The sequence below is a fragment of the Methylophaga sp. genome (assembly GCF_009711715.1).
In the GTDB taxonomy this organism is placed as follows: Bacteria; Pseudomonadota; Gammaproteobacteria; order Nitrosococcales; family Methylophagaceae; genus Methylophaga.
Map to the genome: position 1 here is coordinate 1 of NZ_VENF01000004.1, position 230,686 is coordinate 230,686.

The following is a 230,686-nucleotide window of genomic DNA, read 5'->3' on the forward strand; positions in this document are numbered from 1 at the left end:
GCATGTAAATGCTAGCCGTCAGGTTTTCTAGCCACCTGACGTAAGCACCCACACAAATTACTTGATACTGTTTTGTTAAAGAGCGTTGCTCGCAGAACTCGCTGCAGCAAAGAAGCGAGAATTATACAGCTCCACGCCAGACTGTCAACCGAAATATGTGAGTCATTTTTGAGTCAGAAATTTCGGTCTGGAATCAGTTTTGATTTGCCCTGTAAACAAAGCTCATCAACTGAGGCTGCGCATCTTACGTCAGTGCCGGAGGCATTGCAACAGCTAATTTTCGCCACCGTCATCATTCTGTCATTTTCGTCCTGATAAAAGACAATATCAAGAGTTACTTAGCTGTTTTTCTGCTGTGAAAAATAAAATGAATGAATGCTGAATTGGTGATGAGATGTGAGCCTGGTCACGGACTAATAACAAGCTCTGCTGAATGATGGAATTGTGACAGGCAGGGGATTATGACCGGAGGTTTTTGTCGGGGGGCGAATTTTCGTGGTGACAGAAATGAAAAAGGGCTATGCTTGAAGCAAGCATAACCCTTCTGAATTCTTGGTGGGCCGTCTGCGACTCGAACGCAGGACCAACGGATTAAAAGTCCGGTGCTCTACCAACTGAGCTAACGGCCCCGAAGAAGCGCAAAATGATACCCTATTTGAGATAAATGACAACCCCTAATCAAACATTTTTTTCTATTTATTGAGGTGGCAGACATGGCCGTCATTCCAAAACCGGATAAACCCACTTTTACGACTGCATTGAACAATGCCGAGTTGCTGCGTGAAACCGGCAACGATCATCACCATATCGGTCATGCCTTACTTTATCTGGAAGAGCGTTGCCGGATGTTAGAGGCTATCGCCAATGCCGCTGAGGAATATATCCGCTTTGGTGAAGATGCGCAGTTACATACCAGGCTGATTAAGGCGCTGGAAGCCTATGAAACGTATGAGCTGGAAGCAGAAACCCATGAACCACCAGGTTTCGGTCTCGATCAGGGCTGATAGCGGGTCGGGTCTTTAATTCCAGCCTGCTCAAACCCCTGCCGGCGGAAACGGCAGGAATCGCACTCCCCGCAGGCACGGCCTGTCTCATCAGCCTCGTAACAGGACACTGTCAGGCTGTAGTCGACGCCGAGTTCAATGCCGCGCCGGATAATGGCCTGCTTGCTCAAGTCAATCAATGGCGTGGCTATTTTCAGAGGGTGCCCTTCCACACCGGACTTGGTGGCGAGGTTAGCCATCTTTTCAAAAGCAGCAATATATTCAGGACGGCAGTCAGGGTAACCTGAGTAATCCACGGCATTGACGCCGACAAAGATCGCTTCCGCCTGCAACACTTCCGCCCAGCCCAATGCTATCGACATAAAGACAGTATTACGTGCCGGCACATAGGTGACCGGAATACCTTCCTGATGTTCATGCGGCACCGCAATGCTGGTATCCGTGAGCGCGGAGCCGCCTATTGCCGTCAAGTCGATATGGATGAGCTTGTGGGAGACAGCACCGAGTTGTTCGGACAGTAATGCCGAAGCATTGAGTTCCGCACGATGACGCTGGCCATAATCAAAACTGATGGTGTGACAGTCATACCCCTGTGACCTGGCGATCGCCAGAACTGTGGCGGAATCCAGACCACCGGATAATAAAACTACGGCACGTTTCATCGGCCCTGCTCATCTCCCCACAGATATTTATGAATTTGCAACTGCATTCTGACCGGTAGATTATCAGCCACGATCCAGTCAGCCAGCTCGGCCGGCTTGAGTTCCCCATGAATCGGGGAAAACAGGATCTCACAGCGTTCGGAAAGCTGATACTCATCCAGCTTAGCGCGGGCCCAGTCATAATCATCTCGATGACAAATCACAAACTTAAGCTGATCCTGCTCGCGCAGTAAGTCGATGTTACTGTAGCGGTTTTTGCTCTCTTCACCGGAACCGGGGGTTTTAAGATCCATGACCTTCACTACCCGGGGATCGACTTTGCTGATATCCATTGCACCGCTGGTTTCCAGCGAAACTTCCACGCCCAGATCACAGAGGGCGGTGAGCAAAGGAATACAATTGGGTTGTGCCAAAGGCTCGCCACCGGTAACGCAGACATAACGGGGATGATAGCTGGCGACCTGTTCGACAATGTCGCCAATCTCCATTTTCTCGCCACCGTAGAAAGCATATTCGGTGTCACAGTAGCCACAACGCAGTGGACAACCGGTCAATCTGACAAAAACAGTGGGCAAGCCCACGGTTCGGGACTCGCCCTGTAAAGAATAGAAAATTTCGGTAATGCGGCACTGGGCCATAATGATTTCCGGCTCAGTGTTTATTGCGATTGATTGATGCGGTCCAGTCTGACTTGCGCCAGCTTGGCAGCTGAACTGTCAGGGTATTGTTGGATAACCTGGTTCAAGGTAGCGACAGCACGTTGGGTGTCACCCATTTCATGTTCACTGAAACCACGCTTGAGCAACGCATCCGGCACTTTGGTACTGGACGGGTACTGATCAATCACAATCTGGAACAGGGCGGCGGCATCGGCAAACTCCCGCAACACATATTTGGCTTCACCCTGCCAGTAATAGGCATTGGGTAAATAGATACTGCCCGGATATTCTTCAGGGAAAGTCTGTAATGCAGCAATGGCTTCTTCATACTGACCACTGCGCAACGATTGTAAGGCTGCCTGGTATGCCGCTTCACCATTTTCAACTGAAGCTGGCGCAGAATCGGGACTAGCCGTCTCGCCCGGCTCATCAACGGCAGTCATGTCTCCGTCGTTTGGCATAGTCACATCGGGGTTAAGACTTGCTGGTGCTTCAGAGGCTGAGGATGGCGCTGCCTGGGCTTGCTGAGTCAGCCTTTCATCCAGGTCGATATACATTTCTCGCTGACGTTTCTGCATCTGTTCCAGCTCATGACGCAGCGTTTCATTTTCGCCGTTGAGACGTTTCACTTCGTTCTGTAACTGATCAACGCGGGTAATGAGGTTCATCAATCCTTGACCCTGGATGATGCGCTCCAAGCGCTCAACACGCTGTTGTAGCGGCTCTGCTTCCTCTGCCCGGCTGATGCCGGGCAGAGTGACAGCCAGAATCACGGCACTGAGAATGGTTTTCTTGCCGTTAAACTGCATTTTTATCGACCTATGTATTTAAGTTCAACACGACGGTTTTGTGACCAGGCGTATTCGCTGCTACCTTCTTCGGCAGGACGCTCTTCACCAAAGCTGGTGACCTGGAACTGGTCAATACTGGCACCTTGCAGCATCAGGATTTGACGTACAGATAAGGCACGGCGTTCACCCAGCGCCAGGTTATATTCACGTGAACCACGTTCATCCGTGTGACCTTCCAGACGCACAGTCAGGTTCGGATTTTTAGCCAGATATGCGCCATGGGCACGCAGCGTTTCCTGATCTTCACTGCGAACCACGTCACTGTCGTAATCAAAATAGACAACGCGATTAGACAGCGGGCTTGACGGATCATTCAGTTCATTGCCGGCATAACCATCTTCACCCACTACGACTTTGGCCTCAGCGCCCATATCCTCGCCGTCAGCTCCCTGACCATCAACACCGGCAGTGTCAGCGCCACGCTCTTCAACAGCGACATCGCCACCGTCCATACCTTTATCAGGTGAGGAACTACACGCTGCCAGAAATAACAGAGGCAGGACCATTGCAAATAATTTAAAAAACTTCATTGAAAATCTCCTATCGGATTAACGTCTAAAAGGCGACCATGCTGGTTCACGTACCGCGCTGCCTGATTCACCCAGGCGCTGTTTGATTCGGCCATCAACGGACACAGCCGCTAATACACCTCTGCCTTTTTGCTCGGTAGCATACAAGATCATGCGGCCGTTAGGCGCAAAGCTCGGGGATTCGTCTGCAGTGGTGTCGGTTAACACCTGAACTGCACCTGTCTGCAGGTCCTGAATGGCAATATGGAATTTACCATTGACAGCATGAACCATGGCCATGGTCTTACCATCCGGGGAGATATCTGCAGACGCATTATAACTGCCTTCAAAGGTGACCCGCTCGGCACGGCCGCCGTCGGCATCAACACGATAGATCTGCGGGCGTCCGCCGCGGTCAGAAGTAAACAGAATTTCACGGCCGTTAGGCATCCAGACTGCCTCGGTATCAATCGCACCTGAATTATGTGTCACTCGAGATAGATTGCCAGATGCCAGCTCAAGCACATAAATTTCGGGGTTGCCATTTTTCGACAGCGTCAGTGCCAGTTTTTTGCCGTCAGGCGACCAGGCCGGCGCACTGTTAAGGCCGCGGAAGGAAGCCACAGAGTTACGACGGCCGCTGCTCAGTTCCTGAACATAAACTTCCGATTTGGCATTCTCAAATGAGACGTACGCCAGCCGCTCTCCATCAGGCGCCCAATTGGGTGACATTATCGGCTGGGTCGACTGCAACACAGTACGCGGATTGGCACCATCGGCATCAGATACCTGCAAGGCATAGCGTTTGCTGCCATCAGCATTTTTCATCTCGGTGACAAAAGCGAGACGGGTCGAGAATACCCCCTTCTCTCCTGTCAGCGTTTCATAAACAACGTCGGCAATCTGGTGTGCCAGACTGCGTAAGCCGGACGCCGGCACGTTATAGCGTTTACCGACCAGTTGTTCAGCTTTGTAAACGTCGAATAACTGGAACTGTACCTGGAAATTTTGTCCGTCCTGGCTACTGACCTTGCCAATCAACAAGCCTTCGGAACGCAGCAGGCGCCAGTCCTGAAAATTAACCTGTTGCCCTTCATGCGGCTGTGAAATCAGATCCTGTTTGTCCAGCGGTGCAAAACGGCCACTGCTGGCCAGGTCATTACTGATGATTTCAGAAATATCTTCCGGCGGGGCATAGCCCTCGACACCGAAAGGCACGATCGCAATCGGTAATGCGGCTTCTGACCCACCGGTAATTTCAATGGTGAGCACAGCCTGTGCCGGCCATGGCACCAATGCAATCAGTAGCGCGACAAGTTTGAACCACTGTCTTAACATCGCCTCTGTCCTCTATTCTGGTTTAAATATAAATTGAAAATCTCGCAGCGCTTCAGCGGCCTTCGGATCGGACGGCTGAGGCAGCGGTGCCGCCTTATATACTGCAGACTCGGCAGAACGGTCAAAGACCGGGTTGCCACTGCTTTTCACGATGCTAACCGATTTTACGTCTCCGCCAGGTAACAAGGTCACCCGCAAGGTTACCTGAAGCCCGCTTTCACTATTGCTGGGGCGAATCCAGTAACGCTTGACCCGCTGCTTAATCATGATCGAATACTGGTCGACCACACCCTGCACGCGTCTGGCATCACGTTCCTGCTGTTCCTGTTCGAGCTGTCTTTGCAGCGCATCCTCGGCAGCCTGACGTTCTGCTTCGGCTTTCCGTTTTGCCGCTTCCTCAGCTTTGCGTTTTGCCTCGGCTTCAGCTCGTTGACGTTCTTCTTCGGCGCGGCGCTTAGCCTCTTCTTCCGCTTTGCGTTTTTCTTCTTCCAGTCGTTTGCGCTCTTGCTCAGCCTTGCGCTTTTCTTCCTCAATGCGCTGACGCTCAGCTTCGGCCTTACGCTTTTCTTCTTCAATACGCTGACGTTCAGCTTCAGCCTTTTGCTTCTGTTCTTCTATGCGCTGACGCTCAAGTTCAGCCTGACGTTTCTGTTCTTCAATACGTTTGCGTTCCGCTTCCGCTTCCTGACGACGCTGCTCTTCGAGTTGTCGCTGTTTTTCTGCTTCCAGTCGCTTCTGTTCTTCCAGTTCGCGCTGTTTCTCCAACTCTTTGATGCGCTGTCTTTCTGCTTCAGCTTCTTTTTCACGCTGCTTTTTATCCAACTCAGCACGTTCCTGCATATCCAGGTATTCCCGCTCCTGGCGCGCCAGTTCTTCCTGTGTCTGCTCCAGTTTTTCTTCCAGCTTCAGTTGGCGTTCCTGTTCGGCTTCACGCTCCTGCTTTTCACGTTCCTCCAGTTTTGCCATCTCCCGCTCAACCAGGTTTTCATCCAGCACTGTCGCCTGCACGATTTCCACACTGGGATCGGAGGCAAGCTCAGGTGTACTGGTCGACTCCAGCCCGATCACCAGTAGTACGACCAGCACCAGATGCAGTAACAGCGAGTAACTGCCTGCCAGAAAGTTTTCAACGAAAGCTTTTTTCATTGTTTTACTTATTCGTTGTTCACCACCGGATCCGGCTGTTGGGTTATCAGACCCACGCTCGGCGCACCAGCTTCCTGTAACAATGCCATGGCTGATACCACATAGCCATAACTAGCAGCAGTATCGCCTCTCACCATAACCGGTGTCTGCGGATTGCGTCGCAGTACGGCTGCGGTTTTCGCAATCAACTCACGGGCCTCTATCGGCTCATCCTGCCGGTCACCAATGGCCACATAAAAATTGCCTTCAGCATCGACCGACACTACCAGGGGTTCAGTATTCTCGTCGGGCATTTCCACCGCTTCGGCTTCAGCCTGCGGCAGGTTCACCTTCACGCCCTGAGTCAGCATGGGCGCCGTGACCATGAAAATGATCAACAGCACGAGCATCACGTCGATGTAGGGCACGACGTTGATTTCACCCATGGGCTTGCGGCGTTGTCGTATCGATTTATGCACAGCCATGACTAATCCTGTTGACGCTGCAGGATGGAGGAAAATTCCTCAAGGAACGTATCGTAACGGTTAATCAGCCTCTCTACTTCATGAGAATAGCGGTTATAGGCGATTACTGCAGGAATGGCGGCAAACAGGCCCATGGCTGTCGCTATCAGCGCTTCGGCGATACCGGGCGCAACCATTGCCAGGGTCGCATGCTGCACATTACCCAGTGCACGGAACGAATTCATAATCCCCCAGACTGTGCCAAACAGGCCAATGTAGGGACTGGTGGAACCGGCTGTGGCCAGGAACGGCAGCGAGGTCTCCAGTTGGTCAATTTCTCGGGCGAGTGAGATCCGCATGACCCGCTGTGAGCCCTCCAGCACCGCATTACTGCCATTAGTGGATTTTTTCAGCCGCACGAATTCTTTAAAGCCCACTTCAAAAATACCTTCCATACCGCGGCTGGCGTGGGGACGGGAAGAAATATCTTCATACAGGCGGTTAAGTTCGTTACCTGACCAGAATTTGTCTTCGAATGCATCTGCATCCCGTTTTGCCTGCTCAAGTTCGCTGCGTTTGCGGAAAATCAACAGCCAGGAGTAAAACGAGATCAGCAGCAACGCCAACATGACCAGCTTGACCAGTAAACTGGCTTCAGAAATCAGCGCGATTATAGATAGATCAGCAGACACTATGCATCTCCGTCAGAATGAAGGGTGGTATGGATTTGGGGCGAAAAGACTCAGCGTCGAGGCACGCAATTCTGACTGACGCCTCGCACAACAGTTCCTCTCCACGATAGATGTTTTGTTCAAATTGCATACTAGCACCGGATGCTTTGAGTAAACGTGATTTGATCAGCAAAGCATCATTAAAACGCGCTGGCTTACGATATAAAAGCTGCATCGAATGCACAGCGAACAACAGCTTATGCCCGCTCCTGAGCTGGTCCTGTTCAAACCCCAGTGCACGTAACCATTCCGTCCGTGCCCGTTCCATAAAGTTTAAATATTGCGAATGATACACGACTCCGCCGCTGTCAGTATCTTCATAATAAACCCGTACCGGCCAGTCGAATTCACCCATCAATTCCCGTCCAGCGTTAAATCCGGTGTATTGAGACCAAGATGCAGCCAGGCACGACGTGTAGCAACGCGGCCACGCGGTGTGCGCATAATGAAACCTTCCTGAATCAGGTATGGTTCCAGCACATCTTCGATGGTGCCTCTTTCTTCACCAATGGCCGCCGCCAGATTATCGATACCAACCGGGCCGCCCTCGAATTTCTCGATGATGGCAAGCAGCAGCTTGCGGTCCAGCATATCGAAACCATAGTTATCGACATCAAGCAGATCCAGTGCCTGGCGCGCGACTTCAGCGGTGACTTCACCATTGAATTTCACTTCGGCATAATCGCGGACCCGTCTCAGCAAACGATTGGCAATACGGGGCGTCCCGCGCGAACGACGGGCAATTTCACCGGCACCGCGCTGTTCCAGTTTAACGTTAAGAATACCGGCACTGCGCTGCACAATGGTGCTCAGATCTTCAGCAGAATAGAATTCCAGCCGCTGCACGATGCCGAAGCGATCCCGCAGTGGTGAGGTCAACGAGCCGGCACGGGTAGTGGCACCCACCAGCGTGAAAGGCTCCAGATCCAGTTTGATTGAGCGTGCTGCCGGGCCCTCTCCGATCATAATATCGATCTGATAATCTTCCATCGCCGGGTACAGGACTTCTTCCACTACCGGGCTGAGACGGTGAATCTCATCGACAAACAGCACATCGTTGGGTTCAAGGTTGGTCAAAAGTGCGGCCAGATCCCCCGGTCGCTCCAGTACCGGGCCCGAGGTCTGCTTGAGATTAACACCCATTTCGTTGGCAATGATGTTGGCCAGTGTGGTTTTACCCAGCCCGGGAGGACCAAAGATCAGGGTATGGTCGAGTGCCTCGCCGCGTTTTCTGGCGGCAGAGACGAATAACTCCATCTGCTCCCGCACTACCGGCTGACCGATATAATCATCAAGACTAATCGGACGGATGGCACGATCAATCCGCTCCTCGTTGTCGGTGGCCTGCGGGGTAATAAAACGTTCTTCCATCAGTGTCTCTGCAATGCCTGACGAATGATTTGCTCGGTCGTCATGCCGTCACTGTCAAAACTGCGCAGCATTTTGTCGGCTTCAGCCGCTTTATAACCCAGGGCCACCAGCGCTTCCACAGCTTCGTTCCGGGCCCCGCCTGCTGAGGCTGCTGCTCCCATGTCAGTGGTGAAGTTCTGCAACCCCATAGCGGAACTGACCTCCTTAAGCCGGTCACGCATTTCCACAATCAGCCGCTCGGCGGTTTTTTTGCCGACACCCGGCAGCCGGGTCAGACTGGCCGTGTCACCTTCCTGCACACTGCGGGCAAAGGTATCGACATCACTGCCGGAAAGAATGGTCAAGGCCAGCTTGGCGCCAACACCGTTCACCTTAAGCAGACTGCGGAACAAGAGGCGTTCGCGTTCGGAGGCAAAACCATAGAGCAATTGCGCGTCCTCACGCACGACCATGTGAGTAAATAAGGTAACTTCGCCGTTAACGGCCGGCAGATTGAAAAAAGTCGACATGGGGGCGGACAGTTCGTAACCGACGCCCTGAACATCCAGCACCAGCTCCGGTGGCTGTTTTTCGATAATAATGCCCCGCAAACGTCCAATCATCGACTATATCGTCCTCCACGACGGCTTGTGCGCATGCCTTCCGGCAACTTGCGCTGACTGCTGCCGACAGATGCATGGTGGGCATGTGTCAGGGCACACGCCAAGGCATCAGCGGCATCTTCTTCCGGCACTTCCGGCAGATTCAGAATCACAGACATCATATACTGGACCTGATCTTTTTTCGCGTGGCCGTTGCCGACCACGGCTTTTTTAATCTGAGTCGCACTGTACTCGGCGACACTGAGCTCGCGGCTCACGGCAGCACAAATCGCCGCCCCGCGCGCCTGCCCCAGTTTCAGTGCCGAGTCTGCATTTTTATGCAGAAACACTTTTTCCACTGCCATCATCTGCGGCTGGTAACGATCAATCAGATCCGTGAGGCCTTCAAAGATCTGCTTCAGCCTGTCAGCAAATTCGCCATCTCCCACCATGAGCCGGCCGTTAATGACATGTTTAATTTTCTTGCCTTCCAGCTCGATAATGCCAAAACCGGTTTTGCGAGACCCCGGATCAATACCTAAAATTCGGGTCATCTGGTGGACGTCAGCTATCCAGCTGCGCCATCACCTCATCAGAAAAGTCAGCATTGGAATACACTTCCTGCACGTCATCCAGTTCTTCGAAGGCTTCGATAAGACCAATTGCTTTCCTGGCGTCCTCAACGTCCAGGCTGACGGTATTATCCGGATGCATGGTGACCTGCGATGATTCAACTTCAATACCGGCAGCCTCGAGGGCATCTTTCACTGTCGAATAATCTTCCGGTGCTGTGAACACATCAATGCTACCGTCGTCGTTGGTAACAATATCTTCGGCGCCGGCTTCCAGCGCAGCTTCCATGATGTCATCTTCTTCGGTACCGGCTGGCAGCGTGATAATGCCTTTCTGATTGAACATGAAAGCCACGCAGCCATCAGTACCCATATTGCCGCCACGCTTGGTGAAGACATTACGCACTGCCGCAACAGTGCGGTTTTTGTTATCGGTCATACAGTCGACCATGATTGCAATGCCATTGGGGCCGTAGCCTTCATAACGGATTTCCTCGTAGCTGACTCCTTCCAGCTCACCGGCGCCACGTTTGGCGGCACGCTCAATCACATCCTTGGTCATATTGCTACCCAGCGCCTTATCTATCGCTGCCCGCAGGCGTGGGTTGGTCGCGGGGTCGCTGCCGCCCATCCGGGCTGCCACGGTGATCTCGCGAATCAGCTTGGTGAACAGTTTGCCGCGTTTGGCGTCCTGTGCGCCTTTACGATGCTGAATATTTGCCCACTTACTGTGACCTGCCATTGTGCTTAATACCTCTTAAATATTGCGCCGACCGGGCTGCATCACCCGGCCGCTTTGAACTTCTGTTATCGGACCAGTGTATTCCAGTTCTGGTAAACTTCACTGCGGCCGAGTACCTGATCGAAATACATGGACTGCAGCTTCTCGGTAATCGGGCCGCGGGTGCCGCTGCCGATAGGACGGTTATCCAGTTCACGGATCGGCGTGACTTCTGCCGCAGTACCGGTAAAGAAGGCTTCATCGGCGATGTAGACTTCGTCACGGGTAATGCGTTTTTCCACAACTTTGAGGCCGATATCACGCGCCAGGGTGATCACCGTGTCGCGGGTGATGCCTTCGAGCGCCGAGGTCAGTTCCGGTGTATACAGCACACCGTCGCGAACCATAAAGAAGTTCTCGCCACTGCCCTCACAGACAAAGCCCTGCGCATCAAGCAGCAATGCTTCGTCATAACCACAGCTCACCGCTTCCTGCAGCGCCATCATTGAATTCATGTAGTTGCCGTTGGCCTTGGCTTTACACATAGTGATGTTGACGTGGTGACGGGTGAACGAGGAAGTCTTGATGCGAATTCCCTTGGTCATGTTCTCTTCACCGAGATAAGCCCCCCAGCTCCAGGCCGCGACCATAGTGTGTACATTCAGGTTATCAGCGCGGATCCCCATCCCTTCTGAACCATAAAAACACATTGGACGGATATAGGCTGACTCCAGCTTGTTCTCGCGAACCACGGTGCGTTGTGCTTCGTTAATGGTGTCTTTATCAAACTGGATTTTCATACCCAGAATTTTGGCGCTGCGAAACAGACGATCAGTATGTTCCTGCAGTCGGAATATGGCAGTGCCGTTGTCGGCTTTGTATGCGCGCACGCCTTCGAACACGCCCATGCCATAATGCAGGGTGTGAGTGAGTACGTGGACTTTCGCTTCCCGCCACGGCACCAGTTCGCCGTCCAGCCAGATAACGCCGTCACGATCCGCCATTGTTGCTGCTACCATAATCCTAAATTCCAAGTCTGTCTGTTAATCGGGACTGATCAGGTTCTCGCCCAACCAGCGTTGCCAAATTGCGGCTACATGTTGTGGATAGTCACCTACCTGCGCTTTGTCTATCAGCGCCGGTCTTTCCTGCAATACACAGTGGTTGGCTTCACTGCGGTAGTAACGATAAGCCTCAGCGAGCATGTCGCCTTCTGCCTGTGCCAGTCTGCCGGTGGCGACCAGTGCTTCCAAAATCCTGATATTATCTGTGTAAACCAGTAGTTCAGGCAAGTTTGCTGACCAGGCCAGTACCGCATATTGCACCATAAACTCAATATCTGTGATAGCACCGATACCCTGTTTCAGATCAAATAGTTGGCCGTCGCTCTTATCGAGCTGGCCGCGCATCTTGCTGCGCATCTCACGGACTTTCTTTGCCAGCTGTTCACTGTCGCGAGGTTGAGCCAGCACCTGCTCACGAATCTGCCAGACTTTGGCGGCAAGCGCCTCATCACCACCGACACAGCGGGCACGCACCAGCGCCTGGTGTTCCCAGGTCCAGGCTTCATCACGCTGATAATCGGCAAAGCCGCTTAAAGGGCTGACCAGGAGACCGGATGCACCGCTGGGCCTCAGCCGCATATCCACTTCATAAAGAATGCCGCCAGGCGTGATGGTGGTCAGCAGATGAATCATGCGCTGGGCGAGACGAGTGTAAAACACCATCGGCTCGACCGGCTTGTCGCCATCGGTCATACCTACCTGGTCATCGTCAAAAATAAAGACGAGGTCCAGATCCGAGCCGTAACCAAGCTCCAGCCCGCCGAGCTTGCCATAAGCCAGAATCGTAAATCCGCAACGGGCCGGATCATCAGTTTTTGCGGCGGGCGGGTAGCCATGTCGTTTGACCAGATGTACCCAGGCCAGTTGCAAGACTTTCTCCAGTTGAATTTCTGCCAACTCCGAGAGCTGGTCGCCGACCCGCATCAGGGGCAAGACATCCGTCACATCGGCAGCGGCGACATGCAGCGTGGCAATCTGTCGGAATTCGCGCAGCCGGTTCATCATCTGTTCCAGGTCATCTTCATCTACCGATGCCAGAAATAATTCCAGCTGCTTTTTCAGCTCATCACGCGCCGGCACTTCATAGAGTGAACGCGGGTCCAGCAGTTCATCCAGCAAAACCGGATAGCGAGCCAGTTGATGACTGATCAAGGGACTGGCCGCACACAATTTGACCAGCTGCGACAAGGCCATCGGATTTTCCACCAGCAAAGACATGTAAGCACTGCGACGCATGATTGATTCCAGCAGTGGCATCAGCCTCGGCAAGGTTTCATCCGGGTTGTCTGTACCCGCCGCGGCCTGCACTAACAGCGGCAGTAATTTTTCCAGCCGCTGGCGACCGGTCTGACTGAGATTGCGGCATATATGCTGGTCCATCAGCTTATCCAGTACTTCCAGACAAGCCTCTGGCTGTTGGTAACCGCATTGATTCAGGTATTCCAGCTTTTCTTCTTCACCCGCATTAAGTAGCGAAATATTATTCGTCGCCGCTTCATCTTCCGCCTGAGGCGCTGCCAGCAACTGATTGAAGTGATCATGGACCTGCTGGCGATGCTGCCAGAGCTTGTCGTTGAAGGCTTCCCAGTCCTCAAAGCCCATACTTTGCGCCAGACGCTGTCTTGCCTCTGCCTCTTTAGGTAAAACATGCGTTTGCTGATCGGCCCAGGCCTGAATACGGTGCTCGGTACGACGCAGAAAGACGTAAGCCTGTTTCAGTTCGTTCACTGCGTAACCGGACAGCACATTGCGCTCAGCCAGACAATCGAGAATCGTCAAAATCGGTCTTTGCTGCAAAGGTTTATCACGGCCACCATAAATCAGCTGAAATACCTGTCCGATAAACTCAATCTCACGAATACCTCCTGCCCCCAGCTTGATATTATCTTCCATGCCTCTGCGATGCAGCTGACCCGCAATCATCGATTTCATTTCCCGCAGCGAGTCGAACATGCCGTAATCCAGGTAACGCCGGTAAATAAAGGGACGCAGCATGTCTGACAAAGCTTTTTTCGCTTCCTCACTGCCGGTGATAGCACGCGCTTTAATCATCGCGTAGCGTTCCCACTCCCGGCCCTGCGTCTGGTAGTACTCTTCCATCGCTTCATAGCTTGAGGCGAGTACCCCGCTCTCACCGAATGGACGCAGCCGCATGTCGACACGGAACACAAAACCATCAGCGGTCTGGTTATCCAACGCCTGGATCAGTTTGCGTCCGAGTCGGGTGAAAAACTCTTCATTGCTGAGTGTCTTGCGGCCGCCCCGGGTTTCGCCCTCCTCGGGGTAGGTGAAAATCAAATCAATATCAGATGACAGATTCAACTCGCCGGCACCCAACTTACCCATGCCCAGCACTACCAGAGTCTGTTCATTACCGTCTTCATCGCAGGGTTGTCCGTAAAGCGCAGTTTGCCATTCATGCAGCAGACCCAGGCTCTGTTGAATACAGACATCCGCCATCGCTGACAGATCCGACATCGTTTCGGCCAGATCGGCCCAGCCAGACAAATCCCGCCAGATAATCCGGACCATTTGCTGTTGGCGGAAAAAACGCAGCTCACGTTGCAGCCCGGTCTCATCACTCACCGCCTCCAGCCGTTGTGACAGCATCTGTTCAAAAGCTGTCTTATCCAGTTTCTGCTGAATCAGCCCTGAAGACAGCAACGCGTCCAACTGCGCAGGCTGTCGCAGCCCCCATTGCATTACAAAGTCGCTGGCAGCCAGCACTGTCTCCGCCGTAGGTTTCAGTTCAGGTGCGGCTGAAAGCGCCTTGCTCCAGTTTTCAGCTAAAGAAAGCCCGGCTGACATAATTTTTCCTTTTTTTGATTTGTGTTCGCCTCAACTTACTTTAACGCAAGCACTGCCAAACAGACTAAATTTGAATGAGTTCTCAACATTGAATTTTCGCTGCTGCTATTGTGTCAAACATGTTGAGAATAACCTGAACGCCTGGACTCAGAATCATCAAATCTACAACTTCACCAAGCTGCCGACTCAGGTTGTCCTTGCGTCATTATTGTTTTGATAAGGAGAGTCCCATGAATTTCTTCAGACGCTTTACCAAACTCGTACCGATTTTATCGATACTGGCCCTGTTCAGCATGAACATCACTCCGCTGCAGGCCGCTATGGTAGATAACGGCCAATTGATTGCGCAATCCCAGCAGGATCTGAGCAAACAGACATTGCTGGCCCAGCTGGACCGTCAGGAAGTACAGGACCAGCTTGTCGCGATGGGGGTAGATATGAACACGGCCAAACAGCGAATCAATCAGATGACGGAACAGGAACTCGCTCGCGTAGCTCAGGACCTTGAGAATATGCCGGCGGGCAGTGGCCACATTATCGGTGCCATCTTGGTTATTTTCGTTGTACTGGTTGTCACCGATATGCTGGGGGCTACTGATGTATTTGGTTTCGTCCATGACATTAATCATTGAGACGCGGCATTTCGCTGTCACAGACAGCAGCAAGCAACACGGCTGTCTGTGACAGCATAATTATCTCGCAATCGATATAAGCTTTTGTTAACGTTGAACTATACGGTCATATGATAACCGTATGATCCAACACTGGGAAAAGGAGTAGCTATGAATTTCTTCAGACGCCTTGGAAAAGTTGTACCCATTCTCTCGATCTTGGCATTACTGAGCATACACACCGCACCGCTGCAAGCAGCCATGGTGGATAATGATCAGATCTTGGCCAACGCACAGCAGGAAATCAGCAAAACTCAGATTTTGAGCGAACTGGACCGTCAGGATGTTCAGGATAAACTGGTTGCCGCTGGCGTTAATATTGATGATGCCAAACAGCGTATCCAGCAAATGAATAACCAGGAGCTGGCCCAAATTCAACAGGACTTTGAAAACATGCCCGCCGGTAGCGGAATTATCGGTGCCCTGCTGGTTGTCTTTGTCGTATTGGTGGTGACCGATATGTTAGGCGCTACCAATGTATTCGGTTTTGTCCACGACATTAATCATTAGTATGGAACTAACCTACCTCAAAAAAGGCGTCAGACTCCTGTCTGGCGCTTTTTTTGTTCTGCTGCTCAATGCCTGTGCCGGCACACCACAGACAAACCGTCTCAGTAATGAACCACCCGCTGACATTCCAAGCCGCCATGAACTGACAGAGGTCGCTTTTTTTCCACAGGAAAAGTACCAGTGTGGCCCTGCTGCGCTGGCGACTGTGCTAAATCGCCAGCATATAGCGGTCACGCCGGACGAGTTGGTCGACAAGGTCTATATCCCGGCACGCAAGGGCAGTCTGCAAATCGAAATGATCGCCACGGCGCGAAGCTATGACCTCCTGACCTACAAACTGGCCAGCAATCTTGGCGATATTCTGAGGGAAGTCGCTTCGGGCAGACCGGTACTGGTATTCCAGAACCTCGCATTGGAATGGGTACCACAGTGGCATTATGCCGTCGTGGTCGGTTATGACCTGAACCAGCAACAATTGATTCTGCGCTCAGGAACCAGCAAGCGCCATCTGATACCGTTTTCCACTTTTGAACGGACCTGGCAACGCGCCGATCACTGGGCTTATGTACTGGTTCCCCCCGATGAAGTTCCGGTCACCGCCAATGTCGTCGAGTACAGTCGCAGCGCTGTGGCACTGATGCAGTCAGGCCGTGAAAAAGCTGCCATGCAGGCATTTAAGACAGCCAGTGATTACTGGCCCGATCAGGCCTTGCCACAAATGACGTTGGGTAATGCCTTATACGCCATGGAAGATTTTGAAGCCGCGCAGGCCGCGCTCACCCGCGCGGTAACGAATGAACCGGATAATGCACAGGCCTGGAATAATCTGGCCTATGTACTCACAGCACGCCAATGTCGTGTCGCTGCAATCAAAGCGATAGGCTGTGCAGTCAGACTCGATCCCGATGATCAGAATCTCGCCGACAGTCTCAAGGAAATTGTCGGTCAACGTGATATGCCTGCCGGTCAGTGTGATGTGCCTAAATGTCCGCTTTATCAATAAGCCTGACCTCGAGGAAATGAAGTGGCTGATCTAAGCTGGGAAACCTTCCGGCAGGTTGAATTACGTGTCGGTACCATTATCGATGCCCGGCCGTTTCCCGAATCGCGCAACCCGAGTTATATCCTTCAGGTCGACTTCGGCCCGGATATTGGCGTACGTAAATCCAGCGCCCAAATCACCGACTTATACACACCGGACACGCTGCTCGGCAGACAGGTCATTGCAGTGACTAATTTCCCGCCCAAGCAGATCGGGCCCATTATGTCGGAATGCCTGGTAACCGGTTTCCACAGGCCAGACCATAGCGTTGTCCTCGCCACCACTGATATGCCAGTTCCTGACGGCACACGCCTCGCCTGATAGCGCTGGACAACTGACTCATGCCGTGACTACTATCAGCATGAACATGCCTTTCAGGCGTTGTTTACGTGGCGGATGTGTGTTCACGTTTCCGCGTGAATTAAGGTGGCTCACCCCGCCATGGATTGTGACCTGATCTCAAGGAGCGCTGAGCATGCTGAAAGAATTTAAAGAATTTGCCATGCGTGGCAATGTGGTAGATATGGCCGTGGGCATTATTATCGGTGGCGCTTTTGCCACCATCGTCAAGAGCCTTGTCGCTGATGTTCTTATGCCGCCAATCGGTTTGCTGCTGGGCGGTGTCGACTTTACTGATCTTTTTATTCTGCTGAAAGAAGGTACAACGGCGGCCCCTTATGTAACGCTTGCCGCCGCTCAGGAAGCAGGCGCAGTCGTCATTAGTTATGGTGTTTTTATCAATGCCGTTATCAGCTTCATTATTGTCGCTTTCGCTGTTTTCCTGCTGATTCGAAGCATTAACCGTCTGCGCCGCGAAGAAGAAATACCAGCGGCTGAGCCTACCACTAAAGATTGTCAGTATTGCTTCAGTACGGTGGCCATCAACGCGACCCGCTGTCCGCACTGCACCTCGGAAATCGCCTGAAACTAGTGTTTCAGAACAGCTTGTTCAGCACTTAATACAAACAAACAGCGCCCATAAAAGGCTTGTTTTTCGGTTAAACTGGCCATGCAATTCACTTGAGCGGACCTGAGTTCGCCACCCGGCAGTCAGGAAACGTCATGACAGAAAATTATCAGCACCCGCACCATCATGAGGCCCGGGGTTTCTCCGACAGACTGGCCTATCGGATTGTCAAATTCATGCGTTTCTTTGCCGATGTTTTCTTTGCAGGTCGGTATGGTCACCGGGCCGTGGTACTGGAAACTGTGGCTGCAGTACCGGGCATGGTAGGCGGTGCGATACAGCATCTGCACTCGCTGAGGCGAATGAAAGAGGATGACGGCTGGATTAAAATCTTGCTGGATGAGGCTGAAAATGAACGCATGCACTTACTGACATTCATCCAGATTGCCAAACCCAGCTTATTTGAACGGCTGATCGTGATTATCGCGCAGGGGGTGTTCTATAACCTGTTTTTTCTGCTTTATCTGTGCTCATCCCGCGTGGCACATCGTATTGTCGGTTATCTTGAAGAAGAAGCCGTTTATAGCTACACCGAATATCTTGAGGGCGTCGACAGTGGCAAATATGACAATGTCCCTGCACCGCAGATTGCTATCGATTACTGGCAGCTGTCGCCTGATGCCAAGCTGCGGGATGTGATTATTGTGGTGCGGGACGACGAAGCCAAGCACCGAGATGTAAACCATGATTTTGCCAATCAGCTGGAAACCAGGGAAAAGAACTAAGAATGGCAGCATTATTATTCCGGCTAAACCAAGTCCCTGACGATGAAGCCGAGGATGTCCGCCAAATTCTTGATCAAGCGGGCATTGAAGTCTATGAGAGTTCGGCCGGTTTTTTCGGACTGGGCGTAGCTGCCATCTGGCTGCGTCATAATGAGGATCTGCCCTGTGCCCGCGACCTGATTAACGACTACCAAAAAGCGCGGGCTGAGAAAACGCGGGCTGACTATGAGGCCCGCGTCAACGCCGGTGAGGAAGTCGGCTTCTGGCAACAGAGCCTGCGACATCCTTTCCGGTTAATCGGCAGCGCCGCTTTAGTCGTACTGGTCCTCGCAGTCATCATGCTGCCATTCTGGAAAACCTTACATCCCTGATTGCACTACTGATCACATATAGCAAATAAAAAAGCCCCGGCATTTTCATGCCGGGGCTTTTTTGGACTATCTGTAAAACTGACGGGGTCAGATTACATCATGCCGCCCATGCCGCCCATGTCTGGCATTGCCGGTGCGCCTTCTTCTTTAGGCAGTTCGGCAATCATGGCTTCGGTGGTCAGCATCAGACCGGCAACAGAGCCTGCATTTTGCAGCGCAGTACGGGTCACCTTGGTTGGATCCAGGATACCCATGTCGATCATGTCGCCATACTCACCGGTCGCGGCATTGTAACCGAAGTTACCTTTACCTGCGGCCACTTCATTCAGAATGACAGAGGCTTCAGCTCCGGCATTGGTGACGATTTGACGCAGTGGTTCTTCCATCGCACGACGGGCCAGCTTGATACCCATATCCTGATCATGGTTGTCACCTTTCAGTTCACCCAGGTTGCCTTCGGCACGAACCAGAGCAACACCACCACCAGGTACCACGCCTTCTTCAACCGCTGCACGGGTCGCATGCAGAGCGTCTTCAACGCGGGCTTTCTTCTCTTTCATTTCCATTTCGGTAGCAGCACCGACTTTAATCACGGCGACACCACCAGCCAGTTTAGCTACACGTTCCTGCAGTTTTTCTTTGTCGTAGTCTGATGAAGACTCGGCAATCTGGGCACGGATTTGTTCAACACGGGCCTGGATTTCATCACCGCGGCCAGCACCGTCAACAATCGTGGTGTTTTCTTTGCTGACAGTGATTTTCTTGGCTTGACCCAGGTGATCCAGTGTGGCTTTCTCCAGGCTCAGACCAACTTCTTCAGAGATCACGGTACCACCGGTCAGTACAGCAATGTCTTCCAGCATTGCTTTACGACGATCACCGAAGCCAGGTGCTTTTACCGCACAGACTTTGACAATGCCGCGCATGTTATTCACAACCAGTGTAGCCAGGGCTTCACCTTCAACGTCTTCAGAGACGATCAGCAGCGGACGGCTGGACTTAGCCACCTGCTCCAAGGTTGGCAGCAGTTCACGAATATTGGAGATTTTCTTGTCGAACAACAGAATGTACGGATCTTCCAGTTCTGCCGTCATGGTTTGCTGTTCAGTCACAAAGTAAGGCGACTGGTAACCACGGTCGAACTGCATACCCTCAACTACGTCCAGTTCGTTTTCGAAACCACTGCCATCTTCTACAGTGATAACGCCTTCTTTACCGACTTTCTGCATCGCTTCGGCAATAATTTTGCCGACGGAGGCATCAGAATTAGCAGAGATAGTACCGACCTGGGCAATCGCTTTGTCATCATCGCAAGGTGAAGACATTTTGCGCAGCTCTTCAACTGCAGCCTGAACCGCTTTATCAATACCGCGTTTCAGGTCCATCGGGTTCATACCGGCTTCAACAGACTTCATGCCTTCACGCAGAATGGCTTGTGCCAGAACGGTCGCTGTGGTGGTACCGTCACCGGCGGCATCAGAAGTGTGCGAGGCCACTTCTTTCACCATCTGTGCGCCCATATTTTCGAACTTGTCTTCGAGCTCAATCTCTTTAGCAACAGAGACACCATCTTTAGTGACGGTGGGTGCACCGAAGCTCTTATCCAGAACCACGTTGCGACCTTTCGGGCCCAGCGTTACTTTTACTGCGTTGGCCAGGACATTAACGCCTTTAACCATTTTTTGGCGCGCATCAGCGCCGAATTTGACTTCTTTAGCAGCCATGTTTATTCCTCTTATCCTTTATAAAGCAAATGAATCCAGAAGATTAACCTTCGATAACAGCCACAATGTCATCTTCACGCATGACAAGCAGTTCTTCGCCTTCGACTTTTACTTCAGTACCGGCGTACTTACCGAACAGGACTTTGTCACCGACTTTGACTGTCAATGCACGAACTTCGCCTGAATCCGTTACTTTGCCATCACCAACGGCAATCACTTCACCGCGTGAGGGTTTTTCTGCCGCGTTATCGGGGATAACGATACCACCGGCACTCATTGTTTCTTCTTCCATGCGACGTACGATCACACGATCATGAAGGGGACGAAGATTCATCTGTAATTCCTCCGAAAAAAATGTCTGTTTAGGACCAATATTGTTTGTTTTGGCATCCCTTAAATGGGGGCTGAAAAACCGCTTTCAAGGGCTTAGATGAAAAAAATTCTGCTTTTGCATCAGCGAAGGTGACGGGGATCATCGTCATCAACGACTTCACCATCAATGATATGTTCGTCGCGACGTGGCGAATAATGTGACTGACCATAGAAGCCGGCACCGCGGCCACTGAAAATGAACTGACTGTTTTTCAGCATCTGCGCTATCAGCAACTGACGCACTGGCGGGATGAGCAATAAAAAACCCATGGTATCAGTGACAAAGCCCGGCGTCAGTAATAATGCCCCGCTCACCAGCAGACAGAGGCCTTCCAGCATTTCGGTGGCCGGTAACTGTCCCCGCTGCATCGTATTCTGCGCCCGGCGCAGCGTCTGAAAGCCCTGCAGTCTCAATAAAAATGCTCCGATAACCGCAGTAGCCACGACCAGAAATATGGTCCAGCCAGCGCCGATAACCTGCCCGACCTGAATCAGAAAAAAGATCTCCACCAGCGGCACAATCAGAAAAAGAACAAACAATAATCGAAACATGGGACTTCCCGGTTTGATGAATGTAATGAAAGACATTGGGCCGCTTAGCTTTTTTTCAAGCCGAAATTGCCCTGTGGTATTGAAGCAACAAAAAACCTGATTTGTATCAGTGTCATCAAACTGTCACAAAATATTCATCACGATGAAACATTTCGGGCATAAGGTGTGCGGGACTTCGGCGTTAGTCCGAACTTGATGAACCAACCAAGAGGATAGTCCCTTGAAACTGAAATCAACATCTTTATTAGTCGCAGGTGCCCTGTTTGGCGCAGCCGTAATGCCAGCACATGCCGGCAACGAAGCCATGATGGATCTGCTCAAAGTATTGCGCGATAAGGGCACTATCAGCGCACAAGACTACGACATGCTGAAAAACGCCGCTGCTGCTGATAGTGAAATCGCTGAAGCAGAGAAGGCTGAAATCAAAAAAGAAGTGGAAGAAGCCACTGCCAATATGCCTAATATCACTACCGACGGTAAACTGGTTGTAGCTGACAAAGAAGGCAACTGGGAGTTCCAGCCTATCGGCCGTGTAATGTGGGATGCCATCGACGCTGATGCAGACGATCTCGCAGAAGATGCTCAAGGAACAGAATTGCGTCGTGCGCGCTTGGGTTTTCAGGGTTCAATCTATGACTGGGGCTATAAGTTCGAAGCAGACTTCGCTGGTGGTGATGCCTCAATTAAAGACGCATACCTCGGTTATGGTAATAAGTTGTCAGACAACGTCAAATGGGGCGTAAAACTGGGACAATCCCATATTCCATTCGGTCTGAATACCAAAATCAGCTCTAAATATATGAGCTTTATGGATCGTCCTCTTTTTGCTGATACAGATTGGTCACCAGCTCGTCAAAGTGGCGTTGTTGCAGGCATCAATGACAGTGACTACAAATGGACTCTGTCTGCAGGCTTGACTAACGGTGGTTTGAGCGGTGGCGAAACAACTGACAACGGCAGTACTTTTGCTGCGCGCGCATCATTTGTTCCATACATGGCGTCTAGTACCCAATTGATTCAAATTGGTGCAGGTTACTTGACTCGTGGTGGTGGTGACGGTTTTGACGATGACCAACGTGTAGTCAGCCATATCGACAACACCAAACCTATAGACCTGGTTGTAGCCTCTTCTGACGATGATGGCTCAGATGCATTCACAGTGGACGCTATGGCAATCTTTGGTTCTTTCCATGCCATGGCTGAGTATCTCGATTATACTAACGATACAACTGCTGGTGACATCGATACCACTGGCTACGCAATCGAAGCAGGCTACTTCCTGACAGGTGAGTCGCTGAAATGGAAAAAAGGTTATACCTCAGGCATTTCTCCTAAGTCCAAATATGGTGCTTGGCAAGTTGCCGCACGATTTGAAAACATGGAAGTCGATCAAATCGCTGGTAATGCTACCTCAGGCGACGAAGCTGACAAGTTCAGCTTGGGTATCAACTATTACCCAACCAAAAACACACGTTTGATGCTGAACTACGACAAAGTCACTGACTTGACAATCAATGGCATTAGCCGTGATGAAGAGCCATCAGCTCTGAAATTCCGCGCTCAAGCTTACTGGTAGTCTGAACCCAGAAGAAATACTCTTCGGAAATTGGCCTCACCTTCGGGTGGGGCTTTTTTTTATCTGTTGAATCCCTGTCATAAAAGCTTCATTTTTCTGTCATCAAACTGACCTGTAATTATGTGAGATTGGTCACACTGCTGACCCCACTGAGGTTTGTTATGAACAGATTATCACTCCTGTTAAGCCTGACACTGGCACTGCCTGTTTCAGCTCATGCACTGAACGTCACCAAGTTATCCTCCTACAGTGAGGAATGCGGGGGTGAAGAAAGCTGTGCTGAAATTGCCGCCTATGATGAATCAGCCTCACGGGTTTTTGTCACCAATGCGGCTGAAAATGAACTGCGGATTCTGGATATCAGCAACAGCCAGCTGATTGAAAAGCAACTGATTGATTTGTCTGTGTACGGTGGCGGCCCCAACAGCGTTGATGTCAGCAATGGCATTGTTGCCGTTGCAGTGGAGGCGCAAACCAAAACCGATAACGGCTCCGTGGTGTTGTTTGAGTATGATCTCAACACTGAAAGCTATATCGAAATGAACGTTATCAGCGTCGGTGCCTTGCCCGATATGTTGACCTTTACTCAAGATGGTCAGTATTTACTGGTAGCCAATGAAGGCGAACCCAATGATGATTATACAATCGACCCTGAAGGCTCAGTCTCAGTAATTAAAACCAGTGACTGGTCCGTCAGACATGCCGACTTCAGTGCATTTGCATTGGAAGACTTGAAGGATGTGCGTGTCTTTGGCCCCAATGCTTCTCTGCAGCAGGATCTGGAACCGGAATACATCACAACCTCCGCTGACTCCACCACAGCCTGGGTGAGCCTGCAGGAAAACAATGCGCTGGCCAAACTGGATATCGCTTCTGCCACGGTGACTGCTATCACTGGTCTGGGATACAAACTACATCATCAAAAGAAAAACGCTTTTGACGCCAGTAATGAAGATGGCGGCATACATATTCAAAGCTGGCCCACCTATGGCATGTATATGCCCGATGCTATTGCCAGTTATCAACGCGGTAAAGCCACTTTCATTGTTTCCGCTAACGAGGGAGATGCCCGTGATTATGATGGTTACAGTGAAGAAGCCCGTGTAAAAGATTTACAGCTAGACCCGGAGGTCTTCCCATACTTTGAAGAGTTGCAGGAAGACGAAAACCTGGGGCGTCTCAAAACCACGATTTCACAGGGTGATATCGACGGTGACGGTGATTTTGACCGAATCTATTCCTACGGTGGCCGCTCATTTTCAATCTGGAATGCCAATGGCAAACTGGTCTATGACAGTGGTTCTGACTTTGAACGCGCGCTCGCCAACTATGCGACCGAGCAAGGCCTCGATGTTTGGGAAGATGGTCGCAGTGATGACAAAGGGCCTGAGCCTGAATCAGTTACAGTCGGTCAAATGGGCGACAACATTCTTGCCTTTATCGGCCTGGAGCGGACGTCTGGCGTCTTCGTCTACCAGCTCAATAAACCACACCAGCCCCAGGCTGTTGCCTTTTTAGATGTTGAAAACCTTGGTGATGTTGGCCCTGAAGGCCTGCTTTATATCGAGCAGAATGCAAACAGCGGCTTGCTGCTCGTCACCAACGAAATCAGTAATACCATCTCTTTATATGAGATCACCCAGTAACAACTCCTCATCTCTCGTGGTGATTTTCCTGCCTCCTCGGAGGCAGGTTTTTTTTTGAGCGTGGCCCCTAATGACACAAGAAGAACTCCGCTATTTCCACTCACTGGAAGATATTATCAGCCAGGGTTCGCTAACCCCGCTGTTTCAGCCGATTGTCTCGCTGCAACATCAACAGATTTTTGCTTATGAAGCGCTCATCCGTGGACCTTCAGCCAGTCCGCTGCATTCTCCTATTAACCTGTTCAATACCGCCAACCGCCATGGCCTGCTGGCTGAACTGGACTTGCTATGTCGCGAGACCGTTATTCGCCGTTATGGCGAACTGGGCAAGGAACAAAAGCTGTTCATCAATACCAGCCCGGCAGCCTTGCTGCAGGATGATTACCCGCACGGCCTAACCCTGAAGTTTCTGGAAGAGGCCGGCTTGTCTCCGCAACAGGTGGTTATTGAACTGACAGAGCAGTATCCCATCGATGATTATGATCTGATGCGCGAGGCCACCCGGCACTACCGGGAGATGGGCTTCTCGATTGCGATTGATGATCTTGGCGCCGGTTATTCAGGTCTTCGCACCTGGTCGGAACTAAAGCCTGATTTCGTCAAGCTCGATCGCCATTTCATGCAGAACATTCACGAAGACAGGCAGAAACGACAGTTTGTGCAATCCATGATTGATATTGCGCAAAGCGTTGGCTGTCAGGTCATTGGCGAGGGCATCGAAGTGCGGCAGGAATACCTGGCGGCGCAGGGGCTCGATATGCAGTTCGCTCAGGGCTATTATTTCGGTCGACCCAATCGCTATCCGCAGAAAAACATGGATGAGAATCTGTTTGCCCAGCGCCAGCAAACCAGTCTTATCAGTGCCGGTCGGCCCCGGGCCAATACCCTGGTAGGGAGCCTGCTGACGGAACTGGAGCCACTGCGGGAAAGCGATAATGTTGAACTGGCCGCTGACCGCTTTCAGCGAAACCTCAAACTCACCGCGCTGCCGGTTGTGGATGAAACAAACCGGGTCAAAGGCATGGTCTGGCGTGATGAATTCATGACCCTGTATGCCAGCCGCTTTGGCCGCGAGTTGCATGGTCGCAAGGCGGTGCAGTCATTTATGGACAAATCGCCGATCGTGGTAGAGACTTCGCTGCCCTTGAAAAAACTCAGTTATCAGATCACCAGTCAGCAGCGCCAGCAGCAACACAGTTTGTTTGTGATTACTGAGGACAGTCGCTACCGCGGTGTCGGCAGCCTGATGGACTTACTACGTCAGATCACCGATATGCAGATCACCATGGCACGCCATGCCAACCCGCTGAGCGGCCTGCCGGGTAATGTGCCGCTCAGCGAGCATATCCGCGAAGCTATCGAACAGCAACGCGATGTTACCGTCTGCTATTTCGATCTGGACAATTTCAAGCCTTACAATGATATCTACGGCTATAGTAAGGGCGACCAGGTCATCACCCTCACCGCCAAAACACTGACCGAACAGATTAATACCGATATCGATTTTATCGGTCATGTCGGCGGCGACGACTTTATCATCGTATTCGAAAGCCATGACTGGCGTGAACGCTGCAGCGCAATACTGGATGCTTTCCGTACTTTACATGCACAGTTTTACAATTCGCGTCACCTGCAACAAAGAGGCATCCATGCCGTTGACCGTCATGGCCGCGAAACTTTTTACCCCTTGTTGAGCCTCTCCATCGGTGCTGTCAGGTTGAAGGATTTCAACGGTATCGGGGCCGAGAACGACTTGGCGGAATGTGCCAGTAAGGCCAAATCCATGGCCAAAAAAATCAGTGGTAACAGCCTCTACCAGCTGCATCGGAACCAATGCCACTGCAACGACGAGCAGATCCTCTCAGTCAAACTGAGCGGCTGAACAAAAAGTAGCTTCAGACAGCCGCTTCCAGCGCGACCTGCTCTATAACGAACTCCACCCGCTGACGAACTTTCTCCCGGGTTTCGCGAAACTCATTAAGCAACTCCTGATCTTCGCCGCGCATTTTGGCCGGGTCCGGCAGCGGCAGATGTACCTTGACCGTGTGCGGACTCAACAGCGGACACTGCTCTTCGGCGTTGTCGCAGAGTGTCACCAGCAGATCCGCCCACTCCAGCATTTCTCCATTGACGCGGATTGATTCCTGGCCGGAAATATCAATACCGACTTCGGCCATCACCCTGATAGCCATCACATTCTGTCCATGGGCTTCGATACCGGCTGACTTAATCTCAATATCATCACCGGCCAATGCGCGGGCCCAGCCTTCAGCCATCTGAGACCGACAGGAGTTCCCCGTGCATAAAAACATCACTCTTAACTTATCCATTTCATAACACCTTTATTTTTCGCACGACGACGTTAACAGGATTGTATGACAGGCTGATGAAGGCGGAGATTGTGAAGACTGAGTCGCAGATTAAGGTTTCTCCAGTTGAAGCAAGGTATGACGCATCTGCTAAAATACCGCTTTGACTTCAAGACAAAGCGAATCACTGTGAAAATTTTCATCCGCTGCACCCTGCTACTGGCCGCTATCAGCTTGCCTGCCTTGAGCCAGGCACAAACGACCCGTTATGTGTCTGACGAACTGGAAATTACTATGCGCAGCGGTCAGGGCATTAAGTTTGGCATTAAGAAGATGCTGGAATCCGGTACCCGTCTTGAGGTACTGGAAACAGACCCGAATGGCTACTCCAAAGTCCGCACAGAAGAAGGCGTTGAAGGCTGGGTCTTAACACGCTATCTCAGTAATAGTGCCAGTGCACGCGATCAGCTCGAAAGCAGTCAGCAGCGGGTGGCTAATCTGGAACTGGAAATCGCCAAATACAAAGAAGAAATTGCCGCACTCAGCAACCAGAACAGTGATGTCGACACGCAGAATCTGACACTGCGTGAAAAATCACAGCGTCTCAGTAAAGAACTGGATGATCTGCGTCGAACTGCCTCAAATGCCGTCGCGCTTGAAAATGAAAACCGGCAGCTGAAAGAAAAGCTGCAGCAGATTGACCACAAAAACCAGTCTCTGGTTATTGAGAATAATGCGCTCAAGGATAACAGCACCCGCAGTTGGTTTCTGGTCGGTGCCGCCGTTCTGTTTTCCGGTATTTTGCTGGGTCTCATTCTGCCGAGATTACGCGTTCGCAAAAAGGACAGCTGGGGCAGTCTCTGAGCTGAGAAAGGGCGCTCAGCGCCCTTTCTTATTTGCTTGTGCGTCTTCGTCTGATATGGCCTCCTTTCAGATGCGACAAGCCGTTTCCGGCCAAGCTCCCACCCTCAATCCGGTAAGCCTTGCCGAAGCCTTTGACATAACGTCCCCCCTCCGGGTGCAGGCGAAACAATCTGAAGTCACCGAGCTGACTAAGACTTCTTATCCGCTCACCATGCCGCTCTTGCAGGCAAGCAATACCCTCTGACCAGTCATCGCTGTCAGGTGGGATCAATTCAGCAGAAATCCGGTACTGAACGCGTAAGCGGGCAAATAATTCGGCAGCGGTATTTTCGTCTTCAATGATTAGCACCGAAGCCTGTGGGTGCAATTGCAGGTTTTTGGCGTGTACTGCAATGTCGCTGATGAGTATATAAAGGCAATTGTCACCGACCGCAAATGGTGCATAGGAGGCATAAGGCAAGCCATCCTGATCCAAAGATGACAACATTAACGATTGTCGATCATGAATGAGATGCAGGATCTCATCGCGGATTTCCTTTTCCAGCCCCTGATTATTCATGCTTTGCTCCCTGCTGATACTGTGCCTGCAAAGCTTTAAAACGCTCGGTTTGAGTGCTGATGAGTTCCCCTGAGCTATCCCGGCCCAGAAACAACTTGAAAATCACCTCATTGTCAGCATTCTCAAACACAAAAGCATAACTTTCACGGCCACGATGCGGTTTATCCTGAAAACGGATATGCGATACAAGTTCCAGATTCAGATGAGCATGAAACCCGGGCATGTCGCCTTGCAGATTGTAAAAGCCATGACCTTCCTCTCCCTTCGGGAACGGCCCTTTGAATTCGAACACCGAGCCGCCATGCACAACGATGGTGGTTACCCATGCCCAGTCTGCAATTTCCTCCAGCAGCCTCTTCGCCTGGCTGCCGGGCATACAGTCGTTTTGTTCTGTGGTCATATTTAAGCCTTGCGCATTCAGAGTTGACTGGCCGTTAGCTTGATTTTGTTTAACTACAGCATAGCAAGTTGGGACCCAGTCTAAATAGCTGTTTTCCTAAGATATCGTCGGTTATGAAATGGGATTACAAGATTTGCTGACCTCATCAGGGTAAAATGATCTCATTGGCTGCTGTGGTAATGAACCAAGGTCATATCGGCGCTAATGAAGTACATGCCAGGCTCTGGCTGTCTATCTGACAAAGATTGCACAAAGATAGCGATGACAACAGAAACAAATTACGATCTTAAAGGCATATTGCAGCAGGCACTGGGCTATAAAAAGCACCTGGTCAAAGCTAATGTGCTGGCTATTCTGGCAACGATCTGTGCTGTACCGGTGCCTTTACTGCTGCCTTTGATGGTTGATGAGGTTCTGTTGGACCAGCCTGGTCCGACCGTCGGATTTATAGAACAGTTCACACCTGAACACTGGCATGGTCCGGTCTTGTTCATCACTGCGGTGTTGCTGTTTACCCTGGTTTTACGAGTCATCTCACTGGTACTGAATGTCGCCCAGTCCCGCTATTTCACGCTAATCGCCAAACGTATTACCTTCCGTATCCGCCACAAGCTTATAAAACGTCTGGGACGCATCGCCATCAGCGAATACGAAACCCGTGGCAGTGCCGGTATCGCCTCGCACTTCGTTACCGATATCGAAGTTATCGATAATTTCATTGGTAACACCATCAGCCGGTTTATTGTGGCCGTACTCAGCATTTTCGGGACCGCCATTATTCTGCTTTTCCTGCACTGGCAACTGGCTTTGCTTATCCTGTTTATGAACCCGCTGGTGATTTATTTCACGATGGTGGTAGGCAAACATGTTAAGGCATTGAAGAAAAAGGAAAACTCGGCGTTTGAAATTTTCCAGCAGAGCCTGACCGAAACCCTGGACGCAGTGCAACAGATCCGGACTGCCAACCGCGAAAAACACTATCTGCGCCGGGTTATTGATAATGCCCGCGACGTGCGTCAGCATGCCTCGGAATTTGCCTGGAAGAGTGACGCTGCCAACCGTTTTTCTTTTGTGATTTTCCTGTTTGGTTTTGATGTGTTCCGGGCCGTCAGCATGTTTATGGTGGTGTTTTCGGACCTGTCCATCGGCCAGATGTTTGCCGTCTTCGGCTACCTCTGGTTCATGATGAGTCCGGTACAGGAAATCCTGAATATCCAGTATTCCTTCTATGCTGCCGGAGCTGCGGTGGGTCGCCTCAACACCCTGTTCTCAATGAAGGAAGAAGAACGCTATCCCGACAAAATCAATCCTTTTGTACCGGGTCAGGCCAGTAGTATCCGGATTGAGGATTTGCACTTTAAATACGACGACAACAATAAAGTGCTCAATGGCGTCTCTTTGAATATCAAAGCCGGAGAAAAAGTGGCCCTGGTGGGTGCCAGTGGCGCCGGTAAGTCAACGTTGGTCAATGTGCTGCTGGGTTTATACCCGGCCGATAAAGGCATGGTCTATTTCAATGATGTCGCGGTCAGCGATATTGGACTTGAGACGGTGCGGGAACATGTTGCCACCGTACTGCAAGCGCCGGCACTGTTTAATGACAGCGTACGTGAGAACATTACCATGGGCCGCAATTATCCTGATGAGGCAGTGTGGGAAGCCATCAGGATTGCTCAGCTGGAAGATGTGATTTTGGCCATGCCCAAGAAGCTCGACACGATTATCGGTCGGGCCGGGGTCAAGCTTTCCGGCGGTCAACGTCAGCGTCTGGCCATTGCCCGCATGGCATTGATTAATCCCTGCGTGGTGGTACTGGATGAAGCCACTTCGGCGCTGGACAGTGAAACCGAATATCACCTGCATATGGCTCTGGAGCAGTATCTTCAGGATCGTACCACGATCATTATCGCCCATCGTCTGAGTGCAGTCAGGCAGGCGGATCGCGTTGTCGTGTTTGATGGCGGCGATATTATCGCCGAAGGCTCTCATGAATCGCTGATTCAGCAGGAAGGCTTGTACCAGAAGCTGTATGCACAGCAGGTTTGATTATTTTTGGACTGGGTTGAAACTCAAAGGCAGAGCGCTTTATGGCGCCCTTTGCTCAGCCACTTTTGACTCAGTTCTGCGCGGAGATTACGCAGATTTAAGATCTCTCGAAAAAGCAGCGTTAAGCTGCATAATCTGTGGATAGATATACAGGCAAACCCGGCGAGGCTCCAGAGAACACTAAAATATCTTCGTGTCCTCTGTGCCTCTGTGGTTCTTCATCACAAACTCAACGACGCTTGAGCTGCTCCACATCACGCACAGCACCTTTGGCTGCTGAGGTGGTCAGCGCGGCATAGGCCTGCAGTGCCAGACTCACTGTGCGCTCACGCGCCACCGGCTTCCAGGCATTTTCACCACGGGCTTCCATTTTGGCACGGCGATGGGCCAGTTCTTCATCGGTCAGATCAACATGGATCTTACGCTGAGGAATATCGATATGAATGATATCCCCTTCTTCCACCAGACCGATATTGCCGCCCTCGGCAGCTTCCGGTGAAGCATGCCCAATCGACAGTCCGGACGTACCACCGGAGAATCGACCATCGGTTAGCAGTGCACAGGCTTTGCCCAGGCCTTTGGACTTCAGGTAACTGGTCGGATACAACATTTCCTGCATACCGGGGCCGCCTTTGGGGCCTTCATAACGAATCAGCACCACATCACCTTCCTTGATGGCACCGCCGAGGATACCGGCGACTGCGGCATCCTGAGACTCAAAGATCCGGGCCGGACCAGAAAAAACCAGGATTGACTCATCAACACCCGCAGTTTTAACGATACAGCCATCTTCAGCAAGATTACCGTAAAGTACGGCCAGCCCACCATCCTGACTGTAGGCGTGTTCAATATCACGGATACAGCCGTTTTCACGATCCAGATCCAGTTCCGGCCAGCGACAGTCTTGGCTGAACGCCACCTGGCTGGGAATGCCCGCCGGTCCGGCCAGGTAGCGCAGTAGTGCCGGTTCGTGCTGGCTACGCTTGACATCCCACAGTGCCAGACCGTCAGCCATCGTTTTGCTGTGAACCGTCGGCACATCGGTATGCAACAGTCCGCCCGCCGCCAGCTCACCGAGAATGGAGACAACACCGCCGGCACGATGCACATCTTCCATGTGGTATTTATTGGTCGCCGGGGCTACTTTGCACAGATTCGGAATCTTGCGTGACATCCGGTCGATATCGGCCATGGTGAAGTCCACCTCGGCTTCATTCGCCGCCGCCAGCAAGTGCAGAACGGTATTGGTAGAACCACCCATCGCAATATCAAGCGCAATCGCATTTTCAAACGCGGCCTTGCTGGCAATCGCCCGCGGCAGTACATCCTCTTCATCGTTTTCGTAGTAGCGCTTGGCCAGATCAACGATGCGGCGTCCCGCTTCCAGGAACAATTCTTCACGATCAGCATGGGTCGCCAGCAATGAACCATTACCCGGCAAGGACAGGCCCAGCGCTTCGGTGAGACAGTTCATTGAGTTCGCGGTAAACATACCGGAGCAGCTACCGCAGGTCGGACAGGCGCTGCGTTCGACCTGGGCGACATCTTCATCGCTGATACTCTCATCAGCCGCCTGCACCATCGCATCAACCAGATCCAGTTTAACGTCCTTGCCAGCCAGCTTGGTTTTACCGGCTTCCATCGGCCCGCCGGAAACAAAAATGACCGGCACATTGAGGCGCAGTGCTGCCATCAGCATGCCCGGTGTAATTTTGTCGCAGTTGGAAATGCAGACCAGCGCATCGGCACAGTGGGCATTGACCATGTACTCGACCGAGTCAGCGATAATATCGCGGGATGGCAGACTGTACAGCATACCGCTGTGGCCCATCGCGATACCGTCATCGACAGCGATGGTATTGAATTCTTTTGCTACACCACCGGCACGCTCGATTTCACGGGCCACCAGCTGTCCCAGATCCTTCAGATGCACATGACCGGGCACGAACTGAGTAAAGGAGTTGGCAATAGCGATAATCGGTTTATTGAAATCATCGTCTTTCATTCCCGTCGCCCGCCACAAAGCACGGGCGCCCGCCATATTACGGCCGGCAGTGGACGTTTTAGAACGATATTGAGGCATGCTGAACACTCCAAAAATCTGAAATCCAACGCGAAATGCTATGATCGCGCCTTATTGCTTGTATCAGTTAATCGATAAATTTTACACGACACTTGGCAAGCGTGCCGAGTCTGCGATAAAAAGAAGCCTATGAATGACGCGCAACCGATGAATAATCACCAGAATCTGGCCACCACGACGAGCTGGTTCCGCACGGCTGCGCCCTATATTCATGCTCACCGCGGTGCCACCTTTGTGATTGCCTTTGATGGCGAGACCATCGACAGCGATGGCTTCGATCCGCTGCTGCATGATATCGCCATCCTCAGCAGTCTCGGTATCAAACTGGTACTGGCCTATGGTGCCCGCCCGCAAATTGAAGCCCAGTGCGAACAACAGAACATTGAGGTGCATTACCATCGCGGTCTGCGTGTGACTGATGATGCCAGCCTGAAAATCGCCAAGGCGGTGATCGGCAAACTGCGTCTTGATATCGAATCCAAACTGTCTTTCGGCCTGCCACACACGCCGATGGCCGATGCCCGCATTCGCTGCACCAGCGGCAACCTGGTCACCGCCAGACCCGCGGGTATCATTGATGGCATCGATCTCGGTCATACCGGTGAAGTGCGGCGTATCGATGTCGATGGGATTAATCAGCAACTGGGGCTTGGCAACATCGTGCTGCTACCACCACTTGGTTATTCTTTAACCGGTGAAATCTTCAATCTATCCTCAGAAGCGATCGCCACGGCAGTGGCAGTATCGCTGCACGCGGATAAATTAATTTTTATCGGTTCCAGTAACCGCGATTTACCCAGAGAAATGACCGTAAGTCAGGCGCGGGAAAACCTTGATGGTCATCCTTCGCTTGCTGCCGCGGTACAAGCCTGTGAATCCGGCGTGCGCCGGGTACATTTACTGGATAGGGCCCAGGACGGCGCGTTACTACAGGAATTGTTCAGCCGTGATGGGGCCGGCACCCTGCTCACTGCGACCTCTTTCGAGACCACCCGCCAGGCCAGTATTGAAGATGTCGCGGGGATTCTGGAACTGCTTCAGCCACTGGAAGCCAACGGCACGCTGGTTAAGCGTTCGCGGGAGTTGCTGGAGCGTGAAATCGACCATTTCACCGTGATGGAGCGGGATGGCACGGTGGTAGCCTGTGCTGCACTTTATCCCTATCCGGAAAACAATATGGCGGAGCTTGCCTGCCTGGCTGTATCCAATAATTACCAGAGCAAAGGCCGGGGTAAGCAACTACTTGCCTCACTGGAACAAACCGCTTTGCGTGCCGGGATAGAATCACTTTGTGTGCTCACTACCCAGACTGCACACTGGTTTCTTGAGCATGGCTTTAAACCGGCTGAAATCAAAGATTTGCCTATCGCCAAACAGGCACTTTACAACTACCAGCGTAATTCGCGGGTATTTCTTAAACAGCTGGGTTAATCGCTGTGTCTAACGGCGGTTAGGGCGGCGACGGTATTCCGGAAAAAGCACCGGCGCAAACTCGTGTAGGGCTTTTTCATAGACCCGGCGTTTGAAAAACACAATCTCTTCCACCGGCGTCCAGTAATCGACCCAGCGCCAATCATCAAATTCGGGCTTCTCATGCAAGTCGAGGCGTACGTCACCTTCATCACCGGTAAAACGCATCAGAAACCAGCGCTGTTTCTGGCCGATACATAAAGGTTTATTACCGTAGCGCAAATAACGCTTGGGAAGACGATAGCGCAGCCAACCACGAGTCGAAGCCAGCAGCTCGACATGTTCCGGGGACAGCCCGACCTCTTCCATCAGTTCACGATAAGCTGCCTGCTCAGGGCTTTCGTGGGCTTTTATGCCACCCTGAGGAAATTGCCATGAATCATGTTGCGCACGCTGTGCCCATAGCACCTGATTGTTTTCATTGCAGAGTATGATCCCCACATTTGGCCTGAAGCCATCTTTATCAATCACGACAAAAGTCTCTGACTGGCCGAGCGTCTTTTAACTCAGCAGGTTAATCTCAATTAGAGCTTAGATTATTAAAAGGACGGTCAGGTTGCAACGCATTTTGGCTTACAATAGGCGCTCACTGGAATTAAAACGGAGACAGGTTAATCACCATGGCGTTGGCAATTTTTGACCTTGATAACACCCTGCTCGGCGGCGACAGCGACTTTTTATGGGGACGCTATCTGTGTGAAAACGGCATCGTTGATGAACAGGCTTACCGTCGGGCCAATGAACATTATTACCAGCAGTATCTGGAAGGCAGTCTCGATATCTACGAGTTTCTGGAGTTTGTTTTCAAACCGCTGGCCAGTCACGATATGCAGACCCTGGAAAGCTGGCGTGAAGCCTATCTGGAACAGAAGATTAAACCGATCCTTCTGCCTGCCGCAGACGCGCTGGTGGAAAAACATCGCTCACAGGGCGACACTTTATTGATTATTACCGCGACCAACAGCTTCCTGACCACCCCTATTGCGCAAATGATGGGCATTGAAAATCTGATCGCGACTGACCCGGAAATTATCAATGGCCGATTCAGTGGTCGTGTCGTCGGACAGCCCTCTTTTCAGCATGGCAAGGTCGAACGTCTGCGCCAGTGGTTGCAAAGCCGGGATGAAGTACTCGATGACAGTATCTTTTACAGTGACTCGCACAATGATCTGCCTTTGCTGGAACTGGTCGACACCCCGGTCGCCGTCGATCCCGATCCGAAACTGCAGGCGGTAGCACAGCAGCGTGGCTGGCAGATCCTGAGTTTGCGCTAGCGCCGAATTAGAAGCAGCGCCAGTCGCCATATATTGTTACAATTCATCGTTTTTTAACACTGACAATCAGGCCGTCATTATGGAATGGGAAGTTGTTATCGGGCTGGAAATTCACGCCCAGCTCGCCACCAAAAGTAAGATTTTCTCGGGTGCTGCCACTGCCTACGGCGCTGCCCCCAACACACAAGCTTGTGCCGTCGACCTCGGTTTACCGGGCGTATTACCGGTTCTGAATGAAGAAGCAGTGAAAATGGCGATTAAATTCGGTCTCGCGGTCGATGCCGACATTGCCGAGCGTTCCGTGTTTGCCCGGAAAAATTACTTCTACCCTGACCTGCCCAAAGGTTACCAAATCAGTCAGTATGAATTGCCTGTTGTCGGCAAGGGTGAACTCAGCATCGAACTGGAAGATGGCACTGAAAAGATCATCGGTATTACCCGTGCTCATCTGGAAGAGGATGCGGGTAAATCCCTGCATGAAGACTTCCATGGCCAGACCGGGATCGATCTGAACCGCGCCGGCACCCCGTTGCTGGAAATCGTCTCCGAGCCGGATATGCGCAGTGCTAAAGAAGCGGTGGCCTATATGAAAAAAATCCACTCGCTGGTGCGTTATCTGGAGATCTGTGACGGCAATATGCAGGAAGGCTCTTTCCGTTGCGATGCCAACGTCTCGGTTCGTCCCAAAGGCCAGGAAAAGTTCGGTACCCGTGCCGAGCTGAAAAATATTAACTCCTTCCGCAATGTAGAACGCGCTATCAACTATGAAGTTGAGCGCCAGATTGATGTGCTCGAAGGCGGCGGCGAAGTCATCCAGGAAACCCGCCTCTACAATGCGGATAAGGACGAAACCCGTTCCATGCGCAGCAAGGAAGAAGCCAATGATTACCGCTACTTCCCTGATCCGGACTTGCTGCCACTGGTGATCGACAAGGACCTCATTGAATCAGTGCGCGCGACTTTGCCGGAGCTGCCCAATGAAAAACGTGATCGCTTCATCAACGAACTGGGGCTTTCATCCTATGATGCCGCTATTCTGACCAGCACGCGTGAGTTAGCTGATTTCTATGAAGCCGTGCTGGCCGCTACTGACGCTAAAGATCCGAAACAATGTGCCAACTGGGTCACCGGTGAATTGTCCGGCGCGCTGAATAAAGCCGGTCTGGATATCACTGACTCCCCGGTCAGTGCAGAACAACTGGCCGGTGTGCTTCAGCGCATCAGCGACAATACAATATCCGGCAAAATTGCCAAGACGGTATTTGAAGCCCTGTGGAATGGTGAAGCTAAAGATGCCGATGCCGTCATTGAGGCAAAAGGGCTGAAACAAGTCACCGATACCGGTGCTATTGAAGCCATGATCGATGAAGTACTGGCAAATAATCCGGATCAGGTCCAGCAATTCAAAGAAGGCAAAGAACAGGTGTTCGGCTTTTTTGTCGGTCAGGTGATGAAAGCCTCAAAAGGCAAAGCCAATCCGGCACAGGTTAATGAAATCCTGAAGAAAAAACTGGCTGAATAAGTCTGGTCAGGCCTGCAGCACCGTAAAAAAGCCGCAAACAGTATTGCGGCTTTTTACTGTTATGGCCCATGATAGATTGTGAACTAGATCACAATTTTGATTGCGGACCATTTCCCCATCGAGATTGAACTGATGTAGTATCAACCGATGCTTTATTAACGCTACTTGTTCCGGCGCAGGATGCGTCGCTTATACGGAGCCAGATTCACTCACCCATGAAGTTTGAACAGGAACACCTTCCCACCAAGACGGGCATCAACAAACTGCCTTCCTCCTCACCTTTGCCGGATGCAAACTGGGTCTTGGTTTTCGGTTCAGTTAACCGTTTCAATGAACGCGGTTTCGCCAAAAATCTGAGAAAACGTTATCCCGATGCACAAATCATCGGCTGCACAACCTCAGGAGAAATTACCGGCGACGGCGTCTATGACGACAGCATTCATATCACCGCGATGAAATGGGAACGCAGCACGCTGCGCTTTATCTCCAAACCGGTCAACAGCATGGAACAGTCCCATGCGCTCGGTGCTCAGATCGCCGGTGAGTTGAAAATGGATGATTTAAAAGGTGTATTCGTACTGAGCGACGGTCTGAATGTGAATGGCTCTGAGCTGGTTGAAGGCCTGCAGGAAGTCCTGCCCAACATCCCGATTACCGGTGGCCTTGCCGGTGATGATGCCAAGTTTGCACAGACATTACTGATTAATAACGACAAGATTCAGGATCGGGTAGTCATCGCCGTCGGGATCTACGGTGAAGATGCTATCGTGACCAGTGGCGCACTGGGTGGCTGGAAACCCTACGGCCCGCCTCGGAAAATCACCCGTTCCAACAAAAACGTGGTTTATGAACTGGATAACAAGCCAGCGCTGCCACTATACAAAATGTATATCGGCTATTACGCCAATGAACTCCCTGCATCCGGACTCAATTTTCCGTTTGCCATCATGGATGAGAAAAACGTTAATGTGATTCGTACACTGCTCTCAGTCAATGAAAAAGACAACAGCCTGACTTTTGCCGGTAATATCGACCAGGGTGCCACCGTACGTTTCCTCAAGTCCGATCACGACAGTCTGGTGATGGGGGCCAGTGAAGCGGCACGTCAGATTCTGCAGAAAGACGTCAATATCAACGACAAAGCTTTAGCCATCTGTGTCAGCTGTGTCGGCCGTAAGCTGGTGATGGAAGCCCAGGTTGCTGATGAAGTCTTCGCAGTTCAGCGTCTGCTGGGTATGCAGACCGGCATCACCGGATTTTACTCCAACGGCGAAATCTGTTCCGGTGAAGACGACAGTCACAGCCAGTTGCATAACCAGACCATGACGATCGCCTATCTGAGCGAGCATAACGCTTAAGCCAGTTCCCTCGCTGCTGCCAGCAAGGCCAGTCTGGCAATCACACCATAGGCATAAAAGCGATTCGGCTCGGAGTCCGGCTGTTCGTTCTGGTCCGGTGTGATACAGGACTGAGCAAAGGCCAACGGCTCGAAATGCATCCCCGGCGCATTCAGGTTTTCATCGGTACCGCGGCCGGTATGAACCCGGTAAAAACCGCCGATAACGAAATGGTCCATCATGTAAATAACCGGCTCTGCTACGGCCTGTCCCTCACCCAGCGTTTCAAAAGTATAGACCCCTTCCTGAACCAGCACATTATCGACCACCAGCCCTTCTTTGGCCGATGACATTTTGTTGCGCTGTTTGCGGTTGAGATTATAAATATCATCCGGGCTTTTAACAGTCATGATGCCCATGCCATAGGTGCCTGAATCCGCTTTCACCACGACAAAGGGGTCACGATCGATATTATATTCACGGTATTTGCTGCGTATCGACATCAACAGGTTATCGATATTACGCGCCAGACACTCAAGCCCGGCTTTTTCCTTGAAGTTCACCTCACCACACTGCAGCGTCATAGGCGAAATCAGCCATGGATCAATATCAATCTGCCGGGCAAATTCCTTGGCCACATTACTGTAGTGACTGAAATGATTCGATTTTTTACGGGTCGACCAGCCGGCATGCAATGGCGGCATGATTTCCTGCTCCAGCCCTTCCAGAATCGCCGGTCTGCCAGCCGAAAGATCATTGTTCAACAGCACCAGACAAGGCGAGAAGTCCCCCACGGCCACTCGGTTGCCTTTTCTGACCAGCGGTTCCAGCAGACATTGTTTTCCGGATGGTAAATCGACGGTCACCGGCTCGGCAATATCTTCCCGCAGACTGCCTATACGAGCTTCCAGACCGGCTTTCTGAAAAATATCCCGCAGGGTTTCCAGGCTTTCCAGATAGAACAGGTTGCGTGTGTGATTTTCGGCAACGATCAAAACCCGTTTGGCAGTGGGACAAGCGCGTTCGACAGCGGACTGTGCTGCCTGGATTGAGAGTGGGATAAAGGCAGGGTTCAGGTTGTTGAAACCGGCCGGGAACAGATTGGTGTCTACCGGTGCAAGCTTAAAGCCGGCATTACGTAAATCCACAGAAGCATAAAATGGAGACGGTGTTTTCAGCCACTGTTCACGCAACCAGGTTTCAACCTGGGTTTGTCTCTCCAGTAAATGGGATTCCAGTTGCAGCAAAGGGCCGTTAAGGGCGGTAATCAGGTGCGGAACGCCAGTGGTCATAATCTATCTCGCTGTTGGGGATTGCAGGTTGCGATAAAAGTGCTGTCCATACTGTGACATGGGACACAGTTTGCATTTTTCAAGTCATACATACTCCTTGATCGTTTAAATTCAGGCCATGACACAACGGAAAAAGGCTTTTTTACATTACTAGCCTGCGGATTAAAAATCGGTTATCTTCGTTCCTCAGGGCTAGTTGTAAGAATTAGAATGATGACTTTATCAGGTAATGCATGACCGTGAGCGAGAACCAATCTGAATTTTCCGGCCTGAAGGTCATGGTGATTGATGACAGCAACACCATTCGTCGAACAGCTGAAACTTTATTGAAAAAAGCTGGCTGTGACGTGCTCACCGCTGATAATGGCTTTGAAGCCTTGCCTGTTATCAGCGCCCATCATCCCGATATTCTCTTCATTGATATTATGATGCCTCGTCTGGATGGATACCAGACCTGTGCCTTGGTGAAAAATAATCCCAAGTTCAGGGACATCCCCGTCGTCATGCTCTCCAGTAAGGATGGCCTGTTTGACAGGGCAAAAGGACGTGTCGTTGGTGCAGAGCAATACCTCACCAAACCCTTTACCAGAGACGACCTTCTCGGTGCCATCCGCAAACATTTGCTTGAAAAACACCAGGACGCTGAATAGCTTATGGCACGGATTCTGATTGCTGATGACTCACCGACGGAAGTCTACGTATTACAAAAGATGCTGGAAAAAAATGGGCACCAGGTGCTCGTTGCCGAGGATGGCGAACAAGCTGTCAGTCAGACTCAGCAACACAAGCCTGACCTGATTCTGATGGACGTGGTTATGCCCAATCTGAATGGTTTTCAGGCCACCCGCAAACTGACCAAAGATCCGCAAACCAGCCATATTCCGATTGTCATCGTGTCCTCGAAAAATCAGGAAACCGACAAAATGTGGGGCCTCCGCCAGGGTGCCAGGGGCTATCTCGGCAAACCGGTTACCGAACAGGATCTGATGCATCAGATCAACGAATTGTTGGGGCAGCCATAACCATGACCTTGCTGCAAACGCCTGAAGACATTATTTCGCTCCTGCATGACATGGAGCGCCGCAGTAAGCAAAAAGCAGCCGGTCTCGGGCAACAGGATATGGCAGGCCAGAGCTGGACAGCGATTGGCTTTCGCATCGGCCAGCAATATTTTGTCACGCCACTGGGTGAAACCCGCGAGGTTTTCCCGGTACCGGAACAAATTACCCCGGTACCTAAATCCCAGCGCTGGGTGTTTGGTATTGTCAATCTGCGCGGTGAATTACTCCCGGTGTTTGATCTCAACCTGTTTCTGCATGATAAACCGGTCAAGCTCACTAAACGCAGTCGTATCATCGTGATTAACGACAGCGAGATCGTCAGCGGTGTTGCTGTCGATGAAGTGTTTGGCCTGAAGCATTTTCAGCAACAGCCTGAACCAGTGCAGGCAGATCAAGCCGCTGAACTCGCCCCCTATCTGACTGGAACACTCTTTCAGCAGGACATCCAGTGGCAGGTGTTCAGTTTCAGACATCTGGTGTCGGATCCCCGTTTTCTCAATGCCGCCGCCTAACTATTGAAATCAGGATTAAGGTATATGACATCCACCAGCAAGCTTTTTTTCTCTTCCCTGATGCGCAGACAAAACTGGCTCAACCTGCTTTTTGTCATTGTATTCAGCATCGTTACTCTGGGCGGCCTGTGGCTGATAGCCAGTGGTCAGTATCAGACCTACTACGACAATATCCTGCATATCAGTATCGTGGTCGCCGTCGCCTTTATTCTGACGCTGGTCATGGCGGTCAGGCTGAGTTTTCCCTCAATCCGCTCGCTGAAAACCTCGATGGACGAGATGGAATTACAAAACCGTCACAATCAGGATGCGATTCTGCGACTGCTGGACGAAATGGGTGACCTGGCCGATGGTGACCTGACCGTGAGTGCGACCGTGACCGAGGATATTACCGGCGCGATCGCCGACTCGGTCAACTACACCATCGACGCCCTGCGCAGCCTGGTCGAACAGATAAACTCCACGACTTTGCAGGTTGCCTCCGCCGCGCAGGAAACCCAGGCCACAGCACTGCATCTGACCGATGCCAGTGAACATCAGGCACAACAGATCACCGAAGTCAGCTCAGCTATAACCCAGATGGCCGGCTCCATCGAGCAGGTATCTGAAAACGCCAGCCAGTCTTCGGAAGTGGCTAAACAGTCAGTATCACTGGCGGTGCAGGGTAATACGGCAGTGAAGAAAGCGATCCGGGGTATGGACACGATTCGTGAACAGATTCAGGAAACCTCAAAGCGAATCAAGCGTCTGGGTGAAAGCTCGCAGCAGATCGGTGACATCGTCGAGTTGATTAACGATATCGCCGAGCAAACCAATATCCTGTCATTGAATGCCGCCATTCAGGCAGCAATGGCCGGTGAAGCCGGTCGCGGTTTTGCCGTCGTGGCGGATGAGGTTCAGCGCCTTGCGGAACGCTCCAGTAACGCGACACGGCAGATTGATGCGCTGGTGAAAACGATCCAGAGCGACACCAGCGAGGCGATTGCATCTATGGAACAAAGTACGTCCGAAGTCGTATCAGGTGCCAAACTGTCACAGGACGCCGGTACTTCGCTGGAACAAATCGAAGCAGTTTCGCAGCAATTGGCGGAACTCATCAATAACATCACCGCTAATGCCAAACAGCAGGCCACCGCGGCGGTCAGCACCTCTGAGAACATGAACGTGATTCAGGAAATCACCATGCAAACATCGACCGGCACCAATGAGAGTGCGGCAGCGATCGGACGCCTGCTGGATCTCACCAATGAACTACGCAAGTCGGTCTCCGGCTTCAAGCTGCCGCAGTAAAGTCAGATAAGGCAAGGGGCGGATAGCAAACATGGCTCAATTAATCAAAGGCAACTACAACGCTTTGATGTGGCTGCAAACCGAACTGCAGCAGTCACTGACTCATGCCTTGAATGCCATGAACCGCTTTATTGACGGTGAGGGTGAAGCCAAAACCCTGTCTGACTGCATTGAGGCTTTGTATCAGGTCAAAGGCACGCTGGATATGGTCAATATCAGCGGAGCTTCCATGCTTGCTGATGAAATGCAGCACACCGTGATGGCGCTGCGGGACAACAAAATCGCTAACAAAGACCAGGCGGAAGATGCCCTGGTCCGGTCACTGCTGCTGTTGCCAAACTATCTCAAACTGCTCAGTGATGAATTTGAAGATCATCCCCTGTCTCTGCTCGATAGCATCAATGAACTGCGTCTGGCTCGTGATGTTCAGCCTGTCACCGAGGAAGCCTTATTCAAACCAGTACTGACACAGGCGCTGCCAGACAGTATCGCGCCTAATCCACACCGCAAGCTGCCGGCGATTGCGATTGAAAAGCATAAGCTGGGGCATGCTTTTCAGGTCATGCTGCTTAACTGGCTGCGCAAGCAGGACGATGAAAGCCTGCGCAAAATGCGTGGTGTTGTTCATTTTCTACGGCTGGCCTGTCATGAAGAAAAAACCACCCTGCTCTGGTGGGCTTCCGAGGCCCTGCTGGAAGCACTGGAACATAAAGGCTTGCAGGCTGAAGCATCCGTCAAGCAGTTGCTGGGTAAACTGGTCATGCCGATTAAAACCCAGTGCGAACAGAGTGAAGCCGCATTATTGCAAAGTTTTCCCACTGAGTTGGTGAACCGATTACTGCGCTTTGTGGCACATGCCCAGAGCCATGGTCCACAGGTGACCTTGCTGAAAACCACTTTCCATCTGCATTTCTTTGATCACAAGCAGAAAATCTACGGCATGAGCGATAACGCGCTCGGTGATGCGCATCTTGCCCTGCTGGAACAGCTTGAAGATCTGAAAACAGAAATCGATCATTACCATCCTGATCAGGATTTGGATAACACGCAGCTTGATGCCATCTTGCAGCAACTGCAGAGCATGACCGATACCCTGGCGCTGCTGGCTGAATATGAAGCCAGCAACCTGCTGCATCATCAGGCCGAAAGGATCCAGGCGCTAATCGAGGATGGTCAGCGTCCGGATGAGATGCTGCTAACCGAAATGGCTGACGCCCTGCTGCAGGTTGAACAATTCCTGCAGTCCTCCAGCCAGGCCAACGTGAGTGACAAACTGCGCGAAACGGTGATCAGCGAATGTCTGCTGGAAATGGCCAATATCAAGGAAACCTTGACCTTAATGAGCCAGGCTCAGCGACATCCGGATGAGTTGGGTGAGACAGAGCAACAACTGCAGCTCATTAGCGGCAGCCTGGAGATGCTCAACTTTCCGGAAGCCGCTGATATATTGCAGCAGACTGTCGACAAGATTCATCAGCACAGTGAAAACCACCAGGCTTTTACTCCCACCCAGCTGAACCGGCTCGCTGATATTCTCGCCTGTTGTGATATTTACATGGAAGGCATTCGTCAGCATGGTCATCCCGAGAATAATTATCTTGCTGACGCGGCAGACATACTGTCTGCTTTTGACCAGGCCGAGATAAGCGATGAAACCACCACTGTCTCAGCAACTGAAGTGAGCGATACTGAACAAGACGCGGCTCTGGATGAGCTTGATTCCCTGTTAAGCGCTGATGATACCGCCTTGCTGTTTGAATCAGAGTCAGAGCCAGCGCCAGCAGATTTGAGCATGGCGGCTTCCCAGCAACAAGTCTCCGATACGGAAGCGACAGAGGACAGGCCGTCAGTGTCTCAACCTGAAGCGATGGCGGCGTGGCAATTTGCTGAAAATGTTGATCCGGAAATAGCCGAGGTCTTTATTGAGGAAGCGGAAGAAGTTCTGTCTGAACTCAATGCCCTGATGCCGAAATGGCTGAGCAATGACGACCCCGACGTCCTCGGTGACATTCGCCGTCATTTTCATACCCTCAAAGGTAGTGGGCGTATGGCCGGTGCCACGGTCATCGGCGAGCTGGCCTGGGCGGTGGAACAAGTACTCAATCATGTGATGGACGGCACGCGTCCTGACAGTGATAAAGTCAAGCAACTGGCGGCAGAGTCCCACCGGATCATGCCGGCATTAATCCAGCGCTTCACCCGCGCTGATAACAGCGCTCCTGCTGAAGTGGCAACATTACATGCACTTAGTGACGAATGTTTATCTGCCCAGTCTTCTGCGGCCGTTACGCCCGGAGATGAAGTGGCCGCCACCTCAGACAGCGATACCCTGAACTGGCCTGAAGCTGCAGAAGACTTTGAGCTTGTTGATCAGGATGAAGAACTGATTATTATCGAACCGGAGACGGATCCTTCTCTAATGGAGTTTGATGTCTCGGCTTATCAGCGGACCTTGGATGACAGCGATAAGCACGTCACCGGCTCCCCTTCAACATTTGAGGTTGATACAGAACTTCTCACGGGTGTTGAGCGTTACATCCGCGACAGGGAAGCTGATTCGGCAGTTCAAACACCGGCTGCGAGCACTGATAGCGACAATGAAAAATCCCTGACCGGGGTCGAGCAATATATTCAGTCGCATTCAGAAGAGAGCTCGGTTTTACCAGCTGTAGCAGAACAAACTGAAGCCGAAGCCATCACCAAAGCCACATCACTGAGCGGTGTAGAAGCCTATATTCAGCAGAGGCAACGAGAAACCGGTGTCGCCCGTTACCTGCGCCAGAAAAAGGCGGAAGAAAAATCGACAGCCGCCGCTCAGACTGTGCCGCTACCGCCGGTCGTTCCAATATTCAGACCACTGACCTCGGTCGATCGTTATCTGATTAATCAGGCACGGCAACAACGCCCGGAAACCGGCGTGGATCGTTATCTCGCCATGCTCGATGCGCATGTGGAAGCCGACAAAGTGGCGCAGGAAGAAGACGATGAGTTACTGCTGATTTTTGCCGCCGAAGCCGCCCAGCATATTATCAATTTGAGGCAGGGACTCGAAGAAATCGATTTTTCCCGCCAGGTCACCAAACCCATTCTGAGAGCCGTTCACTCTCTGAAAGGCTGCGCCAACATTGCCGGTATTAAACCGATGGGACTGATTGCCACAGAGCTTGATGCCGTCATGAAACAACTTCATGCACAGCAGGTGGTACTTGATAGTGAGCAGATGCAAGCACTGGCTCATATCGTCGAGCAACTGGATCAAATGCTGCTCAGTATTACTGACAATCAGCCTGAACCGGATATCCGCGACTTGTCGGCCGCGGTCAGCCAGCTCAAGCCGGCCGGGGTAATGCCTGAAACGCCAATGATCGACCCCGAATTTCTGGTGGTCTTTCTTGAAGAGACCGATGAGCTGCTGGATAGTTATACCCGGCAATTGGCGCAATGGCAGCAGCAACCTGATGACAAAGACAACCTTCAGGCACTGGGCCGGACCCTGTATGATCTGGAACAGGCCGCCCAACAGGCGGAACAACAGCATATCGCTGACGTTTATGCTGCTCTGTCACGCCTGATCCAGCAGCAACAACCTGATGCACCGGGTCTCAATGATCTGCTCGAACTCGGCTATGAACAGCTCAACCAGCACATCGAAAACCTGTTGCAGAACAAACCGCAAAGCGCTGATTTCGATTTTGCTGCACGGGTCGACAGCTACCTTACAAGCCAGTCAGAACCACACTATGTCGCACCGGATATGGATGTGGATGAGAGTGAGTTCCTCATCCCGGAGGATGTTGATCCTGAACTGCTGGAGGCTTTCAGCGAGGAAGCATCAGAACTGCTGACCTCAAGCGGGCAGGCCATCAAGGCCTTGCAGGCCGACAACAATAGTGAAGTCGATTCCTTACAGTTGCAGCGCGACCTGCACACACTCAAAGGCGGAGCCCGACTCACCGGGATTAGCCCAATGGCTGACCTGACGCATCAGATGGAAACGTTAGTCATTGCCGTCAGTGATCATAAAGTCCCGGCCGATGAGGATTTCTTTGACCTGCTGCAGCGCTGCCAGGACAAACTCAGCGAAATGCAGGAACAACTGGCACAGCGCCAACCGCTGCAGACCGCCCTCTCACTCATCAAGGAAATCAGCTGGCGCACCGAGGGTGCCGATCTGGAGATAGATGACCGACCTTTGCCGGAACCGGAAAAAGTCCTGACCCGAATCCCCGAGTCTGAGCCCGAATCGGTCGCCACTGAAACCGAAGTACCCACGGCTAAACCTGCTTCGCAGCATGTGGAACAGGTGCGGGTGCGTGCCGATCTTCTCGATTACCTGACTAACTTTGCCGGCGAAGTCAGTATCTCCCGTGATCGTGTCACCCAGCAACATACGGCTTTACGCCAGCAGCTGCGCGAGATGGAGGAGACGGTCAGCCGCCTCCATGATCAATTGCGTAAGCTGGAAATTGAAACAGAAACCCAGATCCTGTTCCGTTATGAAGATGAAAGACTGAAACAGGATTCTGATTTCGATCCCCTGGAACTGGACCGCTTTTCGGTAATCCAGCAACTCTCACGCGGCCTGACTGAGAGTGTCATCGATCTTAATGATATCAGCCGTTCAATGGACATCCTGGTTAAGGAAACCGACGCCATTCTGCTGCAACAATCGCGTCTCAATGCCGATTTGCAGGAAGGGCTGATGGCTACACGCTTGCTGCCTTTCAAAGGCGTGGTGCCGAGACTGGAGCGGATTGTCAGACAAACCGCCACGGAGCTCGACAAAAAAGCCGATTTCAGCATCCGTGGCGCCGAGCTTGAAATGGATCGGACCATTCTCGATCGCCTGGTCGCGCCGCTGGAGCATATTTTGCGTAATGCCATTGCGCATGGGATTGAATCTCCCGGTGTGCGTCTTGCTAATGGCAAACCGGAACAGGGACAGTTGCAGTTACAAGTCCTGCGTGAAGGGTCGGAAATGGTTGTGACCATCAGTGACGATGGTCGTGGTATTGATGTCGATAAAATACGCCAGAAAGCCTTGGATCTGAATCTCATCAGCGCCGACGATACACCGTCGGAAGAGGAGCTGATCCAGTTAATCCTGACCTCCGGCTTTAGCACTGCTGATAATATTTCGCAGCTTTCCGGACGCGGCGTGGGTATGGATGTGGTCAGCAACGAGATTCGCAGTCTCAAAGGTCGCCTCACCATCCAGTCGCAGCGAGGCAAGGGCACACAATTTGTTATTCGTCTTCCACTGACACTGTCGGTAATTCAGGCCCTGCTGGTCAAAGTGCAGGATGAACAGTATGCAGTGCCGCTGGGCAGCGTCAATGCCGGTGAGCGGATCAGTGTGCGTGATATCAAACTGATGCTGGGTACGCATGACCCCAAATATCATTTCCACGGCGAGCAATATGACTTCATCCCGCTCGCCTCACTGCTGGACAAACCTTTAACGCTGCCGGCTAATCTCAAACATCAGTTGCCGATGCTGTTGTTCCGTTCCGGGGATATTCGGATCGCGCTGCTGGTTGACAGCATTATCAGCAACCGTGAAATCGTCATTAAGTCAGTCGGCCGCCAGCTCGGCACCATCAGTGCCGTTAACGGCGCCACGATCCTGGGCGACGGACGGGTGGTCTTTATTCTTGATATTCCGACGCTGATCGATACTTCGCGTGATATCCATCTCGACACTAATGATGCAATTAATCTTGAGCGTGAACTGACCCAGATCCAGGAACAGCCACCGCTTGCGATGGTGGTGGATGATTCAATTACCATGCGCAAGGCTTCCGGCAACCTGTTAAAAAGGCTGGGCTTTGAAGTGTTAACTGCCCGAGATGGGGTTGACGCACTGTCACAACTGCATGAGCAGAAACCGGACATCATTCTGCTGGATGTGGAAATGCCGCGTATGGACGGCTTTGAATTTGCTTCTATTGTCCGCAACGATGCCCAATTCCGTCACCTGCCGATCATCATGATTACCTCCCGCACCGGTCAGAAACATCGTGAGCGTGCGTTGGAAATTGGTGTCAACGCTTACCTCGGTAAGCCTTACCAGGAAGAAGAGCTGGTCAGCGAGATGCAGAAACTGCTGGGGCAGCAGCGATTCCCCGGACAGCATCATTAACTTTCAGGGCCTGTTATGACAGCACAAGCACAACAAACGCAGTTCGTTCATTGCATGCTGATACCGCTCCAGCAACATTATCTGCTTCTGCCCAACAGCAGCATCGCCGAAGTCATCCCACGTACCGGTGTAGTGCAGGAACAAGCCGGTGACTCATCATGGCTGAGCTTTATTGACTGGCAGCAACAACGTTTGCCGCTAATCTATCTGGAAAACCTGCTGACCGACGGCAATGACTCACAGTCAGCCGGTAACAAACTGTGCATTGTCAACGGCATCAATCCGGATGCCAATATCGATTTTTATGCCATTCCCTGCTCTGGTTCACCGCAGCTGATTACCCTCAATCAGGCGGCATTGCACCTGACTCACGACGATAACAATTCACCCTACCTGCACTGTCAAATCAAAATCAGTAACAAGGTGGCACTGATTCCAAATCTAGACCAGATTGAAGCCAGTATCCGCGAGCAGCAGGGCTAATTTTTCTTAAATACAATTTCCAGGTCATTTTGTGATCAGATCCTGCTGATTTTTACCGCGCTCATGGTTTAAGATAGCGCCATGCGATGGATCAAAACCCTGTTGTTTTATCTTGCCTTTCTGGCACTGCCTTCCTATGCCATTGCAAACAGTAATGCGCAGTTGGAAAAGCAGCGCCAGACCTTCCAGTTTGCGCACAAAGCGCTGCAGACCAACCAGATTTCCCTCTACCGTCAGTTTTATGACCGACTCGATGGCTATCCCTTGCAGGGCTATCTGCAATATCTTTATCTACGCCACCGGCTTGAACAGGTCTCAGCAGCATCCATTGACAGCTTTCTGAAGCAGGAAGCAGACACTTTCTATGCTGAACGGTTGCGTGCTTTCTGGCTGGACCGGCTGGCAAAGCAGCAGCGCTGGCAGGAATATCTGCAGTTCTACCAGGCACCACAATCAGCAGAACGCGACTGCTACCATTTACAGGCCTTACTGGCGACGGGGCAAACTAACAAAGCCTTTGAGTTAACACCGAAGATGTGGCTGGTTCCTCAGTCCCAGCATAAAGCCTGCGATCCGGTTTTTGCCCGCTGGCAACAGGCAGGTCTGCTTACTGAAGACATGCGCCATCAGCGCATGATGCTCGCCCTGCGTGACAACCAGTTCGCCATCGCCAGCTATCTGGCCCGCTCAGGTCCCAATACAACGCAGGAACTGGCCTGGATTGAACGCTGGAAAACCATACACAGTAATCCGCTTTCGCTGTTGAATCAGTTACCGGCAGCAGCACCGGCCGACAATTCGGTCACGCTGGCCCGTGACGAAGCCCTGTCACGTGAAATTATTGTCCATGGCCTGACCCGGCTCGCCCGCCGCTCACCGCAGCAGGCTTTTGAACAATGGCAGAAACTTCGGGATCATTATCAGTTCAGCGAGCAGGACCAAATCGCCGTTCGTCGTGCTATCGGTACCTGGGCAGCATTAAACCGTGATGACAAGGCATTGGTTTATTTCGGCAATATTCCCGGTGGCGAATGGCAGGCCCGTGCGGCTATCTGGCAACAGGACTGGCGCGCCGCTACCAAAGCCATCAAGCAGATGAATATTGATGAGCAGGCCTCAACCCGCTGGCAATACTGGCTGGGTCGGAGTCAGGCCGGACTGGGGCAGAAGGAAGCAGCCAGAGAGACCTATGCCGCCATTATCGGCCAGCGTGATTATTATTCCTTCCTTGCCTCTGACGAACTGGACCGACCCTATGCGATGAATCATCGCCCGATTGCTGTATCGGCAGAAACGCTCAATGATTTCCGCCAGCAGCCCGCGGTGCAGCGTCTGCATGAGTTCTATCAGCAGGATATGATGCTGGAGGCCCGGCGCGAAGCCTATTACCAGTCACAACATCGCAGCGATGCCGAATTGCAGATGCTGGCTACGATTACCCATGAATGGGGCTGGCATAACCAGACCATCGCCCTGCTGGGCAAGGCCCGGTATTGGGATGCCCTGGATCTGCGCTTTCCGGTTATTTTCGATAAGGCGATGCGGCAAGCCGGTCAAAATACCGGCCTCGATCCTTCCTGGCTGCTTGCGATCGCTCGTCAGGAGAGTGCCTTCAACCCCACCGCCCGCTCCCATGCCGGCGCACTGGGTCTGATGCAGTTGATGCCTGATACCGGTCGTCTTATATCCAAACTGATTAACCGGCCGCTCAAACAACTGGATGAGCTCTATCACCCGGAACGTAATATCGAACTGGGCAGTGCTTATCTCAAGCGCATGCTGGATGAAAACCAGCGTAATCCGGTTCTCGCCACCGCTGCCTATAATGCTGGCCCGCACCGGGTCAAAAACTGGTTGCCCACGCAACGTCTCGATGCCACCATCTGGGCGGAAAACATTCCCTATAACGAAACCCGTCACTACGTGCAGACGGTGATGAGCTATGCCGCGATTTTCGACAGTCAACGAAACCAGGCCATTAAACCGTTGTCAGAACGTATGCCTGCAATCAAACCCAAAACACCTTAGGCTGTTGTTATGCAATGTTTTCTAGTAGGCGGCTGTGTCCGTGACCAACTGCTGGGGCTGCCGGTTAAAGACCGTGACTGGGTCGTGGTCGGCGCCGATCCGCAAACCATGCTCACCCAGGGTTTCAGACCGGTGGGCAAGGACTTCCCCGTGTTTCTCCACCCGGAAACCCAGGAAGAATATGCGCTCGCCCGTACCGAACGTAAGTCTGGCCGCGGCTACCATGGTTTCAGTTTTCATGCCGCACCTGATGTCACGCTGGAACAGGATCTGGCGCGTCGCGATCTGACTATCAATGCCATTGCCGAAGATGAAAACGGTCAGATTATCGATCCTTTTAACGGTCAGGATGATCTGCGTAATGGCATTCTTCGTCATGTGTCGCCCGCGTTTGCCGGAGATCCGGTTCGTGTCCTGAGAATCGCGCGCTTTGCCGCCCGTTTCGGCTTCAAAATTGCTGACGAAACCAAAGCCCTGATCGCCCAGATGATTGCCAACGGTGAGCTGGAATTTCTGGTGCCGGAACGCGTCTGGCAGGAACTTGCCAAAGCCCTGCAAAGCGACCAGCCTTCGCTGTTTTTCACCACGTTACGTGAAGTTGGCGCACTCAAAGTGCTGTTTCCTGAGGTCGATGCTCTGTTCGGTGTGCCCCAGCATCCCAAGTGGCACCCGGAAGTCGATACCGGCGTCCATGTGATGATGGTCATCGATCAGGCTGCCAGGCTTTCTGAGGATCTGTCGGTGCGCTTCGCCGCACTCTGTCATGATCTCGGTAAAGGCCAAACCCCGGCCGATATTTTGCCCAGTCATAAAGGTCATGAAGCCACCAGCATCAGCCTGACCCGGAATCTGTGTGAACGGCTGCGGGTGCCAAAAGAAACCGCTACCCTTGCTGTCAAAGTGGCCGAGTTCCACACTGATGTACACCTGCTGTTTGAGCTCGATGCGAAGCGGGTACTGCATGTGCTGGAGGGCGTTGACAGCTTCCGCCGGCCCGAGCGTTTCCAACAGTACCTGCTTGCCGGTGAAGCCGATTTCCGCGGGCGGCCTGGCTATGAAGATGCACCGATGCCTGAGGGCCCTGCTTTCCAGGCCTGCTATGAAGCTGCAGCCGCCGTCTCCGCCACTGAATTTATTGAAGCCGGCCTGTCCGGTATCGCGATTGGCGAGGCGATTCGTCAGAGACGACTCGAGTTAATAGAACAGACCCTCGAAGCCTATCGACCTGCAGCCTGATCCCGTCAGCTGAAAAACCTGTACTGATAAAGGCTTGCAAGATTACAGGCCGCCCCCATATCACGTATAATCCGCTTATTTTTGGACTTTAATTTAGGACTTATCATGAGCAGTGAACTCTCAGCCAACTGGACCAGCGTCAATGCTGCCTGCCAGCCGCTGGTCGATGCATTGATTGCCGATGCGCAGGCCCTCAACCTGGAAATCAGTACTCTGGAAAACGGTACCCGTATCGTTGATGCCGGTATCAACTGCAAAGGCGGGCTGGAAGCCGGCCGCCGCATCGGTGAAATCTGCATGGGTGGTCTTGGTACTGCTTCGCTGGGCACCAACAGTGGCTTTGACAACTGGCCCTGGTCGGTTAATGTTCACGCCAAGACCCCCGTGCTGAGCTGCTTGGGCAGTCAATATGCCGGCTGGAGCCTTTCGCATAAAAGTGAAGACAGCAAGTTTTTTGCGCTGGGCTCAGGCCCCGGTCGTGCGCTGGCTGCTCGAGAGGAACTGTTCAAGGAATTCGGCTATCAGGATAAAGCCGATTCGACCGTCATTGTGCTGGAAGTCGACAGCTTCCCACCGGTTGAGGTCGCTGAAAAAGTCGCTGATAACTGCGGCATCAAAGCAGAAAACCTGACTTTTATTCTGACACCGACTTCGAGTCTGGCCGGTGTCATGCAGATCGCGATACGAGTTCTCGAAGTCGCGATGCATAAAGCCCATGAACTGCATTTCCCGCTGGAAAAAATTGTCGACGGTTACGGTGTAACACCAGTTGCACCGCCTGGCGGTGACTTTATGACCGCCATGGGCCGCACCAATGATGCGATTCTGTTCGGTGGTCAGGTGCATCTCTTTGTCGATGCGACTGACGAGGAAGCCAGAGATCTGGCAGAGAAAATGCCCAGCAATACCTCCTCCGACTACGGCCGTCCATTCGCTGAGATATTTAAAGCTTACGAATATGACTTCTTCAAAATCGACGGCAGCCTGTTCAGCCCCGGTAAGGTGATTGTCACCAATACCAATAGCGGTAAGAGCTTCAGCGCCGGCGAACTGAACCGTGACCTGCTGAATCAGTCTTTCGGCCTGTAAATTTATGAGCGCACCCCGCGTCGTCATTTTCAACGATACCCATGGCTGGCACAGTGCGCAGTTAACGGCGGCACTGAGCCGGCTGGGTATCGAGGCGGTACTGACTGATCTGGCCGAATGCCGGATTGATCTGGATTCTGCGACCGGCCTTTATATTCCCAGTTTTGACAACGAGTTACCAGCCGCTGCCATTGTGCGGGGTATTGCACCGGGTTTTCTGGAGCAGATCACGCTGCGCATGGATGTTTTGCACACCCTGGCAGAGCTCGGTGTGGCGGTTCTGAATCCGGCCACGGCCATCGAACATACCGTCGACAAAGCCCGCACCTCGCTGCGTCTGCATCTGGCCGGCCTGAGGACACCACGCACCTGGGCCTGTGAAAATGCCAACGCCGCCAGCACCATCGTTGAACGCGAGCTGGCAGCAGGTCAGTTGCTGGTGATGAAACCGCTGTTCGGATGTCAGGGTAAGGGAATTGCCTTAATAGAAACCCTGTCTCAGTTTGAGCAGCAGGCGCCTGTGGGTGACGCCTTTTACCTCCAGCAATATGTCGCACCCGAACAGGCTGGTGCCTGGCAGGACTGGCGTCTGCTGGTTATTGATGGCGAAGTCTGTGCCGCCATGTCTCGTCGTTCCAATCACTGGATCACTAATTTTGCCCAGGGTGCCAGTTGCTTCGCGACGCCGGTTTCTGAGGACATGCGTCAGTTAGCCATCCGCGCGACAGCTGCAGTGCAGGCAGATTATGCCGGTGTCGACTTGATACGCGGCCATGACGGCCAGTTCACTGTGCTGGAAGTCAACAGCGTGCCGGCCTGGAAAGGTCTGTATCAGGCCACTGGTGCCGATATCGCCGGGACCCTCGCTCACGCTGTTAATCAACGTATTATGGCGGGGTTGGCATCGAATCATGCTGTCTGAATCGGAGATAGCTGAATCCGTATTCTGGGCCTGTGAACAAGAGGTCCGTGCACCCAAACCGGGCAACGTCAATTGTTTCAGCGATGGTCACAATATGGCCGTTGATGATTTTATCCACAGTGCCCGTGCCATTGCCCCGGTAATGGCCCGTCCCGGCCTCGGCGTCGGTGAGCGGATTCTCAGTGCGATAGAGGCCACCCGGCAAGTCGTTAGCTGCAATACCAATCTCGGTATTGTGCTGTTATTCGCCCCCTTGTGCTGTGCTATCGAACAGTGTGAACGTTTTGAAGATCTCTCTGCCGAACTGGCCAGCGTCCTTGAAAATCTCAGTGTTGAGGATGCCAAACTGGCTTATCGGGCAATCAGAATGGCCGAGGCCGGTGGCCTGGGTCAACATCCGGAGCAGGATATTAGCGGAGATCCAAGCGTTACCCTGTTAGAGGCCATGCAAATGGCGGCTGAACGGGATCAGATAGCCCTGCAATATGTAAGTAATTTCAACACATTATGGAAAACCGGATTGCCGGGATTGACAAGCGCGCTGAATTCTGGAGAAAGTGTTGAATGGGCCACGGCTTTCGCGTATCTTAAGCTCTTATCAGAGGCTCCCGACAGCTTGATTTGTCGCAAGCAATCCAGGGAGCAGGCGACCGCAGTGACAGAAAAGGCAAAACAACTTGTTTTTGAAATGAATAAAAACAGTACGTTAAATGCTTATTTAGATCGGCTCACTGCCTGGGACAACGAATTAAAGCAGAATGCCATCAATCCGGGTACCACCGCAGACCTTGTCGCGGCCACGCTGTTGCTTCACGCATTTCAGCGCCGGCTTTCTGCTGACCGAATTTCAGTACCATGATGCATCCAGCGGACGGCACTGAGCAGGTGATACGTTCCTTTATTACGTATAAACCCTTCCTTGAAAGCAAGGAGGGAAAAAAATGAGCCTTTTTGACAATTTTTTTGGAACAGGAAAATACAACATGCCAGTAATCGATCGCGTACTTGTAGGTGAATCGCTGGTCATCGAAGACGGTGACCTGGACAACGTCGCACACATTGATCTTCTTATGGGCCCGCGCGGTTCAGCTGCAGAAGATGCTTTCTGCCGGACACTGACTGACCAGAAGCAAGGGGTAAATGGTCTGTTGGCAGTGGTTGCACCTAACCTGATGGTTAAACCTGCAACCGTCATGTTCAACAAAGTCACCATCAAAAACATGAAACAAGCCGTTCAAATGTTCGGCCCTGCACAGCGTGGTGTTTCCCTGGCTGTCGCTGAGTGTGTTGAAGACGGTACTATCCCTGCCGGTGAAGCTGATGACTGCTTTATCTGTGTGGGTGTTTTCATCTCACCAACCGCTGACAGCGATGACAAGATCCAGGACTGGAACTACCGTGCAACTAAAGAAGCGATCAAACGCGCTGTTGCCCGTGAGCCGAAAGCGGCTGACGTTGTAGCGCAATACAAATCTTCTGAACACCCATTCGGTGCCAAGTAAGATTTAAAGCTGTTGATAAACTGCCCTTCTTCGGAGGGGCGGTTTCATCATTTTTTCAACAGGCGCTTCAGTGATGCTTTACTAAGTGCACCAGTGTGTAATGCACTGGCTATAAGAACCCCTTTGGCTCCAGTTCGCTGCGCCTGAATCAAATCTGCTTCATTACGGATACCTCCTGCAAGATACCAGTCCACTGCCTGAGACTGGCTCAGCAGGGTGCGAAGCCATTGTAAATCCGGGCCCTGGTCCGCACCGACACGATCCAGATTCATCAGAATCATCTTTCGGGTCCACCATTTCGGTTGTGAGAATAACTCCCCATTCCCCAGGTTAGTCTCTTTTTTCTTGTCCAGAGACAAAATCAATCTTGATGCACTATCTGCTTGCATCAGCATCTCAGTCTCCACCAGTGTCTCACTCCCAACCACCAGCTGCAGATTGCTGATGTCGTCATAGGCTGCCACTTCGTGCGCCCGTTTAATACCACTGTCCAGCCAGAACGCCGTTTGCGGAAACTGGCGACACAGCTCGCGGTAAAAACTCTCTTGCTGACAGCGCTGCTCTATTGCATCAAGATCAGCAATGTAAATACAGGGAAATGGCAGCCATGCCAACAGGTCCGAAATGACCTCAGCCGGCTCTGCTGATGGCGTCAGTACCGATTTCAAAACAGGGTAATTTTGACGATTGCCACCACGGGCATGAACAACGATCCCGCCGCGGATATCGATGACCGGTATAATCTGCAACATAAAATGCATTCTTCTCTTATCCGGGTCGCTGAAATTCATTACCCGGCATGAAAACCAATGAGTTTCAAACAGCATCAATGACGCTATTTATCTATGAACATCTTACCAGCGGGGCGCTGGCTGATGAGGCAATTTCTCCGTCACTGCTGCAGGAAGGTGAGGCCATGCTCGCTGCAATCTGTCATGATATTACGGCCTTGGGTTGTCACATTACGGTGATGCGCGACAGCAGGCTGCCAGCGCTGAGCGATTCAACCGGGCTTATCTCAACAGTGTGGGTCGACAGTCCGGCAACTTATCGTCAGATCTGGCAGCAGAGCCTCAACCAGTTCCAACAGTTTCTGATCATTGCCCCTGAAACCAACGGCTTGCTCGGACAACTGGTCACTGAACTTGAGCAGAGGCAGAAACATCACCTTGGCTCTAGCGCTGGCGCCATAAAACTATGTACTGATAAGCTATTATCCAGCCAGTGGCTGATTGAGCATGGCATTGCTACTCCCCGCACCGTCAACGCCGCCGCATGGTTGAGAACATCGGCTGCGGCCACAGAAGCTGGCTGGATTATCAAGCCACAAGATGGCGCCGGTTGTGAACAGACTTTCAGAATGTCTGCCCCACAGGCCAGAAGCTATCTCAAGAGCTTAGCCCCCAGCGTACTTGCGCAACAGATTGTGCAACCTTATATCGAAGGTACGCCACTGAGTCTGAGCTTGTTGATTACTGACAGCGATATCCAGGTTTTGTCGGTGAACCGGCAGCATATTGAAGAGTCGGACCATCAATTACATCTCAGCCGCTGCGAAGCAGGCCAGCAGGATCTGATTAAAGCGGCGGAGGCCAGCAGGCTGACACAGCAGATTCATGCTACGATTCCTGGACTGTGGGGCTTCGTCGGTATTGACCTGGTGCAGTCCCATGATGCGCTCTGGCTAATTGAAATTAACCCAAGACTGACCGTCTCCTATGCCGAAGCTGCACTGAGGCAGGGCCATAACCCGGCATTATCTTTACAGCCATATCTTCAAGAGGACTAAATTGAAACAACCCGGTTTTTGCGGATGGGATATCGGCGGCGCACATCTCAAAGTCGCCCGCTGTAACGAGCACGGCCAGCTGGAACAGATCATCCAGTTGCCTTGTGCTTTATGGCGCGGTATCGACGAACTGCGCCAAACACTGCAGCAGGCTTTGAATCGCCTGAACTGTGCCTCGGACACTCACGCCATCACCATGACCGGTGAACTGGTCGATGCCTTCAGCCATCGCCGTGAAGGCGTTGCTGCCATTATTGATTGTGTAACGCAGCGACTATCTGCCGAGCGCTGCCATATTTATGCGGGCGAAAAAGGCTGGCTGACTCCTGAGCAGGCAAAGAATAACTGGCAGGCCGTAGCTTCAATGAACTGGCTGGCCAGTGCCGCCTATACCGCCAGCCAGACTGATAGTGGTTTGTTTATGGATATCGGCAGCACCACCTGCGACATCGTGCCGTTTACATCACATCAGCTACAAGTATTAGGCTTAAGCGATCATCAGCGCCAGCGCCGGGGCAGCCTGGTTTACACCGGCGCTATCCGTACCCCGTTAATGGCGCTCGCAACAGAAGCACCATTAAATGGCAACAAGGTTGCACTGACTGCGGAATGGTTTGCCAGTAGCGCAGACATCTGGCGACTACTGGGGAAGCTGGAGGAAAGCCGGATTCAGGACAGCAGCGCTGATGGACAGCCCTGGACAGCAGACCACTGCCGACAGCGTCTCGCCAGAATGCTGGCTGCTGATGCCGACGATGCTGATGCCCGCGAATGGCAATTTGTCGCCCAGTGGTTTGCGGAAAAACAGCTACAACGCATCACCGAAGCCTGTCTGCAGGTGCAGACTGCCTCACCGCAGCCCACTGACAGTCCGCTTATCGGTGCCGGTGTCGGTCGCTTCATCGTAGAAATGGTGGCGGCCAGGCTGAACCGCCCCTATCTCGACTTCAGCAGTCTTTGTCAGTCTCAGTCCGCCGCAGCTGACCATGCCCCAGCAGCCGCGCTCGCCCTTCTGGCAGCGCAGCAGTTATCGTAAAATAGAACGATGATCCAGCAACTCCCACCGCTTTGTGTTGAACTGCCCTACCCGGGTGACAGCGAGCGTTATTTTAATAAACTGCGTCAGCGTCACTGGCCGGTCATGCTTGACAGTGCCAATACGTCTTTGCCGGACGGCCGCTATGACATCATGGCAGCCGATCCTTTTATCACGCTGGAATGCCGGGGCGAGCAAACACAACTTATAACGCCGGCTGGCAATAAAACCAGCAGTGATGATCCTTTTTTCCTGCTTGATGGTTTATTAAAAAACTATTCCCAACCCCGCACCGAGCTGCCTTTTGCCGGCGGCGCTATCGGGTATTTCGGTTATGACTTGGGCCGACGAATTGAAACCTTACCCTCTTCCGCGCTGGATGCTGAACAGATCCCGGATATGGCTGTCGGCATTTATGACTGGGCAGTAGTGACCGATCATCAACAGCAACGAAGCTGGCTGGCCAGCTTCGCACATGATCCGGAAACGCAAAAAAAGTGGCCGGATTTAGTCGCTCTGTTCACTGAAACAGGTGGAAAAGCTGATGAGGATGCAAGCTTCAAAGTCAGCGGTGAGCTGCGCTGCAATCTCAGTAAAAACGACTATAACCGGGCTTTCAACCGCATCCAGCACTACATCACCGAAGGTGACTGCTATCAGGTCAACCTGGCAAAACGTTTTGAAATAGACGCTAAAGGGGACCCCTGGTTTGCCTACCACCGTTTGCGTCAGCAGAATGCCGCACCGTTTTCCGCTTTTTTTAGTCCCGGTGAGATGGCAGTAATGAGCTCGTCACCCGAACGGTTGCTTCAGGTACATGATGGCCAGGTTGAAACCAAGCCGATTAAGGGCACGCGCCCGCGCCACTTAACAGATCCTGACAAGGATCAGGCCCTGGCCTGCGATTTACAAAACAGCATCAAGGACCGGGCTGAAAACCTGATGATCGTCGATCTGTTACGTAATGATCTGGGCAAGGTCTGTCAGGCGGGCAGTATCCGTGTTCCCAAACCGTTTGCGCTGGAAAGCTTTGCCACAGTTCATCACCTTGTCAGCACGATTACTGGCAAGTTGGCTGATGATCAGTCTGCTGTTACGTTGCTCAGAGCCTGCTTTCCCGGTGGCTCCATCACCGGTGCTCCCAAACTGCGGGCGATGGAGATCATTGAAGAGCTGGAGCCTAACCGTCGCGGCGTCTATTGTGGCAGCATTGGCTATATCGGTTTTGACGGCAATATGGATAGCAACATCACCATTCGCACACTGGTATTCAGTGACAAAAGGCTGCGTTTCTGGGCGGGGGGTGGTATTGTGAAGGATTCGCAAGCCGAAGCTGAATATCAGGAGGTCCATGATAAAGCTGCGGCAATGCTGCGTCTGATCGAGGGTTTACGCTGATCATGCGGATTATCAAATTGGGTGGCAGCCTGTTTCATACACCGGAATTGAGACAATGGCTTGAGCTGCTCGATAGTGCCAGTCAAGAAGAAGTCGTGGTGATTGTGCCCGGTGGTGGGCCGTTTGCCGATGAAGTTCGTCATGCCCAGCGTCTGCATCGATTCAGCGACAGTTCTGCACATCATATGGCGTTATTGGCCATGGCTCAATTCGGTCTGCTGCTTGCCGACCTCGCCCCCAACAGTCAGCCTTTCTATTATCCCCGGCAACAGGCAGAAATATTGAAAGCGGGTCTGCACGTCTGGCTGCCTGATCGCGCCTTGCTGGACATGTCCGATATCCCGCATAGCTGGGATATCAGCTCAGACAGTCTCGCCTTGTGGCTAAGCCAACAGCTCGAAGCGGATGAACTTGTGATGATCAAGCGTTCTACCGTGGTTTCCAGCCGCATTCAGGCGCTGATTCAACATGGTGTGCTTGATAAAGGCTTTACCACCCTCTACCAGCGCAAGCCGGTTCATACCCAGTTATTCCATTTCCAGCAACAGGCACTGTTTCCAGACAAAGGCCTGATCCTGCAATGAACCAGCCACTGGCGGTCAGTCAGGCTGAAGCACTGTTAACGACTTTATTGAGTCAGCATGGCCGGGCTGATGCCATCTCGGCACATCACTATCACGACTTGTTAAAGGAAGCCGATAAATACGTGCAGGCCGACAAGGCCGCACATATGAGTCCCGACCTTGCCCCTTACAGTCTGCTGGGCATGCAACTGGCTGGATTACACCAGGGTAACTTATTGTCCGCCGAACTCTATCCTGAACTCAGACAGGCAGAGCTCGATACCCTTGACTGGCTCAAGCAATGCTTTGGTTTGCCTTACGCTCATTTCAGTCACGGCGGCAGCGAAAATAACCTGCAAGCTTTGTGGCAGGCCCGTGATCGCCATGACGGTACAAGGCAGACCGTCTTTGCCAGCAGAGCCAGACATTACTCTGTCGATAAAGCCTGCCAGCTGCTTGGTCTCAAACTGCAACTGATTGCCACTGATTCACAGGATCGGATGGATCTGACAGCGCTTGAAGCAGCCTGCAGAAAACAAGCCCCACTAGCCATTATCATGACTGCTGGTACCACCGCTGCCGGTGCAATGGACCCCTTACAGCTCGCCTCTGCTATCGCAGAGCAGTATCAAAGCTGGCTGCATATTGATGCAGCCTGGGGGGGAGCCTTGTTAATGCTGCCGGAACAAAGTGCGCTTGTTGCGTCGTTAAATAAGGCCGACAGTCTATGCCTTGATCCACATAAGTCTTTGTTTCAACCGCGGCCCTCCAGTGTTTATCTTAGCCAACATGCGCTGGTACCAGGTTCACGGACTGATTATCTGGACAATGCGCCCGGAGAGCGCCTGACCGGCTCCTATGGCGCCGAGCTGTTTCTGCCGTTGTGGTTGAATCTGAAAATCCTGGGTGAAGCGTGGTTTTTCCAACAAACGCGGGCACGCCTTCACCAGGCACGGCGTTTTTCTGCGTTATTAAAACAACAGAATATGAAAGTCTGGAATGGGGGTACCGGTATTGTCTGCTTTGCGGCTATGGACAACGAATTCGATGAGCTGGTCAGGAATGGCACACTGTCGCGGGCCAGCATCAATCAGCAAGCCGTTTACCGCACTGTTTTTGCCGGCAGCCGGACAAAAGCCGAGGCCGTGTTCAGGGCGTTACACCTTTCTCGTTAATCTGCTTCTGCACACTGTCAAACCGCCGCAGCCAGGTCGGGATGGTGTTGAGTGGTGCCGGCCAGGCATTACTGGCACTGAGCGCCGCTTTTCTGGAAGGATAAACACCGTAAATCACCACATGCCAGGGTTTGTTATTACGCAGACTGGTAAAGGTCGCCACCTCCCCTGTCAGCGCATATTTGTCGATAAACTCATCCACTTCGGCTGCTTCCCAGGCCCCCATTAGCTGGAAAGTATAGTTATTCGCTTTCTGCTGCAAAATCCAGTCTCTATTATGTACTGAGCTTGCTTGCGGACTGATCCGTGGTTCATTGCCTCTGACAGATTCCGGCTCAATTATGGACTCGCTCTTTGTATTTTCGGCCTGCTGCCTGTTCTCAGTATCACTCAGCACAGGAACTTCTGTCTGAGGCTGAATCTCGGTCTCGGTCTCGGTCTCGGTCTCGGTCTCGGTCTCGGTCTCGGTCTCGGTCTCGGTCTCGGTCTCGGTCTCGGTCTCGGTCTCGGTCTCGGTCTCGGTCTCGGTCTCGGTCTCGTCAACAGTCTGATCTGCTGGCGGAATGTCCGCGAGGAGATCCGCCAGTTCCTGTCTCGGATCTGTCTCTGTTGGCTCGGCCTCTTCGCCGACAATCACTGTGGCTACTTCATCCTCCTGATTCAGCGGTGGCAGGCTGATTTCCTTTTCAATCTGCTCTGGCTTGTCTATCCAGCTGTTAATTTGCTGTTGAAAGACAAGAGCGCCAGCGATAATCATTCCCAGCAGAGCCACTACCGACCAGCGTCCGATTTGCCTGAAGGCTATCGGCATGCTCAATGTCATCTTGGATTTAGGCGCTGTTCCCAGTAGCTGTTGATGCGCGAGTTGATTTATTTTGCCGGGATTACCACCGGACTGACGATAAATGCGCTGCAGCTCCCTGCTGTTGAAGGGTAACTCACCCTTATAACCGGCCGCCTTGAGGCGCTGCATCAGATAAGGTTCAAGCTCCCTGATTTCCAGCGCTGGCATATCCAGCTTCTGCAGCGTGAGTTGTTGAGCAACGTTGGAAGCTCTCTGTGTGGTGATAATAGCCTGCCAAAGAGCTTGCTGCTCATTGCCCTGCCAACCAAGCCATTCAGACAACATGTCGCTGACCGGCTCCGGCTGGGATTCGATATCCTCTACTAGCAAAACCGGGACTATATTGACCCGTCTCAGTTGTGTCAGACGTTGCTTTATGTGGGCCTCGCAGCTTGCCTCATCATGACTACGCTCAGCCTGCAAATCAGCCAGTATTGACTGGCATAATGCGAGCTTATTACCGCTTGCCGGTAATAGACAGAAATGAATATCGGAAGCGGCCTGTCGCTGAAGTTGTGTCAGCAGGGTCGTTTTACCCATGCCCTTGTCGGCCTGAAGCAGGATTGGCGTCGTGGTGGCACGGAGCAGGTGCTGAAGTAACAATCGCCGTTGTTTTATATGACTGCCGTCATAAAAAGCGCCGTCAGTGGTGAACTGGGTGAACGGCGAGTGTGTTAATGCCAACCTGTTGATATAGGCTGGTTCAGCAGCGGTTGCCGTTAACTCACCCATTGCGGCCTGTCATCTCCTAGCCCTGAAAATATTGTAAAGTCTGCTGCAGTTTAGCGGGATCATAATCATCGCTTATCACAGCCTGACCGATGCCTTTCAACAGGATCAGCCGGATAACACCGTCCTGCACTTTTTTATCGACCGCCATTAAATCCATAAACTGCTGTGCACTCATCGCCTCCGGACCTGTGATCGGCAGGCCTGCACGTTTGAAAATCGCCTGTATACGGCTTAAGGCAGCCTGTTCCAGCCAGCCCAGTCTGGCAGACAAATCGGCAGCCATCACCATGCCGGTTGCAATAGCTTCACCATGCAACCAGTTACCATACCCCATACCGGTCTCAATCGCATGACCGAAAGTGTGCCCAAGATTCAGCAGGGCCCTGACGCCCTGTTCGGTTTCATCCTTGGCAACGACATCCGCTTTATCCTGGCAGGAACGCTCAATCGCATAAGCCAATGCTTCGGGCTTGCGCATTTTCAGTGCATCGATATTCGCTTCCAACCAGTCAAAAAACTCACTGTCGTTAATAAGACCATACTTGATGACCTCAGAGATACCGGAAGCAAGCTGACGATCATCCAGGGTGTTGAGCGTACTGGTATCGGCAATCACACATTGCGGCTGATAGAAGGCACCTATCATATTTTTACCCAGAGGGTGATTGACCGCCGTTTTGCCACCGACCGAAGAATCCACCTGTGATAGCAGGGTGGTTGGTACTTGTATAAACGGCACGCCACGTTGATAGCAGGCAGCGGCAAAACCTGCCATATCACCAATCACACCTCCACCCAGCGCGATGATCGTAACCCGGCGTGAAAAGCGCTCACTCAACAGTTTATCGTAGATCCGGTTTAATACCTCCAGTGTCTTGAATTCCTCACCGTCAGGCAGAACCACGGCATCGCAGTGATAGCCGGCCAGCAGACTTCTGACCTTATCCAGATACAACGGGGCGATAGTGTCATTGGTGACAATCAACACTTCCTTACGTTTAATGTGCTTTTGCAGCAGTGCCGGTTGTGAGAGTAAGTCTTCACCTATGTATATCGGGTAACTGCGGTCTGCCAGGGCGACGTTAAGGGTTTTCATGGGCTTGTTTTAGCTTTTCCTGTTTTTTCAGTTTCTTGATCACATCGTTCACGGTGTGCTGAATCGACTGATCACTGGTTTTTAACACAATATCGGCAACTTCACGATAGAGCGGATCACGCTTGGCCATCAACTCCTCTATCTGCTTGCGTCGATCACCGGTTTGCAGCAGGGGCCGCTTCTTGTCACGAGCGGTGCGGCGGTAGAGTTGCTCCGCTGTGGCAGAGAGATAAATCACATGACCACGCTGTTTGAGAAAGGCCCGGTTCTGCGCTGACAGGACAACGCCACCACCGGTCGCCAGCACGATATTTTCCATACCGGTCAATTCTTCTATTGTTTTTGACTCACGTTCGCGGAAACCGGCCTCGCCTTCCATTTCAAAAATCCAGGAAATGGAAACACCGGTGCGCTGCTCGATGACCTTGTCACTGTCATAGAACTTGCGGTGCAACGCCTTGGCCAGTTGTCTGCCAATGGTGGATTTCCCCGCGCCCATCGGTCCGACGAGGAATATGTTACCTGAAATCAATGCCCTGCCCTTGAAATTATCCATCATAAAAAAGCCGGATCAGTCTGATCCGGCTTTAATTATTAAAAACGATCTACAGGGGATTTTAATACTGCAACCCCTCTTTCACAATTTTTGGTGTGACAAAGACCAGTAATTCACGTTTTTGATCCGTCTTCTGCGTATTTTTGAAAAGGAAGCCGACGTAAGGAAGGTCACCAAAGAAAGGTACTCTTTCAATATTATCCTGAGTGTTTTGCTCATAAATCCCGCCCAATACAACAGTCTCACCATTATCGACCAATACCTGCGTCTGTACACTGCGGGTATCGATACTCGGAACACCATTAAAAATAGAGCCAACCTGATCTTGGCTTACCTCAAGGTCCATCACGATGCGATCATCAGGCGTAATTTGCGGTGTTACATCCAATTTCAACACGGCTTCTTTAAATGACACACTGGTTGCACCACTGGAGCTGGCTTCCTGATAGGGAATTTCTGTACCCTGCTCAATGGTCGCCTGTTGCTGATTGGAGGTGATGACCCTTGGTGATGAAACAATTTCACCTCGGCCCTCAGCTTGCATGGCAGATAACTCAAGCTCAAGTATCATCCCGAGAGGCAGTTTCGCCAAGGCCAAACCAATAGTTCCCGCAGCATTGTTAACTGGCAAGTCCACATTTAGACGGTCGTCCAAAGCAGGGCGATCTGTTCCATCATTAGCTGAAAGGTTATCAAGCTGGAAATCAGTCCCATCCAATGTACCTGATGTGGCAGCCTTACCCAGCTTACTATCATTTTCAGTGGTAGCCCCGAATCTAACACCCAACTCTTTGTTAAAGTCATTATTCGCAATCACAATGCGGGACTCAATCAGTACTTGCCTGACTGGCTTATCGAGATGCTCAATAACCTGTTGTATCTCTTCAAGATGCTCAGCAGTGTCACGAATCAGTAATGAATTGGTTCTTTGATCAATCGTGATACTGCCCCGCTTGGAGAGAAAACCTCTATCTCCAGAAGATGATGCACCACCACCCTGCGAGCCAGCGGTACTCAGAAGCGTGGCTAATTGATCTGCTTTAGCAAATTTAATTTCCACGATTTCGGTATAGAGCGGCTCCAGCTCTACTAATTGTTTTTGAGCTTCCAACTCCTGCTTTTCACGTGCTGCGATTTCAGCTGCGGGCGCGACCATCATCACATTCCCACTCTGGCGCATCGCCAAGCCTTTGGATTTCAAAATAATATCCAAGGCCTGATCCCAGGGCACATTTTTCAAGCGCAAAGTCAGATTACCGGTCACGGTATCACTGGTGACCAAGTTCATGCCGGTAAAGTCAGCCAATAATTGCAGCACCGCACGGACTTCGATGTTCTGGAAATTAAGCGAGAGTTTTTCACCGGTATAACCGAATTCATCCCTTGTGCCGGCTTGCGGTTCATCAGGCAGGGGTTTGACTTCGACGACCAATGTTTTTTCAGACTGATAGGCCAGATGCTCATAGCGTCCTTCGGTTGTCAATGTGAACTTAGTCGCATTCGTCACTGACTCCGCGTCAATATATTTTACCGGTGTAGCAAAATCGACCACATCCAGTCGGCGGTTGAGTTTATCCGGCAAACTGACATTGGCCAGATCCACAACAATGTTGCCGCGTTCTTCGCGGACATCCATCGCCGCATCATCACTGTCGAGCTGAACAATCAAACGGGCCTCACCATTTTCACCACGACGAAAATCGACATCGGTAACAGCAGGCCTATCACCACCTGAACCAGGTCTGGATGACACCGCCTGATGGCCGCTTTCAATGGTAATCATCATCTGATTGCCATTTTGAGTAATGGTGTAAGGGACTTTTTGCAGCAGGTTGATGACCATACGGGTCCTGTCACCGGCCTCGACTGCCGAGATACTGCGGGTTGCGCCAACATTGACCTGTCTGGTGCGTTCGGTCAGTTTATTCTGAACACCGGCAAAATCGATAACGATTCTCGCGGGATCGTCAGTAGCAAAACTGTTGGGTTTAGGTACCGGCTCGGAGAAGGTCAGCTGAATTTTTGCCTTATCCCCCGGCATAGCACTGTAATCGAGCGATCTGAGCTCGGCAGCATAGCTATTGACAGAAAATAACAGAAGTCCGATAGCGAGCATGGCATGATGCATCAGAGAAAAAAATCCCACTGAGCCCGCCACTGATGTCTGCTGTTGCATGTTAATTCCGTTTTGATAGGTCATTTTGTTCATTGCTATTTCACCTCTACTGCCGGAACAGAGGTATCTCTCTCGATAAACCCGCCACGCCCGTTAGGAACAATTTCTCTAAGCTGAATTTCATCGCTGGTGATGGAAATAATCTTACCGTGATTACGTCCCATGTAATTACCCACCTGTACCCGATGAATCACACCATCCGGGCCTCGAACCAAGGCCCAGATTTGGTCCTGCTCCAATGTCCCGACAAACTGTAATTCAGCAAGCTCAAAGGCTTCAAGTGCTTCTTTACGGCGATTTTGGTCAGGCTTGATACCATTATCAGCGACTGGTTCAGGCTCAGGTTCGGCCATATCTACTACTGTCGGCACAAATGGATCTCTAAGCTCAGAAGCAGCGTAGTCAAAATGCTCATAAGGTTTCATTACAGGGATAGGAGGGATATCCGATTTTTGTTGGGCTTTGACCTGAGCAACATAAGTTTCGAGGTCTGCCTTCTCTTGCTGGCAAGCTGCCGTCAAACATAACACAAGGGCAATAGTCGGCAGTTTATAACGCTGCTTCATGGCTGCTTCCCTGTTCATCTTGAACTCATTGTGGTCAATTCTCGCCATCATCGAAGTACCGGTATGTTTTTGCTGTCAGATTCATGGTCATCTTACCTGTTTGCTCGTTAAGCGGACCCATGGAAAAATCATGCATGGTGACGATACGCGGCAGCGCAGCTAGACCGCTGACAAATTCACCAAACTGGTGATAGTCCCCGGTCACCGTCATCTGAATCGGCAGCTCTGCATAAAAGTCGATCGGTCTCTCACCCTGGGGCTGGAATAACTCAAATTCCAAGCCATTAATCAGACCCGTACGGGTAACATCGACCAGCAGTTCCGGCACTTCACTTTTCTTAGGCAGTTGTTCCAGCATTGAGGCGAACATGACCCGCATTTCTGCTAATTGTTCTTTATAAGCTTCAAGATTTACCGCTTTAGCTTGCTTAGTCTCAAATTCTTTTTTCAGTTGAACTTCTTTTTGTTCCAAGCTTTTGAGTTGAACCTGTTTGTCTTTAATGATGAAGTAATAACCGCCACCCCAAACAACAGCACAAATGAGTAATATCGCGATAAATTTGACGACAAGTGGCCATTCGCCACTCTCATTGAAGTCCAGGTCAGTAAGTGAAGACAGTTCCATTATTCTCCGTCCTCTTTCTTAGTCTCAGTCTCATTCACTTCTACGGTGAAACTTCTTATCGAGTCGTCACGGCTGCTGGTCCGCTTGATAACTTTGAGCCGTGATTCACCATATTCTTCATTTTGGTCAATCTGCTGCATGAAAACCGACACGCGCGCATTGGATTGCGCTACGCCATCAAAATTGATCAAATTACCCTTGCGGGTGACCTTCTGCATGTTTACCCCTTCAGGCACGACTCTGGGAAGAGAATCAAACACTTTCACAATTTTGGGACGACTTTCCTGCAGTTCCTGAATCACCTGCATTCGGGCCAGCAGCCGTTCGCGCTGCTTTTCCAGATCTTTTATTTCCTTGATTTTCTTATCGACCTTGGCGATTTCCTGTTGCAGGAACGCGTTACGCTGGTTCTGCTGCTCAATCAGGCTGTCAGCATAGCTCATTACAAGGTAGAGAATGATGGCAGCAAAGACCAGACCGCCGAGTAAAGCCAGGTAGAACTGCTTCTGTCTTTCTTCGCGAAGCTCTTCGCGCCAGGGCAATAGATTGATATGAGCCATCAGTCAAAACTCCTCATTGCCAGGCCGCAGGCAATCATCATCGACGGCGCATCATTACTGAGTGCTTGAATTTTTACTCTCGGTCCCAACACCATGTCCGAGAAAGGGTTGGCTACCGAGGTGGAGGTGCCGGTTTCCTCTTCAATCATTTGTGCTACGCCCTTAATCGACGCACAGCCGCCGGCAAGAATAATATGATCAATGGATTGATACTGGGTAGAGGCCGAGAAAAAGAACTGGAGCGCACGGGTCACCGTCATCGTCATCGCGCGTTTGAACGGTTCCAGCACTTTAGGTGCGTAATCATCCGGCAGACTACCATCTTTCTTGGCCCTGCCCGCTTCCTGATACGACAAACCATAATGACGTTCGATATCTTCGGTCAGCATCCGACCGCCGAAGGTTTGTTCCCGGGTGAATACGATTTTACCGTCGACCAGCACATGCAGGGTTGTGACGGTAGCGCCGACATCGGCCACAGCGACTGTCAGCCCCTGTCCATGATGTGGCAACTGCCTGGCGATTAACGCGAAGGCGTTTTCCATGGTATAGGCCTCAACATCAACCAGTTTGGGTTTGAGACCCGCTTTTTCGACCACTTCGGTACGGGCATCGACATTTTCGCGTCGGGATGCCGCGAGCAGAACATCTACAGCTTCCACATCAGCAGCTGAGGTGCCCAGCACTTCGAAGTCGAGGCGAACTTCCTCGAGTGGATAAGGAATATAATTTTCCGCTTCCAGCAGAACGTTTTCTTCCAGTTCGCGACCGGACAGGCCTGCAGGAAATGAAACGGTTTTGGTGATGGCGGAATTGGCTGAGACCGCAACGGCCGCCTCTTTGGCTTTAGTGCCAGAGCGCTTGACAGCGCGTCGGATAGCACCGGCAACTTCATCACGATTTTCGATACGACTTTCGACCACAGCGTTAACGGGAAGCGGCTCTACAGCGTAGGATTCGACTGTGTATTTATCCCCTTTTTTATTGAGCTCCAGTATTTTTACTACTGATGAACTGATGTCTATCCCTAGTAACGGAGATTTCTTTTTCCCAAACATCTGTCGCCTCAATCCCAGTTGATCCTTGCGCGATTTACTTACTTAGCACTACTAGTTAAAGTAGTTTATTAAGATTAATCCGAATGTCAACATAAATCTCAATAAAACAAGGGCTTTGAACTTAAGCACTGTTTTTATTCCTGCCTTTATATATACTCTACTGACACTTTGATTGCGAACTTTTCATCATAATGCGCCGGATTTTCAGCACCCTGTTTAAGGTTTTTGCCGCACTTTTCATACTTTCCCTGATTGCAGCGGCGGTGGTTTATTTCTTTCTTGCCCCCAAATTACCCGACACCCAGACACTGAAACAAACCCAGTTTCAGATACCGCTGCGTATCTACAGCTCTGAAGGTGGACTGATGGCAGAGTTCGGTGAAAAACGGCGTATTCCGGTCGAGTACCAGGACATTCCAGCGCAAATGATTGATGCTTTTCTGGCAGCGGAAGATGACCGTTTTTACCAGCACCCTGGCGTCGATTATCAGGGCATTATTCGTGCGGTTTATTCCCTTTTGATGACAGGCGAAAAAACTCAGGGCGGCAGTACTATCACGATGCAGGTTGCGCGCAACTTCTTCCTGACCAGTGAGAAGACCTATCTGCGGAAACTGAATGAAATCATTCTGGCCCTGGAAATGGAACAGGTGCTGACTAAAGAAGAGATCCTGGCGCTTTACCTGAATAAAATCTATCTCGGCAACCGTGCCTACGGGGTTGGGGCGGCGGCGAATGTCTACTACGGCAGACCGCTCAGCGAGCTGACACTACCTGAAATGGCCATGATCGCGGGCCTGCCCAAAGCCCCGTCCCGGTTTAACCCCATCGCCAACCCTGAACGCGCCATGATCCGCCGTAACTATGTACTCAGAAGAATGTGGGAAGTCGGCTATATCAGTGAACAGGAATATCATGAAGCCAGCCAGGCGCCGGTCAGCGCCACATACCATGGCCGTGAGATAGAAGTTTACGCACCTTATGTTGCCGAGATGGTACGCACCCGCCTTATCGACGAATACGGTGAAGATATCTATACCAGTGGTTTCAATGTCTATACCACCATCCGCGGTGAACACCAGAAGGCTGCCAACCGTGCACTGCAGACTGCTTTGCTGGAATATGACCGGCGGCATGGTTATCGCGGGCCGGTGGCAGAAATTGAGTTGGAAGACAACATAAGTGAAGATTCACTAACCGAAAAGCTGTCGTCCTACGACACTATCGGTCCGCTAAAGCCTGCCATCGTCACCGCTATCAACGATGAATCAGCGACAATCTATATCAAAAATCTGGGCTATGAAACACTGACGCTGGGTTCGATGAAATGGGCGCAGAAAAAACTGAGTACCAACAGTCGTGGCGCTGTGCCCAAAAAGGTCGGTGATGTGATGCAGCCCGGTCATATCATCAGGGTCGAAAACAGGGATAAAGAAAGCTGGCAACTGGCACAACTGCCTGAAGCGGAAGGCGCACTGGTCGCCCTCGCTCCGCATGATGGCGCCGTAACCGCGCTGAGCGGCGGCTTTGATTACTTCCATAATAAATTTAACCGGGTCACCCAGTCCCGGCGTCAGCCCGGCTCGGGGTTCAAACCCTTTATTTATTCCGCGGCGCTGGAGAAAGGCTATACCGCCGCCAGTATCATCAACGATGCACCGGTCGTCTTTGATGATCCCGGTCTCGAAAACGTCTGGCGGCCAGAGAACTACAGTGGTAAATTTTTCGGCCCTACCCGACTGCGTGAGGCGCTAATCCATTCACGTAATCTGGTTTCGATACGCCTTCTACGTGATATTGGCGCTGATTATGCCGTGGAATATGCAAAGCGATTCGGCTTTGATGACACCATGCTGCACAAGAACCTGTCACTGGCACTGGGCAGTGGTAATGCCGCCCCCTGGGATATGGCCACGGCCTATGCAGCGCTGGCCAATGGTGGCTTCAAAATCGAGCCTTACCTGATCCAACGGGTGGAAAGTGCTACTGGCGAAGTGGTTTTCCAGGCATCACCGAAAACCGTCTGTGAAACCTGTCAGCTGACAGAAGTCGAAATGGATAATGCCAGTTTCAGTGTTGCGGAACGAATCATGACACCGCAAAACAATTACCTCATGAATACCCTGCTGCGGGATGTCGTTCGTTACGGTACCGGCCGTAAAGCGATGAGCCTGGGGCGTAATGATCTTGCCGGCAAGACCGGCACCACTAACGACCAGCTGGATGCCTGGTTCAACGGTTTTCATCCGGAACTGGTCGCTGTGAGCTGGGTCGGTTTTGATCGCCCGCGGAGTCTCGGTCGATATGAAACCGGGGGTCGTGCCGCTCTGCCGATGTGGATAGATTTTATGGAAGTGGCATTGCAGGGGCTGCCGGAAGCACCGCTGGAACAGCCGGTGGATATGGTGACAGTCAGAATCGATCCGGAGACCGGGCTGCTGGCGCAACCCGGTGATACCGATGCTATCTATGAAACCTTTCGCGAAGATACCGTCCCCGACGAGGTCGCCCCCTCAACCGGCACCGGATACGCTGGTGATAATGGCAGCGCACCGGTCATTGAGTTGTTCTGACCACTGCTTTTCGTTACAAGCCGTGATGGAGTGAAACCGGCGACTAAAGCCGGCTGGCTACTGGCCTGTTAACGCCTTAACGCACCTGCTTGGCCAGTTGGCCGGGCTGCAATTCGTCACCGGGATAATCATCATTCAACAGACGCAGTTGCTGCAACGGACTGTTGCTGATGCGTGAATTCCTGGCCCACTGGGCATAACTGTCATCGGCATTCACTTTCACAACCCGCAGTTTGAGTTCGCGTGCTTTATCAAACTCGTCTTCTCTCAACCCATGTAAGCTGTTGATAGTGGCAAGGAACTCAGCGTCATACTCGTTGAATTCACGGCTGTTTTCCGTGGTAGCGAAAAAGATAAAGGCCTGATCACGCAGATACACCACCCCGAGCCGCAGTGGTTTATTCTGGTGAATCGTGAGGCCGGTATAACCTTCCAGACCGTGACTGTTAATCGTCTGACCTGAGCGCAGATCATCCACTTTGAGTCTTTGCTGGATAAACTGCTGCGGCGTCAGCCTGCGGTTGATATCGGTCGCCCCCATTTCCATAAAGGCTTTACCTTCCGGCGCAATCGCCTGCAGACTGTCCGGGTTGTTATTGATGTGCCAGCCCTGCGGGAACTCCAAGGCAAAACGCATCGGCAAATGATAGAACTGGTTTTCTGAGCGAATACCCTGTTCTTCACTGTCACCGAAGGTCATGCCATCGATACGCTGCAAATACGCCTCCCGGTAGACATTACCATTGCGGGCATCAACGTATTTATCGGCTTCGGCGACCACCTGCTGCAGGCGGGTATCATTATCCGGGTGGCTGGCAAACAAGCCGTGATAGCCCTGGTACTCCCGGCCCTGCTTCTTCGCTTCCGCCTCGGCAAATATCTGCTGATTTTTGAGCACACTGATGACATCGATCATCGCATCCGGAGTATAGCCGGCTTTAGCCAGATACTCTGCACCGAGGCGATCTGATTCCAGTTCATGTTCACGACCGTAACCGCTGAGTAGCGCACCGCCCAGAATATTGAACACATTTTGGGAGGCCGCGCCGCGTAATTCCGGTAGTAGAATGGCACCGAGCGTGTATCCCAGATTTGCTGCCTGCGCGGCACTTTGCTGACGCACCCCATGACGAGCTGTGACGTGACCGATCTCATGACCCAGCACAGCGGCCAGTTCCGCCTCGGAATTGAGATAAGCCATCAGGCCACGGGTGATATAGATATAACCGCCGGGCAGGGCAAATGCGTTGATGACCGGTGAGTCAAGCACGGTAAAACGGTAGACGAGGTCATCACGATGACTGACCGCAGCCAGCTTCTCACCGACCGACTGAACATAAGCCTGCAAGGCTTCATCTTTGTAGCGGCCGTATTCGGCAATGATTTTGGGATGATTGGTCCGGCCCATTTCCAGTTCGGTATCCTCACCGAACATGACAAAGTTCTGCTCGCCGGTCACCGGGTTAACAGCACAACCTGACAGCCCCAGAAACAACAAAGCCCCTACCAGCAGGCAGAGGCTCCGTATCCTGTCGTGTGTTGTACTACCATGTACTGACACTAAATTCATAATCAAACCATAAGCTTGATTCCGACAGAGATTTATTTGCCGTATTTCTGACGGAATTTGTCTACACGACCAGCCGTATCCAGCATTTTCTGTTTGCCGGTGTAGAACGGGTGGCATTCTGAGCACACATCCAGAGTCAAGTCTGAAGTGCGTGTTGAGCGAGTTTTAAAGGCGTTACCGCAGCTGCAGGTAACATTAATCTCGGTGTATTCTGGATGGATATCCGCTTTCATATCTGTACTCGTTAATGTGTGTTTGCTAAAAATCTCGCTCAAATCGTCTAAGATGAGCTTCTGAACCGCATTATTCTATAGATCATCTTTCCCGCAGGCAAGTCTGTTTGATCCGGTTTCTAACGGGACTTTTCGGCAACCAGCATAGCCTGATCACGCCAGCCCTGATCGTGCTCACCCAAAAGCGACTCCTCCCGATACACACGTATTTTGAGACCGTCAAACAGGGTCAGGAGTTCATTATCTTTCAGCAGATATTCAGGGTTTGATGGCCCGCGACCGGAAACTTTTTCCCGGCAATAAGTCTGGTAGAACAATAATCCACCCGGTTTCAAAGCCGCTATCAGCGCCGGTACCAGTTCCCTGCTGAGAAAGTGAGTAACAACGAGTACATCCAGACTCTGCGCCTGAGGCGGCTGTTGTTCGACATCAACCACTTCAGCCCTGATCGGCAGCCCGCGTGCAGCAGCCAGATTTGATAGTTTGTCGATCGCCACGGGCGAAATATCCCAACTCAGTACATCAAGTCCTGCTTGCGCCATTAGCAGGCTGTTCGCGCCCAGCCCGCAGGCCAAATCCATCGCAACACCTGATAACGGCAGCAAATGACGATTTTGCGTTAATACATCGGCCGCCTGCAAAGCCCCGTCTTCACAGTCACTGTAAATGCGATCCCATTTCTGCCGATCCCCCATCATCAACGGCGCCAGAATGCCGGCGTCAACACCACCAGCAGGGTAAATATTTCCAGCCGTCCCAGCAGCATGGCCATGCATAAGACCCATTTTGACGGTGCATTGATATCACCGAAGTTGGCACCCACCTCGCCGAGCCCCGGCCCGAGATTATTCAGGCAGGCGGTCACCGCCGAGAACGAGGTCACCACATCCAACCCGGTCGACATCAAAAACAGATGCATAATACTGAAACAGAACACATACATGGCAAAGAAGCCCCACACCGCACCGACGACCTTGGCTGGCAGGGCCTTACCATTGACCTTGATGGCAAACACGGCATTGGGGTGAATCAAACGCAGCACTTCACGATAACCCTGCTTGAACAGCAGCATAATGCGGATGACTTTGATGCCACCGCCGGTTGAAAACGCACAGCCGCCGATATAACTGGCCATCAGCAGCAGAATAGGTAAAAAGCCAGGCCACAGATAATAATCGGTCGTGGTGAAGCCCGCCGTGGTCCCAATCGACACGGTCTGGAATACGCCCTGATGCACAGCAGTCCACAAGTCATCAAAGGTCTCGCTGAAGTAAAGATAACTGGACGTCACGACCGAGATTACAGCAAGGATGGCCAGGTAAGTGCGTAGTTCGGAGTCTTTCCAGTAATGCTTGATACTGCGATGACGCCAGGCGAGGAAATGCAATGAAAAGTTCATGCCCGATACCAGCATGAATGCCACCGTAATCATTTCAATAGTCGCGCTGTTAAAAAAGCCCATACTGGCATCATGCGTCGAGAAACCGCCTATGGCGACGGTGGAGAAGCTGTGTCCCACCGCATCAAACCAGCTCATGCCAGCCCAGCGGAAAGCCAGTGCACAGGCGATGGTCAGGGACAGGTAGATATACCAAAGGGCCTTGGCAGTCTCAGTGATACGCGGGGTCAGCTTGGCATCTTTCATCGGGCCCGGTGTTTCGGCGCGGTAGAGCTGCATACCACCGACACCCAACAGCGGCAGAATGGCAACGGCCAGTACTACGATGCCCATACCACCCAGCCACTGCAGAAACTGGCGGTAAAACAAAACAGCATGAGGCAGCGTATCCAGACCGGTCAGTACCGTGGCACCGGTCGTTGTCAGTCCCGACATTGACTCGAAGACCGCATCGGTAAATGACATTTTTGGGTATTCTGTCAGAAAGAACGGTAAAGACCCGGACAAACCCAGTGCCATCCAGAACATGACGACTACGATAAAACCATCACGGATCTTGAGCTCTTTTCTATGGTGCCTGGCAGGCAGCCAAAAGCAGAGACCAATGGTCAACAGCAGAAAAAAGGCTTTCAGAAACGCATGGCCCGCACCATCATCATAAAACCAGGACACCAACACCGGTGGCAGCATGGTGATGCTGAATAAAGACAGCAGGATCCCCAGAATGCGCTGAATAGTCAGAAATTGCATGGATTCGCTTTAGTCGGATTTTTTGTGACGATAATACGCCCACAGACACAACATCAACAATGACAGCAGCCAGATTGGCCAGCGCTGCAGAGTGACATAGGGCGTTTCGCCCTGCCTGGGCTGAACGGTCTGGGTCAGCGCAGCCTGTTCAAACTGAGGAGTTTGCGCCTGAATTTCCCCTTTGAAGTTGACGAAAGCGGAAATCCCGTTGGTGGTAGCCCGCACCAGTGGCCGCCCGGTTTCCAGTGCGCGGCTGCGGGAAATCTGTAAATGCTGATGCGGCGCGAAGGAATCACCGTACCAGGCATTATTGGTCGCATTCACCAACAGCGTCGCTTCCGGAACAGTCTGCAACACTTCCGTTGAGAAGACATCTTCATAACAAATCGACACACCGACTTTCTGTCCTGCCGCCGCCAGCAGTGGCTGCTTTTGTGGTCCCGGTACAAATGCCGACATCGGCAAATCAAAAAAGGCAATGACTCCTCGCAGCCATTCAAACGGCACATAGTCACCGAACGGGACCAGGTGTCGTTTGTGATAAAAACCTTCCTCCGAGCCCAGCGACATCATACTGTTGTAATAGCGAATGTTGTCGTCATCACTGACCGGCAGGCCCAGCAGAATATCGGTTTGATGCTGGCGCGCTTCCTCGGCCAGCGGCTTCAGATAAAAGTCTTCCAGCTGATGATAGAAAGCCGGCAGCGCATTTTCCGGCCAGACCACCAGATCGGCATCCCAGTGTTGCTGGGTCATGGTCTGATAGAGTACCAGCGTATTGACCAGTTGCTCCGGTTGCCATTTGATCTGCTGCGGTACATTGCCCTGGATAATCGCGGTGTCAATCGGTTCACCCACAGGCTCAGTCCAGTCAATATTGTTCAGAAAAGGACCTGCCCCCCAAACAATAATCACCGGGAACAGCCACAACCATCGACGCTGTTTCATCACAACAAGCAAGGTACCGGCCGTCATTGCCAGTATGAGTGAGGCACCGCTAATGCCGGTTAATGGCACATAGCCGGCCAGCGGACCTTCAATCTGACTGACGCCAACTTCCAGCCAGGGAAAACCACTTAAAAACCAGCCTTTGAACAGTTCAAAACCCAGCCAGCCGGCAGGCAGCAACAAAAGACAATCTGATACAGAGAACGCGCCCGGACTGAGCCGCTTGAGTATAAAGCCCAGCACCGCGAGATAGAGAGATAAAAAGGCAACAAACAGGAAGGTCAATAAACCGGCCAGGATGAAACCTGACTGGCCGAATACATGAATGGCTACAAAAATCCAGGAAACGCCGACACCGAACATGCCCAGACCGAACAGCCAGCCTCGCAGCGCGGCCTGTTTGGCAGTGGTGTCATTCCAGGTCAGAAACAGCAGCAGCAGACTGAGCAGCGCCAGCGGGTACAGAAAAAACGGCGCAAACGCCAGCGGCATCAACGCACCGGCCAGCAGTGCCAACACATTACCTTTCCAGCCCTGCATGCTTATGGCACTCCCTGTCTTATTCGTTTCCGGATTCGGACTCTGGCTCAGTTGGCAGTATTTCCATCTTCATCAGATAAAGCCGACGGTTATCCGCCCGCAGCACCGTGAACTGGAAAGAACCGATAGTGATTTGTTCACCGCGCTGGGGCAGATGGCCGAACTGATTCATGACATAGCCGCCGATGGTGTCAAAATCTTCATCACTCCACTGACAGTTGAAGTACTCATTGAAATCATCAACCGGTGTCAGCGCCTTGACAGTGTAGGTATTCTCATTGCGCTGCAGGATCGGTGTATCATCATCAAAGTCATGTTCATCCTCAATTTCACCGACGATTTGCTCGAGCACATTTTCAATCGTGACGATACCGGCGACACCACCATATTCATCGACCACGATGGCCATATGATTACGACGGGCGCGGAATTCACGCAGCAGCACGTTCAGGCGTTTACTTTCCGGTATGAATACCGCCGGACGCAGTAGCTCGCGCAGTTCAAATTTGAAATCACCGCTGCTGACCACTGCTGACAGCAAGTCTTTGGCCAGCAGAATGCCGATTACATCGTCGCGATCATCATCGATGACCGGGAATCGCGAGTGTGCGGTTTCGGTGACCAGTTTCAGGGTTTCCTCAGCAGGTGCGTCACGGGAGACCATGACCACCTGAGAGCGCGGGATCATGATGTCGCGTGCCTGCATTTGTGAGACGCTGAGCGCCCCTTCCACAATGGACAGCGCTTCTGAGTCGAGAATATGGCGCTCGGAAGCGGAACGGATCAATTCGATCAATTGTTCCTGATCCTGGGGTTCCAGGAACAGATTGCTCAGTTTACGTACCCAGGACTGACTACTCGGTCGACCTTCACTCATGCGTGTTGTTCTCCCAGCCATTGATAGGGATTAGCAATATTCATGGCCTGCAGAATGTTTATCTCCAAAGCTTCCATTTCTTCAGCTTCATCGTCTTCGATATGATCATAACCCAGCAGATGCAGGCAACCATGCACTACCATATGGGCCCAGTGGTCTGCTACCGCTTTGGTCTGTTCTTCAGCTTCCCGCTCGACAACCGGCGCACATATCACCAGGTCACCCAGCAGCCGGGGGCTCAATTCAACCGGGGACTCAAAGGGAAAGGACAGTACATTGGTCGCCCCCTGCTTGCCGCGGTATTGACGGTTTAAGTCGGCACTTTCGTCTTCATCAACGAGACGGATGCTCAGTTCACAGTCTTCATCTAAATTTGCCAGCGCTGCCTCAGCCCACCGTTGAAACTGCGCCGGCTGCGGCGTGTTACCTTTATAGACGCGCTGGAAATCAACCGTGACGGTCATGAGGGTTTGTTCGCCTTATCGTAGGCCATAATAATTTTCTGTACCAACTGATGACGCACAACGTCCTTGGCCTGGAAGAAGGTGAAACCGATACCGTCGACATCCTTCAGCACTTCAATGGCATGCCTGAGACCCGACTTCTGGTTACCGGGTAAATCGATCTGGGTAATATCGCCGGTGATGACCGCAGTGGAGTTATAGCCCATCCGGGTCAGAAACATTTTCATCTGCTCGATGGTGGTGTTCTGCGCTTCATCGAGAATAATGAAAGATTCATTCAGCGTACGGCCACGCATATAGGCCAGCGGCGCAACTTCAATCACATTGCGCTCCATCAGCTTGGCGACACGCTCAAAACCCAGCATTTCATAGAGCGCATCAAATAACGGGCGTAAATAAGGATCGACCTTCTGGGCCAGATCACCGGGCAGAAACCCCAGTCGCTCCCCGGCTTCAACTGCTGGCCTGACCAATACGATACGGCGGGCAAAGTCGCGCTCCAGGGCTTCCACCGCACAGGCCACAGCCAGGTAGGTTTTACCGGTACCGGCCGGACCGACACCGAAGTTAATGTCGTGGGTCATAATGCGGCGCAGATAAGCCTGCTGGTTATCACCGCGCGCCTTAATCAGGCCACGCTTGGTTTTGATCACGACTTCTTTGTCCGGTGCCGTACCAGCGGAAGTATCCTCGCCGCCGCTGTTACGAATGGCCAGATGGATCTGTTCCGGCATCAGCACATGCTGGGCTGTGTCGGCATACAAATCATGAATTACGGTCTGCACCAGCAGCAGGACATCGGCGGGACCGATGACCTGAAATTTAATCCCGCGATTATTAATCTCGACACCAAAGCCGCGCTCAAGCATTCTGATATGCTCGTCCATATGGCCGCAGAGGTTGGCAAGGCGGGGATTATCGGCGGGACTCAGTTCGAAGCTGACGCTATCGAGCGTATGAGTAGAGTTGGTCACAATGGAATTCCAAATGCTTATGCAGTCACGCTATCAGTTAGCAATTCACCGCGCAAGGAGTTGCTGTGAGCCTCGTCAATACGGACATCGACAAATTGTCCGATGAGGGAAATGTCGCCCGGGAAGTTGACCACGCGGTTGTTTTCAGTGCGGCCAGCCATATCGCCACCGCCACGGTGCGCCTCACGTTCTACCAGGATCTTCTGGGTAGTGCCGACCATGGCCCGGGCATGCATATCTTCCAGTTCACGCAGACGATCCTGCATGATCTGCAGCCGTTGTTTTTTCACATCCTCAGGCACTGAGTCATGGAATGCTGCCGCCGGTGTACCGGGACGGGCACTGTAAATAAAGCTGAAGGAGTGGTCGAACTCGACTTCATTAATCAAATCCATGGTGGCCTGGAAGTCTTGCTCAGTTTCATTGGGAAACCCGATAATAAAGTCGCTCGACATGCTGATATCAGGACGAATGGCCTTAATCCGCTGAATTTTTTCCAGATACTCTCTGGCGGTATGGCCACGTTTCATCATCGCCAGAATGCGGTCGCTGCCTGACTGCACCGGCAAATGCAGATGATTGACCAATTCCGGCACTTCGGCAAAGGCCTCGATCAGGCTGTCGGAAAACTCGACCGGATGCGAGGTGGTAAAGCGGATCCGCTCAATACCCTCCACCGCGGCCACATAGTGGATCAGCAATGCCAGATCGGCGGTTTCCTCGCCTTCGATGATGCCCTGATAGGCATTCACATTCTGCCCCAGCAGATTGACTTCACGCACCCCTTGCGCTGCCAGTTGGCGGATTTCCCGCAGGATCGGACCGACCGGACGACTGACTTCCTCACCGCGGGTGTATGGAACCACACAGAAGGTGCAGTATTTGCTGCAACCTTCCATCACCGACACAAACGCGGTGGGACCATCAGCGCGCGGTGCCGGCAGATTGTCGAACTTTTCGATTTCAGGGAAGGAAATATCAATGCTGGGCTTGCGGCTGATTTTGACTTCTTCCAGCATCGCCGGTAAACGGTGCAGGGTTTGCGGGCCGAAAATCAGGTCCACATAAGGCGCTCGCTGGCGAATGGCCTCGCCTTCCTGACTGGCAACACAGCCACCGACACCAATCACAAGATTGGGTTTTTTATCTTTCCAGCGCTTCCAGCGGCCCAGCTGGTGGAACACTTTTTCCTGCGCTTTTTCGCGGATCGAGCAAGTGTTAAGCAGCAGAACATCAGCCTCTTCGGGAATATCGGTCTGCTCAAGTTGATGCGAATCTGCGAGCACCTCAGCCATCTTGTTCGAGTCGTACTCGTTCATCTGACAGCCAAAGGTTCGGATATAAAGTTTGCCAGCCATAAAATCGGTTAAAGTCAAAGGTCGCACAGGATACTATTTTTCAGTCCATTAGTATATACAAGTGTTTGTTTTTACTAACAACAGCAAATATAGTGTTAAGCAATTGAATGACAAGGATGTGAATCATGGCAATCAAGGATTGGCCTGCCGATGATCGGCCGCGTGAAAAACTGCTCAAAGCTGGGGCTGTCAATCTGTCGGATGCCGAGTTACTGGCAATCTTTCTTCGTACCGGGGTCAGCGGTTTATCTGCCGACGATCTGGCCAGACAATTACTGTCACAATTCGGCAGCCTGCGCGCTTTGCTGGAAGCCGATCAAACAACCTTCTGCCAGGGGCATGGTCTGGGCACGGCGAAATTTGTACAACTACAGGCAGTACTGGAAATGGGCCGTCGCCATCTGGAATCGACTCTGAGTCGTGGCGATGCCTTTAGTGACTGCGGGACCACCCAGCTGTATTTAAAACAGCGACTGCGCCACTATCCTTTTGAAGTATTTGCCTGTCTGTATCTCGATAATCAGCACCGGCTGCTGCACTTTGAGGAATTATTTCGCGGCACTATCGACGGTGCCAGCGTCTACCCGAGAGAAGTCGTCAAACAGGCTCTGCATCACAATGCGGCGGCGGTGATTCTGGCCCATAATCATCCCTCAGGCGTAGCCGAACCCAGTCAGGCCGATATTCAGATTACCAAACGGATTCAGTCTGCCCTGCAACTGGTCGATATCCGCGTGCTCGATCATATTATTGTCGGTGATGCCGATACGACTTCACTGGCACAACAGGGGCAGATCTAATCGTCAGCGTCGAGTGGTTTATGGCTGAACACTTTGCGACCGGTAAACATCGCCGAAACCAGACCATTGCGCTCGCGACATTCAGTGATTATCACGCCCAGTAAATGCAGAATCACAAGGGCTGCCAGCACAAAAAAACCAATCTCATGCACTTCCTTGAACGGTGAGCGGAAATCACGCATTTCTTTATAAGCAGCTTCATTCACACCGGTATCGGAATACGGCTGCACCAGGCTCTCAGTCTCCGGACTCTCTGCCACCCAGGATTTGAAATAGCTGCCGAACGGCGGTTTATAAATATCGGTCCCGGCCAGCACCAGCCCAGTTACCGCCATTGTTGTGAGCATGACAAACAGCATGGTCACCATCCAGCGTGCCAGTGGGTTGTGTCCCATAAACCCCACTGCTTTGCCCTGTTTCAAACTGGTCATAAACGCACGACGTTGCTGTTTATAATTCTCACCGATAGGCAGAATGGCCCCCCAGCGACTGAAACGGCTGCCGACAAAGCCCCAGACAATCCGCCAAACGAGATTCAACACAAACACATAAGCGACGTAGACATGCCAAGTTTTCAGCAGGATCTTGCCCTCGTCAGTAATGCCCAGCGCTTTGCTGTTCATAATCACCAGACCAATCGCCATCAGCGTCAGCACGGACAGTACATTAATCCAGTGAAACCATCGGATGCTGCGATCCCAGACCCGGTATTCCTGCAATGAAGATTTTGTATTCATGTTTCCTTAATCCTGTGTCAAACAAGCATTCAATCAGCTTTTGACCCAGTGTAATCCTGTGAGATTAAACTTTTCTTAAATTTATACCGAGAAGGGATAGGCAATCGGCGGGTGATGCTCATAACCCTCGACTTCAAAGTCCGCCAACGTCACCCAGGTTTCCAGATCCTCCAGCGTTTTGATGTCCGGATTGATATGTAGTTTGGGTGACGGAAAAGGATCGCGTTTCAGTTGCACATCGCGCATCAATTCCAGCTGATCTTCGTAGATGTGGGCATTCACAATCTTGTGGTAGGCCCGTCCTGGTTTCAGGCCGCTGATTTGTGCCATGATTTTGAGCAGAAAGAACACCTGCACCTGGTTGAAGTTGAGCCCCAGCGGCACATCACAGGAACGCTGGTAAGAGGTCAGGTAGAGTGTATCGCCCAGCACCGAAAAGGTATGGGTATGCATACAGGGGCGCAGACAGCCCAGCTCGAATTCGCCGGGGTTATAGAAAGTGAGGATCTCGCCACGATCATCAATGCCTTGCTTTAAATGGTCGGCGATTTTCTTCAGCTGATCCAGCGTTGTGCCATCCGGCTTCTGCCAGCGGCGGCCCTGCACACCGTAAACCCGCCCCATATCATCCTCGCCTTTGCGGTGAGGATTAGTGAGCCAGTCCGGGTTATCATTGGCATTGGCATCCCAGGTACGACAACCGATAGCGCGAAAATCCGCCGCATTATCGTAACCACGTAAATAACCCAGCATCTCTGCAATCGCTGCTTTCCAGTAGCTCTTGCGGGTGGTGATCAGCGGAAACTGATTATTGGCGACATCGTATTCGAGATCGGCGTTGATAACCGTCAGGCAACGCTTACCGGTGCGCTTGTTTTCTACCCACTCGCCCTCATCAATGATTCGTTGGCACAGGGCCAGATACTGTTTCACACGACTTCCTCAATAAGCTCTAATCTGTGGACGATTTTGGCATTAGCCCTGTCAGCAAACAAGCTTCAGGATGAGAGATGATATTTCTGCATCCGGTAAAGCAGCGTATCGCGACTGATGCCCAGCAGACGGGCGGCCTTGGAGCGGTTGCCTGCTGCCATCTCCAGCGCCTGCTCTATCAAATCCAGTTCCACCTGCGCCAGATCAATCCCGCTGGGCGGCAGTTTGAACTGATGTGCCTGCGCGGCACTTTCTCCCCGCATTTCAAGCGGCAGTTGTTCCAGCTGAATTAATTGTCCGGCATTGAGCAAAGTCAGGCGCTGACAGAAGTTTTCCAGTTCACGGATATTGCCCGGCCAGGCGTAGCCTTGCAGGCATTGCTCGGCCTCGCGACTCAGCCGAACCGGGCCGTTATTGCCGGCAAACTCGCGCAGATAATGTTTCAGCAATAAAGCGATATCTTCTGCCCTTGCCCGCAAAGGCGGTAAATCAATCGGCACCACCTGCAGGCGGTAATACAGATCAGCACGGAAGCGCCCGGCTTTCACTTCAGCCGGCAAGTCGGCACTGGTCGCCGCCACAATCCGCGCATCAGCAACATGTAGTCGATGACTGCCCTGTAGCTGACATTCGCCGGCTTCCAGAAAACGCAGTACCTTGGCCTGCACTGACAATGGCAAGGCATCGACTTCATCCAGAAACACGGTCGAGCCTTGCGCGGCTAACAGCCGGCCACGAAAAGTCACATTCCCGTCGGCATCACAGCGGCCGAACAAATCAATTTCAACCTCGTCTGTCGGCAGCGCTGCGCAGTTAATGGTGACCAGTTCATGGTCACGACGACGGCTCTGCTCATGTAGGGTGAGCGCGATTAACTCCTTACCGGTGCCGGTCTCACCACTAATCAGCACGCTGGCATCACTCAGCGCAATCATCGGCAAAGTCCGCAGGATATGCGTAATCTCCGGGGATTGACCCAATATCTGCGGAAGCCTGGTCTGATTCATGCCTTATTCATCCTCTGCCAGTTCATTGACTGACGCATGACCATTGGATGCTGAATGATGCACATGCGCCATCGCAGCGGAGTCATGCTTATGCGCCGTTTCCAGCGGCCAGAACAATGTCGCCAATGCCATCAGAATAATCAATATGCCGGCCACTTGCCGCAATTGCCTGGATCGGGCCAGCGAAGCCAGCATACCGGTAAACAAACCGGCCCCCATCACGGCCGGCAAGGTGCCGGCACCAAAAGCCAGCATCACCAGCCCGCCTTTGACCGGATCACCGGCGGTAGCGGCCACCGCCAGTGCGGCGTACACTAGCCCGCAAGGTAACCAGCCCCAGACCATGCCCAGCAAAAAAGCCTGAGAAAATGAACGTACCGGCAGCAGCTTCTGGCCTATCGGCTGCAGCAGGCGCCAGACCGGGGCGCCGATTTTTTCGGCACGGGCAAACTTGGGAAACCAACCGGCGAGATACAGGCCCATAGAGATCATTACCAGCACGGAGAGTATTCGTAAAACCCAATGCGCATTCAGCTGGGTCAGTGGTGAACTCAGTAAGCCGACAATGACACCGGCAATCCCATAACTGAGAATACGCCCGATGTTGTAGTTGAACACAAACGGCAGCATGCGGCGCTGGCTTTCACGGACCTCGGCCGGCAGGCTCAAAGTCAGGGCACCGATTACCGATCCGCACATAGCAATACAGTGGACCGTGCTGAAGAGTCCCAGCAGAAAAGCGGTGATATAGGAACTGATAATGGCGTCCATCATGAATCCGGCTTGAGGCAAATATGGGCAAGATTAACATGCACAGAAAAAGCGCGATTGTGTGATATCACACACCTGATCCGCAAATCCCGCAAATTTTGTCAGCCCATTTTTCATAGCATAAGTCATAAAAAACGGAGAGACTTATGTTTGCCAGTAAAATCCTGCCCTTCAGCCTGCTGATCAGCACTGCCCTGCTACCGGCTGTTTCCAGGGCCGAACATGTAGCGTTACCTGATATGTCGGTCACCACCACCGCGGGTGAGCGCGTTCCCTATGCCCTGCCCCAGAGCAACCTGAGTACGTCTGACAGTGGTGAATTATTCAAGAAACTGCCGGGGGCCAATATCAACCAGAATGGCCCGTTAACCAGTATCGTCCAGTACCGTGGGATGTATGCCGACCGGGTCAACGTTCTGGTCGATGGCATGGCACTGAGCGCTGCCGGTCCTAACCGGATGGACAGCCCGCTGAGCTATCTGCCGGCAACCCTGGTCGATACAATTTCTGTCTATCGCGGCATCGCTCCGGTCAGCAGCGGCATTGAAACCATCGGCGGCACCGTTAAAGCTGAGTCAAAAGAAGCTGAATACGGCAATAGCGAAGAAGTCGAGCTACATGGCAGTCTCAGCAGTCTCTATGCGACTAACGGCGATAACCGTTCCATAGGCGCTATCACCAGCCTGGCAAATCAGAACCATCGACTGCAGTTGTCAGGCAGCATTGATCGCGCCCATGATCAGGAATTTGACGGCGGTGATATTCTCCCGACCGAGGCAGAACGCGACACACTGGGACTCGCCTACGGTTTTCGCCAGGGTAATACAGAACTGGATTTCGACCTTAACCACCTCAATACCGGTGAAACAGGCACGCCGGCCCTGCCGATGGATATTATGGCCATTCGCGGTGAAACCTTTAATACCGGTATCACGCACGAGCTCAACAACGGCGGTAAGATCACCGCCCGGCTCAACTACCAGGATGTCTATCACCGCATGGATAATTTCAGCCTGCGGCCGCGCGATATGATGTTCCGCCAGAATGATACCGATGTTCTGGCCAAGGGCATTGAGCTGGGTTACAGTCAGGATGGTTGGCAATTCGGCTTTGATGCAGATAGTGCTGAGCACAATGCCGATATTTCTGATCCGACCAATGCGATGTTTTTTGTGCATAACTTCAATGAAGTTGAGCGCGACCGCCTGAGCGCCTTTGCCGAATGGAGCGGTGCAGTCAACGATGATTGGCAGATGCACTCAGGCCTGCGCCTGACTCATGTCAAAATGGATGCCGACGAGGTCGCTACCAGTATGGGCGGAATGCCGGCTACACTCGCAAGTAATTTCAACAGCAGTGATCGCAGCCGGGACGATACCCTGGCAGATATCGCCATGACTTTTACCCGCAGCCTCAGTTCATCACTGGATCTGGAGCTGGGTTTTGCCCGTAAAGAACGTGCGCCAAGCTATCAGGAGCGTTATTTATGGTTACCGTTGCAGGCGACTTCCGGCCTGGCTGACGGCAAAAACTACATCGGTAATATTAATCTCGACCCGGAGACCGCCTATCAATTTGAAGTCGGTCTGGACTGGCACAGCCCCCGGTTTGCTGTTTCACCGCGTATCTTCTATCACCATGTGAATGATTACATTCAGGGTGTTGCCGGAGGGCCTATGGAGTCTCTCGTGTTTAGCAATGTTGACGCAAAACTTTATGGTATCGACACCAACTGGCTATGGGCATTGACCGATCACTGGCAACTCGATGGTACGGTCAGCTATGTGCGTGGCAAGCGACGCGATACCAATGACAATCTGTACCGTATCGCCCCACTCACTGCACGTACTCAGCTGAGCTATATCGAGCCTGACTGGCGAGTCGGGATCGAGGCAGTGACCGTGGCTGAGCAGAACCAGGTCTCGTCAGAAAACGAGGAAGAAAAAACGTCGGGCTACGCCATTTTCAATCTGACCGGTGACTATCAACTCAGTCAGTCAGTGCAGCTACAGGGCGGTATCAATAACCTGCTGGATCGCAAATACCGTAACCATCTGGGCGGCTATAACCGGGTCAGCGGCAATGAGGACATAGCGGTAGGTGAACGCTTACCGGGACTGGGCCGGAGTGTCTATGTCGGTCTCAATCTGAACTGGTAATCAGGGTACCAGCTGTTCAAGGATGTGCTGATGCGGCGCGAGTTGAAATACTGACTCGCGCTGCTCACCGGTATCCGTGACATAGCGGAAACGGATCTGGTCAGCGCTGGGAAACTGCTGACTCAGGTTTTCACCCGGGTCAATTGGGAAATCGACAACTTCAGGACGACGATCGGCATGTAAAGTCTGGTATTGATCCTGATCCCAGCCCAGCAGTTTGAGCACATCGGGCCTGGTCGCCTCGATACCATTCAACGCCCATTCGCTATCCGACTGCTCAAATTGATACACCACCTGTTGTGGCTTGGGGGCCGGCGCGCCGCAGGAACGAAAACCCTGCTCAAGCTTGATAGGCTGATGACCATCAATCTGCAATACAATCAGCTCATGACTGGCAAAACTCGCGATCATCCGGTCACTGAGGAACAAGGAGCCCCATACCTCACCATCAGCTAGACGCTGAATGGTCAGTAAGTCACCGTTGCTGTGACGGATTTCAATCGCTGTGGTCTGCGCCTGTACGGCTTGTCCCAACAGCAAAAACAGGGGCAGAATCAGGTATTTCATGGCAACCCTCCGCTATGCGTATGAGACTGCTGATCAGCGGCGGAGTTCTGGCTAAGCGACGACCACCAGTTTGAGATCGATCTTCTTCAGATGCTCCGCTTCATGGGCCAGATCGGCCTCGGTCAGCGGGTGCTCCTTGAGCCAGTCCTGCGGCAGGGTCAGCACCAGCTTTTTACCCTCAATCCGCAGTTTGAGATAGGTATCAGCCCGTTCACTGCGGCCGCGGTTAAATACCATGGCCAGCCGCAGCAACACCGTCAGCCGCTCGGTGCTGAGCTGTAATTCATCCGGCAGTTTCTTGATATGTTTCTTGGCGAAAGAGCGACGCTGACCCCGCACCATCACTGACAGCACCTGTTGCTCCTCACGGGAAAAACCGGGCAGATCGGAATAACCGACCAGGTAGGCCGAGTGCTTGTGAAACTGGTGATGGGAAATCGCCAAGCCCACTTCATGCAGCTTGCAGGCCCACTGCAGCCGGTGCAGCAACTCTTCATAATCCAGTTTCCAGTCCCGCGCGACCTGCTCAAACAACTGGGTCGCCATCACAGACACCCGCTCGGCGTGGGCTTCATCCACATCATAGCGCCGTGCCAGCGCGACTACGGTGCGATCCCTTTCATCATCATGCTGAATCCGGCCCAAGAGGTCATACAGCAGCCCTTCGCGCAGCGCACCATCGGACACGGTCATTTTATCAATACCGAGCCGGTCAAAAGCCGCCGCCAGTATGCACAAACCTCCCGTAATCACTTTGCTGCGCTCTTCACTCAGGCCCTGCAAACCGGCAGCGTCCACACTGCCGGCATCAATCAGATGCTGCACCATTTTCTGCAGGGCTTCCGCGGTGATCACACCATCATCAGCCCAGCCCTGCTCTTTACAGATATTGGCGACACAGCGGATGGTGCCGGAAGCGCCGATAGCCTCGCTCCAGCCGGCCTGACGATAAGGGCGCTGAATAGTGCGGATTTGTCTTGCTGCAGCCAGCATCGCCCGCTGCATCGAACTCGCCGGTGTCAAACCATCGGCAAAATATTTCTGTGAGTAGCTGACACAACCCATTTCCAGACTTTCGCGCATCCGGCCCTGAAAACCCTCGCCGATAATAAACTCGGTACTGCCGCCACCGATATCCATGACCAGTCGTCGGCTGTTATCAAACGCCAGTGCGTGGGCAACGCCTAAGTAAATCAGCCGCGCTTCCTCTTCACCGGTGACGATTTCAATCGGGTGCCCCAGTGCCAGTCGCGCCTGACGCAGAAAACGGCGCGAATTATGCGCAATCCGAAGGGTATTGGTACCGACCACGCGCACATCACCGAAAGGCAGGTGGCGAATGCGTTCACCGAAACGTTCCAAACAGGCCAGCGCCCGTTCCTGCGCTTCCAGCGACAGGTAATTATCCTTATCAAGGCCGGCACGCAGCTGCACCATTTCACGCAATCGGTCGACTACCTGAAAGTGGCCGTCACGCAGGCGGGCAATGATCATATGAAAGCTGTTGGAACCAAGATCGACAGCGGCGAGTACGTCGTGTGAGCTTGGCTGTATAGATTCTTCTGTCATGGTCCTGCTTATTCTGCCCCAGCGAGGCAGCTATAAACAATCACTTGGCAAAAAAAAGCCCGTCTCATGCGAGACGGGCCAAAGCAACCAGAGAGAAATTAACACCATGAAATCAGTCGATGGGCTCACCCTTAACGACTTTTTCCGCCTTCTCAATACTGAGATGACGAACGTCCTTACCTTCCACCAGGTAAATAATATGTTCACAGATATTATTGGCATGATCACCGATGCGTTCGAGCGAACGCGCTGACCACATCATGTCGACCACACGGGAAACCTGGCGGGTGTCTTCCATCATGTAGGTCATCAGCTGACGCAGAATGCCTTCATATTCGGCATCGACCTCGCGGTCTTCCTTGGCAACACGCAGGGCCATTTCCACATCAAAGCGGGCAAAGGCATCGAGTGCATCGCGCAACATGCCGCGAACATGGTTACCGAGACTTTGCAGTTCCCGATAATTCCGTTTTGGCCGGTCTTTTTCCGACAGGTTAATCGCCATCCGTGCAATGCGGACCGACTCATCACCGATACGTTCCAGATCGGTAATGGTTTTCTCGATACCGGTCACCAAGCGCAAATCGCTGGCGGTTGGCTGACGCAGCGCGATGATCTGGATGCATTCCTCATCAATCGAGATCTCCATCTCATTCACCTGCTCATCAAAGGTGATGACTTCACGCGCCATTTCACTGTCACCGGTCACCAAGGCTTCCATGGCGTTGGCCACCTGCTGTTCAACCACTCCGCCCATCGCCAGCACGCGGGAGCGGATGTCCTGCAGTTCATTTTCGAACTGCTGAGAAATATGTTGAGAATTATTGCTTACCATCTTCATGTCTCCTTGGCACCGGCATTAACCGTAACGACCGGTAATATAGTCTTCTGTCTGCTTCTTGGACGGGTTGGTAAACAACTCATCAGTCGCGCCGAACTCAATCAGCTCGCCCATGTACATAAAGGCAGTGTAATCCGACACCCGCGCCGCCTGCTGCATGTTATGCGTCACGATCACGATGGTGTATTTTTCCTTGAGCTCGTAAATAAGCTCCTCGATTTTCAGCGTCGACAGCGGGTCCAGTGCTGAAGCAGGTTCGTCCAGCAGCAAGACTTCCGGTTCAATCGCAATGGCGCGGGCAATCACCAGGCGCTGCTGCTGACCGCCGGACAAGCCCATGGCCGAGTCATGCAGACGGTCCTTAACCTCATCCCACAATGCGGCGCCTTTGAGTGATTGTTCCACCACTTTATCCAGCGTGACGCGGTCATTCACACCCTGCAGGCGCAGGCCGTAAGCCACATTTTCATAAATCGACTTGGGGAACGGGTTGGGCTTCTGAAACACCATACCCACCTGACGACGCAGATCGGCGACGTTGACCGATGGCGAATTAATTTCCATCTTGTCGAGTAACAGCTGCCCATCCATCTTGACCGAGTCAATCAGGTCATTCATGCGGTTAAAGCAGCGCAGCAGGGTCGACTTACCACAGCCACTGGGGCCGATAAAAGCTGTCACCCGGTTTTTAGGGATCCGCATGTTAATACCGTGCAAAGCCTGCTTTTCACCGTAGAAAAGATTGAAGTCCTTCACTTCCAGGCAGAGCGTTTCATTTGCCAGGTTGACGCGGGGACCCCGTTGCATGGATTCAATATCAATACCACGCGCCACGTTTTTTTGTTCGTTGACTGCTTGCATGGGTTAACTCTCAGTTGCTTTATAAGTTTCACGCAGACGATTACGAATACCAATCGCTGCCAGATTCAACACAATAATAATCAAGACCAGCAGGAATGCCGTGGCATAAACCAATGGCCTTGCTGCTTCGACATTCGGGCTCTGGAAACCGACATCGTAGATATGAAAGCCCAGGTGCATAAACTGCCGGTCCAGATGCAGGTAGGGCGCAATATTATCGACAGCCAGAGCGGGAGCCAGTTTCACCACGCCCACCATCATCAGCGGTGCGACCTCACCGGCCGCCCGGGCCACGGCAAGAATTAGCCCCGTCATCATCGCCGGGGCGGCCATGGGTAATACAGTACGCCACAGGGTTTCAGCCTTGGTCGCCCCCAGTGCCAGACTGCCTTCGCGAATCGCACGTGGAATCCGTGAAAGCCCCTCTTCCGTCGCCACAATCACCACCGGTACGGTAAGGATCGCCAGTGTCAGGGAAGCCCAGAGCAGGCCCGGTGAACCAAATGTCGGCGACGGCAGTTTCGCCTGGAAAAAGATTTCATCGATGCTGCCACCGATAAAGTAGACAAAAAAGCCCAGACCGAACACGCCGTAAACAATCGATGGCACCCCGGCCAGGTTATTCACCGCGATGCGAATCAGCCGCACAACCGGTCCCTGCCTGGCATACTCTTTCAGATAGACGGCGGCAATCACGCCAAACGGCGTCACCAGCACCGACATGATCATGACCATCATCACAGTACCGAAAATCGCCGGGAAAATACCGCCTTCGGTATTGGCTTCACGGGGCTCGCCTGAAACAAACTCCCAGACATGGTGGAAGTACTGGCCGAGCTTCTCGCTGATGCCCATGCCATTAGGTTTGTAGACCTGTACAATCTTGGCCAGCGGAATCTCGACTTCACGACCATCCGACATCCGCACCATGATCTGATCCCGGTTCAGTGCCTGGTATAAATCGCCCAGTTCCTCACGCAGCTTGGCATAGCGATCATTGAGTTGCTGTTTTTGCTCTTCCAGTTCCTGGTAAGGCATTGTGCCTTCCGGCACGTCATCCATTTGCAGGCGGCGTTTTTCCAGTCGGATTTCTTCCAGACCATGATTGATCTTGCCGATGTCATCCTTTTCCAGCGTTTTGATCTGACGCATCAGTTCATTACTGCGCGCCAGTCGCTGCACAAACTCCTGATAGGCGCCTTCACCGCTGGCAACGACTTCACCTTCCTGCTTCACATTGACAAGGTAGCCATAGAAATTACCCCACTCGCGACGCTCTATCGCCATAATGTCTTCGGGGTAACGGACATCGGTAATCCACGGATCATTAATCCAGCGGAAATCGAGGCCGAAATAGTCACGGTTACCGACTTTAAGCAGAGTGCGCTGGGCAAACTCCTGACCTTCGGGTAACTGCACACCAGACAGGGCCAGACGCGCTGCCGGAACCGATTCATGATCCACCTGTTCACCAATCAGGACTTCAGCAGGCTGCCCAGGCTCCTGATAACTCAGTTCCATGATATCGGCAGGCCAGAAATGGCTCAGACCGCGTACGGCGATAAGCAGCAACAGCCCCACCACCATAACCAGGCTGATACTGACGGCACCGGCATTAAGCCAGACCCAGGGCTTACCACTGTTGAACCAGGTTTTGATTGAAGAATGCTGTGACATTGTTTTATCCATTACAGGGTGCTGTATTTCTTACGTAAACGTTGGCGGACCACTTCAGCCGCTGTGTTCAGTACAAAAGTGGCCATGAACAGTACCAGTGCAGCCAGGAACAGTACCCGGTAATGCGAACTGTTAACTTCCGCTTCCGGCATTTCCACCGCGATATTGGCTGACAAGGCACGGAAACCTTCAAAGATGTTGAAGTCCATAATCGGCGTGTTACCGGTCGCCATCAAAACAATCATCGTCTCGCCGACAGCGCGGCCCAGACCGATCATCACTGCCGAGAAAATACCCGGACTGGCCGTCAGTAACACCACTCTCGTCATGGTCTGCCAGGGGGTCGCACCGAGCGCCAGTGAACCGATAGTCAAATGTTTGGGCACGCCAAAGATGGCATCCTCGGTAATCGAGAAAATCGTTGGGATAACGGCAAAGCCCATGACTAACCCCACCACCAGCGAGTTGCGCTGATCGAAATCGATGCCGATATTATTCAGAAACTGCGGCATATTGCCGTCGAACAGCCACAGTTCGATGCTGGCGCTGAGTGACATCGACACCATACCGACCCCAATCACAATCGGAATCAGAATGGCCGCTTCCCAGCCGTCAGGAATCGCTTCACGCCAGCGTCGTGGCAGCCTGGTCCAGGCCCAGGCAGTGAGAATAATCATCAGCGGTAGCATGAACAGGATGGTGAAAACGCCGGGCAGGTTATCTTCGACAATCGGTGCCAGCCATAAACCGGCGAGAAATCCCAGAATCACCGTCGGCAGCGCCTCCATAATTTCGATGGTCGGCTTCACAATGGAACGCATCTTCGGCGACATGAAATAAGCAGTAAAAATCGCGCCCATAATTGCCAGCGGCACGGCCACCAACATCGCGTAGAACGCGGCCTTGATGGTGCCGAAAGTGAGCGGTGTCAGACTGAATTTGGGCTCAAAGTCACTACTGGCTGAAGACGACTGCCAGATATGTTCCGGTTCACTACGGCTTTCGTACCAGACTTTATCCCACAGCGAGTGCCAGGAAATATCAGGATGTTCATTATCAATATGAATCAGTTTGGCCTGACCGTCGGCGTTGAGGCTGATAAGACCGTTGGCACGCGGTGACAGGGCCACCACGGCATTTGCACTCTCGAGCTGCGGTTCTACCAGCAGCGTACGTTCGGCCGTAGTGTGGTACACACCGATTTTGCCGCTGCTGTCGAGTGCCAGAAAGCCTTTACGCGCCTGCTCTACCATAATTGCAACAATCGCTGCTTTTTGGTCGTTGAAGCTGCGAACATTGTGCAGGAAGTAGTTGTTGTCCTTGTCACGGACCGGGAACCACTGATCAATCTGACCATCGCTGCGGCCAACCAGCACCGAAATACCGCCGGTCAAAAACTCCAGCGTGGTCACGCTGACACCGGTCGGGACTGCTTTCACTTTTTGCACCAACCGCGGGCTTTCGATGTCCTGCACATCATAGAAATAAATAAAGCCTTTATCATCAACGAAATAGAGTTCACGCTGATCGATGTCGAGTTGCAGATGAGTGATCCTAGCGGCACCTGTCAGGCTAATCGATGCTGACTCCTCTTCCAGCGTGAATTCTGACGGGTCCAGGAAGCTTGCTTCGCGGATAACGGATTTCAGCACCACACGCTGATCAGACGTGACGGCTGCAAAGGTGGTCTTGTCGTCATAACTCTGCACACTGAGCAGTTCCAATGGCTGGCGTTCAGGATCAACCACCACCGCTTCTTCACCAAGCGGGTATTCAATGCGAGGGATAATTTTGCGCTGAGTGCCGGTGGGATAAGTGATTTTGTAGTCCTGATTAAACACCAGCGCCGAACCATCAGCCATACCGTATGCAAACACGCCGGTCACCGCAGCACCGGCCGAAGCAGTGGTGATATCCCCGGCATTGACCGGTAAATCGACCCTGAGCATGGCATTACCGTTCTCGGCTTCGAAGAATTTTGCAGTGCCGTTCTCATTCACTGACAAGGCGACGTCATTGTATTCGTTCAGGGTCAGAAAGCGACTGTTCGTCTGCTCAGTCTGGTAGATGGTACGGGTTTCCAGGCTGGCACCCTGAAACAAAGGCAGCACCACGTAAAGCAGATAGAAAAAAATCAGCACAATGGCGAAAATGACCGAAATACCACCAAAGCCGACCCCGTATCTGGCAACCTTGTCTTTAATTTCGCGCCAGGCACGACGGCGCTTTGCAACGGTGGAATCCGGTGCCGGCAGCACGGTTTTTTCGTCAGCTGTTTGTTCTTGCATCGAGTATTACCCGTATTGTGTGATTCGAAACAATCCTGAACCGGCTGCAGCAACCGGTTCAGGGTTGTTTAACAGCAAAACGCCCCGCACTCAGTACGGTACGGGGCGTTTTATCTGTCATTTCAATAAAACTTATTGAATTTTTTCCATTGCCTTTTCAGCAACACTGGCTGGCAGCGGCACATAGCCATCTTTTACAACCACTTGCTGACCGGTTTTAGACAGGACCATTTTGATGAACTCACGGTCAATCGGAGACATCGGTTTGTTCGGGTGCTTGTTAACATAAACCCAGAGGAAACGAGCCATTGGGAACTCACCACTGGCGGCGTTTTCCGGTGTCGCTTCGATAAACGGTTGGCCTTCTTCTTTCGCCAGAGGCACCGCTTTCACACCAGACGTTTTATAACCGATACCGGAATAACCAATACCGTTCAGCGATTTGGTGACACCCTGGACTACTGAAGCAGAACCAGGCTGTTCGTTAACGCTGTCTTTGAAGTCACCTTCACACAATGCGTTGTCTTTGAAATAACCATAGGTTCCGGATACTGAGTTACGTCCATACAGCTGAATCGTGCCCAGGTTTTCTACACCCAGTTGACCCCAGTTGGTGACGTCTTCTGGATAACCGCATTTACGGGTGGCAGAGAAAATGGCATCGACCTGTGGAATCGTCAGACCTTCGATTGGGTTATCTTTATGAACATAGACAGCCAGGGCGTCGATAGCGACAGGAATCGCTGTCGGTTTATAGCCGTATTTTTCTTCGAAGGCAGCCAGCTCTTTGTCTTTCATCTGGCGGCTCATCGGACCAAAGTTAGAAGTCCCTTCAGTCAGGGCAGGCGGTGCAGTTGAAGAACCGGCAGCCTGAATCTGAATGCTGACATTCGGATATTCGCGTTTGAATTCTTCCGCCCACAATGTCATCAGATTGGCCAGCGTGTCAGAGCCAACGCTCGACAGGCTACCTGAAATACCACTGACTTTTTCGTAGTCAGGCAGATTGGCATCCACATCAGCAAAAGTAACCGATGAGAAAGCCATCGTGACAGCAGCACCCAGCAGGGCGATGTTTTTCTTGAACATATTGTTCAGCTCCCAAGTTAAAAGAAAAATGCAACGCGTTTCACGTTTAGCGCTGGGAAAGTATGAATTGAGACTGTGACAAGGATATGAAAGAAATATGACAGTTGTATGACACTGCGGCCAAAACTGCTTTAAACGACTGTTATACCGTGATTTTTTCGACCACAATGGTAGCCGGAAAGCAGCACTTGAATGTAGTGCCACGACCCAGTTCACTGCTGATCTCCAGTCTGGCGCCGTGACGCTGCAGAACGTGTTTGACGATGGCCAGCCCGAGCCCCGTACCGCCTTTATCGTTGCTGCGGCCTTTATCAACCCGGTAGAAGCGCTCGGTCAGCCGCTCCAGATGATGTTCGGCAATGCCCTCTCCTTTATCGGCCACCGTCAGACAGGCACCGTCCTTATCCAGAGACCAGTTGATGGTAATTTCACAGCCTTCAGGTGTGTACTTGACCGCATTGAATACCAGGTTGGAAACAGCACTGCGGATCTCATCGACATCACAGACCAGCCAGCGCTCGGTATCGAGCTCCAGACTGATTTGATGGTCACGGTAATGTTCCAGCGTCCGGGCATCCTCAATGATCGACTGCAGTAATTTGCCGACATCGGTCGGGATTCTGCGCAGAGCTTTCTCCCCGGTTTCCAGCTGTGACAATACCAGCAGGTCCTTGATCATCAGGTGCATACGCTCACTCTGCTGGCGCATCGCCGGCAATGCCAGGCGCCACTGTTCAGGGTCGGTCTCATCAGTGAAGGCTTCCAGGTAACCGCGCAGCACGGTCAACGGCGTTTTCAGTTCATGCGAGACATTGGCCACAAAGTCGCGGCGCATGCGTTGCAGTTTGATGGTCTGGGTAATATCGCGGGCAATCAATAGTCTTCCCGCCCCCATATAGCTGACGACTTTCAGTTCCAGCTGCATGGTTTCATCGTGCGGGGATTTGACAATCACAACATTGCCCAGCTTGAGTGGATCTTCCAGCAGGGACTGGAAAGCCGGATCGCGAATCAGGTTGTTGATTCTGACATTATTGTCACGGGGCCAGCGGACGCCGAGCAGTTCCCGTGCCGACTGATTGGCCCATTCGACTTCGCCATATTCGCCCAGTACCACTATGCCATCAGGCAATGCCGCAGTGGCTTGTTGAAAACGTTTGAGATAGCCGGTGAGTTTTTTCTTGCGGTTGCTGTTTTGCTGCCGCATCTGCTCGATAGCACGGCAAACATCATCAATGACTCCCTCAGCACTGGGGGAACGGTTTTTCTTGGGCTTTTCCAGCCATTTCTTGAGCTTGTACCAATTATGCTGCAGCCACAGTGCATAGACCAGCACCGCCAGAAACATAAAACTCATCATCTGCCCAAACAGCAGACCACAAAACCCGGCCAGGCTGATAAGCGTCAGCAGCCGCCAACTATCCCATTGCATCTCAGGAACCGTTAATCAACAGAAAAACGATAACCCACACCCCGTACCGTTTGCACCAGATGATCATGGCCACTGGGTTCCAGCGCTTTGCGCAGGCGGCGGATATGCACATCGACGGTACGCTCTTCTATATATACCGTGTCGCCCCAGACATAATCCAGCAGTTGTGAACGACCATAGGCGCGTTCCGGGTTTTTCATGAAGAAATGCAGCAAGCGGAATTCGGTGGGGCCCAGCTCCACCCGTTTGTCATCGACGGTGACACGGTGGCTCTTGGTGTCCAGCACCAGCTTATCGAACTGCAGTTTTTGCGCTTCATCGGGATCTGAAGATTGACAGCGACGCAGAACCGCTTTGATTCGGGCCATCAGCTCCGGCGGTGAAAAAGGTTTGTTGATATAGTCATCTGCACCAACACCCAGTCCTTTGACCATATCTTCACTCTCGCCCTTGGCAGTGAGCATGATCACGGGGATATTGGCCAGAAACTCGTTGGCACGCAGCCGTCGGATAAACTCAATGCCGTCGATGCCGGGTAACATCCAGTCGAGCAGGATCATATCGGGCTGATGATGCTTAAGCGCGTCAAGGCCGGCTTCGCCATCTCCTACCGCTTCACAACTGAACCCTGATTGCTTGAGCGTAAAAGACAACATATCCCGGATCGCTACGTCATCCTCGACTACCAACACACTTGTTGCCATAAAGCCTTCCCAGTCATTAGATTACATCTGCATCATACAAAGCAATTATTACAGTTTGATAACAAATCGCTAAGCCATTGATATCCCTGTATCAATCCAGGTGTAAGTCACTACTTACGTGTCAAAAGCGGCTAAGACTATGACAATATGATGATCAATAGATGACAGTCTGACTGGCCGCAATCAGCTCATTACGCCCCGGATAGTATAGAACAGACAGGCTGACAATACGGCAGCAGACGGAACGGTAATTAACCAGGCAGTGATAATTTTTTTGACCATGTCGCGTTTAACGTAGAGGTTCTTTTTCTCTTTTTTCAGCGTCTTCTTGGCTTTTTTCAGCATGCCTTTTTCTTCATCAATCGCCTGGTACAGCGCAGTGATTCGTTCATAGTCACTGACCGTCTTCTGTTTTTTCTCCATCAGCACATTCAGCTCGCTACGTAAGGCGCTGAGCAGTCGCTTCTCTTCCTGAATTTCACGCTCATCCTGCTCGATTTCATCTTCCAGGCTTTCCGCACGATCCAGCCACTCACGCAGAAAACCGACACCAAACACGGCACCGATGGCGACGTGAGTGGTACTGACCGGCAGACCGAGTTGACTGGCAATAATCACGGTAATCGCAGCGGCCATTGCAATCGAAAAGGCACGCATCTGATCCAGTTCAGTAATTTCACCGCCGACAGTGCGGATAAGGCGCGGACCATACAGCGCCAGCCCCAGGGCAATACCGAAAGCCCCTACAGCCATGACCCAGAAAGGAATACCAGCCTCAGCAGTGATGCCGCCAGTGATGATGGCATCATGGATCGCCGCCAGTGGACCGATAGCATTAGCAACGTCATTGGCGCCATGGGCAAAACTGAGCAGCGCAGCGGCAAAAACCAGTGGAATCGTGAACAGCACATTCACACTGGCACGGTCATTGGTCAGTCGCGGCAGACGACGTTTGACTGTACGCTTAACCACAAAATAGACCAGAATGCCGACCACCAGACCAATTAAAAGCGCATCCATAAAACTGGGCTTGCTAGCGGCTTCGAAGCTGAAAAACAAGGTTTCATTGAGAAAATTGATGAATCCACCCCAGATTTTTTTCAATCCTTTGATCACAAGGTAGGTGACAAAAGCCCAGGCCATAATGGCAACATAAACCGGCACCCATTTGGATGAGGCGGTGATTTTATCCTCCTGGAAAATGATGGTTTTCTTGATCGCAAACAGAAAGATGATAGCGATCACTCCGCCGATGACTGGCGAGATAACCCAGGAACTGGCAATGGCGCCCATTGTGCCCCAATCAACAATGCTGAAACCGGCAGCAGCTATGCCTGCCCCCATTACACCGCCGACAATAGAATGGGTGGTGGATACCGGAGCCCGCGCGAAGGTAGCGAGATTCAACCATAAAGCAGCCGCCAGGAGTGCGGCCATCATCGCCCAGACGAAGTCCTGCGTGTTACCGTCAAAGCCATTAATATCGATAATGCCTTTCTTGACGGTCGAGACCACATCGCCACCGGCGATAATGGCACCGGCAGCCTCGAAAATCATCGCAATCATTATCGCGCCGCCCATGGTCAGAGCTTTTGAGCCTACAGCCGGACCGACATTGTTTGCGACATCGTTGGCGCCGATATTCATTGCCATGTAGGCACCGAATACCGTCGCGATGGCAAGGATCAGGCTACTGGTGCCGTCACCACTAATGTTGTAGCTGTATATCAGCGCCAACACCATGAAAACCAGGGCCAGCCCAATACGGGTGAGTTCGCCATGGCTCTTTTTATAAGCCTGCTTTTCTAGCTGATGGATATCTTTAATTTCCACGTTAATACCGTCAGTTGCTTACCAAAATGTGGCAATTATTACAGCATTGTGACAACAGGCATACCCCGGAGCAGACGGATGTAACTTAGCACTGCTAAGATTGTCTAGCTAAATACTGTGATGGCAAGCCCTAGAGAATGATGAAAAAAATTTTATTTTTATTTCTGTTGTTACTGGTTTCCAGCGCCAATGCGCGACCCGGATTTCTGGAAGGACTCGGACTGGGTCCGTCAGATGAGGTGCCACCGCTGGTGGAAGAAGCCTTTCAATTCAGCGCAGAAGTCGATGATGCCAACACCCTGATCGCCCATTGGCAGGTGATGGAAGGTAATTATCTCTATCGCGACAAGTTGCGCTTTGAGATTCTCGCTAACGACAATGTCCGGCTGGGTAATTTTGTATTGCCGCCAGGTGAAAATAAAAATGATGAAACCTTCGGTCTGGTTGAGGTTTACCATCACGACCTGGCACTGAAACTGCCACTCAACCGGCCACAGGCTGCCCAGCAGATCACTCTGAAAGCCTATTTTCAGGGCTGTTCCGAAACCTTCGGTATTTGTTACCCACCCAGTGTGCAGCAGGTTGATTTAACGCTGCCGGCGGCAACAGCGGCAAGCACGGACTCCCTCGCTCCCGTTCCGGCCAGCGAGACAATCAGCAATGACAACAACCCCCTCAGTGAACAGGACCGGCTGGCGCAGAAATTAGCCGAGGACAACCTGGTTCAGATATTCTTCGGTTTTCTCGGCCTCGGTCTGCTGCTGACTTTTACCCCCTGTGTGTTGCCGATGATTCCAATCCTGTCCAGCGTGATTGTCGGTGAAGGCGAAAAAATCACCACCCGCCGAGCCTTCAGCCTGTCTCTGATTTATGTGCTGGCAATGTCCGTCACCTACACCGCCGCAGGTGTGCTGACCGGTCTGGTGGGTGAAAATCTGCAGACAATGTTCCAGAACCCCTGGGTTATCGGCAGTTTCAGCCTGCTGTTTGTCTTACTGGCCCTGTCGATGTTTGGTCTCTATAACTTACAACTGCCACACACACTGCAGCATCGGCTGCATCAATTGACCCACCGTCAACAAGGGGGCAGTTTTATCGGTGTGGCGGTGATGGGCCTGCTGTCGGCACTGATTGTCGGCCCTTGCCTGGCACCACCGCTGGCTGCCGCCCTGATTTTTATCGGCCAGCACGCCGATCCCTTTTTGGGCGGACTGGCGCTGTTCGCACTCAGTATCGGCATGGGTATTCCGCTGCTGATTATCGGTACCTCTGCCGGCTCATTACTGCCCCGTGCCGGTGACTGGATGAACGTGATCAAAGCCATCTTCGGTGTTTTGTTGCTCGGCCTTGCCATCTGGATGCTGGAACGACTCCTGCCCGGCTGGCTGACCCTAATGTTATGGGGCGGTTTACTGATTGTGTGTGCGGTTTACATGGGGGCGCTAAACAGCCTGCAGATCGATGCCAGCGGCTGGACCAAATTATTCAAAGGCATAGGTCTGATTTTACTAATCTACGGTGCCTTGTTGATGGTCGGGGGCGCCAGCGGTAGCCACAGCCTGTGGCAACCACTGCAGGTCATTGCTGCCGGCCCGGGCTCCACTGCGGGTCAACCGTCACAGCTGGCATTCAGCAAGATCAATAATCTTGATGAACTCCACACCAGACTGCAAAACACGCAAAAACCGGTGATGCTGGATTTCTACGCCGACTGGTGCACCGATTGTAAAACCATGGAGAAAACCACCTTCCGCGATCCGTCAGTGGTTGCAGCAATGGATGATTATCTCTTGTTAAAGCTGGATATGACCGACAATACCGAGGGCCACCAGGCAATGCTGCAGGCACTGCAGGTCTTCGGCCCGCCGACCATGCTGTTTTACAACGCCGCCGGCCAGGAGTTACGCGACTACCGTCTGGTCGGTCATGTCACCGCAGACAAACTGCTGCAACACCTGTCAAGTCTGCCCAGATGACAAATTAATGAAAACTTAAAGAAAGCCGCCATTTCGACGAAAATAGCGACAAAAGTCTGCCTTTTATCTTGCTTAACTGGACATTGACCCCTTGCTGGTGCACAATTCGGCCTAATTGATTTTTGACCGCTTTGTAAGGATCGTCATGGCGAACATTCTTGTGCTGAACGGCCCCAATCTCAATCTGTTGGGGACGCGCGAGCCTGAGCATTATGGTGCAGATACCCTCGCTGATATCGAGGATCGCCTGCAGACCATGGCCGCTGATGCCGGTCACCAGTTGGATTTTTTTCAAAGCAATGCTGAGCACGCGCTGGTCGACAAACTCCATGAACGCCGCCATGACACCGATTTCATTCTGATTAACCCGGCCGCTTTTACCCATACCAGTGTGGCTCTGCGTGATGCACTGGCCGCGGTAGCGGTCCCGTTTATCGAAGTACATATCTCCAATATTCACGCCCGTGAGTCGTTCAGACAGCATTCCTATCTGTCCGATATCGCCAGAGGCGTGATATGCGGACTGGGTGCGCAGGGCTACGAACTGGCCCTGCAAGCCGCCATCAAACAACTCAACTCATAACTATTATTAAAGGTTAACGCATGGACATTCGCAAAATTAAGAAACTGATTGATCTTATTCAGGAATCCGATGTCGCCGAGATTGAAATTTCCGAAGGCGAAGAGTCGGTACGCATCAGCCGTAACAGCTCGGTTATGCCTCATTACGCGCCCCAGCCTGCACCAGCGCAACATGCCGTCGCGCCAGCTGCGCCGGCCCCTGCTGCAGACCCTGCGGCCACGGCACCTGCTGCCACTGAAGCCCAGACTAACGAAGCCAATGCTGTTCGCTCACCCATGGTCGGTACCTTTTACCGCTCTTCCTCCCCGGAAGCTGCGGCGTTTGTGGAAGTCGGCCAGCAAGTCAAAGCCGGCGATGTTATCTGCATAATCGAAGCGATGAAAATGTTCAACCAGATCGAAGCCGATCGCAGCGGTACCGTCACTGCCATCCTGGTAGAGAACGGGCATCCGGTTGAATTCGATGAGCCATTGATCGTTATCGAATAACACCAGCGCCCGTTTCGGGCGAAATAGCTCATCCTGAACTGTGGATTTGAACATTAATATGATCGATAAAATTGTTATTGCCAACCGGGGCGAAATTGCCCTGCGTATTCTGCGTGCCTGCTGGGAGCTGGGTATCAAAACCGTTGCTGTGCACTCCAGCGTGGATCGTGATCTCAAGCATGTATTGCTGGCTGATGAAAGCGTCTGCATTGGGCCTGCACCCTCCAACGAAAGTTATCTCAATATTCCGGCGATTATCAGTGCGGCGGAAATTACCGATGCCACTGCGATTCACCCCGGTTACGGCTTCCTGTCAGAAAATGCCGACTTTGCCGAGAGAGTGGAAGAAAGCGGCTTTATCTTTATCGGACCACGTGCCGAAACCATTCGCCTGATGGGTGACAAGGTCTCCGCTATCAAAGCCATGAAAGCGGCCGGCGTGCCCTGCGTTCCTGGCTCCGATGGCCCGCTGGGGACCGATGATGCCACTAATCTGCGCCTGGCCCGTGAAATCGGCTATCCGATTATCATCAAAGCCGCTGGTGGCGGTGGTGGCCGGGGTATGCGTGAAGTTCACAGTGAAGCGCATCTTCTGAACGCCATTGCATTGACCAAAAGTGAGGCCCGCGCCGCCTTTGGTAATGATATGGTTTACATGGAAAAATTCCTGGAAAACCCGCGTCATATCGAGTTTCAGGTGCTGGCAGATCAGCACGGCAATGCCATTCATCTGGGTGAGCGTGATTGTTCGATGCAACGCCGCCATCAGAAAGTGGTGGAAGAATCCCCCGCGCCCGGCATTACCCAGGAAATGCGTGATCGTATGGGCGCCATTTGTGCCGAAGCCTGTGTTCGTATCGGTTACCGTGGCGCTGGTACCTTTGAATTTCTTTACCAGGATGGCGAGTTCTATTTCATCGAAATGAATACCCGTATCCAGGTTGAACATCCGGTCACCGAGCGTGTGACTGATATCGATCTGGTTGCTGAACAGATTCGAATCGCCGCCGGTGAACCGCTGTCGATCAAACAGGAAGATGTGGTGATGCGCGGCCATGCCATCGAATGCCGTATTAACGCTGAAGATCCCCGCACCTTCATGCCCAGCCCTGGCAAGATCACGCACTATCATGCACCGGGCGGTGCCGGTATCCGCATGGACTCCCATATCTACAGCGGCTACAAAGTGCCGCCTAATTACGATTCACTGATCGGCAAACTGATTGCCTACGGCAAGGATCGTGACTCGGCGATTGCCCGCATGCAGACCGCGCTGAAAGAGATCGGCATTGAAGGCATCAAAACCAATGTCGAATTGCAACGCGATATTATGGATGATACCCACTTCCAGACCGGCGGCACCAACATTCACTATCTTGAGAAGAAGCTCGGACTCTGATGGCCTGGATTCAGTTTATCTGTCACACCTCACCCGACAAGGCCGAGGCTTTATCCGAAGCCCTGGGTGAGTGCGGTGCAGCCGCCGTGACATTTGAAGACGATGCCGATCAGCCAATCTATGAACCGGATCCGGGTGAAACGCCGCTGTGGACGGAAACCCGGCTGACTGCGCTGTTCGATGCTGAAACTCAGCAACAAAGCGTGCTTGATATGCTGGCCGGCATGCTGCTGGATGTCCCCAAGTTTCGTGTCGAAGCGGTGGAAGAGAAAGACTGGGAACGGGAATGGATGGCGAACTTCCACCCCCTTCAGTTCGGTGAAAAGCTCTGGATTGTGCCCAGCTGGCATCAGGCGCCTGATGAACAGGCTGTCAATATTCTGCTCGATCCCGGTCTTGCTTTCGGTACCGGTACTCATGCGACCACGGCGCTTTGTCTGAACTGGCTGGATCAGGCCGATCTCCAGGGTAAATATGTTATCGACTATGGCTGTGGCAGCGGTATCCTGGCGATTGCAGCAGCATTATTAGGTGCCGAGCGTGTAATTGGGGTGGATACCGATCCGCAGGCACTGGAAGCGACCCGCGAAAACGCAAGGCGTAACGGCGTTGAAATCGAAGCCTATCTGCCCGGTAACTGTCCGGATGACCCCTGTGATCTGCTGCTGGCCAATATTCTGGCCGGACCTTTACAGAACCTGGCACCGCGTTTTGCCAACCTGAGTAAGCCTAATACAGAACTGGTTTTATCAGGTATTTTGCAAACCCAGGCTGAGGAAGTCGCTGACAGTTATCAGCAGTGGTTCACAATGCAGCCCGCCGTCAGCCGTGAGGACTGGGTCAGACTGACTGGTGTTAGACATGCAGTCTGATTTGATGATCGGTCCCTACAGCCTGCCCAACCGGCTGTTTCTGGCACCGATGGCCGGTGTCACCGATCGCCCTTTCCGTCAGCTCTGCCGTCGACTCGGTGCCGGCATGGCGGTTTCGGAAATGATCACAGCCAATAAAGCTTTGTGGGCCAGCAAGAAATCACTGCTGCGTGCCAATCATGACGGTGAGCCGGAACCACGCAGCGTACAGATTGCCGGCGCAGATCCGTTGATGATGGCTGAAGCCGCTCGGCATAATGTCGATCAGGGTGCACACATTATTGATATCAATATGGGCTGTCCTGCCAAAAAGGTTTGTAATGTGATGGCCGGTTCCGCGTTGCTGCAGAACGAGAAACTGGTCGCAGACATCGTGGAATCGGTGGTTAATGCCGTGGCTGTCCCGGTGACGCTCAAAATCCGCACCGGTTGGGATCGTGACAACCGCAATGGTGTTACTATTGCCCGTATCGCTGAACAGGCCGGTATTCAGGCACTGGCCGTGCATGGTCGTACCCGTGCCGATGCCTATAAAGGCGAGGCTGAGTACGACACCATTGCCGAGATTAAATCCCGCATATCGATACCGGTCATTGCCAATGGTGATATCAGCTCGCCACAGAAAGCGGCGCTGGTGCTGGAAAAAACCGGTGCTGATGGCCTGATGATTGGCCGCAGCGCACAGGGAAATCCATGGATATTCCGCCAAATCCTGCATTTTCTGGAGCATGGCGAGCTGCTATCCGAACCTGAAGTCACTGAAATTAAACAGGTCTTGATTGAGCACCTGCAAAACCTGTACGATTTTTATGGTGACTACACCGGTGTTCGCATGGCACGCAAACACATTGCGTGGTACAGCAAAGGGCTGCGTAACGGCAATGCTTTCCGTCAGGAAATGAATCAACTGGAACTGCCGCAGCAACAATTGCGTTTCACCCGTCATTTTTTTGAGCAATTAGAACAACAACAGGACTCTCAAGCCGCATGACTAAACCGCTAGCCAAAGATCCATCGACTTGCGCTGAACTTGGTGTAGCGGCCGAGCATACCACAGCTCCGCTCAGTGACTGTGTGTCGCAAGCACTGGCAGATTACTTCGAGCAACTCGAGGGCCACCCCGCTGCCAATCTCTATGAAATGCTGATGACTGAAGTCGAAGTGCCGCTGCTCAAAGCGACGCTGGCCCACACCAATGGTAATCAAAGCCGGGCGGCCGAAATTCTCGGCATCAACCGCGGCACCTTACGCAAAAAACTCAAGCTTTACGGCTTGTAGCAACGAATTCTCTTTACCCTGGAATTTCTTTTTCAATGAATAAGATTAAACGTGCTCTATTGAGCGTCTCTGACAAAACCGGTGTACTTGAACTGGCACAGGAACTGAACCGACTCGGTATCGAACTGCTGTCTACCGGCGGTACCGCCAAACTGCTGAGTGAAGCCGGTTTACCGGTCAAGGAAGTCTCCGAACATACCGGTTTCCCCGAAATGATGGCGGGCCGTATCAAAACGCTGCATCCTAAAATCCATGGCGGCCTGCTGGGCCGCCGTGGCACAGATGATGCGATCATGACACAGCATGATATCGCGCCCATCGATCTGGTGGTGGTCAATCTTTACCCGTTCGCAGCGACCATCGCCCGCGATGACTGCACGCTGCCAATGGCCATTGAAAATATTGATATTGGTGGTCCCACTATGCTGCGTGCCGCAGCTAAAAACCACGCCGATGTCACTGTACTGATTGACCCGGCTGATTATGGCCGCGTGCTGGCGCAAATCGAGGCTAATGGTGGGGTTGATGATGCCACCCGTTTTGATCTGGCCGTGAAAACCTTTGAGCACACCGCACAATACGATGGCGCCATTGCTAATTATCTGGGCAAACGGTCCGATAACGGGGATATGAACACTTTTCCACGGACCTTCAACAGCCAGTTTCAAAAGAAACAGGACATGCGTTACGGTGAAAACCCGCATCAGAAAGCAGCCTTTTATGTTGAAGGTCAGCTGGAAAGCGGCACCATCAGCGCGGCTGTTCAACTGCAGGGCAAAGAACTGTCTTACAACAATATCGCCGATACCGATGCCGCACTGGAATGCGTCAAAGCTTTCCCCGAGTCACCGGCCTGCGTGATTGTGAAGCATGCCAACCCTTGCGGTGTGGCGACAGCCGGCAGTCTGCTGGCTGCCTATGACCTGGCTTTTCAGACTGATCCGACCTCCGCTTTTGGCGGCATTATTGCCTTCAACCGGCCGCTGGATGCGGAGACCGCCAAAGCCATTATCGAGCGTCAGTTTGTCGAAGTCATTATTGCACCGACCGTATCTGACGATGCCCGCGCGGTGGTGGCTCAGAAAGCCAATGTGCGCCTGCTCGCCTGTGGCGAGTTTGTCGAAAATCCGGCTGACAGCCTTGACTTCAAGCGCGTTAACGGTGGACTGCTGGTACAGGATCGTGATGATGCACTGGTACAGGCGGATGAACTGAAAGTCGTGACCGATACGGCACCAACTGACGAACAGATGCAGGATCTGCTGTTCGCCTGGCGCGTGGCCAAGTTCGTAAAATCCAACGCGATCGTTTACGCCAAAAACCAGCAAACCGTTGGTATCGGTGCCGGCCAGATGAGCCGTGTCGTCAGCAGCCGCATTGCGGGTATCAAAGCCGAAGATGCTGGACTGGCGGTGCCCGGTGCAGTGATGGCTTCCGATGCCTTCTTCCCGTTCCGGGACGGACTTGATGCCGCCGCCGAGGCCGGTATCAAAGCGGTGATCCAACCCGGTGGTTCCATGCGTGATGACGAAGTCATCGCCGCAGCCAATGAACACGGCATTGCCATGGTCTTCACGGGCATGCGTCACTTCAGACATTAACCGGGACCCAGCTGTCAGTGGACCGGGTTCAGGCACAGCGTTTCTTTCAGACGCATAACCATGAACGCATCCACCGTCTGCTGCAGCTGGCACCGGCACGGCACGGCCTGATTCTGGAACTGTTGCCGTTGCTGTTTCATCAAAATGCCAAACTATTGCCGGGGTATATCAGCGATGAGACCCCGGCCGGTCTGATTGATTACCGTCCAACTAAAACCACTCTGGACCGGGTCAGGCAGCTGGAAAGCCATTTCCGTTATCGGCAACGGGCGTTACGTCGTTACCCGCTGCGGGGTCTCTACCTCATCAATGCCAATGGCTTGCTGCGATATCCCGAACACCCAGCTTTCGAGCTCTGGCTTCTCCACAGTAACTTACTCAAGGACAAGCAACGCCAGCAGTTGCAGCAGAAAGTGGACGCTGTCTGCCAATGGGCCGGGGATAGCGGCATCAAACTGGAACCAAGACTGTTGTCAGAAGCCGACCTGGCACGAGGCATCTTATCTGCCTGGGATCGGGATCAGTTCTACAGTGCCGGCCTGGTTCTCGCCGGTAGTCAACCCTACTGGTGGTTGACCAGCCCGGAAGAGGATATGGATTATGCCGCAGCTGTCAGCAGAATGCAGTCGCAGCGGCTGCTTAATCCGGTCAGTCTGGCGGATTTCGGCAACATCGGCCGATTCGATGCCGATACCCTGTTCCATCAGACCAGCACCAGACTTAACGACAGCCTGCAGAACGGCAATCAGTTTTTATCCCTGGCTTATCTCAATCACTGCCTGACAGGCCCGCCGCAAACTGCCCTGTCGCCGCTGCTGAAACAGCAGCTCTATCAGCAACAAAGTGATACCGGCCGCTTCGATCCGAAGTATCTGCAACTGCAGCTTCTTGAGCAGCAGCAGCTTTCCGCAGACTTACGGCGGCGGTTTTATCTCGACGTGCCGGAGAGGCTCAGCAAACCAGTCAGACAGGCAACTCAGCCCTGGCGACGCCAGTTTATGGAAAAGCTGACCCGCGAGTGGGGCTGGGATGCCGACAAACTGAAATCCCTGGACAACAGCACAGAGACCTTCAGCACGATTGAAAGCGACTTCTATGAGTTGGGCCGATTCAGCGGCGAGGTATTAAAACAACTCAGCAACTTTGCGCGCGAGGAAAAGCTTGATGCCGCTGCTACGCTGCATGCATTAAAAACTGTTCACCGACTGCGCTATGCTCCACCGGAAAACCAGGTTAGCCTGTTACCTTCAGCATTAAGACCGGCGCCTGACAGTGACCGCCTGTTTCTGAGCCGCCTTCGTGAGCAAAACCTGTGGCGTTTGAGCCGTCAGCCGACAAGCGACGCCGGTCATGACAGCATTATTGAACACGAACATCTGCTACAGGTGCTGGCTTACGCGATTGGCAATCACCTGCTCAGCCGCAGCAACTGGCTCAGTGTCAATGATCAGCATGGCAAAGTCACAACATCCTGTGTGGTTGAGCTGTGTCAGCATTTGTTCCGCAGCCCCCTGCCCCAACTCGATCTGGATTTCACCAATATTACGACAGCGCAGAATGAGACCCTGAACGACATCAGACTGTTTATCAACCTGGCCCCGGAAACCAGTGACAAGCTGTCTCAGCAGGGCTTGCAACTGTCGAGTCGGCTCAACGATCCACTCAATTACAGTTCCTATCATCAAAGCCTGGTGACCTCGGTAGACGGCATCGTGATGACCAGCCACGGCATCTGCCATAGCTTCCATTATGCCGGTCCTCAGGCCGTGCTGGAGTTTCTGCAGAATCTCCTCGCCTGGCAGCCGGACAATAATACGAGCTGGCACAGCTGGTGCCCGACACCGGTTTTTGGTCAGACCATCAGTCAGCGCATGGATGACTTGCTGAACCAGCTTATCTCCCATTACCGGCGTTTTCCTGACTCAGGCCGGTTCTTGTTATCGATGGCCGACCGCCTGTTCAACCTTCAGTGGCAGCAGCAACAGATCAGCCTGCTGAAGCAGCCACTGTCTCAGGACCTCTGGCACAGTCTGGCCTATCAGGACAGGCAGTTCGAGGCATTGCGGCTGGATCGCTATCTGGATAAAGACGGCCTACTGAACAGCCTGCTGCAATTCCAGTCAGCGGAACGAATTAATGTATTTATTTATCTCGAACAGAACACCATCATTTGTTATCTGCTGGATGAGTTCGGCAACCTTATACGCCAGCAGTATCAGCATCTCTCTGAAGCCACGCTGATCGCACACTTGCAGTTATTTCTTTCTGAAATCCGTCAGCGTAACCAGATCGCGCAACTGCGTTTTTATCACCTGAGCCGGCAGCAACAACATTGGCGTGCAACACCGGTAGCGGTGACAGCCCAGTCCGGCAGCTATCTGCCGGTAAAAGTCAGCATGAACAATTCCGCGCTGGATGCTGAGTGCACTATTGTCTGCGGTCAGCAGTGGTTTGAAGGTCGGGCTGATGATCCGGCGCTGTTTGCCCGGGTACAGCAGCTGGTACTGAGCCTGCGCGGCCTGCAATCGCATTATCCGGTCTATCTCAACAGTCTCAAATTTACTGATGATCGCTATTATCCGACAGCAGTCTACATGCAACATAAGCAGCGTCTGGAACAGCTTCTCAATCCATCATAAAACCGACCCGGATGTCTGCAGCCCGGCATAATTTGGGTATACTGTCTGTTTTAACAGCAACGACAGAGCAAAGCATGATCAAAGTCGGTATTGTTGGCGGCACCGGGTACACTGGTGTGGAACTGCTGAGACTCTTGGCCAACCACCCTGAAGTATCGCTGGAAGTTATCACTTCCCGTAGTGAAGCCGGCATGGCTGTCAGCGAACTATTCCCCAATCTGCGCGGCCATATCGATCTCAAATTCAGCGAGCCTGATCCGGATGTCCTGGCCCAGTGCGATGTAGTGTTTTTTGCCACCCCACACACCGTAGCAATGGCACTGGTACCCGAACTTATCAAACGCAACACCCGGGTCATTGATTTGTCGGCGGATTTCCGTCTCAAGGATCAGGCGGTCTGGGAACACTGGTACAACACCCCGCATACCTGTCCCGAATTATTCGACTCTGCTGTCTACGGCCTGCCGGAAATCAACCGTGAGCAGATTCGCCCGGCCCAGCTGGTCGCTGTGCCCGGCTGTTACCCTACGGCGACAGAACTCGGTTTTCTGCCATTGCTGGAAGCCGGTCTGATTGATCCCAAACATCTGATAGCCGATGCCAAAACCGGGGTTAGCGGTGCGGGTCGTAAAGCGGCGATACCAATGCTGATGGCCGAAACCAGTGGCAGCTTCAAGGCCTATGGCGTCAGTGGTCATCGCCATTTGCCGGAAATCAAAGAGATTCTGTCGGCCTATTGTGGTGAGGCCGTCGACCTGACCTTTATCCCTCACCTGGCACCGATGGTTCGGGGTATCCATGCAACCCTGTATGGCAGACTCAATAAAAATGCTGATTTGCAGGCTTTATTTGAGAATCGCTACCGGGATGAACCTTTTGTCGATGTCATGCCGGCCGGCAGTATGCCCGAAACCCGCAGCGTATCCGGTTCCAATGTCTGCCGTATCGCGGTTCACCAGCCGCAGGGCAGCGATACCGTTGTTGTGCTGTCGGTAATCGATAACCTGGTGAAAGGCGCCTCAGGACAGGCCATTCATAATATGAATATTATGTTTGGCCTGGAGGAAACCACCGGTATCAACGTCATCGCGACCATGCCCTGATGCTTGACCGCCCGTACGTTATTCATCCGCGGCGGCCCTACCGCTGCCTGCTGCTGGTCCTGATAGGCATTGTGCTCACCGCAGCGGCCATTATTTTCTGGGGCCAGAGGTGGCAGGACAAGCAGCTTGAAAAGCTGTCCGGACTGCAATCACAGCATGCACAGATGCAGGCGGAAAATCAGCGGCTGACCGAGGAAAACCGGCAACTGCAGGAACAGCTGATGGGGATCAACCAGATGCAGGCACTGCAACAGGCGACTGATTCCAAACTAGAGACCGAATTACAGCTGTTACAGGATCGGGTGATTGAGCTTAACAAGGAACTACTGTTTTACCAGAACATAACGCAGGGCACTGCCAGCAGTGAATTACAGGTTCGTGAACTGCATCTGCGACAGGTGGCTGAGGATCCGTCATCCTATCTTTACCGGATTGTGCTCACGCAGGGTAAGCGAATCACTAAATCCATCAAGGGTGATGTATTAATCACACTGAACCTGAAAGGGAATGGAGAGGCGCAATCCCGACTGGTGGAAACCCAGGCATTGAATATACGCCATGTGCAAGTGCTTGAAGGCACTATGAAATTAGCAGAAAATGAGCAACCGGACAGTATTCGGGTCATGCTGAGACAGTCCGATAAAACCCTGACCGAGCGGACATTCAAGTGGGAAGTTACCACCTCCCCGGCATCATGAGGTAAATCATGTTCAACAAAAACAAAGCCAAGAAAAAGAAGTCCACCAGCCGCATTGACACTCTTATCGGCCGTCATACCCATATCAAGGGTGATATCAGTTTCAGTGGTGGCCTGCGTGTCGATGGCACGATAGAGGGTAATATTAATGCTACCGGCGATGAATCCTCCGTGCTGACACTCAGCGATCACGGCAGCATTGATGGCGAAATCCGGGTACCCAATATCATTATCAACGGTCAGATCAACGGCAATGTATTTGTCTCCAATCATGTTGAACTGGCGCCCAGGGCGCGCATTAACGGCAATCTTTACTACCGCCTGCTGGAAATGGCGATGGGCAGTGAAGTTAACGGCCACTTGATCCGGGCCCAGGAAGATACTGATATTCTGGAACTGGAACATGAAGTGTTTGAGGATGAAGCACAGTTTCATCTGGAACAAAAACAAGAATCCTGAACGATTCGAGTTTAAATCTTGACTAATTTAGTCAGAATTTGGATAATAATTAACCAGTAAACAAGTTATTTTTGGAGTAAATTATGACCAGCGAAATGCCCAGCCCCATCATTTTTACCGAGGCAGCGGCAGCTAAGGTCAGCGACCTGATTGCTGAAGAAGGCAACGATCAGCTGAAACTGCGTGTATTCATCACCGGTGGCGGCTGCTCCGGTTTCCAGTATGGATTCACCTTTGAAGAAGATGTCAGCGAAGAGGACACCAAAATTGAGAAAGGTGGTGTCACGCTGCTGGTTGATCCCGCCAGCTATCAGTATCTGGTCGGTGCGGAAATCGACTTTACTGACGGCATCGAAGGTTCGCAGTTCGTCATCCGTAACCCGAATGCCACCACAACCTGTGGCTGCGGTTCATCATTCTCGCCCTGATCCAGGCTGAATATATACCAAAAACCGGTGAGGTCTGACCCACCGGTTTTTTTGTGTCTGCCATTTCTGAATTGTTTGTCTCTCCATGCTTGGTTTATGCTTGCGAAAGACAGGCAAGGAGAAATTGATGTTTTCCAAGTGGCAATGGCTTTTAACTCAGTTAGGTCGAAAACTGTGGCTGCGGTCCGCCTTGTTTGCGCTGCTGGCGATTTTCACCGCGCTGATTGCGATTCCGGTCGAACTGTTCATCAAAGAGCCATTCCCCTTCAGCATCGGCGCTGAGTCAGTCGGCGATATTCTCAATATCCTGGCTTCCAGCATGCTGGCTGTCACCACCTTCTCCCTCAGTGTGATGGTGTCTGCCTACACCGCGGCCAGTTCCAGCGCCACACCACGTGCCACCAAACTGGTCAGGCAGGATTCGACAACACAGAACGTGCTGGCCACCTTTATCGGTTCCTTCCTGTTCAGTCTGGTCGGTATTATCGCCCTGAGCACCGACCTGTACGGTGAAAACGGCCGGCTTATTCTGTTTGCCGTCACCATCGCCGTGGTAGTCATTATCGTTGTCACGATGCTGCGCTGGATAGAGCACCTCTCAAAGCTGGGACGGCTCGGTGAAACCACTGACAGGGTCGAAGATGCAGCCAGTCAGGCTATACAACAACGCGTCGATTATCCCTGTCTCGGTGCCCGCCGCCTGGACTGGGACCATCTGCCAGACTATTTCGACCAGCAAATCTACCCGGTAAAAACCGGCTATGTTCAGCACATTGATATCAGCAAGCTGAATCATTACGGTGAATTTTATAAAGGTGAAATCTCGGTGCTGACCGAACCGGGCCAGTTTATTCACCCCGCAGAAGCCATTGCCTGTTTTGATGGTGAACTGACGGAAGATATCGAAAATGACATCCGCGCTGCTTTCACTGTCGGTAATGAACGCTCTTTTGACCAGGATCCGCGTTTCGGTCTGTCGGTACTGGCCGAAATCGCCTCGCGCGCCCTGTCGCCCGCGGTCAATGATCCCGGGACAGCTATTGATATCATCAGCCGTGCCGTTCGTTTGTTACTGCCCTGGCGTGAACATGCCAGTCTTGAAGATGACAATGAGAAAATTGTCTATCCCCATGTCCGCATCTCTGAAATCCAACTGGATGATTTGTTTGAAGATGTGTTTATGCCGATTGCCCGTGACGGTGCCGGTTTGGTTGAAATTCAGCTCAGGCTGCAAAAATCTTTACTGGCCTTGAAGCGGCTCTGCCCCGACTGTTTCGCCGAACAGGTCGTGCGACATTCCCAAATGGCTTACGAGCGTGCCGAACTGACACTGAATTTGGATGCTGAAAAACAGCGGCTGAAACAGATCGTCGAAAAAATTCACAACGAATAGCTTTTCCTGTAGACGAACGCATTTACATTTTGTTTTCTACCACCTAAAATGAATGAACGTTCATTCATTTTAGGTGGCAAAATGACTCAGATACCCACCAAAGACAAGCAGGAAGTTATCCTGCAAGCCACGCTGGAACTCCTCGCCAGCAACGGTTTTCATGGTTTTTCTATGAAACAGCTGGCGACACGTGCAGGAGTGGCGACAGGCACCATTTATCTGTATTTCAAAGACCGGGAAGCGCTCATTGCCGAACTCCACAGCAGGATAATAGAAGCGTTTGCCGAAGCCGCGTTTAGTGATCACGACGGATCGCAGACTTTAAAACAACGCTACCAGCGGATCTGCGCCAATATCTGGCACTTCTGTATTAACAACCGCGCGATTACCCTGAGCAAAGCGCAGTTTGATCACCTGCCTACTGATGTATTACGCAGTCAGCGTCAGGATGCCTGGCAGCAGTTTCAGCCGCTCCGCGATCTGTTTGCCGAGGGCCGTCGTCAGAAGCTGATTAAGGATCTGCCTGACGATGTTTTGGGCAGCCTCAGTTTTGAACCTTATATGTATATGGCCAGTCAGCAACTGTTAGGCGTGATTAAAGTCGATCAGGCACAGCTGAATCAGATTATGGACGCATCCTGGGATGCAATTGCTACCGGCGCTCAGCAAGCCCGGGAATAGGAGATCGCAATGACCACCAGCTTCAGATTACCGTTAACACTGACACTCTGTTTTAGCCTCCTGCTGTCTGGCTGTGATCAGCAGGCAGCCGAGCAAGGCAGCCAGCAGGAACGGCCGCCGGCCGCTGTCAATGTCGTTACCCTTCAGCCGCAAACGGTCACACTGACCAGCTCCCTGCCTGCCCGCACTGTGGCATTTCGCAAAGCCGATGTCAGACCTCAGGTCAGTGGCATTATTGAAAACCGCCTGTTTGAAGAAGGATCACAAATCGAAGCGGGGCAGCAGTTGTATCAGATTGATCCTGCCCTTTATGAAGCCGAACTGGCCAATACCAAAGCACAGCTTGCCCGTGCAGAAGCGGCATTAAAAACGGCCAAGGCACGTGAAAATCGTTACCAGAACCTGCTTGATGACAACGCCATCAGCCGCCAGGAATACGACGATGCGCTGGCAACCTACCAGCAGGCTCTGGCCGAGATCCAAGTCCGGCGGGCGGCGGTGACCACGGCCGAGACCAATCTTGATTACACCCAGGTAAATGCGCCTATTTCCGGCCGCATCGGTAAGTCCAATGTGACCGAAGGGGCACTGGTCACAGCACAGCAAGCCGAGGTGCTGGCGACGATACACCAGCTGGATCCGATGTATATCGATATTGCCCAGCCTTCCAGAGCTTTGCTGGATTTGCGCAAAAAAATCATCGATCGCGAGATTAATCAGCAATCAGCACCGACCGTCACCCTCACGCTGGAAGACGGCAGTCGCTACCCCCATAAAGGCAAGCTACAGTTTGCCGAGGTCGATGTTGACCCATCCACCGGAGATGTGGTGCTGCGCGCGATCATGCCCAACCCCGATCAGCTTTTGTTACCGGGCATGTTTGTCCGCGCTGAAATTACTGAAGGTGAAGTCAGCAATGCAATACTGGCACCACAGAAAGGCATCAGTTTTAACCGCGAAGGCGATGCCACGGCGCTGGTCGTCAATGGCAATAATCAGGTCGAATCCCGGCAACTGGAAATTGGCCGCGCCATTGGCGAAAACTGGCTGGTCAAATCCGGCCTCAATGCCGGCGATAAGATGATTGTGGCCGGTTTGCAGAAGGTGGCACCCGGTGCCAAGGTCACGATTGACCAGAATAAGCCGCAAGATAAAGCGAGCGGAGGCTGATCATGGCCAGATTCTTTATCGACCGCCCGGTTTTTGCCTGGGTTATTGCGATTCTGATTATGCTTGCCGGGGTACTGGCTATATTCCAGCTGCCGGTCTCACAATATCCGGAAGTCGCACCGCCCTCAGTTGAAATCCGCACCACCTACCCCGGTGCTTCGGCTGAAACTGTTGAGGATTCGGTAATACAGGTGCTCGAACAGAACCTGACCGGTATCGACAATGTGCTCTATATGTCAGCCACCAGCGACTCAACCGGTATTGGCCAACTGACCATTACCTTTGAGGCCGGCACCGATCCGGATATTGCCCAGGTACAGGTGCAGAATAAACTGCAGGGCGCCATGCCGCTGCTGCCACAAGAAGTCCAGGAACAGGGAATACGTGTAACCAAATCCAGCACCGGCTTTTTGATGGTGCTCGGTTTTGTTTCTGCTGATAACAGCATGGATCGCTACGATATTTCCGATTATGTCGGGGCCAATATTCAGGATCCGCTAAGCCGGGTCAATGGCGTGGGCCGCATTCAGATTTTCGGCTCCCAGTATGCGATGCGGATCTGGCTTAATCCGGAGAGGCTCAATCACTATCATCTGACCACCGAGGATGTGGTACTGGCAATCCGTGCACAGAACGCGCAGATTGCCGCCGGTGAACTCGGTGGCGCCCCCGCAGTGGAAGATCAGCAGTTTAACGCCAATATCGTGGTGCAGACGCGGCTGGAAACACCGGAAGAATTCAGCAATATCATCCTCCGTGTCAATCAGGATGGTTCACAGGTTCGACTCGGCGATGTCGCCCGGGTCGAACTCGGCGGTGAGAGCTATCAATACGAAACCGAGTACAACAAACAGCCCGCTGCCGGGATTGGCATCACACTCGCTTCCGGCGCGAATGCGCTGGATACGGCCAACAACATCCGGCAACGCATTGATGAGCTGGACGACTTTTTTCCGGCAGGTCTGGAAGTGGTTTATCCCTACGACACCACGCCCTTTGTCAAATTGTCGATTGAAGGGGTTGTCCACACACTGATTGAAGCCGTGATACTGGTATTTCTGGTCATGTTTCTGTTTTTGCAGAACTTCCGGGCCACCCTGATTCCGACGATTACGGTGCCGATTGTCCTGCTCGGTACCTTTGCGATTCTTTATGCCTTCGGTTTTTCCATCAATACCCTGACCATGTTCGCCATGGTGCTGGCCATTGGCCTGCTGGTGGATGATGCGATTGTGGTGGTAGAGAATGTCGAACGGGTGATGCACGAAGACCGGCTCTCCCCACGGGAGGCAACGCGCAAGTCGATGGACCAGATCACCAGTGCCCTGGTGGGTATTGCCCTGGTTTTGTCGGCGGTATTTATACCAATGGCTTTTTTCGGCGGTTCTACCGGTGTTATCTATCGCCAGTTCTCGATTGCCGTGGTCTCCGCCATGGCCCTGTCGGTACTGATTGCCCTGACTTTGACACCCGCGCTTTGTGCTGCTTTCCTCAAGCCTACCGACGAAGAACACTACGAACGCAAAGGCTTTTTCGGCTGGTTTAACCGCACATTCAACCGCGCCACCAACCGTTATCAGGGCACTGTCGAACATATGATTGGCCGCAGCGGCCGCTATATGCTGATCTATGTGGTTATTGTGGCTGTGCTGGCGGTACTGTTTACGCGCCTGCCGGGCTCCTTTCTGCCCGAGGAGGATCAGGGCCTGATGTTCAGCCAGATGGTGCTGCCGCCGAATGCATCCATGGAGCGCTCGATTGAGGTCATGAACAAAATCGAGGACTATTACCTGGAGCAGGAAAAAGGCAACGTCGAGTCCGTATTTTCGGTGATTGGTTTCAGCTTTGGTGGTCGCGGTCAGAACAATGGACTGGCATTCATCAGCATGGAAGACTGGGACGAACGCACTGAACCGGAACAGCATGTGCAACAGGTCGCAGCCAGGGCCAATACCTATTTTGCCAGTTTGAAGAATGCGGTCGCTTTTGCAATAGCACCACCACCGATTCGCGAACTGGGTAATGCCAGTGGCTTTGATATGCAATTGCAGGATCTGGGCGGACTTGGTCACCAGGCCTTATTGGATGCCCGTAATCAATTGCTGCAACTGGCAGCGCAGGAACCCCGGCTGATGGGGGTTCGACATAATGGTCAGGATGATACTCCGCAGTTCAAGCTCGATGTCGATCACACCAAGGCCGCTGCCTTTGGTGTAGAGCTTGCTGATATCAACGATACCTTCACCACGGCCTGGGCATCCAGATACGTGAATGACTTTATTGACAATGGCCGCATCAAACGGGTTTATGTCCAGGGCGATGCCCCCTACAGAATGATGCCTGCCGATGTCGGCGAGTGGTATGTGCGAAATGACAATAATGAGATGGTCTCTCTGGCTTCACTGACCGATGGACGCTGGATTTATGGCTCGCCCCGGCTGGAACGCTATAACGGTGTTTCTTCAGTCAATATTCAAGGTGAAGGGGCGCCGGGCATCAGTTCGGGCGATGCCATGCTGGCTATGGAGGAACTGGTGGCCCAGTTGCCAGAAGGCATCGGTTTTCAATGGACCGGTTTGTCATTGCAGGAACGCCAGTCCGGTGACCAGGCTCCCCTGCTCTATGCTATGTCGATTCTGGTTGTCTTCCTCTGTCTGGCAGCCCTTTATGAAAGCTGGTCGGTACCGTTCTCGGTGATGCTGGTCGTGCCGCTCGGCGTATTAGGGGCGGTCATTTTTGCTTTGCTGAGAGGTCTGTCCAATGATGTCTTTTTCCAGGTGGGTTTGCTCACGACCATTGGTCTGTCCTCAAAAAACGCCATACTGATTGTGGAGTTTGCCAAGTCACTATACGAGGATGGCATGAGCCTCTCTAAGGCAACACTGGAAGCCGTTCGGATGCGGCTGCGTCCCATTCTGATGACGTCACTGGCCTTTATGCTCGGTGTCACCCCCCTGATGCTCGCCTCCGGTGCCGGCTCGGCCAGTCAGAATGCGATCGGCACCGGTGTCTTCGGCGGCATTTTTACTGCGACGGTGCTGGCCGTGTTCTTTATCCCGGTCTTTTTTGTCGTGGTATTCAGTCTGGCTGAACGTATCAGCGGCAACAGGAAAAGAGACAAGGCTGCTGGGGAGGAGGCACAAGCATGATTACCATCATCAGGAAACTCGCTGTATTGTGTCTGACGATCGCAGTCTCGGCCTGCTCGATGATCCCGGCCTATGAGCGGCCGCAACCGGTCATTAGCCTTGAGAACAATGTCGGTACAGCGTCCCTGCCGGTCGCCGAACTGGGCTGGCAGCAGTTTTATCAGAATGCAACTTTGCAGGAACTGATTAAGATGGCGCTGGAGCATAATCAGGAGCTGAAGATCGCCTCACTCAGTGTCCAGCAACTACAGCAGCAATATCGAATTCAGCGTGCAGCCCGTCTTCCCACCATTGATGCCCAGGGCGAAGCCAGCCGTAGCCGCACGCCCGAGTCACTGAGCTTTCTCGACAGGGGCGGTATCAACGAGCAATACAGTGTCGGGCTGGGTATCACCAGCTGGGAAATCGACTTCTTTGGTCGTATCGACAGTCTGTCCCGATCTGCGCTGCAACAGTATTTTGCCAGTCGCGCTGCGCGTGACAGTGCCCAGCTCAGTCTGATTGCCGAAGTCGCCGACAGCTGGTTCAGCTGGCAGGCATCGCAGGCACAGGCAACGCTGGCCGCAGATACCCGCCAGGCGCGTGAGGAAACTTATCATCTGATTCGCAAACGCTTTGACAATGGTCTGGCCTCAGAGCTGGATGTTCGTCAGGCAGAAACCGCTGTTCACGAAGCCCGGATCCTGGAAGCGCAAGCGCGGCAACAGGCTAATCAGTTCTTCACTACCCTGCAGTTACTGACCGGGCAGACGCTGGACAAGGCGCAGTGGCAGGCTGACTGGCAAGCTATCGGTCAGCTGCGGGATCTGCCGACAGACCTCTCGTCAGAGGTATTACTGCAGCGCCCCGATGTGCAGCAGGCGGAGCACCAGATTAAATCCGCCAATGCCGATATCGGCGCTGCCCGCGCTGCCTTTTTCCCAAGGATAAGCCTAACTGCCAGCCTGGGCCTGGCCGGCACCACACCAGCGCAGTTAACCGAGGCAGGCAGCCGACAATGGCAGATCGCACCGCAATTTACTCTGCCCTTGCTCGACTGGGGCGTGAATCAGGCCAACCTTGATGTGGCAGAATTGCAGAAAGACATCAATATTGCAGACTATCAGCAGATCATCCAGCAGGCCTTCAAGGAGGTTCGTGACGAGATGGAAGCCAGGATCACGCTGGACGATCAGTTACAGGCACAACAGGATCTGACCAGGGCCAGTGAACGCAGCCTTGAGCTTGCCCGTTCGCGTTTCGATGCCGGTATTGACAGCTATCTGGATGTTCTCGATGCTCAGCGTAGCGCTATCAATAGCAAGCTGAATCTTATCAGTATTGAATTACAGCGACTGCGTAATCAGCTGACATTATACAAAGCCCTGGGCGGCGGCCTCTATGCCCATTCTCCTGAAATGTGAACTCAACGGTTTGTTTTAATAGAAAATTTAATTTATGGTTGAGTTGAATTTCACAACGACAAGGAGAGAAAGATGGAATTTGGTGTTGGAGGTGGTTTACTTGGCCTTATCTGGTTGATTATTGTCATCTGGGCCATTATTCAAGTCGCAGGCAGTCCGGCAGGTGCCGGGGCAAAAGCCTTGTGGATTCTTATCATTTTGCTGTTTCCGGTAGTCGGGCTGATTATCTGGTTCTTCCTCGGACCTAAATAAACCTGAAAGCTGGCAAAAAAGGGGCTCAAAGCCCCTTTTTTATAAGTGACTTATCAAGCCAGATGTTCTTTCAATAAGCCGGGCTGACGTTCCGGTGTGAAAATCTCTATCCAGTAACCATCCGGGTCCTGAATAAAGGCAATGCCTTTCATTTTTCCGTCGTTAGGCTTCTTAACAAATGGCACCCCCATTTTTTCGAAACGTTCACAGGCCGCATCGATATCAGGCACCGCAAAACCGATATGACCGAAGCCGCGCGGGTCACTGTTACCATTGTGATAACTGACCTCATCATTCTCCTCATCACCCCAGTTATGGGTCAGTTCCAGCATGGCCGGCATGGCAAAGGTCTGTTTAATCCGCTCATCGTTATCTTCTGAAATCGCTTTCGCCTGTTCCGGTGATAACGCTGCCAGAAAATACAGCGTGAATTCCATCGCCGGAAAATCAAAGCGTTTGACCAGTGTCATGCCCATCACATCGCTGTAAAACTTAAGCGTTCGCTTGGGATCTTTGATTCGGAACATGGTCTGGTTAAAGACAAAATCGTGGGTCGCGGGATCATGGTGCTCGGTCAGGCCTTCAGCCTGGTCGAAATGTCTGCTCATTGTGTTCTCCTGTTTTGAATTGATTGCTTCAGCGTTGTACCGGGCTGAGTCTCATAGCCAGCCTTTACGCTTGAAATAAAAATACGGGGCCATGCCCGCGGCCACCATCAGCCCGATAGCCAGTGGATAGCCAAAGCGCCAATCCAGTTCGGGCATAAACTGAAAGTTCATGCCGTAAATACTGGCAATCAGCGTGGGTGGCAGAAATACTACCGCCGCAATGGAAAAGGTTTTTATGATCTGGGCCTGGCGGATATTGATAAAACCCTGGGTCGAATCCATCAAAAAGTTGATTTTGTCGAACAGGAAACTGGTATGGGTCATCAGGGTCTCAAGGTCTCGCCCCATTTCATAGAGCGTATCGCGCTGCTGTGATGGATCACGTAAATGCCTCAGCATAAAAGAAATATCACGCTGGGTATCCATCAGACAGAGCCGGATTTTACCGTTACTGTCTTCCAGCCTTGCCAGTTGACTGATAGCATTCTCCAAATCGGCGGTTTCATCTTCCAGCACAGAATGACTGACCCGCTCCAGTTGGTGATGAATATCCTCAATATTATCAGCGTGATTTTCCACTTTCTGCTCGAACAGCGTCACCAGTAGCTCAGTGGGTGTTTCACAGCTGACCTGGCCGCGGCGAGCCCGCATTCGTAGCAGGCGAAAATCACTCAGTTCGCCGTCCCGGATGGCTATCAGCCGTTCAGGTTGTAAAACAAAGGCTACGGAAACAGTCTGGTGCCGCCCTTCAGCCATCGCCAGAAACAGCGTGTGCAGATGCAGTCCATCCTGATCGGTAAAACAGCGAGCTGAGGCCTCAATTTCCTCGACATCATCGACATCGGGCAATTCATCACTGAACAACCGGGCCAGGAGCACCCGCTCTTGCTCATCCGGTTCCAGCGCATCAATCCAGTCTGCTTCCAGCAACTGGGCGCCAATGCGATGTTCATCTATCGGTATTTCCTGAATCAATCCATGTGCAATCTGATACAGACGTAACATGAGGACTCCTCTCAGTTGTCAGAATGGTCCGGTACCCTGTCTATAGGCTGTTTTGGCGGTCCTGGCCCGGTGCAAGCGAGAAGTAACGCCGGCTTTCCTGCCTGACGATGCCTGACAGCAACAAAACACCAATCAGGTTGGGAATTGCCATCAGGCCGTTCATCAGATCAGAGAAATTCCAGACAAAACTGAGTTCGCGGGTGGCGCCGACCATCACCATCAGCACAAAAACGACCCGAAAGACGATAATGGCCCGCTCATTTATCAGATATTCGATCGCTTTTTCTCCATAATAGCTCCAGCCTATCAGGGTCGAAAAGGCAAACAAAGCGGTGGAGACGGCCACAATAAGGGTACCCGCTTCTCCCAGCGTTTGAGCAAAACTGAGGCTGGTCAGAATACCGGCACTGACACCTTCACGCCAGACGTCGGCAGTCAGAATAACCAGTGCTGTCGCCGTGCAGACCACCAGCGTGTCGATAAAAGTCTGGGTCATCGATACCAGGGCCTGTTTAACCGGATCAGCAGTTCTGGCGGCAGCGGCGGCAATAGGCGCGGAACCCAGTCCCGACTCATTCGAAAACACGCCGCGGGCCACACCGTAACGAATTGCCGCTGCAACTGCAGCCCCGGCAAAACCGCCCCCGGCGGCAATGGGATTAAAAGCATGCCAGAAAATCAGACCAAAGGCTTCCGGCACCTCACTGGCGTTAAGCGTAATCACCACCAGTGCTGTCCCCAGATAAGCCACGATCATGAAAGGCACCAGCATGGAAGTGAAGCGACCGATAGCACGGATACCACCAATCAATACCAGGCCGGTGAGGACCATCAGAATCGTGCCGGTGAGCCAGTCGGCCATGCCGAAGACTTCATTAAGCACCGCTGCAGCCGAATTGGCCTGGGTCATATTACCGATACCGAAAGCAGCACCGGCGGTAAAGACAGCGAACAGCCAGCCCAGCCAGGGCAGGCCTGCGCCCTTGGAGATGTAATACATCGGGCCACCGCGCATACCATTGTCACCCTGCTCCCGATATTTCACCGCCAACAGCGCTTCGGCATACTTGGTAGCCATACCGACCAGACCGGTTACCCACATCCAGAATACGGCACCGGGACCGCCCAATGTGATCGCGGTCGCCACGCCGACAATATTGCCGATCCCGACAGTGGCCGCGAGCGCAGTGGTCAGCGCAGCAAAATGGCTGATATCACCGTGACCTTTATGATCCTTATCAAATACCAGTCGGAAAGCATGGCCCAGCGCACGGAACTGTAAGCCTCTGAGAATAATGGTGAGATAGACGCCAGTACCAACCAGCAGGATCAGCATCGGCGGGCCCCAAACCCAGCCTGACAGGGTGGAGACCCATTGCGACAGCGTTTCCATAGCGTTTTCCTAAGGCAAGTTCTGACTGAACTTATGTTAGTTAGCTGACAGTGTCAAACCACGGCGGTTTATCAGCAGCAAAACAGCATTACTTGCCGATGCAGAAGCTGGAGAAAATATGGTCTAGCAGATCTTCGGTAGTGAACGTGCCGGTGATTTCACCCAGCGCGTTCTGGGCCTGCCGCAGCTCTTCGGCCAGCAGCTCACCGGCTCCCATGCCTGCCAGACAGTCATAGCCGTTCACAATCGCCTGACGGGCACGTGACAGGGCATCCAGATGACGACGACGGGCAATAAACACCCCCTCCTCTTCCGGATGGAAGCCTACCGCCTGATACAGGTGCTGTCGCAGCAGATCCAGACCCTCGCCGGTTTTGGCTGACAGGAAAATTGTCGGTTTGCCGTCCTCTATGGTTTCAGTAGCCTCATGTCCACTGCGATCAATCTTGTTGCGAATCACGGTGAGCGGTTTGTCGGCTGGCATGTCTTCAAGGATTTTTCTGTCCTGTGCCGTCATACCGTGACCATCATCGATAATCAGCAGGATATGATCGGCCTGCGCCAGTTCGTTCTGGGTGCGACGGATGCCTTCCAACTCCACCACATCATTGGTCGCTTCATGCAAACCGGCGGTATCTGAAATACGCAGCGGCATACCCTGCAGATGAATCTGTTCCCGTAAAACGTCTCGGGTGGTACCGGCAACATCAGTGACGATGGCCGCATCATGTCCTGCCAGCTGATTGTGCAGGCTGGATTTACCGGCATTGGGCTGACCGGCCAGCACGACGCTGATGCCTTCACGCAGCAGTCGACCCTGACGAGCACTGCTGGTGATACCATCCAGCGTTTTGAGCAAATCCTGTAACTGTCTGTCGACTTGCGCTTCGGCCAGAAAGTCGATTTCCTCATCGGCAAAATCGATCGAAGCTTCAACATACATGCGAAGATGCGTCAGTTCTTCCAGAAAGGCATTAATGCGTCTGGAGAAGTCGCCCTGCAGCGAGCGGACCGCACTACGCGCCGCCTGTTCAGTCGAACTTTCGATAAGATCAGCCACAGCTTCAGCCTGAGCCAGATCCATTTTGTTGTTGAGAAAAGCGCGCTCAGAGAATTCGCCGGGACGGGCCATACGGGCGCCCAGCTCAATCGCGCGCTGGCACAGTTGATCCATGACCAGCGGACTGCCGTGCCCCTGCAGTTCAACCACATCTTCACCCGTGAACGAGGCCGGACCAGGAAAATACAGGGCGATGCCGCTGTCGATGATTTCCCCTGCCTGGTCAAGGAAATGGGTGAACTGCGCATAACGCGCTGGCGGTAATCTGCCGCAGACTGCCTGAACGATTTCTGCGGCCTGCTTGCCTGAAATCCTGACCACGCCCACGCCACCGCGACCTGGCGGGGTGGCGACTGCGACAATGGTTTCCATACCGGCTTAGAGTGCCCCCATTTTACGGGTGATGTACCACTGCTGGGCAATCGACAACAGGTTATTGACCAGCCAGTAAAGCACCAGACCGGCGGGGAAGAAGGCGAAGAATACGGTGAACACCAACGGGAAGATCTTCATCATCATTGCCTGAGCCGGATCCTGCGGCGCCGGATTCAGTTTCTGCTGGAACCACATCGACAGACCAAACAGGACCGGCAGCACAAAATAAGGATCCATCGCGGTCAGGTCATTGATCCAGAGCATAAAGTCAGCCTGACGCAGTTCGATACTTTCCACCAGCACCCAGTAGAACGCCAGGAACACCGGCATCTGAACCAGGATAGGCAGACAGCCGCCGAGCGGATTGATCTTCTCGGTACGGTATAGATCCATCATCGCCTGATTGAACTTCTGCTTGTCATCGCCGTAGCGCTCTTTCAGCTGCGCCAGTTTCGGCGTCAGCTTGCGCATACCGGCCATGGAGCGGTAGCTCGCCGCTGACAGCTTGAAGAAAGCCAGTTTGATCAGCACAGTCAGCAGAACAATCGACCAGCCCCAGTTGCCGGTCAGCTTGTGCAGCCATTCCATCACCCAGAACAGCGGTTCGGAAATGATGGTCAGAATGCCATAATCAACGGTCAGAGGCAGATTTTTGGCGACCTGCTCCAGGCGTTCATGTTTTTTCGGGCCGAGGTATAACTTGTAATCAGCCTGCGCCTGCTGGCCGGCTTCTGCGGTAATCACCGGCATTCGGACGCCGGCGACATAGTTACTGTTGTTGATGGAACGTCCATAAAAGCCGAGTTCGGCTTCCTGTGGCGGCACAATGGCGCCGACAAAGTAATGCTGGATCATTGCCGCCCAACCGTTATTCACGCTACGGTTGTATGGCGCTTCTTCCAGTTCATCGAAGTCGACTTTCTGATATTCGTTGCCTTCGCTGGAAAAGACCGCACCGGTGTAGGTATAGATGAACATGGAACCGTCATCACTGCGGTTGCGGTTAAGCTGGGCATAAGGGTAAGCCGAGAAACCGTCAGCAGTCTGGTTGATAACCTGATAATCAACCCCAACCACGTAGCTGTCGCGCTTGAAGGTATAGGTTTTGATGACCTGGAGACCAGCCTCATTCTGCCAGTAGAGCGGGACTTTAATTTCATTCTGGCCTTCCTGCAGCACATATTCCATATTTTCTGCACGGAATTGCGCGTAGTGGGTCGGCGCATCGCCTTCCGCACGTAGACCTGACTGGGTCACAAAGAAGTGGCTGGCAGTATCATTGAGGAACTGTACCGGTGTGTCGGGCTTGTCCGAGCTGACAGCATAATCGAGCAAGGCCAGTTCACGAATATCGCCGCCCTGGGTGCTGATTTTCAAATCCATCACATCAGTTTTAACATGCACCTTTTCAGTCACGGCACTGGCTTCGGGCGAGTTCGGTACATCCGGTAGTGATTCAGCGGTTTGCGCCGGCAGTTCCGGCAGGTCAGCTTCAGCATCTGCCGGAGAACCATTAACGGTGTCGGTCTCTGTTTCCGCGGTTTGCTGCTGGGGACGGACATAATCAGTCTGCCAAGCTTCCCATAACAGCAGAGAAACGATAAGCAGGCCAAAAATAAATAGCGTTCTGAGATTATCCATTGTGAGTCTTTGTTTTTAATTCGGGAACGGGATCCACGCCACCCGCATGCCAGGGATGACAACGTGACAAGCGACGCAAACCGAGCCAGGTACCGCGGACGGCACCAAAGCGCTCGATGGCCTCAATCATATACTGTGAACAGGTAGGCTGGAAGCGGCAATGCATACCGACAAACGGGCTCAACAAAAGCTTATAGGCTCGAACGAGACTGATCAGGAATTTTGCCATTGCGCCACCACTGTTAACCAATGTCGCTCCAATGCTGCCCAAATTTGCGCGCTGTCCAGTTGGTCAAGGCCGGGTCGGGACAACACCACAATGTCGATGTTGGAGAAGCTGGATTGATGCTGTCGGAACGACTCGCGAATAATCCGCTTCAAGCGGTTGCGGCGGCTGGCGAGCTTAACGTGCTTCTTTGCTATGGCCAGCCCCAGCCGGGGATGTCCGACTGAATTATCAACCGTTAGGACCGTCAGGCCACCCCCTCCGGTGCGTTTCCCCTGACGGAAAACCCGAGAAAAATCTCCCGGGCGGTTCATTCTCATGGCTCGGCTGAATGTGGCCAAGTCATGCCCTCCTAGAGAGGTCAGAGGGATTAAACTGACAGTTTTGCGCGGCCTTTGGCGCGACGAGCGTTGATAACGCGACGACCACCGACAGTTTTCATGCGGGCACGGAAACCGTGAGTACGCTTGCGCTTCAAATTGCTAGGTTGAAAAGTACGTTTCATTTCACCAACTCCAGAACTAGTGTTTATTTCGCCGCCTGTGGCTTTGTTGAGCAGTAATACCAGCCAGGCAAAAAGACACGGGATTATAAAGTTTCCAACGGCATCAAGTCAAACCAGAATCATTCAGAGGTGTTAATGTGATTTTACTTGCCAAACCAGACGCAGAAAGATAACTTTAGAGGTCTTGCGTCGGACGCTATACTATAGCAAACATTAACCGGCAGCACCTCTTTATTTTTAACTAAGCGATTGATAATCAAGGAGTTCATGTGTCCTCACCCCTTTGGGAAAAATGTCTGTCCCATCTCGAAGGTGATCTCTCGGCACAGCAGCTGAACACATGGCTCCGGCCTCTGCAGGCTATCGAAACTGAAGATAGTTTGCGCTTACTTGCTCCCAATCCCTATGTTAAAGCCTGGGTACAGGAACAGCTGGAACAACAGATCAACAGTCTGATTCACAGTTTAAGTCAGGGTCTGATTGCGCGGGTGGCGATTGAGGTCGGTGCGGTACCGGCCGAAGAGATCAAACCTCGCCGCAACACAGCGCCGGTGAGTGAAGTTGTGACACCGCAGCCGGAAAAGGCAGTGCCGGCTAAAACCGAGCCCGCTATCGGCAGTCCGATGAACCCGCTGTTTACTTTTGATAACTATATCGAAGGTAAATCCAATCAGATCGCCCGCGCGGCCTCACTTCATGTTGCCGAAGCGCCTGGCACCAGTGGCTATAACCCTTTATTTCTGTATGGCGGCACCGGCCTGGGTAAAACCCACCTGATGCTTGCCGTCGGCAATAAGATCAAACAGAACAATCCCAAAGCACGGGTGATTTACCTGTCTTCCGAGCGCTTTGTACAGGATATGATCACCGCATTGCGCAACAATGCCATTGATCAGTTCAAGGCACACTATCGCAGCGCTGATGCCCTGTTGATTGATGATATTCAGTTTTTTGCCAAGAAAGAGCGCTCACAGGAAGAATTTTTCTATACCTTCAACAGCCTGCTGGAAGGCCAGCGCCAAATCATTCTGACCTGCGATCGTTTTCCCAAGGAAGTGGAAAACCTCGACGAGCGGTTGCAGTCGCGCCTGGGCTGGGGTCTGACAGTTGCCATCGAGCCGCCCGAGCTGGAAACCCGCGTCGCCATTCTGATTAAAAAAGCGCACCAGAACCTGATTACCCTGCCGGAAGATGTCGCCTTTTTCATTGCCAAACGCATCAAATCCAATGTGCGTGATCTGGAAGGCGCTCTGCAACGTGTACTGGCTTTTTCCCGCTTCACCAACCAGCCGCTGTCGATTGATATGGCACAGGAAGCGCTTAAAGATCTGCTGGCGCTGCATCAGAAACTGGTAACGCTGGAAAGCATTCAAAAAACGGTGGCCGAATATTTCAAAGTGCGCGTCTCTGATCTGCTATCGAAAAAACGCACCCGTTCCATTGCCCGCCCGCGCCAGATAGCGATGGCACTGGCCAAGGAGCTGACCAGCCACAGTCTGCCGGAAATCGGCGACTCGTTTGGTGGCCGCGATCACACCACGGTGCTGCATGCCACCCGCAAGGTGGCGGAGCTGCGCGAAACAGATAATCGCATCGAGGAAGATTACCGTAACCTGTTACGAACCCTGTCGAGTTAATCAATAACGGACCCTGAGAGAATCACCATGGAATTCACTGTCAGCCAAGAAACCCTCGTCCGGCCACTGCAGCTGGTGTGCAGTATTGTTGAACGGCGTGCGACCCTGCCCATTCTGTCCAATCTGCTGCTGCGGACACATGGTAACCAGCTGTCGATGACCAGTACCGATATGGAACTGGAAATGATTGCAACACTGCCGGTTTCGGTGGAAACCGAAGGCAAAACCACGGTCTCGGCGCGTAAGCTGCTCGATATTGTCCGTGCCTTACCCAGCAATGCCACCATCAGCTTCAGTGCTGCCGATAACAAAGCTTTGGTCAAAACCGGCAAGAGCCGCTTTTCTCTGGCCACCCTGTCCAGCGATGACTTTCCGGATAGTGAAGGCGCCAATTATGTGGATGAGATTGGGTTGCCGCAGTCAGCGCTGAAAGCCCTGATTGATGAAACCAGTTTTGCTATGGCCAGCCAGGATGTTCGCTACTACCTCAATGGTTTGTTGCTGGAACGGGAAGGTACAACCTTACGCGCGGTCGCCACTGATGGGCACCGCCTGGCTCTGGGCAGCCTGACCACCGCTAATCCGGTTGAGGAAAAAAACAGCGTCATTGTGCCGCGTAAAGCGATTATCGAGCTGGGACGACTGCTCAACGACACCGATGACGAAGTGAAGCTCGCTTTCAGTAACCAGCAGATCAAAGTGGAACTGCCCGATATTCATTTCACTTCCAAGCTGATTGACGGTCAGTTCCCGAACTACGAACGGGTATTGCCGCTGGGTGGTGACAAGGAAGTGCTGGCCGATCGTGATGAACTCAAACAGGCCCTGTCACGCGCAGCGATTCTCTCCAATGACAAGCACCGCAGCGTCCGTATCAATCTCGATACCGATCAGCTCAAAGCCACGGTCACCAACCAGGAACAGGAATCAGCGGAAGAAGAAATCAGCGTCGATTACAAGGGCACGGCGCTGGAAATCGCATTTAACAATGCCTATCTACTGGATCTGCTCAATGCCATGCCGGATGAGAAGGTCAAAATCACCTTTACTGATGAAACCAGCAGCGCCTTGATTACGCCAGCGGATCCACAGTATGAACGTCAGTATGTCGTGATGCCGATGCGGCTGTAAGTCTCAGTGCTTGAGTTCGCCGAGAACAACCTTGTTTTCGGTGACTTTCTGCACGACATTGGAATAGTAGTCGTCACGGAACTCATTGATAACCTGCCGGGTTTTATCCTGATCCACGCCACTGCCCAGTAACACTTCTTCGGTCAAGCGGAGGCTGGTTTCCAGTGTTTCCGATACCGTGGTGGTCGCGCCCAGCGTGATCAAATCAGCACAGTGCCTGCGATCGCGGGCCCGGGCATGGATTGGCATATTGGGATAAAACTGCCGAACCTGAGATACCAGTCGGTCAATCTGTCCCGGATCATCCAGCGTCACCACAATCATTTTGGCATGATCGGCACCTGCCGCCTGCAGCACTTTGACTTTGCTGGCATCACCAAAAAACACCGGAAACCCCTGTGCCCGCGCATCCTTGACCCGATGCTGTTTCATATCAAGGGCAATATATGGCACGCCGGCAGCCCCCAGCAGTGTCCCGACCCGCGCCCCGACCCGGCCGAAACCGGCCAGTATCACGTGCTCTTCGCTGGCCTCAACAAACTCGGCATAATCTTCATCCTCGCTCGGTGTCGGGGTGTAAAAACGTATCAACAAACTATTCGTCAGTTTGACCACAAACGGGGTCAGCACCATGGTCAGCGCGATAACCAGCGTCAGCATATCGCCAATGGCTTTATCCAGCACACCGGAAGCAGCAGCAAAGCCGAATAACACAAAACCGAACTCCCCGCTTTGTGACAATAATGTGCCTGTTTGCAGGGAAATATCATGGCGGGCACCGGAAATTCTGGCGAGTACATAGACCACAGAAGCCTTGAGCAGCATCAGCCCAAGGGTCATCGTAATAATGTTGCCAAGCTGCTCCCACATCAGGCTGAAATCAATTCCCATGCCCACCGTCATAAAGAACAGCCCTAGCAAAATGCCGCGGAATGGCAGGATATCGGCTTCGATCTGATGCCGGTAGTGGGATTCTGCCAGCATCACACCGGCCAGAAACGCCCCTAGTGCCATGGAAAAGCCAACCGCCTCCATCACCCAGGCAACGCCCAGCACCAGCAACACGGCAACGGCAATAAACACTTCCGGGTCCTGACTGGCGACAATCCGTTCCAGTACCGGATTAAGCAGATAACGGCCGGCAAACAATAAAGCAAGGATGACCAGCACCGCATAGAGCGGCTTCAAACTCGGCTCCATAATCTCTGTGCTGCCGCCGGCAGCAAAATAGGAAACCAGTGCCAACAGTGGAACAACGGCAATATCCTGTAGCAGCAGAACTGAGAATGACATCCGTCCCATAACAGTAGAAATGCCGCCACGTTCAGCCAGCAGTTTCAGACAGAATGCCGTGGAAGACAGTGCCAGACCAAAACCGATAATGATGGCACTTTGATTGGAAATACCAAGCCAGATGGCTATGCCGTAAATCAGACCGGCCGTAATCAACACTTGCCCCAGCCCCAGACCGATAACCATTTTGCGCATCTGCCAGAGCTTGTCAGGTTTTAGCTCAATACCCAGCAGAAAAAGCAGAAAAATAACGCCAAATTCGGCTAAATGGCGGATATCTTCGACTTCGGTAATCACACCGAAGCCCCATGGTCCCAACACCACACCGGCCGTCAGGTAACCCAGGATCGCCCCCAGCCGGATCTTATGAAAAAACGGGATAATCACCACCGTGGCCAGCAACAGTGCCAGAATATCTACCAGGTAATGTCCGCCCGCCTCTTGCACTTGCTCGCTCTCCTACTTGATGGTGCTGCCGGCCTGTTCCAGCATCAGGTTCAGCCCGGTTTTGTATGTGTCGGCAGCGGCCTCGGGTTTACCCTGTGCTGTCTGCACTTCAGCCAGCACCTGATAGGTTTCACCGCGGGGGCCATGTTGCAGGCTGCTAAGCAGATATTCCTCGGCTTTGGTCCACAGGGAATTGGCTTTGGCCAGCCGTCCCAGCGTCAGCAGCAACCAGGGATTATCACGATGGTTCTTGAGCCATTTTTCAGCCAGCGCCAGACGTTTTAATAAGTCCCCCTGAGCGAGCCGGCCATATTGGTATATCAGGGCATCACTCCAGTCTTTACGCAGAAACTGCTCGATCAGGCTCAGTGCTTGTTCAGCTTCCCCTTGTCTGACCAGGCCTTCGATGTAGGGTTTGAGCATCGCTTCGTGCTGCCGCTGACGCGCTGGCGACTTCTGCCAGACATCATCCATTTTGCGCCAGTCCTGACGCTGTAAGGCCGCTTCCAGCTGGCCAACAGCGGCATCCAGACTCAGTGCCTGAACTTCGTTGTTCTCCAGCACATGACGTTTACGCAGATCGGGCAGGACTGACTGCACATCCTGCCACTGATCCATATCCTGATACAGCGACTGCAGCAGTTGTAAAACGTAGGGGTGCTTGGGTGCCATTTCGCGTAAATGCTGCAAGGTCGCGAGCGCTTGTTCTTTCTGTCCGGCAGAAATCTGTAATTCTGCCTGTACAACGCCAACAGCAATATCAGCCCCTTCGGTTGTCTCATGGGCCAGCCGCAGGTAGTTATCACGCCGATCCGCCGCATTCTGTTTTTGTGCCGCCCGGGCACCGGCAAGATAATGCAGCAGGGGCGTTTCGCTGTGACTGGCATGACGGATCAAGGTTCGTTCGGCTTCCGCCCAGCGCCCTTCTTCCAGCGTAATCAGACCGCGGGTTAATGCCCGGTTGGCGCGTTTATGGCGCTGTGTTTCTTTCCAGTTGGCGAGTTTCGCCGGTGATTGCTTGACCAGAACCAGACTGCGTAACAGCAGGTAACCCGCCACCAGCAGCAAAATGAAAACAGCTGAAAAAACCACCAGTGAAGTTTCCAGACTCCAGCTGCCGTACTGCAGCAGCACAAAACCGGGCTCGAAATCAGCCGCCCAGATCACGGCGGCACCGAAGGCAAGCGCGAGGGCAACGACGAGCAGGATTTTCATTGCTGATACTCCTCAAGCCAATTCAGAGAACCGGAAATATCCGGGATGCTGATATTGATTTGTGAATCCTGCAGCTGTTTGAGGGTATTCAGCATCGCATCACGCTGATCACCGGTGAAATATTGCTGCAGCCAGTCAATGGCGGTTTGCAGGCTGTGCTGGTAATTGTCGTTGTCCGCATTCAGCAGTGCCAGTCTCGCGCTTTCCAGCTGTAAACGCAGATTCTGATACAGGAAGTAACGCTGCTCCGGCACCAGTACCGCGGCTTCGCCGGTTTGATCATGACGAATCACCACCAGTGAGCGCATTTGCTGCCAGATATCCTCCAAGGCCTGCTTCCAGCCCGCGTCCACCTGTGCAGCTGAAGACAGGCTCTCGGACTCATCAAGCTCAACTTCCGGACCTTTTTTCACCCGCAGGGTCTGCACATGATTAGCCGCTGTCTGCAGTTTGATGGCGATACCGGCGGTATCAATATCGGCCAGGGCTTCAAGATCCATCACTTCTTCGGCTATCAGCGCGCGCAGTGGATGCAGACGATAGTCCGACAGCGCCTGAATTTGTTTGTCGGCCATATTCAGGGCCCGGATGGCGCCATCCACGTCATGCGCCAGCAACGCCCGCTGATTGGCGACATTCAGCAAATACTGGATTTCCTGCAAAGCCCAGGTTCTCTTCAGTTCGTCACTGGTCAGGGTTTCGCGGGAGATAAACTCTTCCAGCTTGTCGGACTGAGCCTGCAGTTGTTCAATGAGCTTGCTGAGTTCACGCTGTTGCCGGCTGTAGTCCGATTGCACCGTCGCCAACTCGTCCTCAAGACTAGTGAAACGTTCAGCCTGTTGTTGCTGCTGACTGTTTATCTGCTGATAAAGCCAGCCACCAGCGGCTATTAGCAACAGCAACAGAACCGCGAGGGCAATCCACACTATCCTGTGATTCGCCGCCGTCGTTTCTTTGTCAGCAACCAGTTCCGCATCCTGAACGTTATCGTCGATTTGCTGTTTGTTTTCATTGTTTGCCATGCTGTTTATCCATTTCAATCAATGTGTTTAACACCGCCGTATCACTGGCATCGGTACTGATTTCGACCCACCTGAAGCCCAGTGAACGGGCATGGTCTCTGATCCGCTCGCTGACCACTACCAATGGCTTGCAGAATAACTCGGCGCGAAATTCGGCAAGAATTCGGCACAGATTATCCAGACCGGTCACACTGGTACAGATTAGTTTGTCAGCATGCATCGCTCTGACACAGGCTGAGCGCTCATGCTGCGCCAGTGCTCTGCGATAAACTTCCACATAACTAATACTAGCACCTCTTTCCGTCAGGGTATCAGCAAGCAGTTCACGACCGCCAACCCCTCTGACAATAACCACCTGTCTGTTCTGCATGGCTTGCATCTCAGGCATTTGCAGCAGGCCCTCACTGCCGCTTGAGGTGTCGGGCTGGCAATCCACCGGCAGCCCGGCTTCACGCATAGCGCCGGCGGTACCGTCGCCCACCGCCGCCAGCTTTAGCTGCTCTGGCAAGGACTGTTGCCAGCCAGCCATAAAGCATTCCACTGCATTGCGACTCACAAAAATCAGCCAGTCGCTATGACTCAGCATTAAACTGCCCCAGGTATCAGGGGGCAAAGCGACAATGTCGATAACAGGAAAGCTGATTGCTTCGCCTCCAGCCTCTTCGATCAAACCGGTCAGCTTTGCAGCTTGCGCTTGCGGCCGGGTCACCAGAATTCTCTGGCCGGCCAGCGGTCTGTCAGTCACCATAAACATCGCTGAGAATTTTGTCTGCGCCCTGCGCCAGCAGCATTTCTGCTACCGCTATACCAATAGCATCAGCATCCGCGGCCGGGCCGCGCTTTTCAGCATAAAGCGTCTGGGTGCCATCCGGTCTGCCCACCAGTCCTCGCAACCAGACTTCATCCCCTTCCAGCATCGCATAACCGGCGATCGGCACCTGACAGCCGCCCGCGAGGCGACGGTTAAGCGCCCGTTCGGCAGTGACGGTAATCGCTGTCAGCGAATCATGGAGGGGTGCGATTAAGGCATTCATGAAGTCATCATCAATGCGGGTTTCAATGCCCAGTGCCCCCTGACCGATGGCCGGCAGACTCTGTTCGGGTGTCATCGCATTACGAATCCGGTCGTGAAAGCCGAGTCGCTGAAGGCCGGCCATGGCCAGGATAATCGCGTCAAACTGCCCCTCATCGAGCTTGCGCAGGCGAGTATTAACGTTACCGCGCAGTGGCAGCACTTCCAGATCAGGCCGGCGAGTCCGTGCCTGACATTCCCGGCGCAGGCTGGAAGTCCCCAGTTTTGCCCCATGGGGCAGCTCATCAATACTGTTGTAGTGATTGGAAACGAAGGCATCGTGGGGCTCTTCACGTTTGCAGATGACCGGCAGGTGCAAGCCTTCAGGAAAATCGACCGGCACATCTTTCATCGAGTGCACCGCAATATCAGCGCGGCCGTCGAGCATGCCCTGCTCCAGTTCCTTAACAAACAGGCCTTTGCCCCCGACCTTGGCCAGAGGCGTGTCGAGGATAATATCGCCCTGGGTTTTCATGCCGATTAGTTCCACCTCGAGATCCGGATGCAAGGCCAGTAACTCGGCTTTAACAAACTCGGCCTGCCAGACGGCCAGTGGACTGTTGCGTGTGGCGATTCTTACAGTTTTTTTAGTCATTAATCTCGTCTTTCAAGCTTCTATATATACAAAATCACCGCTGATTCTAGCACTTTGACATCATCAGACCCGAATAAGCACGTTATAATGTCGCCCTGTTTCCCCAAACGCGATCAAGATTTATCATGAGCACAGCCAACAAGAAACTCTCTTCCGCGCGCCTGACCCAGCCTACCGATAAATTTGTCGAGGAATTTACTGCCTCGGTCATGTTTGACCAGCGCATGTTCCGTCAGGATATCCGCGGCTCCATCGCTCATGCGACCATGCTCAGCGAAGTCGGCGTGCTGACTGGAGAAGAGCGGGATCAGATCATTAAGGGCCTGCAGCAGATCGAACAGGAAATCGAAAACGGCGACTTCGAATGGTCGATTGCCCAGGAAGATGTGCATATGAACATCGAGGCACGGCTGATTTCGCTGATCGGTGAAGTCGGCAAAAAGCTGCATACCGGCCGTTCCCGTAATGATCAGGTCGCGACTGATGTGCGGCTGTATCTGCGTGACATGATTGCACCGATTCGTTCTGAACTGAACCGCCTGCAGGACGCGCTGCTGGAAGTCGCTGAGCGTGAAGCTGACACCATCATGCCCGGCTTCACCCATCTGCAGACCGCACAACCGGTCACCTTCGGTCACCATATGCTGGCCTGGTATGAAATGCTGGTGCGCGATGCCGAACGTCTCGATGATTGCGAAAAACGCGTTAATACCATGCCACTGGGTGCAGCGGCACTGGCTGGCACCACCTTTCCGATTGACCGTGCGATGACTGCCAATCTGCTGGGTTTTGACCGTATCTGCCAGAACTCACTGGATGCCGTCAGTGACCGTGACTTCGCCATTGAATTCAACAGCTTTGCCTCGATCCTGATGATGCATCTGTCACGCTTCTCGGAAGAACTGATTATCTGGTCCTCAGCCCAGTTTGATTACGTCGATCTGGGGGACGCTTTCTGCACCGGTTCTTCAATCATGCCGCAGAAGAAAAATCCGGATGTACCCGAACTCATCCGTGGCAAAACCAGCCGCGTCTACGGCAACATGTTCAACCTGCTGACCCTGATGAAGAACCAGCCACTGGCCTATAACAAGGACAACCAGGAAGACAAGGAACCGCTGTTCGATACTATCGACACCCTGTTGGGCTCCCTGCGGGTTTATGCCGATATGATGTCAGCGATCAGCGTCAAAGCAGACAATATGCGTGAATCGGCACTGCGCGGTTACGCCACAGCCACTGATCTGGCTGATTACCTTGTTCGTAAAGGTACGCCATTCCGTGATGCCCATGAGGTGGTTGGTCTGTCGGTCGCTTATGGTCTCAAACATAAAAAAGATCTGTCGGCGATGAGCCTGGAGGAACTGCAACAGTTTTCCAGTCAGATCGAAGCCGATGTATTTGATGTCCTGACACTGGAAGGCTCGGTCGCCGCGCGTAACCATCTGGGTGGTACGGCGCCGGAACAGGTACGTGCCGCAATTAAAAGAGCCCGTTCAAGCCGCTCCTGAAGTCATAAATCAAGGCAAGTGTTTGATGCTCAATCAGCCGGATAAGCCAAAAGCTTAATCCGTCTTTTTATTTCCTTTTGACAGCATTTATCCTGTTCAGCCCATTTCCATTTTTATCATTTCGATTCGGAACTTGGTCACATTTCATCGTAGCGAAGCTTGTCATACTTTGCCCTCCCCAATACCAAAGGAGGTGGGCCATGAAATCGCATTATTCGATGCTTATTTTGTTCGCTCTGTCTATGTCCAGTCCCGCTTTTTCTGATGATACCTCTGCACAGGCCGGGGCCAATACGGAAGTCGAGGCCGAAGCTGAGACCGGCTTCATTGGTAAAACCTGGAACAACATCAAAGAGACACTGGGTGTTGATGACAACAATCAGGCCGATAAAAGCTCGCAGCCTGAAAACGATAAAGCCTATTCAACAGGTGAAAAGGAACAGGCTGATGTCAGGGAAGGCGCCGAGGCCCGCATGGAACGCAGTCAGGAAATGCAGAAGCAATATCAGGATAAAGCCCGTGAGGCGATAAAAGATGGCGAAGACACTGTCGGGGAAACGGTAAAACAGGGACAAGAAACAGATACCAAAGCCGGTGCCGAAGCAGAAGCTGGCATCAGTGCAGACTAATGAACTGACACGGTTCTGTCCCGGTCCCGGCAGGCCGGGACGGAATTGCAATTAGCAGCCCTTAACTGGTCAGCCTCAACAGATAACGCCTGAATACGAACTATCAGAGGTGTTTCTGTTGGCCTTGGAGATCGGTTTCCAAATCTATTGAAATCTCATTTAATAATGATTATCATTTGTATTTTAAGGGTTAATTAGGATCAAATGCATGATTGCTGTGATTTACGGCTCCACCACCGGCAATACTTCAGATGCCGCCGTTAAAATTCAGGACATTCTGGGTGAAGAAGAAGTCGAGTTATTTGATGTGAAAGATGTCGGCCTGGATGCGCTGGCGTATTTCGACAATATTATTTTTGCCATTCCCACCTGGGACTATGGTGAAGTACAGACCGACTGGCAGGATGTCTGGAATGATATCGACGCGGTTGACTTCAGTCACAAGACGGTCGCCTTTCTGGGGATGGGCGATCAGTTCGCTTACGCCGAATGGTTTCAGGATGCGATGGGCATGTTGCATGACAAGGTCAAAGCGCGCGGCGCAACCATCATCGGCCACTGGCCGGTGACCGGTTATGAGTTCGACGAGTCCAAGGCATTAACTGAAGACAAACAGCATTTTGTCGGTCTGGCGCTGGATGAGGATTGTCAGCCGGGCCAGACCGAACAGCGGCTGAATGACTGGTGTGAGCTCATCAAAACGGGTTTCCTGGCACCAGCCTGATCCACTCTGAATATAAAAGGGGGCTGACGACAAAGCTCATCAGCCCCCTTTTTTATCGCTGAATAAAACTCAGGCTTTAGCAACAAACAATGGCGGACAGATAATTTTCAGCGCCGCCGGGCGATGACTCAGCATCATCGCCACGCTGAAAGCGGCAACAGCCAATAACATAACCCAAACCAACACCGCCATCGAGGGATGATCGGCCTTCAAACAGAACACCGCTGACAGCGATAAGAAAACCCAGCCAGTCAGTTTCAGGCGACCTGTTTCAGGCAGCGTTCTGCTTTCCGGAAAGACCTGTTGCCAGTGCGTTTCATAAGCCAACGCCAGCCAGCCCATACTCAACACCGCTGCCACCACAGCTGCGATTAACCACATTGTCTCAGTCATAGGCATTCACCTGTTTATTGCGGCTCAGCGCATCGTCAATTTTCTGTTCAGTGACCGGTGCCCGCAGTTTCGCCGCAGCATAAAAGGCGATCAGCGCCGTCACTATCAGGCTCAAATCAACACCGGCGACAGCCCAGTAAGTGTCAGTAAAGACAGTCTTGATCAGATGATCTCCCGTAGTCACCCAGTTGAGGCCCACGGCGCAGAGACTCATCAAGCCCAACAGCAAGGACTGCTCACGCCAGGCCGGATTATACCTTGCCTTGGCCACGGGCGAACTGCGCCAGGCAGCATGCAAAAAGGCCAAACCCCATACTGACCAGAAAATGGTTTGCTCCCATTGCCCCTTGCCGGCAAGATCGGCGGGTAACAGGCGATTCGCCACCAGCATGCCGACCGCTGCGAGCACCATGCCGGTCACCGTGGTGACGGCTAAAGCATCGACGATACGGCTGCCTTGACTGCCATTTCTTGCATGTTTGGCTTTGCGTTTTTCAACAAAGAGGATAAAGCCAGTGGCAATACAAATCGCCCCCAGCAGACCACCAAAGACATAAAGCCAGCGCAGCATCCAGTGCTCAAAGTGCTGCAAATGCAGGCCGGTCAGAAACTCATCGATGGATGACACGACGCTCCGGGGCGGTTCCTCACGGATGACTTCACCGGTGCTGGCTTTGAAGTGAATGCCCTCCCCCACCAGCGCCACGCGGTCACTACCAGCGCGGTAAATACTCACATAACCGTTTTCGTCGCCTAAATGATTCATGCTCAAGAAACCGACCTCTCCGGCCATATTCCGCTCGGCCCAGCGCCGCTTGGCTTCAGCGACCATGGCATCCACAGAGGCTAAAGGCGCCGGAATTCCGGCTGGCTCGTGAGGCAGCCCTTTGCGCTCTGCCTCCAGCATCTCATGATGCTCATGCAGGGGTTTCAGCGTGGTATGCGTCACCGGCAGATAAATATTGCTGGCAAAAATGACCAGCGCGGTAAAAGCAAAGAAAAAGTGAAACGGCAGCGCCACCACCCCGGTCATATTGTGCAAATCGAGACTGCTGCGAAACAGGTTTTTCCAGGGTCGAAAGGTAAAAAACTCGCGGAAAATTTTGCGGTGAATAATGATGCCGCTGACCAGGCCTGCCAGCATGACCAGTGCAGCCAGACCGACAATCCAGTAGCCCAGCATCATCCAGTTAAGGTTGAGACTGAAGTGCATGGGGTAAAACCAGTCGCTGCCAATCTTCAGGGCATCATCGTTCAGCATCTCCCCGGTGGCAGGATTGACGGTGGCGCGGCCATGTACATGCTGGTGATCATCAGCCGGATCGATAGGCTGGTTGGGGATGGCAAACTCACCACCAATCAGCAGCACCGGATCACGATGCGTGGTGTAGGCAAACAGCGACTCCAGTTTCAGTGTTTCCGGGTCTGGCAAAGTCCCGACCACACGACGCTCGGTGGCAGCCATATCCACCGGATCCGGCTGAAGCTGCTGATAAATCGGTTTGAGAACATTGTCAAAGGACGGCATGGGCTGCGGCTCAAAGCGGGTATCAGGAATGGCCCAGCGATCGATTTCCCGGTCAAACACGGAAAGCGCGCCGAAGAAAAAGCAAATCATCAGCACAAAGCCCAGTACCAAACCCATCCAGGTGTGGACCCAGCCCATAGACATGCGTAGAGAATTAAACATCAGCGCGCTCCTAACTCAACAGACTGGTTTGTAGCATTAAGCCAATCAGCATCATCACGCCGGCGCCCCCAGCCAGCACCAGCCAGACACGGATCATGCTGGCAGCGGCAAATGTCCATAAAAACAGCCCCAGAAACACCAGAAAGGCGACAAGCGAGATGGCCGTTTCAGCCTCGTGAAAATCAATACCCAAAGCAACCAGAGTGGCGATAGCCAGCACGCTGAAGCCCCAGGTGAAGGCATAGCCTCCGAATACCGCCGCAATAATGCGGTTAATTGTCTGCAAAGCATCTTGCGAAATCATTCAGTCACCATGGTCAGAGTCTGGTTATGGATTTTTCTGTTTCCAGCGTGGTACTGCGCCATGGAAATCTGCCGAAAGTTCAAGTCAGCGCCAAGGCTTCCCTTCGGTTATTCCCTGCCAGAAATCACTTCTCAGCGCTGCCGGTAAAAACTGCGGCAGAATTTATGAACAGAACACCTCATTAATAATGCGATACATTATCGTTTACGCTTCGTTTTGGCAATATGTCCGTGCCGGAATATGCCCTGCCATGGATATGCGCCTTGAGTGGAGAGGCCGGTTCGGGCATATTTCCTGCTGAAGCCACTGCAACTGTACAGCTCTCAAGACGCATGTTAGTTTTTGCGGCAAATCAATGAAAAGGTACGCTAATGAGTAGACTTTACGGCGAACAACACCGCGCACGGCAGGATCAGTTCGACAGCAGAAAAATGGCAGACAGGGTCGAGGAACTCGCTGTCGTTACCGACATCTCCGAAGAAGCCGCGGCTTTTATTGAGCAGCGCGATATGTTCTTTTTATCCACCGTCGATCACCAGGGTCGGCCGACCGTCTCATATAAAGGCGGTGAAGCCGGTGCATTTGTTCGTGTCGTTGATGAACACACACTGGCCTTCCCAAGCTTTGACGGCAACGGCATGTATTTTTCGATGGGCAATATCGACGGCCACGCCGAGGTCGGCATGTTGTTTATTGATTTTGAGAAACCGCATCGTATCCGGGTACAGGGTAAAGCCAGCGTGTCTGCTGATGACCCGTTGCTCTCAAGCTGGAAAGAAGCGGAACTGGTGGTCCGGGTCACAGTCAGTGAACTGTGGCAGAACTGCCCGCGTTATATCCACCGTTACCAGAAAGTGAAAGACTCGCATTATGTGCCCAAAGCAGACTGTGAAACGCCAGTCGCAGCCTGGAAGCGGGTGGAAGAAGTGAACGATGTCCTGAACGATAAAGATCGCAAACAGGTAGAAGATTCTGGCGGCACTATGCCTATCGAGGAATGGATGAGCTATGTGCAGTCAGGCGATGAGAAAGCCTAATTAATCATCTTCTTCCACAACCCGAAGTTTGGTAGCAATAAAGTCTTTATGGGAGACATGCAACAGGCTGGCCAGTTTGCGGATCACGTGTTGCTCAATCGCATCAAGATGTTCATCGGCATAGGCCAGTTGCCATAAAGACTCAATCAGTTCGATTTTTTCGTCGTGATCGAATTCAAGATTAATCGCCGATGTGAAACGGTAAAAATCGGTCGATTGCTGCAGTGCGGCTTCGGCCTGCTCAATCAGCGCTTCCGCCTTATCCGCGGACAAATCAAAACGCTCCATTACAAGCTGTCTGAGCATCGCTATTTCAGCATCATGCTGCTGATCATCAACCGCAATCACTTCCACCATCAGTGCCACCGCAGCCAGCAACTTGGTGTGGTCGCGATCTGTCATCAAGGCATCGCCGTCATCCCCAAAGGTATTGCCCAGCAATTGTTTCAGTTTTTCTATCATAAGCTCTCCTACCCTTCAGCGACTGTTATTACTGATAAAAGTTCTGATTGATTCACTGTTGCTGCCTGAGCAGGTTTTAATATGAATTGGCCCGGAGCACGACGTCTCCGGGCCAAATATCAGGTAGGCATCCAGACGACTGGATGTATTCGTTAATTATACTTCTGTTTGTTCTCAGAAATCGTATCTTAGACTGGCAGTAACATTGCGCGGAGCCCCATAAGCAAGCTGTCTGTAAAAACCAATCTGGCTGTAATACTCCTCATCAAACACATTGTTGACATTGAGCTGAGCCTGCAGTGCCGGTGACAGCCGGTATCTGGCCATCAGATTGAACACGGCAAAACCGTCCTGCTTCAGCTTTTCAGGTCTTCCCTGGGGGTTATTGGCTATGGTGTAGTTACTGCTTTCCCAGTTAAGTCCGCCCCCAATCGTCAGATCCTGAATACGATAGGTGGTATAGAAAGTCGCTGTGCGACGAGGATGATCTGTATTAACAGCCTCGCCGTTGGCGTCTTCAGCCCGGAACTGAGACCAGCCCAGTAAGATATTCCAGTTATCCGTCAACGCCCCATTCACTTCGATCTCAAAGCCTTTACTGGTTGCACCCTCAGCAGGCTCATAAGCCTGGTTGGTCGATCCTGGCACAAGATTGTTTGGATCGACCTGTCCCAGGTTGTCCTGCTCAATACGAAATAGCGACAGACTCGTATTCAGACGGCCATCGAGATAGGCCGCCTTAATTCCGGTTTCGTAATTCTTACCGTCGATAGGCTCCAGAAAATCACCATTCTTATCCTGCAGGTTCTGTGGTTGAAATATTTCGGTATAACTCGCATACGCTGAATAGGTATCGTTGAAATCATAGATTAAGCCGGCGTAGGGCGTTACCTCGTCATCATGTTCAAATTCATACCGGCTGCCATCCCAGTTCATGCCCTCAACTTCCCAGTCAGTGACGCGACTTCCCAGGATCAGCTTGAGCGGTTCTGCCAGGGTCAGCCGGGTGACGGCATAAAGGCCAGTCTGTTTGGTATCACGGGTCACATAAGTGCGCTTGTCTCCCCAACTTGGTTCAGGATAGCTGCCATCCCATTTGAAAAAATTGCCCACTGAAGAACTACTCAGGGCATCTCTACGTTCGGCGATAAAATCCTGATCACTGTGCATCAGGCCCAGGGTCACTTCATGCTCATGCCCCAGCAAGGTGAAAGGAATATTGCCGTAAATATCAATATTGTCCTGCTTTCGTTCGTTGTCATACCACGACGGGCTGGATGACATACCCTGTCCCGTAACCGGGTCAGGATATCCGCTTAGATAAAGCAGACGTAAGTCGCCTTCATGCACACTTTTACTGTAAGCAGCGTAGATCATAGCGCCAGAGTCAAACTGATGTTCCAGGTTGGCGTAATAATTGGTGATTTCTGATCCCCAGCGGGTCCAGTCAGCACCGGTTGTTTTCGAACGATTCCAGTCAGTACGTGAGCCATCGCTAAACCACACCGGCAAACCGCCCCAGGTCGACGAGGTTGGGTTGTGGTCCTGATAACTGACCCCTATATTCAGCAGCGTGCGATCAGTCAGATCCGCTGCCAGTGTGCCCAGAAAGACCTGGCGCTCATCTTCCAGCAAATCGATATAGGAATCGCTGTCAGTGTAACTGCCTACAATACGCCCGCGAATTGTCCCGGCATCGTTCAACGGGGTGGAGAGATCCACAGTGCCCTGATAGTGGTCCCAAGAACCGGCAGAGGCAGTCGCATGCCCGACAAACTCGCGGCTGTCAGCACGTTTACGCACCAGATTTATCGCGGCAGATGGATCGCCCGCCCCTGTGGTCAGGCCGGTCGCGCCACGAACGATTTCAACCCGGTCATAGAGAATAGTCTCCGTCACCGTCTCACCGGCTGAATAACCGCTCTCCCATGTTGTGGGCACACCATCTATCTGGAGGTTGTTGATAGCAAAACCCCGGGCAGAATAATTAAACCGGGAACTATCGTTTTGTTTGGCTGTGACGCCGGTGGCCAGATTAACCACGTCTGTAATTGTTTCAAGTTCAAAGTCATCCATGATCTGACGGGTAATGACAGAAACCGATTGCGGGGTTTCTTTTACCGATAAGCCCAGACGTGTCGCTGTATTCATCTGATTTACCTGATATTCACCCGTGTACTCAGAAGCACCATACCATTCACCAGAGACCCCCATTTTCGGTAGTGATACCGACGTCTTCTTCTCTTGTTCTATGGCATTATCTGCGAGGGCAGGCTGAAGGAATATAAGCCCCAAAGAAGAGGCAATAACCGTTTTTACAAAATACATTGATTAGCTCCATCTACAAGAATGGAGATGGATACTATCAAAATATAAATTTAATGCAAATGATAAAGATTATTATTTACAATAATGGACGGTGTTTGTCACTGTCATCTGCTTAACTAATCCAATGTTTTATCGGCAACAATCACCGCCGCCTGATAGCGCGGTTTGCCGTAACCGAGCATACGATTGAATTCTTTATGGGTCACCGGAATGTAACCGCTGTCAGTGAGACTTTTATTATCGTCCCAATCAACATCCGGATCATGAAAGTAAACAAAGGTATCTGATACCGAAATTACCAGCACCCAGTGCGGTGATTTGCTCTGGTTGAGGCGGTAGGAACTAATCAGCACCAACGCCAGCGCCCCCTGGTCGAGATAGCTTTTCAACAAAGCGGTATCAACGGCGGATTGGATTTGTTTAATCTCGGACCGGTTTATCTGATCAACAAAGTCCTGATGCACACATTCAATCACGGCTTTTTTATCTTCACTGCGAACCCCGCCGACAAAGGGAATCAGATCAGAATTGGTCACCAAGATAGTTTGAAGACCCCGTCGATAAGCGGCTAAAGCCAACCCCTGAGGACTGCAGCCACCATGACCGGAAGTCATGAAGATCGTGGTGGCTTCACGCCACAGTTGAAACTCCAGGCGGCGATCCAGTGCCAGCGGTGCGTCATAGGTTTTCATCGCCATCATCAGGCAGGCCGGGCCGCAGGTGAAATCCGTCGTCTGGGAATAATGTGCCACCTCAGGATGAGTGATCTCCGGCTGATGATGCAGCACTTTCATCATTCGGAGGGCGTCGGCATGATCCTCATAGAAGTCAGTGAGAATATCAAAGGGCTGATAACCAATCTTTTCATAAAGGCGAATAGCGCCTTGATTGTCCGGACGCACTTCCAGCCGCAGGAAACTGCGGCCATCTTCCAGTGCCTGGGTTTCCGCTTCCTGCATCAGCCGGGCGGCAATCCCGGCCTTGCGGTAGCGCGCATCCACGGCCAGTGAGTAGACCCGCCCCAGCGAGGTGCCCTGAGAATAGAGCAGCAAGACATAACCGACCAGTTTCCGGTCAATCAGGGCCACCAGCAACAGGCTGTGTCCTTTTTCAATCATCCAGCGAAAGCTGCGGCGGGAAATCCTGTCCGTTTCGAAACAGGCATTTTCCAGCTTATTCAGGGCATCAACATCGTCCAGTGTGGCTTCGCGAATGTCGATATCAGCGTCCGTTGTTGTGGTTTGCATTGTCAGTTAACCCGTCCAGTGCCATCTCTATCACCTGACGGCCACGGAACAGCACCAGTTCCTGCCATTGTTTTTCATCGGGGCAGAAAAAGTCCTGCATCGCGTGTTTTATATCCAGCGTTTTGTCATCCGACCAGTCGACTTTGCCTGATTGCTGCAGTTTTTGATCATCGGACAGCACCTTAAGCATTTGCTGATTGCCGAAACTACCGAACTCCAGTGTCAGGTAACAGACATGTTCACCCTGACTATGCCAGAAATAGTCATGCAGACCCAGCTTGGTACCGGAACTGGAATTGCCCAGCGACGGCTCGGTAACGGTGGCACCGAACAGCTCCACCGCATAATCATGGGCTTTACTGTCGACAGGGTGATCACAAATCAGCTCCCCGTAACCGTAGGGGCCAAGGCCACTGTGGATATCAATCACCATGATTTGCTTACGGTTCGCCGGCTTGATTTGTGCCACCAGCTGTTCCACGATCTGGCGTGACCAACTGGCCTCTTTGCCGCCGTAATAAGGCATATCCGGTTTTTCGTACTGTCCCTCTGACAGCAGGTCGAATTGCTGACGGTTTTGTGCAATCGTCGCAATATCAGTGTTACCTTTCTGTAATTCAGCCCAGATTTCGGTGGCTTCGGAAACTGGCAGCTTGCTGTTAAAGTCAACAAAGTTGCGATTCACATCAATGCCCTGCTCGTCATTCCGACTGGCCCAGGCAAAGCCCCAGGGGTTTAGCGCATGTACCAGCACGACACAAACATCAGAAGGCAAACGCCGGTGACGGGAAACGAAATCGGACTGTATCGCCGAGCCAACCCCCCCTTCAACACCATGGATACCCGACACCACCACCAGCACCTTATCTGCTTTGAGATTACCTGCCCAGGCGATGTCGCAGAAGAGTTTTTCGTTTTTCGGCCCTTTCAGCGGATGCGGAAAATTAGACAGCTTCTCCACAATCGAACTGGTTTCGACAAGGCTAATAAACTTGTCGCGAGCTCCCGCATAACGCTGGGAAAAAACACTCAAAACGGCATCTGCATACATGGCAACGGGCCTCCTGTGCATAATTTTTTCGCGAAGGATATGTGAGTTTGCTGATTTTGACCAGCAAATAAAATCTCTCGCAGAAATTTTTAACACATGCAGATTAAATTGACTTTATCATTCGTTTTTAACTACCAGGCTGGCGCAAGAGGAAGTAACCGCACGAAATGACTAAACACTTGATAATAGTAGAGAATATTGACGACTGGAGTCCCTATTTCCCCAGTGAGCAGGTTATCGCTGTCGATGATTATCTGCAATCACCGCCGGCGCGGGGCGATAATCGTGCGCAGATCCTCAACCTTTGCCGCAGCCTCGAATACCTGAGCCGCGGCTATTACTGCTCGATGGTTGCCGAAGCCAGAGGACACCGCGTGTTGCCGGGTCTGCGCACCATTAACGATTTATCACGTAAAAGTCTCTACGCCTATGATCTCTCTGACCTGTCAGCTCAGCTGGACAAGCAGCTGGCTTCTGCCGATCACACCGAGCGGTTTGTGCTGAAGATTTACTTCGGCCAGACACCGGTCAGCTCGCTGCAGAAACTGGCGCGGCAGATCTTTGAACAGTTCCCCTGCCCGATTCTGGATGTCGAGTTCAGCTTTAACGGCCACTGGACCATTACCCGCATCAAGGCCAGTGCCATCAATAAATTGAGCGAACAGGAACAGGACTTTTTTGCTGAAGCACTGGATAACTTTAGCCACCGCTTGTGGCGCAAACCGTCTAAACGGCGCCAGTATCGCTACGATATGGCGATATTGCATAACCCGAAAGAAGAAATGCCACCCAGCAATATGGCGGCGCTGAAGAAATTCATCAGCAGTGGCCGTCGCATCGGCATTGATGTCGAACTGATTACGCCGCGGGAATATATCCGCATTGCTGAATATGACGCCCTGTTTATCCGCGAAACCACTGCCACACACAACCACACCTATAAATTCGCCCGCCGTGCTGAAAGTGAAGGTCTGGTGGTCATCGATGATCCAACCTCAATCATTCGCTGCACCAATAAGATTTACCTGAAAGAACTGCTGGCTGCGAACGACCTGCCGATGCCGGAATCGCACCTGCTGTATCGCAATGATCACGCGGGCCTGGATGCGTTGTGTGAAACCGCCACCTTCCCGCTGGTGATGAAAATCCCGGATGGGGCCTTTTCTCGCGGTGTAATTAAGGTCAACAATGCTGAAGAACTACGCCGCGAAGCCCCGGCCTTTTTCCAGCAGTCAGCGATTATTCTGCTGCAGGAATACATGTACACCGATTACGACTGGCGGATTGGCGTCTTCAACAACAAACCGATTTATGCCTGCCAGTACTTTATGAGTAAAGGCCACTGGCAGATTTATAACCACAACACCAAAAAAGGCACCGACAGCGGTAAATCGGCCGCTATTCCCGTCAGCGAAGTGCCGGAAAAAGTCATCCGTATTGCCACCAAGGCGGCACGTCTGATTGGTGATGGTTTATACGGGATTGATATCAAGCAAAGCGGCAACCGCATTGTGATTATCGAAATCAATGACAACCCCAGCATCGACAGCGGCGTGGAAGACGCTTATCTGGGCATGGCACTTTACGACGATATCATGCGTGAGTTCCTGCGCCGGCTGGAAGAGAGAAAGTCGGCCAGTCGTTAAGCCCGCATAGCAACGAAACTCCCTGCCCGCCATAAACGGGCAGGAAGTTTCCGTTCTTTACTTCAATCTCATCGCGGGACCCGGCAGCGATCCAGCCCCCTGACACTGAAGCCGGACAGGATTGCCGCGTTGCCGGGCGCCTCGCAATGACAGGTCTGACTGAGTTACTTCAATCAGAAACGGTAACTGGCACCAACGTGCAGGTAACGTTTTTCACCGACAAAATAACGGTAGTCAGGGATATTGGCGTTGTAGTCAGCCCGCTCAGCATATTCCGTGTTGAACAGGTTCTTGATGCGACCGTAAACCGTGAAGTTTTCAGTGACATCGTGCGATGCACGCAGGTTGAATACGTCATGCCCTTCGTATTTGAAGGTATTGGCATCGTTCAGGTAGTACTCGCTCATATGTACCCATTCCAGTTCTGCACGGGTTTGTGGGTTCACATTCCAGCCGAGCCGGATATTGCCGACACGTCTGGGCGCGGTCACCAGGTAGTCGCCTTTTTCAATATTGGCATTTGGCTTGTCAAAGTCATACTCATGCTTGGCAAAAGCCACATTGGCAGCAATATCGAATTGTTCATTGAAGGGATAGAACACACCGAGTTCCAGCCCGGTATGCTGCGTTTTACCATCCGGTACATTTTGATCACTGCTGTCAGTGAAGAAATAATCCCGCTTTTTCATATGATAGGCGGCGATTTCATATTGCAGTCCTTCGCCCACCTTACGAACACCGACTTCAATGCTATCGATGGTTTCCGAGTCAGCCAAACCCGTTTGTGAGGGCCCCACCTGCGCACGATACAAATCGCTGGTTTGCGGTGCCCGGGTACCGCGTGAGTAATTGACAAAGGCCGCCGTATCATCGGTCAGCTGCTGTACCAGACCCAGCTTGGGACTGAAATTACTGAACGTATCGACATCACTATCCGGTCTCAGGTAACGCGGACCGAAAGTTAATGAGTCTGTATTGTTGGTATAGTCATAACGAGTGTATTCATAGCGAAGACCTGCTGTAAGACGGGTTTTATCCAGTACCTGCCATTCCGTGTGAATATAGGGCGCGATCACCGTAGCGTCGACTTCATAATCATAATGCACACCCTGCAGGAAACGGCCGAATGTATCAGGGTTGTACTGCACCTCCGATAACTCACCCTCGGTGTACTCAAAGTCCGTACCAACAATGACTTTATGGCCGCCATCCAGATCCTTGGTATAGGAAGACAACAGACCAACGCTGCTGTGTTGGTTTTTCTCTACCGGCTGGCCCGGCAGGAAATGCATCAAAAATTCCATTTCGGTATGACGCATATAAGGCGTCAGCGTAAAACGGGAAGAATCGGTTAACTCGCGAATCCACTCCGTAGACAGGCGGTATGACTTGGCGTCACGATAGGCTTCCGGATTCGGGTTGGTCCGTGACAGGCTTTCATCTTCATAAGCCTGGTAACCAACGATATAACCGGCCGTCTCCTGGTTCAGGTTGGTATAGCTGAACAGCGTTTTGAAACTGTCGATATCGCCAAAGTAATCATGGCGCAATGTGACTTTCTGTTGATCATAACCGGAGTCACTGACATAACCGCCATCTGACGTGCCCAGCACATTCACACGATAACCATGACGGCCGACGGTATCACTGACCGTGGCTTTGGCGGTATACAGATCATGCGGGCCTACGGATAAATCGATTTCACGTTCCAGATCCAGTGACGGTGCCCGTGACAGCACATTCACCAGACCATGTACCGCGTTGGAACCGTAAAAAGCACTACCGGGACCACGGACAATTTCAATACCACCCGCCTGCTCATAGTTGACCTCAAACAGGCCGTTCACATTGGCAAACCCGGCCGCTCGCAGCGGAATACCATCTTCCAGGAACAGGAAAGACCCCGCACCGGCACCGCCGGTCAGTACCGGTGAGCGGATCGAGGTCAGATGCTCCTGACCATTACCGTGCTGAATATTAACCCCGCTGACACGATTGGCGATTTCGGTGATATGGTCCGGGCGCACCAGATCGATTTCGTCTTCAGAAATCTTGCCGGTATTACCAGCCTGCTCCAGCAACGGTGTTTCTGAGCGGGTGCCGGTCACCACCAGCTCATCCAGGGCCAGATTATCTTCGGCAAACACTGTCTGGGCGCCGGCGCCCAAAGCAAGTGCCACCATCAGTGACATATTACGTTTTTTAAACATTGTTCAACTCTCTCGTTATTAATTCTTTATATGGCTAAATTTTCTCATACCCTCTCTAGCCAGGCATCAGGAAAATTCCCGGATCTGTTGAAAATGGCCGATGAGAACCCCACTTACTGATCTAAATCAATTTCAGGTGTATAAGTCCGTTTATGGAATACAAAGACTATTACAAAATCCTTGGTGTCAGCCGCGATGCCTCACAGGATGACATCAAAAAAGCCTATCGCCGGCTGGCCCGGAAATATCACCCCGATGTGAGCAAAGAGGCCGATGCCGAAGACAAGTTCAAAGAAGTCGGCGAAGCCTATGAAGTGCTGCGTGATGCGCAGAAACGCGCACAATATGACCAGTTCGGTAGCAACTACCGGCACGGTCAATCCTTCACGCCACCACCGGGCTGGGAAGAAAATATGGGTGGTTTCGCTGGCAGCGGCAATTTCAGCAGTTTCTTTGAGAACCTGTTCGGCGGTATGGGTGGCATGGGTGGTGCTGGCATGGGCGATAGTTTCTTTGCCAAGGGTGAAGACGTCAATGCCAAAATCACCATTTCACTGGAGGATGCTTTCAACGGTGCCACCAAGACTATCCGCCGCCCTGCCGGTGCCAGTCAGGGCGGCACCATCAATGTGAAAATCCCGGCCGGTATCTCATCAGGCAAAAATATCCGTCTTAACGGCCAGGGTAAGGCCGGTGTCGGCGGTAAAGCGGGTGATTTGTATTTAGAGGTCCAGATCGCACCTCACAAATATTACCGGCTTGATGGTAAAGATATTTACCTGGACCTGCCTCTGGCCCCCTGGGAAGCAGCGCTGGGTGCCAAAGTGACGGTACCGACACTGGCCGGCAAGATCAATCTCACCATTCCCGCCGGTGCCCGCAGCGGACAGAAAATGCGCCTCAAAGGTCGTGGCTTGCCGGGCAAGGAGCCTGGCGACGAGTTTGTTGTGCTGCAGATTATGACGCCGCCCGCGGACAGCGATAAAGCCAAAAAGCTCTATATGCAGATGGCGGAAGAAATGGCATTCAACCCGCGTGATGCACTGGAAAAAGCCTGATAAGGAGGTTCAGATGACGCAAAATCTCAAATCCTTTTTAGTCTGGCTGGCTGGCCTGACCCTGATCGCCCAGGTCGCCAGCGCTGCCCTGCCACTGGACTGGTTTGCCGATGAGGGCAAGATGCCGACATTGGCCCCTATGCTGGATCGCTCCAAACCGGCCGTGGTCAACATCGCGACCCGCAGCCACGTGCGGGTGCAGGATAACCCACTGCTTAACGACCCGTTCTTTCGTCACTTTTTCAACCTGCCGGATCAGCCCAGGGTCCGGCCTCGTCAGAGTCTCGGCTCGGGCGTGATCATTGATGCCAGAGAAGGCCTGGTTATCACCAACAATCATGTGATTCGTGGTGCTGATGAGATCATGGTCTCTCTCAACGACGGGCGAAATTTTCAGGCCGAGATTGTCGGTACCGATCCGGCAACCGATGTGGCTTTAATCAAAATTCCATCGGAAAACCTGTCGGCATTACCGCTGGCGGACTCGGAATCGCTGCGTGTCGGTGACTTTGTCGTTGCCATCGGTAATCCATTCGGGCTTGGTCAGACGGTGACTTCGGGTATTGTCAGCGCCCTGGGTCGCAGTGGCCTGGGCATTGAAGGTTACGAGAATTTTATCCAGACTGACGCCTCGATTAATCCCGGTAACTCGGGTGGTGCACTGGTCAACCTGCGCGGTGAACTGGTGGGCATCAATACCGCCATCTTCTCGCCGGGCCAGAATCCCGGCAATATCGGTATCGGCTTTGCCATTCCCACTAACCTGGTAAAGCAGATCAGCGATCAATTACTGGAATTCGGTGAAGTCCGCCGTGCTTATTTAGGCGTGCAGATGCAGGACATCACGCCGGAACTGGCCAATGCCTTTGGTATTGAACAGCAGGAAGGGGCCGTGGTGACGCATGTCGTGCCTGATTCCGCCGCCGATGAGGCAGGCCTGCAGGTCGGTGACATCATTACTGCCGTAGACGGTGCCCGCCTCGCTAATGCGGACAGCCTGCGAAATACCATCGGTCTGATGGTCGTGGGGCAGGAAGTCGAACTCTCGATTATTCGTGACGGTGATGAAAAGACACTGACCGCCGAGGTCAAACAAACCCGCCAGGCCGAAACCAACGGCACAGTTCATCCAAAACTGTCCGGTGCCACCTTCGGCGATATTGAGGAAGGGTCCCCTTACTTTGGCAGAGTTGAGGGCGTGATGGTCTACTCGGTCAAACGTGGCAGCCCTGCCTGGAATGCCGGCCTTCGCGCTGAAGATCTGATCACCTCGGTCAACCGTCAGCCTGTTAAAAGCCTTGAGGCTTTCAAGCCGATGGTTCAAAACGCGGATCAATTACTACTCAATATTGTCCGTGGCCGTCAGGCGATGTTTTTGCTGTTGAAGTAAAACTCAAACTGAAACCACACTGCTGTTTTAACGGCAGTGTGGTTTTATAAGTCACGCTCAAGCGTCAATCGCTGGCTGTAAACAAATACCCCGTTTGAAAACAACTGCCAGTCAACGGTGATTTGATCATCATTTTCAATTTCTATCTGAGAAAAAACTTCGACATGACGGCTACCCGTCAGCTTGCCCTGCAAACTTCGCCGCTCTCTTTCACTGGCACTGATGAAACTGTCATTAATTCGTAGTGAGTACATACTGCCTTTATTCATAAGGTAAACAGACTCGCTTTCCACAAAACTATCGCGGTAGGTTTTACTCATGGAAATTAAAAACAAAGCCGTATTGGAATCTTTAACATCGGCCTCCACCTCCGCTTCCCGGTAAATCGGTTCAGGTGCTTCCTGATCACCTTCACAGATAATCTCGGATAAATAGCCTTCCCACTCCCCTTGCAGGTTTTCCACTACCTCGAGTCCCGGTTCATCACCTTCCACCACGATTCGATTTGAAGTGTCAGTGAAATAATCCTCTCCCAATTGCAAATAGGTCGGCGAAGGCTCGAAGCAGTAAAAAGCCTGCACAGCGGGTGATAAAAACAAGGCCGCCAGCAACCCGGCAAAGCGTATCGGGAACATGGCCCCCTCCTGCGGTATCGATACAACTAGGACAACACAATAAGCAATTTATCCGCAGGGCTGTTGCGGCTGATTGATTGAGCTTATAAGCTGAACTTGAAGCTGACATCTGCATTCAACCAAGCCCTGCAATGCTGCACAGGCATCATCCGACAAAGGAGCGCATATGTCGAACATGCAAAAAGCCATTTCCGCAACCTTCCAGCAAGTCGTTGACCGTAATCCCGGGGAACCTGAATTTCATCAGGCCCTGCTGGAAGTACTGGAAACCCTGTCACCGGTGATGGATAAACATCCCGAATATGCCAAACACAAAATTATTGAGAGACTGTGCGAGCCGGAACGGCAGATCATTTTTCGTGTGCCTTGGGAAGATGATAACGGTGAAGTGCAAATCAATCGCGGCTTTCGGGTCGGCTTTAACAGTGCGCTCGGCCCTTACAAAGGCGGCTTGCGTTTCCATCCCAGTGTCACGCTGGGCACGATTAAGTTTCTGGCTTTTGAGCAAACCTTTAAAAACGCCCTGACTGGCCTGCCTATCGGCAGTGGCAAGGGTGGCTCGGATTTCGATCCCAAAGACAAATCCGAAAATGAAATCATGCGCTTCTGTCAGAGTTTTATGACCGGTCTCTACCGGCATCTCGGCGAGACCACTGACGTTCCGGCCGGTGATATCGGTGTCGGCACCCGTGAGATCGGCTATCTGTTTGGTCAGTACAAACGCATCACCCAGCGCTATGAATCCGGCGTCATCACCGGCAAAAGTCCGCAGTGGGGCGGTACCTGGATTCGGCAGAAAGCCACCGGTTACGGCGCCGTTTTTTTCTGTGAAAACATGATTAATGCCGTGCATGATGAAGACATAAAAGACAAGGTGGCTGTGGTTTCCGGCTCAGGTAATGTGGCGACTTATGCCATGGAAAAACTCAGGGTGCTGGGCGCCAAGGTGATCGCCTGCTCCGATTCAAGTGGCGTCATCATTGACCGCAATGGTATTGACGTAGATACCGTGATTCATATCAAGGAGGTCGAACGTGCCCGCATCAAAACCTACCTCGACTTCCACCATGATGCCGAATACATTGATGACGGCAATATCTGGGAGATTCCCTGCGATATCGCGATGCCCTGTGCCACGCAGAATGAACTTCAGGAAGCAGATGCCCAGCTGCTGGCCGATAACGGCTGCATCGCCGTCTGCGAGGGAGCGAATATGCCCTGCACACCGGAAGCAATTGAAGTACTCAAAAACAACGGCATTGCCTTTGCTCCCGGCAAAGCGGCCAATGCTGGCGGCGTAGCCTCATCGGCACTGGAGATGCAGCATAATGCGACCCATGGTTCAGGCTTTGAATACAGTGAAGAGCGGCTGCATGAAATCATGAACCAGATTCACCGGGTCTGTTGTGAAACCGCGGAAGAGTTCGGCCAGCCGCATGATTATGTACTGGGATCGAATATCGCGGGCTTCCGACGGGTCGCCAATGCCATGCTGGCTTTCGGCATTATCTGAATCTTGGCTAAAACCCGCCTTCCGGCACGAAAGGCGGGTAAGCTAGAAGACTTTTCTGAAGCCGGAGACAGCCGCAACAACCAGACTGCCCGCCAGCAGGCCTACCAGCGCATTAAACAGCATGGGGAGCAGCACTGTCATAACCGCACCCAGATTATGTATCACTGGCTCCAGTAAATGATGCAGAAACGGCAGGCCGTGAACCAGAATACCGCCGCCCACAAGAAACATGGCCAGCATACCCAGGAAAGACAGCAGGGTCATGAATCTTGGGGCAATAAACAATATTCCCCGCCCCAACGATTGCTTGAAGCGTTCAAAAGTATTACTGCCGGCATTATTCAGTAAAGCCAGACCGGCATCGTCGAACTTCACGATGGCCGCGACCAGGCCGTAAACCCCGACCGTCATCGCCAGCGCTATCAAAGAAACTACCAGCACCTGCGTTTTGAAATCGGCCGCCTGGGCCACCCCCAGCGCGATCACAATGATCTCAGCTGACAAAATAAAATCAGTGCGAATCGCCCCTTTGATTTTTTCTTTTTCGAAGGCCTTGATATCGACTTCAGGCTCACTGACAGCTTTCACCAGTTCCTGATGGTGTGCCTCCGCTTCAGCCTTATCATGCAGCCATTTGTGGGCGATTTTTTCTGTGCCTTCATAGCACAGATACAAACCACCCAGCATCAGCAAAACGGTAACCAGCATCGGCATGGTGGCACTAATCAGCAAAGCCAGCGGCACCAGTATCAATTTATTGATGAACGACCCTTTGGCGACTGCCCATACTACCGGCAACTCGCGGTTGGCCTTGACGCCACTCACCTGCTGGGCATTCAGTGCCAGATCGTCACCCAGTACCCCGGCCGTTTTCTTTGCCGCCACTTTGGTCATCAGCGACACATCATCCAGCAAGGTCGCAATATCATCCAGTAGCGCGAGTAGACCTGCACTTGCCATGGTTTGCTCCTTTTCAAAGTTATCCGCCAAGCCTAGGTGCTCAGGCGAATAAAGTCTATCGCCAGGATGAGAATGACAGAAAAGAAAAGGCCCCGGGAGCGGGGCCTTGTAGAGGATTAGAAGTGATAATAAGCATTGGCAGTGACATTGCGTCTTTCACCAAAGCCGCAGTCCCGGCCAGCGCCACGACACCAGGAAACATACTCCTCATCAGTCAGGTTCTTGGCATCAACGGTAAAGTCCCAGTTTTTATAGCTGTAACCTATCATCGCATCATATAAAGTTTCTGGCGGCACCTTCGGGCCAGCGCCATCACCATAATCTCTGCCAACATTGTTACCAATATAGCGAACGCCGGCACCGATACGCCAGTTACTGTTCAGGTAGTATTTGTTCCACCAGGAGGCGACTTTCTCGGAAACATAAGGCAAACGCTCACCGGTTTCGCCATTGTCCGCATTCAGATCGGTATAGCTGAATTGGGTTTCAAACTGGTTCCAGCGTTTATTGACCTGTAACTCCCAGCCATCAATAGTAGCGCCTGTCTGTTCAACGCCATCAGGTTCATCTCCCGCCTGCACACGATTGGTCTGAGTGATATCGAAATAGGCGGCTGTGATAGCCAGGCTTTTGTCATCAGACAGGTACTTGAAACCATATTCACGCTGTTTACCCGTGGTTGGTTTCAAAGTGCTTTCTTCGCTGGTTCCCAGATTCATGGTGAAGGCTTCAGCGTAACTGGCGTATGGTGAGAAACCATTTTCAAAGCGGTACATGACACCAATACGACCCGTTGTTTCGTTTTCGTCACTGGTCACGTTCTCGCCCACTTCAGCCAACAGGGTGTTTTTGGCCCAGTCACGGCGCAGTGCTGCAGAGATGACCACCGGTCCGATTTCCATATGGTCTGCAACATAGAAGCCAACCTGCCTGATTTGATTATCATTGGGATTGGTCGGATTAAGCACACTGGGATCAAAGTTGCCATAGACCGGGTCATACAGGTTCAGTGGCGTGCTCGCGGCAAAGCCGGAATTCTCTGTTTCCCAGACAGCGTCCTGCCTATCAACACCAATCGCCACCGTGTGATTGGTCACACCGAGATCAAACTCACCCTGCAGGCGCGCATCCAGGTTAAAAATCCGGGTATGCCGATCTGCTGTCGTAATAACGCGGTTCATATCACCATTTGGTTCTGGATCCACCTGTGCATAGGCTGTTGTGTAATGTTCCCTGGTGTAAGTACTGGACTCTGTGTAACGAGCAGTGGTTGAGAAAGACCAGTTATCAGTAAAGCTGTGATCAAACATCAGTGTGACTTCGGTCTTTTCACGGTCATATTTATCCCAGCCCGGCTCACCGACAAAGGTTTCTGAACCGACATATCCCAGCGGGCCGCGATCAAGCGTTCCGGATTGCGGCAGGAACTGAGCAGAAACCTGACCCGTATTCATCTGGCGGTTAAACAGCACAGTAAAGCTGGTGTCATCCGTAGGTCGCCAGGTTAAGGATGGCGCGATAAAAAAGCCGTCGTCATCAACATGATCAACCTGAGTCTGACTATCACGCTCAAGACCGACAACCCGGTAGAGCAATTTACCATCTTCAGTGGCCGGACCGGTCACATCAAAAGCTAATTGTTTCCGGTGGAAAGAACCATACTGAGCCCAGATTTCACCCTGTTGCTCTTCTTTAGGCAGTTTGGAAACAGAGTTCACAATACCACCCAGTTCACCCTGGCCATAGAGTACCGAGGAAGGCCCTTTCAGTACTTCAATACTTTCAAGTGCATAAACGTTAGGACGAACCGTATTGTAGAAACCATACAGTTGACGCAGACCGTCTACATACTGGGAGGGATCAATACCCCGGATTTTGGCAGAGTCACCCCGGGTATCGAGTCCGAATGCGCCTGCGTAAACACCCGAACTGTAAAGCAACGCATCCTGGATTGTTTTGGCGCCGGTATCTTTAATAAAGTCTTTATCAACAATCTCAATGGAGTAAGGCGTATCCTGGATTGGCACATTGAGCTTGCCGACTTCCGGCTGCTTTTCCAGTTCAATATAACCATTCTTGTCGATTTCGCCGGTTGTTACTTCAACCTTGGGTAGTTCAACAGCGCTATCTTTATTCTCAGCATAAGCATTATGAGTAGCCAAAAGCAGAAGTGTAACCGCCGTTAACTGAAAAGGCGTCGCAGCTGTACCGGTAAATTGAGGAGATGATGTCATTATTTAACCTTTATACAAATGATAATGATTCGCTTTATTATAATTGTATAAGCCATATCATTTGTCAATAACGACATCCTTCCGCTTTCCTTTGCAGGCAGCCATCAGCTGCACTTTTGCGCCAACCCCGGCACCCGAATCAAGGCGTTTCCTGCTGATGCGTATTGAAAACTAACGCAGACTGGCTGTAGTACGCTGCTTGACCTGCTGCCCCCCCAACATTTGCCCTACGTCATTTGCCCTACATCATTGCTGACCTTGATATGTCATATGCTTTACCGTAATTTCGATTAAGACCTTGGAAATTTGAATGATGGCTGCGTCAACTTTGACAGAACAGATTTCTTGGGCAGGGAGGTGGCTTGATGTGGAACGAAGACGCACGCAAACTCATCTTCATCGGGAATGGCGAGGTCCTCGAGACCCTTTTTAATCAGTTTCAAACCCATGGCTGGCAAGTCATTAAAACCACCGATTTTGATGAAGCCAGTAAAACCATAGCGCTTAAAAACCTGCATGTCGGTCTGGTTGAATTATCATGTGATTCTCCTGAGTCCTATCTGGAACGAATAGAGGACAAGCTTAGGCATCACATCAAGGTTGAATGGATCGCGATTGTCCACTCAGAGTATCAAGAGCTGCCCGCCCGGCTTAGGAAAACCATTGCTGATTGTTTCATTGACTTCCATACTTTACCTATCGACCCTCAATATTTACTTGCAAACGTAGGCCACGCCTACGGCATGGCAAGAATGAAGTGGGACAACCTGCCTGATCCGATCGTCATCGACGATGCTGAAGAGGAAATGGTGGGGAGCAGCCCGCAGCTTCTCAACTTGTTCAGTAAAATTCGTAAAGTCGCCAATGTGTCAGCACCGGTTCTCATTACCGGTGAAAGTGGCACGGGAAAAGAACTCACCGCGCATGCTATCCATGAGCGCTCCAAGTTTGCAGGCGGGCCTTTTGTCACTGTTAATTGTGGCGCGATACCGCAATCATTGATTCAGTCTGAGTTATTTGGCTATGAAAAAGGCGCTTTCACCGGCGCCAACCAACGTAAGATTGGTCATTTTGAAGCTGCCGATGGCGGTACTATTTTTCTTGATGAAGTCGGCGATTTACCACTTGATCAACAAATCAACCTACTTCGTTTTCTTCAGGAAGGCACCATTCAGCGTGTCGGCAACAATCATCAGATTCCTATCAATGCCAGGGTCATTGCTGCGACCCACGTCGATCTTGATCATGCCGTCAGGTCCGGTAGATTGCGTGAGGATCTGTACTACCGGCTCAATGTTCTACAATTAAGAACCCCACCCTTGCGTGAGCGGCAAGGCGATATTGAGTTACTTGCCCAGTATTTTTTCAAGAAGTTTTCTCATGAAAAAAGTAATAACGTAAAGGGGTTTTCCCAGTCATGCCTGGCCGTGATGCGTGATTATGCCTGGGAGGGTAATGTCCGGGAATTGGTCAACCGTATTCGGCATGCGATGGTGATGTGTGAGAACCGTCTTATCTCAGCTGAAGATCTCGGCCTCGATCAGAAGTCCCAATTTTTCCATTTCATGAGCCTCAAAGAAGTCAGAGACCGGGCAGAAAAGGAAGCGATTACTAACGCGCTGACTCGTTTACAACGAAACGTCACACTGGTTGCAAAAACACTGGGTGTCTCCAGGGTAACGCTGTACCGTCTGATTGAAAAACACGATATCAGGCTTGAAGATTAGCCTGAAAAACGCCTCTCCATCAGCATTTTCGTCAATTTACATTAACGTCACCGGACAGCGCTATAAAAGTGTAAGACCGATTTGTGACTGTAAAGGAAATGTTACAGCATTAACTAACGCTTAAATTTCCATATTTTTTATACACTTAAGATATAACCCCCCTCATTTTTCCTATTCCATAAAGTTTACATATCCGCCTGATTCAGCGCTGGAAAAAATCACTTATTTCCATGTTTATCAAATACTTAAGAAAACGGCACGCTTTATGTAATGACAAGTATGCACATGGCTTGTAACCAAAGGCATCGCGTTTATGAAAACATCATTATCAACCTTATGCACCAGTGCTTTGCTGATGATAATCAGCGGCAGTGTGGTCGCTGATGGTGATGATGTTTATGCCCCGCCTGCCGATCACCCATTTAATGAATTTCTGCTGAATACTTCCCGCCTTATTAACGACAGCGAAATGTCTGCCATGCGCGCGCAGGGAGTTCAAATACCGACCATTGAAACCGGCGTTATTCTCTGGGATGAAGTGGACAATATCAGCAGACCCAAAACGCATTTTTCTCAGCATGGCAGCGCCATCAGCATAAGCGTTGAGTGACATGATGATAAATAATGAATATTACGCTGCCATCGATGTCCTCGTCATCATTGTTTTGCTGGCCTTAGCATCGTCTGTGCATGCCGATCCCGGCGATATCATCATTCTCCGTGATGTCCCGGCTCAACGCTGGGATGTGAACCGCCATACCGGCCAGCCGACGGTGATCAACCCTTCCCCGGTCAGGGAAACCAACAGCCTCAGCAACACCGTCAGAAATATGGGCATGGAAGAACTGACCGATCAGCAATTTTCCGATATCACATCGAATGTCGGTAATGCCTATTCCCCCCTGAACAGCCAGTTTGCCACCACGCTGACCAATGAGCTTGGGGGGCATGGCAAAGGTGGCACGGTGGGCGGTCAGATGGGCGCGATAAGTGGCATCACTTCCGGCCTGGGCGGCAGCATCTCCGGCAGTGTCGGCGGCGCTACCCGCAGTCTCGGCAGCGATATCCGTGGTGCGTTATCGGAGACCTTACCAGGTAGATAACTATGAAGCTTTTACCTTTCACTCTGCTGTTTGCTTCATGGCTGCCCGTCTTGCCCGCAGCCATCGCTGACGATGCCCTGACCCCGCTGCCCTATGTCATTAACAGCAGCATGATCGATGGTCATGCACTCAGCGGCACGCGAGGTCGTAACGTCGTCAATATGGCAGCCGGTGATGCCAATGCACAGCAAAACGCGGCAGCCATTGCATTAAGCCCTAACGGGGTAGCAAGCATCGGCCTGTTTACACAGCAAAACCTACATCAGAATTCCAGCACAAGGCCGGGGCTATCGGTATCCGGTATCGGTGGTAACGCCTTTACCAACAGTATCGGTGCCCTGTCGATCAACCAGACCAGCGGCACAGGTAATGCTCAGGTCAATGGGTTGGCAATCGGCATTGGGCTGGATGTCAACGTCATGTCGGAAAATATGCTTTCCAACATGTCGACCGGGGCTGGTCTGGCAGCCCGCGAACCAGACGATGGAACCCGAAGTGCCACTATCGCCGATAGTGCCTTCACCGGTTCACGCGGGCTGGTGCAAGTTAACCAGTCAGCCGGGTCGGGCAATAGCACGGCCAACAACTTTGTTCTCCAGTTTGATCTGGGAACGAAATAAATAGTGATTAAAAGGAGTAAGTCATGAAATTATCAACCAAGTACACCCCCATCGCTGTCGCGTTGGCTGCGTTAGCTGCGGGCCCTGCAATGGCCGATGGCACAGCGGATCTCACCCTGCTGGTTGACGCCAAAGTCAATGCCCGGGCTGATCTGGGTCTGAGCGTATCGGAATACAGAAATGATACCGATGTTGAAGTCGAAAAAACCTATGACACCGATCGTTATGTCGATGTGAAAGGGGATATTGACGTTGACGGTACCATTCCTGTCGGTAGCAGCTCTGCCTCTCTGACCAGTCAGAATCAGAATAACTACGAAAATACCAACATCAATGATGGTCATGGTGATTTCCTAGTAGATAACAATGCTGAAGCTGTCGATAACGGTCTGCAGGGTGCGAGCGGTAATATCGGTCTGAACATTTCTGCCGGTACTAACAATGCTCAGGATAACAGTGCGGCCTTATCCAAAGTGGATGCAGCATTTGTGTTCGCGGCGGCAGATTCCATCTCTAATCAGAATGCAGAACGCAATGAGTATGCCTACAAAGGCAATCAGTTCGATGCCACGCTGGGTGGCAATACCTTACGTAATGCCAGCGGTAATATCGCCGTAAATATTGCTGCCGGTAACAGCAACCTGCAAGCCAACTCGCTGGCAGCGTCTGTCAATACCAGCGGTACGATGGCGGAATCCACTGTCTCCAGCCAGCAAACCCTGGATCACAATGTCACGCATCAAACAGGTTACCTGGACAAAAAATATGACACCGTCAATGTCGTTATGGTCGGCGGCATGATTGGTGGTTATGAAGGCACCTCTGATCAGATTGGTGATGTTTATCCTGATATGTGGACCGGCGATACCCATCCTGCCGGCACTCAAACCGGACACTTTGATCTCGATACTGAAACTCAAGGTGGCTCTGACCTCAATGATGATGGTGGCGCTTTAGCGTTCAATGAAGAAGGCAAAATCTTACTCGGTGGTGTTTTCACCGGCCAGGTTGTCACTGCCAACTGGATTGTTCGTCCGCATCAGAACAATGCCACGCTGAGTGGTGATGCATTGCGCGGCGCCAGCGGTAATATCGGTGTCAACATCACGGCAGGCACCAACAACCTGCAGGGTAACCATCTGTCTATCGCTTCTGCGACAGGTGGTGCAGCCGCACCGGGTGGCGGTGGTGGCGAATAATAAGCTCAAAGCCCGTATTGGTTTGATGCCAGCAAAGAATCTCCGGCTCCTTCTGGAGCCGGAGATTTCCACCCAAAGGTGACTGTCATGAACTACAGAAAAAGCACACTGCTATTTATCACCGCATCCGGCCTGTGGCTGTCGATGTCGCTGAGCAGTGCGGCCAATATTTATTTCGGTGGTGTCATACCGGGCACCCTGATTAATAAGAACATCATCAGCATGCGCGAACGGCACTTCCTGGATATGGTGCCGCAGCGGACTGATTTCAGTTGCGGGGCTGCAGCCCTGGCCACCATTTTGAATTATGCCTACGGCTACAAATTCAGCGAGGCCGAGGTGATTGCCGGCATGCTCAAGGTCAGTGATCCGCAACTGGTGCAAAACAAAGGTTTTTCACTGTTAGACATCAAAAATTATGTCGAAACCCTCGGATTGCGAGGCAGGGGATACACCGTCAACCCGGAGATCCTGGACCGCATCAAAATCCCTACCATTGTTTTGCTTGATATACGTGGTTACAAACATTTCGTCGTCCTGAAAAAGACGACACCTGACAAGGTATACATCGCTGATCCTGCTCTGGGCAACAGAGTCATGGACAGGCAAAACTTCGTTGATGGCTGGAACAAAGTCACCTTTGCCGTTATTGGCAATGGCTTTGATCGTGAAACCATACTGTTACGTCCCAAACCACCCCTGACCGCCAGAAATACGGTCGACACCTGGAGACCACTGACAGATGCCGAATTAGTTGAGTTCGGCTTTTATCGATCTGAACTGTTCTGAAGTTGCTTGACCACGCATTGTCGCTCAGGCAAAGGCCCGGCATGTTTTGGGAGAAAGGACAAAATGAAAATCAAAGAAAATACGTTTGGCATGGAGAACCGCTCGTCCACAAACAAGGGAAGTCGTTCTGTCAGCAAGCTGTTCAAGCCCCGTATAGCGGCAGCCTCAGCCTTGTTATTCTGTATTTCACCGATTCATTATGCGCAGGCTGAGTTGCCTGAGATGAGTGTGTTTGCTAATGCACAGGAAGTGCCTGATGAGGTACTGGGTGAAACACGGGGTAAATTTGTTTACGCCGGAGAAATCATGTCCTTCGGTGTCAGAATGGTCACCGAATGGATCACCTCAAGCGGCGAAGTCATTAATGCCAGTGGCACACTGGCAGTGAATATGGGAACCGGTCAGCCCTCAGTCAGTTTTGAACCGGTCATCAGCGTGCAACAGCTACAACCCGTCAACCATGCCGCTGCAGCAGGCAATAATATTGTCAGCAGTGGTCAGGGTCTGGAAAACGTCTCCGGGGTGGTGCAAACCATACAGGTTGCCGGCAATACCAATGGCATTGGTAACTCGATTGGCGTTTCCGTCAGGCGCTATCAATCCGGCAATACTGCGCCATCGGGTTCCTCCACCTCTAACCTCAACGTGACCACACCTTCCGGAAACAGTGCGGCTGTAGCACTGGCCAATAATGGCTTGTCGGTCAACGTCAATGTGGTCAATCAGGGGCAGGCTCAGCAGGCCATCCGCAGTATTTCCCAAGGTAATGGCCAAGTCCTGCAGTCGGTTCGTCTTGGCGGTGATCTGAATCAGATCCGCAATTTGATCAACCTGGATATCCAGACCCGCAATCATAACGTGTCATCGTCGGCAAGTACGCAACAACTGATGTCATCACTGCGACAACTGTCGCAGAGCACACCCTTTTAGTGAGCTCAAAACATAAAGGACTAAACGGCTGATGAATGTAATTGAGTCATTTGACAATGAATGAATTTATGCCAATACCCCAATAAACAGGGACAACCCGTTAGCCAAGGAATTGAAATGTCAGCTACATCATTTCGTTGCACAACCCTGAGCTTCTGTATCGGTCTGGCCTTAACACCAACGATACAGGCCGCTTCAGACCCGGAAGTAGCACAGTTGCAGCAACAAGTCAGGGAAATGCAGCAACGCTACGAACAGCAAAACGCCGTGCTTAAGGCGATGGCCATCAAAATACAACGGTTGGAACAGGAGTCTCAGCCACGCAATGTCAAAGTGGGTGGTACGCAGCCCCAACCCGGCACCTCGGCCGAGCAGGGAGAACCCGGTACTGCCTCACCGACGACGCCACAGGCCGGGGCCGGAGAAGAAGTGGTCAAGGAAGCCCCGGCCTCACGAAGCGCCGAAGCCGTTTATCGTGAACAGCATGCCCTGTTTGACCGTAAAATCACTATTGAACCGGGCATAAGCTATTCACACTCGGATCGCCGCGATTTGTTTCTCAATGGCTTCCTGGCACTGGATGCGATTTTTTTGGGTGATATCAGTCTGGACAGAGTCAAGGCCGATACCTGGACCTTTGATCTGACCGGTCGCTACAGCTATAACGACCGGCTGCAGTTTGATATCAATGTCCCCTATCTGTATCGCGACTCCTCTTTTAACACTTCAGGGGCCGGTTTTGCGACCGATCAGCTTGCTGAAGGCGATGTCTCAAACGGGGATATCGGTGATGTCAGTTTCGGCGCGTTTTATCGGCTTTTCCGGGAACAGGGTTCCCGGCCTGACACCGTGCTGAGCCTGCGGGTCAAAACCCCGACCGGTAAAGATCCTTACGGTATCAAGTTTGTAGAAGTCGCTGACAGTGGTGGCAACCTGACACTGCCCACAGAATTGCCCACAGGGAATGGGGTCTGGTCAGTGACTCCGGGTATCAGCATTATCAAAACCACCGATCCGGCGATTTTGTTTGCCAACTTATCCTATACCTATAATTTTGAAGAATCCTTCAGCGATATCAGTACCGACGTGAATACCCGCACCAGCGCTGATGTCGATCTGGGTGACAGCTTTGCACTGGGAGCCGGTTTCGCCTTTGCCCTCAACGAAAAGCTGAGTGCCAGCATGTCCTATTCACACCGCATTACACGTGAAACCTCAATAAAACAGAATGGTCAGTCCGAACAAAGCATCAACGGCAGTGATGCCAGTGCCGGTCTGCTGAACTTCGGCATCAGCTACAGTCTGGGTGATAATCTGACCATGACCGGTAATGTGGGGATCGGTATTACGCCGGACGCACCGGATGTGACCGTGGGTTTCCGTTTCCCATATAACTTTTAAATACGCATCCTGGAGCTGCATTCATGACTGAATGCAGCTTAATCGCTTTTTTCAGGAGCTTTTGCTGGTAGCTCTCTGTCTTAGTTATAAGCAGCTATCTGGCATGTTACTGTGAGGGTAACAGCGAGAATCCAAGCGAACAGGAGGATCAACATGGACACTTACCTGCATCGTTCTCATCACGCTCACCTGCATTCGCGCCGGGTGAGTTTTCTGCGTCCTTTCAACTGGCTGGTCAGCGGCGCCAGGGACTTGAGCAAATATCCCAAAGTCAGCCTTTCCCATGGTCTGATTGTGACCGGCGTTTTCTGGATCGCACTGCTGGTCACTAGCATGCATGTCTATGCGCTGGCTGCGGTATTGTCGGGGTTTATGTTGATTGGGCCCATCATGGCGGCGGGCCTCTGCGAAGTCTCACGCCGGCGTGAAAAGAATGAACCCATCAGTTTTGATGAATCACTCAGCGGTCTCAGCCGTAACCAGTCGGCACTACTCCGCTTCTCTGGCTTTCTGCTGGGCTTCAGTGTGCTCTGGTTTATTATCTCCGCCCTGGTACTGATGGCGACAGTCGGCGATGTCGCACCGCCGCTGGATCGAACATTGTGGGGTGACTTTTTTGCCTTTGCATCGCCATTGCAGACTGTACTCTATTTTGTCGTCGGCGGCTTACTCGCGACCCTCGTCTTTATGATGTCGGTGGTCTCAGTCCCCGCCATCATTGATAGTGATATCAAAGCGCTGGATGCAGCCTTTATCAGTATCCGGGTCGTCTTAAGCAATATCGTCACCATGATCCTGTGGGCTGCTTTACTGGCTTTACTGACTGGTATCGGCATCAGCTTTCTGATTGCGATGGTGGTGATTTTTCCGCTGCTGGGTCATGCCACCTGGCACGCCTACCGGGATTTGGTGACGAATGAGGACTAGGACCATCGCCATGTCTGCCCTGGGGAAGGGTGGGCATGGTTTTGCCACTCCCGGTTGAACGATCAAGTGAGATCGATAAAGGGATTAAACGCGACCTCCCAGTAGTAGCCTTCCGGGTCCTGAAAATAACCGGAGTAGCCGCCCCAGAAAACCTGCTGACCGGGTTTGATTAATCGGGCACCCGCGGTCACGGCCTGCGCAAGCATGGCATCGACCGCTGCCGGACTACTGACATTGTGTGCCAGCGTGAAACTACCGGTTCCAGTCATCTCCGCCACATGAATACCGATATCCTCAGCCAGGGCATTTTTGGGATACAAACCCAGCCAGGTCCCTGCCAGTTCAAAAAAGCGCACACCTTCTTTTTCAGCATTAAACAGTGGCAAGCCCAGGCCATCGCGATAAAAGGCCGTCGCGGCTTCCAAATCTTCGACCCCAAGGGTAATCATGCTGATTTTAGGTTTCATCAGCGCATCTATCCCTGTCGTGCGTTATAGAGCATGCCGCCCTGCTTCACATAGGCGCTGAGCACCGCTGCTGCCTTATCCCGATGCACCCCACTGATAACCCGGATGTTTCTGTCTTCCAATGCCTTTTGCCAGTCTTCCGGTTTGGGGCCTTCATCAAAACCGATATTGCGAGCATCGGCATCGGTCGCACCGGCAACGACCTGGCGTACACCGGACCAGGGTATGGCGCCAAAGCACATGGCGCAGGGTTCACAGGTGGTGACTAAGGATAGATCCGGTTTAGCCGCCCCCAAATCGTAATTCCCCCTGGCCTGCTGGGCCAAGGACAGGGCGACCATCTCAGCATGCAGAATCGATAGATTCTCTGAAGTCACCATATTCACACCCAGCGCCACCAGCCTGCCCGTATCAATTTCAAACACCCCGGCTGCAAAAGGGCCGCCACTGTCATACTGAATATTGAGGCGGGACACATCAATCAGAAAGTCCATCTGTGCCTTGTAGTCTGTCGTCGTCTGGTATGACTGCTGATAACGCAGCAACCATTTGGGCAGCTCAAATTGAATCAACGTCTCCATCTGTCTCCACTCAAATCTTCAATTGACGGGCTCACTTTAGCACGTTTGCAGCCAGCCAAAACGGGCTGTTTTCCTGTGCGCTAATCGACATTTTTTTCATGTTTTACAAACTTTTACATTGCTTAACACAAACTTTCCAAGCAGGCGCTTATCGTATTAATCGTGACCTTATGTGTAGAGCGAGGTAAACGCGATGCGACATCTTATTAAATCAAAAATCATTGCCTTCAGTCTGTTTTCAGGACTGATGCTGGCCCTTGCTGCCAACCCGGCCAAAGCCGGTGATCTCAGCATCGGTATTGGATTCAATCTCGGCTATCCGGGCTACCACAACAGCTATTATCCGGACAGCTATGTAATTCATTACCGGGACTATGACCGCCACCATTATCACGGGCACAAACATTGGAAGCATCACAAAAAACACTGGAAACATCACGACAGACATTATCGCGGTCATGCCAAACATCATTACCGGAGCCACGACAGGCATTCATACCGGCATCATGACAGAGACTACCGTCATCACCGTTATTACCGGTAGGCAGGCAGGACGACAGGGAGGTCGTCCTAACTTTGTTGTTCCAGCAGCCATTTCGCGATGGCGAGCTGTTCTGCCCAGTCGCCTCCCATCGTTTTAAAGCCATCTTGACCGGAAAAGGCGCTCGAACACACAAGATCAGGTGAAACTGTTTCCAATACAGACAGACTTTGAATCAACTGATCCCGATCGCTGAAAGGCAATAAACCCGGTCGCAGACCGGTATCACTCCAATACAAAGTATCACCGGTAAAAAGCACTGTGCTGCCCTCTGACGACTTTGCCAGAAAACAGCAGCTGCCGGGGGTATGACCCGGGGTCGGGATGACCTCCAGATCGTCAAACAGCCATTGCCGCTGCTCGAAAACAATATCCGGCTGACAGACCTCGGCGAATGCTTCAAGCTCCGCTCTGTGCCCGCCGAGTTTGGCGGCATATAAATCGCGGATCTGGTTTATTGAACCACCCAACTCATCACGATGGCTGAGCAGCTGATAGGCGACCCCGCCCAGCGCGGCCATCTGTTGAATCTCGTTTTGCTGACTGGTGTTATAAAACAGCACATTGCCGTTATCCCGTATCCACAGATAAGCGTGCGTGGTAAGGCCGGGAAAAGGACTTTCAACGCTGGTTTCCCAGAGATCAGACTGAATCTGCTTCATCATGCCCCTCCGTTTATTTGGAGCATATAATCAGTCTAGCGGATTTTAAAAGCCGCTAGGCAACTTCAGGCAGACGGCGCTGCCAGGACCCGGGCAGGCTTTGCACCAGGCGGCGACGCGCCTTGTGCCAGAAGCCTGAAAGCAATAGTAAAGAGAAACCAATCACCACACCGACATAGGCAAAGCTGTCCCCGGCCAGGCCATAGGTATCCAGCAGTTCACTCAGTGCCGCGAGCACATAAATCAACGAGGACACCATAAAGGCGCGTCTATCGATAACCAATGAAATCACGGTGAGAACCAGGTACAACAACAAGACTACCGCCAGATCCAGCGTCGTCTGCGTGCCCTCAAAAATCCCCAGATTGCTGAAGACCGGATGCACGATCAAAGGGGCGGCAATCAGATGCAGCCAGAAGGCCACGTCCGAGCGTCCGCTGATCCGTTTCAAATCCGCCATATCCCAGCGCATCGCGAGTAGAAAAACCGCAATACCACCAGCAAACATCAGACTGTTCAGATAATCACGCAGTGATGGCATCACATAAATCATTGCCGCCATCACAAAAGCCACTGCCGTGGCAGCCCCGGCAGCCACGGTGATCGGCACATGGAAACGGGTCCAGTGCAGCCAGGCGGCGAAAGTCGCACCGAGACCGGCCAGCATAAAGGCCTTTTCATCCGGAAAACCGAAGAAAAGAACGACGGCAGCAAAGACATTAGCGACAAAGGTCACCAGCAGTACAATTGCCGGCAGGGCCATCTTGCGTTTGAGCACAAAGAATTCGGCCAGCCCCCAGGACAAAGCAGCAACCACGGCAGCCGACAAGACAGGACTGATGCCCTGCACGACCCAACCCGCCGACAGTAATAACAACAGGCAGGCAATCACCACGAAAATATCGTTAAAACTGGTAATCAGGCGGAAGTCTTCTTCATCGGCTGCATGAGTATGATCACGCTGTGAAATAAAGTCCCGAAACTGCGTCACCGCATTACGGCTGAAAATACCCTTATCGACTGCCTGCTCCAGATCGTCGTCGCTATACATATCAAGCCTCGTTTTTAATCGCTGTCATAATCGGGTTATCCTGCCTTGAAGTCGCTTTGACAGATTACGACAGGATACAGGTATGAATTCGCTTATCCCAGCCGACCAGACGCTGGCCGTGTTTGCTGCCCTGTTTGCTATTGCCTGGTTTGGTTTCTGGGCAGAAAGCAAACCCTGGGGCAAAACCCTGACCGGCGCCATCTGGGCGATCCTGCTCTCTATCTTACTGTCCAATCTGCGAATCATGCCGCAGTCTGCACCGGCCTATGATGTCGTTTTCAGCTACTTCGTACCGATGCTGCTGCCCCTGTTTCTGATTCACGCCGACGTCCGCCGTATTCTGGCGGAAAGTGGCCGTGTCGGACTGGGTTTTATTCTTGCCTGCTTCGGCACGGTGCTGGGGGTGATAGCAGGGGCCAACCTGCTCGATCTGGGTGAATATGAAGCGGAACTGGCCGGCATGTTCACCGCCACCTACACCGGCGGTTCGGCCAACTTTGCCGCCGTCATGCAATCCACCGGCTTTGCTGACAGCAGCATTATCGCGGCAGCGACGGCGGTAGACAACCTACTCGGCATCCTGTTTCTGGTGGTCATTATTCTGATGCCGGCTTCGCGCTATATCATGCAACGCTATGTGCAGCGGGATTATTTCTCCCGGCAGGAACAGAGCCTGACACAGGGTGAAAACCGGGTCAGTGGTCTCTCCGTTGCGGCGGCGCTGACATTTGCCATGGCCGTGATTGTGCTCTCAGACTTGACGGTCTATCTGCTCAATATGATTCCGGCAGGCATTGACTTCAGCCTGCTACGTTATCTGTTTATCACGCTGTATTCCATTATTCCGGCGACTTTATTACCGGTTCAGATGCAAAAACTCAATGGCGGGCAAAGCATAGGCTTTGTATTGGCGCTGGTATTCTTTGCCACTATCGCCGCCGGTGCCGACGTCGCCACACTGTTGGCCCACGCGCCTATCCTGCTGGTGTTTGTGTTTATCGTGCTGCTGGTGCACTGGCTGGTGGTGTTTATCGGTGGCCTGTTATTGAACCGGCTTATTCGCAACCCGGCCCTGAGGCTATCTTTGCCGGAGTTGGTTATCGCCTCCAACGCCGCGGTACTCGGTGCCACTACCGCGCCGGCACTGGCTGTTGCCCGCGGCTGGGGCAGCCTGGTCACGCCCGGCATTCTGGTCGGTGTCGCCGGCTATATCCTCGGCACGCCATTGGGATTGCTGATCTATTCCTGGTGGTAGTTACTCCAGTGTCACTCAATCTTCAGACACCCTTTCGTTATCACCGGTGTTAATATCCTCCGCTTGTGCGCCAAAAATGTGGATTGGCTCACAAAAATAATTCCAATAAAACCAAATCTACAGGAGGTTGATTTGAACACCAAGCTAATCGCTCTAGCTACCGCAGGATTGATGCTTTCAGGCTGCGCCACTATCGTTAATGATCCTAATATCCCGGTCACCGCTTCATTCTCTGATGGCAGTGAAGGCAGTTGTCACTTTCAGAACAAGCGCGGAGCCTGGACAGCCAATATGCCGGGTACCGTGATGATCAGACGCTCAGATGATTCACTGATTTACCGCTGTGAAACCGATGATGGCAGACAAACAACCGGCTCCATCACCAGTGAAATCGAATCTGGCAAACTCGCTGCCAGTGTCATTTTCTGGGATCTGGGCATCACTGATGCCATCACCGATAAACACCGTACCTACCAGGGCAATATCGTGATTCCGGTTAAAAAGGCCGATGAACCGATTGAGGAAGCCTCTCAGGGCTCAAGCGCCAGCTAAGTCCGCCCTTCCTCTGGAAAGCCTGACGAGCCACCGGCTCGTCAGGCTTTTTTTATGTTTCATCATTGATGGGACGAACATTGAAATTCGTTGTTTTGTCCCAATGTTGTACCCGATTCAATTCGTTTTTATGCCGTTGCACACCGACTTAATTGAGACACGTATGAGCAAGAAAGACATTTTATATCGCATCGAATTTGTTCAGGGCGGTCAGCGCTATGAACTGTATGCCCGGGAACTGAGCCAGGGCAGCCTTTTCGGCTTTATCGAAGTCGGCGATTTTGTCTGGGATACGCATACCAGTGTCGTCGTCGACCCCAGCCATGAAAAGCTCAAAGACGAGTTTGCTGATGTGAGCAGCACCTATATCCCGATGCATGCGGTATTACGGATTGATGCCGTTACCAAAAAGGGTCAGGCCAAAATCAGTGAGTTTGATGGTAAGGTCGCAACCTTCCCGGGACCGATTTACACACCCACCAATAAAAGCTGATACCTATTGGGTTGCAGGCAATGAAACCGAACCATCCGGCACCGGTCCCGGGTGCCGGGTTTCACCAGCTCAACCCAAGCTGCAGGTGACAACGGGCCTCAGATAATGCAAGCTAATACTACATTTATCACGGCCAAGGCGCTGTGAGCACCACTCACAAAAAAATAGGTAAGTCCCATGAAAGGTAGTCAGAAAGTTATCGATTTGCTCAACAAGCTGCTCGCGGGAGAACTGACTGCAATGGACCAGTACTTTATTCATTCCAGAATGTATGAAGACTGGGGCCTGACCCGCCTCTACAACCGCATCGCCCACGAAATGCAGGATGAAACCGATCACGCGGATCAGATGATCAAACGCATTCTGTTCCTGGAAGGCATGCCCAACCTGGCCCATCGCGAACCATTGAATGTTGGTCATACCGTAAAGGAAATGCTGCAGAACGACCTCGATCTGGAATATGCCGTGGTCAGGAATCTGCGTGAGGGAATTACTCTGTGTGAAGAAGAAGGCGACTACGACACGCGTCAGCTGTTATTGAAGCAGCTGGAAGATACCGAGCTGGATCACACCTACTGGCTGGAACAGCAGCTGGGTCTCATTGAGAAAATGGGGCTGCCGAATTACCTGCAGGCAATGACGCTGGCCGAAGCTTAATTTTCTCCCCGGGTTGGGTTGAAGACAATGAAACCCAACGAATCCATACCTGGGTCTGGATGGGTTGGGCTTCGCAAGCTCAGCCCAACCTAAGCTTTATGCCATGTTCATCATGCCTTCTTAACAAACTCTGACTTCAACTTCATGGCACCGATACCGTCAATCTTGCAATCAATATCATGATCACCGCCCACCAGACGGATATTTTTGACCTTGGTACCAACTTTCACCACCGCGGATGAACCTTTCACTTTCAGGTCTTTAATCACCGTGACGGTATCGCCGTCTGCCAGCACATTACCGTTAGAGTCCAGTACTTTTTCTTCCGTCTGTTCGCCAATACTCTCCCCCACCTGCCACTCATGGGCACACTCAGGACAAATCAGCATAGACTGATCTTGGTAAGTAAATTCAGAACCACAGGCCGGGCAGTTAGGGAGATCGCTCATTGATGTTCGCTATCGTGAATGGAAAAGCCGTTATTGTAGCTGAGTCCCTCCCTCTGGACAGGATTGCTTACCCATCCTGTCGGAGTTGAGCAGGGTAAAGCCTGACCCGCGGGTAAGACAGATCCCGCTCCGGGCTCAAAACCCGGCATGGCACCATGCCGGAAAAACGATAGCTTCAGCTGGCCTGACTGCCCTGCGTGGCAAAAGCACTCTCCGTTGCGCGACTTCTGGCGCTGGCGATATCCTGCCACAAAGTGTCCACATGGCTTTCCACGGGCCGTAAATAGCCCGCCACCAGCATGATAAGCAGGGTGGTTAAAAAGCCATAGACACCGGGCGTCCAGCCATAGGTCTGGATAAACTCAGGCTCGGTTAAAGTCAGCCCGAACGACACCACCATGCCCAGCAAAAAACCGGCAACGGCACCGAATTTATTAGCCCGCCGCCAGTACAGTCCCAGCAGAACCACCGGCGACAATACAATCATGCCCTGATAGGTCATCAAAGCCAGAAAAACCAGCTGTCCCTCTTTCAGGTATGCCCCGACGAGCGCACCGATACTCATCACCACCACCGACCAGCGGGCAATCAGCAAGGCGGTTTTCTCATTAATCTTGCGATTGATGACCTGGGCTATATCACCGGAAATCGCCGTCGACATCGCATTCAGAATCCCGCTGACGGTACCCAGACTAGCCGCCATCACCAGCACGGCAAAGAAAGCCAGCGGCCAGACGCCGGCCTGAGCATGCGCCCAGAACAAGGCTTCTTCCGGGTTTTCCTGGGCGAAAGGCAAGGGATGAAGCGCCATTGACAAGATAAACAGCAAAGCAAATGACAGAATGCCCAGTACCGGTGCAAACAGCACCGACTGTTTAATGGTGCGGATACTGTCAGCCGCAAACAGTTTGTTATACACCCACGGCCACATAAAGCCGCCCAACCCACTGGTGATAATAATCGCCGTCCAGTAATTGGGCGACACGTCCCAGCCCGGTCCGGGGAAAGTCATGGCCCCGGGTGCCTCGTAAAACAACCTGTCCATCGCGGCACTCAAGCCGCCCAGCTCACTGTAAAGCACATAAATCAGCACCGCTGAACCCACGATCATCATATACAGCCCCTGAACGATGTTCGCGGTGACCACACTGCGCATACCACCCATCGCGACATAAAACACCACGACAAAAATACCGATGATCATGCCCAGCAAGGGGCTGATAAACCCCTCTGTCGCATAGTTGAAGACATAACCGATGGTGTACCACTCCATCAACAGCCACGGTACCGACAGCGCCACCCCGGCAAAACCGGTCAGCACCCGGATAAAATCACTGCGATAACGCAGGCCCAGTAACTCCGACTGGGTCCGCAGCTGATACTTTTTACCCCAGATAAAGGTTTTTTCCGCTACCAGATACATCACCAGCAAGGTGACAATGCCGTAGGGAATCACATACATGCCGATCATGCCGAAGCTGACGGCAAAACCGGAAAACACCGTATAACCAGCGCCAACATACCAGGTCGCCAGAAAACCAAAGGTAATCCCCAGCACGCCGATACTGTGATTCGCCGTGGCATAGTCGGCCATCGTCGACACGCCCAGCTGGCGGCGGTTTATAAATAGAATCAGTCCCAGAAAGGCCAGCAATGAGAGAACAGGAATCATCGCTCTGCCTCCACCTCAACCTGCAGATCCAGCAGCCCGCTTCGGCTCTCCAGCAGATACCAGGCAGCAAAAAACACTGAAGCCAGCAGCGCAAGACCAATATGCCAGACCATCGCAAATGGCAGCCCCAGCCAGCGGGGATCAATCGTATTGGCCCATAAAAACACCGGTGGGAAAGTCGTGAGAAAAGTCGTCGCCAGAATCAGCGTGATAAATAAAGCCGAGCGACGGCGAGTGTGCATGTTTGTGGCAGACATCAACAGCTCCGTTGCAGATTGACCAATCGTCTACCTTAACAAGCAAGGGCCAAAATTAAACGGGAAATTTGCCCGATGATGAACAGTCTGTCGCAGGGGCATTCAAAAGTTGGCTTGAGGAGCTGACTCTGTCGAGTCTGGATCGCAACAAAATCCGTCAGTCAGTAGCGAAAGCGTTGAAGTTGGGCGTAGCAGAATGGATATCAAGCAACGCCTAATGGCTGCGAAACATAAAATACACCGCCCCCACCAGACACAGGCCCGCCCAGAGATAATCCAGCTTGAGGGGTTCTTTCATGTAAAAAACCACGAAGGGCACGAAAATACTCAAGGTAATGACTTCCTGAATAATTTTCAGTTGCCCGAGTGACAACACTTCATAACCTATGCGGTTGGCCGGCACCTGAAACAAATATTCAAACAGCGCCACGCCCCAGCTGACAAAGGCGGCAATAAACCAGGGCTTATCTCCCATCTCTTTAAGATGGGCATACCAGGCAAAAGTCATAAACACATTACTGCAAATCAGCAGTAATACTGTCGTCATCACCGGATTCATCAGCACTCCCCCTGCATAGCCAGAGGTGCTTATTATCGCTGTCTAAATGTTATTTTGATATTGCTATTTGAATCAGTGATTGCCGTTAAGGTATCGGTTTCTTTGAAGGCATATCAAGTCGGCTGACGCTCTGATTTCCTCAGACCTTAACCTTGTATTTAAGGTCTTTGGCTTCATCGCCTGTCATGCCACGAAAGCCCCACTGATGAGGTTGCTGCTCCTTAATGGTGATTTCAACATCGACCGGCGCCAAAGAAAGTTGACTTTCCAATTCTGAAAATAAAGCCTTAATTAAAGCCTTCTGTGTCTCGGCTTTCCGGCCGGCCATCATATTAATTTCAATCACTGTATAGGCATCGCTTCTACCGCCAGGGTAATAAAAATCTTCCCTGTCGAGCGGCACAAAACGATGTGCCCGCTTATCCTCCGGCATACCCAGCACGCTTTGCATGCAGCCGTGAATCACATCTGAGAGTTGGGCTTTTATTGGATTCAGTCTTTCTTTTATTCCGTAAACGACGATCATGCGCATCCCTGTCTAATTATCTAAACATGGAGAGAGTCTAACATCATGTTTTCGCCTTTATGGCGAGTCAGGGATATGCGTGCCCATATCCCTAACAACCCTAGGGCACCCCACCGTGCTGGCCTGCAGCTCCACTGCGTTGCTCGCTTTGTCTGGCGTCTGGTTAAAACTCGCTAACGCTCAGACACTAACCAGCCGTTATCCAGACAAACCTCCGCTACTCGTCAGCACAAACGGGGAATAAGGGGAGTATGCCCCTTAGCTGCGGTGATAGTTGCCCCCTCTCCCTTGATGGGAGAGGGCTGGGGTGAGGGTGAAACCGCCCTTTTGCGCAGGGAACCCGAAGGGCAAGCATCGGGCTGCCCTTTTGTTTGGTTCGTTTATTTGTGACAAGAAAAATAAATGAACTCGGACTTTAGTCCGAAATAAATCTAAATCAAGTTGGCTGACCCCATGATTTCCTTTGATAAAATAATGGGGTTTTTCATGTCAAATGATGAGTTTCAATCGTGTCAGCCCCTTTGATCCAAATACCAATGGTGTCTGCCTCCTTTGATTCGCTGTTTCTAGCGAAAAGAATTTAAGTCTCCTCCTTCTGGCTTTTCTCATTAGTTTCAAGGATTCGTTCAAGATTTTTTGAGAACTCAGCAGTGTCAGCAAAGTAGTTGGGATATGCTTTCTTTAATCCATGTAGTGACTCAGCAGCAACGAGAACAACATCCTTGTCTGAGTTATTTTTGAACGCTTTCTCTTTTTGAGCATAATCCTTTGTTGCTTGATCAAATTCGTCAGGAGTATACCTCCTGACTTGGATGTTGGATTTATCTATTTCCAAGGTTAATAGAAAATAATCATTTCTATGCTTTTTGTCTTTCCCTAAGTGATTTGTAGATACTGCAAATGCCCTTAATCTTGGAATGACATTTAGTTTATTGATGTAACTTATTAGTTCTAACCTATCCGGTGTTTTGGCATTACGAGCTAGATTTCTGGTCTCGATATCTGCAAACGCAATACTTGCAAGTTTGAAGAACTCTAGCCATTCATTTTGACCTTGACTAGCTTTTAATGCTTGACCGGTGAAGGTGCCCACAACCTCTACGGCGGTTGCCCACGCATGTTGTACCTTGCTTCTGATTTGTAGTTCTACTGAGTGCGCTTTGAATGCTGTCTTAATTCCGTTATACCTATAAACCAGATGAATTCCTCGATATCCTGATTCTTTAGGTTTTTTAATGTAATCACGTTGTCTTCGAAGAGTATTACGTGTCCTTCCTTCAACTATTGCATCCCTCACAGCATAAACCTGTGAAATATTAGCTACTACAATCCTACACCCACCAACGTCTTCCATCCGGTCTAACTTCATTCCATGTTCACGTGTGAGCTTGGCTAGTATGGATGGAGTTCTTTTTAATCGTTGAACGACTACTGCATTTGGGTCTACTGAATATGCCTTACTTCTGAAATACACAAGCATTGATTGAATCGGATAAGCATGTGAGGCTCTCCAATTATGTAGCACTTGGATTGATTCTATTAAATCTCTGACACTAGGGATATTTTTACTACTGAGGCGATCCCCAGCTTTACGGACTGCTTTCTTGGAATATTTCAGTTCTACCCACGCCACCACATTCTCCTTCAGGGTGATATTTCCCTATAAGGGATTGAGTTTCATCCTTTCTTAACAGGCCTCTTCCACCCCTCAACCGTCTTCTGCTTAGAGACAGTCAAAGTTAAAGCATCAGCCGGTGCATCCTTCCGAATCGTAGACCCAGCCCCAATAGTCGCCCCATCCTCAACCGTCACCGGTGCAACCAGCTGCGTATCCGACCCCACAAACACCCTATCACCAATCACCGTGCGATGTTTATTCGCCCCATCATAGTTACAGGTAATGGTACCGGCCCCGATATTCACATCGGCACCCATATCGGTATCACCGATATAGCTGAGGTGATTCACCTTGGAGCCCAAACCGATATTGGCATTTTTGACTTCGACAAAGTTACCGATCCTGGCCTTGGCTGCCAAAACAGAACCCGGACGCAGACGCGCATAAGGCCCGACCGCACAGCCTGAGCCCACTTCGGCATTTTCAATAATACTGTTGGGCAGGATTTCAGCACCTTCATGAATCACGCTGTTGATAATGATGCAGTTCGCACCGATGGTGACGTTGTCAGCAATGGTGTTGATGCCTTCGAAGATGACATTGATATCGACGGTAATATCCTGCCCGGCGTTGAGTTCGCCGCGGATATCGACACGGGCCGGATCGCGAAAGGTGACGCCGGCCATCATCAGATCCGTCGCCTGTTTCTGCTGGTAGTAGCTTTCCAGTTCGGCCAGTTGCACACGGTTATTGACGCCTGCGACTTCCATTTCATCTTCACAGATCACGGAGTCAATCTCGATGCCCTGCTCGACCGCCTGGGCAATCAGATCGGTCAGGTAGTATTCGCCCTGGGCATTGTTGTTATCGAGCCTGGCCAGCGCTTCGTCGAGCCATTTGGCCGGGAGGCACATGATGCCGGTGTTCACTTCATTGATGAGTCTGGTTTCTTCGTCGGCATCCTTTTCTTCGGTGATGCGCAGCATTTTGTCATCAAAGTCACGCACGATGCGGCCATAGCCGGTCGGGTTATCCAGCAGCGCGGTCAGCACTTTAAGGCTGTTGCTGTCACCTTCATTAATCAGGGCTTGTAAGGTCTCGACCTCAATCATTGGCACATCGCCGTAAAGCACTAATACCTGATCGGATTGCCGGAAATAGGCTTTGGCCTGCTCTACCGCATGGCCGGTGCCTTTCTGTTCATGCTGCATGACGGTGTTAATGCCTTGCGCTTCGAGGTAAGGCACGACGTCGCTGGAACCGTTGCCGCAGACCACGGCGAGCTCGGCGGGATCAAGCTGCCTGGCGGTGTCGATGACGTGTTGCAGTAATGGCTTGCCACCCAGGGTATGCATGACCTTGGGCTTGCTGGATTTCATGCGGGTGCCTTTACCGGCAGCAAGAATGATGATGGATAGTGACATAGATAATTGGCTGTTAAATCAAAAAAGGCATTCTAGCAGATTGGCTTCGTCGAACAGTAGATGAGGCACAGGTGCAGGTTTAATGTTATTAGCTTGTGAGTAAAAGTGAGCAATTCTGTCTGTGATATTTCGCACTGGAGAGATTGCTTTGTCGTTCCTCCTCGCAATGACACCAATGTGCCGGGTGTTAATTAATTTTTCTCTGTGTCCTCTGTAACTCTGTGGTTAAAAACCAAAAAAAAGGCCGTCCGGAGACAGCCTTTTTTGTTTGATGCGGCTTGGGATTAACGTCCCTTGCCTTTTCTGGCACGCTCGATAGCACGCAACTGCGCCAGTGCTTCGACCAGCTCACGCTGAGCTTCGGCAAAGTCACGTTTGTCAGTTTTGTCGTGCAGCGCTTTTTCTGCATCCTGTTTCGCTTGCAGGGCAGCCGCTTCATCGACATCCGCTGCACGCAGGGCAGTATCAGCCAGAACAGTGACTACATGCGGCTGAACTTCCAGCATGCCGCTTGAGACATAGAACTGCTCTTCTTCACCGTTGTCTTTCAACACACGGACTTCGCCCGGCTTGAGCTTGGTCAGCATCGGAGTGTGACGTGGGTAGATACCGACTTCACCTTCCACTGCCGAGGCAAATACTGCTGCCGCCAGACCTGAGAAGATCTCCTGTTCAGCGCTTACAATGTCGACATGAATAGTCATGGCCATGCTTTACCTCCCAGGGGATTAGAGCTTCTTGGCTTTCTCGACGGCTTCTTCAATACTACCCACCATGTAGAACGCTTGTTCCGGCAGAGAGTCATAGTCACCATTCAGGATGCCTTGGAAGCCAGCAATCGTGTCTTTCAGAGAGACGTATTTACCAGGTGCACCGGTAAAGACTTCTGCTACGAAGAACGGTTGTGACAGGAAGCGCTGAATCTTACGCGCACGGGATACGGTCAGTTTGTCTTCTTCAGACAGTTCGTCCATACCCAGGATTGCGATGATGTCTTTCAGCTCTTTATAACGTTGCAGGGTACCCTGAACGCCACGCGCAACATCATAGTGCTCGTTACCGACAACCAATGGGTCCAGCTGACGTGAAGTCGAATCCAGCGGGTCAATCGCAGGATAGATACCCAGCTCGGCGATAGAACGTGACAGTACAACGGTCGCGTCCAAGTGAGCAAAGGTGGTGGCTGGAGACGGGTCAGTCAAGTCATCCGCAGGTACGTATACCGCCTGGATAGAAGTGATGGAACCGACTTTGGTTGAGGTGATACGTTCCTGCAGTACACCCATTTCTTCCGCCAGGGTCGGCTGGTAACCTACCGCTGATGGCATACGACCCAGCAGCGCTGATACTTCGGTACCGGCCAGGGTGTAACGATAGATGTTATCAACGAAGAACAGCACGTCACGGCCTTCGTCACGGAAGTACTCGGCCATGGTCAAACCGGTCAGCGCAACACGCAGACGGTTACCAGGTGGCTCGTTCATCTGACCGTAAACCAGCGATACCTTGTCGATAACGTTGGAGTCAGTCATTTCGTGATAGAAGTCGTTACCTTCACGAGTCCGTTCACCGACACCGGCGAATACAGAGTAACCACTGTGCTCGATCGCGATGTTACGGATCAGTTCCATCATGTTAACGGTTTTACCGACACCGGCACCACCGAACAGACCGACTTTACCACCCTTGGCGAACGGGCAGACCAGGTCGATAACCTTGATACCGGTTTCCAGCAGTTCATTACTGGCAGCCAGTTCGTCAAAGCTTGGTGCTTTACGGTGGATACCCCAGCGTTCTTCTTCACCGATATCGCCTTTTTCGTCGATAGGGTTACCCAGAACGTCCATGATACGGCCCAGCGTTTTTTGACCTACCGGTACGCTAATCGCTTTACCGGTGTTGGATACGGCCAGGTCACGTTTCAGACCATCGGAGGTACCCATGGCGATAGCACGAACCACGCCGTCACCCAGTTGCTGTTGAACTTCCAGCGTCAGACCAGTCTCTTCGACGGTCAGGGCGTCGTATACTTTTGGCAGGCTGTCGCGTGGAAACTCCACGTCAACGACCGCGCCGATAATTTGTACAATCTTTCCAGAGCTCATCTCGCTTCCTCTTAATATCTATTCAGTTATACCGCAGCGGCACCTGCAACAATCTCGGAGATCTCTTGCGTAATCGCAGCTTGTCGAGCTTTGTTGTAAACCAGTTGTAAGTCATCAATAAGGTCACCGGCGTTATCGGTCGCGTTTTTCATCGCGATCATGCGAGAAGCCTGCTCACAGGCAATATTCTCGACTACGCCCTGATAAACCTGTGACTCGATGTAGCGGACCAGCAGGTCGTCCAGTACATCTTTGGCATCTGGTTCGTAAATGTAGTCCCAGTGATGGGACAGCTCTTCGCTCGGCTTTTCAGGCTTGGCAGGCAGCAAACGCAGGATTTTGTCTTCCTGAGTCATGGTATTCACAAACTCGTTGAATACCAGGTACAGACTGTCGATGCGCCCTTCGTTGTACGCATCCAGCATGACCTTGACCGTACCGATCAGGTCGTGAGCGCGAGGCGCATCACCAAGCTGGGCAGTCTGGCTGACCAGGTTTACCGGCAGTCTTCTGAAGAAGCTGGATGCTTTCTGACCGATAGTGCAGACATCCACTTCCATACCCTTGTCCGACTTGGCTCTGATATCTCTCAGTACCGTTTTGAACAGGTTGTTGTTCAGACCGCCACAAAGTCCACGATCAGATGAGACGATAATGTAGCCAACACGTTTGGTTTCTTCACGATCCTGCAGGTACGGATGTTTGTACTCAGGATGGGCGAAAGCCAGATGCTGGATAACGTTATAAATCTTGTCTGAATAAGGACGTGTCGCTGCCATGCGATCTTGAGCCTTACGCATTTTACTCGCGGCAACCATCTCCATCGCAGAGGTGATCTTCTGCGTGTTTTTGATGCTGCCGATTTGAGTCCGTATCTCTTTACCGCTAGCCATGAATTATGCTCCGATTACCAGCTACCGGTTTTTTTAAAGCTCTCGATTGCTGTGCGCATTTGGCCAGCAATGTCGTCATTAAAGTCACCGGTGTCGTTAATTTTCGCCATCAGGTCAGCATGGTTCGATTGCATGTTGGCCAACAGTGACGCTTCAAATGAACCGACTTTGTCGACTTCAACGTCGTCGATAAAGCCTTCATTCGCTGCGAACAATGAAATAGCCATTTCAGCTACTGACAGAGGTTGATATTGCTTCTGCTTCATCAGCTCGGTAACACGTTGACCACGGTTAATCTGGGCACGTGTGGCTTCGTCCAGGTCAGAAGCAAACTGGGCAAAGGCTGCCAGTTCACGGTACTGAGCCAGGTCAAGACGAATACCGCCACCGAGTTTCTTGATGATCTTGGTTTGCGCAGAACCACCAACACGAGATACCGACAGACCCGCGTTAATCGCAGGACGGATACCTGAGTTGAACAGGTCTGTTTCGAGGAAGATCTGACCGTCAGTAATCGAGATAACGTTGGTCGGTACGAAAGCAGACACGTCACCGGCCTGGGTTTCGATGATAGGCAGTGCAGTCAATGAACCGGTTTTACCTTTCACTTCGCCGTTGGTGACTTTCTCAACGTAGTCGGCGTTAACACGGGCCGCACGTTCCAGCAGACGAGAGTGAAGATAGAAAACGTCACCCGGATAAGCTTCACGACCTGGCGGACGGCGCAGCAGCAGCGATACCTGACGGTAAGCCCATGCCTGTTTGGTCAGATCGTCATAGATGATCAGCGCGTCTTCACCTTTATCACGGAAGTATTCGCCCATGGCGCAACCGGCATAAGGTGCGATGTACTGCAGTGCAGCAGAATCAGAGGCAGAAGCGGCAACGATGATGGTGTGATCCAGTGCACCGTGCTCTTCCAGTTTACGAACCACGTTCGCGATAGAAGAGGCTTTCTGACCGATAGCGACGTAGATACATTTAACGCCGGTATTTTTCTGGTTGATGATGGCGTCGATCGCAATCGCGGTTTTACCGGTCTGGCGGTCACCGATGATCAACTCACGCTGGCCACGACCGACCGGGATCATCGCGTCAATCGATTTCAGACCGGTCTGGATTGGCTGGTCGACTGATTGACGGGCGATGACGCCGGGGGCCACTTTCTCAATAGGAGAGTTGCTTTCGGCTTTGATATCGCCTTTACCGTCGATTGGGGCACCCAGTGAGTTAACAACACGACCCAGCATGGCTTCGCCAGTCGGGACTTCCAGGATACGACCGGTACATTTGACCTTGTCGCCTTCCGTAATGTGTTGGTAGTCACCCAGAATAACCGCACCGACAGAGTCGCGTTCCAGGTTAAGAGCCATACCGAAAGTGTTACCAGGGAATTCCAGCATTTCCCCTGACATAACATCGGCTAGGCCGTGAATACGAACGATACCATCGGTAACACCGACTACGGTACCTTCTGTGCGCGCTTCAGTGGCCCCTTCAAAGCTTTCGATACGCTTTTTGATCAGGTCACTGATTTCTGCTGAATTCAGTTGCATCTCTGTTTCCTCTATAACGGGCCGCTTATGTAATAGCGTTGGCCAGTCTGTTCAGTTTACCCAAGGCAGAACCATCGATTACCAGGTCTCCTGCACGGATGATTGCACCACCCAGCAGGCTTTCATCGATGCTGGTATTGAGCGTGATATCACGACCCAGGCGCTGTTTCAGCGCGGCAGAGATTTTGTCTGCCTGTTCCTGAGTCAGTTCACGCGCCGAAATCACTTCGGCGGTCATCGATTTTTCAGCTTCTGCACGCAGTGCTTCGAAGAGAACGGTAATGTCTGTCAAAAGCAACAGACGGTTATTTTCTGCCAGCAACAACAGGAAGTGTCTGGCATCGGCTGTCATCAGATCACCGGCGATATCTGCCAGCACGTCAACAGCCTGCTCGTCACTTACTGCCGGGCTAGTGATTATGGATTGCATTTCTGGTTCGGCAACGCATTGCGCCAGAACCGCAAGCAGGTCAGACCACGCCTTCAACTCATCTTTTTCCTGCGCGATCGCAAAGACCGCGTTGGCATAAGGACGAGCGATGGTTATTGCTTCTGCCATCCTAAATTCCTCTAGATTCGGCTAACCAATTCGTCGAGCAAATCGGTGTGGGCCTTTTCATCAATTTCACGGCCAAGAATTTTGCTGGCACCTGCCAGTGCAATACCGCCGACCTGAGATTTCAGTTCGTCGCGGGCACGGTTTGCTTCCTGTTCAATTTCTGCCTTGGCAGAGTTCAGGATGCGCTCACCTTCTACACGGGCGTTGTTCTTGGACTCGTCCACAATTTCATTCCCACGCTTTTGCGCCTGAGAAACGATTTCGCTCGCTTGCTCTTTAGCTTCGTGAATAACTTGTTGTGCACGTTTTTCCGCCAGTTCCTGCTCGTGACGACCACGTTCTGCAGCAGCCAGACCATCGGCAATTTTCTTTTTACGCTCTTCGAGCGCTTGCATGATAGGTGGCCATACATATTTCATGCAGAAGGCGACGAAAACCGCGAATGCGATAATCTGGCCTATGATGGTTGCATTGATATTCATGCCTGTACCTCTATGTTTACCGCAATGGGGGACGGAATAATTCTATTAACCGGCCACCGCGAACAGTACGTACATAGCCAAACCAACTGCGATCATAGGTACCGCGTCAACCAGACCCGCAACCAGGAAGAATTGTGTACGCAGCATTGGTACCAGTTCAGGTTGGCGAGCTGCAGCTTCCAGGAAACGACCGCCCAGCAGACCAACACCAATAGCCGCACCCAGTGCGCCCAGGCCGATCATCAGAGCACCAGCAATGTAAACTAAACCCATATCCATTTTTTTCTCCTACAAAAAGTAAAGACTAAAAATAAAAAGTTAAAACCCAACAAACATCAATGATGTTCTTGATGTGCCATATCCAGATAAACCGTTGTCAGCACCATGAAGATGAATGCTTGCAGCGTGATAATCAGAATATGGAAAATCGCCCAGCCGACCTGCAACAGACCGGCAAAAGAACCCATAACCAGACCGGCGCCATACATGGTCGCGATCAGGATAAAGACCATCTCACCGGCGTACATGTTACCGAACAGACGAAGGCCCAGTGAGAAAGGTTTTGACAGCAGCGTGACGGTCTCAAGCACGGTGTTGATAGGCAAAGCCCATTTACCGAATGGTTGCAGCGTCAGTTCGCCGATAAAGCCGCCCGTGCCTTTGATCTTGAAGCTGTAGTACAGCATCAGCAGGAATACGAAGATCGCCATACCGAGTGTCGCATTCGGATCGGTAGTCGGCACGATTTTGAAGTAAACATGATGCGGATCGACACCGAAAATGGCACCGGCAGACTGCATAACGATCTGCGGGATAATATCAACGGGAATCAGGTCCATCAGATTCATCAGGAAGACCCAGACAAAGATGGTCAGCGCCAGGGGGGCAACGAGGTTGTTCTTACCACCGGAGAAGGAGCCTCTCACGGTGTCATCGATAAAGTCGATGATCATTTCTGCAAAATTCTGGCTGGCGGTGGGGATGCCGGCGGAGACTTTCTTGGCGACGCTGCGGAAGAACCACATCATCAAAGCGCCAAGAAGAATGGACATAAACATGGTGTCGACATTAATCGACCAGAAGCCCATATTGGCGGCTTCTCCTGAGGACATTGCAAAGCCCCATTCGCCGGTGGGTGCCCAGACACCAGGCTCGGTTTCGACTTGTTTCTGACCGAAAGTCAGATTCTGAAGGTGATGCTTGATGTATTCTGATGTAGTAATTTCACTAGCCATGTTCGGTTTCAAGCCCGGTTTGAATTTCCTAAAAACAACATCAGCTGTGTCAGCGCGAACCCCAGCAGCAGTGGCAAGGCCTCAAGCCCCAATGCTCCCAGTCCGGCGGCAAACATCATTATCGTCACCAGCCAACGTTCAGCCACACATCTGTATGCGCTACTCAAATTTTTCTCGGCATCCGCGCGGGCCGTCACAACGGCGCGTTTGATATGCCATAACATCAGCAAGGTATTGAAAATCGCGATCAGCGCCCCGAATATCGAAGCAAGGACCTGTTCAACACCCCACCAGGTGGTAAAAACGGCAATAGCAGCCATCATCACAATTTGCCACTTTAAGACGCGCTTTAGCGGCGCAGTTCTGGCCAACTGTTCCATTTTTACCTGTGGAAGTGGAATTTGCCTTAAGCAAATCAGGGCATTATAAAGACACCGCGCGGAGGCGGTCAATGAAATTCTCGTCTTTACCTGATACGTTTGATGAGTTTTTTCAATTCATCGACGTTACGGTAGTTAATCACCAGTCTACCTTTGCCGCTGGCATTGTGCTTGATACTGAAAGCGGAGTCGAGTTTCTGCCTGATACTCTCTTCCAGATGCTGAATCTCTTCCAGATCGTCTTGTGACTGTTTTTGCGCCGGTTTTTTCGGATTCTGCACCCGGCGAATCAGCTGCTCTGCCTCTCTGACCGACAGACCTTTTTCCACGATCTGGCCAGCCACTTCGCTTTGCAATTCCGCTTCCAGTGCCAGCAAGGCACGGGCATGTCCCATTTCCAGATCGCAATTTTCAACCAGTTTTTTGACATCCTGATTAAGGTTGCGCAAACGTAACAGGTTGGTGACTGCGGCGCGCGACTTGCCCACCGCTTCGGCTGCCTGCTGATGGGTCATTTCGAATTCTTCACGCAGACGGAACAAGGCGTTGGCCTCTTCCATCGGGTTGAGATTTTCACGCTGGATGTTTTCGATCAGCGCCATCGCAATCGCACTGCGATCAGAGACATCGCGCACCAGCACCGGCACTTCCACCAGTCCGGCCATGCGCGAGGCACGCCAGCGACGCTCACCGGCGACAATTTCATAGCGATCACCGCCAATCGGCCTGACGATAATCGGCTGAACCAGACCCTGGGCACGGATAGAATCGGCCAGTTCTTCCAGCGACTCCTGCGACATATCAACACGCGGCTGATATTTACCGGGCTGGATCATATCCAGAGGGAAATGCTGCAGACTGTCATCCAGGTTGGTTTTTTCTTCCTGGTTCACATCTGCCAGCAGTGCATCCAGCCCCCTGCCCAATCCTCTTTTCTTTGTCGCCATGCCTGTAACCCTGTTATTCAGCCGTTTGCTTTCTTCTGTCGTCGCATAAACTCGCTTGCCAGCGCCATGTAGGCAATCGAGCCGCGTGAGCCGCGATCATAAGCCAACACCGGCATGCCGTGACTGGGCGCTTCCGCCAGCCGGACGTTGCGCGGGATAATCGAATGAAACACTTTGTTCTGGAAATGGTTGATCAGCTGACGCGAGACCTGATTGGCCAGGTTGTTGCGGGCATCAAACATGGTGCGCAACAGGCCGGTGATATCGAGTTGGGGATTGGCTCTCTGCTTGACCCGCTCGATAGTGCGCAACAGCGATGATAGACCTTCCAGAGCATAGTATTCGCATTGGATCGGGATCAAAACTCCCTGTGATGCGACCAGTGCGTTAACCGTTAGCATACTCAATGAAGGCGGGCAGTCAATCAGAATGTAGTCGTATTTTTCGCGGGTCGACTCCAGCGCAATGCGCAGTCGATGTTCACGCAGCTTGATTTCCAGCAGTTCGACTTCGGCCGCAGTCAGATCAGAGTTGGTGGGCATCACATCGAAACCCAGCCCTTCCGGGCTGATAATGGTGTCTGCGGCCCGGGCTTCGGCCATGATGACTTCGTAGCTGCTGTTATTGATGTCGTCTTTATCCAGGCCGCAACCGGTGGTGGCATTGCCCTGGGGGTCAAGGTCGATCATCAGGACTTTCTTGCCATACTCAGCCAGTGACGCTGCCAAATTCACCGTGGTGGTGGTTTTGCCAACCCCGCCCTTCTGGTTGGTCACTGCGAATATGTTTCCCATTCTCAACCTTCGTTTTTGATTAGTCTCACCAAATGTCGCTCGCCATCGCATTCCGGTACATTGAGCGACACCACATCCTGTAGCCGGAACTCGCTGGAATCAAACTGCAATTCTTCGCTCGGGTAGACCCCTTTCATCAGCACCAGCCGGCCATTTTGCTCACAGTGCTGACCCGCCAGTCTGATAATGTCATCGACACTGGCAAAGGCGCGAGCAGTGATAATAGCAAATTTGGGTAAAGATACCTGTTCCACGCGACCATGCACAACCGTGACATTGTCGAGGCCCAATTCGGCCTTGACCTGCTGCAGGAAGCGGGTCTTTTTGGAATTGCTGTCAAGCAGTGTAACGGCGCAGTCAGGTCGGACGATCGCTGCCGGAATCCCGGGCAGACCGCCGCCGGTGCCGACATCCAGCAGACTCGCGGCATCCAGATAAGGCAAAACTGAGAGACTATCGAGAATATGGCGGGACAGCATTTGAGCCGGGTCCCGCACCGAGGTCAGGTTATAGACCTTATTCCATTTAACCAGTAATGCCACATAATCCAGCAACTGGTCTTGTTGTTTATCCGAGAGCTCAAGTGATAGCGCTGCACAGCCCTTTTTGAGCTGCGCTCTGAGATCCAAAGCCATTAACTGGCTTCACTCAGGCCGCTGCGTTTTAAATGCACCAGCAGGAGTGAGACTGCCGCTGGTGTCACACCGGAGATACGGGCGGCCTGACCCAGATTGGCCGGACGAGCATTTTCCAGTTTTTCGCGAACCTCGTTAGACAGGCCACGAACGTTTTTATAGTCGAGTTCAAGTGGCAGGACGGTATTTTCATTGCGCTGAACCCGTTCGATTTCATTTTGCTGGCGGTTGATATAGCCGGAGTATTTGGCCTGAATCACGACCTGTTCCGCCACTTCATCGGAAACATCCTGCTCACGCTGCATCAGCTCCAGCAACGCGGCATAATCCACTTTGGGGCGACGCAACAGATCCTTGGCAGTGGTGACTTTGGTGAGTTTTTCACCCAGTACAGCTTCGACTTTGGCCTGGTCCATTTTCTCCGGCACAAACTTGTAGCTGTCGAGATGAGCATTTTCCTTATCCACTGCTTCAAGCTTGGTATTGAATACGGCCCAGCGCTCGTCATCGACAATACCCAGTTGACGACCAATCGGTGTCAGACGCATATCGGCATTGTCTTCCCGCAGCATCAGACGATATTCAGCGCGGCTGGTGAACATACGATACGGTTCGCGGGTACCGGCGGTAATCAGATCATCAATCAGAACGCCGATATAAGCTTCGTCCCGACGCGGGTACCAGCCTTCCAGACCACGTGCCTGCAGACCGGCATTGAGACCGGCGATGAGTCCCTGTGCCCCGGCTTCTTCGTAACCGGTGGTGCCGTTGATCTGACCGGCAAAATACAGGCCGTCCATATGTTTGGTTTCCAGCGTTGGCTTGAGATCACGGGGATCAAAGAAATCGTATTCAATGGCATAACCCGGACGGGTGATATGGGCGTTTTCGAGTCCCCTCATCGAGCGCACGATCTCATACTGCACATCAAACGGCAGACTGGTGGAAATGCCGTTCGGATAAACCTCGCCACACTCCAGGCCTTCCGGCTCCAGGAAAATCTGATGCGAAGCACGGTCGGCAAAACGCACCACCTTGTCTTCAATCGATGGGCAGTAACGCGGGCCAATGCCTTCTATCTCGCCGCTGTACATTGGTGAGCGATCCAGATTGTTACGGATCACCTCATGCGTCTGCTCATTGGTATGCGTGATGTAACAGGAAATCTGTGGCGGATGATGTTCACGCTTGCCCAGGAAAGAGAACACCGGGGTCGGATCATCACCGGGCTGTTCGGTCAGCTGTGAAAAATCAATGCTGCTGGTCGCAATACGCGGCGGTGTGCCGGTTTTAAGACGATCGACACGAAATGGCAAGGCGCGCAGACGCTGTGACAGCGCAATCGAAGCCGGGTCACCGGCGCGGCCACCCTGATGATTCTGCATGCCGATGTGAATCAGACCACCAAGGAAAGTGCCAACAGTCAGTACCACAGCTTTGGCTGCGAAGCGCAGGCCAACCTGGGTAACCACACCGACCACGCGATCGTTTTCAACCACCAGATCATCGACCGCCTGCTGGAAGATATAGAGATTGGGCTGGTTTTCCAGATAAGCGCGCACCGCGGCTTTGTAACGAACGCGATCCGCCTGCGCACGGGTGGCACGAACAGCCGGGCCTTTACTGGAGTTGAGGGTACGAAACTGGATGCCACCGCGATCGGCTGCCTGTGCCATGATGCCGCCCAGCGCATCGATCTCTTTGACCAGATGGCCTTTACCGATACCGCCGATGGCCGGGTTACAACTCATCTGTCCCAGGGTTTCGATATTCTGTGTTAGCAACAGCGTTTTCACACCCTGACGGGCAGAAGCCAGCGCGGCCTCGGTCCCGGCATGACCGCCGCCGACAACAATGACATCATAATGGTCCTGGTAACTCATAGCGCACCAAACAAGCTTGAAAATAAAGATGTTAATTTTAACATGCTGTTAATAATGTTTGCCTAATATTCAAACATTTAAATCATTATTTCAGGAACAACATGGAAAAGAACCGCGGTCTGAAACGTCTGTTTTTTGCACTGATTTATTCGTGGCAGGGTCTGAAATCGGCCCTGAAACATGAAGAAGCCTTCAGACAGGAATTTATCGGTTTTGTAGCGCTCACCGCCTTGAGCTTTTATCTTGATGTCACGGCGGTGGAACGTCTTTTCATGATCTGCACCCTGGTGCTGGTGATGATCGTGGAAATACTGAATTCAGCGATTGAAACCACCGTGGACCGTGTCAGTTATGACAAACACAAACTCTCAGGCCGAGCCAAGGATTACGGCTCGTTCGCCGTACTGATGTCGATTCTGGTTGCCACCGCGACCTGGCTCACCATTCTGCTGGCTTAAGCCCGGCGCTGATAAGCCCAGATCATCATCACCACACCCCCGAGAATCATCGGCAAACACAATACCTGGCCCATAGTCAGCCAGCCGAAAGCAAGATAACCGTACTGTGGGTCAGGAATGCGCACGAATTCCACAATAAAGCGGAATACACCGTAACCGAGCAAAAAAAGACCGGAGACCGCAGCTCGTGGCCGGGGTTTGGCTGAGTAAATCCAGAGGATAATAAAAAGCAACAGGCCCTCCAGCGCCGCCTGGTAAAGCTGTGACGGGTGTCGCGGCAAAGGTCCGGCGCCAGGAAAAACCATGGCCCAGGGCAGATCACTGACCCGGCCCCATAACTCACCGTTGATAAAGTTACCGATCCGACCCAGCATCAGACCAATAGGTACCATCGGTGCGATGAAATCACTGATTTCAAAAAAACCTTTGCCGGTTTTGCGGCCAAAGTACCAGAAAGCAATCAGCACACCGATAAGGCCGCCGTGGAAGGACATGCCACCCTGCCAGATTTTCAGCAGATTCAGTGGATTGTCCAGATTGGCGGCTAAATCATAAAACAAGGCATAGCCCAGCCGCCCCCCCAGGATGACACCCAAAGCGCCATAGAAAAGCAGATCTTCCAGTTGCCCTGCTTGCCAGTTATGGCGTGCTGCCCGATAGCGGCCCAGCAGCCAGACGAAAGCAAAACCCAACAGGTACATCAGACCGTACCAGTGTATCGCCAAAGGTCCCAGACTGATTGCCACCGGGTCGATCTGTGGGTAAGTCATACCAATCCCTCTGTTTAAGTGTGCGGCTATCTTAGCAACTAAAGCAGGGCAAATCTAAGACAATCAGGCCGTTTGCCGCACCAGTTTGGAACGACACCGATATGGCCTGCACCAAAATGATCCTGTAAGCTGAACCAGAATAAAGCAAATGTGGAATAGTTCACTGTTTTTCAATGGTTTACAAACTTGGCACGCTATCTGCTCAAACTGTTGCAGTCTGAATACACAGTGTTGCAAAAATTCAACGCCGGGGTTCAAACGACTAAACAATAAAATGTTAAACCGAGGAGTTAAACCATGAAACTGAGTAAGATTTCAGCACTTTGCTTTGCAGCGACTACACTGTTCGCTGCTTCATCAGCAATGGCTTGGGAAAGCGAAGACGGCCAGCACTCAACCAGTGCCAGCGTTGCGTTTTCTTCAGAGTATATCTGGCGTGGTATTTCACAAACAGACGGCGATCCCGCTATTTCAGGCAGCCTGGACTATGCTCACAGCAGCGGTTTCTATGCCGGCGTATGGGGTTCAAATGTCGATTACGGTGATGATGCCAGCGCAGAATTTGATGCCTACTTAGGTTACGGCGGTGAATTCGGTGAATCAGGTATCGGCTATGACGTCGGTTTCCTGCGCTATATGTTCCCGGGTGAAGATTACAACTTCAACGAAGTATACGGCTCATTGAGCTACAGCATCTTCACACTTGGCGTTGCTTACTCAAGCGATACGCTGGGCTCAGGTGAAGATGGTTACTACTACTCGCTGGATGCAGGTTATGACCTGCCTATGGGTCTGAGCCTGTATGGTGGTGTTGGTCTGTATGATGCTGATGAAGAAACATTCACTGACGGCATCGATGACTACTCTCACTACTGGATTGGTGTCTCCAAAGACGTAGCCGGTTTCACACTGGATCTGTCTTATCAGGACACTGAGAGTGATGCCGAAGATATCTACGGTGATCTTGCCGAAGAAACCTTCCTGTTCTCAGTTTCCAGATCATTCTAACGCTTCTCTGAAGGCCCGCTCGATGTTGAACGGGCCTTCTTTTCTACAGAAGGAAATTAGCTTATGAAACAAGTTGTAGCGATTATCAAGCCCTTCAAGCTTGATGATGTCCGGGAGTCCCTCTCCGAGATCGGTGTGCAAGGCTTGACCGTTTCAGAGGTGAAAGGTTTTGGACGTCAGAAAGGCCACACTGAACTTTATCGGGGTGCCGAGTATGTCGTTGATTTCCTGCCTAAACTGAAGCTCGAAATTGCCGTCGACGATGACATTGTCGAACAAGTGATCGAAGCCATCATCAAAGGCGCCAACACCGGCAAGATTGGTGACGGCAAGATCTTCGTTTACCCATTAGAGCAAGTGGTCCGGATTCGCACAGGCGAAACCGGTCCTGATGCCCTGTAAGCTTGAGGAGCAGATAATATGGAAAACGAAATCTTCCAACTCCAATATGCATTGGACACCTTCTACTTCCTGATTAGTGGTGCCTTTGTGATGTGGATGGCCGCCGGCTTTGCCATGCTGGAAGCCGGTCTGGTGCGGTCGAAAAACACCACTGAAATCTTAACCAAGAATGTGATGCTGTTTGCAATCGCCTGTACTGCCTATCTCGTTGTCGGTTATGACATCATGTATGGCGGTGGTCTGTTCCTGGACGGCATTGTCGGTGACGGTGTCACCGGTGCTGCTGAACCTGCTACTTATGCACCATCAGCCGACTTCTTCTTTCAGGTCGTATTCGTGGCGACAGCCATGTCTATCGTCTCCGGTGCGGTGGCTGAGCGTATGAAACTGTGGGCTTTTGCTGCTTTTGCCGTAGTAATGACTGCCTTTATCTACCCAATGGAAGGTGCCTGGACCTGGGGTGGTGAAGCTGTATTTGGCCTTTACACACTGGGTGACCTCGGCTTCTCTGACTTTGCCGGTTCCGGTATCGTTCACATGGCCGGTGCTGCTGCAGCCCTGGCAGGTGTCATTCTGCTGGGTGCACGTAAAGGCAAATATGGCCCTAACGGTGAAATTCACCCAATCCCCGGTGCCAATCTGCCAATGGCGACGCTGGGTACTTTCATCCTGTGGCTGGGTTGGTTCGGCTTCAACGGTGGTTCAGTGCTGGCGACAGCGTCTGTCGAAAGCGCCAATGCCGTTGCCGTGGTCTTCATGAACACCAATGCCGCTGCGGCAGGTGGTGTGATTGCTGCCCTGATCGTAGCCAAACTGATGTTCGGTAAAGCCGACCTGACCATGATCCTGAACGGTGCTTTGGCGGGTCTGGTGGCTATCACTGCCGGTCCTGACACCCCAACCCCGCTGATGGCGACCATCATCGGTGCCATCGGTGGTGTCATCGTGGTCTTCTCAATCGTGCTGCTGGATAAAATCAAAATTGATGATCCGGTCGGTGCGATCTCAGTCCACGGTACTGTCGGTCTGTGGGGCCTGCTGGCTGTACCGCTGACTAACGATGGTGTCAGCTTCTCCGGTCAGTTGATCGGCGCGGCGACTATCTTTGTCTGGGTGTTTGTTGCCAGCTTTATCGTCTGGTCCATCCTCAAAGTGGTCATGGGTATCCGTGTCACTGAGGAAGAAGAGTATGAAGGTGTTGATTATGTTGAATGCGGTATGGAAGCATACCCGGAATTCACCAACACAGGTAAGTAAAAAGTCACATACTCCAAGCAAAGAGGGACAGGTTTCGACCTGTCCCTCTTTTTTATGCCCGGAGGAAATTATTCTGCGTGATAAGGTGCGCTGAGTCGATGCACCGCTTCCACCAGTCTCGCCATATTCTCAGGGTCAACAGTGGGATGTATACCATGCCCGAGATTGAAGACATGGCCTGTTGTGCCTTTACCGTAGGCCGCCAGAATGGTGGCGACTTCCTGCTCCACCCGCTCCGGCGAAGCATACAGCACACAGGGATCCATATTGCCCTGCAGTGTCACCTTATCCCCGACGCGCCGGCGGGCTTCGCCGATATCGGTGGTCCAGTCGAGGCCAACACCGTTAACACCGGTTTCGGCCATCCATTCCAGCCATTGACCGCCCCCCTTGGTGAACATCGTGACCGGTACTTCACGACCTTCTGACTCACGTTGCAGACCGTTGACAATCTTCTGCATATAACTCAGGGAGAATTCACGGTACACAGCCGGGCTCAGGGTACCGCCCCAGGTATCAAACAGCATAATGGCCTGGGCACCGGCATTAATCTGGGCATTAAGATAGGCAATGACCGAGTCGGCCAGCACATTCAACAGCGCATGCATTTGATCCGGTGCATCAAACAGCATGCCTTTAACCTTGGCAAAGTCTTTACTGCCACCACCTTCAACCATGTAACAGGCCAGTGTCCAGGGGCTGCCACTGAAACCAATCAGGGGCACCTTGCCACCAATTTCGCGGCGGGTCAGGCGAATCGCGTCCATCACATAACCCAGACTGTCTTCCATATCCGGCACTGACAGATTTTTAATATCAGCAGCGGATTGAATCGTTCTGGAAAACTTCGGCCCTTCTCCAGTCACAAAATGCAGACCCAGGCCCATCGCATCAGGCACAGTCAGAATATCGGAAAAGATTATCGCCGCGTCCAGATCAAAACGGCGCAGTGGTTGCAGCGTGACTTCGCAGGCCATCTCCGGTGTCGAACACAGGGTCATGAAGTCACCGGCTTTTTTTCTGACTTCACGGTATTCGGGGAGATAGCGCCCCGCCTGTCGCATGACCCAGACCGGCGTCCGATCGACAGCTTGTTTCATGAGGGCTCGCAGATAACGATCGTTTTTCAGTTCCGCCACTTTTTCTTCCCGGGATTAAAACTACAGATACAAAAAAGGCTTGATCATACAGGATTATGATTCCTGTGATGCCAAGCCCTTAGTGTTTATAGTCTGGTATTAAGTTCAGACGTCGAGGTAATCAAGTATCCCTTCCGCTGCCTGACGACCTTCCCAGACCGCGGTAACGACCAGGTCAGAACCACGCACCATATCACCACCGGCAAAGATTTTCGGGTTGGTTGTCTGGTAGGCATGACCGCCTTCAGCCGGAGCAACGACACGACCACCATCATCAATGCTGACATTGAACTTTTCAAACCACGGTGCCGGGCTGGGACGGAAACCGAAAGCAATGACCACGGCATCCGCCGGAATCACTTCTTCACTGCCTGCCACCGGCTCAGGGCGGCGACGGCCGCGTTCATCCGGCTCACCCAGCGCAGTCGTGACGACTTTAACGCCGGTGACTTGGCCGTTTTCACCGATAATTTCTACCGGCTGACGATTCCACAGGAACTGAACACCTTCTTCGCGGGCGTTGTTTACCTCACGGCGGGAACCCGGCATGTTTTCTTCGTCACGGCGATAGGCACAGGTGACACTGGTCGCACCCTGACGAATCGCGGTACGGTTACAGTCCATCGCGGTATCACCACCACCCAGCACAACCACGTTTTTACCTTTAAGGCTGACATAGTTGTCTGACGGCAGATCCAGCAGATATTTATTGTTAGCCACCAGGTATGGCAGCGCTTCATAAACGCCATCCATCTCTTCGCCGGGGAAACCACCCTTCATATAGGTATAAGTACCCATACCCAGGAAAACCGCATCGTATTCATCAATCAGGGTCTGGAAATCGACATCTTTCCCGACTTCGGTATTGAGACGGAATTCGACGCCCATGCCTTCCAGCACTTCACGGCGGCGTTTGACTACGGCTTTTTCCAGCTTGAATTCAGGAATACCGAAAGTCAGCAGACCACCGATTTCCGGGTAGCGATCATAAACCACCGGTTGAACGCCATTACGCACCAGTACGTCAGCCGCACCCAGTCCGGCAGGGCCGGCACCGATCACCGCGACACGTTTACCCGTGGCCACCACATTGGACAGATCCGGACGCCAGCCTTTTTCCAGGGCCGTATCGGTGATGTATTTTTCTACTGAACCGATCGTGACGGCACCGAAGCCGTCATTGAGCGTACAGGCACCTTCACACAGGCGATCCTGCGGGCAGACACGGCCACAGATTTCCGGCAGGGTGTTAGTCGCATGCGACAGTTCCGCTGCTTCCTCCAGATTGCCTTCACTAACCAGTTTCAGCCAGTTAGGAATGTAGTTGTGAACCGGACATTTCCATTCACAATAGGGATTACCACATTCCAGACAGCGATCTGACTGTTCGCCAGCAGACTGATCATCAAAATCGCCGTAGATTTCACCGAACTGCTGGACGCGTACTTTGGCGTCCATTTTTTTCGGGTCAACACGACCTACATCTAAAAATTGAAACGTATTTTTTGCCATGATTTTTTCTACGCTGAGTCCTTAAGCTGCTTTCGTTGCCAGTTTCAGCAGACCGTCCATTGCAGCCGCTTTGGGTTTGACCATCCAGAACTGTTTCAGGCGTTGTTCAAACGCATCCAGAATCTGGTGGCCCCATGCACTGCCGGTTTCGCGGACATGATCTTCAATCATGCCTTTGAGGAACAGTGACAGCTCAGACATTTCAGCTGTATCGATTCTGACCAGTTCAACCAGTTCGTCGTTGTAGCGTTCAGCAAAGCTGTTATCGCTGTCGAGCACAAAGGCCAGACCGCCTGTCATACCGGCACCGAAGTTGAGGCCGGTTTCACCCAGCACAGTGATGACACCGCCGGTCATATACTCACAACCGTGGTCGCCCACACCCTCCACTACCGCTGAGGCACCGGAGTTACGGACTGCGAAACGTTCACCGGCGCGGCCGGCAGCGTAAAGTGCACCACCGGTGGCACCATAGAGGCAGGTGTTACCGATAATGCTGGCTTCATGGCTTTCGTATTCGCTTTCAGGCGAAGGATGAATCACCAGTTTGCCGTCTGCCATGCTTTTACCGACATAGTCGTTAGCATCACCTTCCAGGTACATTTCCAGACCACCGGCGTTGAATACACCAAAGCTCTGACCGGCAGAACCTTTCAGACGCAGACGAATCGGCTTGTCAGCCATACCGTAGTTGCCGTGAACGCGGGCGATTTCACCGGACAAACGGGCACCGATAGAGCGATTGACGTTACGAACTTCGTAACTGAACTCACCACCGGTTTTGTTGACGATGGCGTCCTTGATATCAGCGACCATCTGCTCGGCCAGTTCACCTTTGTCGTAAGGCTCGTTTTTCGGCTCCAGGCAGAACTTGGGTTTATCTGCAGGCACGCCGGCATCTGACAGTAACGGTGACAGATCCAGTCTCTGCTGCTTGCTGGTTTTACCCGGCAGCAGTTCCAGCAGATCGGTACGACCGATCAGGTCCTGCAGACTGGATACACCCAGTGCGGCCAGCCATTCCTGCGTTTCACGGGCAACGAACTGGAAGTAGTTCATTACCATTTGCGGCAGCCCGATAAAGTGCTGCGTACGCAGTTTTTCGTTCTGAGTAGCGACACCGGTTGCACAGTTATTCAGGTGACAAATGCGCAGGTATTTACAACCCAGTGCGACCATTGGGCCGGTACCGAAACCGAAGCTTTCCGCACCCAGAATCGCGGCTTTAACGACATCCAGACCGGTTTTCAGACCGCCATCTGTCTGCAGGCGCACTTTGTCACGCAGATCGTTGGCACGCAGGGTTTGATGGGCTTCAGACAGCCCCAGCTCCCATGGACCACCGGCATATTTGACCGAGGTCAGCGGGCTGGCACCGGTACCACCGTCATAACCGGAAATAGTAATCAGGTCGGCGTACGCCTTGGCAACACCGGCCGCGACAGTACCCACACCGGCCTGAGACACCAGCTTGACTGAAACCAGGGCCTGCGGATTAACCTGCTTCAGGTCGAAAATCAGCTGCGCCAGATCCTCAATCGAGTAAATATCATGATGCGGCGGCGGTGAAATCAGGGTCACGCCAGGCACCGAGTGGCGCAGGCTGGCAATCATCTGATTCACTTTCTTGCCTGGCAGCTGACCACCCTCGCCCGGTTTTGCACCCTGAGCGATCTTGATCTGCAATACTTCGGCATTGACCAGATAATGTGGGGTCACACCAAAACGACCAGACGCGATCTGTTTGATTTTCGAGACGCGCTCATTACCGAAACGATCCGGATCTTCACCACCTTCACCGGAGTTGGAGCGGCCACCCAGACGATTCATCGCAATGGCCAGCGCTTCGTGCGCCTCCGGTGACAAGGCACCCAGTGACATACCGGCGCTGTCAAAGCGTTGCAGAATGGCACTGACATCTTCTACCTGTTCCATCGCCAGCGGCTGATCGGCCAGCTTGACCTTCATCAGGTCACGCAGCACCATCGGCTCACGCTCATTAACCAGCGAGGCGTAGGCTTTGTAATCGTCGTAGCTACCACCCTGTACTGCTTTTTGCAGTGTGGCAATGACATCTGGATTGTAGGCGTGATACTCACCACCGTGGATGAATTTGAGCAAACCACCCTGACTGCGTTTTTTACGCTGATTCCAGGCCAGTTTTGCCAGTTTCTCATCATCTGCCTGCAGCTCGCTGAAGCCGGTACCGCTGATACGGCTGGTAGTCGACGTAAAGCATTTGTTGACGACATCGTCGTGCAGACCAACGATTTCAAACAGTTGGGCACCACGGTAACTGGCAATAGTCGAGATCCCCATTTTCGAGGTGATCTTGAACAGGCCTTTGTTGATGCCTTTACGATAACGGCGGCACAGCTCGGCACGTTCAATGTCTCTGATTTCGCCGGTGTGAATCATGTCATTGAGGCAGGCATAAGCAAGGTAAGGGTAAATACCCGTTGCACCATAGCCCAGCAGCACACCAAAGTGATGTGAGTCACGCGCTGTTGCCGTTTCCACGATCAGGTTGGCATCGCAACGCAGACCAGCCTTGATCAGGCGGTGATGCACCGCACCTGTCGCCAGCAGCGCATGAATCGGCAGTTTGTCTTTCTCAATATCCCGGTCGGACAGTACGATTACCACGGTACCGTCGGCAACCGCTTTTTCTGCTTTATCACACAATGCATCGACAGCGGCTTCCAACCCGATAGCCGGATCGTAGTTCAGTGACAGCGTGACGGATTCATATTCCGAATTGTGTTCACCCATTGCCAGTAACTGACGGAACTGGCTCTCAGACAGCACCGGTGAATCGACGACAACGCGCTGTGCATGATCTTCGCCTTCCTCGAACATGTTGCGCTCTTCACCAAAACAGGTTTCCAGCGACATGACGATGTTTTCACGCAGCGGATCAATTGGCGGGTTCGTCACCTGCGCAAACTGCTGGCGGAAATAGTCGTAAAGTGAACGAACATGAGTCGACATCACCGGAAACGGCGTGTCATCACCCATGGAACCGACCGCTTCCTGACCGGCTTCACCCAGCACGCGGATGACCTGATCGCGCTCTTCAAAGGTGATATTGAACAGTTTTTCGTAGATCTCGTATTCATTACCTTCAATGGTCGGACCGGTTTCATCATCCTCAGCATCTTTCAGCCGTTGCAGATTGTTGTCCAGCCACTGACGGTATGGTTGTGCGGATTTCAGTTTGTTGTCGATATCTTCCGGCATCAGCAGTTCACCGGTGTGGGTATCGACAGCCAGCATCTGACCTGGTTTCAGACGACCTTTGGCAACAACGTCCTGTGGCTGATAAGCCCAGACGCCGACTTCAGAGGCCAGGGTGATATGACGGTCTTTAGTGATGATATAACGCGCCGGACGCAGACCGTTGCGGTCCAGGGTACAGGCGGCATAACGACCGTCAGTCATAACGACGCCGGCAGGTCCATCCCACGGCTCCATGTGCATGGAATTGTAGTCGTAGAAAGCACGCAGATCTTCATCAATGGTCGGATCATTCTGCCAGGCTGGTGGAATCACCAGGCGCATCGCACGAAACAGGCTGACGCCGCCGGCGAGCAGGGCTTCCAGCATATTATCCATGCTGGATGAATCCGAACCGGTAGTACCGACCAGCGGACGGATTTCTTCCATATCTTCAATCAGCGGGGTAGCGAATTTAGCCCCCCTTGCCAGCGCCCAGTTGCGGTTACCCTGGACCGTGTTGATTTCACCATTGTGGGCCAGCATGCGGAACGGCTGAGCCAGACGCCATTGCGGCATGGTGTTGGTTGAAAAACGCTGATGGAAAATAACAATCGAAGTCTCCATGCGCTTATCGTTCAGGTCTTTGTAGAAGACCGGCAGATAAGAAGGCATGACCAGACCTTTGTAGGAAATCACGTGGGAAGACAGACTGGAAACATAGAAGTCTTCGTCACCGGTAATGGCTTTTTCTGCCAGGCGACGGGCGATATAGAGCTGACGTTCAAAGTCGGCTTCCGTCATGCCCTCAGCGGCATTGACAAAAACCTGACGCATCACCGGCAGGGATTCCATTGCCTGTTGTCCACAAGCGGATTCCGGATCGACAGGTACATCACGCCAGCCGAGCACTTCCAGCCCTTTGGCGGCCAGTTTCTCATCTACGATGTTCTGTGCAGACTGCGCTTTGGATTCATCATGGGACAGGAATACCATACCCACGGCATACAAAGAGGCCAGCTTAAAGCCCTGTTCGTGGGCAATTGCCTGGAAGAAGCTGTCTGGTTTTTTCAGCAACAGACCACAACCATCACCGGTTTTGCCGTCGGCACCAATCGCGCCGCGGTGGGTCAGATTACCCAAGGCTTCAATCGCTGTTTCCACCAGCCAGTGGCTGGCCTTGTCATCCATTTGGGCGATTAAGCCGAAACCACAGTTGTCCTTTTCAAATTGCGGTCTGTAGAGACCTTGATTCATTTCTGTTGGCTGACTCACGTCACATACCTTCTCTTAGTTTAGCGCCGTCACTGCTCCCCCGGCGGAAGTCCGTCGGTGTTGGATTCGACGACAAGGGGCTTTGACCAATTACGGCAGAAAGGATCGACTATTATAGCGATCGATGCCGTCCCGTTCAATTGTTCCATTACCTGATGAGACAGTTTTTCCCGCGCTAAATTTTCCTATTTTCAATAAAATAGCTAAAATGCACTGTTTTTCTATTTGTGTAACGGAACAATCATGGAAAAACCACTTGTGGGTGTGGTGATGGGCAGCAACAGCGACTGGCCCGTCATGGAAAAAGCCGTCGAGCAACTGGAAGCCTTTGGCGTGCCCTATGAGGCCAAGGTGATCTCTGCGCATCGGACACCGGATTTGCTGACCGATTATGCTGCCACGGCGAAACAGCGCGGCCTGACCTGTATTATTGCCGGCGCTGGCGGTGCAGCACATCTGCCGGGCATGCTGGCTGCGGGCACTACCGTGCCTGTGCTGGGCGTACCGGTGCCTTCCAAATACCTCAAAGGTCAGGACTCCCTGCTGTCGATTGTGCAGATGCCCAAAGGCATTCCGGTGGCGACTTTCGCCATTGGTGAAGCCGGTGCCGCCAATGCAGCCCTGTTTGCTATTGCCCAGCTTGCTGTTAATGATCAGACGCTCAGCGATAAACTGGAACAGTTCCGTCAAGCGCAGCACCAGCAAGTGCTGGATATGACGCTTCCCCCACAATAAAACTGACCCTCAGGCCGGCCGCTCGGTATCACCGGCCTTCTCAGATAAGTACGCCGGTTCGGACCGGCGCAGATTGCAAGAGGTTGTTTATGAATTCTCAAATTTTACCCGGTGCAACATTAGGTATGCTTGGCGGAGGCCAGCTGGGCCGGATGTTTACGACCGCTGCGCAAATCATGGGCTATAAAGTAGTGGTGCTTGATCCCGACACCCAGAGCCCGGCCGGCATCATTGCCGATAGACATATCTGCGCGGCCTACGATGATGAGTCGGCGCTGAAAGAAATGGCCGAACTCTGTGCGGCGATCACGACCGAGTTCGAAAATATTCCCGCGCAGACGCTGGCGTTTCTGGAACAGCACACCGTCGTCCGCCCCTCTTCCAAAGCACTGGCACAGACCCAGAACCGCAATGTGGAGAAGCAGTTTATTGCTTCACAGGGTATTGCCACCGCGCCGTTTTTACCGATTCTTCGCCGTGAAGATATCGCTGCCGCCGAGGAAAAAATTCAGTTCCCGGCCATTCTGAAAGTTGCCACTTTCGGTTATGACGGCAAAGGCCAGGTCCCCTGTAGCAATCTGGAGGATGTCTACAAAGCTTTTGAATCACTCGGTGAAAAAGAGTGTGTGCTGGAGCAGCGCATTGAGCTGGATCGTGAAATCTCGGTCGTACTGGCCCGTAGTGAAACCGGCAGCATTACGACTTTCCCGGTTGCTGAAAATGTTCATGTCAATGGCATTCTCCATTCCACCAGCGTGCCTGCCAGTGTTTCCGCCGAACAGGCCCAGTCAGCCATACAGAAGGCCAATGATATTGCCCGCGGTCTCGGTTATATCGGCACCATGGCGGTCGAGTTCTTCGTCTCTACCGATGGCGAGATCATCGCCAATGAAATTGCGCCGCGTCCGCACAACTCGGGCCACTACACGCTGGATGCCTGCCACACTTCACAGTTCGAGCAACAGGTCAGAATGCTCTGCGGTCTGCCCGCGGGAGACTGCGACCTGGTCAGCCCGGTAGTCATGATCAACATCCTCGGTGATGTCTGGGGCAACAGTCAGCCGAACTGGGAAAGTTTACTGGCCGAGTCTAATATCAAACTGCATCTTTATGGCAAACAGGCTGCGCGCGCCGGTCGTAAGATGGGCCATTTCAACGTGTTGGCTGCGGATACCGAGACTGCGATGGAACAGGCCAACCGTGTATTCGATGCGCTGCAGGCCAGGTGAGCCAGGGGATGAGTAATAAAGTCAGCATCGTCTATTGCACCCAGTGCCGCTGGTTGCTGCGTGCGGGCTGGATGGCGCAGGAACTGCTGTCGACCTTCGATGAAGAACTGGATGAGCTCAGCCTCAAACCGGGCACCGGCGGCATTTTTGAAGTCTATGCCAACGACAGGCTGGTCTGGTCACGCAAGCAGGAAGGTCGTTTTCCTGAAATTACCGAGCTGAAACAACGGGTACGGGATCAGATTGCGCCGGAGCGCGATCTGGGTCATATCGACCGTAACAGGAAATAAAGACAGCTGAAGCCGGGCGTGATCTACCGCACCCGGCTTTTTTTATGCGCTCTCGACTTTTTCACTGAAGTCACAATCCTTCTGCGGACAGACTTTCTCGGTACCCCGGCTCTTGGTGGTTTTCAGCGTCAGAATCGGCCAGTCACATTTCGGGCAGGGCTCTTTCAGCGGTTCATTCCACAAGGCGTAATCACAGTCCGGATATTCCGAGCAGGAATAAAACACCTTGCCCCGGCGTGATTTGCGGGTCAGGATTTCGCCCTTCTCACACTGCGGACATTTCACCCCGGTATTCTTGGGTTGTTCCAGCGACTCAATATGTTTGCATTTGGGGTAACTGGAGCAACCGATAAACTTGCCGTATTTGCCGGTACGAATCCACAGATCGGAATCACACTTGGGACATTGACGGCCTTCCACCACTTCCGGCTCATTACTGGTTTCTTCACCATCGATATTGCGGGTGTAATCGCATTCCGGATAACCGGTGCAGCCGATAAAGCGGCCGCTGCGTCCGAGCCGGCTGGACAGTTTTTTACCGCATTTAGGACAGTCTTCATCCAGTACTTCCTGGGTGACATCACTGCGCTGAACTTCTTTATCCTTGGTCTCCACCTGCTCTTTGAACGGCGCCCAGAACTTGGTCAGAAGCGGAATCCATTCTTCTTCACCTCGCGCGACCGCATCGAGTTCATCTTCCAGTTCAGCAGTGAAGTTGTAATCCACATACTTGGTGAAATGCTGAACCAGAAACTTACCCACTACGCGGCCGACATCGGTCGGGTGGAAACGTTTGTTCACCAGCTCGACATACTCGCGCTGCAACAAGGTCGAAATGATACTGGCATACGTCGAGGGCCGGCCGATATCGTGTTCTTCCAGTGCCCGTACCAGACTGGCTTCACTGAAGCGCGGTGGTGGCTCGGTAAAGTGCTGCTCGGGACGGATTGCTTTCAACGTTACCACTTCGCCCACTTCCATCGGCGGCAGCAGGTTTTCATCTTTATCGGTTTTAGCGGTATCGTCTTTGCCTTCCAGGTAAACACTCATAAAGCCCGGATTAACGACGGTAGAGCCGTTGGCACGGAAGGTATTGCCCTTGCCACAGCCCAGGTCCACAGCGACGGTATTGAGAGTCGCATGTACCATCTGACAGGCCATCGTGCGCTGCCAGATCAGCGTGTAGAGTTTGAGCTGATCGGCTGACAGGTAGGCTTTCATCTCCTCCGGTGTCCGCAGTACCGAAGTGGGTCGAATCGCCTCATGCGCTTCCTGGGCATTTTTGGATTTGGTTTTGTATTCCTGCGGTTTGCCCGGCACCATTTTTTTGCCGTACTTCTCAGCGATGAAGTCACGGATTTCATTGATGGCTTCATTGGCCAGCGAGACCGAGTCGGTACGCATGTAGGTAATCAGACCGACCGCGCCGTCACCGGTATCCACGCCCTCGTAGAGCTGCTGCGCCAGACTCATGGTACGCTGGGCACCGAAGCCCAGTTTGCGCGAGGCTTCCTGCTGCAGCGTGGAGGTAGTAAAGGGGGCAGCCGGGTTACGGCGACGCTGTTTCTTTTCAACATTGGTGACCAGCAGCTTACCTTCGGCCGCCTTGTTCAGTTTGGCTACGACATCGCTGGACTGCTTTTCATTGTCGATGCTGAACTGGCTCAGCTTATCGCCTTCGAAGTAGGTCAATTTGGCCTGGAAAGCCTTGTCATCCGCTGCCGCATCGGCTTCGATAGTCCAGTATTCTCTGGGCGTAAAGGCTTCGATCTCCAGCTCACGCTCGACGATCATACGTAAAGCCGGGCTTTGCACCCGCCCCGCAGACAGACCGCGGCGGACTTTTTTCCAAAGCAACGGCGACAGAGTGAAACCGACCAGGTAATCCAGCGCCCGTCTTGCCTGTTGGGCATTGACCAGATCCATCGACAATTCCCGCGGATGGGCGACCGCGTCATTCACTGCCTGCTTGGTGATTTCATGGAAGACAACACGATGCGTTTCTTTATCTTTCAGCGCGCCTCGCTTTTTCAGCAGCTCGTAAAGGTGCCAGGAAATGGCTTCCCCCTCGCGATCCGGATCCGTCGCGAGATAGAGCGCATCGGCTTTTTTCATCGCTTTGGCAATCGCATCGACATGCTTGCTGTTACGGTCAATAACCTGGTATTTCATGGCAAAGTTATTCGCCGGGTCGACCGCTCCCTCTTTAGGTAACAGATCGCGGACATGGCCATAAGAAGCCAGCACCTCGACATCTTTACCCAAATATTTTTTGATGGTCTTCGCCTTGGCCGGCGATTCGACGATAACTAATTTTTTTCCCATATTCACCCGTGCTCTTGCAAGCTTAGATTCCTGTCTCTGCGCTGCTGGCTGTTTTCATCAGACCCGTAGGGTCTGCCTGCAGAAGCAGCACATAAAACAAAGCCCGCTAGTTCGCGGGCAGAGTAATGATTCATTTTTTCGGCGCCGTTTTAATGGATAACCGCCTCCATGTCCTCAAACACCAGATCTTCCATCCAGGCAAAAGCCACTTCTCTGCCCGGCTGATAGAACAGTACCATCAGCACCACCCATTTAAGCTGGTCCAGATCGATTTCTTCAGTTTCCAGTGCCATGACCTGCTCAATGACCACTTCGCGGGTTTCGACATCCAGCACGCCGACCTGTTCCAGAAACAGCAGATAACCGCGGCATTCAACGTCCAGGCGCTCAACTTCATTATCATTGAAAACGCGCATGCTGGCATCACGATTGAGCGGCCGTTCGGCAACAACGGTCATGTTTTCCAGCCATTCCAGGGCTTTGTGGATTTCCAGTTCCTGGAAGCCGACGCGTTCGAGTTCCAGTTCCAGGGTGTCTTTGTCGGGTTTTTGGCTCTCTTCAGTGTCGATGTAGTTCTCAAACAAATACAGCAACACATCAATGATATTTTCTTTCATTCGATTCTCTATTGAAGGAGGGACTGGTTTTTTACAAACCCGTTCGTACGTATCGTCCGCCCGGCAATGACGCCACCTCGCCTTCTAACTCCAGTAATAACAGCATGGATGAAACCGCATCGGCCGTCAATCCGCTGTTTTCTATCAGCTTGTCTATGGGAATGGGGTCAAATCCCAGATGTTCAAATAAAATCCGGTAATCCCCGTCTTTTTCATGTGAAGAGGATCCAGCCTCTTCAATTTCTGCTTCCGGTATATTCACCCCGGCCAGTGCGCCCAATTCTTCCAGAATATCATCGGCCGTTTCCACCAGCTTGGCCCCTTCTCTGATCAACTGATGACAGCCGCGAGACAGCGGGTTGTGAATCGAGCCCGGAATGGCAAACACCTCCCTCGCCTGCTCCATCGCCATTCTGGCAGTAATCAAAGAGCCGCTTTTGAGGGCGGCTTCCACAATCAGGGTGCCCAATGACAGGCCACTGATGATTCGATTACGGCGAGGAAACAGCTCCGGTCTGGGAGAAGTGCCGAGCGGAAGTTCGGACACCATCGCCCCCTGCTCAACGATCTGATGTGCCAGATCGCGGTGCTGGGCCGGATACACCCGATCCAGTCCGGTCGCTACCACCGCCAGCGTTTTGCCGCCGGCAGCCAGTGCACCTTTATGTGCCGCCCCATCAATGCCGGCTGCCAGACCGGAAGCGATTGTTAGACCACCAGTGGCCAGATAACGGGCAAAATCATAAGCTGTATTGCGACCTGACGGTGACGGGCTGCGGCTGCCAACTATGGCAAGTTGCCACTGGCTCAGCAAGGAGGCATCTCCCTGTACATAAAGCAGCATGGGCGGGTCGGAAATTTCCCTGAGCAGGGGAGGATAACGGGCATCATCATAGGTGATCAAATGACGATTATCCTGATCCAGCCAGGCCATATCGGCTTCAACCTGTTGCCAGTCCGGCTTGCGGATACCGTCCATTACCTTTTCACTCACGCCAGTGAGCTGCTTAGGCTGACGGAGAATCTCCGCGGGACTGCCGTATTGTTCAAGCAGCCTGGTAAAAGTGACTGGACCCAGGCCCGGTACGCGCTGCAGGGCAATCCAACAAGCGAGCGCGTCTTGCTTGTTGGTGCTCATCCCTTCAACACCTCAGGGTGCGCTTTTGACCCTATCGAGCAGGTGGATAGCGCGGGTCGCTTTCATCACAATGGCGTAGCTGACCTTTTCGTAAGTCTTGAACACCATGGCTTCACCGGCATGTTCGTCCGGCAGCGTCACCATGTCCTGCGGTTGTTCCGTCACCTGATCACGGATAGTTTCACCAGCCTGGAATACTGACAGCACATGACCGGTCTCCAATCCATCACGCGCGCCCAGGTTGATGACCACGATCTGATACTGCCCCACCTGCGACACCCCGTCGAATACAGAAATGATACGGCCATTCATGGCCTCAGCCGGTGAGCGGGGAATAAAGTTGAGGTCATAATCATCCTCTTCCACTTCCAGCAGGCGGTCACCGATCTGAACTTCACGGTTTGTATAAGTGAGATCAACCTTGGCCGGATCGCCCGGCGTCACCACCGTGGCATCACCGGTATAAATCGCTTCATAGCCGAGGATTTCATCGGTCTCCGGATCGGTATAGACCTTGCCACCACGGAAAATGCTGTATTCATTGATATCATCATTGCTTACGCCACGGGCATAGACATAATCCCCGGAGCCGGAAATCAAACGCTCATCGGCGCTGGCTACCACGTAAGGCGCATTATCCAGCACCTCAGCACCAACGACCTTGGGTTTGGTCAGGAATGGACCAATGGCTGACAGCGGTATAGTCGGAATCGGTTTATCCAGCAGGCTTTCGCGCACTTGCGGCGATAGTTTGACGGTGCGTTGGCCGCGATTGATTTCCAGCATGGGCCGGCCATCACGCCAGACCAGAGAGAGTTCATCACCGGGATAAATCAGATGCGGGTTATCAATTTGCGGATTGACGTACCAGATATCCGGCCAGTGCCAGGGGTATTTGAGGAACATGCCGGAAATGTCCCACAGCGTATCGCCTTTTTTAACAACATAGCGTTGTGGGTGGTCAGGGTTGAGTTCGACATCGTTTGCTATCAGCGGCAGGCTTAACAGTACAAAAAACAGGCTTAAGACAATGCGTCGTATCATCGAGCTATCCTCATGGCATGAACGTTACCCTGATCCATTATTTGAGTAACAACAGCCATAGTGTGTTATAAGCTTAGTCAGTAATCAAGCAATTAGGCAACTTTAGGCCATTTCCCGCGGTCATTCAGAGGAATTCGTTATGGCTGCGCCCCGATCACGGTTTTCAACCACGGAGTCAATGATGAAAGCGTTATCCTTAACTTTGCTGGGCTTTACTACCCTCTTTTCCGCCTCGACCCTTCTGGCACAGGGCGATCCGCAGGCAGGTAAAGCCAAATCCGCCGTCTGCGCCAGTTGTCACGGTGCCGATGGTATTGCTCTGATGCCGATCTACCCGAACCTGGCCGGCCAGAACGAAGAATATCTGGTGTCAGCGCTCAAAGCCTATCGCAGCAAGGAACGCCAGGGCGGAAACGCCGCGTTGATGCATGCCATGGCAGCAAATCTGTCGGATGAAGATATTGCCAATCTGGCCGCCTATTACGCCAGTCTCAAATAAACGGTCTTCTGACTTGTTTGCATTAATGGCGGCCTCGGCCGCCTTTTTGTTGGGACTTTATTTTCCAAGACGCTGCCACCAGATTAAAATAGAGAGATTGAAACAAGGTTCTGATTATCGGAACAGAAACAGGTACCAACATGGCTATTTTGAATATTTTGCATTATCCCGATCCGCGCCTGCGTAACCAGGCAGCACCGATTGAAGCGGTGACCGATGAGATTCGTCAGCTCGCCGATGACATGCTGGAAACCATGTACGAGGCCCCTGGTATCGGGCTGGCCGCGATCCAGGTCAATGTGCAGAAGCGTCTGATTGTGATCGATATTTCCGAGGACAAAAGCGATCCCCTGATTCTGATCAATCCGGAAGTGATTGATGCTGAAGGTGAGAGGGAATTCGAGGAAGGCTGTCTGTCGGTACCGGAAGCTTACGAGGCCGTGACCCGTGCTGACAGAATCAAAGTCAAAGCGCTTAACCGTGACGGCGACCAAATGGAGTTCGATGCGGACGGCCTGCTTGCCACCTGTATACAGCACGAAATCGACCACCTTGACGGCAAACTGTTTGTCGACTATCTCAGTAACCTGAAACGTCAGCGCATCAGGAAAAAACTGGAAAAGCACCAAAAGCAAAAACTATAAGGACAAACTACCCCTAATGCGGATTATTTTTGCCGGTACGCCGGATTTTGCTGCTGAAAGTTTGAAAGCATTATTGAACAGCGAGCATGAGATCTGTGCCGTTTACACCCAGCCGGATCGTCCAGCTGGTCGCGGTCGTAAGCTGACGCCCAGCCCGGTTAAACAGCTTGCCATGGAGCACGCTATCCCGGTCGAGCAGCCGCTTAGTTTCAAAACACAAGACAGCCTGCAAACCCTCGCCGCTTATCAGCCAGACCTGATGGTTGTGGTCGCCTATGGCCTGCTGCTGCCGCAGTCGGTGCTCGATACACCGCGTCTTGCCTGCATCAATGTTCATGCTTCATTGCTGCCACGTTGGCGGGGTGCAGCACCTATACAGCGTGCCATTCTGGCCGGCGACACCGAAACCGGTGTCGGCATTATGAAAATGGAAGCCGGTTTGGATACCGGGCCGGTGCTGCTCGAGGCCCGCTGCCCTATCAACGAATCTGATACCGCCCAGGACTTACATGACCGGCTGGCAGCACTGGGGGCTGAGACGCTGTTGCAAAGTCTGGACGATATTGAAACCAGACTTAAAGAGGCCAAACCGCAGGATGACAGCCAGTCTACCTACGCCAGAAAGCTCGATAAGCAAGAAGCCCGGATCGACTGGCAGCAACCCGCCCAGCAGATTTTGCGTCAGATCCATGCCTTCAATCCCTGGCCGGTAGCGCAGACCCAATGGCAGGGTGAAACCATGCGGATCTGGCTGGCAACGCTGGGTGACAGAACACGGAACGGTCAGCCCGGTGAGATCATTGCTGTCGGTAAACAGGGGCTTGATGTGCAGACCGGTGACGGTGTTTTACGAATTAAGGAATTACAGATGCCGGGAAAACGTGCCATGTCGGTACAGGATTTCCTGAACGCGAATTCAATCGCAGCAGGAGAAATCCTTGGCTAAGGCCTCCGCCCGCAGTGTTGCCGCCCGCATCCTGACTGCCGTCATGTCAGAGCAGCGCTCACTGACAGCAGTCCTCGCTGAACAAATCAAGCAGGTTGATGAACGCGATCGTGGCTTTTGTCAGCAACTCTGCTATGGCGTTTTACGCTGGCAGCCGCGACTAACGCTGATCGCAGACAAGCTGCTAAAAAAACCGCTTAAGCATAAAGATGCCGATATTCGCGCCTTGTTGCTGATCGGTCTGTATCAATTGCGTGAGTTACAGACACCGCCGCATGCCGCCATTTCTGAAACCGTCAACGCGGCTAAACAGCTGGGCAAACAATGGGCAGGCGGGCTGCTGAATGCTTGCCTGCGTAACTACCAGCGTCAGCAAACAGAGATTGACACTGCGCTTGAACAAAACGAACAAGCCGTCCATGCCCACCCTGAATGGCTACTGAAACGTTATCAGCAGGACTGGCCCGAACACTGGCAACAGATTTGTGAAGCCAATAATCAGCAGCCGCCGATGATGCTGCGGGTCAACCGCCAGCAGAGCGATCGTGAGCGTTACCTGCAGTTACTCGCCGAACAGGGCATTGCAGCACAGGCACTGGAGGCCGGTAATGCAGCCATTCTGCTGTCCAGCCCCTGCGATGTTCATAACTTGCCCGGATTCTTTGACGGCAGTGCCTCGGTACAGGACGGTGCCGCCCAGATGGTAGCGGATTTGCTGGCAATACAGCCAGGTCAGCGCATTCTCGATGCCTGTGCTGCCCCCGGCGGCAAAACCGGTCATATTCTCGAACAGGCACCGGATAACTACTTGATGGCGCTGGATATTTCCGACAAACGGCTGGAATCCATCGCCGAGAATTTGTCACGGCTGAACTTCTCCGCCTCGCTGGCTGCCGCCGATGCCGCTGATACCGGGCTCTGGTGGGATGGTGAAGCTTTTGATCGAATCCTGATTGACGCCCCCTGCACCGGTAGCGGCGTGATTCGACGCCATCCGGATATCAAACTGCTGCGAAGGCCAGAAGATATTGACCAGCTGGCACAGACTCAGCAGCAATTATTGGATAATCTGTGGCCATTGCTGAAACCGGGCGGTCTGATGGTTTACACTACCTGCTCTGCTTTCAAACAAGAGAACGAGCAGCAAATTGAAGCGTTTCTGCAACGACATCCGGATGGCGCTGAAGTCAGGCCTGACAAGCCCCCAGCGCAACCACGCCCGTTCGGCTTTCAGCGACTGCCCGGTGACGATGTCATGGACGGCTTTTATTATGCCTGCCTGCAGCGCCGCTAAATATTGGCTGCGTCTGGCCGCATTTCTGCTGCTCTGCTTCAGCAGCCTGGCTCATGCCACTATTTTCAGTGTCAATAACCCCCGGGTGAATCAGGTTGGCAACGGTTATGTGCTCAGTGCACAGATTGACTACCCGTTGACGCCGCGCGTTATTGAAGCCTTGCACAACGGCGTGCCCATCACCTTTTTTCAGGAACTGAAGCTGGTTGAAAGCTTCCCGATACTGGGCCGCTTCTGGCAATGGGAAACCACTTTGTGGCAGAGCCGTCTGCATTACGAGCTTCGCTATCATGCCCTGTCCGAACAATATGTTCTGAAAGCGCTGGAAACCGATGATCAGCGGAATTTCCCACATCTGGAAGGGGCGCTCAAAGCGCTGGGTAATATTCAGGATCTGAGTCTGCCGCCTGAATTTACCCAGCAAGCTGACGATCTGTTATTGCTAATCCGAAGCGGTCTGGATTTAGGCGCGCTGCCGACCCCGATGCGGCCCGGCGCCATGATTTCCAGCAAATGGCAGTTAACCAGCCCCTGGGTCAGAGCGGTATGGCCCTAGCCTTTATCAAACGCCTCAGCTCGGGCACCGCCCCCTACTTCTCTCTGGCCTTGCTGTTGCTGGCCATGGCCTGGCTGCTCAGTGCGGCGACACAGGACAGTTCACGACTGAATGATCTGTTTCTGATGATTTTCGGTATTGGTCTGCTGTGCCTGTTACTGCTGGCCGCGATACTGGCCCGTAGTCTATACCGTCTTTACCGCGATTTTAAACGCCATGAAGCCGGTTCCCGCCTCACTGTGCGGCTGGTCAGCCTGTTTGTCCTGCTGATCCTGGTGGCGACCACCATTGTTTACGGCTTCTCGATGCACTTCCTGCATCGCGGGATCAACAGCTGGTTTGATGTCAAAATCGAACAGGCACTGAATGACTCACTGGAACTGAGCCGCACCTCCTTCGGTATCCGTATGCGGACCCTGCTGCGCCAGACCCGGATGATGGCCGGCGTACTCAGTGAATTACCCGACTCTGAGCTGTCTCATAGCCTGCGTGATCTGAACAACCTCAGCGGCGCACTGGAGGTCAGTATCTGGGGCATGGACGGTACACCGGTCGCCTCCAGCATTGAAACCCCGACCATCATGGTGCCGGACCGGCCCAATGACAGCATTATCAGCCAATTACTTCAGGGGGAAGATTATATTGGTCTCGACCCCACTGAAAACGATGATTTGCGTTTACGCGCCACCGTGCGTATCCCGCGTCAGTCGGTACTTGCCGAAGAGCGCATGCTGAATGTTTTATTCCCCATTAATGACCGACTCAGTGATCTGGGTGAGACCGTACAGGCCGCTTATACCGATTACAAAGAGCTGAGTTATCTGCGCAAACCGCTGATAACCGTCTTTACATTGAGCCTGAGCCTGATTGTCTTTCTGACCATTCTGGTATCGATCTGGTTTGCAATATGGATTTCCAGACGTATTGTCGAGCCGCTGCAGGATCTTGCTGAGGGTACTCAGGCCGTGGCCTCGGGTAACTACAATATGCAGCTGACGGCATCGGGCCACGACGAAATCGGCTTTCTTGTACGTTCCTTCAATCAGATGACGCAACGACTGACCCAGGCTCATAACGCCTCTCAACGCAGTCATCGGCTACTGGAACAACAGACCAGCTACCTGACCACTGTGCTGGGCAGCCTTTCCAGTGGCGTAGTAACGGTTGATAAGCGCCTCTATCTGCATACCGCCAATAATGCCAGCAGCAAAATCCTCGGCATCAATCTGCAACAACGGCTGGAGAGCCCTTTATCCAAACTGGCCAGGCTCAATCGGAATATGCAGACTTTTTGCCAGATGATTGAAAACTGTGCCGGCAAGGGGCTGAACTGGGAACAGCAGATCGAGATGCAGAAATCCAAGGGCAACCAGACGCTGATCTGTCATGGCACCCGTCTGCCCAATAATGCCGGCTGGGTCGTGGTCTTTGAGGATATTACTGCCCTGCTGCAAGCTCAGCGGCATGCGGCCTGGGGCGAGGTAGCACGTCGTCTGGCTCATGAAATTAAAAACCCGCTGACACCGATTCAGTTGTCGGCAGAACGACTGCAACGCAAATACGGCTCCATGGTTCCTGCCGAACAGAGCGAGGGCCTGAACAAGTTGACCGACACCATCGTGCAACAGGTAGAGGCAATGAAGGAAATGGTCAATGAATTTTCCGAGTATGCCCGTACTCCGGCACTGCAACTGCAATGGCATTCCATTGGCCAGTTGATCCGGGAAGTGCTGACTATGTATCAGAGCAATCCACATCACCAGTTTGCCCTGTTGAACAGCCGTGAGGAAATCCTGATTCGCGTCGATGCCAACCGCTTCCGTCAGGTCATGCACAATCTGTTGAAAAATGCCATCGAAGCCTGCGAAGATGCAAACTCACCGGTCGATATCGTGATCAGTTATCATCCTGTCGAGAGCCAGCAACAGCAGTGGCTGGAAATTCATATCCGTGATCATGGTCCCGGTATTCCCGACGACATTATCGATAAATTGTTCGAACCCTATGCCACGACCAAACACAAAGGCACCGGGCTGGGTCTGGCCATCGTCAAAAAAATCATCGAAGAACATGGCGGTGATGTCTGGGCAGAGAATCACGGACCGGAAGGAGCAAGTATAATTATCAGATTACCACTGGAGGATCATCACTCGTGAGTGCTGATAAACCCTTAATTCTGGTTGTCGATGACGAGCCCGATATTCGGGAACTGATTAGAGACATTCTGGAAGACGAAAATTATCAGGTCCGTATCGCCGCCAACGGTGAAGAAGCCAAGGCTGAATTTGACCGGCAGTTACCCGACCTGGTGCTGCTGGATATCTGGATGCCTGATATCGACGGCATCACGCTGCTAAAGGACTTTAAGCAACAGAACAAAACCGTCACCATTGTGATGATGTCAGGCCACGGCACCATTGAAACGGCTGTTGAGGCCACCCGTCTGGGGGCTGCCGATTTTATCGAAAAGCCCTTATCAATGGCCAAGCTGTTGCGCGGTGTCGAGATGGCGCTGGAGAATCGCGCCAAACAGGTTGCGATTCAGCGTGAATTATCGCAGGTACCGGTAGGTAAAAGCAGCCAGATCAGCCTGCTGCGTGAGCAGGTCGAACGCATCGCTCGTCATGATATGCCTATCATGCTGGTCGGTGAGCCGGGTGCCGGCAAACATTGTTTTGCGCATTATCTGCATAGTCTCGGTAACTACGCTGATGGCAAATTCATCGAAGTCAGTCCGGAAAGCTTCCCGCTCGACAGCCACAAAATTAAATCGCTGGCCAAGGGCAATTGCCTCTATATTAACGATCTGGCCCTGCTCAGTGATGAAGCCCAGGCCTTGCTGCTGCACCTTTTGGAGAGTAAGCAACTTAATGAATGTCAACTGGTTTGTGCCACCCAGTATTCGCTTCAGAAAGCGGTCGATAATGAGGATTTTCTCGACGGCCTGCTGTACCAGCTCAACACTATCACGCTGTTGATTCCCTCCCTGCGCGAACATATCGAAGACATCCCTGAGCTGGTACATCACTTTGTCGATCTCCAGACCACCCAGGCCGGATTGCCTTATCGGCGCTTCAGTGTCGCTGCCCAGAACCGGCTGCGCAATCATGACTGGCCGGGCAATGTGCTGGAACTGAAAAACGTTATCCAGCGGCTGCTGGTCCTGGGTGATGGCAATGATATTGATGTCGCCGATATTGAGCAGGCCCTGGAAACTGAAGCCGAAGCGGCCGGCGAGGGCGAAGAAACCATCAATTTCGATTTACCGCTGAGGGAAGCCCGCGAACAGTTCGAACGCATCTATTTGTTGCATAAGTTGCAGGAAACAGAGGGCAATGTAGGCAAGGCCGCGAAACTCGCCGGTATGGAGCGGACTCACCTGTATCGCAAACTACGATCATTGGGTATCGATACCAAGCAAATCTAGGAAGGCACGATGAAAATTCTTATTCTGGGTGCGGGACAAGTCGGTGCATCGGTCGCTGCCACGCTGGCACGCGAGGACGATGATGTCACGCTGGTGGATACCAACAACAGCAATCTGCTGAAGTTACAGGATCACTACGATATCCAGACTATCCAGGGTGAGGCCTCGCATCCGGACGTGCTGGCCCGGGCCGGTGCCGAGGATGCCGATTTGATTCTGGCCGTGACCAATAGTGATGAGACCAATATGGTCGCCTGCCAGATCTGCCATACGCTCTATAACACCCCAACTAAAATTGCCCGTATCCGCAACACCGGCTATTTATCAACGCCACAGATATTCGATAAGGAAAATCCTCAGGCGATCCCGATTGATATGCTGATCAGCCCGGAACAGATAGTCACCGAATATATCCAGCGTTTGATCAGCCATCCCAATGCCCTGCAGGTACTCGATTTTTCCGAGGGCAGAGTGCAACTGGTGGCGGTCAAGGCTGTGCATGGGGGTCCGCTGGTCGGTCATCCGCTTCGCGACCTGAAACAGCATATCCCCAAAACTGACACGCGGGTTGCCGCTATTTTCCGTGAGGGCAGACCGATCACTCCGACCGGTGATACCGTCATCCAGGCCGATGATGAAGTCTTCTTCATTGCCGCCAGCAAGGATATCCGTGCCGTCATGGGCGAACTGTGCCGGCTGGAAAAACCCTATCGCCGCATCATGCTGGCCGGTGGCGGCAATATCGGCGCCCGGCTCGCCAAAGCGCTGGAGAAGCATTACCAAATCAAGCTTATTGAGGCCAATCCACAACGCGCCGAATATCTCTCGGAAGAGCTGGCAGACACTATCGTCTTATTGGGCGATGTCGCCAATGAAGAGCTGTTGCTGGAAGAGGAAATCGATAAGGTCGACTTGTTCTGTGCCCTGACCAATGATGATGAGGCCAATATCCTGTCTTCCATGCTGGCCAAGCGGCTGGGGGCCACCAAGGTGCTGTCGCTGATTAACCGTGCGGCCTATGTGGATCTGGTGGAAAGCGGCAGCATTGATATCGCGCTGTCACCGCAGCAGGCCACCATCGGCAGCTTGCTGGCCCATATTCGCCGTGGTGATATTGTCGCGGTGCATTCCCTGCGCCGGGGAGCCGCCGAGGCACTGGAAGCCATTGCCCATGGGGACAGCAGTTCGTCCATGGTGGTCGGGCGTCGCATTGATGAAATTGACTTGCCGCCGGGCACGACGATTGGTGCCGTCGTTCGCGGTGAGGAAGTCATCGTGGCCCATCATGATACGATCATTGAATCCGAGGATCATGTGATCCTGTTTTTGGTCAATAAACGCTATATTAAGGAAGTCGAACGGCTGTTTCAGGTCGGCTTTACCTTCTTTTAGAGGCGAGATGGAATCAAATCTGCAAAATCACTTTCTGGTAGCGATGCCGGCGCTGAACGATACCTTCTTTTATCGCTCGGTGGTCTATCTTTGCGAGCACGATCAGAACGGGGCGATGGGCCTGATTATCAACCGGCCCACCAAAGTGATGCTGGCAGAATTGTTGTCCCACCTCAAAATCGACAATAACAGCGATTACATCAAAGATACGCCGGTGTTATTTGGCGGTCCGGTGCAGAAAGGTCAGGGTATGGTGATACATGACAAGCCCGATGCTGGCTGGAAGTCGAGTCTGCAATTGTCCGATAAAATTTTCCTGACTACCTCGACCGATATTCTGGAGGCCATCGGCACCGACCAGGGCCCGCAACACGCGCTGGTCACGCTCGGCTATGCCGGCTGGGGCGCCGGTCAGCTGGAACAGGAACTGGCTGAAAACAGCTGGCTGACAGTCCCGGCCAATCAGGACTTATTATTTGAGACACCCGCGGAACAGCGCTGGCAGGCAGCAGCCGGGCTGCTGGGCATAGACATAAACCTGATGTCCAACAGCAGCGGCCACGCATGACAACAAGCAGGACGATTTTGGGTTTTGACTTCGGCATGAAAAACATCGGCATTGCCGTGGGTCAAGAACTGACCCGGACAGCCAATCCGCTGACAGCCATCAAAGCCCGCGACGGCATTCCCGACTGGGAGCGACTGGGTAAACTGCTGCAGGAATGGCAGCCCGGGCTGCTGGTAGTAGGGCTGCCGCTCAATATGGATGGTAGCGAACAGGCAATGACCGCTGCAGCCCGTCGCTTCGGCAATCGCCTGCACGGTCGTTTCAACCTGCCGGTAGAATGGCAGGATGAGCGGCTCAGCACTTATGAAGCACTGGATCATCTGGGGATCCGCAGTAAAATGGATTCGCGTCAACGCAGCGACGTTGATCAAATATCGGCACAACTCATCCTTCAATCATGGCTGAATCAACAATGACCACCGCACTCACACAAACGCAGGTACAGGAACTGCTGCAGAACATGGCAGCAGAAATCGGTGACAGACTCGGCGATCGCCACCCGCTCTTGATCGGCATTCACACCGGCGGAGTCTGGGTAGCCAAAGCACTGCAGGAGATTCTCGGGCCCGATTTCTTTGATGCACCTATCGGCACGCTGAATATCGCCTACTATCGCGATGATTTCACCCGCATCGGCATGCACCCTCAGGTCACCCCTTCCGACCTGCCGTTCAGTGTCGATGGCCGTCACCTGCTGCTGGTCGATGATGTATTACACAGCGGCCGTACCACCCGTGCCGCCCTCAATGAAATCTTCGATTACGGCCGGCCGGCCAGCGTGACGCTGGCCGTTTTGATTGAACGTAATGGCCGTGAACTGCCGATACAGCCCGATATCATCGGTGAATCCCTTGAGCTGTCCAAAGACCAGCAAATCAAGCTGGTTAACAACGCTGGACTGCAACTGGAATACCGAACCAAGGGAGTGGTGAATGAAGAATAACCAACTGACCGACAGCGGCCAGCTACGCCACTTCCTGACTATCGAGGGACTGAAAAAGCCTCTGCTGACCGAGATCATGGATCGGGCCGAACAGTTTTCCGGTATCACCCATCGCCAGGTAAAAAAAGTCCCCATCCTGCGCGGCAAAACCATCGTCAACCTGTTTTTTGAAAATTCGACCCGTACCCGTTCGACGTTTGAACTCGCTGCCAAACGCCTGTCGGCCGACGTGATGAATTTCAATATCAGTACCTCCGCAACCTCGAAAGGTGAGAGCCTGCTCGATACCCTGCATAACCTGGAATCGATGCACACCGATATGTTTGTGGTGCGTCATAATCAGAGTGGCGCCGCTGAATTTATTGCGCAGCATGTCGCTCCCGATGTCAGTGTGATCAATGCCGGTGACGGCTGTCATGCCCATCCGACCCAGGCGATGCTTGATATGTTCACAATTCGTCGCCACAAGCAGGAGTTTCACAACCTGCGCGTTGCCATCGTCGGTGATATTCTGCATTCCCGTGTCGCCCGCTCTCAGATTCAGGCACTGGCAACACTGGGGGTCGGTGAAATTCGTGTGATCGGCCCTAAAACCCTGTTGCCTTCCGACTGTCAGACCCTCGGCGTACATGTCTATCACAATATGGAAACCGGTCTGGAGGGTGCCGATGTCGTTATCATGCTGCGACTGCAGCTGGAACGTATGCAGGGCGCTTTACTGCCCAGCGCGCGTGAATACTTCCACTGCTTCGGTCTCACCGAAGACAAGCTGAAACTCGCCAAACCGGATGCCATCGTCATGCATCCGGGGCCGATAAACCGCGGTGTGGAAATCGCATCCAGTGTCGCCGACGGCCCACAGTCGGTCATTCTGGAACAGGTGACTCACGGCATCGCGATCCGTATGGCAGTGATGTCGATGGCGCTGGGCGCTCAGTCAGAACAACACGAGATACCTGCATGAAGATCCGTATTAAAAATGGCCGAGTAATCGACCCGGCCAGTCAGCTTGATGCCCGTCAGGATGTGTATATCAGTGACGGCAAAATCGTTGCTATCAGTGACTATCTTGATGACTTCAGCGCCGATCGGGTTATCGATGCCACCGGGTTGCTGGTCATTCCGGGCCTGGTTGATCTGAGTGTGCGGCTGCGAGAACCCGGCCAGGAGCATACGGCCACCATTCAAACTGAAACCGCCGCTGCTGCTGCAGGTGGTGTCACGACCGTCTGTGTACCGCCCGATACTGACCCGGTAATTGACAACCCCGCCGTAGTAGAACTGATTGAGGATCGCGCTAAGAAAGCCGGCCGCACGATGGTGCTGAGCATCGGCGCCATGACCCAGAACCTTGGCGGTGAATTACTGGCGGAAATGGCTAGGCTGAAAGCCGCCGGCTGTGTCGGTATCAGTAATGGCCTGTCCGCCATCAAGAACAACGTAATTCTGCAGCGGGCGATGGCTTACGCGGCCACCATGGACATGACCCTGTTTCTTAATGCCGCCGATCCCTGGCTGACGAAACAGGGCTGCGTGCATCAGGGTGCGGTCAGTTCACGGCTGGGCCTGGGCGGCATTCCGGAAAGTGCTGAAACTATCGGTGTCAGTCGCGATTTGATACTGATTGAAGAAACCGGAGTGCGCGCTCACTTTCATAATCTATCCTGTGGTAAAGCGGTGAAATTGATTCGTGACGCACAGAACCGCGGCCTGCCGGTCACCGCTGATGTCAGTGCCCATCACCTGCATTTATCCGAGCATGATCTGGGCAACTACGATTCACTGAGTCATGTCTTACCGCCGCTACGCAGTATCCGTGACCGTGAGCAGTTGCAACAGGGTGTCAGGGAGGGTGTGATAGCCGCGATTTCCTCGCATCACCAGCCACTGGATCGCGATGACAAGCTGGGGCCCTTTGCCGAAACCCAGCCCGGCATCTCCGGTCTGGAAACCCTACTGTCACTGACTCTGAAACTGGTAGAAGATGATGAAATAGAATTACAGCGTGCGATTGCTGCTTTAACCTGCAACCCTGCAGATATACTGGGTATAGATGCCGGTCAGCTTAAAACCGGGGCCATTGCCGATGTGTGCCTGGTCGATCCTGACTCGGAGTTTGAATGCCAGCCACTGAATTTTGTCAGTGCAGGTAAGAACAGCCCCTTCGCCGGCTGGCTGTTCAACCACCAGGTCAGTCATACGCTGTTCCATGGCCGGCTGGTCTATGAACGTGATTAAAAAGGATATTTTATGCTGAACTCCCGGTTCCTGAGCCTGTCAGCCATTGGCCTGACAAGCCTGTTACTGAGCGCCTGCAGCCCTGAAGTCGGCAGCGACAAGTGGTGCCAGAACATGGAAGCCAAACCCAAAGGCGACTGGACCGCCAACGAAGCCACTGATTACGCCAAACACTGCCTGTTTAAAACTGATGAATCATAAAATCTATGCTTTCGATTTTGACGGTGTTATCTGCGACAGCGCCGTCGAAACCGGTACCGCTGGCTGGCTGGTGGCACGTAAACTTTGGTCAGATATGCCGGAGACCATGCCGCCGGCGTTAATGCCGCAGTTCCGCACTGTCAGACCGGTGATGGAAACCGGTTATGAAGCGACGCTGATAATGCGGTTATTGTTTGAAGGCATGCCTGCAGACATGCTTATGGAAGCCTTTCACCATCAGATTGAAGCATTACTGATTCGCGATGCGCTGAATGTCGACGAGCTCAAGGAAGTCTTCGGGGCGACCCGTGACGAATGGATCGCGGAGGACTTCAGCAGCTGGATTGCAATGAATCCGCTGTTCGACGGAATTGCTGACAAATTAAAGCAGATCGACACCGATAACAGCTTTATTATTACAACTAAGCAGGAACGTTTTGTCGATCATATCCTCAGCGCCAACGCTATTCAGTTTCCACTCGACAGAATCTATGGGCTTGACCGCAATCTGAGTAAGCAGCAGATCCTGACCGACCTGAGCCTGGAGCACCCTGAAGCCGAAATTCTGTTTATCGAAGACAGACTGCCAACCTTGATTAACGTCATCACCGATGATCGTCTGGATCGGGTCAAACTGTTCCTGGCTGACTGGGGTTACAACACCGCAGAAGATCGCGACAGCGCAGCCAGTATCAAGCGCATCAGAATCATCAGCCTGGCCGACATGCCGTCGCTTTAGCGCTGGCCGAAACCACCGCCGCCCGGCGTGCAGATTTCTATCTGATCGCCGGCTTCCAGTTCCACCTGATCACAGGCAGCTAGGGTTTCACTCCTCCCATCGACACGGATAAGTCGATTACTGCCGCGCTGTCCCGCCTCTCCGCCATGCAAACCGAAAGCAGGAAACTCACGGCCATTGGAAAGAATACTGACGGTGACCGGCTCCAGAAAAGCCAGACAGCGCACAGCGCCGTCACCACCCTGCCAGCGACCCTGACCGCCGGAACCGCGACGGATTTCGTGCTTAATCACGCGCACCGGATAACGGCTTTCCAATACCTCAGGATCGGTGAGCCTGGAATTGGTCATCAGGCTCTGCACCACCGGCGTGCCATCAAAACCATCCACCAGCTCACCAAGATCATCAAAGATGCCGCCGGCGCCACTGCCTCCGGCCAGGGTTTCATAGTACTGGTGGCGGGCATTACCGAAAGTCAGGTTATTCATGGTTGGCTGCGCTGCGGCCATCACGCCCAGCGCCCCGTAGAGCGCATTGGTAATGCAGGTTGAGGTTTCGACATTACCGGCTACCACCGATGCCGGATATACCGGGTTCAGCATGGATCCTTCGGGTATTTTCAAACTCAATGGCTTCAGACAGCCGGCGTTTAGTGGAATATCATCCTCAACCAGTGTCCGGAACACATACAATACCGCGGCGATGGAGACGGCTTTGGGAGCATTGAAATTATTATTCTGCTGCTTACTGGTGCCGGAAAAATCTATCTCTGCACTGCATTGTTGTTTATTCACCCGAATGGCGACCTGAATCCGGCTGCCGTTGTCGAGACTGACGCTGAAATTACCGTCATGCAGTTGATCAATGACCTGTCTTACCGCCTGCTCAGCATTATCCTGCACATGCTGCATATAGGCCTGCACTACATCAGCCCCGTAATCCTGACAGAGCCGGCGCAGCTCCTGTACCCCTTTTTCATTGGCGGCGATTTGGGCCCGGCAATCGGCCAGATTCTGTTCAATATTACGGGCTGGATAGGGGCCCTGCTGTAATAATTCGACCAGCGCCTGTTCGCGCATCACGCCGTTCGATACCAGCTTGAAATTGCTGATACAGATACCTTCTTCATCTATATGTGTGGAAAAGGGGGGGATCGAGCCGGGCGTCAGGCCGCCGATATCGGCATGATGACCACGGCTGCCCACATAGAACAACGGCTTGTTGTGGCCGTCCAGAAACACCGGTGTAATCACCGTCATATCCGGCAGGTGAGTGCCGCCGTGGTAGGGATCGTTCAGTAAAAATACATCTCCTGCTTCGATCGTGTCGCGATTGGCTTCGATCACCGACTTTATGCTTTCACCCATCGACCCCAGATGTACCGGTACATGCGGTGCGTTGGCAATCAGCTGGCCATACGCATCAAACAGGGCGCAGGAGAAATCGAGCCGTTCCTTGATATTGACCGACAGGGCCGTATTCTGCAGTTGCAGGCCCATCTGCTCGGCAATATTCATAAACAGATTATTAAAGACTTCCAGCATCACCGGATCGGCCTCGGTACTGCGCTTGCCGCTGGCTTCATGCCGCTGCGCCTGCCTCAGTAGCAAATGCTGACGCTCACTGACTTCGGCCTGCCAGCCGGGTTCGATGACGGTGGTGGCATTATTCTCGGTCAGAATCGCAGGACCGTTAATCACATCACCGGCCTGCAATCGCGAGCGTTCAATCAGCGCGGCCTGATGCCAGGCTTGCTTGCTGAAAAAGCGCACCGTTGCAGTAACCGGTATATCCCGCCCCTGTTCTGCCGCTGTGAGCTGTTCCTGTGGCGCTGTCGACTGCAACAGCGCTTCCACTGATATCGCGTCAACTATCAGGGCTTTGTCCGGTTGCAGGAAAGAAAACCGCTGTTTATAGGCATCATTGAAAGCTTTTCTTATCTCCTGCAATGATCCGGCAGGCACTATCATGACGGTATCACTGCCCTCATAGCGAACATGCAGCCGCTGACGCACGATCATATCGCCTGTCTCTGCGTATTGCTTGCTCAGATCCTGCTGCGCCTGAGCGCTGAGGGCGTCCAGCTCGGAATTAATTGCCGTCAGGCCGGCTTCATTCAGCGCACAGTCGATGCTTTTTTCCCGGATCAGGCTCTGATCGGCGAGTCCCATGCCATAGGCGCTGAGCACACCGGCAAATGGGTGAATCAGGATTTGTTTCATGCCCAGCGCTTCCGCCACCAGGCAAGCATGCTGGGCGCCGGCGCCGCCGAAGCATTGCATCAGATAGCGGGTGACATCATAACCGCGCGCAACCGAAATCTTTTTAATCGCATTGGCCATTTGCTGCACCGCAATGCGGATAAAGCCTTCAGCGACTTGTTCAGGCTCAAGGCCGGTCTGGTCCGCAAGCTCAGCAAAGGCTTGCTCCACCATCGTCTTATCTAGTGGCTGATTGGCATCAGGACCAAACACCTGGGGGAAGAAATCAGGCTGGATTTTGCCCACCATCAGATTGGCGTCGGTCACGGTCAAAGGGCCACCGCGCCGGTAACAGGCCGGTCCCGGATTGGCACCCGCACTTTCCGGACCCACCCGGAAACGGGCACCGTCATACTGCAGAATCGAACCGCCCCCCGCCGCCACTGTGTGAATACGCATCATCGGAGCCCGCATCCTCACCCCGGCGACCTGGGTATCAAACTCGCGCTCAAACTCACCGGCGTAATGTGACACATCGGTCGAGGTACCACCCATATCAAAACCGATGATCTGATCAAAACCGGCCAGTTCGGCAGTACGGGCCATGCCTACGATACCGCCCGCCGGACCCGATAAAATCGCGTCCTTGCCCTGAAACTGGCGGGCATCGGTCAGCCCCCCCGAAGACTGCATGAAGTACAGCGGCACACCGGGCATCTGACTCGATACCTGATCAACATAACGACGCAGAATCGGTGACAGGTAGGCATCAACCACCGCGGTATCACCGCGGCTGACGAATTTAATCATCGGGCTGACTTCGTGCGAACAGCTGATCTGGCTGAAGCCGATAGCCTCGGCCAGCTCGCGGGTCTGTTGCTCATGCGCTTGGAAACGATAACCATGCAGAAAAACAATGGCAAGGCTGCGAAAACCCTGCTGATAACAGTCCTGCAGTGACGTTTTAAGGCTCTGCTTATCCAGTGGCGTCAGCACCTCACCATCCTGGCTGACACGTTCATCCACTTCGATAACGGACTGATACAGCAACTCGGGCTGACGGATATGCCGGTCAAACAGACGGGGACGGTTCTGGTAGCCGATCTGAAGCGCATCGCGAAAACCACGGGTGGTGAGCAGCACGGTCTTTTCGCCCTTGCGTTCCAGCAAGGCATTGGTCGCCACTGTGGTGCCCATCTTGACCGCGCTGACCTGATCAGCCGGGATCAATGCATCTTCGCTGAGACCGAGAAAATATCGAATGCCGGCCACAGCGGCGTCGCTGTATTGCTCCGGATTGTCTGACAGGAGTTTATGCGCTATCAGCGTGCCATCCGGTTTACGCGCAACAATATCGGTAAAAGTGCCGCCGCGATCGATCCAGAATTGCCATTGTTGCTTTGATGATGCAGTCATATCACAAGGATAAAACAAAAAGCCGGATTATAGCGTCTGAAAAAGCTGAGCTTATAACAGAGCATCAGACCGGGAAGGAAAACTTTGACTGGGAAATTTAAAAGAAAAGTGGCGGAGCGGACGGGACTCGAACCCGCGACCCCCGGCGTGACAGGCCGGTATTCTAACCAACTGAACTACCGCTCCACATTTTTCTTTTCACCGGCTTGAACAAGCCAGTTGCGAGAAGAAGCGTGCAAATATACAGCAAAATTTTAAAAGGTGTTAGTGTTTCCTGAAAAAAATTTCAGATTTTCTAATCGACCTTTTGCCAGAAGCGCTGCTTGGCACGCTGCAACTTTTCATACCCCGCCAGCAAAGCATTATGGCGATCAAAGCCTTGCAGGCTTAAACCCGGGCTATGCAGGCCATGAAACACCGTTCTACCCTCGACGATCTCTATACCCTCGGCCACGGTTTGCTCACCGTACATCTGCGACAGGCCGCGACGATAGTCTGCATAATCCCGTTCTGTATGCCATTTGATATCCAGCAGCGCCCGCAGACAACGATAAAATCGTTGCTGCGCTTCATCGCCCTGCCCCAGCGACAAACACCAGTCGACCCACTCCAAGGCCTGTTCATCTTCGAGCGCCAGGCACAGCATGAGCTTAATTTCACCCAGCCGCACGCTGGACCACAGGGTACCCGGATCAGGTGCCAGACCGATAAACTGCGCCACCGGTGCATGATCGTTGTAACCGCCCTCTTCCAGTGCCACCAGTAATTCGTGCCAGTCTTCACGATCACCCTGTTTGAGTGACAGCAGCGCCTCGCGGAATAAAGCCCCTTCGTTGTTGTTTTCCCAGACCAGTTCATCAACCGGATAGATATCCGACATGCCCGGCACCAGAATCCGGCAGGCATAAACCTCCAGATGCTGGTAATCGGCGATGTAGATATCAAAGCCCAGCTCATGGATAATTCCCGTCAGCCAGCTGAATTCGTCACGGGTGCTGGCATCATGATCCCAGTCGACAAAGTCATAATCCGGCTGCTCACGGAAAAAGTCATAGGAAATGTAGCCACTGGAATCGATAAAATGCATTTCCAGGTTGGCTGGTGACGCCACTTCATCCATATCAAAGGTCGGTGGGTGAAACACATCCAGCTGATCCAGACCCCGTCCCTGCAGCAGTTCGGTCACAGTTCGCTCCAGCGCCACTTCAAAACTCGGGTGGGCGCCGAAAGAAGCGAAGACGGAACCATCACGCGGGTTAATCAGGGTCACGTTCATCACCGGAAACTGTCCGCCC

The 230,686-nt window shown here is 52.4% G+C and carries 217 protein-coding genes and 2 tRNA genes (1 of these 219 cut by a window edge); 103 read left to right on the top strand and 116 right to left on the bottom strand.

The features are described 5' to 3' along the window. Positions 1-553: 553 nt before the first annotated feature. A tRNA-Lys gene (locus FH755_RS02525) sits at positions 554-629 on the bottom strand. A gap of 84 nt (positions 630-713) precedes the next feature. Between FH755_RS02525 and FH755_RS02530 the strand changes: the two genes are divergently transcribed. After that, a complete protein-coding gene (locus FH755_RS02530) occupies positions 714-1,004 on the top strand; it encodes a hypothetical protein (RefSeq protein ID WP_292438355.1) in 291 nt (96 codons plus the stop codon). Here the strand turns inward: FH755_RS02530 and queC are convergent. The 15 genes from queC to glnE all read right to left on the bottom strand — a co-directional run bounded on the left by queC (position 995) and on the right by glnE (position 14,460). Further along, complete coding sequence (gene queC, locus FH755_RS02535) at positions 995-1,666, bottom strand: 7-cyano-7-deazaguanine synthase QueC (protein WP_292438358.1); 672 nt, start codon at positions 1,664-1,666, stop codon at positions 995-997. The genes FH755_RS02530 and queC overlap by 10 nt on opposite strands. Then, positions 1,663-2,304 carry a 7-carboxy-7-deazaguanine synthase QueE gene (queE, locus tag FH755_RS02540; RefSeq protein ID WP_292438360.1) on the bottom strand — a complete coding sequence of 214 codons (642 nt, stop codon included), beginning with the start codon at positions 2,302-2,304 and terminating at the stop codon, positions 1,663-1,665. The genes queC and queE overlap by 4 nt, the downstream gene beginning before the upstream one ends. Before the next feature lie 20 nt (positions 2,305-2,324). Beyond that, complete coding sequence (gene ybgF / locus FH755_RS02545) at positions 2,325-3,134, bottom strand: tol-pal system protein YbgF (RefSeq protein WP_292438361.1); 810 nt, start codon at positions 3,132-3,134, stop codon at positions 2,325-2,327. Positions 3,135-3,136: 2 nt separating this feature from the next. Beyond that, positions 3,137-3,706 carry a peptidoglycan-associated lipoprotein Pal gene (gene pal, locus FH755_RS02550; protein ID WP_292438363.1) on the bottom strand — a complete coding sequence of 190 codons (570 nt, stop codon included), beginning with the start codon at positions 3,704-3,706 and terminating at the stop codon, positions 3,137-3,139. A gap of 18 nt (positions 3,707-3,724) precedes the next feature. Then, a complete protein-coding gene (gene tolB, locus FH755_RS02555) occupies positions 3,725-5,023 on the bottom strand; it encodes a Tol-Pal system beta propeller repeat protein TolB (RefSeq protein ID WP_292438365.1) in 1,299 nt (432 codons plus the stop codon). A 12-nt stretch (positions 5,024-5,035) separates the two neighbouring features. After that, positions 5,036-6,169, bottom strand: coding sequence for a cell envelope integrity protein TolA (gene tolA, locus FH755_RS02560; protein ID WP_292438367.1), 1,134 nt, complete (start codon positions 6,167-6,169; stop codon positions 5,036-5,038). An 8-nt stretch (positions 6,170-6,177) separates the two neighbouring features. Continuing rightward, positions 6,178-6,633 (bottom strand): protein TolR, encoded by a 456-nt coding sequence (tolR, locus tag FH755_RS02565; RefSeq protein ID WP_292438369.1) that lies wholly within the window; start codon positions 6,631-6,633, stop codon positions 6,178-6,180. A 2-nt stretch (positions 6,634-6,635) separates the two neighbouring features. After that, on the bottom strand, positions 6,636-7,304 hold the full coding sequence (gene tolQ / locus FH755_RS02570) for a protein TolQ (RefSeq protein WP_266236480.1): 669 nt from the start codon (positions 7,302-7,304) through the stop codon (positions 6,636-6,638). Next, positions 7,294-7,698 carry a tol-pal system-associated acyl-CoA thioesterase gene (gene ybgC / locus FH755_RS02575; protein ID WP_292438373.1) on the bottom strand — a complete coding sequence of 135 codons (405 nt, stop codon included), beginning with the start codon at positions 7,696-7,698 and terminating at the stop codon, positions 7,294-7,296. Before ybgC ends, tolQ begins: the two co-directional genes overlap by 11 nt. Continuing rightward, positions 7,698-8,714 carry a Holliday junction branch migration DNA helicase RuvB gene (gene ruvB, locus FH755_RS02580; RefSeq protein WP_292438374.1) on the bottom strand — a complete coding sequence of 339 codons (1,017 nt, stop codon included), beginning with the start codon at positions 8,712-8,714 and terminating at the stop codon, positions 7,698-7,700. The genes ybgC and ruvB overlap by 1 nt, the downstream gene beginning before the upstream one ends. Continuing rightward, entirely contained in the window at positions 8,714-9,316 is a 603-nt protein-coding gene (ruvA, locus tag FH755_RS02585; protein WP_292438377.1) for a Holliday junction branch migration protein RuvA, read from the bottom strand. The genes ruvB and ruvA overlap by 1 nt, the downstream gene beginning before the upstream one ends. After that, complete coding sequence (ruvC, locus tag FH755_RS02590) at positions 9,313-9,849, bottom strand: crossover junction endodeoxyribonuclease RuvC (protein ID WP_292438379.1); 537 nt, start codon at positions 9,847-9,849, stop codon at positions 9,313-9,315. Before ruvC ends, ruvA begins: the two co-directional genes overlap by 4 nt. 10 nt (positions 9,850-9,859) lie before the next feature. After that, positions 9,860-10,609, bottom strand: coding sequence for a YebC/PmpR family DNA-binding transcriptional regulator (locus tag FH755_RS02595; RefSeq protein ID WP_292438381.1), 750 nt, complete (start codon positions 10,607-10,609; stop codon positions 9,860-9,862). Positions 10,610-10,674: 65 nt separating this feature from the next. Then, entirely contained in the window at positions 10,675-11,607 is a 933-nt protein-coding gene (locus tag FH755_RS02600; protein WP_292438382.1) for a branched-chain amino acid transaminase, read from the bottom strand. Between the two features lie 24 nt (positions 11,608-11,631). Then, positions 11,632-14,460 carry a bifunctional [glutamate--ammonia ligase]-adenylyl-L-tyrosine phosphorylase/[glutamate--ammonia-ligase] adenylyltransferase gene (gene glnE, locus FH755_RS02605; RefSeq protein WP_292438385.1) on the bottom strand — a complete coding sequence of 943 codons (2,829 nt, stop codon included), beginning with the start codon at positions 14,458-14,460 and terminating at the stop codon, positions 11,632-11,634. 230 nt (positions 14,461-14,690) lie between these two features. Here glnE and FH755_RS02610 point away from each other — a divergent pair, with 230 nt between their 5' ends. The 7 genes from FH755_RS02610 (at position 14,691) to FH755_RS02640 (ending at position 18,746) form a co-directional block, all read left to right on the top strand. Then, positions 14,691-15,092, top strand: a complete 402-nt coding sequence (locus tag FH755_RS02610) for a DUF6627 family protein (protein ID WP_292438388.1) — start codon at positions 14,691-14,693, stop codon at positions 15,090-15,092. Positions 15,093-15,242: 150 nt separating this feature from the next. Further along, a complete protein-coding gene (locus FH755_RS02615) occupies positions 15,243-15,641 on the top strand; it encodes a DUF6627 family protein (RefSeq protein ID WP_292438389.1) in 399 nt (132 codons plus the stop codon). Between the two features lies 1 nt (position 15,642). Next, on the top strand, positions 15,643-16,644 hold the full coding sequence (locus FH755_RS02620) for a PA2778 family cysteine peptidase (RefSeq protein ID WP_292438392.1): 1,002 nt from the start codon (positions 15,643-15,645) through the stop codon (positions 16,642-16,644). A gap of 21 nt (positions 16,645-16,665) precedes the next feature. Then, entirely contained in the window at positions 16,666-17,004 is a 339-nt protein-coding gene (locus FH755_RS02625; RefSeq protein ID WP_292438394.1) for a tRNA-binding protein, read from the top strand. A gap of 148 nt (positions 17,005-17,152) precedes the next feature. Beyond that, complete coding sequence (gene mscL, locus FH755_RS02630; protein ID WP_292438962.1) at positions 17,153-17,608, top strand: large conductance mechanosensitive channel protein MscL; 456 nt, start codon at positions 17,153-17,155, stop codon at positions 17,606-17,608. Between the two features lie 137 nt (positions 17,609-17,745). Next, positions 17,746-18,375 carry an alternative oxidase gene (locus FH755_RS02635; RefSeq protein ID WP_292438396.1) on the top strand — a complete coding sequence of 210 codons (630 nt, stop codon included), beginning with the start codon at positions 17,746-17,748 and terminating at the stop codon, positions 18,373-18,375. Between the two features lie 2 nt (positions 18,376-18,377). Further along, complete coding sequence (locus tag FH755_RS02640) at positions 18,378-18,746, top strand: DUF6164 family protein (protein ID WP_292438399.1); 369 nt, start codon at positions 18,378-18,380, stop codon at positions 18,744-18,746. A 92-nt stretch (positions 18,747-18,838) separates the two neighbouring features. On the opposite strand, the gene groL is transcribed toward FH755_RS02640, so the two are convergent. The 3 genes from groL to FH755_RS02655 form a co-directional block, all read right to left on the bottom strand. Further along, positions 18,839-20,470 carry a chaperonin GroEL gene (gene groL, locus FH755_RS02645; protein WP_292438401.1) on the bottom strand — a complete coding sequence of 544 codons (1,632 nt, stop codon included), beginning with the start codon at positions 20,468-20,470 and terminating at the stop codon, positions 18,839-18,841. 43 nt (positions 20,471-20,513) lie between these two features. After that, positions 20,514-20,804: a co-chaperone GroES gene (groES, locus tag FH755_RS02650; protein WP_292438404.1), complete on the bottom strand. Its 291-nt coding sequence runs from the start codon at positions 20,802-20,804 to the stop codon at positions 20,514-20,516. Between the two features lie 119 nt (positions 20,805-20,923). Beyond that, positions 20,924-21,394, bottom strand: coding sequence for an FxsA family protein (locus FH755_RS02655; RefSeq protein ID WP_292438406.1), 471 nt, complete (start codon positions 21,392-21,394; stop codon positions 20,924-20,926). Positions 21,395-21,614: 220 nt separating this feature from the next. Here FH755_RS02655 and FH755_RS02660 point away from each other — a divergent pair, with 220 nt between their 5' ends. The 3 genes from FH755_RS02660 to FH755_RS02670 all read left to right on the top strand — a co-directional run bounded on the left by FH755_RS02660 (position 21,615) and on the right by FH755_RS02670 (position 26,498). Then, a complete protein-coding gene (locus FH755_RS02660) occupies positions 21,615-22,970 on the top strand; it encodes a porin (protein ID WP_292438407.1) in 1,356 nt (451 codons plus the stop codon). A gap of 161 nt (positions 22,971-23,131) precedes the next feature. Then, positions 23,132-24,616 (top strand): choice-of-anchor I family protein, encoded by a 1,485-nt coding sequence (locus FH755_RS02665; RefSeq protein WP_292438409.1) that lies wholly within the window; start codon positions 23,132-23,134, stop codon positions 24,614-24,616. 70 nt (positions 24,617-24,686) lie between these two features. Further along, a complete protein-coding gene (locus tag FH755_RS02670) occupies positions 24,687-26,498 on the top strand; it encodes a bifunctional diguanylate cyclase/phosphodiesterase (RefSeq protein ID WP_292438412.1) in 1,812 nt (603 codons plus the stop codon). A gap of 13 nt (positions 26,499-26,511) precedes the next feature. Here the strand turns inward: FH755_RS02670 and FH755_RS02675 are convergent, their stop codons facing one another. Further along, entirely contained in the window at positions 26,512-26,946 is a 435-nt protein-coding gene (locus FH755_RS02675) for an arsenate reductase ArsC (protein WP_292438414.1), read from the bottom strand. A 117-nt stretch (positions 26,947-27,063) separates the two neighbouring features. On the opposite strand from FH755_RS02675, the gene FH755_RS02680 reads away from it, so the two are divergent. Then, positions 27,064-27,789 (top strand): TIGR04211 family SH3 domain-containing protein, encoded by a 726-nt coding sequence (locus tag FH755_RS02680; protein ID WP_292438416.1) that lies wholly within the window; start codon positions 27,064-27,066, stop codon positions 27,787-27,789. Positions 27,790-27,817: 28 nt separating this feature from the next. On the opposite strand, the gene FH755_RS02685 is transcribed toward FH755_RS02680, so the two are convergent. After that, positions 27,818-28,348 (bottom strand): pyridoxamine 5'-phosphate oxidase family protein, encoded by a 531-nt coding sequence (locus FH755_RS02685; protein WP_292438419.1) that lies wholly within the window; start codon positions 28,346-28,348, stop codon positions 27,818-27,820. Next, the gene (gene hutX, locus FH755_RS02690; protein ID WP_292438422.1) at positions 28,341-28,748 is read right to left on the bottom strand and encodes a heme utilization cystosolic carrier protein HutX; all 408 of its coding nucleotides are present in this window, start codon (positions 28,746-28,748) and stop codon (positions 28,341-28,343) included. Before hutX ends, FH755_RS02685 begins: the two co-directional genes overlap by 8 nt. 261 nt (positions 28,749-29,009) lie before the next feature. Here hutX and FH755_RS02695 point away from each other — a divergent pair, with 261 nt between their 5' ends. Next, the gene (locus tag FH755_RS02695) at positions 29,010-30,794 is read left to right on the top strand and encodes an ABC transporter ATP-binding protein (protein ID WP_292438424.1); all 1,785 of its coding nucleotides are present in this window, start codon (positions 29,010-29,012) and stop codon (positions 30,792-30,794) included. A 229-nt stretch (positions 30,795-31,023) separates the two neighbouring features. On the opposite strand, the gene ilvD is transcribed toward FH755_RS02695, so the two are convergent. Then, positions 31,024-32,877, bottom strand: a complete 1,854-nt coding sequence (gene ilvD / locus FH755_RS02700) for a dihydroxy-acid dehydratase (RefSeq protein WP_292438425.1) — start codon at positions 32,875-32,877, stop codon at positions 31,024-31,026. Between the two features lie 129 nt (positions 32,878-33,006). On the opposite strand from ilvD, the gene argA reads away from it, so the two are divergent. Next, entirely contained in the window at positions 33,007-34,308 is a 1,302-nt protein-coding gene (gene argA / locus FH755_RS02705) for an amino-acid N-acetyltransferase (protein WP_292438427.1), read from the top strand. A gap of 9 nt (positions 34,309-34,317) precedes the next feature. Here the strand turns inward: argA and FH755_RS02710 are convergent, their stop codons facing one another. Further along, positions 34,318-34,818 carry an RNA pyrophosphohydrolase gene (locus tag FH755_RS02710; RefSeq protein ID WP_292438429.1) on the bottom strand — a complete coding sequence of 167 codons (501 nt, stop codon included), beginning with the start codon at positions 34,816-34,818 and terminating at the stop codon, positions 34,318-34,320. A gap of 149 nt (positions 34,819-34,967) precedes the next feature. Between FH755_RS02710 and FH755_RS02715 the strand changes: the two genes are divergently transcribed. The 3 genes from FH755_RS02715 to FH755_RS02725 all read left to right on the top strand — a co-directional run bounded on the left by FH755_RS02715 (position 34,968) and on the right by FH755_RS02725 (position 38,501). Beyond that, entirely contained in the window at positions 34,968-35,621 is a 654-nt protein-coding gene (locus FH755_RS02715) for an HAD family hydrolase (RefSeq protein WP_292438431.1), read from the top strand. A 79-nt stretch (positions 35,622-35,700) separates the two neighbouring features. After that, positions 35,701-37,143, top strand: coding sequence for an Asp-tRNA(Asn)/Glu-tRNA(Gln) amidotransferase subunit GatB (gene gatB / locus FH755_RS02720; protein ID WP_292438432.1), 1,443 nt, complete (start codon positions 35,701-35,703; stop codon positions 37,141-37,143). A 215-nt stretch (positions 37,144-37,358) separates the two neighbouring features. After that, a complete protein-coding gene (locus FH755_RS02725) occupies positions 37,359-38,501 on the top strand; it encodes an FIST N-terminal domain-containing protein (protein ID WP_292438435.1) in 1,143 nt (380 codons plus the stop codon). On the opposite strand, the gene gshA is transcribed toward FH755_RS02725, so the two are convergent. Next, on the bottom strand, positions 38,498-39,772 hold the full coding sequence (gene gshA / locus FH755_RS02730; RefSeq protein WP_292438438.1) for a glutamate--cysteine ligase: 1,275 nt from the start codon (positions 39,770-39,772) through the stop codon (positions 38,498-38,500). The two genes, FH755_RS02725 and gshA, sit on opposite strands and share 4 nt — an antisense overlap. Positions 39,773-40,050: 278 nt before the next feature. On the opposite strand from gshA, the gene FH755_RS02735 reads away from it, so the two are divergent. From FH755_RS02735 to fae, 12 genes are all read left to right on the top strand, one after another. After that, positions 40,051-40,422 carry a response regulator gene (locus FH755_RS02735; RefSeq protein ID WP_292438964.1) on the top strand — a complete coding sequence of 124 codons (372 nt, stop codon included), beginning with the start codon at positions 40,051-40,053 and terminating at the stop codon, positions 40,420-40,422. Positions 40,423-40,425: 3 nt separating this feature from the next. Then, positions 40,426-40,794, top strand: a complete 369-nt coding sequence (gene pilH, locus FH755_RS02740) for a twitching motility response regulator PilH (RefSeq protein ID WP_292438440.1) — start codon at positions 40,426-40,428, stop codon at positions 40,792-40,794. Positions 40,795-40,796: 2 nt separating this feature from the next. Beyond that, positions 40,797-41,345: a chemotaxis protein CheW gene (locus FH755_RS02745; protein ID WP_292438442.1), complete on the top strand. Its 549-nt coding sequence runs from the start codon at positions 40,797-40,799 to the stop codon at positions 41,343-41,345. 24 nt (positions 41,346-41,369) lie between these two features. Next, entirely contained in the window at positions 41,370-42,635 is a 1,266-nt protein-coding gene (locus tag FH755_RS02750) for a methyl-accepting chemotaxis protein (RefSeq protein ID WP_292438444.1), read from the top strand. A 31-nt stretch (positions 42,636-42,666) separates the two neighbouring features. Next, positions 42,667-48,777, top strand: a complete 6,111-nt coding sequence (locus FH755_RS02755) for an Hpt domain-containing protein (protein WP_292438446.1) — start codon at positions 42,667-42,669, stop codon at positions 48,775-48,777. A gap of 15 nt (positions 48,778-48,792) precedes the next feature. Continuing rightward, the gene (locus tag FH755_RS02760; protein ID WP_292438448.1) at positions 48,793-49,260 is read left to right on the top strand and encodes a chemotaxis protein CheW; all 468 of its coding nucleotides are present in this window, start codon (positions 48,793-48,795) and stop codon (positions 49,258-49,260) included. Positions 49,261-49,341: 81 nt separating this feature from the next. Continuing rightward, positions 49,342-51,288: a transglycosylase SLT domain-containing protein gene (locus tag FH755_RS02765; protein WP_292438450.1), complete on the top strand. Its 1,947-nt coding sequence runs from the start codon at positions 49,342-49,344 to the stop codon at positions 51,286-51,288. Between the two features lie 9 nt (positions 51,289-51,297). After that, positions 51,298-52,524, top strand: a complete 1,227-nt coding sequence (locus FH755_RS02770) for a multifunctional CCA addition/repair protein (protein WP_292438452.1) — start codon at positions 51,298-51,300, stop codon at positions 52,522-52,524. A 105-nt stretch (positions 52,525-52,629) separates the two neighbouring features. After that, the gene (gene mch, locus FH755_RS02775) at positions 52,630-53,613 is read left to right on the top strand and encodes a methenyltetrahydromethanopterin cyclohydrolase (RefSeq protein WP_292438454.1); all 984 of its coding nucleotides are present in this window, start codon (positions 52,630-52,632) and stop codon (positions 53,611-53,613) included. Positions 53,614-53,617: 4 nt separating this feature from the next. Then, positions 53,618-54,535: a RimK family alpha-L-glutamate ligase gene (locus FH755_RS02780; protein WP_292438457.1), complete on the top strand. Its 918-nt coding sequence runs from the start codon at positions 53,618-53,620 to the stop codon at positions 54,533-54,535. Beyond that, positions 54,525-55,394 (top strand): triphosphoribosyl-dephospho-CoA synthase, encoded by an 870-nt coding sequence (locus FH755_RS02785; protein WP_292438459.1) that lies wholly within the window; start codon positions 54,525-54,527, stop codon positions 55,392-55,394. Before FH755_RS02780 ends, FH755_RS02785 begins: the two co-directional genes overlap by 11 nt. Positions 55,395-55,518: 124 nt before the next feature. Continuing rightward, complete coding sequence (gene fae, locus FH755_RS02790) at positions 55,519-56,037, top strand: formaldehyde-activating enzyme (protein WP_292438461.1); 519 nt, start codon at positions 55,519-55,521, stop codon at positions 56,035-56,037. Between the two features lie 47 nt (positions 56,038-56,084). Here the strand turns inward: fae and FH755_RS02795 are convergent, their stop codons facing one another. Next, a complete protein-coding gene (locus FH755_RS02795) occupies positions 56,085-56,789 on the bottom strand; it encodes a HisA/HisF-related TIM barrel protein (protein ID WP_292438463.1) in 705 nt (234 codons plus the stop codon). Positions 56,790-56,866: 77 nt separating this feature from the next. Here FH755_RS02795 and FH755_RS02800 point away from each other — a divergent pair, with 77 nt between their 5' ends. The 5 genes from FH755_RS02800 to FH755_RS02820 are packed head-to-tail and all read left to right on the top strand — an operon-like array spanning position 56,867 to position 61,998. Further along, positions 56,867-57,826 (top strand): ATP-grasp domain-containing protein, encoded by a 960-nt coding sequence (locus FH755_RS02800; protein ID WP_292438465.1) that lies wholly within the window; start codon positions 56,867-56,869, stop codon positions 57,824-57,826. 1 nt (position 57,827) lies between these two features. Beyond that, positions 57,828-58,862: a hydantoinase/oxoprolinase family protein gene (locus FH755_RS02805; RefSeq protein WP_292438467.1), complete on the top strand. Its 1,035-nt coding sequence runs from the start codon at positions 57,828-57,830 to the stop codon at positions 58,860-58,862. Positions 58,863-58,871: 9 nt separating this feature from the next. Further along, positions 58,872-60,260 (top strand): aminodeoxychorismate synthase component I, encoded by a 1,389-nt coding sequence (gene pabB, locus FH755_RS02810; protein WP_292438469.1) that lies wholly within the window; start codon positions 58,872-58,874, stop codon positions 60,258-60,260. A 2-nt stretch (positions 60,261-60,262) separates the two neighbouring features. After that, positions 60,263-60,844 carry a delta 1-pyrroline-5-carboxylate synthetase gene (locus FH755_RS02815; protein WP_292438471.1) on the top strand — a complete coding sequence of 194 codons (582 nt, stop codon included), beginning with the start codon at positions 60,263-60,265 and terminating at the stop codon, positions 60,842-60,844. After that, positions 60,841-61,998, top strand: a complete 1,158-nt coding sequence (locus FH755_RS02820; RefSeq protein ID WP_292438473.1) for an aminotransferase class V-fold PLP-dependent enzyme — start codon at positions 60,841-60,843, stop codon at positions 61,996-61,998. The genes FH755_RS02815 and FH755_RS02820 overlap by 4 nt, the downstream gene beginning before the upstream one ends. On the opposite strand, the gene FH755_RS02825 is transcribed toward FH755_RS02820, so the two are convergent. The 8 genes from FH755_RS02825 to FH755_RS02860 form a co-directional block, all read right to left on the bottom strand. Next, complete coding sequence (locus FH755_RS02825) at positions 61,973-63,574, bottom strand: AAA family ATPase (protein ID WP_292438475.1); 1,602 nt, start codon at positions 63,572-63,574, stop codon at positions 61,973-61,975. The genes FH755_RS02820 and FH755_RS02825 overlap by 26 nt on opposite strands. A gap of 16 nt (positions 63,575-63,590) precedes the next feature. After that, positions 63,591-64,670, bottom strand: coding sequence for a 3-dehydroquinate synthase (gene aroB, locus FH755_RS02830; protein ID WP_292438476.1), 1,080 nt, complete (start codon positions 64,668-64,670; stop codon positions 63,591-63,593). Next, the gene (gene aroK / locus FH755_RS02835; RefSeq protein WP_292438966.1) at positions 64,657-65,226 is read right to left on the bottom strand and encodes a shikimate kinase AroK; all 570 of its coding nucleotides are present in this window, start codon (positions 65,224-65,226) and stop codon (positions 64,657-64,659) included. The genes aroB and aroK overlap by 14 nt, the downstream gene beginning before the upstream one ends. A 61-nt stretch (positions 65,227-65,287) precedes the next feature. Then, positions 65,288-67,402 carry a type IV pilus secretin PilQ gene (locus tag FH755_RS02840; RefSeq protein ID WP_366658669.1) on the bottom strand — a complete coding sequence of 705 codons (2,115 nt, stop codon included), beginning with the start codon at positions 67,400-67,402 and terminating at the stop codon, positions 65,288-65,290. Positions 67,403-67,437: 35 nt separating this feature from the next. Then, entirely contained in the window at positions 67,438-68,019 is a 582-nt protein-coding gene (locus FH755_RS02845) for a pilus assembly protein PilP (RefSeq protein ID WP_292438477.1), read from the bottom strand. Next, positions 68,003-68,593 (bottom strand): type 4a pilus biogenesis protein PilO, encoded by a 591-nt coding sequence (gene pilO / locus FH755_RS02850; RefSeq protein WP_292438479.1) that lies wholly within the window; start codon positions 68,591-68,593, stop codon positions 68,003-68,005. Before pilO ends, FH755_RS02845 begins: the two co-directional genes overlap by 17 nt. Continuing rightward, positions 68,593-69,153, bottom strand: a complete 561-nt coding sequence (locus FH755_RS02855) for a PilN domain-containing protein (RefSeq protein WP_292438481.1) — start codon at positions 69,151-69,153, stop codon at positions 68,593-68,595. Before FH755_RS02855 ends, pilO begins: the two co-directional genes overlap by 1 nt. Further along, positions 69,153-70,211, bottom strand: a complete 1,059-nt coding sequence (locus tag FH755_RS02860; protein ID WP_292438482.1) for a pilus assembly protein PilM — start codon at positions 70,209-70,211, stop codon at positions 69,153-69,155. Before FH755_RS02860 ends, FH755_RS02855 begins: the two co-directional genes overlap by 1 nt. A 191-nt stretch (positions 70,212-70,402) precedes the next feature. Between FH755_RS02860 and FH755_RS02865 the strand changes: the two genes are divergently transcribed. Next, positions 70,403-72,784 (top strand): penicillin-binding protein 1A, encoded by a 2,382-nt coding sequence (locus FH755_RS02865; protein ID WP_292438484.1) that lies wholly within the window; start codon positions 70,403-70,405, stop codon positions 72,782-72,784. A gap of 76 nt (positions 72,785-72,860) precedes the next feature. Here the strand turns inward: FH755_RS02865 and FH755_RS02870 are convergent, their stop codons facing one another. The 9 genes from FH755_RS02870 to miaB form a co-directional block, all read right to left on the bottom strand. Further along, the gene (locus tag FH755_RS02870; protein ID WP_292438486.1) at positions 72,861-74,354 is read right to left on the bottom strand and encodes a M48 family metalloprotease; all 1,494 of its coding nucleotides are present in this window, start codon (positions 74,352-74,354) and stop codon (positions 72,861-72,863) included. 32 nt (positions 74,355-74,386) lie between these two features. Next, on the bottom strand, positions 74,387-74,587 hold the full coding sequence (rpmE, locus tag FH755_RS02875) for a 50S ribosomal protein L31 (protein WP_292438488.1): 201 nt from the start codon (positions 74,585-74,587) through the stop codon (positions 74,387-74,389). A 119-nt stretch (positions 74,588-74,706) separates the two neighbouring features. Then, positions 74,707-75,285: a methyltransferase domain-containing protein gene (locus FH755_RS02880; RefSeq protein ID WP_292438490.1), complete on the bottom strand. Its 579-nt coding sequence runs from the start codon at positions 75,283-75,285 to the stop codon at positions 74,707-74,709. Next, positions 75,285-76,736, bottom strand: coding sequence for a TrkH family potassium uptake protein (locus tag FH755_RS02885; protein WP_292438491.1), 1,452 nt, complete (start codon positions 76,734-76,736; stop codon positions 75,285-75,287). The genes FH755_RS02880 and FH755_RS02885 overlap by 1 nt, the downstream gene beginning before the upstream one ends. Positions 76,737-76,745: 9 nt before the next feature. After that, positions 76,746-78,224, bottom strand: coding sequence for an apolipoprotein N-acyltransferase (gene lnt, locus FH755_RS02890; protein ID WP_292438493.1), 1,479 nt, complete (start codon positions 78,222-78,224; stop codon positions 76,746-76,748). 19 nt (positions 78,225-78,243) lie between these two features. Next, entirely contained in the window at positions 78,244-79,101 is an 858-nt protein-coding gene (locus tag FH755_RS02895; RefSeq protein WP_292438495.1) for a transporter associated domain-containing protein, read from the bottom strand. Beyond that, positions 79,098-79,565, bottom strand: a complete 468-nt coding sequence (ybeY, locus tag FH755_RS02900) for an rRNA maturation RNase YbeY (RefSeq protein ID WP_292438498.1) — start codon at positions 79,563-79,565, stop codon at positions 79,098-79,100. Before ybeY ends, FH755_RS02895 begins: the two co-directional genes overlap by 4 nt. Beyond that, the gene (locus FH755_RS02905) at positions 79,562-80,539 is read right to left on the bottom strand and encodes a PhoH family protein (protein WP_292438500.1); all 978 of its coding nucleotides are present in this window, start codon (positions 80,537-80,539) and stop codon (positions 79,562-79,564) included. The genes ybeY and FH755_RS02905 overlap by 4 nt, the downstream gene beginning before the upstream one ends. Before the next feature lie 17 nt (positions 80,540-80,556). Continuing rightward, positions 80,557-81,897, bottom strand: coding sequence for a tRNA (N6-isopentenyl adenosine(37)-C2)-methylthiotransferase MiaB (miaB, locus tag FH755_RS02910; RefSeq protein WP_292438502.1), 1,341 nt, complete (start codon positions 81,895-81,897; stop codon positions 80,557-80,559). Between the two features lie 125 nt (positions 81,898-82,022). Between miaB and radC the strand changes: the two genes are divergently transcribed. Continuing rightward, positions 82,023-82,697 carry a DNA repair protein RadC gene (radC, locus tag FH755_RS02915; RefSeq protein WP_292438504.1) on the top strand — a complete coding sequence of 225 codons (675 nt, stop codon included), beginning with the start codon at positions 82,023-82,025 and terminating at the stop codon, positions 82,695-82,697. On the opposite strand, the gene FH755_RS02920 is transcribed toward radC, so the two are convergent. The 4 genes from FH755_RS02920 to FH755_RS02935 all read right to left on the bottom strand — a co-directional run bounded on the left by FH755_RS02920 (position 82,694) and on the right by FH755_RS02935 (position 86,148). Next, positions 82,694-83,434: a cytochrome b/b6 domain-containing protein gene (locus tag FH755_RS02920; protein ID WP_292438506.1), complete on the bottom strand. Its 741-nt coding sequence runs from the start codon at positions 83,432-83,434 to the stop codon at positions 82,694-82,696. The genes radC and FH755_RS02920 overlap by 4 nt on opposite strands. 81 nt (positions 83,435-83,515) lie before the next feature. After that, positions 83,516-84,367, bottom strand: coding sequence for a thymidylate synthase (locus FH755_RS02925; protein ID WP_292438508.1), 852 nt, complete (start codon positions 84,365-84,367; stop codon positions 83,516-83,518). Between the two features lie 65 nt (positions 84,368-84,432). Continuing rightward, a complete protein-coding gene (locus FH755_RS02930; protein WP_292438511.1) occupies positions 84,433-85,374 on the bottom strand; it encodes a sigma-54 dependent transcriptional regulator in 942 nt (313 codons plus the stop codon). A gap of 3 nt (positions 85,375-85,377) precedes the next feature. Then, a complete protein-coding gene (locus FH755_RS02935) occupies positions 85,378-86,148 on the bottom strand; it encodes a sulfite exporter TauE/SafE family protein (protein WP_292438512.1) in 771 nt (256 codons plus the stop codon). 143 nt (positions 86,149-86,291) lie between these two features. Between FH755_RS02935 and FH755_RS02940 the strand changes: the two genes are divergently transcribed. Then, complete coding sequence (locus FH755_RS02940) at positions 86,292-88,304, top strand: TonB-dependent receptor (RefSeq protein WP_292438514.1); 2,013 nt, start codon at positions 86,292-86,294, stop codon at positions 88,302-88,304. Here the strand turns inward: FH755_RS02940 and FH755_RS02945 are convergent, their stop codons facing one another. The 10 genes from FH755_RS02945 to FH755_RS02990 all read right to left on the bottom strand — a co-directional run bounded on the left by FH755_RS02945 (position 88,305) and on the right by FH755_RS02990 (position 101,165). Beyond that, entirely contained in the window at positions 88,305-88,871 is a 567-nt protein-coding gene (locus FH755_RS02945; protein WP_292438516.1) for a hypothetical protein, read from the bottom strand. Positions 88,872-88,922: 51 nt separating this feature from the next. Further along, on the bottom strand, positions 88,923-90,440 hold the full coding sequence (ppx, locus tag FH755_RS02950) for an exopolyphosphatase (RefSeq protein WP_292438518.1): 1,518 nt from the start codon (positions 90,438-90,440) through the stop codon (positions 88,923-88,925). A gap of 112 nt (positions 90,441-90,552) precedes the next feature. After that, complete coding sequence (phoU, locus tag FH755_RS02955) at positions 90,553-91,275, bottom strand: phosphate signaling complex protein PhoU (RefSeq protein ID WP_292438520.1); 723 nt, start codon at positions 91,273-91,275, stop codon at positions 90,553-90,555. Positions 91,276-91,299: 24 nt separating this feature from the next. After that, the gene (pstB, locus tag FH755_RS02960; RefSeq protein WP_292438521.1) at positions 91,300-92,142 is read right to left on the bottom strand and encodes a phosphate ABC transporter ATP-binding protein PstB; all 843 of its coding nucleotides are present in this window, start codon (positions 92,140-92,142) and stop codon (positions 91,300-91,302) included. A gap of 3 nt (positions 92,143-92,145) precedes the next feature. Continuing rightward, entirely contained in the window at positions 92,146-93,819 is a 1,674-nt protein-coding gene (gene pstA / locus FH755_RS02965; protein ID WP_292438523.1) for a phosphate ABC transporter permease PstA, read from the bottom strand. 11 nt (positions 93,820-93,830) lie between these two features. Then, the gene (locus FH755_RS02970; RefSeq protein ID WP_292438524.1) at positions 93,831-96,107 is read right to left on the bottom strand and encodes an ABC transporter permease subunit; all 2,277 of its coding nucleotides are present in this window, start codon (positions 96,105-96,107) and stop codon (positions 93,831-93,833) included. Between the two features lie 132 nt (positions 96,108-96,239). Continuing rightward, positions 96,240-97,196, bottom strand: coding sequence for a phosphate ABC transporter substrate-binding protein PstS family protein (locus FH755_RS02975; protein WP_292438526.1), 957 nt, complete (start codon positions 97,194-97,196; stop codon positions 96,240-96,242). A gap of 142 nt (positions 97,197-97,338) precedes the next feature. After that, positions 97,339-98,628: a phosphate regulon sensor histidine kinase PhoR gene (gene phoR / locus FH755_RS02980; protein ID WP_292438528.1), complete on the bottom strand. Its 1,290-nt coding sequence runs from the start codon at positions 98,626-98,628 to the stop codon at positions 97,339-97,341. Positions 98,629-98,639: 11 nt separating this feature from the next. Continuing rightward, positions 98,640-99,332 carry a phosphate regulon transcriptional regulator PhoB gene (gene phoB / locus FH755_RS02985; protein ID WP_292438530.1) on the bottom strand — a complete coding sequence of 231 codons (693 nt, stop codon included), beginning with the start codon at positions 99,330-99,332 and terminating at the stop codon, positions 98,640-98,642. A 183-nt stretch (positions 99,333-99,515) separates the two neighbouring features. Further along, a complete protein-coding gene (locus FH755_RS02990) occupies positions 99,516-101,165 on the bottom strand; it encodes an inorganic phosphate transporter (protein WP_292438532.1) in 1,650 nt (549 codons plus the stop codon). A gap of 140 nt (positions 101,166-101,305) precedes the next feature. Between FH755_RS02990 and dsbD the strand changes: the two genes are divergently transcribed. The 19 genes from dsbD (at position 101,306) to FH755_RS03085 (ending at position 122,736) form a co-directional block, all read left to right on the top strand. Further along, complete coding sequence (dsbD, locus tag FH755_RS02995; protein ID WP_292438534.1) at positions 101,306-103,141, top strand: protein-disulfide reductase DsbD; 1,836 nt, start codon at positions 101,306-101,308, stop codon at positions 103,139-103,141. A 145-nt stretch (positions 103,142-103,286) separates the two neighbouring features. Continuing rightward, entirely contained in the window at positions 103,287-103,724 is a 438-nt protein-coding gene (gene aroQ / locus FH755_RS03000) for a type II 3-dehydroquinate dehydratase (RefSeq protein WP_292438535.1), read from the top strand. A gap of 20 nt (positions 103,725-103,744) precedes the next feature. Beyond that, positions 103,745-104,212, top strand: a complete 468-nt coding sequence (gene accB / locus FH755_RS03005; protein ID WP_292438537.1) for an acetyl-CoA carboxylase biotin carboxyl carrier protein — start codon at positions 103,745-103,747, stop codon at positions 104,210-104,212. 58 nt (positions 104,213-104,270) lie between these two features. After that, complete coding sequence (gene accC / locus FH755_RS03010) at positions 104,271-105,611, top strand: acetyl-CoA carboxylase biotin carboxylase subunit (protein WP_292438538.1); 1,341 nt, start codon at positions 104,271-104,273, stop codon at positions 105,609-105,611. After that, positions 105,611-106,483, top strand: a complete 873-nt coding sequence (prmA, locus tag FH755_RS03015) for a 50S ribosomal protein L11 methyltransferase (protein ID WP_292438539.1) — start codon at positions 105,611-105,613, stop codon at positions 106,481-106,483. The genes accC and prmA overlap by 1 nt, the downstream gene beginning before the upstream one ends. Next, positions 106,473-107,474, top strand: coding sequence for a tRNA dihydrouridine synthase DusB (gene dusB / locus FH755_RS03020; protein ID WP_292438540.1), 1,002 nt, complete (start codon positions 106,473-106,475; stop codon positions 107,472-107,474). The genes prmA and dusB overlap by 11 nt, the downstream gene beginning before the upstream one ends. Continuing rightward, entirely contained in the window at positions 107,471-107,761 is a 291-nt protein-coding gene (gene fis, locus FH755_RS03025) for a DNA-binding transcriptional regulator Fis (protein ID WP_292438541.1), read from the top strand. Before dusB ends, fis begins: the two co-directional genes overlap by 4 nt. 35 nt (positions 107,762-107,796) lie before the next feature. Next, a complete protein-coding gene (purH, locus tag FH755_RS03030) occupies positions 107,797-109,362 on the top strand; it encodes a bifunctional phosphoribosylaminoimidazolecarboxamide formyltransferase/IMP cyclohydrolase (RefSeq protein WP_292438542.1) in 1,566 nt (521 codons plus the stop codon). A 17-nt stretch (positions 109,363-109,379) separates the two neighbouring features. After that, complete coding sequence (locus FH755_RS03035) at positions 109,380-112,001, top strand: class I adenylate cyclase (RefSeq protein ID WP_292438544.1); 2,622 nt, start codon at positions 109,380-109,382, stop codon at positions 111,999-112,001. 74 nt (positions 112,002-112,075) lie between these two features. Beyond that, positions 112,076-113,104 carry an N-acetyl-gamma-glutamyl-phosphate reductase gene (gene argC, locus FH755_RS03040; protein ID WP_292438545.1) on the top strand — a complete coding sequence of 343 codons (1,029 nt, stop codon included), beginning with the start codon at positions 112,076-112,078 and terminating at the stop codon, positions 113,102-113,104. Further along, entirely contained in the window at positions 113,104-113,802 is a 699-nt protein-coding gene (locus FH755_RS03045) for a DUF6776 family protein (protein WP_292438546.1), read from the top strand. The genes argC and FH755_RS03045 overlap by 1 nt, the downstream gene beginning before the upstream one ends. 8 nt (positions 113,803-113,810) lie before the next feature. After that, positions 113,811-114,260: a polymer-forming cytoskeletal protein gene (locus FH755_RS03050; protein WP_292438547.1), complete on the top strand. Its 450-nt coding sequence runs from the start codon at positions 113,811-113,813 to the stop codon at positions 114,258-114,260. A gap of 83 nt (positions 114,261-114,343) precedes the next feature. Then, complete coding sequence (gene erpA / locus FH755_RS03055) at positions 114,344-114,688, top strand: iron-sulfur cluster insertion protein ErpA (protein WP_292438548.1); 345 nt, start codon at positions 114,344-114,346, stop codon at positions 114,686-114,688. Positions 114,689-114,815: 127 nt separating this feature from the next. Further along, positions 114,816-116,081, top strand: coding sequence for a DUF2254 domain-containing protein (locus tag FH755_RS03060; RefSeq protein WP_292438549.1), 1,266 nt, complete (start codon positions 114,816-114,818; stop codon positions 116,079-116,081). An 81-nt stretch (positions 116,082-116,162) separates the two neighbouring features. Further along, a complete protein-coding gene (locus FH755_RS03065; RefSeq protein WP_292438550.1) occupies positions 116,163-116,762 on the top strand; it encodes a TetR/AcrR family transcriptional regulator in 600 nt (199 codons plus the stop codon). Between the two features lie 9 nt (positions 116,763-116,771). Next, on the top strand, positions 116,772-117,932 hold the full coding sequence (locus FH755_RS03070; RefSeq protein ID WP_292438552.1) for an efflux RND transporter periplasmic adaptor subunit: 1,161 nt from the start codon (positions 116,772-116,774) through the stop codon (positions 117,930-117,932). 2 nt (positions 117,933-117,934) lie between these two features. Continuing rightward, positions 117,935-121,081, top strand: coding sequence for an efflux RND transporter permease subunit (locus tag FH755_RS03075; RefSeq protein WP_292438554.1), 3,147 nt, complete (start codon positions 117,935-117,937; stop codon positions 121,079-121,081). After that, positions 121,078-122,484: an efflux transporter outer membrane subunit gene (locus FH755_RS03080; protein WP_292438556.1), complete on the top strand. Its 1,407-nt coding sequence runs from the start codon at positions 121,078-121,080 to the stop codon at positions 122,482-122,484. The genes FH755_RS03075 and FH755_RS03080 overlap by 4 nt, the downstream gene beginning before the upstream one ends. Positions 122,485-122,556: 72 nt before the next feature. Beyond that, positions 122,557-122,736 (top strand): PLDc N-terminal domain-containing protein, encoded by a 180-nt coding sequence (locus tag FH755_RS03085; protein WP_292438558.1) that lies wholly within the window; start codon positions 122,557-122,559, stop codon positions 122,734-122,736. Between the two features lie 53 nt (positions 122,737-122,789). On the opposite strand, the gene gloA is transcribed toward FH755_RS03085, so the two are convergent. The 8 genes from gloA to rpmH form a co-directional block, all read right to left on the bottom strand. Next, positions 122,790-123,263: a lactoylglutathione lyase gene (gene gloA, locus FH755_RS03090; RefSeq protein ID WP_366658683.1), complete on the bottom strand. Its 474-nt coding sequence runs from the start codon at positions 123,261-123,263 to the stop codon at positions 122,790-122,792. A gap of 132 nt (positions 123,264-123,395) precedes the next feature. Further along, positions 123,396-124,349: a magnesium/cobalt transporter CorA gene (gene corA, locus FH755_RS03095; protein WP_292438562.1), complete on the bottom strand. Its 954-nt coding sequence runs from the start codon at positions 124,347-124,349 to the stop codon at positions 123,396-123,398. Positions 124,350-124,389: 40 nt separating this feature from the next. After that, positions 124,390-125,742, bottom strand: a complete 1,353-nt coding sequence (locus FH755_RS03100; RefSeq protein WP_292438564.1) for a sodium:alanine symporter family protein — start codon at positions 125,740-125,742, stop codon at positions 124,390-124,392. A gap of 88 nt (positions 125,743-125,830) precedes the next feature. Continuing rightward, positions 125,831-127,174 carry a tRNA uridine-5-carboxymethylaminomethyl(34) synthesis GTPase MnmE gene (gene mnmE / locus FH755_RS03105; protein ID WP_292438566.1) on the bottom strand — a complete coding sequence of 448 codons (1,344 nt, stop codon included), beginning with the start codon at positions 127,172-127,174 and terminating at the stop codon, positions 125,831-125,833. A gap of 6 nt (positions 127,175-127,180) precedes the next feature. Further along, on the bottom strand, positions 127,181-128,818 hold the full coding sequence (yidC, locus tag FH755_RS03110) for a membrane protein insertase YidC (RefSeq protein WP_292438567.1): 1,638 nt from the start codon (positions 128,816-128,818) through the stop codon (positions 127,181-127,183). Beyond that, positions 128,811-129,047 carry a membrane protein insertion efficiency factor YidD gene (yidD, locus tag FH755_RS03115; RefSeq protein WP_292438569.1) on the bottom strand — a complete coding sequence of 79 codons (237 nt, stop codon included), beginning with the start codon at positions 129,045-129,047 and terminating at the stop codon, positions 128,811-128,813. The genes yidC and yidD overlap by 8 nt, the downstream gene beginning before the upstream one ends. After that, entirely contained in the window at positions 129,032-129,385 is a 354-nt protein-coding gene (gene rnpA, locus FH755_RS03120) for a ribonuclease P protein component (RefSeq protein WP_292438571.1), read from the bottom strand. The genes yidD and rnpA overlap by 16 nt, the downstream gene beginning before the upstream one ends. A 29-nt stretch (positions 129,386-129,414) precedes the next feature. Continuing rightward, complete coding sequence (gene rpmH / locus FH755_RS03125; protein ID WP_036311011.1) at positions 129,415-129,549, bottom strand: 50S ribosomal protein L34; 135 nt, start codon at positions 129,547-129,549, stop codon at positions 129,415-129,417. A gap of 269 nt (positions 129,550-129,818) precedes the next feature. Here rpmH and dnaA point away from each other — a divergent pair, with 269 nt between their 5' ends. Then, the gene (dnaA, locus tag FH755_RS03130) at positions 129,819-131,186 is read left to right on the top strand and encodes a chromosomal replication initiator protein DnaA (protein WP_292438573.1); all 1,368 of its coding nucleotides are present in this window, start codon (positions 129,819-129,821) and stop codon (positions 131,184-131,186) included. A 27-nt stretch (positions 131,187-131,213) separates the two neighbouring features. Beyond that, positions 131,214-132,317, top strand: a complete 1,104-nt coding sequence (dnaN, locus tag FH755_RS03135; RefSeq protein WP_292438575.1) for a DNA polymerase III subunit beta — start codon at positions 131,214-131,216, stop codon at positions 132,315-132,317. A gap of 3 nt (positions 132,318-132,320) precedes the next feature. Here the strand turns inward: dnaN and FH755_RS03140 are convergent, their stop codons facing one another. From FH755_RS03140 to hemC, 5 genes are read right to left on the bottom strand one after another with little or no spacing between them, the layout of a single operon-like run. Beyond that, a complete protein-coding gene (locus FH755_RS03140) occupies positions 132,321-134,057 on the bottom strand; it encodes a monovalent cation:proton antiporter-2 (CPA2) family protein (protein ID WP_292438577.1) in 1,737 nt (578 codons plus the stop codon). A gap of 12 nt (positions 134,058-134,069) precedes the next feature. Further along, the gene (locus FH755_RS03145) at positions 134,070-135,272 is read right to left on the bottom strand and encodes a heme biosynthesis HemY N-terminal domain-containing protein (protein WP_292438579.1); all 1,203 of its coding nucleotides are present in this window, start codon (positions 135,270-135,272) and stop codon (positions 134,070-134,072) included. Continuing rightward, the gene (locus FH755_RS03150) at positions 135,269-136,294 is read right to left on the bottom strand and encodes a uroporphyrinogen-III C-methyltransferase (protein WP_292438580.1); all 1,026 of its coding nucleotides are present in this window, start codon (positions 136,292-136,294) and stop codon (positions 135,269-135,271) included. The genes FH755_RS03145 and FH755_RS03150 overlap by 4 nt, the downstream gene beginning before the upstream one ends. After that, on the bottom strand, positions 136,281-137,042 hold the full coding sequence (locus FH755_RS03155; protein ID WP_292438581.1) for a uroporphyrinogen-III synthase: 762 nt from the start codon (positions 137,040-137,042) through the stop codon (positions 136,281-136,283). Before FH755_RS03155 ends, FH755_RS03150 begins: the two co-directional genes overlap by 14 nt. After that, positions 137,032-137,961, bottom strand: coding sequence for a hydroxymethylbilane synthase (hemC, locus tag FH755_RS03160; protein WP_292438583.1), 930 nt, complete (start codon positions 137,959-137,961; stop codon positions 137,032-137,034). Before hemC ends, FH755_RS03155 begins: the two co-directional genes overlap by 11 nt. A gap of 125 nt (positions 137,962-138,086) precedes the next feature. Here hemC and argH point away from each other — a divergent pair, with 125 nt between their 5' ends. From argH to fldB, 3 genes are all read left to right on the top strand, one after another. Beyond that, on the top strand, positions 138,087-139,472 hold the full coding sequence (gene argH / locus FH755_RS03165; RefSeq protein ID WP_292438585.1) for an argininosuccinate lyase: 1,386 nt from the start codon (positions 138,087-138,089) through the stop codon (positions 139,470-139,472). Positions 139,473-139,672: 200 nt separating this feature from the next. Then, positions 139,673-140,101, top strand: a complete 429-nt coding sequence (locus FH755_RS03170; RefSeq protein ID WP_292438587.1) for a hypothetical protein — start codon at positions 139,673-139,675, stop codon at positions 140,099-140,101. A 208-nt stretch (positions 140,102-140,309) separates the two neighbouring features. Continuing rightward, a complete protein-coding gene (gene fldB, locus FH755_RS03175) occupies positions 140,310-140,825 on the top strand; it encodes a flavodoxin FldB (protein ID WP_292438589.1) in 516 nt (171 codons plus the stop codon). 69 nt (positions 140,826-140,894) lie between these two features. Here fldB and FH755_RS03180 read toward each other — a convergent pair whose 3' ends face one another. Genes FH755_RS03180 through FH755_RS03190 form a run of 3 tightly spaced genes read right to left on the bottom strand, consistent with a single transcriptional unit; the run spans position 140,895 to position 143,212 of the window. After that, the gene (locus FH755_RS03180) at positions 140,895-141,218 is read right to left on the bottom strand and encodes a DUF3325 domain-containing protein (protein ID WP_292438591.1); all 324 of its coding nucleotides are present in this window, start codon (positions 141,216-141,218) and stop codon (positions 140,895-140,897) included. After that, positions 141,211-142,908 (bottom strand): PepSY-associated TM helix domain-containing protein, encoded by a 1,698-nt coding sequence (locus tag FH755_RS03185; RefSeq protein WP_292438593.1) that lies wholly within the window; start codon positions 142,906-142,908, stop codon positions 141,211-141,213. The genes FH755_RS03180 and FH755_RS03185 overlap by 8 nt, the downstream gene beginning before the upstream one ends. A 10-nt stretch (positions 142,909-142,918) precedes the next feature. Beyond that, positions 142,919-143,212 (bottom strand): iron uptake protein, encoded by a 294-nt coding sequence (locus tag FH755_RS03190; RefSeq protein ID WP_292438595.1) that lies wholly within the window; start codon positions 143,210-143,212, stop codon positions 142,919-142,921. A 26-nt stretch (positions 143,213-143,238) separates the two neighbouring features. Between FH755_RS03190 and FH755_RS03195 the strand changes: the two genes are divergently transcribed. Together FH755_RS03195 and FH755_RS03200 are read left to right on the top strand one after the other, a co-directional pair. Then, positions 143,239-143,397, top strand: coding sequence for a hypothetical protein (locus FH755_RS03195; RefSeq protein WP_292438596.1), 159 nt, complete (start codon positions 143,239-143,241; stop codon positions 143,395-143,397). A gap of 186 nt (positions 143,398-143,583) precedes the next feature. Next, positions 143,584-144,249 carry a pyridoxamine 5'-phosphate oxidase family protein gene (locus FH755_RS03200; RefSeq protein ID WP_292438598.1) on the top strand — a complete coding sequence of 222 codons (666 nt, stop codon included), beginning with the start codon at positions 143,584-143,586 and terminating at the stop codon, positions 144,247-144,249. Here the strand turns inward: FH755_RS03200 and FH755_RS03205 are convergent, their stop codons facing one another. The 4 genes from FH755_RS03205 to FH755_RS03220 form a co-directional block, all read right to left on the bottom strand. Then, on the bottom strand, positions 144,250-144,711 hold the full coding sequence (locus tag FH755_RS03205) for a TerB family tellurite resistance protein (RefSeq protein ID WP_292438600.1): 462 nt from the start codon (positions 144,709-144,711) through the stop codon (positions 144,250-144,252). Between the two features lie 174 nt (positions 144,712-144,885). Beyond that, positions 144,886-147,039: a TonB-dependent siderophore receptor gene (locus tag FH755_RS03210; RefSeq protein WP_292438602.1), complete on the bottom strand. Its 2,154-nt coding sequence runs from the start codon at positions 147,037-147,039 to the stop codon at positions 144,886-144,888. A 116-nt stretch (positions 147,040-147,155) separates the two neighbouring features. Continuing rightward, complete coding sequence (locus FH755_RS03215) at positions 147,156-148,286, bottom strand: GNAT family N-acetyltransferase/peptidase C39 family protein (protein ID WP_292438605.1); 1,131 nt, start codon at positions 148,284-148,286, stop codon at positions 147,156-147,158. Then, positions 148,261-149,337 carry a DUF2817 domain-containing protein gene (locus FH755_RS03220; RefSeq protein WP_292438607.1) on the bottom strand — a complete coding sequence of 359 codons (1,077 nt, stop codon included), beginning with the start codon at positions 149,335-149,337 and terminating at the stop codon, positions 148,261-148,263. Before FH755_RS03220 ends, FH755_RS03215 begins: the two co-directional genes overlap by 26 nt. Before the next feature lie 167 nt (positions 149,338-149,504). On the opposite strand from FH755_RS03220, the gene FH755_RS03225 reads away from it, so the two are divergent. Then, positions 149,505-150,983, top strand: a complete 1,479-nt coding sequence (locus tag FH755_RS03225) for a RimK family protein (RefSeq protein WP_292438608.1) — start codon at positions 149,505-149,507, stop codon at positions 150,981-150,983. A gap of 173 nt (positions 150,984-151,156) precedes the next feature. Here the strand turns inward: FH755_RS03225 and FH755_RS03230 are convergent, their stop codons facing one another. Next, the gene (locus FH755_RS03230) at positions 151,157-153,193 is read right to left on the bottom strand and encodes a TonB-dependent receptor (RefSeq protein ID WP_292438610.1); all 2,037 of its coding nucleotides are present in this window, start codon (positions 153,191-153,193) and stop codon (positions 151,157-151,159) included. A gap of 152 nt (positions 153,194-153,345) precedes the next feature. Between FH755_RS03230 and FH755_RS03235 the strand changes: the two genes are divergently transcribed. Together FH755_RS03235 and FH755_RS03240 are read left to right on the top strand one after the other, a co-directional pair. Then, entirely contained in the window at positions 153,346-154,251 is a 906-nt protein-coding gene (locus FH755_RS03235) for a DnaJ C-terminal domain-containing protein (RefSeq protein WP_292438612.1), read from the top strand. 13 nt (positions 154,252-154,264) lie between these two features. Then, positions 154,265-155,641: a DegQ family serine endoprotease gene (locus FH755_RS03240; RefSeq protein WP_292438614.1), complete on the top strand. Its 1,377-nt coding sequence runs from the start codon at positions 154,265-154,267 to the stop codon at positions 155,639-155,641. 44 nt (positions 155,642-155,685) lie between these two features. Here FH755_RS03240 and FH755_RS03245 read toward each other — a convergent pair whose 3' ends face one another. Then, positions 155,686-156,276 (bottom strand): hypothetical protein, encoded by a 591-nt coding sequence (locus FH755_RS03245; RefSeq protein ID WP_292438615.1) that lies wholly within the window; start codon positions 156,274-156,276, stop codon positions 155,686-155,688. Between the two features lie 166 nt (positions 156,277-156,442). Here FH755_RS03245 and gdhA point away from each other — a divergent pair, with 166 nt between their 5' ends. Further along, positions 156,443-157,789 (top strand): NADP-specific glutamate dehydrogenase, encoded by a 1,347-nt coding sequence (gene gdhA / locus FH755_RS03250; protein ID WP_292438617.1) that lies wholly within the window; start codon positions 156,443-156,445, stop codon positions 157,787-157,789. A gap of 42 nt (positions 157,790-157,831) precedes the next feature. Here the strand turns inward: gdhA and FH755_RS03255 are convergent, their stop codons facing one another. Together FH755_RS03255 and FH755_RS03260 are read right to left on the bottom strand one after the other, a co-directional pair. Further along, a complete protein-coding gene (locus FH755_RS03255; protein WP_292438619.1) occupies positions 157,832-158,749 on the bottom strand; it encodes a DUF808 domain-containing protein in 918 nt (305 codons plus the stop codon). Between the two features lie 116 nt (positions 158,750-158,865). Next, positions 158,866-160,983: a TonB-dependent siderophore receptor gene (locus FH755_RS03260; RefSeq protein ID WP_292438622.1), complete on the bottom strand. Its 2,118-nt coding sequence runs from the start codon at positions 160,981-160,983 to the stop codon at positions 158,866-158,868. Between the two features lie 365 nt (positions 160,984-161,348). Between FH755_RS03260 and FH755_RS03265 the strand changes: the two genes are divergently transcribed. From FH755_RS03265 to FH755_RS03305, 9 genes are all read left to right on the top strand, one after another. Beyond that, entirely contained in the window at positions 161,349-162,710 is a 1,362-nt protein-coding gene (locus FH755_RS03265) for a sigma-54 dependent transcriptional regulator (RefSeq protein WP_292438624.1), read from the top strand. A 313-nt stretch (positions 162,711-163,023) separates the two neighbouring features. Continuing rightward, on the top strand, positions 163,024-163,320 hold the full coding sequence (locus FH755_RS03270; protein WP_292438626.1) for a hypothetical protein: 297 nt from the start codon (positions 163,024-163,026) through the stop codon (positions 163,318-163,320). Position 163,321: 1 nt separating this feature from the next. Then, entirely contained in the window at positions 163,322-163,813 is a 492-nt protein-coding gene (locus tag FH755_RS03275; RefSeq protein WP_292438627.1) for a hypothetical protein, read from the top strand. Positions 163,814-163,815: 2 nt separating this feature from the next. Then, positions 163,816-164,433 (top strand): hypothetical protein, encoded by a 618-nt coding sequence (locus FH755_RS03280; RefSeq protein ID WP_292438629.1) that lies wholly within the window; start codon positions 163,816-163,818, stop codon positions 164,431-164,433. 23 nt (positions 164,434-164,456) lie between these two features. Further along, positions 164,457-165,632 (top strand): hypothetical protein, encoded by a 1,176-nt coding sequence (locus FH755_RS03285; protein ID WP_292438631.1) that lies wholly within the window; start codon positions 164,457-164,459, stop codon positions 165,630-165,632. Positions 165,633-165,719: 87 nt separating this feature from the next. Next, entirely contained in the window at positions 165,720-166,421 is a 702-nt protein-coding gene (locus tag FH755_RS03290) for a C39 family peptidase (RefSeq protein WP_292438633.1), read from the top strand. 63 nt (positions 166,422-166,484) lie between these two features. Beyond that, positions 166,485-167,351, top strand: coding sequence for a hypothetical protein (locus FH755_RS03295; RefSeq protein WP_292438635.1), 867 nt, complete (start codon positions 166,485-166,487; stop codon positions 167,349-167,351). Between the two features lie 117 nt (positions 167,352-167,468). Continuing rightward, on the top strand, positions 167,469-168,752 hold the full coding sequence (locus FH755_RS03300) for a transporter (RefSeq protein ID WP_292438636.1): 1,284 nt from the start codon (positions 167,469-167,471) through the stop codon (positions 168,750-168,752). 153 nt (positions 168,753-168,905) lie between these two features. Beyond that, entirely contained in the window at positions 168,906-169,679 is a 774-nt protein-coding gene (locus tag FH755_RS03305) for a DUF2189 domain-containing protein (RefSeq protein WP_292438637.1), read from the top strand. 62 nt (positions 169,680-169,741) lie between these two features. Here the strand turns inward: FH755_RS03305 and FH755_RS03310 are convergent, their stop codons facing one another. Both FH755_RS03310 and FH755_RS03315 read right to left on the bottom strand, forming a co-directional pair. Continuing rightward, a complete protein-coding gene (locus FH755_RS03310; protein WP_292438639.1) occupies positions 169,742-170,146 on the bottom strand; it encodes a VOC family protein in 405 nt (134 codons plus the stop codon). 8 nt (positions 170,147-170,154) lie between these two features. Continuing rightward, positions 170,155-170,727: a nucleoside deaminase gene (locus tag FH755_RS03315; RefSeq protein WP_292438641.1), complete on the bottom strand. Its 573-nt coding sequence runs from the start codon at positions 170,725-170,727 to the stop codon at positions 170,155-170,157. 193 nt (positions 170,728-170,920) lie between these two features. On the opposite strand from FH755_RS03315, the gene FH755_RS03320 reads away from it, so the two are divergent. Continuing rightward, positions 170,921-171,271, top strand: a complete 351-nt coding sequence (locus FH755_RS03320) for a hypothetical protein (protein WP_292438643.1) — start codon at positions 170,921-170,923, stop codon at positions 171,269-171,271. A gap of 26 nt (positions 171,272-171,297) precedes the next feature. On the opposite strand, the gene FH755_RS03325 is transcribed toward FH755_RS03320, so the two are convergent. Both FH755_RS03325 and FH755_RS03330 read right to left on the bottom strand, forming a co-directional pair. Continuing rightward, positions 171,298-171,933, bottom strand: a complete 636-nt coding sequence (locus FH755_RS03325; RefSeq protein ID WP_292438645.1) for an MBL fold metallo-hydrolase — start codon at positions 171,931-171,933, stop codon at positions 171,298-171,300. Positions 171,934-171,985: 52 nt separating this feature from the next. Further along, positions 171,986-172,981 carry a hypothetical protein gene (locus FH755_RS03330; RefSeq protein ID WP_292438647.1) on the bottom strand — a complete coding sequence of 332 codons (996 nt, stop codon included), beginning with the start codon at positions 172,979-172,981 and terminating at the stop codon, positions 171,986-171,988. A gap of 82 nt (positions 172,982-173,063) precedes the next feature. Here FH755_RS03330 and FH755_RS03335 point away from each other — a divergent pair, with 82 nt between their 5' ends. The 4 genes from FH755_RS03335 (at position 173,064) to bfr (ending at position 175,938) form a co-directional block, all read left to right on the top strand. Next, entirely contained in the window at positions 173,064-174,236 is a 1,173-nt protein-coding gene (locus FH755_RS03335; RefSeq protein WP_292438649.1) for a DUF819 family protein, read from the top strand. A gap of 132 nt (positions 174,237-174,368) precedes the next feature. After that, a complete protein-coding gene (locus tag FH755_RS03340; RefSeq protein WP_292438652.1) occupies positions 174,369-174,788 on the top strand; it encodes a hypothetical protein in 420 nt (139 codons plus the stop codon). Between the two features lie 163 nt (positions 174,789-174,951). Next, positions 174,952-175,281, top strand: coding sequence for a DUF1820 family protein (locus FH755_RS03345; RefSeq protein WP_292438654.1), 330 nt, complete (start codon positions 174,952-174,954; stop codon positions 175,279-175,281). Between the two features lie 177 nt (positions 175,282-175,458). Further along, positions 175,459-175,938, top strand: coding sequence for a bacterioferritin (gene bfr, locus FH755_RS03350; protein ID WP_292438656.1), 480 nt, complete (start codon positions 175,459-175,461; stop codon positions 175,936-175,938). A 110-nt stretch (positions 175,939-176,048) separates the two neighbouring features. Here the strand turns inward: bfr and FH755_RS03355 are convergent, their stop codons facing one another. The 20 genes from FH755_RS03355 to mnmG all read right to left on the bottom strand — a co-directional run bounded on the left by FH755_RS03355 (position 176,049) and on the right by mnmG (position 193,912). Beyond that, positions 176,049-176,387, bottom strand: coding sequence for a zinc ribbon domain-containing protein YjdM (locus FH755_RS03355; protein ID WP_292438658.1), 339 nt, complete (start codon positions 176,385-176,387; stop codon positions 176,049-176,051). 175 nt (positions 176,388-176,562) lie between these two features. Next, positions 176,563-178,059, bottom strand: a complete 1,497-nt coding sequence (locus FH755_RS03360; RefSeq protein ID WP_292438660.1) for a sodium:solute symporter — start codon at positions 178,057-178,059, stop codon at positions 176,563-176,565. Further along, positions 178,056-178,316: a DUF3311 domain-containing protein gene (locus tag FH755_RS03365; protein ID WP_292438662.1), complete on the bottom strand. Its 261-nt coding sequence runs from the start codon at positions 178,314-178,316 to the stop codon at positions 178,056-178,058. The genes FH755_RS03360 and FH755_RS03365 overlap by 4 nt, the downstream gene beginning before the upstream one ends. A 214-nt stretch (positions 178,317-178,530) precedes the next feature. Beyond that, positions 178,531-178,875: a DMT family protein gene (locus tag FH755_RS03370; protein WP_292438664.1), complete on the bottom strand. Its 345-nt coding sequence runs from the start codon at positions 178,873-178,875 to the stop codon at positions 178,531-178,533. 139 nt (positions 178,876-179,014) lie between these two features. Beyond that, a complete protein-coding gene (locus FH755_RS03375; RefSeq protein ID WP_292438666.1) occupies positions 179,015-179,401 on the bottom strand; it encodes a tautomerase family protein in 387 nt (128 codons plus the stop codon). Positions 179,402-179,981: 580 nt separating this feature from the next. Further along, positions 179,982-181,034 carry a RelA/SpoT domain-containing protein gene (locus FH755_RS03380; protein ID WP_292438668.1) on the bottom strand — a complete coding sequence of 351 codons (1,053 nt, stop codon included), beginning with the start codon at positions 181,032-181,034 and terminating at the stop codon, positions 179,982-179,984. A gap of 44 nt (positions 181,035-181,078) precedes the next feature. Continuing rightward, positions 181,079-182,443, bottom strand: coding sequence for a bifunctional UDP-N-acetylglucosamine diphosphorylase/glucosamine-1-phosphate N-acetyltransferase GlmU (gene glmU / locus FH755_RS03385; RefSeq protein ID WP_292438670.1), 1,365 nt, complete (start codon positions 182,441-182,443; stop codon positions 181,079-181,081). 284 nt (positions 182,444-182,727) lie between these two features. Further along, complete coding sequence (locus FH755_RS03390) at positions 182,728-183,153, bottom strand: F0F1 ATP synthase subunit epsilon (RefSeq protein WP_292438672.1); 426 nt, start codon at positions 183,151-183,153, stop codon at positions 182,728-182,730. Positions 183,154-183,171: 18 nt separating this feature from the next. Further along, the gene (gene atpD / locus FH755_RS03395) at positions 183,172-184,548 is read right to left on the bottom strand and encodes a F0F1 ATP synthase subunit beta (RefSeq protein ID WP_292438674.1); all 1,377 of its coding nucleotides are present in this window, start codon (positions 184,546-184,548) and stop codon (positions 183,172-183,174) included. A 26-nt stretch (positions 184,549-184,574) separates the two neighbouring features. Next, complete coding sequence (gene atpG / locus FH755_RS03400; protein WP_292438676.1) at positions 184,575-185,441, bottom strand: F0F1 ATP synthase subunit gamma; 867 nt, start codon at positions 185,439-185,441, stop codon at positions 184,575-184,577. A 14-nt stretch (positions 185,442-185,455) separates the two neighbouring features. Next, positions 185,456-186,997, bottom strand: a complete 1,542-nt coding sequence (gene atpA / locus FH755_RS03405) for a F0F1 ATP synthase subunit alpha (RefSeq protein ID WP_292438678.1) — start codon at positions 186,995-186,997, stop codon at positions 185,456-185,458. A gap of 25 nt (positions 186,998-187,022) precedes the next feature. Next, positions 187,023-187,556, bottom strand: a complete 534-nt coding sequence (locus FH755_RS03410; protein ID WP_292438680.1) for a F0F1 ATP synthase subunit delta — start codon at positions 187,554-187,556, stop codon at positions 187,023-187,025. Positions 187,557-187,567: 11 nt separating this feature from the next. Further along, positions 187,568-188,038 carry a F0F1 ATP synthase subunit B gene (locus FH755_RS03415; RefSeq protein ID WP_292438682.1) on the bottom strand — a complete coding sequence of 157 codons (471 nt, stop codon included), beginning with the start codon at positions 188,036-188,038 and terminating at the stop codon, positions 187,568-187,570. 45 nt (positions 188,039-188,083) lie between these two features. Continuing rightward, positions 188,084-188,317 carry a F0F1 ATP synthase subunit C gene (gene atpE / locus FH755_RS03420; RefSeq protein ID WP_007144166.1) on the bottom strand — a complete coding sequence of 78 codons (234 nt, stop codon included), beginning with the start codon at positions 188,315-188,317 and terminating at the stop codon, positions 188,084-188,086. Between the two features lie 56 nt (positions 188,318-188,373). Continuing rightward, positions 188,374-189,273 (bottom strand): F0F1 ATP synthase subunit A, encoded by a 900-nt coding sequence (atpB, locus tag FH755_RS03425; RefSeq protein WP_292438684.1) that lies wholly within the window; start codon positions 189,271-189,273, stop codon positions 188,374-188,376. An 8-nt stretch (positions 189,274-189,281) separates the two neighbouring features. Next, a complete protein-coding gene (locus FH755_RS03430) occupies positions 189,282-189,653 on the bottom strand; it encodes an ATP synthase subunit I (RefSeq protein ID WP_292438685.1) in 372 nt (123 codons plus the stop codon). Positions 189,654-189,739: 86 nt separating this feature from the next. Continuing rightward, on the bottom strand, positions 189,740-190,600 hold the full coding sequence (locus FH755_RS03435; RefSeq protein WP_292438687.1) for a ParB/RepB/Spo0J family partition protein: 861 nt from the start codon (positions 190,598-190,600) through the stop codon (positions 189,740-189,742). A 17-nt stretch (positions 190,601-190,617) separates the two neighbouring features. Continuing rightward, positions 190,618-191,394 carry an AAA family ATPase gene (locus FH755_RS03440; protein WP_292438689.1) on the bottom strand — a complete coding sequence of 259 codons (777 nt, stop codon included), beginning with the start codon at positions 191,392-191,394 and terminating at the stop codon, positions 190,618-190,620. 2 nt (positions 191,395-191,396) lie between these two features. Continuing rightward, positions 191,397-192,029, bottom strand: coding sequence for a 16S rRNA (guanine(527)-N(7))-methyltransferase RsmG (rsmG, locus tag FH755_RS03445; RefSeq protein WP_292438691.1), 633 nt, complete (start codon positions 192,027-192,029; stop codon positions 191,397-191,399). Continuing rightward, on the bottom strand, positions 192,029-193,912 hold the full coding sequence (gene mnmG, locus FH755_RS03450; protein WP_292438693.1) for a tRNA uridine-5-carboxymethylaminomethyl(34) synthesis enzyme MnmG: 1,884 nt from the start codon (positions 193,910-193,912) through the stop codon (positions 192,029-192,031). The genes rsmG and mnmG overlap by 1 nt, the downstream gene beginning before the upstream one ends. 101 nt (positions 193,913-194,013) lie before the next feature. On the opposite strand from mnmG, the gene FH755_RS03455 reads away from it, so the two are divergent. Further along, positions 194,014-194,370 carry a diacylglycerol kinase gene (locus FH755_RS03455; RefSeq protein WP_292438695.1) on the top strand — a complete coding sequence of 119 codons (357 nt, stop codon included), beginning with the start codon at positions 194,014-194,016 and terminating at the stop codon, positions 194,368-194,370. Here the strand turns inward: FH755_RS03455 and lgt are convergent. Beyond that, positions 194,367-195,140: a prolipoprotein diacylglyceryl transferase gene (gene lgt, locus FH755_RS03460; protein WP_292438698.1), complete on the bottom strand. Its 774-nt coding sequence runs from the start codon at positions 195,138-195,140 to the stop codon at positions 194,367-194,369. The genes FH755_RS03455 and lgt overlap by 4 nt on opposite strands. Before the next feature lie 297 nt (positions 195,141-195,437). Between lgt and FH755_RS03465 the strand changes: the two genes are divergently transcribed. The 3 genes from FH755_RS03465 (at position 195,438) to FH755_RS03475 (ending at position 197,807) form a co-directional block, all read left to right on the top strand. Then, positions 195,438-196,148, top strand: coding sequence for a TorF family putative porin (locus FH755_RS03465; protein WP_292438700.1), 711 nt, complete (start codon positions 195,438-195,440; stop codon positions 196,146-196,148). Positions 196,149-196,211: 63 nt separating this feature from the next. Further along, entirely contained in the window at positions 196,212-196,550 is a 339-nt protein-coding gene (locus FH755_RS03470; protein ID WP_007144177.1) for a P-II family nitrogen regulator, read from the top strand. Positions 196,551-196,568: 18 nt separating this feature from the next. Further along, on the top strand, positions 196,569-197,807 hold the full coding sequence (locus tag FH755_RS03475; RefSeq protein WP_292438703.1) for an ammonium transporter: 1,239 nt from the start codon (positions 196,569-196,571) through the stop codon (positions 197,805-197,807). A 68-nt stretch (positions 197,808-197,875) separates the two neighbouring features. Here FH755_RS03475 and hemE read toward each other — a convergent pair whose 3' ends face one another. From hemE to gltB, 3 genes are all read right to left on the bottom strand, one after another. After that, positions 197,876-198,946, bottom strand: a complete 1,071-nt coding sequence (gene hemE / locus FH755_RS03480) for a uroporphyrinogen decarboxylase (protein WP_292438704.1) — start codon at positions 198,944-198,946, stop codon at positions 197,876-197,878. 105 nt (positions 198,947-199,051) lie between these two features. Next, positions 199,052-200,458 (bottom strand): FAD-dependent oxidoreductase, encoded by a 1,407-nt coding sequence (locus FH755_RS03485; RefSeq protein WP_292438706.1) that lies wholly within the window; start codon positions 200,456-200,458, stop codon positions 199,052-199,054. A 21-nt stretch (positions 200,459-200,479) separates the two neighbouring features. Then, a complete protein-coding gene (gltB, locus tag FH755_RS03490; RefSeq protein WP_292438970.1) occupies positions 200,480-204,931 on the bottom strand; it encodes a glutamate synthase large subunit in 4,452 nt (1,483 codons plus the stop codon). A gap of 261 nt (positions 204,932-205,192) precedes the next feature. Between gltB and purE the strand changes: the two genes are divergently transcribed. The 3 genes from purE to FH755_RS03505 all read left to right on the top strand — a co-directional run bounded on the left by purE (position 205,193) and on the right by FH755_RS03505 (position 207,203). Beyond that, a complete protein-coding gene (purE, locus tag FH755_RS03495) occupies positions 205,193-205,684 on the top strand; it encodes a 5-(carboxyamino)imidazole ribonucleotide mutase (RefSeq protein ID WP_292438708.1) in 492 nt (163 codons plus the stop codon). 89 nt (positions 205,685-205,773) lie between these two features. After that, positions 205,774-206,913, top strand: a complete 1,140-nt coding sequence (locus FH755_RS03500; protein WP_292438709.1) for a 5-(carboxyamino)imidazole ribonucleotide synthase — start codon at positions 205,774-205,776, stop codon at positions 206,911-206,913. Positions 206,914-206,921: 8 nt separating this feature from the next. After that, a complete protein-coding gene (locus FH755_RS03505; RefSeq protein WP_292438711.1) occupies positions 206,922-207,203 on the top strand; it encodes a SelT/SelW/SelH family protein in 282 nt (93 codons plus the stop codon). Between the two features lie 42 nt (positions 207,204-207,245). Here the strand turns inward: FH755_RS03505 and topA are convergent, their stop codons facing one another. From topA to FH755_RS03525, 4 genes are all read right to left on the bottom strand, one after another. Then, the gene (topA, locus tag FH755_RS03510) at positions 207,246-209,528 is read right to left on the bottom strand and encodes a type I DNA topoisomerase (RefSeq protein WP_292438713.1); all 2,283 of its coding nucleotides are present in this window, start codon (positions 209,526-209,528) and stop codon (positions 207,246-207,248) included. A 149-nt stretch (positions 209,529-209,677) separates the two neighbouring features. Further along, positions 209,678-210,145, bottom strand: coding sequence for a DUF494 family protein (locus tag FH755_RS03515; RefSeq protein WP_292438715.1), 468 nt, complete (start codon positions 210,143-210,145; stop codon positions 209,678-209,680). A 31-nt stretch (positions 210,146-210,176) separates the two neighbouring features. Then, positions 210,177-211,283, bottom strand: coding sequence for a DNA-processing protein DprA (gene dprA / locus FH755_RS03520; protein WP_292438717.1), 1,107 nt, complete (start codon positions 211,281-211,283; stop codon positions 210,177-210,179). 12 nt (positions 211,284-211,295) lie between these two features. Continuing rightward, positions 211,296-212,327 (bottom strand): LysM peptidoglycan-binding domain-containing protein, encoded by a 1,032-nt coding sequence (locus tag FH755_RS03525; RefSeq protein WP_292438719.1) that lies wholly within the window; start codon positions 212,325-212,327, stop codon positions 211,296-211,298. A gap of 139 nt (positions 212,328-212,466) precedes the next feature. Here FH755_RS03525 and FH755_RS03530 point away from each other — a divergent pair, with 139 nt between their 5' ends. The 15 genes from FH755_RS03530 (at position 212,467) to FH755_RS03600 (ending at position 225,774) form a co-directional block, all read left to right on the top strand. Further along, on the top strand, positions 212,467-212,826 hold the full coding sequence (locus FH755_RS03530; protein WP_292438721.1) for a cytochrome c: 360 nt from the start codon (positions 212,467-212,469) through the stop codon (positions 212,824-212,826). Between the two features lie 140 nt (positions 212,827-212,966). Next, positions 212,967-213,470, top strand: coding sequence for a peptide deformylase (gene def, locus FH755_RS03535; protein WP_292438723.1), 504 nt, complete (start codon positions 212,967-212,969; stop codon positions 213,468-213,470). Positions 213,471-213,486: 16 nt separating this feature from the next. Continuing rightward, positions 213,487-214,416 (top strand): methionyl-tRNA formyltransferase, encoded by a 930-nt coding sequence (gene fmt, locus FH755_RS03540; RefSeq protein ID WP_292438725.1) that lies wholly within the window; start codon positions 213,487-213,489, stop codon positions 214,414-214,416. Beyond that, positions 214,409-215,710, top strand: coding sequence for a 16S rRNA (cytosine(967)-C(5))-methyltransferase RsmB (rsmB, locus tag FH755_RS03545; RefSeq protein ID WP_292438727.1), 1,302 nt, complete (start codon positions 214,409-214,411; stop codon positions 215,708-215,710). The genes fmt and rsmB overlap by 8 nt, the downstream gene beginning before the upstream one ends. Continuing rightward, positions 215,688-216,266, top strand: a complete 579-nt coding sequence (locus tag FH755_RS03550; RefSeq protein WP_292438729.1) for a DUF4390 domain-containing protein — start codon at positions 215,688-215,690, stop codon at positions 216,264-216,266. Before rsmB ends, FH755_RS03550 begins: the two co-directional genes overlap by 23 nt. Beyond that, positions 216,224-218,422, top strand: a complete 2,199-nt coding sequence (locus FH755_RS03555; RefSeq protein WP_292438731.1) for an ATP-binding protein — start codon at positions 216,224-216,226, stop codon at positions 218,420-218,422. The genes FH755_RS03550 and FH755_RS03555 overlap by 43 nt, the downstream gene beginning before the upstream one ends. Next, positions 218,419-219,693, top strand: a complete 1,275-nt coding sequence (locus FH755_RS03560; protein ID WP_292438733.1) for a sigma-54 dependent transcriptional regulator — start codon at positions 218,419-218,421, stop codon at positions 219,691-219,693. Before FH755_RS03555 ends, FH755_RS03560 begins: the two co-directional genes overlap by 4 nt. Before the next feature lie 9 nt (positions 219,694-219,702). Next, a complete protein-coding gene (trkA, locus tag FH755_RS03565; RefSeq protein WP_292438736.1) occupies positions 219,703-221,085 on the top strand; it encodes a Trk system potassium transporter TrkA in 1,383 nt (460 codons plus the stop codon). A 7-nt stretch (positions 221,086-221,092) separates the two neighbouring features. After that, positions 221,093-221,653 (top strand): YqgE/AlgH family protein, encoded by a 561-nt coding sequence (locus tag FH755_RS03570; protein WP_292438737.1) that lies wholly within the window; start codon positions 221,093-221,095, stop codon positions 221,651-221,653. Further along, complete coding sequence (gene ruvX / locus FH755_RS03575; protein WP_292438739.1) at positions 221,650-222,069, top strand: Holliday junction resolvase RuvX; 420 nt, start codon at positions 221,650-221,652, stop codon at positions 222,067-222,069. The genes FH755_RS03570 and ruvX overlap by 4 nt, the downstream gene beginning before the upstream one ends. Next, positions 222,066-222,596 (top strand): bifunctional pyr operon transcriptional regulator/uracil phosphoribosyltransferase PyrR, encoded by a 531-nt coding sequence (gene pyrR, locus FH755_RS03580; protein WP_292438742.1) that lies wholly within the window; start codon positions 222,066-222,068, stop codon positions 222,594-222,596. The genes ruvX and pyrR overlap by 4 nt, the downstream gene beginning before the upstream one ends. After that, positions 222,586-223,560 (top strand): aspartate carbamoyltransferase catalytic subunit, encoded by a 975-nt coding sequence (locus tag FH755_RS03585; RefSeq protein ID WP_292438743.1) that lies wholly within the window; start codon positions 222,586-222,588, stop codon positions 223,558-223,560. The genes pyrR and FH755_RS03585 overlap by 11 nt, the downstream gene beginning before the upstream one ends. Beyond that, complete coding sequence (locus FH755_RS03590) at positions 223,557-224,834, top strand: dihydroorotase (RefSeq protein WP_292438744.1); 1,278 nt, start codon at positions 223,557-223,559, stop codon at positions 224,832-224,834. The genes FH755_RS03585 and FH755_RS03590 overlap by 4 nt, the downstream gene beginning before the upstream one ends. A gap of 12 nt (positions 224,835-224,846) precedes the next feature. Then, on the top strand, positions 224,847-225,035 hold the full coding sequence (locus tag FH755_RS03595; protein ID WP_292438746.1) for a DUF3012 domain-containing protein: 189 nt from the start codon (positions 224,847-224,849) through the stop codon (positions 225,033-225,035). Next, a complete protein-coding gene (locus FH755_RS03600) occupies positions 225,025-225,774 on the top strand; it encodes an HAD family hydrolase (protein WP_292438748.1) in 750 nt (249 codons plus the stop codon). Before FH755_RS03595 ends, FH755_RS03600 begins: the two co-directional genes overlap by 11 nt. Here the strand turns inward: FH755_RS03600 and FH755_RS03605 are convergent. From FH755_RS03605 to ycaO, 3 genes are all read right to left on the bottom strand, one after another. Further along, positions 225,771-229,391 (bottom strand): hydantoinase B/oxoprolinase family protein, encoded by a 3,621-nt coding sequence (locus tag FH755_RS03605; RefSeq protein ID WP_292438750.1) that lies wholly within the window; start codon positions 229,389-229,391, stop codon positions 225,771-225,773. The genes FH755_RS03600 and FH755_RS03605 overlap by 4 nt on opposite strands. Before the next feature lie 109 nt (positions 229,392-229,500). After that, positions 229,501-229,577, bottom strand: a tRNA-Asp gene (locus FH755_RS03610). Between the two features lie 109 nt (positions 229,578-229,686). Then, positions 229,687-230,686, bottom strand: partial view of a 30S ribosomal protein S12 methylthiotransferase accessory factor YcaO gene (gene ycaO / locus FH755_RS03615; protein WP_292438752.1) — the 3' portion only. 752 nt of this gene lie beyond the right edge of the window; only the last 1,000 of its 1,752 coding nucleotides appear in the window; the start codon falls outside the window, past its right edge; it ends in the stop codon at positions 229,687-229,689.

Excerpts from the sequence above, each read along its gene's own strand:
- FH755_RS03440 (WP_292438689.1), bottom strand. The coding sequence starts at position 191,394 with ATGGGAAACATATTCGCAGTGACCAACCAGAAGGGCGGGGTTGGCAAA.
- FH755_RS02675 (WP_292438414.1), bottom strand. The coding sequence starts at position 26,946 with ATGGATAAGTTAAGAGTGATGTTTTTATGCACGGGGAACTCCTGTCGG.
- FH755_RS03550 (WP_292438729.1), top strand. The coding sequence starts at position 215,688 with ATGCCTGCCTGCAGCGCCGCTAAATATTGGCTGCGTCTGGCCGCATTT.
- FH755_RS03465 (WP_292438700.1), top strand. The coding sequence starts at position 195,438 with ATGAAACTGAGTAAGATTTCAGCACTTTGCTTTGCAGCGACTACACTG.
- FH755_RS02755 (WP_292438446.1), top strand. The coding sequence starts at position 42,667 with ATGGCTCAATTAATCAAAGGCAACTACAACGCTTTGATGTGGCTGCAA.
- FH755_RS03275 (WP_292438627.1), top strand. The coding sequence starts at position 163,322 with ATGATGATAAATAATGAATATTACGCTGCCATCGATGTCCTCGTCATC.
- FH755_RS03270 (WP_292438626.1), top strand. The coding sequence starts at position 163,024 with ATGAAAACATCATTATCAACCTTATGCACCAGTGCTTTGCTGATGATA.
- bfr (WP_292438656.1), top strand. The coding sequence starts at position 175,459 with ATGAAAGGTAGTCAGAAAGTTATCGATTTGCTCAACAAGCTGCTCGCG.
- FH755_RS03310 (WP_292438639.1), bottom strand. The coding sequence starts at position 170,146 with ATGAAACCTAAAATCAGCATGATTACCCTTGGGGTCGAAGATTTGGAA.
- corA (WP_292438562.1), bottom strand. The coding sequence starts at position 124,349 with ATGTTACGTCTGTATCAGATTGCACATGGATTGATTCAGGAAATACCG.
- FH755_RS03260 (WP_292438622.1), bottom strand. The coding sequence starts at position 160,983 with ATGACATCATCTCCTCAATTTACCGGTACAGCTGCGACGCCTTTTCAG.
- FH755_RS03240 (WP_292438614.1), top strand. The coding sequence starts at position 154,265 with ATGACGCAAAATCTCAAATCCTTTTTAGTCTGGCTGGCTGGCCTGACC.
- FH755_RS03195 (WP_292438596.1), top strand. The coding sequence starts at position 143,239 with ATGGATTTTTCTGTTTCCAGCGTGGTACTGCGCCATGGAAATCTGCCG.
- FH755_RS02595 (WP_292438381.1), bottom strand. The coding sequence starts at position 10,609 with ATGGCAGGTCACAGTAAGTGGGCAAATATTCAGCATCGTAAAGGCGCA.
- FH755_RS02930 (WP_292438511.1), bottom strand. The coding sequence starts at position 85,374 with ATGAATCAGACCAGGCTTCCGCAGATATTGGGTCAATCCCCGGAGATT.
- FH755_RS03375 (WP_292438666.1), bottom strand. The coding sequence starts at position 179,401 with ATGATCGTCGTTTACGGAATAAAAGAAAGACTGAATCCAATAAAAGCC.
- FH755_RS03525 (WP_292438719.1), bottom strand. The coding sequence starts at position 212,327 with ATGATACGACGCATTGTCTTAAGCCTGTTTTTTGTACTGTTAAGCCTG.
- FH755_RS03185 (WP_292438593.1), bottom strand. The coding sequence starts at position 142,908 with ATGTTTAATTCTCTACGCATGTCTATGGGCTGGGTCCACACCTGGATG.
- FH755_RS03225 (WP_292438608.1), top strand. The coding sequence starts at position 149,505 with ATGACTAAACACTTGATAATAGTAGAGAATATTGACGACTGGAGTCCC.
- FH755_RS03330 (WP_292438647.1), bottom strand. The coding sequence starts at position 172,981 with ATGTATAGCGACGACGATCTGGAGCAGGCAGTCGATAAGGGTATTTTC.
- ruvC (WP_292438379.1), bottom strand. The coding sequence starts at position 9,849 with ATGACCCGAATTTTAGGTATTGATCCGGGGTCTCGCAAAACCGGTTTT.
- FH755_RS03235 (WP_292438612.1), top strand. The coding sequence starts at position 153,346 with ATGGAATACAAAGACTATTACAAAATCCTTGGTGTCAGCCGCGATGCC.
- FH755_RS03360 (WP_292438660.1), bottom strand. The coding sequence starts at position 178,059 with ATGATTCCTGTTCTCTCATTGCTGGCCTTTCTGGGACTGATTCTATTT.
- fldB (WP_292438589.1), top strand. The coding sequence starts at position 140,310 with ATGATTGCTGTGATTTACGGCTCCACCACCGGCAATACTTCAGATGCC.
- pstA (WP_292438523.1), bottom strand. The coding sequence starts at position 93,819 with ATGTCACAGCATTCTTCAATCAAAACCTGGTTCAACAGTGGTAAGCCC.
- ruvB (WP_292438374.1), bottom strand. The coding sequence starts at position 8,714 with ATGGAAGAACGTTTTATTACCCCGCAGGCCACCGACAACGAGGAGCGG.
- FH755_RS02745 (WP_292438442.1), top strand. The coding sequence starts at position 40,797 with ATGACCTTGCTGCAAACGCCTGAAGACATTATTTCGCTCCTGCATGAC.
- argA (WP_292438427.1), top strand. The coding sequence starts at position 33,007 with ATGAATGACGCGCAACCGATGAATAATCACCAGAATCTGGCCACCACG.
- aroQ (WP_292438535.1), top strand. The coding sequence starts at position 103,287 with ATGGCGAACATTCTTGTGCTGAACGGCCCCAATCTCAATCTGTTGGGG.
- FH755_RS03285 (WP_292438631.1), top strand. The coding sequence starts at position 164,457 with ATGAAATTATCAACCAAGTACACCCCCATCGCTGTCGCGTTGGCTGCG.
- FH755_RS03590 (WP_292438744.1), top strand. The coding sequence starts at position 223,557 with ATGAAGATCCGTATTAAAAATGGCCGAGTAATCGACCCGGCCAGTCAG.
- pal (WP_292438363.1), bottom strand. The coding sequence starts at position 3,706 with ATGAAGTTTTTTAAATTATTTGCAATGGTCCTGCCTCTGTTATTTCTG.
- FH755_RS03570 (WP_292438737.1), top strand. The coding sequence starts at position 221,093 with ATGGAATCAAATCTGCAAAATCACTTTCTGGTAGCGATGCCGGCGCTG.
- FH755_RS03300 (WP_292438636.1), top strand. The coding sequence starts at position 167,469 with ATGTCAGCTACATCATTTCGTTGCACAACCCTGAGCTTCTGTATCGGT.
- FH755_RS03500 (WP_292438709.1), top strand. The coding sequence starts at position 205,774 with ATGAATTCTCAAATTTTACCCGGTGCAACATTAGGTATGCTTGGCGGA.
- ruvX (WP_292438739.1), top strand. The coding sequence starts at position 221,650 with ATGACAACAAGCAGGACGATTTTGGGTTTTGACTTCGGCATGAAAAAC.
- FH755_RS03075 (WP_292438554.1), top strand. The coding sequence starts at position 117,935 with ATGGCCAGATTCTTTATCGACCGCCCGGTTTTTGCCTGGGTTATTGCG.
- FH755_RS03390 (WP_292438672.1), bottom strand. The coding sequence starts at position 183,153 with ATGGCCATGACTATTCATGTCGACATTGTAAGCGCTGAACAGGAGATC.
- glmU (WP_292438670.1), bottom strand. The coding sequence starts at position 182,443 with ATGTCACTATCCATCATCATTCTTGCTGCCGGTAAAGGCACCCGCATG.
- FH755_RS03430 (WP_292438685.1), bottom strand. The coding sequence starts at position 189,653 with ATGGAACAGTTGGCCAGAACTGCGCCGCTAAAGCGCGTCTTAAAGTGG.
- FH755_RS02715 (WP_292438431.1), top strand. The coding sequence starts at position 34,968 with ATGGCGTTGGCAATTTTTGACCTTGATAACACCCTGCTCGGCGGCGAC.
- FH755_RS03475 (WP_292438703.1), top strand. The coding sequence starts at position 196,569 with ATGGAAAACGAAATCTTCCAACTCCAATATGCATTGGACACCTTCTAC.
- FH755_RS03150 (WP_292438580.1), bottom strand. The coding sequence starts at position 136,294 with ATGGCAAACAATGAAAACAAACAGCAAATCGACGATAACGTTCAGGAT.
- gltB (WP_292438970.1), bottom strand. The coding sequence starts at position 204,931 with ATGAATCAAGGTCTCTACAGACCGCAATTTGAAAAGGACAACTGTGGT.
- topA (WP_292438713.1), bottom strand. The coding sequence starts at position 209,528 with ATGGGAAAAAAATTAGTTATCGTCGAATCGCCGGCCAAGGCGAAGACC.
- FH755_RS02845 (WP_292438477.1), bottom strand. The coding sequence starts at position 68,019 with ATGATGGCGAGAATTGACCACAATGAGTTCAAGATGAACAGGGAAGCA.
- FH755_RS02920 (WP_292438506.1), bottom strand. The coding sequence starts at position 83,434 with ATGAATACAAAATCTTCATTGCAGGAATACCGGGTCTGGGATCGCAGC.
- FH755_RS02620 (WP_292438392.1), top strand. The coding sequence starts at position 15,643 with ATGGAACTAACCTACCTCAAAAAAGGCGTCAGACTCCTGTCTGGCGCT.
- hemC (WP_292438583.1), bottom strand. The coding sequence starts at position 137,961 with ATGACTAAAAAAACTGTAAGAATCGCCACACGCAACAGTCCACTGGCC.
- FH755_RS03200 (WP_292438598.1), top strand. The coding sequence starts at position 143,584 with ATGAGTAGACTTTACGGCGAACAACACCGCGCACGGCAGGATCAGTTC.
- rpmH (WP_036311011.1), bottom strand. The coding sequence starts at position 129,549 with ATGAAACGTACTTTTCAACCTAGCAATTTGAAGCGCAAGCGTACTCAC.
- FH755_RS03155 (WP_292438581.1), bottom strand. The coding sequence starts at position 137,042 with ATGGTGACTGACAGACCGCTGGCCGGCCAGAGAATTCTGGTGACCCGG.
- atpG (WP_292438676.1), bottom strand. The coding sequence starts at position 185,441 with ATGGCTAGCGGTAAAGAGATACGGACTCAAATCGGCAGCATCAAAAAC.
- argC (WP_292438545.1), top strand. The coding sequence starts at position 112,076 with ATGATCAAAGTCGGTATTGTTGGCGGCACCGGGTACACTGGTGTGGAA.
- groES (WP_292438404.1), bottom strand. The coding sequence starts at position 20,804 with ATGAATCTTCGTCCCCTTCATGATCGTGTGATCGTACGTCGCATGGAA.
- FH755_RS03370 (WP_292438664.1), bottom strand. The coding sequence starts at position 178,875 with ATGAATCCGGTGATGACGACAGTATTACTGCTGATTTGCAGTAATGTG.
- FH755_RS03305 (WP_292438637.1), top strand. The coding sequence starts at position 168,906 with ATGGACACTTACCTGCATCGTTCTCATCACGCTCACCTGCATTCGCGC.
- FH755_RS02640 (WP_292438399.1), top strand. The coding sequence starts at position 18,378 with ATGGCAGCATTATTATTCCGGCTAAACCAAGTCCCTGACGATGAAGCC.
- FH755_RS02750 (WP_292438444.1), top strand. The coding sequence starts at position 41,370 with ATGACATCCACCAGCAAGCTTTTTTTCTCTTCCCTGATGCGCAGACAA.
- atpB (WP_292438684.1), bottom strand. The coding sequence starts at position 189,273 with ATGGCTAGTGAAATTACTACATCAGAATACATCAAGCATCACCTTCAG.
- FH755_RS02840 (WP_366658669.1), bottom strand. The coding sequence starts at position 67,402 with ATGCAACAGCAGACATCAGTGGCGGGCTCAGTGGGATTTTTTTCTCTG.
- FH755_RS03215 (WP_292438605.1), bottom strand. The coding sequence starts at position 148,286 with ATGCAAACCACAACAACGGACGCTGATATCGACATTCGCGAAGCCACA.
- FH755_RS03365 (WP_292438662.1), bottom strand. The coding sequence starts at position 178,316 with ATGTCTGCCACAAACATGCACACTCGCCGTCGCTCGGCTTTATTTATC.
- gloA (WP_366658683.1), bottom strand. The coding sequence starts at position 123,263 with ATGTTCCGAATCAAAGATCCCAAGCGAACGCTTAAGTTTTACAGCGAT.
- mnmE (WP_292438566.1), bottom strand. The coding sequence starts at position 127,174 with ATGGAAACCATTGTCGCAGTCGCCACCCCGCCAGGTCGCGGTGGCGTG.
- FH755_RS02785 (WP_292438459.1), top strand. The coding sequence starts at position 54,525 with ATGCTGTCTGAATCGGAGATAGCTGAATCCGTATTCTGGGCCTGTGAA.
- radC (WP_292438504.1), top strand. The coding sequence starts at position 82,023 with ATGGCAATCAAGGATTGGCCTGCCGATGATCGGCCGCGTGAAAAACTG.
- FH755_RS02975 (WP_292438526.1), bottom strand. The coding sequence starts at position 97,196 with ATGTTCAAGAAAAACATCGCCCTGCTGGGTGCTGCTGTCACGATGGCT.
- FH755_RS03085 (WP_292438558.1), top strand. The coding sequence starts at position 122,557 with ATGGAATTTGGTGTTGGAGGTGGTTTACTTGGCCTTATCTGGTTGATT.
- phoB (WP_292438530.1), bottom strand. The coding sequence starts at position 99,332 with ATGGCAACAAGTGTGTTGGTAGTCGAGGATGACGTAGCGATCCGGGAT.
- atpD (WP_292438674.1), bottom strand. The coding sequence starts at position 184,548 with ATGAGCTCTGGAAAGATTGTACAAATTATCGGCGCGGTCGTTGACGTG.
- FH755_RS03505 (WP_292438711.1), top strand. The coding sequence starts at position 206,922 with ATGAGTAATAAAGTCAGCATCGTCTATTGCACCCAGTGCCGCTGGTTG.
- phoR (WP_292438528.1), bottom strand. The coding sequence starts at position 98,628 with ATGCAATGGGATAGTTGGCGGCTGCTGACGCTTATCAGCCTGGCCGGG.
- FH755_RS02825 (WP_292438475.1), bottom strand. The coding sequence starts at position 63,574 with ATGGGTGAGTTAACGGCAACCGCTGCTGAACCAGCCTATATCAACAGG.
- FH755_RS03485 (WP_292438706.1), bottom strand. The coding sequence starts at position 200,458 with ATGGCAAAAAATACGTTTCAATTTTTAGATGTAGGTCGTGTTGACCCG.
- queC (WP_292438358.1), bottom strand. The coding sequence starts at position 1,666 with ATGAAACGTGCCGTAGTTTTATTATCCGGTGGTCTGGATTCCGCCACA.
- FH755_RS02780 (WP_292438457.1), top strand. The coding sequence starts at position 53,618 with ATGAGCGCACCCCGCGTCGTCATTTTCAACGATACCCATGGCTGGCAC.
- FH755_RS02685 (WP_292438419.1), bottom strand. The coding sequence starts at position 28,348 with ATGAATAATCAGGGGCTGGAAAAGGAAATCCGCGATGAGATCCTGCAT.
- FH755_RS03100 (WP_292438564.1), bottom strand. The coding sequence starts at position 125,742 with ATGGAAACGCTGTCGCAATGGGTCTCCACCCTGTCAGGCTGGGTTTGG.
- fmt (WP_292438725.1), top strand. The coding sequence starts at position 213,487 with ATGCGGATTATTTTTGCCGGTACGCCGGATTTTGCTGCTGAAAGTTTG.
- FH755_RS03210 (WP_292438602.1), bottom strand. The coding sequence starts at position 147,039 with ATGTATTTTGTAAAAACGGTTATTGCCTCTTCTTTGGGGCTTATATTC.
- gdhA (WP_292438617.1), top strand. The coding sequence starts at position 156,443 with ATGTCGAACATGCAAAAAGCCATTTCCGCAACCTTCCAGCAAGTCGTT.
- FH755_RS03045 (WP_292438546.1), top strand. The coding sequence starts at position 113,104 with ATGCTTGACCGCCCGTACGTTATTCATCCGCGGCGGCCCTACCGCTGC.
- FH755_RS02680 (WP_292438416.1), top strand. The coding sequence starts at position 27,064 with ATGACGCATCTGCTAAAATACCGCTTTGACTTCAAGACAAAGCGAATC.
- def (WP_292438723.1), top strand. The coding sequence starts at position 212,967 with ATGGCTATTTTGAATATTTTGCATTATCCCGATCCGCGCCTGCGTAAC.
- FH755_RS03060 (WP_292438549.1), top strand. The coding sequence starts at position 114,816 with ATGTTTTCCAAGTGGCAATGGCTTTTAACTCAGTTAGGTCGAAAACTG.
- mch (WP_292438454.1), top strand. The coding sequence starts at position 52,630 with ATGAGCAGTGAACTCTCAGCCAACTGGACCAGCGTCAATGCTGCCTGC.
- ilvD (WP_292438425.1), bottom strand. The coding sequence starts at position 32,877 with ATGCCTCAATATCGTTCTAAAACGTCCACTGCCGGCCGTAATATGGCG.
- ybeY (WP_292438498.1), bottom strand. The coding sequence starts at position 79,565 with ATGACCGTCACGGTTGATTTCCAGCGCGTCTATAAAGGTAACACGCCG.
- FH755_RS02820 (WP_292438473.1), top strand. The coding sequence starts at position 60,841 with ATGAACCAGCCACTGGCGGTCAGTCAGGCTGAAGCACTGTTAACGACT.
- FH755_RS02800 (WP_292438465.1), top strand. The coding sequence starts at position 56,867 with ATGACGCTATTTATCTATGAACATCTTACCAGCGGGGCGCTGGCTGAT.
- FH755_RS02880 (WP_292438490.1), bottom strand. The coding sequence starts at position 75,285 with ATGATGGGGGATCGGCAGAAATGGGATCGCATTTACAGTGACTGTGAA.
- argH (WP_292438585.1), top strand. The coding sequence starts at position 138,087 with ATGAGCACAGCCAACAAGAAACTCTCTTCCGCGCGCCTGACCCAGCCT.
- FH755_RS03315 (WP_292438641.1), bottom strand. The coding sequence starts at position 170,727 with ATGGAGACGTTGATTCAATTTGAGCTGCCCAAATGGTTGCTGCGTTAT.
- FH755_RS03265 (WP_292438624.1), top strand. The coding sequence starts at position 161,349 with ATGTGGAACGAAGACGCACGCAAACTCATCTTCATCGGGAATGGCGAG.
- FH755_RS02940 (WP_292438514.1), top strand. The coding sequence starts at position 86,292 with ATGTTTGCCAGTAAAATCCTGCCCTTCAGCCTGCTGATCAGCACTGCC.
- prmA (WP_292438539.1), top strand. The coding sequence starts at position 105,611 with ATGGCCTGGATTCAGTTTATCTGTCACACCTCACCCGACAAGGCCGAG.
- accC (WP_292438538.1), top strand. The coding sequence starts at position 104,271 with ATGATCGATAAAATTGTTATTGCCAACCGGGGCGAAATTGCCCTGCGT.
- FH755_RS03230 (WP_292438610.1), bottom strand. The coding sequence starts at position 153,193 with ATGTTTAAAAAACGTAATATGTCACTGATGGTGGCACTTGCTTTGGGC.
- tolR (WP_292438369.1), bottom strand. The coding sequence starts at position 6,633 with ATGGCTGTGCATAAATCGATACGACAACGCCGCAAGCCCATGGGTGAA.
- aroB (WP_292438476.1), bottom strand. The coding sequence starts at position 64,670 with ATGAAAACCCTTAACGTCGCCCTGGCAGACCGCAGTTACCCGATATAC.
- FH755_RS03515 (WP_292438715.1), bottom strand. The coding sequence starts at position 210,145 with ATGAAAGAAAATATCATTGATGTGTTGCTGTATTTGTTTGAGAACTAC.
- FH755_RS03320 (WP_292438643.1), top strand. The coding sequence starts at position 170,921 with ATGCGACATCTTATTAAATCAAAAATCATTGCCTTCAGTCTGTTTTCA.
- fis (WP_292438541.1), top strand. The coding sequence starts at position 107,471 with ATGACTAAACCGCTAGCCAAAGATCCATCGACTTGCGCTGAACTTGGT.
- FH755_RS02815 (WP_292438471.1), top strand. The coding sequence starts at position 60,263 with ATGCGGATTATCAAATTGGGTGGCAGCCTGTTTCATACACCGGAATTG.
- FH755_RS03290 (WP_292438633.1), top strand. The coding sequence starts at position 165,720 with ATGAACTACAGAAAAAGCACACTGCTATTTATCACCGCATCCGGCCTG.
- rsmG (WP_292438691.1), bottom strand. The coding sequence starts at position 192,029 with ATGGCTTTGGATCTCAGAGCGCAGCTCAAAAAGGGCTGTGCAGCGCTA.
- FH755_RS03190 (WP_292438595.1), bottom strand. The coding sequence starts at position 143,212 with ATGATTTCGCAAGATGCTTTGCAGACAATTAACCGCATTATTGCGGCG.
- FH755_RS03410 (WP_292438680.1), bottom strand. The coding sequence starts at position 187,556 with ATGGCAGAAGCAATAACCATCGCTCGTCCTTATGCCAACGCGGTCTTT.
- tolB (WP_292438365.1), bottom strand. The coding sequence starts at position 5,023 with ATGTTAAGACAGTGGTTCAAACTTGTCGCGCTACTGATTGCATTGGTG.
- glnE (WP_292438385.1), bottom strand. The coding sequence starts at position 14,460 with ATGTCAGCCGGGCTTTCTTTAGCTGAAAACTGGAGCAAGGCGCTTTCA.
- purH (WP_292438542.1), top strand. The coding sequence starts at position 107,797 with ATGAATAAGATTAAACGTGCTCTATTGAGCGTCTCTGACAAAACCGGT.
- hutX (WP_292438422.1), bottom strand. The coding sequence starts at position 28,748 with ATGACCACAGAACAAAACGACTGTATGCCCGGCAGCCAGGCGAAGAGG.
- FH755_RS02695 (WP_292438424.1), top strand. The coding sequence starts at position 29,010 with ATGACAACAGAAACAAATTACGATCTTAAAGGCATATTGCAGCAGGCA.
- pilH (WP_292438440.1), top strand. The coding sequence starts at position 40,426 with ATGGCACGGATTCTGATTGCTGATGACTCACCGACGGAAGTCTACGTA.
- FH755_RS02935 (WP_292438512.1), bottom strand. The coding sequence starts at position 86,148 with ATGATGGACGCCATTATCAGTTCCTATATCACCGCTTTTCTGCTGGGA.
- FH755_RS03280 (WP_292438629.1), top strand. The coding sequence starts at position 163,816 with ATGAAGCTTTTACCTTTCACTCTGCTGTTTGCTTCATGGCTGCCCGTC.
- phoU (WP_292438520.1), bottom strand. The coding sequence starts at position 91,275 with ATGGTAAGCAATAATTCTCAACATATTTCTCAGCAGTTCGAAAATGAA.
- FH755_RS03435 (WP_292438687.1), bottom strand. The coding sequence starts at position 190,600 with ATGGCGACAAAGAAAAGAGGATTGGGCAGGGGGCTGGATGCACTGCTG.
- FH755_RS03145 (WP_292438579.1), bottom strand. The coding sequence starts at position 135,272 with ATGAAAATCCTGCTCGTCGTTGCCCTCGCGCTTGCCTTCGGTGCCGCC.
- dprA (WP_292438717.1), bottom strand. The coding sequence starts at position 211,283 with ATGAGCACCAACAAGCAAGACGCGCTCGCTTGTTGGATTGCCCTGCAG.
- pstB (WP_292438521.1), bottom strand. The coding sequence starts at position 92,142 with ATGCAAGCAGTCAACGAACAAAAAAACGTGGCGCGTGGTATTGATATT.
- FH755_RS02670 (WP_292438412.1), top strand. The coding sequence starts at position 24,687 with ATGACACAAGAAGAACTCCGCTATTTCCACTCACTGGAAGATATTATC.
- yidD (WP_292438569.1), bottom strand. The coding sequence starts at position 129,047 with ATGGCAAAATTCCTGATCAGTCTCGTTCGAGCCTATAAGCTTTTGTTG.
- FH755_RS03245 (WP_292438615.1), bottom strand. The coding sequence starts at position 156,276 with ATGTTCCCGATACGCTTTGCCGGGTTGCTGGCGGCCTTGTTTTTATCA.
- FH755_RS03065 (WP_292438550.1), top strand. The coding sequence starts at position 116,163 with ATGACTCAGATACCCACCAAAGACAAGCAGGAAGTTATCCTGCAAGCC.
- FH755_RS03530 (WP_292438721.1), top strand. The coding sequence starts at position 212,467 with ATGGCTGCGCCCCGATCACGGTTTTCAACCACGGAGTCAATGATGAAA.
- FH755_RS02860 (WP_292438482.1), bottom strand. The coding sequence starts at position 70,211 with ATGTTTGGGAAAAAGAAATCTCCGTTACTAGGGATAGACATCAGTTCA.
- gshA (WP_292438438.1), bottom strand. The coding sequence starts at position 39,772 with ATGACCACTGGCGTTCCGCACCTGATTACCGCCCTTAACGGCCCTTTG.
- dusB (WP_292438540.1), top strand. The coding sequence starts at position 106,473 with ATGCAGTCTGATTTGATGATCGGTCCCTACAGCCTGCCCAACCGGCTG.
- FH755_RS02615 (WP_292438389.1), top strand. The coding sequence starts at position 15,243 with ATGAATTTCTTCAGACGCCTTGGAAAAGTTGTACCCATTCTCTCGATC.
- FH755_RS03355 (WP_292438658.1), bottom strand. The coding sequence starts at position 176,387 with ATGAGCGATCTCCCTAACTGCCCGGCCTGTGGTTCTGAATTTACTTAC.
- FH755_RS02665 (WP_292438409.1), top strand. The coding sequence starts at position 23,132 with ATGAACAGATTATCACTCCTGTTAAGCCTGACACTGGCACTGCCTGTT.
- FH755_RS02770 (WP_292438452.1), top strand. The coding sequence starts at position 51,298 with ATGCAATGTTTTCTAGTAGGCGGCTGTGTCCGTGACCAACTGCTGGGG.
- FH755_RS02945 (WP_292438516.1), bottom strand. The coding sequence starts at position 88,871 with ATGAAATACCTGATTCTGCCCCTGTTTTTGCTGTTGGGACAAGCCGTA.
- FH755_RS02610 (WP_292438388.1), top strand. The coding sequence starts at position 14,691 with ATGAATTTCTTCAGACGCTTTACCAAACTCGTACCGATTTTATCGATA.
- atpE (WP_007144166.1), bottom strand. The coding sequence starts at position 188,317 with ATGGATATGGGTTTAGTTTACATTGCTGGTGCTCTGATGATCGGCCTG.
- rpmE (WP_292438488.1), bottom strand. The coding sequence starts at position 74,587 with ATGAAAGCGGATATCCATCCAGAATACACCGAGATTAATGTTACCTGC.
- accB (WP_292438537.1), top strand. The coding sequence starts at position 103,745 with ATGGACATTCGCAAAATTAAGAAACTGATTGATCTTATTCAGGAATCC.
- FH755_RS03050 (WP_292438547.1), top strand. The coding sequence starts at position 113,811 with ATGTTCAACAAAAACAAAGCCAAGAAAAAGAAGTCCACCAGCCGCATT.
- FH755_RS03080 (WP_292438556.1), top strand. The coding sequence starts at position 121,078 with ATGATTACCATCATCAGGAAACTCGCTGTATTGTGTCTGACGATCGCA.
- FH755_RS02725 (WP_292438435.1), top strand. The coding sequence starts at position 37,359 with ATGAAGTTTGAACAGGAACACCTTCCCACCAAGACGGGCATCAACAAA.
- fae (WP_292438461.1), top strand. The coding sequence starts at position 55,519 with ATGCCAGTAATCGATCGCGTACTTGTAGGTGAATCGCTGGTCATCGAA.
- ruvA (WP_292438377.1), bottom strand. The coding sequence starts at position 9,316 with ATGATTGGACGTTTGCGGGGCATTATTATCGAAAAACAGCCACCGGAG.
- FH755_RS02600 (WP_292438382.1), bottom strand. The coding sequence starts at position 11,607 with ATGGTAGCAGCAACAATGGCGGATCGTGACGGCGTTATCTGGCTGGAC.
- aroK (WP_292438966.1), bottom strand. The coding sequence starts at position 65,226 with ATGGATAATTTCAAGGGCAGGGCATTGATTTCAGGTAACATATTCCTC.
- FH755_RS03585 (WP_292438743.1), top strand. The coding sequence starts at position 222,586 with ATGAAGAATAACCAACTGACCGACAGCGGCCAGCTACGCCACTTCCTG.
- ybgC (WP_292438373.1), bottom strand. The coding sequence starts at position 7,698 with ATGGGTGAATTCGACTGGCCGGTACGGGTTTATTATGAAGATACTGAC.
- pilO (WP_292438479.1), bottom strand. The coding sequence starts at position 68,593 with ATGGAACTGTCTTCACTTACTGACCTGGACTTCAATGAGAGTGGCGAA.
- FH755_RS02885 (WP_292438491.1), bottom strand. The coding sequence starts at position 76,736 with ATGCAATTTCTGACTATTCAGCGCATTCTGGGGATCCTGCTGTCTTTA.
- FH755_RS03345 (WP_292438654.1), top strand. The coding sequence starts at position 174,952 with ATGAGCAAGAAAGACATTTTATATCGCATCGAATTTGTTCAGGGCGGT.
- queE (WP_292438360.1), bottom strand. The coding sequence starts at position 2,304 with ATGGCCCAGTGCCGCATTACCGAAATTTTCTATTCTTTACAGGGCGAG.
- lgt (WP_292438698.1), bottom strand. The coding sequence starts at position 195,140 with ATGACTTACCCACAGATCGACCCGGTGGCAATCAGTCTGGGACCTTTG.
- FH755_RS03180 (WP_292438591.1), bottom strand. The coding sequence starts at position 141,218 with ATGACTGAGACAATGTGGTTAATCGCAGCTGTGGTGGCAGCGGTGTTG.
- FH755_RS03220 (WP_292438607.1), bottom strand. The coding sequence starts at position 149,337 with ATGTATGCAGATGCCGTTTTGAGTGTTTTTTCCCAGCGTTATGCGGGA.
- pyrR (WP_292438742.1), top strand. The coding sequence starts at position 222,066 with ATGACCACCGCACTCACACAAACGCAGGTACAGGAACTGCTGCAGAAC.
- yidC (WP_292438567.1), bottom strand. The coding sequence starts at position 128,818 with ATGGATAATCTCAGAACGCTATTTATTTTTGGCCTGCTTATCGTTTCT.
- FH755_RS03205 (WP_292438600.1), bottom strand. The coding sequence starts at position 144,711 with ATGATAGAAAAACTGAAACAATTGCTGGGCAATACCTTTGGGGATGAC.
- FH755_RS03170 (WP_292438587.1), top strand. The coding sequence starts at position 139,673 with ATGAAATCGCATTATTCGATGCTTATTTTGTTCGCTCTGTCTATGTCC.
- FH755_RS02895 (WP_292438495.1), bottom strand. The coding sequence starts at position 79,101 with ATGAGTGAAGGTCGACCGAGTAGTCAGTCCTGGGTACGTAAACTGAGC.
- mnmG (WP_292438693.1), bottom strand. The coding sequence starts at position 193,912 with ATGAGTTACCAGGACCATTATGATGTCATTGTTGTCGGCGGCGGTCAT.
- FH755_RS02530 (WP_292438355.1), top strand. The coding sequence starts at position 714 with ATGGCCGTCATTCCAAAACCGGATAAACCCACTTTTACGACTGCATTG.
- FH755_RS03595 (WP_292438746.1), top strand. The coding sequence starts at position 224,847 with ATGCTGAACTCCCGGTTCCTGAGCCTGTCAGCCATTGGCCTGACAAGC.
- pabB (WP_292438469.1), top strand. The coding sequence starts at position 58,872 with ATGATCCAGCAACTCCCACCGCTTTGTGTTGAACTGCCCTACCCGGGT.
- miaB (WP_292438502.1), bottom strand. The coding sequence starts at position 81,897 with ATGGCTGGCAAACTTTATATCCGAACCTTTGGCTGTCAGATGAACGAG.
- FH755_RS03455 (WP_292438695.1), top strand. The coding sequence starts at position 194,014 with ATGGAAAAGAACCGCGGTCTGAAACGTCTGTTTTTTGCACTGATTTAT.
- FH755_RS02635 (WP_292438396.1), top strand. The coding sequence starts at position 17,746 with ATGACAGAAAATTATCAGCACCCGCACCATCATGAGGCCCGGGGTTTC.
- FH755_RS03325 (WP_292438645.1), bottom strand. The coding sequence starts at position 171,933 with ATGATGAAGCAGATTCAGTCTGATCTCTGGGAAACCAGCGTTGAAAGT.
- FH755_RS02655 (WP_292438406.1), bottom strand. The coding sequence starts at position 21,394 with ATGTTTCGATTATTGTTTGTTCTTTTTCTGATTGTGCCGCTGGTGGAG.
- erpA (WP_292438548.1), top strand. The coding sequence starts at position 114,344 with ATGACCAGCGAAATGCCCAGCCCCATCATTTTTACCGAGGCAGCGGCA.
- FH755_RS02865 (WP_292438484.1), top strand. The coding sequence starts at position 70,403 with ATGCGCCGGATTTTCAGCACCCTGTTTAAGGTTTTTGCCGCACTTTTC.
- FH755_RS03335 (WP_292438649.1), top strand. The coding sequence starts at position 173,064 with ATGAATTCGCTTATCCCAGCCGACCAGACGCTGGCCGTGTTTGCTGCC.
- FH755_RS03415 (WP_292438682.1), bottom strand. The coding sequence starts at position 188,038 with ATGAATATCAATGCAACCATCATAGGCCAGATTATCGCATTCGCGGTT.
- FH755_RS02760 (WP_292438448.1), top strand. The coding sequence starts at position 48,793 with ATGACAGCACAAGCACAACAAACGCAGTTCGTTCATTGCATGCTGATA.
- dsbD (WP_292438534.1), top strand. The coding sequence starts at position 101,306 with ATGAAAAAAATTTTATTTTTATTTCTGTTGTTACTGGTTTCCAGCGCC.
- FH755_RS02765 (WP_292438450.1), top strand. The coding sequence starts at position 49,342 with ATGCGATGGATCAAAACCCTGTTGTTTTATCTTGCCTTTCTGGCACTG.
- FH755_RS02735 (WP_292438964.1), top strand. The coding sequence starts at position 40,051 with ATGGTGATTGATGACAGCAACACCATTCGTCGAACAGCTGAAACTTTA.
- dnaN (WP_292438575.1), top strand. The coding sequence starts at position 131,214 with ATGGAATTCACTGTCAGCCAAGAAACCCTCGTCCGGCCACTGCAGCTG.
- FH755_RS02970 (WP_292438524.1), bottom strand. The coding sequence starts at position 96,107 with ATGCAAGAACAAACAGCTGACGAAAAAACCGTGCTGCCGGCACCGGAT.
- trkA (WP_292438736.1), top strand. The coding sequence starts at position 219,703 with ATGAAAATTCTTATTCTGGGTGCGGGACAAGTCGGTGCATCGGTCGCT.
- lnt (WP_292438493.1), bottom strand. The coding sequence starts at position 78,224 with ATGCAGGGCTGGAAAGGTAATGTGTTGGCACTGCTGGCCGGTGCGTTG.
- ybgF (WP_292438361.1), bottom strand. The coding sequence starts at position 3,134 with ATGCAGTTTAACGGCAAGAAAACCATTCTCAGTGCCGTGATTCTGGCT.
- tolA (WP_292438367.1), bottom strand. The coding sequence starts at position 6,169 with ATGAAAAAAGCTTTCGTTGAAAACTTTCTGGCAGGCAGTTACTCGCTG.
- FH755_RS03295 (WP_292438635.1), top strand. The coding sequence starts at position 166,485 with ATGAAAATCAAAGAAAATACGTTTGGCATGGAGAACCGCTCGTCCACA.
- FH755_RS02870 (WP_292438486.1), bottom strand. The coding sequence starts at position 74,354 with ATGAATTTAGTGTCAGTACATGGTAGTACAACACACGACAGGATACGG.
- FH755_RS02795 (WP_292438463.1), bottom strand. The coding sequence starts at position 56,789 with ATGTTGCAGATTATACCGGTCATCGATATCCGCGGCGGGATCGTTGTT.
- FH755_RS03600 (WP_292438748.1), top strand. The coding sequence starts at position 225,025 with ATGAATCATAAAATCTATGCTTTCGATTTTGACGGTGTTATCTGCGAC.
- FH755_RS03070 (WP_292438552.1), top strand. The coding sequence starts at position 116,772 with ATGACCACCAGCTTCAGATTACCGTTAACACTGACACTCTGTTTTAGC.
- ppx (WP_292438518.1), bottom strand. The coding sequence starts at position 90,440 with ATGACAGAAGAATCTATACAGCCAAGCTCACACGACGTACTCGCCGCT.
- purE (WP_292438708.1), top strand. The coding sequence starts at position 205,193 with ATGGAAAAACCACTTGTGGGTGTGGTGATGGGCAGCAACAGCGACTGG.
- FH755_RS03605 (WP_292438750.1), bottom strand. The coding sequence starts at position 229,391 with ATGACTGCATCATCAAAGCAACAATGGCAATTCTGGATCGATCGCGGC.
- FH755_RS03470 (WP_007144177.1), top strand. The coding sequence starts at position 196,212 with ATGAAACAAGTTGTAGCGATTATCAAGCCCTTCAAGCTTGATGATGTC.
- atpA (WP_292438678.1), bottom strand. The coding sequence starts at position 186,997 with ATGCAACTGAATTCAGCAGAAATCAGTGACCTGATCAAAAAGCGTATC.
- FH755_RS03555 (WP_292438731.1), top strand. The coding sequence starts at position 216,224 with ATGGCAGTTAACCAGCCCCTGGGTCAGAGCGGTATGGCCCTAGCCTTT.
- FH755_RS02855 (WP_292438481.1), bottom strand. The coding sequence starts at position 69,153 with ATGGCTCATATCAATCTATTGCCCTGGCGCGAAGAGCTTCGCGAAGAA.
- groL (WP_292438401.1), bottom strand. The coding sequence starts at position 20,470 with ATGGCTGCTAAAGAAGTCAAATTCGGCGCTGATGCGCGCCAAAAAATG.
- gatB (WP_292438432.1), top strand. The coding sequence starts at position 35,701 with ATGGAATGGGAAGTTGTTATCGGGCTGGAAATTCACGCCCAGCTCGCC.
- FH755_RS03255 (WP_292438619.1), bottom strand. The coding sequence starts at position 158,749 with ATGGCAAGTGCAGGTCTACTCGCGCTACTGGATGATATTGCGACCTTG.